General features: G+C 44.1%; 150 protein-coding genes, 5 tRNA genes, 1 other RNA gene, 2 pseudogenes and 2 riboswitches (1 of these 160 only partly in view). Of the genes and pseudogenes, 72 read left to right on the top strand and 86 right to left on the bottom strand.

Features of this window, described 5'->3' with window-relative positions; genetic code table 11:
• The 7 genes from RTS09_RS04470 to leuS form a co-directional block, all read right to left on the bottom strand.
• Positions 1 to 55: transfer RNA gene (locus RTS09_RS04470), tRNA-Lys, on the bottom strand; it reaches 121 nt to the left of the window's first position.
• Between the two features lie 95 nt (positions 56 to 150).
• A tRNA-Lys gene (locus RTS09_RS04465) sits at positions 151 to 226 on the bottom strand.
• A 255-nt stretch (positions 227 to 481) separates the two neighbouring features.
• Entirely contained in the window at positions 482 to 2,464 is a 1,983-nt protein-coding gene (locus tag RTS09_RS04460) for a MacB family efflux pump subunit (protein ID WP_312534674.1), read from the bottom strand.
• 78 nt (positions 2,465 to 2,542) lie between these two features.
• Positions 2,543 to 3,853 carry an efflux RND transporter periplasmic adaptor subunit gene (locus tag RTS09_RS04455; RefSeq protein WP_312534672.1) on the bottom strand — a complete coding sequence of 437 codons (1,311 nt, stop codon included), beginning with the start codon at positions 3,851 to 3,853 and terminating at the stop codon, positions 2,543 to 2,545.
• Positions 3,854 to 4,163: 310 nt separating this feature from the next.
• Positions 4,164 to 5,183: a DNA polymerase III subunit delta gene (gene holA, locus RTS09_RS04450; protein WP_312534669.1), complete on the bottom strand. Its 1,020-nt coding sequence runs from the start codon at positions 5,181 to 5,183 to the stop codon at positions 4,164 to 4,166.
• A gap of 41 nt (positions 5,184 to 5,224) precedes the next feature.
• Entirely contained in the window at positions 5,225 to 5,791 is a 567-nt protein-coding gene (locus RTS09_RS04445; protein ID WP_312534666.1) for an LPS-assembly lipoprotein LptE, read from the bottom strand.
• A 131-nt stretch (positions 5,792 to 5,922) separates the two neighbouring features.
• Positions 5,923 to 8,583 (bottom strand): leucine--tRNA ligase, encoded by a 2,661-nt coding sequence (gene leuS, locus RTS09_RS04440; RefSeq protein WP_312534664.1) that lies wholly within the window; start codon positions 8,581 to 8,583, stop codon positions 5,923 to 5,925.
• A 95-nt stretch (positions 8,584 to 8,678) separates the two neighbouring features.
• On the opposite strand from leuS, the gene RTS09_RS04435 reads away from it, so the two are divergent.
• Positions 8,679 to 9,032: a Spx/MgsR family RNA polymerase-binding regulatory protein gene (locus RTS09_RS04435; RefSeq protein WP_282849839.1), complete on the top strand. Its 354-nt coding sequence runs from the start codon at positions 8,679 to 8,681 to the stop codon at positions 9,030 to 9,032.
• A 90-nt stretch (positions 9,033 to 9,122) separates the two neighbouring features.
• Here RTS09_RS04435 and ccoP read toward each other — a convergent pair whose 3' ends face one another.
• From ccoP to ccoN, 4 genes are read right to left on the bottom strand one after another with little or no spacing between them, the layout of a single operon-like run.
• Positions 9,123 to 10,301, bottom strand: coding sequence for a cytochrome-c oxidase, cbb3-type subunit III (gene ccoP / locus RTS09_RS04430; RefSeq protein ID WP_312534659.1), 1,179 nt, complete (start codon positions 10,299 to 10,301; stop codon positions 9,123 to 9,125).
• Positions 10,298 to 10,471, bottom strand: a complete 174-nt coding sequence (locus tag RTS09_RS04425; protein WP_050325699.1) for a cbb3-type cytochrome oxidase subunit 3 — start codon at positions 10,469 to 10,471, stop codon at positions 10,298 to 10,300. The genes ccoP and RTS09_RS04425 overlap by 4 nt, the downstream gene beginning before the upstream one ends.
• Entirely contained in the window at positions 10,471 to 11,088 is a 618-nt protein-coding gene (gene ccoO / locus RTS09_RS04420; protein ID WP_065252990.1) for a cytochrome-c oxidase, cbb3-type subunit II, read from the bottom strand. The genes RTS09_RS04425 and ccoO overlap by 1 nt, the downstream gene beginning before the upstream one ends.
• A 10-nt stretch (positions 11,089 to 11,098) precedes the next feature.
• The gene (gene ccoN, locus RTS09_RS04415; RefSeq protein WP_203172121.1) at positions 11,099 to 12,571 is read right to left on the bottom strand and encodes a cytochrome-c oxidase, cbb3-type subunit I; all 1,473 of its coding nucleotides are present in this window, start codon (positions 12,569 to 12,571) and stop codon (positions 11,099 to 11,101) included.
• 523 nt (positions 12,572 to 13,094) lie between these two features.
• Here ccoN and RTS09_RS04410 point away from each other — a divergent pair.
• Positions 13,095 to 13,484, top strand: coding sequence for an SCP2 sterol-binding domain-containing protein (locus RTS09_RS04410; protein ID WP_036597947.1), 390 nt, complete (start codon positions 13,095 to 13,097; stop codon positions 13,482 to 13,484).
• 35 nt (positions 13,485 to 13,519) lie between these two features.
• Here the strand turns inward: RTS09_RS04410 and RTS09_RS04405 are convergent, their stop codons facing one another.
• Positions 13,520 to 13,801: a hypothetical protein gene (locus tag RTS09_RS04405; RefSeq protein WP_312534656.1), complete on the bottom strand. Its 282-nt coding sequence runs from the start codon at positions 13,799 to 13,801 to the stop codon at positions 13,520 to 13,522.
• 272 nt (positions 13,802 to 14,073) lie between these two features.
• Positions 14,074 to 15,051 carry a hypothetical protein gene (locus tag RTS09_RS04400; RefSeq protein WP_312534653.1) on the bottom strand — a complete coding sequence of 326 codons (978 nt, stop codon included), beginning with the start codon at positions 15,049 to 15,051 and terminating at the stop codon, positions 14,074 to 14,076.
• Positions 15,052 to 15,530: 479 nt separating this feature from the next.
• Here RTS09_RS04400 and RTS09_RS04395 point away from each other — a divergent pair, with 479 nt between their 5' ends.
• Positions 15,531 to 16,766, top strand: a complete 1,236-nt coding sequence (locus tag RTS09_RS04395) for a lipoprotein-releasing ABC transporter permease subunit (RefSeq protein WP_312534651.1) — start codon at positions 15,531 to 15,533, stop codon at positions 16,764 to 16,766.
• Positions 16,767 to 16,775: 9 nt separating this feature from the next.
• Positions 16,776 to 17,453 carry a lipoprotein-releasing ABC transporter ATP-binding protein LolD gene (lolD, locus tag RTS09_RS04390; RefSeq protein WP_007115912.1) on the top strand — a complete coding sequence of 226 codons (678 nt, stop codon included), beginning with the start codon at positions 16,776 to 16,778 and terminating at the stop codon, positions 17,451 to 17,453.
• Here the strand turns inward: lolD and RTS09_RS04385 are convergent.
• A complete protein-coding gene (locus tag RTS09_RS04385; RefSeq protein WP_312534648.1) occupies positions 17,450 to 18,274 on the bottom strand; it encodes a YdcF family protein in 825 nt (274 codons plus the stop codon). The genes lolD and RTS09_RS04385 overlap by 4 nt on opposite strands.
• A 102-nt stretch (positions 18,275 to 18,376) precedes the next feature.
• Between RTS09_RS04385 and RTS09_RS04380 the strand changes: the two genes are divergently transcribed.
• The 4 genes from RTS09_RS04380 (at position 18,377) to RTS09_RS04365 (ending at position 24,066) form a co-directional block, all read left to right on the top strand.
• A complete protein-coding gene (locus RTS09_RS04380) occupies positions 18,377 to 21,202 on the top strand; it encodes a ComEC/Rec2 family competence protein (protein ID WP_312534646.1) in 2,826 nt (941 codons plus the stop codon).
• A 91-nt stretch (positions 21,203 to 21,293) separates the two neighbouring features.
• On the top strand, positions 21,294 to 22,376 hold the full coding sequence (gene sppA, locus RTS09_RS04375) for a signal peptide peptidase SppA (protein WP_312534644.1): 1,083 nt from the start codon (positions 21,294 to 21,296) through the stop codon (positions 22,374 to 22,376).
• Between the two features lie 2 nt (positions 22,377 to 22,378).
• Complete coding sequence (locus RTS09_RS04370) at positions 22,379 to 23,302, top strand: alpha/beta fold hydrolase (RefSeq protein WP_312534642.1); 924 nt, start codon at positions 22,379 to 22,381, stop codon at positions 23,300 to 23,302.
• 29 nt (positions 23,303 to 23,331) lie between these two features.
• A complete protein-coding gene (locus RTS09_RS04365) occupies positions 23,332 to 24,066 on the top strand; it encodes a CPBP family intramembrane glutamic endopeptidase (protein ID WP_312534640.1) in 735 nt (244 codons plus the stop codon).
• A gap of 17 nt (positions 24,067 to 24,083) precedes the next feature.
• On the opposite strand, the gene dusA is transcribed toward RTS09_RS04365, so the two are convergent.
• The 3 genes from dusA to RTS09_RS04350 form a co-directional block, all read right to left on the bottom strand.
• Positions 24,084 to 25,052, bottom strand: coding sequence for a tRNA dihydrouridine(20/20a) synthase DusA (gene dusA / locus RTS09_RS04360; protein WP_312384279.1), 969 nt, complete (start codon positions 25,050 to 25,052; stop codon positions 24,084 to 24,086).
• A gap of 121 nt (positions 25,053 to 25,173) precedes the next feature.
• On the bottom strand, positions 25,174 to 26,496 hold the full coding sequence (locus RTS09_RS04355) for an MFS transporter (RefSeq protein WP_312534637.1): 1,323 nt from the start codon (positions 26,494 to 26,496) through the stop codon (positions 25,174 to 25,176).
• A gap of 299 nt (positions 26,497 to 26,795) precedes the next feature.
• Positions 26,796 to 28,508 carry a phospholipase D family protein gene (locus RTS09_RS04350; protein WP_312534635.1) on the bottom strand — a complete coding sequence of 571 codons (1,713 nt, stop codon included), beginning with the start codon at positions 28,506 to 28,508 and terminating at the stop codon, positions 26,796 to 26,798.
• Between the two features lie 156 nt (positions 28,509 to 28,664).
• Here RTS09_RS04350 and RTS09_RS04345 point away from each other — a divergent pair, with 156 nt between their 5' ends.
• Entirely contained in the window at positions 28,665 to 29,906 is a 1,242-nt protein-coding gene (locus RTS09_RS04345) for an O-succinylhomoserine sulfhydrylase (protein WP_007115921.1), read from the top strand.
• A 98-nt stretch (positions 29,907 to 30,004) separates the two neighbouring features.
• On the opposite strand, the gene RTS09_RS04340 is transcribed toward RTS09_RS04345, so the two are convergent.
• Entirely contained in the window at positions 30,005 to 30,769 is a 765-nt protein-coding gene (locus RTS09_RS04340; protein WP_312534632.1) for an NAD-dependent deacylase, read from the bottom strand.
• A 179-nt stretch (positions 30,770 to 30,948) separates the two neighbouring features.
• On the opposite strand from RTS09_RS04340, the gene RTS09_RS04335 reads away from it, so the two are divergent.
• The 3 genes from RTS09_RS04335 (at position 30,949) to RTS09_RS04325 (ending at position 33,327) form a co-directional block, all read left to right on the top strand.
• Positions 30,949 to 31,278 carry a YbaB/EbfC family nucleoid-associated protein gene (locus RTS09_RS04335; RefSeq protein ID WP_007115923.1) on the top strand — a complete coding sequence of 110 codons (330 nt, stop codon included), beginning with the start codon at positions 30,949 to 30,951 and terminating at the stop codon, positions 31,276 to 31,278.
• A gap of 146 nt (positions 31,279 to 31,424) precedes the next feature.
• On the top strand, positions 31,425 to 32,033 hold the full coding sequence (recR, locus tag RTS09_RS04330) for a recombination mediator RecR (protein WP_007115924.1): 609 nt from the start codon (positions 31,425 to 31,427) through the stop codon (positions 32,031 to 32,033).
• 82 nt (positions 32,034 to 32,115) lie between these two features.
• The gene (locus tag RTS09_RS04325; RefSeq protein ID WP_312534629.1) at positions 32,116 to 33,327 is read left to right on the top strand and encodes a ribonuclease D; all 1,212 of its coding nucleotides are present in this window, start codon (positions 32,116 to 32,118) and stop codon (positions 33,325 to 33,327) included.
• Between the two features lie 90 nt (positions 33,328 to 33,417).
• Here the strand turns inward: RTS09_RS04325 and RTS09_RS04320 are convergent, their stop codons facing one another.
• The 6 genes from RTS09_RS04320 to gcvT form a co-directional block, all read right to left on the bottom strand.
• Positions 33,418 to 34,809, bottom strand: coding sequence for a GntP family permease (locus RTS09_RS04320; RefSeq protein WP_312534627.1), 1,392 nt, complete (start codon positions 34,807 to 34,809; stop codon positions 33,418 to 33,420).
• A 170-nt stretch (positions 34,810 to 34,979) separates the two neighbouring features.
• Entirely contained in the window at positions 34,980 to 37,862 is a 2,883-nt protein-coding gene (gene gcvP, locus RTS09_RS04315) for an aminomethyl-transferring glycine dehydrogenase (RefSeq protein WP_312534624.1), read from the bottom strand.
• A gap of 110 nt (positions 37,863 to 37,972) precedes the next feature.
• The gene (locus RTS09_RS04310; RefSeq protein WP_007115929.1) at positions 37,973 to 38,707 is read right to left on the bottom strand and encodes a nitroreductase family protein; all 735 of its coding nucleotides are present in this window, start codon (positions 38,705 to 38,707) and stop codon (positions 37,973 to 37,975) included.
• 134 nt (positions 38,708 to 38,841) lie between these two features.
• Positions 38,842 to 39,222, bottom strand: a complete 381-nt coding sequence (gcvH, locus tag RTS09_RS04305) for a glycine cleavage system protein GcvH (RefSeq protein WP_036604652.1) — start codon at positions 39,220 to 39,222, stop codon at positions 38,842 to 38,844.
• 230 nt (positions 39,223 to 39,452) lie between these two features.
• The gene (locus RTS09_RS04300; RefSeq protein ID WP_095356933.1) at positions 39,453 to 39,839 is read right to left on the bottom strand and encodes an MliC family protein; all 387 of its coding nucleotides are present in this window, start codon (positions 39,837 to 39,839) and stop codon (positions 39,453 to 39,455) included.
• Between the two features lie 113 nt (positions 39,840 to 39,952).
• Positions 39,953 to 41,086: a glycine cleavage system aminomethyltransferase GcvT gene (gcvT, locus tag RTS09_RS04295; protein ID WP_312534622.1), complete on the bottom strand. Its 1,134-nt coding sequence runs from the start codon at positions 41,084 to 41,086 to the stop codon at positions 39,953 to 39,955.
• Between the two features lie 140 nt (positions 41,087 to 41,226).
• A riboswitch (glycine riboswitch) is annotated at positions 41,227 to 41,366 on the bottom strand.
• Positions 41,367 to 41,395: 29 nt separating this feature from the next.
• A riboswitch (glycine riboswitch) is annotated at positions 41,396 to 41,512 on the bottom strand.
• A gap of 447 nt (positions 41,513 to 41,959) precedes the next feature.
• Here gcvT and RTS09_RS04290 point away from each other — a divergent pair.
• Positions 41,960 to 42,412 (top strand): hypothetical protein, encoded by a 453-nt coding sequence (locus RTS09_RS04290; RefSeq protein WP_312534620.1) that lies wholly within the window; start codon positions 41,960 to 41,962, stop codon positions 42,410 to 42,412.
• Between the two features lie 94 nt (positions 42,413 to 42,506).
• Complete coding sequence (ruvB, locus tag RTS09_RS04285; protein ID WP_409418370.1) at positions 42,507 to 43,490, top strand: Holliday junction branch migration DNA helicase RuvB; 984 nt, start codon at positions 42,507 to 42,509, stop codon at positions 43,488 to 43,490.
• 84 nt (positions 43,491 to 43,574) lie between these two features.
• Here ruvB and RTS09_RS04280 read toward each other — a convergent pair whose 3' ends face one another.
• Positions 43,575 to 51,554 (bottom strand): beta strand repeat-containing protein, encoded by a 7,980-nt coding sequence (locus RTS09_RS04280; RefSeq protein WP_312534618.1) that lies wholly within the window; start codon positions 51,552 to 51,554, stop codon positions 43,575 to 43,577.
• A 345-nt stretch (positions 51,555 to 51,899) separates the two neighbouring features.
• On the opposite strand from RTS09_RS04280, the gene RTS09_RS04275 reads away from it, so the two are divergent.
• From RTS09_RS04275 to rnt, 3 genes are all read left to right on the top strand, one after another.
• Complete coding sequence (locus tag RTS09_RS04275; RefSeq protein WP_312534617.1) at positions 51,900 to 53,471, top strand: hypothetical protein; 1,572 nt, start codon at positions 51,900 to 51,902, stop codon at positions 53,469 to 53,471.
• Positions 53,472 to 53,646: 175 nt separating this feature from the next.
• Positions 53,647 to 54,729, top strand: a complete 1,083-nt coding sequence (pyrC, locus tag RTS09_RS04270; RefSeq protein ID WP_312534614.1) for a dihydroorotase — start codon at positions 53,647 to 53,649, stop codon at positions 54,727 to 54,729.
• A gap of 44 nt (positions 54,730 to 54,773) precedes the next feature.
• Complete coding sequence (rnt, locus tag RTS09_RS04265) at positions 54,774 to 55,508, top strand: ribonuclease T (protein WP_312534612.1); 735 nt, start codon at positions 54,774 to 54,776, stop codon at positions 55,506 to 55,508.
• Between the two features lie 71 nt (positions 55,509 to 55,579).
• Here rnt and RTS09_RS04260 read toward each other — a convergent pair whose 3' ends face one another.
• The 4 genes from RTS09_RS04260 to RTS09_RS04245 all read right to left on the bottom strand — a co-directional run bounded on the left by RTS09_RS04260 (position 55,580) and on the right by RTS09_RS04245 (position 59,255).
• Positions 55,580 to 56,809, bottom strand: coding sequence for an SEL1-like repeat protein (locus tag RTS09_RS04260; RefSeq protein WP_312534610.1), 1,230 nt, complete (start codon positions 56,807 to 56,809; stop codon positions 55,580 to 55,582).
• Between the two features lie 195 nt (positions 56,810 to 57,004).
• Positions 57,005 to 57,634: a 3-oxoacid CoA-transferase subunit B gene (locus RTS09_RS04255; protein ID WP_007114899.1), complete on the bottom strand. Its 630-nt coding sequence runs from the start codon at positions 57,632 to 57,634 to the stop codon at positions 57,005 to 57,007.
• A gap of 17 nt (positions 57,635 to 57,651) precedes the next feature.
• A complete protein-coding gene (locus RTS09_RS04250) occupies positions 57,652 to 58,359 on the bottom strand; it encodes a CoA transferase subunit A (RefSeq protein WP_060994364.1) in 708 nt (235 codons plus the stop codon).
• Between the two features lie 260 nt (positions 58,360 to 58,619).
• Positions 58,620 to 59,255, bottom strand: coding sequence for an FxsA family protein (locus RTS09_RS04245; RefSeq protein ID WP_138017960.1), 636 nt, complete (start codon positions 59,253 to 59,255; stop codon positions 58,620 to 58,622).
• 240 nt (positions 59,256 to 59,495) lie between these two features.
• On the opposite strand from RTS09_RS04245, the gene ruvC reads away from it, so the two are divergent.
• The 6 genes from ruvC to RTS09_RS04215 all read left to right on the top strand — a co-directional run bounded on the left by ruvC (position 59,496) and on the right by RTS09_RS04215 (position 64,910).
• Positions 59,496 to 60,098, top strand: a complete 603-nt coding sequence (ruvC, locus tag RTS09_RS04240; protein WP_062331272.1) for a crossover junction endodeoxyribonuclease RuvC — start codon at positions 59,496 to 59,498, stop codon at positions 60,096 to 60,098.
• Between the two features lie 166 nt (positions 60,099 to 60,264).
• Positions 60,265 to 61,125 carry a formyltetrahydrofolate deformylase gene (purU, locus tag RTS09_RS04235; RefSeq protein ID WP_007114904.1) on the top strand — a complete coding sequence of 287 codons (861 nt, stop codon included), beginning with the start codon at positions 60,265 to 60,267 and terminating at the stop codon, positions 61,123 to 61,125.
• Between the two features lie 105 nt (positions 61,126 to 61,230).
• Positions 61,231 to 62,622 (top strand): MFS transporter, encoded by a 1,392-nt coding sequence (locus RTS09_RS04230; protein WP_312534597.1) that lies wholly within the window; start codon positions 61,231 to 61,233, stop codon positions 62,620 to 62,622.
• 86 nt (positions 62,623 to 62,708) lie between these two features.
• A complete protein-coding gene (locus RTS09_RS04225) occupies positions 62,709 to 63,812 on the top strand; it encodes a calcium:cation antiporter (protein ID WP_203172098.1) in 1,104 nt (367 codons plus the stop codon).
• 266 nt (positions 63,813 to 64,078) lie between these two features.
• Positions 64,079 to 64,588 (top strand): peptidoglycan-binding protein LysM, encoded by a 510-nt coding sequence (gene lysM / locus RTS09_RS04220; RefSeq protein WP_239742798.1) that lies wholly within the window; start codon positions 64,079 to 64,081, stop codon positions 64,586 to 64,588.
• A 97-nt stretch (positions 64,589 to 64,685) separates the two neighbouring features.
• Entirely contained in the window at positions 64,686 to 64,910 is a 225-nt protein-coding gene (locus tag RTS09_RS04215; RefSeq protein ID WP_312534591.1) for a hypothetical protein, read from the top strand.
• A gap of 54 nt (positions 64,911 to 64,964) precedes the next feature.
• On the opposite strand, the gene RTS09_RS04210 is transcribed toward RTS09_RS04215, so the two are convergent.
• The 5 genes from RTS09_RS04210 to leuC all read right to left on the bottom strand — a co-directional run bounded on the left by RTS09_RS04210 (position 64,965) and on the right by leuC (position 70,727).
• On the bottom strand, positions 64,965 to 66,284 hold the full coding sequence (locus tag RTS09_RS04210; RefSeq protein ID WP_312534588.1) for a L,D-transpeptidase family protein: 1,320 nt from the start codon (positions 66,282 to 66,284) through the stop codon (positions 64,965 to 64,967).
• A 216-nt stretch (positions 66,285 to 66,500) separates the two neighbouring features.
• Complete coding sequence (gene leuB / locus RTS09_RS04205; protein WP_312534585.1) at positions 66,501 to 67,571, bottom strand: 3-isopropylmalate dehydrogenase; 1,071 nt, start codon at positions 67,569 to 67,571, stop codon at positions 66,501 to 66,503.
• Positions 67,572 to 67,701: 130 nt separating this feature from the next.
• Positions 67,702 to 68,346, bottom strand: coding sequence for a hypothetical protein (locus RTS09_RS04200; RefSeq protein WP_312534582.1), 645 nt, complete (start codon positions 68,344 to 68,346; stop codon positions 67,702 to 67,704).
• 302 nt (positions 68,347 to 68,648) lie between these two features.
• A complete protein-coding gene (leuD, locus tag RTS09_RS04195) occupies positions 68,649 to 69,299 on the bottom strand; it encodes a 3-isopropylmalate dehydratase small subunit (protein WP_076774050.1) in 651 nt (216 codons plus the stop codon).
• A 9-nt stretch (positions 69,300 to 69,308) separates the two neighbouring features.
• The gene (gene leuC, locus RTS09_RS04190) at positions 69,309 to 70,727 is read right to left on the bottom strand and encodes a 3-isopropylmalate dehydratase large subunit (protein WP_065252956.1); all 1,419 of its coding nucleotides are present in this window, start codon (positions 70,725 to 70,727) and stop codon (positions 69,309 to 69,311) included.
• 247 nt (positions 70,728 to 70,974) lie between these two features.
• Between leuC and RTS09_RS04185 the strand changes: the two genes are divergently transcribed.
• On the top strand, positions 70,975 to 71,865 hold the full coding sequence (locus RTS09_RS04185; protein WP_065252955.1) for a LysR family transcriptional regulator: 891 nt from the start codon (positions 70,975 to 70,977) through the stop codon (positions 71,863 to 71,865).
• Between the two features lie 357 nt (positions 71,866 to 72,222).
• On the opposite strand, the gene RTS09_RS04180 is transcribed toward RTS09_RS04185, so the two are convergent.
• Positions 72,223 to 72,918, bottom strand: a complete 696-nt coding sequence (locus RTS09_RS04180; protein WP_312534579.1) for a DUF3108 domain-containing protein — start codon at positions 72,916 to 72,918, stop codon at positions 72,223 to 72,225.
• 402 nt (positions 72,919 to 73,320) lie between these two features.
• On the opposite strand from RTS09_RS04180, the gene RTS09_RS04175 reads away from it, so the two are divergent.
• Together RTS09_RS04175 and groL are read left to right on the top strand one after the other, a co-directional pair.
• The gene (locus RTS09_RS04175) at positions 73,321 to 73,614 is read left to right on the top strand and encodes a co-chaperone GroES (protein WP_197931485.1); all 294 of its coding nucleotides are present in this window, start codon (positions 73,321 to 73,323) and stop codon (positions 73,612 to 73,614) included.
• A 171-nt stretch (positions 73,615 to 73,785) separates the two neighbouring features.
• Complete coding sequence (gene groL / locus RTS09_RS04170; RefSeq protein ID WP_224054190.1) at positions 73,786 to 75,426, top strand: chaperonin GroEL; 1,641 nt, start codon at positions 73,786 to 73,788, stop codon at positions 75,424 to 75,426.
• Positions 75,427 to 75,662: 236 nt separating this feature from the next.
• Here groL and yaaA read toward each other — a convergent pair whose 3' ends face one another.
• The 8 genes from yaaA to RTS09_RS04130 all read right to left on the bottom strand — a co-directional run bounded on the left by yaaA (position 75,663) and on the right by RTS09_RS04130 (position 82,192).
• On the bottom strand, positions 75,663 to 76,469 hold the full coding sequence (yaaA, locus tag RTS09_RS04165; protein ID WP_076774052.1) for a peroxide stress protein YaaA: 807 nt from the start codon (positions 76,467 to 76,469) through the stop codon (positions 75,663 to 75,665).
• Between the two features lie 111 nt (positions 76,470 to 76,580).
• Positions 76,581 to 77,501, bottom strand: coding sequence for an ornithine carbamoyltransferase (argF, locus tag RTS09_RS04160; RefSeq protein ID WP_076774053.1), 921 nt, complete (start codon positions 77,499 to 77,501; stop codon positions 76,581 to 76,583).
• A 126-nt stretch (positions 77,502 to 77,627) separates the two neighbouring features.
• The gene (alr, locus tag RTS09_RS04155) at positions 77,628 to 78,713 is read right to left on the bottom strand and encodes an alanine racemase (protein ID WP_312534574.1); all 1,086 of its coding nucleotides are present in this window, start codon (positions 78,711 to 78,713) and stop codon (positions 77,628 to 77,630) included.
• A gap of 27 nt (positions 78,714 to 78,740) precedes the next feature.
• The gene (gene dnaB, locus RTS09_RS04150) at positions 78,741 to 80,162 is read right to left on the bottom strand and encodes a replicative DNA helicase (protein ID WP_060994379.1); all 1,422 of its coding nucleotides are present in this window, start codon (positions 80,160 to 80,162) and stop codon (positions 78,741 to 78,743) included.
• 274 nt (positions 80,163 to 80,436) lie between these two features.
• Complete coding sequence (rplI, locus tag RTS09_RS04145) at positions 80,437 to 80,895, bottom strand: 50S ribosomal protein L9 (protein ID WP_060994380.1); 459 nt, start codon at positions 80,893 to 80,895, stop codon at positions 80,437 to 80,439.
• Positions 80,896 to 80,910: 15 nt separating this feature from the next.
• A complete protein-coding gene (rpsR, locus tag RTS09_RS04140; protein WP_036594162.1) occupies positions 80,911 to 81,138 on the bottom strand; it encodes a 30S ribosomal protein S18 in 228 nt (75 codons plus the stop codon).
• Between the two features lie 15 nt (positions 81,139 to 81,153).
• Positions 81,154 to 81,582: a 30S ribosomal protein S6 gene (gene rpsF / locus RTS09_RS04135; protein WP_007114929.1), complete on the bottom strand. Its 429-nt coding sequence runs from the start codon at positions 81,580 to 81,582 to the stop codon at positions 81,154 to 81,156.
• Positions 81,583 to 81,727: 145 nt separating this feature from the next.
• Positions 81,728 to 82,192, bottom strand: a complete 465-nt coding sequence (locus RTS09_RS04130; protein ID WP_312534571.1) for a hypothetical protein — start codon at positions 82,190 to 82,192, stop codon at positions 81,728 to 81,730.
• Positions 82,193 to 82,602: 410 nt separating this feature from the next.
• On the opposite strand from RTS09_RS04130, the gene RTS09_RS04125 reads away from it, so the two are divergent.
• Complete coding sequence (locus RTS09_RS04125; RefSeq protein WP_050325053.1) at positions 82,603 to 82,815, top strand: hypothetical protein; 213 nt, start codon at positions 82,603 to 82,605, stop codon at positions 82,813 to 82,815.
• A gap of 185 nt (positions 82,816 to 83,000) precedes the next feature.
• On the opposite strand, the gene RTS09_RS04120 is transcribed toward RTS09_RS04125, so the two are convergent.
• Positions 83,001 to 84,467 (bottom strand): L,D-transpeptidase family protein, encoded by a 1,467-nt coding sequence (locus tag RTS09_RS04120; RefSeq protein WP_312534567.1) that lies wholly within the window; start codon positions 84,465 to 84,467, stop codon positions 83,001 to 83,003.
• Between the two features lie 659 nt (positions 84,468 to 85,126).
• Here RTS09_RS04120 and prmB point away from each other — a divergent pair.
• The 8 genes from prmB to RTS09_RS04080 all read left to right on the top strand — a co-directional run bounded on the left by prmB (position 85,127) and on the right by RTS09_RS04080 (position 94,568).
• Positions 85,127 to 86,185: a 50S ribosomal protein L3 N(5)-glutamine methyltransferase gene (gene prmB / locus RTS09_RS04115; protein ID WP_312534721.1), complete on the top strand. Its 1,059-nt coding sequence runs from the start codon at positions 85,127 to 85,129 to the stop codon at positions 86,183 to 86,185.
• A gap of 140 nt (positions 86,186 to 86,325) precedes the next feature.
• Positions 86,326 to 87,429: a chorismate synthase gene (aroC, locus tag RTS09_RS04110; protein WP_312534565.1), complete on the top strand. Its 1,104-nt coding sequence runs from the start codon at positions 86,326 to 86,328 to the stop codon at positions 87,427 to 87,429.
• A 75-nt stretch (positions 87,430 to 87,504) separates the two neighbouring features.
• Positions 87,505 to 88,371 carry a hypothetical protein gene (locus RTS09_RS04105; RefSeq protein ID WP_312534562.1) on the top strand — a complete coding sequence of 289 codons (867 nt, stop codon included), beginning with the start codon at positions 87,505 to 87,507 and terminating at the stop codon, positions 88,369 to 88,371.
• A gap of 121 nt (positions 88,372 to 88,492) precedes the next feature.
• The gene (serC, locus tag RTS09_RS04100) at positions 88,493 to 89,596 is read left to right on the top strand and encodes a 3-phosphoserine/phosphohydroxythreonine transaminase (RefSeq protein WP_312534559.1); all 1,104 of its coding nucleotides are present in this window, start codon (positions 88,493 to 88,495) and stop codon (positions 89,594 to 89,596) included.
• Between the two features lie 187 nt (positions 89,597 to 89,783).
• Positions 89,784 to 91,634 (top strand): extracellular solute-binding protein, encoded by a 1,851-nt coding sequence (locus RTS09_RS04095; protein WP_409418372.1) that lies wholly within the window; start codon positions 89,784 to 89,786, stop codon positions 91,632 to 91,634.
• Positions 91,635 to 91,648: 14 nt separating this feature from the next.
• Positions 91,649 to 92,449: a hydroxyacylglutathione hydrolase gene (gloB, locus tag RTS09_RS04090; protein WP_312534555.1), complete on the top strand. Its 801-nt coding sequence runs from the start codon at positions 91,649 to 91,651 to the stop codon at positions 92,447 to 92,449.
• 47 nt (positions 92,450 to 92,496) lie between these two features.
• Positions 92,497 to 93,546, top strand: coding sequence for a microcin C ABC transporter permease YejB (gene yejB / locus RTS09_RS04085; protein WP_050325060.1), 1,050 nt, complete (start codon positions 92,497 to 92,499; stop codon positions 93,544 to 93,546).
• Positions 93,546 to 94,568, top strand: a complete 1,023-nt coding sequence (locus tag RTS09_RS04080; protein WP_312534550.1) for an ABC transporter permease — start codon at positions 93,546 to 93,548, stop codon at positions 94,566 to 94,568. Before yejB ends, RTS09_RS04080 begins: the two co-directional genes overlap by 1 nt.
• 1 nt (position 94,569) lies before the next feature.
• Here the strand turns inward: RTS09_RS04080 and vapC are convergent, their stop codons facing one another.
• Together vapC and RTS09_RS04070 are read right to left on the bottom strand one after the other, a co-directional pair.
• Positions 94,570 to 94,980 (bottom strand): type II toxin-antitoxin system VapC family toxin, encoded by a 411-nt coding sequence (gene vapC, locus RTS09_RS04075; protein ID WP_007114941.1) that lies wholly within the window; start codon positions 94,978 to 94,980, stop codon positions 94,570 to 94,572.
• The gene (locus tag RTS09_RS04070) at positions 94,977 to 95,180 is read right to left on the bottom strand and encodes a type II toxin-antitoxin system VapB family antitoxin (protein WP_040403039.1); all 204 of its coding nucleotides are present in this window, start codon (positions 95,178 to 95,180) and stop codon (positions 94,977 to 94,979) included. Before RTS09_RS04070 ends, vapC begins: the two co-directional genes overlap by 4 nt.
• A gap of 141 nt (positions 95,181 to 95,321) precedes the next feature.
• On the opposite strand from RTS09_RS04070, the gene RTS09_RS04065 reads away from it, so the two are divergent.
• The 3 genes from RTS09_RS04065 to tfpB all read left to right on the top strand — a co-directional run bounded on the left by RTS09_RS04065 (position 95,322) and on the right by tfpB (position 100,515).
• On the top strand, positions 95,322 to 96,989 hold the full coding sequence (locus RTS09_RS04065) for an ATP-binding cassette domain-containing protein (RefSeq protein WP_312534547.1): 1,668 nt from the start codon (positions 95,322 to 95,324) through the stop codon (positions 96,987 to 96,989).
• Positions 96,990 to 97,175: 186 nt separating this feature from the next.
• A complete protein-coding gene (locus RTS09_RS04060; protein ID WP_312534545.1) occupies positions 97,176 to 98,645 on the top strand; it encodes a DHA2 family efflux MFS transporter permease subunit in 1,470 nt (489 codons plus the stop codon).
• 97 nt (positions 98,646 to 98,742) lie between these two features.
• A complete protein-coding gene (gene tfpB / locus RTS09_RS04055; RefSeq protein WP_312534542.1) occupies positions 98,743 to 100,515 on the top strand; it encodes a type IV pilus assembly ATPase TfpB in 1,773 nt (590 codons plus the stop codon).
• A 91-nt stretch (positions 100,516 to 100,606) separates the two neighbouring features.
• Here the strand turns inward: tfpB and RTS09_RS04050 are convergent.
• Both RTS09_RS04050 and RTS09_RS04045 read right to left on the bottom strand, forming a co-directional pair.
• Positions 100,607 to 100,693 (bottom strand) — tRNA-Leu (locus RTS09_RS04050).
• Positions 100,694 to 100,871: 178 nt separating this feature from the next.
• Positions 100,872 to 100,945 (bottom strand) — tRNA-Cys (locus tag RTS09_RS04045).
• A 223-nt stretch (positions 100,946 to 101,168) separates the two neighbouring features.
• On the opposite strand from RTS09_RS04045, the gene folD reads away from it, so the two are divergent.
• The 6 genes from folD (at position 101,169) to RTS09_RS04015 (ending at position 108,805) form a co-directional block, all read left to right on the top strand.
• Positions 101,169 to 102,038 (top strand): bifunctional methylenetetrahydrofolate dehydrogenase/methenyltetrahydrofolate cyclohydrolase FolD, encoded by an 870-nt coding sequence (gene folD / locus RTS09_RS04040; protein WP_312534539.1) that lies wholly within the window; start codon positions 101,169 to 101,171, stop codon positions 102,036 to 102,038.
• Positions 102,039 to 102,181: 143 nt separating this feature from the next.
• Positions 102,182 to 102,892, top strand: coding sequence for a class I SAM-dependent methyltransferase (locus RTS09_RS04035; protein WP_312534718.1), 711 nt, complete (start codon positions 102,182 to 102,184; stop codon positions 102,890 to 102,892).
• A 266-nt stretch (positions 102,893 to 103,158) separates the two neighbouring features.
• Positions 103,159 to 104,316, top strand: coding sequence for a beta-ketoacyl-ACP synthase III (locus RTS09_RS04030; protein ID WP_312534536.1), 1,158 nt, complete (start codon positions 103,159 to 103,161; stop codon positions 104,314 to 104,316).
• A 134-nt stretch (positions 104,317 to 104,450) separates the two neighbouring features.
• Positions 104,451 to 105,545, top strand: a complete 1,095-nt coding sequence (gene prfA, locus RTS09_RS04025) for a peptide chain release factor 1 (protein WP_312534534.1) — start codon at positions 104,451 to 104,453, stop codon at positions 105,543 to 105,545.
• Positions 105,546 to 105,643: 98 nt separating this feature from the next.
• Positions 105,644 to 107,191 carry a lysine--tRNA ligase gene (gene lysS, locus RTS09_RS04020; protein WP_312534532.1) on the top strand — a complete coding sequence of 516 codons (1,548 nt, stop codon included), beginning with the start codon at positions 105,644 to 105,646 and terminating at the stop codon, positions 107,189 to 107,191.
• 261 nt (positions 107,192 to 107,452) lie between these two features.
• On the top strand, positions 107,453 to 108,805 hold the full coding sequence (locus RTS09_RS04015; protein ID WP_312534530.1) for a S1C family serine protease: 1,353 nt from the start codon (positions 107,453 to 107,455) through the stop codon (positions 108,803 to 108,805).
• Between the two features lie 73 nt (positions 108,806 to 108,878).
• On the opposite strand, the gene RTS09_RS04010 is transcribed toward RTS09_RS04015, so the two are convergent.
• The 5 genes from RTS09_RS04010 to rsgA form a co-directional block, all read right to left on the bottom strand.
• Positions 108,879 to 109,682, bottom strand: coding sequence for a pteridine reductase (locus tag RTS09_RS04010; protein ID WP_312534527.1), 804 nt, complete (start codon positions 109,680 to 109,682; stop codon positions 108,879 to 108,881).
• A gap of 327 nt (positions 109,683 to 110,009) precedes the next feature.
• Positions 110,010 to 110,441: a protein-export chaperone SecB gene (gene secB / locus RTS09_RS04005; RefSeq protein WP_312534522.1), complete on the bottom strand. Its 432-nt coding sequence runs from the start codon at positions 110,439 to 110,441 to the stop codon at positions 110,010 to 110,012.
• 141 nt (positions 110,442 to 110,582) lie between these two features.
• Entirely contained in the window at positions 110,583 to 110,843 is a 261-nt protein-coding gene (gene grxC / locus RTS09_RS04000) for a glutaredoxin 3 (RefSeq protein WP_065264204.1), read from the bottom strand.
• 132 nt (positions 110,844 to 110,975) lie between these two features.
• A complete protein-coding gene (locus tag RTS09_RS03995) occupies positions 110,976 to 111,404 on the bottom strand; it encodes a rhodanese-like domain-containing protein (protein ID WP_076774070.1) in 429 nt (142 codons plus the stop codon).
• A gap of 143 nt (positions 111,405 to 111,547) precedes the next feature.
• On the bottom strand, positions 111,548 to 112,618 hold the full coding sequence (gene rsgA, locus RTS09_RS03990) for a ribosome small subunit-dependent GTPase A (RefSeq protein ID WP_312534515.1): 1,071 nt from the start codon (positions 112,616 to 112,618) through the stop codon (positions 111,548 to 111,550).
• 174 nt (positions 112,619 to 112,792) lie between these two features.
• Between rsgA and orn the strand changes: the two genes are divergently transcribed.
• The 3 genes from orn to RTS09_RS03975 all read left to right on the top strand — a co-directional run bounded on the left by orn (position 112,793) and on the right by RTS09_RS03975 (position 116,191).
• Positions 112,793 to 113,344, top strand: coding sequence for an oligoribonuclease (gene orn / locus RTS09_RS03985; RefSeq protein WP_312534513.1), 552 nt, complete (start codon positions 112,793 to 112,795; stop codon positions 113,342 to 113,344).
• Between the two features lie 286 nt (positions 113,345 to 113,630).
• Positions 113,631 to 115,340, top strand: a complete 1,710-nt coding sequence (locus RTS09_RS03980) for an AMP-binding protein (protein ID WP_312534510.1) — start codon at positions 113,631 to 113,633, stop codon at positions 115,338 to 115,340.
• Positions 115,341 to 115,426: 86 nt separating this feature from the next.
• Entirely contained in the window at positions 115,427 to 116,191 is a 765-nt protein-coding gene (locus RTS09_RS03975; protein ID WP_312534507.1) for an SDR family NAD(P)-dependent oxidoreductase, read from the top strand.
• A 134-nt stretch (positions 116,192 to 116,325) separates the two neighbouring features.
• Here the strand turns inward: RTS09_RS03975 and hemP are convergent, their stop codons facing one another.
• On the bottom strand, positions 116,326 to 116,490 hold the full coding sequence (gene hemP, locus RTS09_RS03970; protein ID WP_072092918.1) for a hemin uptake protein HemP: 165 nt from the start codon (positions 116,488 to 116,490) through the stop codon (positions 116,326 to 116,328).
• Positions 116,491 to 116,642: 152 nt separating this feature from the next.
• Between hemP and RTS09_RS03965 the strand changes: the two genes are divergently transcribed.
• The 4 genes from RTS09_RS03965 (at position 116,643) to obgE (ending at position 121,261) form a co-directional block, all read left to right on the top strand.
• A complete protein-coding gene (locus RTS09_RS03965; RefSeq protein ID WP_312534505.1) occupies positions 116,643 to 117,662 on the top strand; it encodes an NUDIX domain-containing protein in 1,020 nt (339 codons plus the stop codon).
• A gap of 149 nt (positions 117,663 to 117,811) precedes the next feature.
• Positions 117,812 to 118,417, top strand: coding sequence for a lipocalin family protein (locus RTS09_RS03960; protein ID WP_312534503.1), 606 nt, complete (start codon positions 117,812 to 117,814; stop codon positions 118,415 to 118,417).
• Between the two features lie 126 nt (positions 118,418 to 118,543).
• Positions 118,544 to 119,896 (top strand): glyceraldehyde-3-phosphate dehydrogenase, encoded by a 1,353-nt coding sequence (locus tag RTS09_RS03955; RefSeq protein WP_312534501.1) that lies wholly within the window; start codon positions 118,544 to 118,546, stop codon positions 119,894 to 119,896.
• A 150-nt stretch (positions 119,897 to 120,046) separates the two neighbouring features.
• Complete coding sequence (gene obgE, locus RTS09_RS03950) at positions 120,047 to 121,261, top strand: GTPase ObgE (protein WP_312534499.1); 1,215 nt, start codon at positions 120,047 to 120,049, stop codon at positions 121,259 to 121,261.
• A 74-nt stretch (positions 121,262 to 121,335) separates the two neighbouring features.
• On the opposite strand, the gene RTS09_RS03945 is transcribed toward obgE, so the two are convergent.
• On the bottom strand, positions 121,336 to 122,217 hold the full coding sequence (locus tag RTS09_RS03945; RefSeq protein WP_312534497.1) for a DegV family protein: 882 nt from the start codon (positions 122,215 to 122,217) through the stop codon (positions 121,336 to 121,338).
• Positions 122,218 to 122,531: 314 nt separating this feature from the next.
• On the opposite strand from RTS09_RS03945, the gene proB reads away from it, so the two are divergent.
• The 6 genes from proB (at position 122,532) to clpA (ending at position 130,532) form a co-directional block, all read left to right on the top strand.
• Positions 122,532 to 123,680, top strand: a complete 1,149-nt coding sequence (gene proB, locus RTS09_RS03940; RefSeq protein ID WP_312534494.1) for a glutamate 5-kinase — start codon at positions 122,532 to 122,534, stop codon at positions 123,678 to 123,680.
• A 134-nt stretch (positions 123,681 to 123,814) separates the two neighbouring features.
• Positions 123,815 to 124,924 carry a uroporphyrinogen decarboxylase gene (gene hemE, locus RTS09_RS03935; protein WP_312534491.1) on the top strand — a complete coding sequence of 370 codons (1,110 nt, stop codon included), beginning with the start codon at positions 123,815 to 123,817 and terminating at the stop codon, positions 124,922 to 124,924.
• A gap of 21 nt (positions 124,925 to 124,945) precedes the next feature.
• Complete coding sequence (argC, locus tag RTS09_RS03930) at positions 124,946 to 126,013, top strand: N-acetyl-gamma-glutamyl-phosphate reductase (protein WP_282849779.1); 1,068 nt, start codon at positions 124,946 to 124,948, stop codon at positions 126,011 to 126,013.
• 289 nt (positions 126,014 to 126,302) lie between these two features.
• Positions 126,303 to 127,163, top strand: a complete 861-nt coding sequence (locus RTS09_RS03925; RefSeq protein WP_312534487.1) for a hypothetical protein — start codon at positions 126,303 to 126,305, stop codon at positions 127,161 to 127,163.
• Positions 127,164 to 127,208: 45 nt separating this feature from the next.
• A complete protein-coding gene (locus tag RTS09_RS03920) occupies positions 127,209 to 127,682 on the top strand; it encodes an ATP-dependent Clp protease adaptor ClpS (RefSeq protein WP_282841901.1) in 474 nt (157 codons plus the stop codon).
• Positions 127,683 to 128,072: 390 nt separating this feature from the next.
• Positions 128,073 to 130,532: an ATP-dependent Clp protease ATP-binding subunit ClpA gene (clpA, locus tag RTS09_RS03915; RefSeq protein ID WP_312534483.1), complete on the top strand. Its 2,460-nt coding sequence runs from the start codon at positions 128,073 to 128,075 to the stop codon at positions 130,530 to 130,532.
• Positions 130,533 to 130,652: 120 nt separating this feature from the next.
• On the opposite strand, the gene RTS09_RS03910 is transcribed toward clpA, so the two are convergent.
• From RTS09_RS03910 to RTS09_RS03880, 7 genes are all read right to left on the bottom strand, one after another.
• Positions 130,653 to 131,804, bottom strand: coding sequence for an AAA family ATPase (locus tag RTS09_RS03910; protein WP_312534480.1), 1,152 nt, complete (start codon positions 131,802 to 131,804; stop codon positions 130,653 to 130,655).
• 261 nt (positions 131,805 to 132,065) lie between these two features.
• Positions 132,066 to 132,150 (bottom strand) — tRNA-Leu (locus RTS09_RS03905).
• Between the two features lie 111 nt (positions 132,151 to 132,261).
• Positions 132,262 to 133,245 carry a serine/threonine-protein kinase gene (locus RTS09_RS03900; RefSeq protein ID WP_312534478.1) on the bottom strand — a complete coding sequence of 328 codons (984 nt, stop codon included), beginning with the start codon at positions 133,243 to 133,245 and terminating at the stop codon, positions 132,262 to 132,264.
• Entirely contained in the window at positions 133,242 to 135,014 is a 1,773-nt protein-coding gene (locus RTS09_RS03895; protein ID WP_312534476.1) for a sigma 54-interacting transcriptional regulator, read from the bottom strand. Before RTS09_RS03895 ends, RTS09_RS03900 begins: the two co-directional genes overlap by 4 nt.
• 84 nt (positions 135,015 to 135,098) lie before the next feature.
• Positions 135,099 to 136,355, bottom strand: a complete 1,257-nt coding sequence (locus tag RTS09_RS03890; RefSeq protein WP_312534474.1) for a two-component system sensor histidine kinase NtrB — start codon at positions 136,353 to 136,355, stop codon at positions 135,099 to 135,101.
• 285 nt (positions 136,356 to 136,640) lie between these two features.
• Complete coding sequence (locus tag RTS09_RS03885; RefSeq protein WP_312534471.1) at positions 136,641 to 138,479, bottom strand: TonB-dependent receptor domain-containing protein; 1,839 nt, start codon at positions 138,477 to 138,479, stop codon at positions 136,641 to 136,643.
• A gap of 260 nt (positions 138,480 to 138,739) precedes the next feature.
• Positions 138,740 to 139,228: a hypothetical protein gene (locus tag RTS09_RS03880; protein WP_312534468.1), complete on the bottom strand. Its 489-nt coding sequence runs from the start codon at positions 139,226 to 139,228 to the stop codon at positions 138,740 to 138,742.
• A 342-nt stretch (positions 139,229 to 139,570) separates the two neighbouring features.
• Between RTS09_RS03880 and recJ the strand changes: the two genes are divergently transcribed.
• The 4 genes from recJ to RTS09_RS03860 all read left to right on the top strand — a co-directional run bounded on the left by recJ (position 139,571) and on the right by RTS09_RS03860 (position 146,452).
• On the top strand, positions 139,571 to 141,349 hold the full coding sequence (gene recJ, locus RTS09_RS03875) for a single-stranded-DNA-specific exonuclease RecJ (RefSeq protein WP_312534465.1): 1,779 nt from the start codon (positions 139,571 to 139,573) through the stop codon (positions 141,347 to 141,349).
• 291 nt (positions 141,350 to 141,640) lie between these two features.
• Positions 141,641 to 142,711, top strand: a complete 1,071-nt coding sequence (locus tag RTS09_RS03870) for a helix-turn-helix transcriptional regulator (protein WP_309596043.1) — start codon at positions 141,641 to 141,643, stop codon at positions 142,709 to 142,711.
• A gap of 52 nt (positions 142,712 to 142,763) precedes the next feature.
• Positions 142,764 to 143,831 carry a TerD family protein gene (locus tag RTS09_RS03865; protein ID WP_312534461.1) on the top strand — a complete coding sequence of 356 codons (1,068 nt, stop codon included), beginning with the start codon at positions 142,764 to 142,766 and terminating at the stop codon, positions 143,829 to 143,831.
• 383 nt (positions 143,832 to 144,214) lie between these two features.
• Positions 144,215 to 146,452 (top strand): NADP-dependent isocitrate dehydrogenase, encoded by a 2,238-nt coding sequence (locus RTS09_RS03860; RefSeq protein WP_312534458.1) that lies wholly within the window; start codon positions 144,215 to 144,217, stop codon positions 146,450 to 146,452.
• 142 nt (positions 146,453 to 146,594) lie between these two features.
• On the opposite strand, the gene RTS09_RS03855 is transcribed toward RTS09_RS03860, so the two are convergent.
• Complete coding sequence (locus RTS09_RS03855) at positions 146,595 to 147,944, bottom strand: adenylate/guanylate cyclase domain-containing protein (protein ID WP_312534455.1); 1,350 nt, start codon at positions 147,942 to 147,944, stop codon at positions 146,595 to 146,597.
• 39 nt (positions 147,945 to 147,983) lie between these two features.
• Positions 147,984 to 148,421, bottom strand: coding sequence for an HIT domain-containing protein (locus RTS09_RS03850; RefSeq protein WP_036601311.1), 438 nt, complete (start codon positions 148,419 to 148,421; stop codon positions 147,984 to 147,986).
• Positions 148,422 to 148,623: 202 nt separating this feature from the next.
• On the opposite strand from RTS09_RS03850, the gene RTS09_RS03845 reads away from it, so the two are divergent.
• The gene (locus RTS09_RS03845; RefSeq protein ID WP_312534453.1) at positions 148,624 to 150,387 is read left to right on the top strand and encodes a mechanosensitive ion channel family protein; all 1,764 of its coding nucleotides are present in this window, start codon (positions 148,624 to 148,626) and stop codon (positions 150,385 to 150,387) included.
• On the opposite strand, the gene RTS09_RS03840 is transcribed toward RTS09_RS03845, so the two are convergent.
• Together RTS09_RS03840 and nrdA are read right to left on the bottom strand one after the other, a co-directional pair.
• On the bottom strand, positions 150,384 to 150,560 hold the full coding sequence (locus RTS09_RS03840; protein ID WP_312534450.1) for a hypothetical protein: 177 nt from the start codon (positions 150,558 to 150,560) through the stop codon (positions 150,384 to 150,386). The two genes, RTS09_RS03845 and RTS09_RS03840, sit on opposite strands and share 4 nt — an antisense overlap.
• Positions 150,561 to 150,929: 369 nt before the next feature.
• Positions 150,930 to 153,218: a class 1a ribonucleoside-diphosphate reductase subunit alpha gene (gene nrdA, locus RTS09_RS03835; RefSeq protein WP_312534449.1), complete on the bottom strand. Its 2,289-nt coding sequence runs from the start codon at positions 153,216 to 153,218 to the stop codon at positions 150,930 to 150,932.
• 534 nt (positions 153,219 to 153,752) lie between these two features.
• On the opposite strand from nrdA, the gene RTS09_RS03830 reads away from it, so the two are divergent.
• The 3 genes from RTS09_RS03830 to tadA all read left to right on the top strand — a co-directional run bounded on the left by RTS09_RS03830 (position 153,753) and on the right by tadA (position 155,641).
• On the top strand, positions 153,753 to 154,241 hold the full coding sequence (locus RTS09_RS03830; RefSeq protein WP_065264179.1) for a MaoC/PaaZ C-terminal domain-containing protein: 489 nt from the start codon (positions 153,753 to 153,755) through the stop codon (positions 154,239 to 154,241).
• A 117-nt stretch (positions 154,242 to 154,358) separates the two neighbouring features.
• A complete protein-coding gene (gene ung, locus RTS09_RS03825) occupies positions 154,359 to 155,075 on the top strand; it encodes a uracil-DNA glycosylase (RefSeq protein WP_060995186.1) in 717 nt (238 codons plus the stop codon).
• Between the two features lie 17 nt (positions 155,076 to 155,092).
• On the top strand, positions 155,093 to 155,641 hold the full coding sequence (tadA, locus tag RTS09_RS03820) for a tRNA adenosine(34) deaminase TadA (RefSeq protein WP_203172052.1): 549 nt from the start codon (positions 155,093 to 155,095) through the stop codon (positions 155,639 to 155,641).
• Between the two features lie 124 nt (positions 155,642 to 155,765).
• Here the strand turns inward: tadA and RTS09_RS03815 are convergent, their stop codons facing one another.
• The 6 genes and pseudogenes from RTS09_RS03815 to ilvD form a co-directional block, all read right to left on the bottom strand.
• Entirely contained in the window at positions 155,766 to 156,125 is a 360-nt protein-coding gene (locus RTS09_RS03815; RefSeq protein WP_050325100.1) for a HopJ type III effector protein, read from the bottom strand.
• Between the two features lie 275 nt (positions 156,126 to 156,400).
• Positions 156,401 to 156,583: pseudogene (gene csrA, locus RTS09_RS03810) on the bottom strand (carbon storage regulator CsrA); the annotation flags it as partial.
• Positions 156,584 to 156,901: 318 nt separating this feature from the next.
• Entirely contained in the window at positions 156,902 to 158,185 is a 1,284-nt protein-coding gene (locus RTS09_RS03805) for an aspartate kinase (RefSeq protein WP_007115684.1), read from the bottom strand.
• Positions 158,186 to 158,413: 228 nt separating this feature from the next.
• The gene (gene yghU, locus RTS09_RS03800) at positions 158,414 to 159,205 is read right to left on the bottom strand and encodes a glutathione-dependent disulfide-bond oxidoreductase (protein WP_099808224.1); all 792 of its coding nucleotides are present in this window, start codon (positions 159,203 to 159,205) and stop codon (positions 158,414 to 158,416) included.
• A 283-nt stretch (positions 159,206 to 159,488) separates the two neighbouring features.
• On the bottom strand, positions 159,489 to 162,161 hold the full coding sequence (gene alaS, locus RTS09_RS03795; protein WP_312534440.1) for an alanine--tRNA ligase: 2,673 nt from the start codon (positions 162,159 to 162,161) through the stop codon (positions 159,489 to 159,491).
• A 290-nt stretch (positions 162,162 to 162,451) separates the two neighbouring features.
• Positions 162,452 to 164,353: a dihydroxy-acid dehydratase gene (gene ilvD / locus RTS09_RS03790; RefSeq protein WP_312534437.1), complete on the bottom strand. Its 1,902-nt coding sequence runs from the start codon at positions 164,351 to 164,353 to the stop codon at positions 162,452 to 162,454.
• A 216-nt stretch (positions 164,354 to 164,569) separates the two neighbouring features.
• Between ilvD and RTS09_RS03785 the strand changes: the two genes are divergently transcribed.
• Complete coding sequence (locus RTS09_RS03785; RefSeq protein ID WP_050325104.1) at positions 164,570 to 165,112, top strand: DUF6231 family protein; 543 nt, start codon at positions 164,570 to 164,572, stop codon at positions 165,110 to 165,112.
• A gap of 264 nt (positions 165,113 to 165,376) precedes the next feature.
• Positions 165,377 to 165,895, top strand: a complete 519-nt coding sequence (gene pal, locus RTS09_RS03780) for a peptidoglycan-associated lipoprotein Pal (RefSeq protein ID WP_128679797.1) — start codon at positions 165,377 to 165,379, stop codon at positions 165,893 to 165,895.
• 73 nt (positions 165,896 to 165,968) lie between these two features.
• Here the strand turns inward: pal and RTS09_RS03775 are convergent, their stop codons facing one another.
• A complete protein-coding gene (locus tag RTS09_RS03775) occupies positions 165,969 to 166,778 on the bottom strand; it encodes an SIMPL domain-containing protein (RefSeq protein WP_312534433.1) in 810 nt (269 codons plus the stop codon).
• Between the two features lie 302 nt (positions 166,779 to 167,080).
• On the opposite strand from RTS09_RS03775, the gene ffs reads away from it, so the two are divergent.
• Together ffs and RTS09_RS03765 are read left to right on the top strand one after the other, a co-directional pair.
• Positions 167,081 to 167,177, top strand: an RNA gene (gene ffs, locus RTS09_RS03770) — signal recognition particle sRNA small type.
• Between the two features lie 568 nt (positions 167,178 to 167,745).
• Positions 167,746 to 169,332 (top strand): annotated as a pseudogene (locus tag RTS09_RS03765) (DEAD/DEAH box helicase); the annotation flags it as partial.
• Positions 169,333 to 170,151: 819 nt separating this feature from the next.
• Here RTS09_RS03765 and RTS09_RS03760 read toward each other — a convergent pair.
• Positions 170,152 to 171,168, bottom strand: coding sequence for an alpha/beta hydrolase (locus tag RTS09_RS03760; protein ID WP_312534431.1), 1,017 nt, complete (start codon positions 171,166 to 171,168; stop codon positions 170,152 to 170,154).
• A gap of 482 nt (positions 171,169 to 171,650) precedes the next feature.
• Here RTS09_RS03760 and RTS09_RS03755 point away from each other — a divergent pair, with 482 nt between their 5' ends.
• The gene (locus RTS09_RS03755) at positions 171,651 to 172,817 is read left to right on the top strand and encodes an MFS transporter (protein ID WP_312534716.1); all 1,167 of its coding nucleotides are present in this window, start codon (positions 171,651 to 171,653) and stop codon (positions 172,815 to 172,817) included.
• Between the two features lie 90 nt (positions 172,818 to 172,907).
• Here the strand turns inward: RTS09_RS03755 and RTS09_RS03750 are convergent, their stop codons facing one another.
• From RTS09_RS03750 to RTS09_RS03725, 6 genes are all read right to left on the bottom strand, one after another.
• A complete protein-coding gene (locus RTS09_RS03750) occupies positions 172,908 to 174,401 on the bottom strand; it encodes an alanine/glycine:cation symporter family protein (RefSeq protein ID WP_312534429.1) in 1,494 nt (497 codons plus the stop codon).
• 215 nt (positions 174,402 to 174,616) lie between these two features.
• On the bottom strand, positions 174,617 to 175,315 hold the full coding sequence (locus tag RTS09_RS03745) for a VIT1/CCC1 transporter family protein (RefSeq protein ID WP_312522754.1): 699 nt from the start codon (positions 175,313 to 175,315) through the stop codon (positions 174,617 to 174,619).
• A gap of 153 nt (positions 175,316 to 175,468) precedes the next feature.
• Positions 175,469 to 177,031, bottom strand: coding sequence for a DUF3482 domain-containing protein (locus tag RTS09_RS03740; protein WP_312534426.1), 1,563 nt, complete (start codon positions 177,029 to 177,031; stop codon positions 175,469 to 175,471).
• A 31-nt stretch (positions 177,032 to 177,062) separates the two neighbouring features.
• Complete coding sequence (locus RTS09_RS03735; protein WP_312534424.1) at positions 177,063 to 177,620, bottom strand: hypothetical protein; 558 nt, start codon at positions 177,618 to 177,620, stop codon at positions 177,063 to 177,065.
• Positions 177,621 to 177,622: 2 nt separating this feature from the next.
• Positions 177,623 to 178,972: a DUF2868 domain-containing protein gene (locus tag RTS09_RS03730; protein WP_312534422.1), complete on the bottom strand. Its 1,350-nt coding sequence runs from the start codon at positions 178,970 to 178,972 to the stop codon at positions 177,623 to 177,625.
• A 1-nt stretch (position 178,973) separates the two neighbouring features.
• On the bottom strand, positions 178,974 to 179,861 hold the full coding sequence (locus RTS09_RS03725; protein ID WP_312534420.1) for an ATP-binding protein: 888 nt from the start codon (positions 179,859 to 179,861) through the stop codon (positions 178,974 to 178,976).
• A 213-nt stretch (positions 179,862 to 180,074) separates the two neighbouring features.
• On the opposite strand from RTS09_RS03725, the gene RTS09_RS03720 reads away from it, so the two are divergent.
• A complete protein-coding gene (locus RTS09_RS03720; RefSeq protein WP_312534418.1) occupies positions 180,075 to 182,474 on the top strand; it encodes a hypothetical protein in 2,400 nt (799 codons plus the stop codon).
• 121 nt (positions 182,475 to 182,595) lie between these two features.
• On the opposite strand, the gene RTS09_RS03715 is transcribed toward RTS09_RS03720, so the two are convergent.
• The 6 genes from RTS09_RS03715 to RTS09_RS03690 form a co-directional block, all read right to left on the bottom strand.
• Positions 182,596 to 182,940: a YbeD family protein gene (locus RTS09_RS03715; protein WP_312534415.1), complete on the bottom strand. Its 345-nt coding sequence runs from the start codon at positions 182,938 to 182,940 to the stop codon at positions 182,596 to 182,598.
• 216 nt (positions 182,941 to 183,156) lie between these two features.
• On the bottom strand, positions 183,157 to 185,061 hold the full coding sequence (rpoD, locus tag RTS09_RS03710) for an RNA polymerase sigma factor RpoD (protein ID WP_312534412.1): 1,905 nt from the start codon (positions 185,059 to 185,061) through the stop codon (positions 183,157 to 183,159).
• A 271-nt stretch (positions 185,062 to 185,332) separates the two neighbouring features.
• A complete protein-coding gene (locus RTS09_RS03705) occupies positions 185,333 to 185,593 on the bottom strand; it encodes a 2Fe-2S iron-sulfur cluster-binding protein (protein WP_096489080.1) in 261 nt (86 codons plus the stop codon).
• Positions 185,594 to 185,633: 40 nt separating this feature from the next.
• Complete coding sequence (gene nrdB, locus RTS09_RS03700) at positions 185,634 to 186,767, bottom strand: class Ia ribonucleoside-diphosphate reductase subunit beta (protein ID WP_060994288.1); 1,134 nt, start codon at positions 186,765 to 186,767, stop codon at positions 185,634 to 185,636.
• 317 nt (positions 186,768 to 187,084) lie between these two features.
• A complete protein-coding gene (locus RTS09_RS03695) occupies positions 187,085 to 187,678 on the bottom strand; it encodes a Dps family protein (RefSeq protein WP_409418369.1) in 594 nt (197 codons plus the stop codon).
• Between the two features lie 273 nt (positions 187,679 to 187,951).
• On the bottom strand, positions 187,952 to 188,638 hold the full coding sequence (locus RTS09_RS03690; RefSeq protein ID WP_312534408.1) for a YcxB family protein: 687 nt from the start codon (positions 188,636 to 188,638) through the stop codon (positions 187,952 to 187,954).
• Between the two features lie 292 nt (positions 188,639 to 188,930).
• On the opposite strand from RTS09_RS03690, the gene serS reads away from it, so the two are divergent.
• Positions 188,931 to 190,196 carry a serine--tRNA ligase gene (serS, locus tag RTS09_RS03685; protein WP_312534405.1) on the top strand — a complete coding sequence of 422 codons (1,266 nt, stop codon included), beginning with the start codon at positions 188,931 to 188,933 and terminating at the stop codon, positions 190,194 to 190,196.
• The last annotated feature ends 160 nt before the right edge of the window (positions 190,197 to 190,356 follow it).

Raw genomic sequence — 190,356 nt, 5'->3', positions numbered from 1 at the left:
AACGCGGGACCAATGGATTAAAAGTCCACTGCTCTACCAACTGAGCTAACGATCCTGAGAAGCGTTAAGAAAACGTCTGGGAGACGTTTTTAGCTTCGCAAGAGCAAATCTATGATTTGCTAAAGCATTAAAAAATTGCAAAGCAATATATGGTGGATCGTCCGCGACTCGAACGCGGGACCAATGGATTAAAAGTCCACTGCTCTACCAACTGAGCTAACGATCCAAAACTGTTAAGGCAATCAAAAACGATTTTCACGTTTTTATTTTGGCTATTGCCGTTAAGTGAGTGCATATTATACGCATTAAATCTTGGTTTGCAAGCCTTTTTGCACAATTTTTTTAACTAAAGATTTGCATCGAAATAGAGGCATAAATTTATCGACTTATCATACCTTTAACTTATCTAGCCTTGATTAAATAAATCTTGATTGGCTAGACGTGGATTAACTAGGTATTAATTAACTAGGTGATAAAACTTTTATTCACCACCTGATAAGGCATCGACAGGATTGAGTCTCGCGGCATTGCGCGCGGGAATAAACCCAAAAACCACACCAATGAGAGTGGAACACACCACCGCCGCTACAATGGAGGTGGTTGAATACACCACTTGGAAATTACCCCCTGCAAATTTGTTAATTAAAGCGCCGATGGCAAACGCTAGGCTAATACCTAAAATCCCGCCCAAGATACATACCAAAATCGCTTCTATCAAAAACTGCTGCATGATATCAGATTGTCTTGCGCCCACTGCCATGCGCACACCAATTTCACTGGTACGTTCGGTAACTGAGACGAGCATGATATTCATGACGCCAATACCCCCCACGATCAAAGAAATAATGGCTATCGACGAAACCAGTAATGTCATCGTGCCTGTGGTGGATTCAATCGTCTGACGAATTGAATCAGAGTTTTGAATACGAAAGTCATCGGTGCCGTGTCGCTGCTCTATCAAATCAGAAACAGCTTGCTCAGCGGCACTAGACGAGATAGTATTTTTTAGTAGCACAATAAAACTATCTACATGACTAGTACCAACCATTCTATGCATCACAGTGGTATAAGGCATATATAGGGTAGGGGTGTCTGAACTTGGACCAAAAGCTTGCTCAGACGGCTGCAATACACCGATGACGCGAGCGGGCACACTACCCACCAACATCACTTCACCAATGGGATCGCTGACATTGGCAAAAAAGGCGGTTTTTGCATTATTATCAATAATCACATCTTGGGTCATCGAGGTGATACTATTGTCATTAAAGGTTTGCCCAAGCGCGAGTTTTTCGCCTTTCACCGTTAGATAATCTTTGCCCACGCCACTGACATTCACAGAAGCTTCTGTTTCACGGTAACGGGCGGTGGCGGTATTGCTGCTGACTTGTGGACTGACGCTTTGCACATAAGGCTGTTCTGCGACAGCATTGGCATCGGCATCTGTTAAATTATTATCATGGTATTTACGGCGAGGGTCACCAAATTTATAGCCATCTCGTACGGTTAAAGTATTGGTGCCTAAGGAGCTGATATCATTGAGAATTTTTTGTTGAGAGCCTTGCCCTAGACCCACTACCGATACCACAGAGGCAATACCAATGATAATACCTAGCATGGTTAACAATGTCCGCATTTTATGCGCTTTCATTGCCAAAACAGACATCTTAAAGGCTTCAGATAAGCGGTCTAAAAACGCGGTCACACCAGATTTTTTGGCAAAATTTAGGTGTTGAACCGCTTTGGTTTTATCAAATCTATTGTCGGTATAATAATCTTTAAGAATCTGTCCGTCTTTGATTTCGATCACGCGTTCGGCTTGGGCAGCGATAGAAGGATCGTGGGTCACCATAATGATGGTATGACCTTGGCTATTTAGATTTCTCAAAATTGCCATCACATCTTTACCCGATTGGCTATCTAATGCCCCAGTCGGTTCATCAGCCAGGATAATGTCGCCACCATTCATTAAGGCACGAGCGATAGACACACGCTGTTGTTGACCACCGGAGAGTTGGCTTGGGCGATTTTGGGTTTTTGCCGCCAGCCCTAAGTCGTCTAATAATTGAGTGGCGCGCGCTTCACGTTGCCGCACGGGCATCCCTGCATACACGGCAGGGACGGCGACATTGTCTTGGGCATTGATGTCACCGAGTAAATGATAGCGCTGAAAAATAAAGCCAAAATGCTCACGGCGAAGCTCGGCAAGTTCGTCTGCGGTGAGTTTGTCCACCGCTTTGCCATAGATGTGGTAACTGCCCGCGGTCGCCTGATCTAGGCAGCCTAAGATATTCATTAAGGTGGATTTACCCGAGCCTGATTGACCAATAATTGCCACCATTTCGCCTTCATAAATGGTCAAGTCAATCCCATGTAAAACCCGAATTTTTTCATCACCTGCAGGAAATTCGCGGATTAAATCCTTCACTTCCATGACAGGTTGTTTGGTGTCTTGCGTTATCATCAGCCGTGTATCTCAAAGTTAGCATGCGTCATAGGTTATAATCAACGTTTACAATCTAGGGTTATCATCTACCGATGACTACATCATCGGTGGACCACCCTTATTTTTAGACGATGAACTTGATTTACTCACCGTTGCTTGACCCACAACCACCTTATCACCTTGGTTGACGCCGCTAAGAATTTGGGTGGTAATACGATTGGTGACGCCTGTTTTGACCGCTTGTTTTTTGGTACTACCATCGGCTTGTACGACTTCAACATAACTGCCTATTCTTGGGTCATTTTTGATTGCTGCAGCCGGTACGCTAAGCACATTATTGACTTTGTTTTCAACAATATAGACTTGCGCTGTCATATTGATGCGTAGCGCGCCATCGGGATTGGGGACAGTAAAATAACCAATATAATAAATCGCTGAATCCGTTGACGTTGATGAATCACTGGCGGTAGTGCCATCGGGCGCAGGTCCAATGGTATCGAGCGTGGCTTGGTATTTCTTATCTGGGCGTCCAATGATATTGAAATAAACAGGCAACCCTACTTTTAGGTTAACGACATCGGCTTCTGATATTTTGGCTTTCACGCGCACACTACTCAAATCTGCCAATGTCACAATGGTGGGGGCTGATTGATTGGCGTTTACTGTTTGCCCTTGTTTGGTGGTGATAGAAATCACCGTGCCTGACATCGGGGCAACAATTTGGCTATATCCAAGATTTTTTTCAGCCGTATTGACGTCCGTTTGCGATTTTTTTATGGTTTGTTGTGCACTAACAATATCGGCTTGCGATGAGGCAATATTTGCTTGGGCAGTCGCAATCGCTTCTTTCGCGCTGTCCACATTGGCTTGGGCTGTTTTGACAGCGGTATCCGCTTGCTCCAGCTCTTGTTTGGAGATGGCATTCATGGCAAGCAAGGATTTTAGGCGATTGTATTCTGTTTGCGATTGTTGCAAGGTTGCTATTTTACCTTTCAAGTCGGCTCGCGCTGTGGCAAGCGCGGCTTGTTTGGTCTGATAGGCGGACTTGGTACTTTCCAAATTCGCTTTGCTTTGCTGTAAGGTAGCTTGCTGCGTGGTTAAGGTATTTTGCAGGGTAACTGGGTCAATTTGAGCAATAACATCGCCTTTTTTGACCGTGTCACCCACCTCGACATACAATTTTGTCACTTCCCCTGACACCTGAGCGCCCACATCCACTTGTTTAATGCCTTCAATTTTGCCCGTGGACATCACACTGTTCTCAATATCGCTACGTTCGACATTGGCGGTGATGTAATCGGGTTTTTGGGGTTTGGGTTTAAAGTACCAATAAGCTAACGCTGCCAGCGAAATAACGATCAAACTTAAGATTGCCCATTTGAGCCATTTTTTTTGGGTAGCGGTCATCGTGCCAAGCCTTATCAAGGGATAAACAATTGAAAAAAATTAAATAAATACAGCTTTGTAACAGGGAGTATTAAAAGCTAAATGAGAATAAATTGCAATAAAAACAGGTAAGCCGAAAGGATTTTTAATTATAACCACATAATCTTGCTGGATTATAAAATGAATGTTATGAGTAACAAAAACGCATTAAAAATTTGGGGGGTGGTGGATTGTACGGTGGTTTGATAGGCGTGCTGTTTGAAAGGTTGCAAAGATTGCAAAGGTTGCGGAGCATTTTTAAAAGCAACTTTTAAAGTAACTTTTAAAGCAACTAGTGAAATAATGGTTGACCCGCTAGGCGAAAAGCGAGTTGGTAGAGCAGCTCCCAAGCCGGTTGTTGCAACAGACCTTTGATGGCTTGGTCGGCTTGGTACAGCGCATCCGACCAGTTTCGGGTAGCGTCATGGGAATGACGATGCAGGGCTTTACTATACAGCTGTTGCTTACTTTGCCAAATGCCGAGGCTTTGATAGCTTGCCCCTGATTGCAAGCTTAAAATATTGCGCATATCTTTGGCTATCATCCATAACACCAGACTCTCTGGTTCTTCACTGGCTTTGAGTTGCTGTAAGATTTTTGCAACCTGCGCGGTATCACCTGCCAACATGGCATCCGATAAATCAAAGGTGGTAAACATAGATTGACTCACCAACCCATCAAACAGCTGAGGCTCATCGATGGTCACAAAATGGGTAGGGGGATTCGCATCTGTTGTAGCATAGAGATAGGAGAGTCGCCACAGACTTTGGTAAGCCGCTAGCAAATTATGCTGAGTTTGTGCCATTAGCATTTGCCAAGCGGGTTTGGTGAGTTCGAGCCCAAAGTCTTGCGCGTGTTGCTGTAGCAGTTGTTCGCGTTGCTGTTCTTGATAAATATGACATTCGATGACCTGACCAAATTTATCGCAAAGCGAAAAAAACGCACTGCTTTGGCTTTTCTTATCGTATTTATCACTGATAATGACTAAGCAATTGCTCGAATTGCTCGTCGCAAATTGCTCTAATTCTGTTAACGCCTCTTTATCGGGTTTATGATTACCGTGAACGATAATGGCTTTGTTGTCATCAAACAGTGACATACTGTTCAGCTCTGCCAAAACCGCTTGCCATGATTTGGCGCTGGTAATATCCATGCGCGAAATTGCCATATTATGCTGCCGCCAATTTGGCGACATTTTTTCTATCAGCCACTGTGACAGCAAATCTTCATCGCCATGCATTAGCCACAGGCCAGTGGCTGGGTCTTGCCTATTTTTGAGATGTTGAAAGGCATTTAAAAAATTGTACTGCATCAGCGTATTATCAATTAGGTGTCAATTAGGTATCAATTAGGTTAGGGGGTAGTTGTGGTCGACAGTTTGGTGATTTTAGGAAGGCTCAGTGCGACATATTGGTCAGCAATACGCTGCGCCAGGTTGTCATACAACCATACTTTAATTTGCTCGGCTTGGGGATTGTCGGTCGCTACCACGCCTTGGTCATACTGATAGCTGCGCTGTACTTGAATCGTATTGGTCAGCGTGCGGGGTTGACCATTTTCAATGGCGCGATAGCTTACCTCTGCGCTTAACACCATGCGAATTTCGGTCAAAATACCGCGTAGCTGGTAGTTTTGCAGGCGAATGTTTTTGACTTCAATACTGGCAGGCAAGGTAGTATTTGATTGGTTGGTTGCATTTTTATCAATCACCTTATCTTGAGTGTTAATGCTCATCTGGTCCAGTTGTTTTTTCAACGAATTTTTAACCGCATAGGCTTCAGGCGTGTTGTTAAAAATCAGCTCAGTGGTCGGGATATTCTGTGACATGGGCGCATCATACCCGCGTAGATGAAAACCACAGGCAGGTAGCTGCGTCAGTAACACACTGCTTAGGAAGATACGAAGAAATGGCTGATTCATATAGTTACCTGTCTGTTAGTTACCCATCTATGATTGTCGGTATTGCTTGTGATAACACTTTATTATAATGCTTCATTATAAAGCTTTAAGGTCAAAAAGGGCTTAGGTTGCCAATAAGCCCTTATAATCAATTAGGCTTTTACCACAATATTAACCAGTTTATTGGGCACCACGATTTCTTTGACGATATCGCCGGTGATGAATTTAGCGACGCTGTCGAGTTGTTTCGCTTCGGCTTTTAACCAATCGCTGTCACTGTTTGGCGCCACCTCCATTTGACCACGGATTTTGCCATTGACTTGCACCACCATGGTAATAGTGTCTTGTACCAAGGCTGAAGTATCAACGGGTGGATAGGTTAGCGTCATCACATCAATCCCTAACTCCTCAAGTAAGACTTCTGCCATGTGCGGCGCGTACATGGTGAGCAAGGTCAATAACGTTATGAGTGCTTCATTGGCTACCGCCAAATCGCTATCTGAACGAATGTCAAATGCAGTGAGTTCGTTCGACAATTCCATTAAAAATGACACAGGGGTATTGAGCGCCAAGTTTTTGCCAAAGGCGTCATCTAATTTGCCGATAGTATCATGTGTTTTACGGCGTAGACTTTTAGCGGCTTTACTAAGCGACGGAGCGTCACTCACCGATAGCGTTGCTGCGGTTAAAGATTGTTGTGCCAGTGTGTCACCATGCTCGATGGTATAACGCCATACTTTTTTCAAAAAGTTATACGGACCTTTTAGCCCATCGTCAATCCATTCAAGCGTCTGGTCGACAGGCGCGGTAAACATGGTGTAAAGTCGGACTGTGTCTGCGCCATATTGATCAATGGTCGCTTGTGGGTCGACGCCATTGTTTTTTGACTTCGACATTTTTTCGATTTTGCCAATTTTGACAGGCTGACCATCGGCTTTTAAGGTCGCTTCGATGGGCTGACCTTTGTCGTTGTAGCGGATATCAACTTCTTCTGGAAAGTAATAGGATTTGCTACCATCGGCATTTTCGCGAAGATAAGTACCCGCCAAGACCATGCCTTGGGTGAGTAAATTAGCAAAGGGTTCATCACCCTGCACCAAGCCTTCATCACGCATGAGTTTGTGGAAAAAACGCGCATACAGTAAATGTAACACGGCGTGCTCAACACCGCCTACATATTGATCCACAGGTAGCCATTTATCGGCGGCGACTTTATTAATCATCCCATCAGTATAATTGGGTGAGGCAAAACGCGCGTAATACCAGCTTGATTCTACAAAGGTATCAAAGGTATCGGTTTCACGTTTGGCAGGCTTACCGCAACATGGGCAGTTGACATCGGTAAATGAAGCAAGATTGTTGAGGGGATTGCCACGTCCATCGGGCACCACATCTAAGGGTAATACCACAGGCAGCTGATTTTCAGGAACAGGCACTGTACCGCAGTCGGCGCAGTTGATCACCGGAATTGGGCAACCCCAATAACGCTGGCGAGATACTCCCCAATCACGTAGCCGATAATTAATGGTTTTTTTACCCAAGCCTTTTGGCTCAAGTTGGGTTAAAATGTTGTCAAAGGCTTGTTTAAAATTTAAACCGTCTAACTCACCCGAGTTAATAGCCACGCCATTTTGCTTATCGCCATACCAGTCTTGCCAAGTGGTCGCATCAAACTGTTGACCTTGCTTATGATGTTCGTCTAGGTCAATCACTTGTTTGATAGGTAACTGGTATTTATTGGCAAATTCAAAGTCGCGTTCATCATGCGCAGGGACTGCCATGACAGCGCCAGAACCGTAGCTCATTAAGACGTAGTTAGCGACCCAAACAGGCACTTGCTGACCTGTCAACGGATGGGTGACAGTCAGACCCGTGTCCATACCCATTTTTTCAGCTTTGGCTAAGTCTGCTTCGGCAACTGAACCTTTTTTGCAGGCTTCAATAAAGCTTTGTAGGGCAGGATTTGTCGCGGCCGCGTGTTTTGCTAGTGGATGCTCAGCTGCCACCGATACATAAGTCACGCCCATTAAGGTATCAGGACGGGTAGTGAATACATCTAGGGTTTTTTCTTCACCATTTAAGGTATAAGGGAAATGAATTTCCATGCCTTCAGAGCGACCAATCCAGTTGCGCTGCATGGTAATCACTTGCTGTGGCCAATGACCTTCTAGCTTATCCAAATCATTTAACAGCTCGTCTGCATAGGCGGTGATATTAAAGTAGTACATGGGGATTTCGCGTTTTTCAATTAACGCACCTGAGCGCCAACCGCGACCATCTACCACTTGCTCATTGGCAAGGACGGTATTATCAACAGGGTCCCAATTCACAGTTGAGAGTTTTTTGTATACCAAGCCTTTTTTGAACAGTTGTACAAATAGCCATTGTTCCCACTTGTAGTACTCTGGCGTACAAGTAGCAAATTCACGTGACCAGTCAATCGATAGTCCTAATGATTTAAGCTGTGCGCGCATGTTATCAATGTTTGAAAACGTCCACGCAGCAGGGGCAACAGCATTGGCAATCGCTGCATTTTCTGCAGGCATACCAAACGCATCCCAGCCCATTGGCTGCAATACTTCATAACCCTTTAACCGGTAGTAACGACTCAACACATCACTAATCGTGTAGTTGCGCACGTGCCCCATATGTAGTTTACCACTGGGGTAAGGGAACATAGACAGCAAATAACGTGACGGCTTATCTGATGCCGCGTTGTTTACTTGATAGCGATTTTGCTGTTCCCATTTTTGTTGTTGGGCGGGCTCAATCTCTTGGGGTTGGTATTGACTGGTTAAAGCTGAATTACTCATAATGGTCTGAATTTGCAGTATTTGAATGGGAAGGTATTTTAAGCCCCATAGCATAGCCTAAAACCGTAAAAATTGCGATAAAAAAAGGAGGTAATATGAGCATCACCATCTACGGTATCAAAAATTGTAGCACCATGAAAAAGGCGTTTGATAAATTAACTGCACTGGGTTTGGAGTATGAATTTTTTGACTATAAAAAACAGGCGATAAATAAACCGACATTAGCACATTGGGTCGAAACAGTTGGTATCGACAAAATCATGAATAGCAAAGGCACAACCTACCGCAAACTTAGCGATGCGCAAAAAGCCCAAATAAAGCAAGATGTGGATGCTGCTTTAGATATGATGGTGGCGCAACCAAGTATGATTAAGCGCCCGATTGTCGTCTCAAACAATGAGTTAATCATTGGTTTTGATGAAACTGCCTTTGAAAAACTAGGCATGTAAAACTAGGCAAGTAAAGAGGGACAAGGAAAAGTCAATCCGCAATAAAAAAGCGAGTAACTAAAACTCGCTTTTTTAAGTGGCGGGTAAAAATTATTTTACCGCACTAGCAACCGCAGATTTGACCGCATTTGCAGTTTCAACTGGGGTAGAGGCTGCACCACGTTCTTTATTAACAACAGTGGTTGGCGTCATCACAGAGCCATCTTGTTTGTGATCGCTTAATGAATAAACATACGCCGCCAATAACATAATACGCTCGTTACCCAATTTGGTATCCCAATGTGGCATCACACCGGCACGGCCGTTACGTAACGTAGTACGAACCGTTTCACGGTCGCCACCATATAACCAAATGTCATCCGTAAGATTCACCGCACCGATATCATGGTTACCTTTGGCATCTTTACCGTGACATACCGCACAGTTAGTATCAAAAATAGCCTTACCTTGATTAACCAAAGTTTGGTTCAACTGACCATTTTCTTTTGAACCATGACCGGGTGATAGTGATAGTACGTATTCAGCTGCGGCGCGAACACCATCTTCACCAATCTGCGCTTTCCAAGCTGGCATACCACCCACGCGACCATGATTTAGGGTTAACAAGATTTTATCGGGTGTACCGCCATAAATCCAGTCATTGTCCGTCAAGTTTGGATAACCGGGTGCACCATGCGCTTGTGAGCCATGACACACTGAACAGTTTTGTAAGAACAAACGCTGACCAATTTTAATCGCTTGAGGATCTTGAGAAAGTTTTAGAACGGCAGGTGCCAGTCCTACAATACCTTTATCAATTTGCGATTTTAATTCGGCATTCGGTTCTGCATTTTTAGCTTGCTGCGCTTGTAATTTAGCAAGGCTATCAATTTGCGCCGTTACCGCTTTGTCTTTTAAGATTTTATCATTGAACGTGCCAGTAAATACGGCATTATTGCGCTCAAGATCGGATGCTAATTCATTAGCACTGGTCCAAGGAACATCTTGACCATCTACTTTTACCGTAGTGATACCTTTCCATGAGCCTGGCATTACTGATGGGAACAATAGCATGTATAGTAGTGCCCAAGCTAATGTACCCCAAAAGATTACTAACCACCATTTTGGTAATGGACGGTCAAACTCTTGGATACCATCGTATTCATGGCCTGTAGTACCGTCATCCGACATTTTTGGGCGATAACCCAATACACCGACTAACCAGAACAAAATCCAAGCCCAACAAGCGATGGAAAATAGGGTTATCCAAAAACTCCAAAATCCACTCATTTTTTATCCTTATTGCGTTGTGATGCACCTGTTAGGTCTTCGTCATCTAACGCAAGTTTTGCATCTTCTTCAAATCGTTTGCGATTCTTTGGCGAGTAAGCCCACCAAACAATCGCAATAAAAGCGATAAACGCTGCGACCGTTGCGATACTGTGTAATGTGCCCAACATTAACGTTGACCTTTCATTGCAGTGCCCAGTTGTTGTAAATATGCAACAACAGCATCGAGCTCAGTTTTACCTTGTACCGCATCAGGTGCACCTGCAATATCAGCATCGCTATAAGGCACACCAAAATGGTCACGGAATAGACGCATTTTTGCTTGTACTTCTCCAGGGTTAACGTCATTTTTTGCTAACCAAGCAAATGATGGCATCACAGACTCAGGTACCAATGATTGTGGGTTAATCAAGTGTTCACGTTGCCAGTCATCAGAATAGCGTCCGCCCACACGCGCAAGATCAGGTCCAGTACGTTTAGAACCCCATAAGAAGGGATGATCCCAAGCGGATTCAGCTGCGCGCGAGTAAGGTCCATAGCGTTCCACTTCAGCCCGAAGAGGACGAACCATTTGGGTATGACAGACGTGACAGCCTTCACGAATATAAATATCACGACCTTCCATCTCAAGGGCAGTCCATGGCTTCATATTGGGCAAAGGTTGGTTAACCTCTTTGGTATAAATCAATGGCACGATTTCTACCAAAGTCGCAAAACTAATAGCTACAACGATTAGGATAAGTAGAAGACCCGTGTTTTTTTCAATAATTTCATGATTGAGTTGCATGAGTCTCTCCTTAAATCTGTTTTACGGTAGCAGTTTCTACTACAGGTGTAGTGGTATCCGCTACTTCAACAGTTTTAGTGCTTGGCATCGTGATAGTTTTGTAGACGTTGTAAGCCATAACGACCATACCTGTGACATACAATAAACCACCAAATGCACGACCAATGTAAGGATAGTGCGAGAACAAGACAGTATCAACGAAACTATACACCAGCGTTCCATCTGGATTTGTAGCACGCCACATCATACCTTGACCAATACCTGAAATCCAAAGCGATACGATGTAGAAAATAGTACCTGCAGTAGCCAGCCAAAAGTGCGTGGTGATTAAATCAGTTGAATACATTTTTTGTTTGTTCCAAATACGTGGAATCAATACATATAATGAACCAACGGTAATCATACCAACCCAGCCTAACGCACCAGAATGCACGTGACCAACGGTCCAGTCAGTATTGTGGGATAACGCATTGACAGTTTTGATTGACATCATCGGACCTTCAAACGTTGACATCGCATAGAAGGACAGTGCAACAATCAAGAAACGAATAATAGGGTCTGTGCGAAGTTTATCCCAGCTACCAGATAAGGTAAGTACACCATTAATCATACCGCCCCATGAAGGCGCAAATAAAATGATAGAAAATACCATCCCTAAAGACTGTGCCCAGTCAGGGAGTGCTGAATAATGAAGATGGTGACCACCCGCCCACATATAAGACGCAATTAACGCCCAAAAGTGGATAATAGATAAACGATAAGAGTAAATAGGACGACCGATTTGTACAGGCACAAAGTAATACATCATACCCAGAAAGGCGGCTGTTAAGTAAAAACCTACGGCGTTGTGACCATACCACCATTGCACCATAGCGTCAGTTGCACCGCCAAACAAGGAATATGACTTCCAAAAGCTCACAGGGATTGCCATACTATTGACAATATGCAGTAACGCAATGGTCAAAATAAATGCCGCAAAGAACCAGTTAGCAACGTAGATATGCGAGGTTTTGCGTTTCAATAACGTACCAAAAAACACAATAGCATAAGATATCCACACCACGGCAATTAAAATATCAATGGGCCATTCAAGCTCAGCATATTCTTTCGCTGAGGTTAAACCCAAGGGTAGGGTAATAATTGCGCCAACAATAACAAGGTTCCATCCCCAAAAGGTGAACCAGGCTAGATAAGGTGCGAATAAACGCGTTTTACACGTTCTTTGAACGATATAATATGAAGTTGCGAATAACGCACAACCACCAAATGCAAAAATCACCGCGTTGGTGTGCAATGGACGCAAGTGGCTAAATGTTAGCCAAGGGATACCAAAATTGAGGGCAGGCCATGCCAATTGTGATGCAATGAACACCCCAATTGCCATACCGATAATACCATATACTACCGCCATGATTGAGAACAACTTAATGATGTCCACTTCATAATCATCGGTAATAGGTATTGCTGTGTTTTGTAAATTCATTCGATGATTTCCTTTACAGCCTATATTATCAACAAGTTTAAGCAGAAATCTCCTTTGTGCCTGTCAATAAAACTATCAGGTCAGATACGTTGGCGCTAGTTATTTTTTTATAAGATAGGCTAACTGTTTAGTGGCTAGTTTCACGATGAATTTTAAAGAAATTAGCGGCTAAATCTTGACGCAAAACAGTAAATTTACAAGCAGTAAAATAGGCTCAAACTCACGATTCTCACCAAGTATTGTAACTTAATCTTTGCTAAATATCATCTAATGTAACGTTCATAGCGCAAAAAAAAATTACACACCAACTATTATAATATGAAAAATAAAAAAAACCATGTAAATTGTGGGGATTTTTTTAACATGCCATACACTATCTAGTAACAATGCTAAAAATGGTTAACCGAGCGCCATTATCGTTGTTCTAGAAATAGGTTTATTATGCGTCAGAGAATTGTCATTCATACAAAATCTCGGTAAGATGCACAAGTTTTAATACAACTAACGATAATGAGGATTTAAAATGGCTAAAATTTTAACACAAGAATGGTTTGATAAAGTTGACGAATTAACCAACAAAGCAGGTGACTTAAATCTACCACCCGCGATTAAAAATATGTCAATTAATTTACAAGTCACAGATAGCGACAATCAAGAAGTCAATGCCGCTTTTTATGATGGGACAATTCATCAGGGTTTGAAAGATGGCGCTTTAACCACCTTAAAACTTGATGCCGATACCTTAAAAGCAATTTTTTTAGATCGTGATATGAACCGGGCAATGGAAGCCTTCATGTCTGGCAAAATCCGTGTCGAAGGCGATATGGGACAATTAATGTCTATCCAAACTGCAAGCCCAAGCGCTGAGCAAAAACAGCTTTTCAAAGACATCTTAGCCAATACACAAGTGTAATCGGGCTAATCAAATAATTTTGGATATTGCGAGCCTTATCCGTGTGTTAAGCGAAATATCACTAATACCCCGAGCACAAAGAAAATCATCGATAACATTCGGTGATTTTTTTTATCGCGTCCTTGGGTGGGATACAGTAGAAAACCTGTGGTATAAACCATCAGACCATTGACTGAGCTAGTTTGAGTGGCTAAGGTGGTTTGGGGTGCTAAGGTCGTTTGAGTAGATAGTGGGAGTGGGCTGTGATTTACCAATCCAGTCTGGGCTTGGATAGCGTCTGAAGTAGAAACTGCGGATTTAGTCGACTGATTTGGCATGGGTCATCTTCCCAAAATAACTGATATAACACTCACAAACATTAGCGGCTGATATTGGGTAGGCGGTTGAGCCGCTATAGAATTTATGACGTTGATTGATAAAAATTGATTAAAATCAAATTTAAAATAACGATAATATAAAATTATAGTCGATTCAATGAATTAAATACAATAACGCGCTAAATTTACATTTATTTACAAAATAACAAAGCCACTGTCATAGTCGGCAGTGGCTTCGAGAAATTTAACCAATGATTTTAGCGGGGAAAGGCTTAAAACGCTCTATAATTGGTGGCTGCTTTTTTCTGATTTTCCATAAAAATAGTCCCCTGTAGCCAAATATTGGCTTGAATATAATCGTTGACTTGAATGGTCGCATCGATGTTATCGGCATTGACCGCTAAACGAATAACAACAGGGTTATCAAGGCTTTCACGTAGTATTACCACATCAAGCAATACAAATTCAACCCCGTTAAAGCTGGCAGTCTGTTTGCCAACAATTTGACCTTGGCACCAGGCTTCATCTTGTTGACCGATGGTTTCACCAAATAAATAGGCACACATGTGACCGACGTTGATTTCAATTGGCTCAAGCGGCAAATCTTTTTCGCTAGGTTGCCAAGCGGCAATTTGGGCTTCAAGGTCTTTTGGGGCAACGTTATTATTTTTGGTCAAAATATCATTGAAGGCGCGGTGATAACGAATCGCTTCAGGCTCATCAACCACAATGGTTTCTGAGCGGTTACTCAAACTTACGGTATAAGCAAAGGCACTCAGATTGATTAAGTAGCGGTGATTTTTTTCATAGTTGTGCGAATTGATGGCATAATACTGGTCAAATACATATAGCACGGTATTGTCATCAGTTTTTAACCGCAAAATCGCCTCTATCTGATTGTCACATTTATAGACACCTTCAATCGTGACCCATTGCCCATACGGACTATTGACACAAGGAAACGCATTAATCAAACGCTTGGGTGAGCGATTGCTATCAATTTCAATCACTTGATTGATATGAATTGGCTGATTGCCCGATAGTAAAATATGCGAAGGCGTGGCGTTGGTAGTCTTTAGTGGGGTAGGCATGGTGGCAGTATCAATATGCGATTGCAACCAATTTGGGACGTCATCGGGAATGTTGTTGGTAAAACATGACCAGTGATCTGCATGACCAACCACTTGATCACAGTTTAGGCTAATCGTACTGGGGGCATTTGAAGAAGGGGGTTGGTGGGTATTGGTCATAAGACGTCCTTTAAGTAACAACAGGTTTATCAGTAACAACAGGCTTATATTGCAAACAAACTTAATAAACTAAACAGCTGTCACGATATTTATCAAAATTTTAATGATTACATTATCAGCTATCAATAGGCTAATATCAGCCTTCAAATCATCCCGATTAAATCAACGAGTATCAGCTATTAACCTATCTTTTATCAATGGATTAACCCTTGATTAAGCAGGGATGAAATTTAATTCTGCTATGTTAATGGGGACATGCAGAATTTTTTCACCTTATTTTGCTTAAAACATCCACAATTTATTGCGCGGATATGTTTGATTCTGCGAATTTTTAGCAAAATTGCAAAAAAACTTTTGCCAAAACGGTAAAAAAGTGTGTCAGACTAACACGCTTTTAGCAGGCTTGAATAATAGTTTTAAAATAAGTTATTTCTTTGCCTGCTGGTATCATCAAAATAGTGATAATTTTTAGGAATGCTATGTTTCGACCGTTGGCTTTGTTTTTAGGATTACGGTATACCCGTGCTGAGCGAAGTAACCGATTTATTTCTTTTATTTCTTTGATTTCAATGGTGGGTTTGACGCTTGGCGTCGCCGTGCTCATTACCGTGTTATCGGTGATGAATGGCTTTGACCGCGAACTCAAGAGTCGTATTTTGGGCATGGTGCCGCAAGCTACTGTCACTGCCAGTGAAATTATCCCAGATTGGCAGACGCTGGCGCAAACGATTCAAAAAAACCCCAAAGTTGAAGCCGTCGCGCCTTTTATCCAATTACAGGGTATGCTCACCGCAAATGGACAAGTCGCAGGTATCATGGTGACAGGTATTGAGCCAAGCTATGAGAAAAAAGTCTCGATTATTCATCAGCATATGGAAAGTGGTAGTGTCGATAGTCTAAAAGCAGGTCAATTTGACATTGTGATTGGCAAGCAAATGGCGGATTCACTGGGGGTTAAACAAGGCGATATGGTCACCTTGGTGTTACCAGAAGCCTCGCCATCGCCTGCTGGCGTGATTCCGCGCTTTAAGCGTTTTACCGTCACTGGGGTGTATGACATCAGCCCTGAAGTCAACAATATTATGGCATTCATCCCGATGAATGATGCAGCTACGTTATTGCGTCTGCCTGCGGGAGCGCAAGGTATTCGCATGAAATTAAAGGATTTGTTTGCCGCACCACAAGTGGCTCAGCAAGCCGCGAGCATTGCACCCAATATGCTCATGCCTAGTGACTGGACATCGACGCATGGGAATTTATTTGGTGCGATTCAAATGGAAAAAGCCATGGTCGGGTTGTTGCTTTTTTTGATTATTTTGGTTGCTGCATTTAACATTGTCTCATCCTTGGTGATGCTGGTGACTGATAAAAAGGCCGACATTGCGATTTTAAAAACCTTTGGTGCGTCGCCTAAGCTCATCACCCAAGTATTTATGGTGCAAGGATTGTTTATTGGGGTGATTGGTACCGTTGCGGGAACTATTTTGGGCGTGATTTTAGCGTTGACCGTGAGCGATGTGGTAGGCGGCATCAATAGTTTATTTGGGTTACATTTATTTGATGCGTATTTTGTCAACTATTTACCTTCACAACTTGAATGGAAAGACGTATCCATCATCGTGGCGGCCTCGCTGGTAATAAGTTTTGTGGCAACCATTTACCCAGCACGCCGAGCAGCTAGCATTCAACCGGCTCAAACATTGCGTTATGAATAGGAGTGAGCCATGACGGCGATTTTAACAGGAAACAATATCACCAAGACCTATCAAGATGGTAAAACCACCACGAATGTGCTCAATCATTTGGATATCAGTATTAACAGTGGCGAGCGCATCGCCATTGTTGGCACGAGCGGGTCAGGTAAAAGTACCTTGCTACATATCTTGGGTGGCTTAGATGTGCCGACCAGTGGGGAAGTTTGGCTTCATGGGCAGCGCATCAATGATTTGAATGAAACCCAGCGCGGTGAGCTTCGTAACCAGCATTTGGGCTTTATTTATCAGTTTCACCATTTGTTAGCGGAGTTTACTGCCATTGAAAATGTGGCAATGCCGCTATTGATGCGAAAAGCAGTGCCAATCGCAGTAGCGCGTCAACAGTCTATTGAGTTACTGGAAAAAGTAGGGTTGGGGCATCGGCTGACCCATCGCCCAGGCGAGCTGTCTGGCGGTGAACGTCAACGTGTGGCGATTGCTAGGGCGCTGGTGACAAAGCCTTCATTGATACTAGCAGATGAGCCCACAGGGAACTTAGACTACGCCAATGCGCAGGCGGTGTTTGAAATCCTATCAGAGCTACAAAAAGATTTTAATACGGCGCTGTTGATGGTCACCCATGACCGGCAACTGGCACAGTTAGCGGATAAACAATTGGCCTTACAAAATGGTACGTGGGTGGCTTAATACTCATCGAGTAGCCAACCACTGATAAAAGCAAAGTATTCGCGAAACCACACATTTGGACGGATATACCAAGGGGTGTCAGACCCGACTACCTGTAAATTGGTATATCCTTGTCGTTTACCAATAAGGCTTGCGCGCAAGGTGTGAAAATCACTGGTGACTGCGATTATCGGTTGATTTAAGGCAATCCCTTGCTGCGCTAAAATCTTTTTACTATGGACAAAATTGAGCTCGGTACTGGTGCTTTGTTCTTCAAGCGCAATATGCGCCAAGCTGATGCCATAGGTGTCGTGTAAATAGTCCGCCATCGCTTTGGCTTCACTGACATCCTCCCCCGCATCAAAACCACCACTGGTTATCACGAGTGCGTTTGCAAAACGCTTGATGACTTCAGATGCTTTATCCAAACGCAGTTTTACCGCATCGGTCGGCTTATTATCTTTTGTTCCGCCACCTAAGACAATAATCGCTTGCGCTGCTTTAGGATGGTTATCGGTGTTAAAGTGCTGTTTTAAATAGCTGACAAAGACACAAAAACTTATCAACCAGACAAAAAATAATAGCCAAACCAGCTGCCATAATTTTTTTAATGACGGCTGTGATGCCAAATAAAGTTGGATACGCTCCCAATATACCGCATGGCCTAAAAAAATTAGCCCTATGCCCAATGGCACTAGGGTGCCAATATGAAAAACACGATTGACCAGCAATAGCCCGCAGTCAATAACCAGTATTAATCCTGCAATCCCTAGACTGATTTGAATACTTTTTTTCCCTACGGCTGAGGTATTGTCATTGCCGCTAATCAATTGAGTCAACATCGATTAATAATTTCCAAAAGTTGCTATTTGTTTTACTATATCGTTCATTCGATAATTGTAAGGGAAGTAGCGAGCTATCGCTATCTTTATCAAGGCTGAAACATGATTTGGCTCATCACGGTTGCCAGTTTGTTGGGTTTTTTAGTGGTAAATACACTAGCAAATCAACCCTTGATGATAGGTTCTGCGCTAGCCAGTTATGATGCAAAAATTTGGCAGATGTTATCAGTAGTACTATTGATAGCGCTGCTAATCAATGTAGGTTTATACCATGGCTGCAACCGTAAACAGCTAAAACGAGCGTCGTCAAACCCTGCATTCGCCTACCGTTTTGCCTTACCGTTATTATCAAGCTTTATCTTTTTGCTGACGCTCATGTTGAGTGCCAGTTATGGTTTATATCATTATAAGCGGTATGAAAACGCGTTATTGCCCTCAGCGCTCACAGTGGATGCCATCGTTGAATCGCATCAAATCAGCGATACGGTGAGCCAAATGAGCCCATTATCAAATGATACTGCCCTAATTGGCAATGGTTTCATCAAACAAATTTTGCAAGTCCGCGTTGATGAGGGCAGCGATGCTGATGCATCGTCAGCAACCCCCCGGCCACCGCTAACGGCAATCATTACCGCTAACATCAAAGACAACCCTGATTGGGAAGCGCCCTTGTCGCAGTTAAGACCTGGCATGCAGCTTAACGTAAAATTACAGCTTGAGCCCATTGCACAGCCTAAGCCTACAATTTTACCCAGCAATGCCAAACCGCTCATGCTAGGATTTGATGAAGCGCAATGGTTAAGACAGCGGGGCGTGCAGGCAAAGGGAGTGATCATCAGTATTGAAAAAACGAGCCTACGGGAATTTAACCCATCTCATGTGAAAGACCGTATAGTTATTGCTATCGAACAATTGCGCTGGCAACTACGCCAAAAAATCCTCGCCAATTTGCATAGAGCCCTGCTGAAACAATCCACCTCTATAGTCAATGCTAAAAACGATATTGCCCAACCCGCTTTTCAAACTTCTGGTCAAAGTACGATCCAAAGCCATGCAATCTTATTGGGACTATTAACAGGTGATAAAAGCTTGATGGATAGCGACCTTAAGAACCGCTATCAAGTCACGGGGATTAGCCATTTATTGGCAATTTCAGGCCCGCATGTGCTGATGCTCGCCGCTATCGTATCTGTTTTTGTATTATGGCTCGTTAAGTGGCTTGCGCCGCAGCTGTTGGTCAAATTACCGAGTAGTTTGTTGGTGCTCTGGGTGAGTGTGGTGATGGCAGGGTTTTATGCGCTGCTGGTGGGTTTTGAAATACCGGCCCAGCGGACATTTTGGATGCTGTTACTGCTCACGCTGTCGAAGCAGTTATTGGTTAATTTTTCTGCTTATCGACTGTTGGCGTGGGTTGCGCTAGGCATGATTTGGCTAGAACCGACGGCAGTCGGGCAAGCAGGGTTTTGGTTATCCTTTGTGGCAGTGGTTTTACTGTTGAAATTTAGCGAGACAATAGGGACAGTTAGCGCCATTGAAATTAAGGATGTTAGTCAGTTACTAGCGCCTACTGCACGCGCCAACGTGCTGAGTGGTTTTGTTAAAATCATAAGCCATCAATTCAAGGCGTTATTAAAACTACAAATTTGGCTATTTGTTTGGATGCTGCCCATCGTGGTGTGGTTTTTTGGCAAAGTATCCGTCATTGGCATTTTGGTAAATTTGCTAGCCGTACCATTTTTAGGCTTAGTGGTTGTACCCTTGGATATGTTGGCAGGCGTCGTTAGTTGGCTACCTGTGGTAGGGGATTGGCTGAGCCAAATCATTTGGTCGCTGCTAACAACCCTGCTCAATGTATTTCATCTTTTACTTAAGCAACTTATCGACACGGGTGTTGCCAAACAATCATTTTTCGCCTTGTCACAAACGCAGCTTGTCCTGTGTTTGTTCATTGCGCTACTGGGGTTGTTAAAAGGCTTGTTGCCTAGAATGCTGATGTTGCCACTGGCTATCCTGTTGATATTATTGCCACTACAGCAGCGAAGTTTAAGTAACAACAAGCCGACTCTGGCAGTTGGTGATAACCCTAAACTGGTAATCAGTTTATTAAAAAAAGGCGATGATAGCTGGCTTATTTTGTCCGATAACCAAATCAAAGCCACTCAGGCGGATAAACCCAATTTTTTGAAAACCAAACAAGCTATCAGCAATGTTGCGGCTGATGAAGAAATCAGTTCGCTGTTGAACCGTGATATCTATCCGCTGTTGGCAAATCAGCAAGTTCATCGATTAACTGGGGTGATTAGTCAAACGCCCAGTGTCCGCGTCAATGAGCTGGTGCAACAACTGGCAACCCATGTACCTGTTAAAGCCTATTGGCTGGCAGGGTATGATGTCGAACACAGCAGGCTTGATGTGACAGATAAGACTGTATCTACAAGTTTTCGTGCGATTACACCCCGCAGCTGCCAAACCGCCCAACGTTGGCAACAAGATGGCTTGGAAGTGACAGCGGTGTCGGGATGGCACTTGGATTTAGCCTTAACCGATGAGCAAAAGCTAGCGACCCAAACCTGTTATATTCACATTCGTTTCAAGCCACCAACCAGCAAACCCTACGATGTACTGATGTTGGCAGGTAATAGCGATATCCCCATGCAAATGACTGAAAAATTATGCACGGTGTCGGCGACCCATTTACTCATTCAGCCCTATACGTTATCCATTAAACCATCGTGGCTAGCGTTGACTAAACCTTCCTTACTGCATGTGGTGACAGGCGCGTATAAGTCGCAAAAACTGGGTGAAGATAGCCAATTATCGCTGACTAGTTGGTCAGTGGATAACCCTGCCGACCACCCGTTCGAAGTCCTGTATGCCGATCAAGTGGGCGCGGTAATTTACACGCTCGCCCCAGATGATACGGACTGATACTTGACGATTTGGCTACAAGGGAGTGATTGTAATTTTGACCGCTTCCCCCTATCATGGGCGGTAAATTACCTATTGCAAAGGAACTTTTATGTCAGATAATTGGCCACCCGATCCCAACCAACCCTCACAATCAAAGCCATCTATTCATCCAAACCATGCGCAAAACTTGCCACCCAATGCGCCATACGCAGGCCAAGAATGGCAATTGCTAGAAAAAACCCTCATGGCAAGCCTTGTGGAGCAGCGCCGTGCAAGACGCTGGGGTATTTTCTTTAAGCTCATCACCTTGGGCTATGTGCTACTATTTGGCGCGGCGGTAGCCAAAGGCTGTAGTGGTTCTGCCAAAAGTGGCATGAGTGATATCGATATGAGCAAACCGCATTTAGCCGTCGTCGATGTCAAAGGCGTTATCAGCAGCGACAATGAAGCCAATAGTCAAGCGGTGGGCGAGGCATTGACGGAAGCGTTTAACAACGACCAAGCGCAAGCGGTAGCATTACGCATCAACTCACCGGGTGGCTCGCCTGTACAATCCGATGAAATCTGGCAAACCATGACCGAATTAAGAAAGGCGCATCCTAACAAAAAACTGTATGCCGTTATCGAAGATATGGGTGCTTCAGGCGCGTATTATATCGCATCTGCAGCTGATGAAATTTGGGTCAATCCCTCAAGCTTGGTCGGCTCAATCGGCGTGATTATGCCAAGCTACAATGTCCAAGGTTTGATGGATAAATTTGGCGTGAAAGATGGCACCATGACAGCCGGTGCGCACAAAGATATTTTAAGCATGAGCCGCCCGCTCTCCGAGTTTGAGCGCCAGCATGTACAAGGTGTCCTTGATAACACCCACGCCCATTTTATCAATGCTGTCAAACAAGGTCGTGGCAATCGCCTCAAAAACCCTGACGCCAATCAGCTTTTTTCTGGGTTATTTTGGAGTGGTGAGCAAGCGATTAATCTCGGTTTGGCGGATAAAAAAGGCGGCATCAGCACCCTTGAGTCTCAGCTAAAACTAGATAATGTCGTGGAATATAACCCAGAAGACCCAGTGAAAAAAGTGTTCGGTAAATTTGCCAGTCAAATCGGTTATGGTTTTGGTGAAACGGTCTCCAAAGGCTTTGCCAGCCAATTAACCCAAGCGGCTGCAAATGACAAAGGGATGCAATAACCATGTCATCTGAGACGAGCCAGCATCCGTTAGCCAATCGTTTGCCTTCTTCGCCAACGCTAGCGACAGGCATAGAGAGGATAACAGCGATAGAAGGGACAGGGCAAAAACCCTTGATACACTTTGCGCATGCCAATGGGATTCCATCGCAAACCTATCAATATCTGTTTGATTTGCTGAGTGATGAATTTGATATTGTTTATATTCCAGCGCTAGGCATTGACCCGCGTTATCCGGTTGATAATCATTGGCAGAAACTGACCCAACAAGTGATTGATAGCATCCAAGCGCACTTAAGCGCGCGCGGGCAAACCAAGGTCATCGGGCTAGGGCATTCGCTTGGCGCATTGTGTACGCTGCAAGCCAGCTATCAAGCGCCCGAGTTATTTAGCCAAGTGATTGCCTTAGACCCACCGCTCATTCATGGCTACTATTCAATGGCACTGCATTGGGCAAAACGCTTTAGCCCACGGTTGGTAGATAGGCTCACGCCTGCAGGTCTATCAAGCCATCGCCGTGATATATGGCCAAGCCGTGAAGTCGCCTACGAGCATCTGCGACATAAAGCATTCTATCGACACTTTGATGAGCACTGTTTTAATGATTTTATTCGTTATGGCTTGACTGATACCGCAGATGGGCAAGTGACGCTTACCATTCCAAAAGCGGTGGAAGTGGCGGTGTTTCGCACCAACCCCTCGCTATACTGGCAAAAACCTAATCATCCGCCGGCTGTCGTTGCCAAGCAAATAACTGGTAAAGATAGCCTGTTTCTCAAACGCGGGTTTCCGGCGCTGGTCAAACGGCGTATGGGCATTGATTTTGAAGTGCATGAAGGTGGGCATATGTTCCCGCTAGAATACCCAGCCAGTACGGTTGAACGAATCAAAGCGCTTATTCACTCAGTCAATCATGATAGTCAGTAACAACATAAACATCCATTAAAGGGTTTAATGTGCAAAATTTATCATTACAGCCTAGCACCCCCATCTACGATTTGCCAAAGACCATTGTGCTATCTATGGTGTTATTGGCGGTGTTTTTTGCCAGTCAATTGATTGGCGTGGTGCTATTTGCACCATGGGTGCTACAAGATGCAGCAAATTTGGATATCGCTGAAAAAGTGTTGCAGGGCAGTGAAAACGGCACCTTAATGAGCTTGTCGCTAGGCTTTACCTTAGTCATGGTGCTCGGCTGCGTTTATTTGTTTATTCGATTTAAAAGCAGCCGTATCAAAGATTATCTTGCCCTTAAATCCTTTACTTGGTATCAGTTGTTACAATGTAGCGCGCTGCTGATTGTGCTAAATGTTATCATCAATCTAGTCACCGTCTGGCTGGGTCGCGAGCCCATGATGTTTATGGACAATCTTGCTGAGTCCGCACATCCACGGTGGCTGCTGGTAATGGCGATGGTGGTATTTGCGCCGATTTATGAAGAAGTGATATTTCGCGGGTTTATGTGGACAGGGCTTGCCAGCTCAAAGCTCGGTATGTGGGGTGCCAGTGTGCTGACCAGTATTGTATTTGCGGTGATTCATATGCAATACGGGGTGGTCGAGTTGTTGGGGATTTTTTGTCTAGCGATGTTATTTAGCTATGGGCGTATCATGTCAGGGTCACTGTTATTGCCTGTGGTGTTGCATATGATGAATAATGGCTTGGCGATGTGGCAGTATTTATACAGCTAGTCTTTTTTAGCTAACTTTTAACCCGCATTTAACGCCAAAACCGCTTCACCCGCTTCACGAACTTGGGCGACCGAGAGGGATTTTTGCCCGCTAAGTGCCTGACGCCATTTACGACTGCCTGTCAATCCTTGAAACAAGCCCAAATAATGGCGCATAATGGCCGTCAAGGGTGTGCCACGCGCGTCACTGGCTGCCAAAAAATCCAGTAACTGATAAAAAATATCCGCTCGGCTAGGCACAGGCTCGCCCCACAGCTGCATGGCTTCGGCTAGAATATAAGGGTTGTGATAAGCTTCCCGCCCAATCATCACGCCATCGACTTTCGTCAGATGGGTTTTGATTGCATCAATAGTGGTGATACCGCCATTGATTTCCACAAATATATCGGGAAAATCCTGCTTTAAGCGGTACACATCCTCATAGCGAAGGGGCGGAATTTCACGATTTTGTTTAGGGCTTAAGCCTTGTAGCCAAGCAGTGCGCGCATGGACGATGACATGCTGACAACCTGCTTTCACCACATGATCTACAAAATCCGCCATAAACTCATAACTATCAAAATTATCAATGCCAATGCGATGCTTGACAGTGACAGGAATATCCACCGCATCGCGCATCGCAGAGACAATATCTGCCACCAATTTGGGCTCTGCCATCAAGCAAGCCCCGATTTTATAATGTTGTACCCGATCGGACGGACAGCCAACATTTAGGTTGATTTCATCGTAACCGTAGTCTTGCCCGATTTTAGCACAGCGCGCCAATTCATCAGGATTTGAGCCGCCAAGCTGAAGCACCAAAGGATGTTCATTGGGATAAAATCGCAGCTGATAGTCTGTATCTCCCTGCAATATCGCCGAGGTACTTATCATTTCAGTATAAAGGTAAGTATAAGGATTGAATAATCGAGCAAAGTAACAATAATCGCGTGTACTCCAATCAATCATCGGGGCGGTGGACAATCGTTTATGCTGCATTGAGGTCATAGGCAGGGTTATAGGCAGTGTCATAGGCAAATATTCAAAAAAAGTGGCTAATCTATAGCTAATCTGTCAAAGAAAGCGCTAAAAAAAGCGATGGTAAAACAACTATTAGGGATGAAAAAACTCACGAATTCATCAGCCGCTTATCTTCCATGCGATACAAACCATGCAAATTGGTCAACAATATACCCATGATAATGCCAATCACACAGACAAACACCAGATACAAGGCGCTTGAAAGCATTAATTTACGTGAAAAATAAACCAATAGCACAGGCAATAATGCGCCTGCCAATGCATACGCCACGTTATAGCTAAAGCTAATACCACTTAGGCGTACCCCAACCGGAAACAGACGCACACAAATACTTGGGACTAAGCCAATCACGCCAGAGAAAAATCCTAAAATCGCATAGTTAATCAGTAGTAACTCGCTACTGTTTTTCAATGAAACAAAGAAAATAACACTGGCAATGCTTAAAAATATACAGCCTAAAGTAAATACACGACCTGAATTAAAACGATCGGCAAAATAACCATAGGTTAAAGCCCCCAATCCACCAAAGATAATACCCACTCCATTGGATATCATCATCAAACTGGTATCGACATCAAAAAACTGGATGCCCAAAATCGGCAAAAGCAAATAAATCGTCAAATAAACACTGGCGGTAAACCAGGACAAGCCCAGCGTCATCACCGTACCATAACGGTATTTGATAATAGCTCGGCGTATCGGCAGACGTTTAACCAAGCGATTTTTAGACTTAGCCATCAGCCAAAGCGGGGTTTCTTCAAGCTTGGTTCGTAACAGCACCGCAAATAGCGTACCGATACTGGCGAGGACAAAAGGAATACGCCACCCATACGATTGCATCTGGGTAGGGGTGAGCATATTTGATAAAGTGGAGCTTAAAATATTGCCCATCAAAGTCGACAAAATCAGTGCACTAATAAGACCGCCACACACTGACCCTAATTGACGCCGTGGCATATGCTCAGCAATATATACCCATGAAGCGGGCACCTCAGCCCCATAGCCAAAGCCTTGAATTAAACGCAATAATAGCATGAGAACAATCGCTGCCACACCTATATGATGATAGCTAGGCAAACAGGCAATCACTAAACCAGACGCACCCACCAATAGCAAACTATACAGCAACACATGTTTTCTGCCATAGCGATCGCCGATATCACCCAATATCAAACCGCCTAGCGGTCTTGACATATAACCGGCTAAAATCAGCAGCAAAAAACAAATCGACTTTAACGACTCAGGTATATTTTCTGGGAAAAAAGCTTGATTGATACTATCATTAAAATAAAAATAAATCGTAAAATCAAAGGAAGCAAAAAAAGCCCCAAAAATCGTTAAATACACCACGTTTTTTTCGTAGCGATTTAAATCCCTAATTTCTTCGTTGGCATCATGAAAAAATGGCATAGTCGACAATATCACCTAGAAGCTGGCTAAAGGTCTGCAAGCTTTATAATCAATGGACAGATAGGTTATCTAACGCGCTAAAGAATTAAATTCGTCACTATTCACCTGACAAATTAAATCACTTGACAAATTGAACAGTAATTTATCAAAACTGTAATAAATTTAATTATTTAAATAAATATTACAAGCAAACGTCATGATTTAACAGTTGAGATATATTACTTTTTGAAACCGCATACTATAGTGATTTTGGTACTATTTTTACTATCAAAAATGTGTGTTTTTTGTAATATATCAGCTTACAATAAGCGCTTAAATGGCAAGGCAGAAAAAATCTTTAGCCAAAGTCCATTGACAAACGTCATATGCGGCTCTTTATCTAAGCTGATAAGCTTTTTATTGGTTTTATCATCATGGGTTTGCCACATCAGTTGTTCATTATCCTTAAGATGTACGCGGTAACTGATATTGAGCATAGAGTTATCAAACGTATTATGAAAGGATTTGGCAAGCGCTTTATCTTCAATCAGCACACCAAGCTCAGTATTGATGTTGGCAGAGCGCGGATCCACATTGTAAGAACCGATAAACGTATATTTGTCATCCACCGCAAAGGCTTTGGTATGCAAACTGGTGCTATACTTACTGCGATATAAGCTACGTTTTTTGCGGCGAAAGTCTGCATCGGCAGATGATTTTAACTCATAAAGCGCAATCCCTGCTTTGAGCATCGGCACGCGTGCCACGTTATACCCGGAATGCACGATAGGCACATCGGTTGATTCATACGAGTTGGTAAAAATATTGATTTTTACCCCGTTTTCCATGAGTTTGCTTAGTTGCAGTACGCCCAAATCAGTGGGCACAAAATACGATGAGACAATGGTCAATTGCTGTTTTGGGGTGCCAATACGTGCCCGAAGCTTGGATACCAATCGGCTATCTTTATCATCTTGATTAAGCAGTTTTTTGACATCATCTGCCAAAAATTCCATCGGTTGCCAACGAAATTGGATTTTTTTGTTATACAGTTGTTTATCGACTATTGCGCCATTTTGTACCCGATAAAGTTGCGAGCTTTTATGCAGATGAGACTGGCTGTTGATCGGTGCAATCGCCGTCAAAGTCCCCAAAAATGGCTCATCGCTTTTATTACGATCGGGGTTTTTTGAGGGTCTGACCAAACGCTCGATATCATACGATAGAGGACTATCCCAATAATCTTCAAAACTATCATTGATTTGGTTGACCACTTTGCCGGCAAGCAACACATCCAAATCAGCAAACTCAGCGATGCTATCTTTACGCAGATATTCATCGCCAATATTGCGCCCACCAATGATGGATAACTGGCGGTCAAAGGTCATGCTTTTATTGTGCATGCGGCGTTGGTAGCGGGGCAGTGCCACCACAAAATTGGCGGGGGTAAAGCCGCGTACCACTTTGGGGTTAATCAATCGCACTTGGATATTAGCATGCGCCGCAAAGGCAAGCAGCTGTTGGTCAAGTTCCGGATTGGTGTTCAAATCATCGAGTAACAGCCGTATTTTGACACCACGATTGGCGGCTTGGTACAAGTCTTTGAGCATCAATTGTCCTGCTGCATCGTTGTGCCAAATATAGTATTGGATATCGATGGTCTGCTGAGCCATCTCGGTCAAAATACTGCGTGAGGCGAACGCATCACTGCTATCAATCAGCGGATAATAACCGGAAAATTTGCTCGGTGAGGGGTTTTTGCTAGCACTGATACGACTGATTAAATACTGACCTTGTATACGCGATTTTTCGGAAAATTTTTGCGCACCTGTCAGCTGCGTTGACACAGTTGGCGTAGTGGTGATATGAGGGTTGTTCGGCAGCATTTGGCAAGCGGTAAGTAGCGTAAGTAGCAGCGTAAATAGCAATGGCAAGCAAAATGTCACAATTTTGGTAGTGAGTTTTTGCGATGCCAAGGTGACCAATACTAGTTTGACAAAGCCAACAGATACTGAATAAAATGCTGCTACCAAAGCCTGAATCCTTTTAAAAAATCACTGATTAACGTGGCACTCACCTAAGAAAAGTTGGTTGCCATGGCGTTTTTGCATAAAATACTGACTTGAAAGCCACTATCAAATCCAACTTATGCTATCATAATTTATTTGATGCACAAAAGATGTAACATTATGACCCAATTAGACCCCAACTGGCAAAGTGATGCACTTGATTTAAGCCTAGAGTATGCCGACCAAACCATCGCCGTGCGCGGCGGTTATCACCGTACCGATGAAGGCGAACATAACGAAGCGATTTTTACCACCAGCTCCTACGTATACAAAAATGCCGCCGATGCCGCCGACCATTTTAATGGCAATAAAAAAGGCAATGTCTACTCTCGCCATACCAATCCAACCGTGCGCGCTTTTGAGCGCAGATTGGCAGCTTTAGAGGAAGGCGAGCGCTGCGTGGCAACCGCATCAGGCATGGGCGCGATTTTGACCATGTGTTTGGCGTACCTTCAAGCAGGTGACCATCTGCTAGCAGCCAAGCAATTATTTGGCTCGTCGGTCGCCCTGTTTGATACCTACTTTAAAGCGTTTGGGGTTGAGGTGAGTTATGTTGACTGCTTTGACAATGACGCTTGGCAACAGGCGATGCAGCCAAATACCAAGGTGCTGTACTGCGAAAGCCCCTCCAATCCTTTGGCGCAAATTGCCGATTTAAGCTTTTTATCAAGGTTGGCGCACGACCACGATGCGCTATTAATCGTCGATAACTGCTTTGCAACCCCCGCCATTCAAAAACCTTTGATGTTGGGTGCGGATGTGGTATTACATTCCGCCAGTAAATATATTGACGGTCAAGGCCGTGTGCTAGGCGGTGCATTGGTCGGCAACAATGAATTGATGGAAAAAGCCTTTGGGGTAGTGCGTACCGGTGGGATTAGTCTATCGCCCTTTAATGCGTGGGTGTTGCTAAAGGGTCTAGAAACCTTGTCACTGCGTATGAAAGCTCACTGTGAAAATGCCAATCAAATCGCTAAATTTTTGCACAATCACCCAAAAGTCAGCAAAGTCCATTTTTCAGGGTTGCCCGATCACCCATCCCATGACATCGCCAAACGCCAACACACCGCACTCAAAAATGTGCAAGGCGGTGCGTTTGGCGCCATTATTGGCTTTGAGGTAGCTGACCAAGCGGCAGCCTGGCATGTTATCGATAGTACCAACATGATTTCGATTACCAACAACCTAGGCGATGCCAAAAGCACCATTACCCATCCTGCGACGACGACCCATTTTCGCATGACACCTGAAGCAAGAATCGAGGCGGGCGTGAACGAAGGCTTAATTCGCTTCTCGGTGGGGCTTGAAGATGTCGATGATATTATTGCTGATTTAAAACGCGGTTTGGATACACTCGCCTGATATAAAGCCAAAGCCACTAGCCAGCACCCAAAAGCCAGTAGCAAAATTTACTGGCTTTTTTATATCACTGTTTTATTGTGTTTTTTTATCTGGCTTTTTTATTTCAGCGCATTGACCAACAACGGCAATATTTTCCCCGCTTTGCCTTGTAGTACGATATCAACTTCGGGTGTCTGTGTTGGATTGGGATTAATCTCGATGACGGTTGCGCCCTGTTGTTTTGCCAAATCAATCAAGCCCGCCGCAGGATAGACCACGCTTGATGTGCCGATACTCACCAATACGTCGCAATTGAGTGTTGCCGTTTCTGCCGTTTGCCAAGCGTCCTGTGGCAACATCTCGCCAAACCACACAATATCCGGGCGAATCAAACCGCCGCATTCACAATGCTTTAACTCAGTGTCTGTGACAGCAATCGCTTTGGTATACGGCTTGCCGCAATCATGACAACGATTTTTGGCCAAATTCCCATGCAGTTTTGCCACCGTAGCACCGCCTTGCTCATGCAGATTGTCGACATTTTGACTAAACAACGTCCAAGTCTTACCTTGCTGCTTTGCCAATGTTTGCCATTCACCTAAGGCAAAATGGGCAGGATTGGGCTGTTTATCGGCGATTTGTCCACGCCACCATTGGTGCCATTGCCACACCAAGGCAGGCTCCTTTTCAAACGCTTGAATGCTGACCAAATATTCGGCTTGGTATTGTTGCCACAATCCAGTAAGTTTATCCCGAAAAGTCGAAATGCCACTTTCAGCCGAGACACCTGCCCCCGTCAGGATGGCAATATTTTGGGCGTATCTAATAACATCAGCGGCTTTATAGAGAGCGACCTCTAGCGATTGGGGTGTAGTTGTTGTCATAATCGTAGTTTTTTGCTGTTAATGCATTTATGTGAGTGATGGTATCTTAGCATTTCTATGTGAATGATTTTAGATTAGCAGTTTTAGATTAGCAGTTTGCACTAAAGATTAGCAATAGACAGTTTGCGGTCAAATTCGCTACAATGAACCACCAACATTAGAAACAAACAGGAACACTCATGAACTTACAAGCTCTCATGCAACAAGCGCAAATGATGCAAAAGCAAGTGGAAAAAAACGTTGAAAACGCCAAGAAAAAACTGGCAGAAAAAGAAGTGCATGCCGAAGCGGGTAGTGGCTTGGTGAAAGTCACCATGAATGGTCGCCATGTGGTCAAACGTTTGTCAATCGATCCAAGCCTACTGCAAGACGACCCTGATATGATTGAAGATTTAATTGCGGCTGCTATCAATGATGCCGTGCGTCAGGCCGATGAACTACATGAGACTGAAATGGCGAGTGCCACCAACGGCATGGGTTTACCACCAGGTATGAATGGTTTATTTTAAACCCACTAGGGCTATCCATAAGGCTATAAAGTAGCGCTATAAAATAGTGGAAAATTGCCTTGCGATTAGGCAGGCAAACCCCCATAAAAAGCTGATAATTGACTGTCAGCTTTTTTATTTTTTATCATTTTTATAAGAATGCGCCTATGCTTACGCCAAAATTTGATGAACTTGTAAAACAACTCAAAGTACTACCTGGGGTCGGACCCAAATCTGCCCAGCGGATGGCACTGCACTTGCTTAGCTATAAACGCCCGCAAGGTCAAGCACTGGGCGAAGCCTTGATTGTGGCGATGCATGATATCAAGCAATGCCAAGTATGCCGTGGTTTATCAGATGAGGATATTTGCCCGATATGTAGCGATCCACGCCGCAATGAGCGCGTACTTTGTATCGTAGAGACGGCAGCAGACATGATGGCAATCGAGCAAACCGCTGGGTTTAACGGTAAATACTTTGTGCTTGGCGGGCATTTATCACCCATTGATGGCATTGGCGTGGAGCAGCTCGGCATCAATCAGCTGATTGGGCTGTTAAAGCAACACCAAGCCGCGCAAACCCCGGTGGAAGAAATTATCTTGGCAACCAGTACCACGGTAGAAGGGCAAACCACCGCGCATTTTATCAGTGAAGCGGTCAAGCCTTACGTCACTCATATCAGCCGGATTGCCCAAGGGATTCCGATGGGCGGCGAGCTTGAGTATTTAGATAGTATGACACTGGGTCAAGCCCTGCAAAATCGTGGACGGTTATAAAATCTTTTCATCAGTTTGACAAGACAAAATCCTAGATTCATCATAAAATACGCTTAAATTATCCGTCCACAAGACCCAAGTTATGCTCATCCAAAATCCGTTAAGCCCAGCCCAATTACAACAACTTCATGACTTGCCAATCCATTGGGTGAAAACTCAGGACGCGCTTTTTGCCCTGCTCGATGACCTAGAGCAAGTCGATACCATTGCGTTAGACACTGAGTTTATCAAGCGAGACACCTTTTTTCCCATTCTTGCGCTGATCCAAATCAATACAGGCAACGCGATTTATTTGATTGACGCGCCAAAGCTGTATTTAGAAGAATTTTGGGAAGTGTTAGCGGATATACCTACCGTGGTGTTACATGCGTGTGGCGAAGATTTGGGGATTTATTATTTACTCTCCAACTTGCCTGCGCTGCGCAATGTGTTTGATACCCAAATTGGTTTGGGTTTTTTGACCGGTGAAAATTCGCTTGGCTATCAAAAATCGCTGCAAGAAACCATTGCTGTGCATGTGGATAAAGGTGAAAGCCAATCGGATTGGTTGCAGCGTCCATTAACGCCTGAGCAAGAAAGTTATGCGGTAGACGATGTGCGTTATTTATTGCCGATGTTTGTTGCCATCAAAACACAGTTGATCGAGCAAGGTTTATGGCAATATGCGGTTGAAGACTGCCAAAGCTATACCCAAGAAATTTTTGCCAACTTTACCACGCCTGATAACGCTTTGTACTTGAGTGTCGCTGATTACCGCGATAATCGCGAGCAACTCGCCATGCTGCAAACTCTGTGCGAATGGCGCGAACAACTTGCCAAATCAATCAATAGACCACGCACTTTTATCCTGCGCCCGCAGGCGCTACGTGAAATCATCGAAAAACCGCCCTTTAGCATGAAGCAGCTAAGTTTTACCAGTATCAAGCCCAATGTGATTCGCATGTATGGGCAAGAGATTTTGACGCTGATTGATAAGGTACGTAAAGAAGATGACGCAGCCTATCCAGCTCTATTGCCTTTACCCTATCGCAGTCTGTCTAGCGATGTGCAAAAACAACTGGATAAAGCCATCAAACAGCATGGGCAAACCTTGTCAATTGATGAGACAGTATTGATGCGAAAAAAATGGCTGTCAGAGCTGTATGCTTATGCTGTCGCAGCAGAAAAACCGGCATTGAGCCCTTGGCTGAGTGGCTGGCGCAAAGCGTGGATTATGGCAGAGATTTTACCCATTTTAGATACGGTGATTGCCAATAACTCGGCATCTAGCGAGCATGAAACGACCACTGAATAAATAAAAAATCCCAACACTGATTGGGATTTTTTACTACTAAATGGCTTAAAAATAAACCGATTAAAAATAAACAGGTTAAAAATAAACCGCTTAAAACGAACCCAGCATGGTACCCAAAGCAATCACCACCGTCACCGCAATCAGCGGAATTGCCATCGTCACTATGGCGACATCTTTATAAGATTGCTTATGGGTCAAATGGCAAATGGCAAATAACGTAATCACCGCACCACTATGGGGTAGCGTGTCTAAGCCACCTGCTGCCATCACCGCGACCCGATGCAATAATTCAGGATCGATGCCATGTGCCACCGCCTGTGCCAAATATTCTTTGCCTAAAATGGGCAGCGCGATACTCAAGCCGCCAGAAGAAGAACCGGTGATGCCCGCTAAGGTGGTCATAGCCACGGCTTCTGAGATTAATGGGTTGCTGGGCGACAGATTTAACACGCTATCTCGTAACACCGCAAACCCCGCCAATGTGGCAATCACCGCACCATAACCGACTTCTGAGCCTGTATTAAAAATAGGCAACATGGAGCTGTAAGTGCCTTTATTGAGACTGTGTTGCAAGTTCGTCCATTTGCCCAAGCGCAGCACAATCAACGCAATAATCGCGGTGACTAAAGCGATTATGATTGACCAAAGTCCCAAAGCGCCTTTGATATCCAAGTCTTTAAACTGCGCTTGCAGTGCAGAGAAATCCATACTCGGAAAAACCGCGTACGTTAACAAGGCATTGATGCCGATGACCAATACCAAAGGAATCATCGCCACCATAAAAGAGGTGTGATGGGGGTCTAGGTTATCAGCATGCAGCTCATCATCTTCATGAATACCATATCCCTCGCCAACCGTTTTGGCGCTATGGGCGCGTCGCTGCAGCCACAGCATGCCCAAGCCAAACATCACAAGCGAACCAATAATACCCAATATGGGTGCAGCAAAGGCATTGGTACCGTAATAGGGAATGGGAATGGCGTTTTGGATGGCAGGTGTTCCGGGTAACGCTGTCATGGTAAAGGTAAATGACCCTAACGCAATCGCCCCTGGAATGAGCCTTTTTGGCACCCCTGCTGCCTTGAACAAATCTTTAGCAATCGGATAAATGGCAAAAGCCACCACAAACAGCGACACACCGCCATAGGTTAAAATCGCACAGACCAAAACCACAGCCAGTATGGCTTTATTCGCGCCTAATTTACTAACCACCGTTCTGGCAATCGCTGTGGCAGCCCCAGAATCTGCCATGAGCTGACCAAACACCGCCCCGAGCAAAAATATGGGAAAAAACTTCAATAAAAAGCCACTCAACGCTTTCATAAAAACGGTGGTATAGATAGGCAGTGAGCTTAGAATATCGCCTGACAGCGCCACCGCTAGGGTGGCCATCAAGGGTGCTAAAATTAATACAGAATAGCCGCGATAGGCAAAATACATTAATAGAAAGAGCGAAATAATAATCGCAATGGTACTAAACATAATGTCATCCTTGACTTATGATGGGTTTGAAGTCACGCGTGGTGTTTACAATTTTTTTGAGTCCCCTGCATCATAGCAGAATTCTTTTGACTCGCAATGAGCTTTATAGCAAAAAGCCACACATTTTTGCATGGCTTTTGTAAAAAAATATGGTGAGTATTGATTGAGTTTTACTCTGCGATTTCACCATTCTCATAACTTGAGATATCGGGGCAAGAACAGATTAAGTTTTTATCGCCATACACATCATCGATACGGCTCACCGATGGCCAAAACTTATTGTCGCGTACATACGCCAGTGGATAGGCGGCTTCTTCACGGCTGTATGGACGATCCCAGTCACCGGTCACCACCTGTGCGGTATGTGGCGCGTTCACCAGCGGGTTGTTATCTGCTGGCCAGTCGCCGTTTTTAACTTTCATCGCCTCAGCTTTGATTTGAATTAAGGCTGAGATAAAGCGGTCTAGCTCTTCTTTGCTTTCTGACTCAGTGGGCTCAATCATCAAAGTACCTGCCACAGGGAAAGACATGGTAGGCGCATGAAAACCATAATCCATTAAGCGTTTGGCGATATCAACTTCAGTGATACCTGTTTCGGCTTTTAGTGGGCGAATGTCAATGATACATTCATGGGCGACGCGACCATTTTCACCACTATAAAGTACGGGGTAATGGTCTTTTAATTTCATAGCCGTGTAATTGGCATTTAATAGCGCAGCTTCCGTGGCTTGCACCAAGCCATCACGACCCATCATGGTGATATACATCCATGAGATAGGCAAGATGCTGGCTGAACCAAACGGGGCAGCCGATACCGCACTCATGCCATCTTGGGCATTGGGCACCGCAGATACGACGTGGTTGGCAATAAAAGGCGCCAAATGTGATTTCATGCCAATAGGACCCATGCCAGGACCGCCGCCGCCGTGTGGAATACAGAAGGTTTTATGCAAATTCATGTGTAGGACGTCAGCACCGACATCCGCAGGTTGCATCATACTGACCTGCGCGTTCATGTTAGCGCCATCCATATACACTTGACCACCGTGTTGATGAATCAAGTCACAGATATCACGGATACCTTCTTCAAACACACCGTGCGTCGAAGGGTAAGTAATCATCAAGGCGCCCAGATTGTCGCTGTATTTTTCCGCTTTTTCAGTCAAGTCGGCAATATCAACGTTACCACGCTCGTCGGTGGCTACCACGACGACTTCCATACCCATCATTTGTGCTGTGGCGGGATTGGTGCCGTGTGCGGAGCGCGGAATTAGGCAAATATGACGGTTAGGTTGACCTAAGCTTTCATGATAACGACGAATCGCCAATAGTCCTGCATACTCGCCTGACGCGCCTGAATTTGGCTGCATAGAGATAGCGTCAAACCCTGTGATGGCTTTGAGTTGCTCTTGCAAGCCTTCAATCATTTCAATATAGCCGCCCACTTGTTCGCGTGGCGCAAATGGATGCACATTGGCAAATTCATTCCAAGTAATCGGTAGCATTTCGCTGGTGGCGTTAAGTTTCATGGTACAACTACCCAGCGAAATCATACTATGATTCATCGCCAAGTCTTTGTTTTCTAGCTTTTTCAAATAACGCAGCATTTCATGTTCGGTGTGATAACGATTAAACACAGGATGAGTTAAAATCGCGTCAGTACGTAGCAGTGATGCTGGCAAAGACAAGCTGATATCATCAGATAATTGAGCGGCTACGCCTGTGAATAACTGCGTGAGTACACCAAAATCTGCCGCATCACTGGTTTCGTTAAAGGCAATGGCGATATGATTATCGTCTACTTTGCGCAGGTTATAGCCGATATTAAGGGCATTTTGATAGATTTGCTCAGTTTGACCTTGGGTATTGACCAGCACGGTATCAAAAAACTGCTCATGCACAATCGACATACCAGCTTGTTTGATGGCTTGGGCAAAAGCGCTGGCTAACGCATGAATGCGGGTGGCGATACGTTTCACGCCTTCGGGACCATGATACACCGCATACATCCCAGCCAAATTTGCCAGTAATACTTGCGATGTACAAATATTTGAGTTGGCTTTTTCGCGGCGGATATGTTGCTCTCGGGTTTGTAGTGCCATACGCAAGGCTTGTTTACCTTGAGCATCCACCGATACGCCAATGATACGACCTGGGGCAGAACGCTTGGCACTGTCTTTAAAGGCAAAATAAGCCGCGTGTGGACCACCAAAGCCCATCGGCACGCCAAAGCGCTGGGTGTTGCCCAGTGCCACATCCGCACCCATGCTGCCCGGTGATTTAAGAAGTACCAGACTCATCACATCCGCGGCAACGATTGTCTGCGTGCCTTTGGCTTTGACTGCACTGATGATATCAGTTAAATCAACCACATCGCCTTCGCTACCCACGTACTGGAAAATTGCGCCAAAGAAATCGCCATTCTTGGCAACGTCAAAATCACCGACCACTATCTCCCAACCAAAATACTTGGCACGGGTTTTGATGACATCTAAAGTTTGTGGATAGATACGGCTATCAACAAAAAACTGGTTAGATTTACTTTTACCGACGCGTTTTGCCATCGCCATCGCTTCAGCCGCCGCCGTCGCTTCATCAAGCAAACTTGCGCCCGCCAATTCAAGACCTGATAAGTCAATACAAACTTGTTGGAAGTTAAGTAGTGCTTCTAAGCGACCTTGGGCAATCTCCGCTTGATAAGGGGTATAAGCCGTGTACCAGCCTGGGTTTTCAAGCACATTACGTTGAATCACCGCAGGTAGGCGAGTCGGATAATAGCCTAAGCCAATATAGCTTTTATTGACCTTGATTTTATCCGCCAACCCACGCAACTTTGCCAAGGCATCATGCTCAGTCATACTGAGGGGCAAATCTAACTCTTTGCTAAGACGTACAGAAGCTGGCACCGTCTGTTCAATAAAGCTTGCCATGCTGTCAGCGCCGACGGCTTGTAGCATTGCTTCTTTTTCATCTTGGCTAATGCCAACATGACGATGAATAAATTCTGATGATTGGAATAAATCAGCAAATGATTGAAAAGACGGTTGACTCATTCAAGTTTCCTTTAGCGTCTGATAAAACATTGAAAATAAAAATAGCAGGTTTTGTCATGGCTACCATGACAAACATCGGTTGAATGGATAAAAATTACACTTTAACGATATTACACCTTAACGATAAAGCGCTCACGCTCAAAACGGTATTGCTCACTATAGATACCACGCTCGTCGCGTTCACCAGCAGCAATCACCATACAAATATGCTGCTCTTCATTGAGGTCAAGCAATTTTTTGAGTTGTGGCTCATCAAATCCCCCCATCGGACAACTATCAAAACCGTGCGCACGCAAGGCGAGCATCAAATTCTCGGCAGCCAGTGACGTGCTAATGAGCGCCCAGTTTTTGAGATCATCAGCATCATAGATGGGGTCAACCATCGCACCTTTGACTTTGCGAGTGGCTTGCGTCAGCGCCCATTTGGCAGGGGTGAACACATTCATCACACCGCGCGTCATGGTCAGCGGAATAAGTTTGCCATAATAATCTTGCACGGGTTTTGGTACAGGTTTGACGGGAAAATACTTGATATTGTCTTTGGCGTGTTGACGCCACGTGTCAGTACGAGCGACCACGACAATCAGCTTATTGGCGGTTTTTGCTGCATTTTGGCTCATACAATAGGTCACAGTTTTTTGGCGCTTTTCTTCAGATTCAATCACAAAAAATTGCCAAGGCTGTAAATTACTTGAGCTAGGCGCTAACATCGCCATATCGAGACAAGCATTGAGCACTTCATCACTGATGGGCGTTTTGGTAAAGCGTCGTACCGAACGGCGAGTGCTCACCACATCATAAAAACTGGCTTTTTTTGGGTCAGCAAGCGGGGTAAGTGTTGACATAGCAGCTCTCAAGTTAACAAAATAAAGGATGCATTACAGTTAATTGATAGGATAATAGACTAAGGTAATCAAGCGAGTACCTTAGTGCTAGGCTCTATAACGACGATTAGATAAAAGCAATGAGATAAAGATAATTAAATACTATCTTGGTACTCGTCTGCGTCCATCAAGCCTTGGTAATCATCGGCATTGTCTGGTTTGATTTTAAAGAACCAACCTTCGCCATAAGGGTCTTCATTAATGGTTTCTGGCGCATCTACCAATGCTTCATTGACTGCTAGAATTTCACCAGCGATGGGGGCGTAGACATCGGAGGCAGCTTTCACCGATTCGACCACGGCAATTTCAGCATCCACCTCAACGTGTTCACCCACTTCAGGCAATTCAACATATACGATGTCACCGAGCAAGTCTTGGGCGTGGTGAGTAATACCAACTGTGATAGTGCCGTCTTCTTCTTGGCGTAACCATTCATGACTAGCCACATATTTTAAATCTGCTGGAATATTGCTCATAACTATTTTCCTCAAAGCGAAAGTAGGGGTGAAAATAAAAGGCTGTCAGCCAAGCAGTCACACTTGGCGCCTTTTTACTAAACATTTTTAAAAGCCTAGTTTTAAAAGCCTAGTATTTAAAACCTAAGTAATTTAACAAACTGAGTAACAAAAATTTGGTCGATACAATGTATATCGACCAAACTTAAAAACCAACTTAGCGGTTTAACCCATTCAACAAGTGAATCAGATTAAATAGCATTACACACAAAGTTATAATCACGACCTTGTGAGGTCACGGTTAACGCACCTTCTGCACCTTTAACGCCCCAATCATACATGGTAGTTTTGGTTGCATTTGACAAGGTATAGCGGTTACCCGAGCCTGATACATCTTGTTTTAATACCATCGCGGCTTGGTTTAGACCGAGCATTGGCGAGGTGATTTTTAAATTTGCGACATTGCTGCCGTTTTCTTGACCGTAGAATGCCACAACTTCAGTGTTGTTGTCGCATTTAAAGGTTTGTGAATTTGCTTGAACTGCCAACACTTGTGACGGACTAGGCTGTGCAACTTGGGTTGAAGTACAGGCCGCCAAACTTGCCAAAAACGGTACAACAAAGAGTAACTTTTTCATGATTTTACCTTCTAAGTATGATGAATTTATTATTGGTTTTTCAAATTACGCTGACTAATCATTTGAATATTGTTCATTAATAAGCGTTAAATCCATCATAACACGATAAAATCCTAGTTGAATTGTTTGTTGCCATTTCTAACAAACGGTAACGAAATGATACGTACTGGCGTCGGTGTGCCCCGCAAATCAACGGTGGCTCCTGTATCACTCGTCTTTGGAATACGGGCAATCGCAATCGATTGTTTTAGGCTTGGGCTAAAAGTGCCGCTAGTGATTACCCCAGTTTTGCCATTGTCTAGCGTGACCGTCATGCCTTCACGCAGTACCCCACGTGACTCTAGCACTAAGCCTACTTGCATGACGTCATTACCCTCAGCAATCGCTTGGTCTTGTTTGGCTTGCATAGCCTCACGACCCACGAAATTCCGATCATCTTTTACCGCTAACGTCCATGCCATACCGCATTCATACGGATTGATGGTTTCATCCATCTCATGGCCATACAAATTCATACCCGCTTCAAGACGTAATGTATCACGAGCACCTAAGCCTGCTGGGGCGATGCCATGGTCTTTAAGTAAGGTAAAAAATGCTGAGGCCTCGGCTTGTGGTAAAATGACTTCAACGCCGTCTTCACCCGTGTAACCGGTACGCGCCACAAACCAATCTGCGCCTTCAATGTCGGTCAAATCTTTGCCCACAAACGGTTTTAAGGTAGCTAGGCTATCTGCCCAATTTGGTTTGGCTTGGCTCAGTTTCTGCAGAGCATTGGGGCCTTGTACCGCCAGCATAGCAAGTTCTGGGCGCTCGGTAATGGTGACAGCAAAGTCTTTGGCGATTTTGTCAAACTGTGCCAAATCTTTATCACGGGTGGCGGCATTTGAGACGATACGATACTCGGTCTCTGCATCGTTCATCCGGTAAACGATTAAGTCATCAATCACACCGCCATTTTCGTTTAGCATGGCAGAGTAAAGCGCTTTACCGACAAATTTAAGTTTGGCGACATCATTGGCGAGCAGTTTTTGCAGCCAAGCTTTGGCATCTTTGCCGGCGATGTCAGTCACGACCATATGTGACACGTCAAACATGCCCGCATCCGTACGCACAACGTCATGTTCCTGAATCTGTGAGCCATAATGGATAGGCAATTCCCAACCAGAGAAGTCAACGATTTTACCGTTGCTATCGATATGGGATTGATAAAAAGGGGTGCGGTTTAAAGGCTTGTCTGTGGCTGACATGGCAAATCCTTGAGTGGGTAAAAATCAAATAACGGTTTGATGTTTGATTTGATGTTTTAATAGCGTGGGATAAAACGCCAAATCCAAACATCGCACATCAATAGAGCACTAAAACTAATCCAACCTGATGTCGGTAGCTATCAGCCCTATCTGTCCTGTTACCTGAGATTTTCAATCGACTTGTCAATTTCTTGTAGTATAGCTTATATTACACACAGACAAGTCAATCTTTTCCCCTTCGGTGGTATTGCAAAGCAATACACTCTCCAGATTTGTTATATTTTGATGCAGTGCATAACACTGCCAAAAATTACGATTCCAGTCCTTTGACCTGAGCGATTATAGGGTCTTTGCGCCTTCGGTGATGGTTTTGGTATTTCATAATTTGATGAAAAACAAAACAACATTCTCTCCTGAAATCTTCGGTTATTATGCTGGGTTTTTAACTTTTTGACAAGCAAATTTGCACAGATTTTATGACCGCCTGATGTTTTGGCAATACTGCATTATGAGGATTATTGTGTTATAGCAAATAAAGCCAAAAGCAAGTATGATTAAAGCCATTGATGAACATGAAACTTTAAGTAGTTAAATAAAGTTAAATTGTTTAACTAAAGTGCTTAAATAATTTTTGTGGTTTTGGGTTAAATTTTTGCGTGCTGACCCCATTAAAAGCAGAATAATTTAGCCTTTAACATTTTGAATATCTTTGCATATTAATGCCAACTACCAAAATTTGTTAACAGTCACCATGGACATAGACGCTAACCTAGCTGATTGCATTGGCTGATTAACAATGAGTAGATGAGCTGAATTTTTACCTTATAAAGATAAAGATGGCATGATAAAAGGAATAAAATAACGATGGATTTCATGAATATTTCGTTAATAGGCATTTTAACCAGTTTAGCCATGGGGGGTACGTTGCCCGATGATAGCAAAACCCAACAGCAAGTGGCGCAAGTGTCGACTCATATTTTGCCAAATATCGCAGGACAGTGGCAGCTGCGACTTGATAAAACCGACGCTGCGCAGCCAATTTGCCAAGAGCGGTATAATTTTGGGCGCGATCAGCAGTTTATCGGTTCAAGCGGTCAGGAATTTACGTATGGTAAATATTTGTACGCTGACACAGGGGATGGTTTACCTGCGCTAGCGATTCAGACCCAATATGATAACAATGCAACAGATTGTTCTGGCAATCGCGTTGACCAGACGGGTGATATTTTGGTTGCTTATGTCAAACAGCAAGGCGAGCAAATGCAATGGTGCAAGGATAGTAAAGGCACCCGATGTGATATGACATTGTACCGTGTGTTGCCTTAATTTTTTTTACTTTTTCTCTCTATATCCCATAGCACTTGCAAGATTTGCCAGTGCTATTATCCTCGTTAAAACTTGCAACTAGTGTCAAATACTTATGATTCCACCTTTTTCAAGTGCCAATTCGCAGCAACGTCTGATTAGTCCGATGGGGCGCTCAGAAGACCAAAATGACAATAATATCCGTCCAGCGTTGCTCGCTGAATATATCGGTCAGCCTGTGGTCAAAGAACAAATGGGCGTGTTTATCAACGCGGCATTATCGAGAAAAGAAGCGCTCGACCATACATTGATATTTGGACCGCCTGGACTGGGTAAAACCACACTCGCCAACATTATCGCCCGTGAGATGGGCGGTAATTTGCGCTCGACGTCTGGTCCTGTGCTTGAACGCGCGGGTGATTTGGCAGCAATGCTGACCAATCTAGAGCCTGGTGATGTGCTGTTTATTGATGAGATTCACCGTTTAAGCCCGATGATTGAAGAAATATTGTATCCTGCGATGGAAGATTTTCAGCTGGATATTATGATTGGGGAAGGACCGGCTGCACGCTCCATAAAGCTTGATTTGCCGCCTTTTACTTTGGTGGCTGCGACCACGCGAGCAGGTTTGTTGACCTCGCCACTGCGCGATAGATTTGGTATTGTACAGCGATTAGAGTTTTATAATGTGGATGATTTAACGACCATTGTCACAAGGTCGGCTGGATTGCTTAACGTGCCTATGACCAAAGAAGGCGCAGTGGAAGTCGCTAGACGGTCGCGCGGTACACCGCGTATTGCCAATCGCTTGCTACGCCGCGTACGTGATTATGCCCAAGTTAAAGGCGATGGCACCGTCACCGCTGAAATTGCGCATAGCGCACTTGATATGCTGGCAGTTGACAAACGCGGGCTTGATAATCTTGATAGACGTTATCTTGAGATGTTAGAGGAGCGTTTTAATGGCGGGCCTGCGGGGGTTGAGTCGATTGCGGCGGCCTTGGCAGAAGATAGAGGCACGCTTGAAGATGTGATTGAGCCGTATCTGATTCAGCAAGGCTATATCGTACGCACCGCACGGGGGCGGATGTTGACTTAGTCTTTTGAATTTTTGGAGTGACAAACAAAAACCCCTTACATTGTGTAGGGGGTTTTTGTTTGTCAAAGATTAATAGACCAATTATTAGTTGTTAGCTAAGAATGAGCAATAAGGCAGCATTGTAGAACTGACTAAAGTACCAAATGGACTGAGGCGATTCGGTCTGATACCTTTGTTATCTTCGGTAATCACATCATCATCTAACACAGGTAGGTTAATATCACGTTCTTGAGAGAACTCACTACCATCAACTTTTGTCGTTACTCGAACCGTCGCTGTCATCCACTCGGCATACTCTTTGCCATAACGGATACTAAAGTCTAACTTACCTGTCGAATCTGTCTTCATAATTTGTGTACTGAGGATTTGCGTACCGTTCGGGGCTAAAACTGTAATCGGATTTAATGGTGTGAGCATACCATCGCCATTATAGTCTTCACCACTATCTAGTGTAGCATTTTTATTAAAATCTTCTGAAAGACAGCTGAAAGTACCACTCCATAGACTACCATTCATAAATGATTGGGTAATCCACTTAGCAGGTTGTTCTGGAATAGCATCCTTACCAACTGTGGTAATGGCGCCTGTCGTTGGATCTTTAACTTCAGGAATAGCAGCCACACCTGGTACTTTAGCGATAAATTGCCACATCCCCACACCATAGGTTTTTGGTACAACTGAGATGGAAACTTCTTGATTGACGGCAGGTTGACCGATGCTGTTATTGATAAAGATAGAGCCAGCGCGGATATAATAGATATTATCTGCCGTAGGTGCTACTTTGTCAGCAAAGGCAAAACCAATCCAAGCTGATAAATTTTGTACGGTAAAGCTGACATCTTGTGGTTGGTAATTTGGGGTTGTAGAAATTGGTAAAAGTTGATTATTTAACTTAATGTATTGAACGCGAGCCTGTACTTTTACGCCATTCACTGGTGTTGGTGTAGAGCCTGAAAAATAACTTATGATTGCATTACCTGCATCATCTGTGATTGCTGTGCCAGTGGATAGCTTGCCACTTGAAGCATCTTGAAGTAGTGTAAAGTCAACGATGGCATTTTTGACAGGCGCATCTTTGTCATCTCGAACTGTGGCAATAATTTTGGTTTCACCATTGGTACTGACAGTGGTATTGATAACTTGAGTTAATACTTTAGCTACCTTATCAGTGATAAAGGTAATATTTTTCTCAAGTTGTTTAGCGCCATTATATTCAACAGTTAGTGTAGCCACACCTGGAGAAATGGATTCTATATTATCAAATATAACTTTGCCACCTTGAGCTTTACTCTCAACTCGAGATTCGTACCGAATGTTATCAGTACCATCCGCATTTTTAGTGACAATCTTACGCCCACCTTTATTGGTAGTTAAATAAATGATTGTATCATTAGTCACGGTATCAGGTAGGTCAATGGTGATGGTGGCTGGTGTGTCAACTTTTACTTCATCACCTACGATACCATTTTGTGTGACGGTTAGGCTTAGATTACTTTCCGTCACTTTTGTTAATGAGCCTAAATTATAAGGTCGAGAGACAAGATTTGGATTATTAGCATCGATGATTCTAGCTTGTAAATTAAAATTAGTTGTAGCAGTTGGCAGTTGTGAACCGTTTAAGGTAAAAGTAAATTTACCATTGGTATCTGTTGTTACTGGTGTCACTGCTAAAGCAGTACCATCATTTAATAATTGGATTGATTGGTTGGCAATCGGCTTATCGTTACCATCAATTGCAACGCCAGATACAATAACGGTGTCACTAGCACTATCGGTAATGACAGATTTGGAGATGAAAGTATTTTTGATATTGGTACCTGTTACGGTAAAGTCTATCGTTTGCTCGACTTGCTGATAAACGCCATCATTCACAATGACTTTAACTTTAGCCGTATGGTCTAATTTTGAAATTAAACCGATGTCACTTTGAATAACATTAACTTGTACATAACCGTTGGCATCTGTGACAAGACTAGATGATTTGTCAAAAGTAATCCCTTTATCAAGACCTTCAGCAATTTGTATTTGAACAGGAATGCCCGCTTTAATACCACCTTTGGTATCTGTTACTTTGATGCCTAAAGTGGCAGTATCAGTGGCTGTTCTAAGCGTTGTTTTTGATGGGCTAACAAATAGCTTGTAGGCTTCAGTATTGGCATTGCTCGTCGCACCGCGTACCGTGGTGGTAGCTGCTGATGTGCCAGACTGGGCGTAGATAACTACACCGTTTTGCAAGGCAGTCGTTGCTTTGGCAAGGTCTTTGATTTCAACTTCAATGGTTGCTTCACCATTGGCGTTGGTATTGACAACCGCACCTGTATTATTGACCAAGCCAGAATCCGTTGGGACTTTAAAGCTGACTTGCGCATTTGGCACGACAGCGCCATTTTTATCCATCGCAAGTGCTGTGACTTTGACTTTTGAGCCAACAGCCAATTGAATTGCTGAATCACTGGTTAATAGCAATGTGTTGACGCTATTGGCTGTAATCGCTTCTTGGGTTCTTAAGGTAACCGTTGAGCTAGTGATAGCGCCGGCAGTTGCCTTAAATGATAGACCACTGGTTTGTAGATAATATTTTTGGTCTGGGGTGAGCGCACCGACTTTTAAGGTTAATACCGCTTCACCATTGGCATTGGTGGTTGCTTGAAGTGGGGTGGTATTAGTTATACCCGTTGCAGCTGCCGCATCCAATAGCGTAAAGCTGACAGGCATGTTCGCTAGGCTGAAATTTTTGGCATCACGCACTTGGGCAGTCACGTTGATTGTATCACCATTATTGGTAGTTAGCGTATTAACATCTGTAACCAAATTGACTTTAGCAATGTCATTCACCGTCGGTTGTGAGGCAGTTTTGGTGAGAGGCACATTGAGTGTTTGTGTTACATTACCGTTAGATACGGCTTTTACCATATAGCCACTTGCAATCAATTTTTCCGCTTTGTCTGGGTCTATCACGCGTAAGCGGATATAAGCCGTACCCTTAGGAATAATTACCGCTCGCTCGCCAATCATCGGCTCTACAGGTGCAGCGACTTCACTGGTCAATACTGTAGAAGGTGATAAGCTCACAATGCCAGTGGTTGTCGGGTCTGGTAGGTTGAATGTAACAGGCGCATTGGTAACAGCACCGTTTTGGGCATCGACTGTGTGAGCCATCACAATAAACTCATTGCCTTGGCTCAATACGACTGGCGTATTTGGGAAATTCTCTAAGACCACTTTATCAATGCTCACTTCATTGACGGCTTTGGCTTTTAGCGTGATTTCACCTGTGGCGCCACTTGGGGCAGTGACTTTAACTTTTAGACCATTTTGTAAATAGGCTTTTTGGCTAACGGTTAATAAGTTTTTGACTTCTAAATCGATACTGGCTTCGCCTTTCTCGTCCGTTTTCACGGTTGTACCCGTGATATTAAAGACATTAGTCAACGCTGGATCTGGAATGCTAAATGTCAAATCACTTGCAGCGACGCCGCCAAAGTTACCATTCAATGCAGAAGCAGTCACATGGACTTTAGAGCCTGCCATCATCAAAATATCATCTCTGTCAGCGGTGACAGCAATAGAGGTAATCACGCTATCAATCCCTGCATCTCTAGCAGTGAGTTTAATCGGATTAATTTGGGTGCCATTTGGTACTGTCGCGTTGACTACTAAACCATTAGTAAGTAGATAATCACGTTGGGTTTTTGATAAAGAGTCAATACGTAGCTTGATAACGGCTTTGCCTTGCGTATCGGTAGTAACCGTTGACCCTGACAAATTAGCAATACCCGTTGATTCCAACCCTGGCAATGAGAAAGTGACAGGCACTTTGCTTAATGGACCCTGATTGGCATCTGCTACCGTCGCAGCAATATCAAAGGTAGCACCCACGGTCAAATCGAAAATATTATTAGATAAACTACTACTCAATGCACCTTGTTTGACTAATGCAATGTTAGCTTCGACTGGCACGGCGGCAGGGTCAATGCCTTTTAGGGTGATATTGCCTTCAACGTCAGTTGGCGTCGTGTTCATGGTATTCTTAGACACCGCTTGGATGCTGATACCGTTTTGAATCAGGTAGTCTTTGGCAGCTGTCGATTTGACTTCTAGCTCAATCGTGGCTTCGCCGCTAGCATTGGTGGTGATATTTGAGGTATCAGAAACTGCATATACACCCGATACGGATGGGTTAGTTAACAGATTGAATTCAACAGGTGCGCCGCCAATACCAGTATTATTACCATTGAGGACTGACGCAGTCACGGTAAAGCGTTCGCCAATTTTGATATTAAATGGATTAACAGGGGAGGTTAATTTGACCGATCTGACATCAAGGCGTTTGACACTGGTATCTACGCCTTTTAATGTTAAGGCAGGTGCAGCTTTACCGTTGGATGTGGCATTGATGGTAAAACCGTTAAGTAATGCTTGTTTCTGCGCATCGGTGAGTGACTTAACTTCTAGAACAATAATCGCCTCACCTTTATCATCAGTCAGCACAGTGGATGATGATAAGCTTGCAACGCCAGTGGTTGCAAAATCTGGTAAATTAAATGTTACTGGAGCATTTTTAATAACACCACGCTGTGCATCTAGCACAGTAGCTTTAACTTTAACTTGGCTACCAATAACAAGGGGTATATTATCACTAGTTAAGGTTACACTGCTGACAGAGACTTCATTAGCTGCTTTTGCCGCAAGTTTAATATCACCCTGTTTACCATTTTGCGAGGTAACTGTGATATTTAGACCGCTGGTTAAGGCTTGTTTTTGAGCATCTGTTAGAGGTGACTTAACTTCCAAATCAATAACCGCTTCACCTTTCTCATCCGTTGTGATTGTAGAGCCACTGAGATTATAGACTCCTGTTAAGGATGGGTTAGGAATATTTACTGTTAATACCTGACCTTTTAGACCACCAAAATTTTTGTCCAGTGCAACCGCAGTTACTTTCACGTGACTACCGGCGGCCATAATAATGTTGTTGCTATCAGCAGTCACTGAAACTGTTTCCACCGTAGCAGGTGTAGCAACGTCCTTGGCTGAAATTTTTAATGGGGCGATGGTCGTGCCATTAGGTACAGTTGCTTTAACCACTAAACCATTGGTTGCTAGATAGCTACGTTGGGTAGCCGTTAATGATTTAATCTCTAGGTTAATTACTGCTTCACCATTAGAATTGGTAGTTACGGTAGAGCCTGACAGATTAGCAATACCTGTTTGATCAAGTGCAGGCAACACAAAGCTAACAGGTACACCGTCTAATTTACCGTTACTTGCATCTGCAATAACCGCAGTCACGCTAATTTTGTTACCTACTGCTAGCTCAAAGGGATTGACACTTGACACTAGTAATGCTTTGCTGACTTTTGCGACATTATTACTAACGGTTGGATCCACACCTAACACCGTAGTAGCACCTGTTACATCTACAGCAGTAGTACCTTGAGTGTTTTTAGCCGTGGCTTTGATAGTTACACCTTTGGTTAGTAGTAACTGTTTTGCCGCTTCTGATTTTACTTCAAGTTCAATACTGGCTTCACCTTTAGCATTGGTGATAATGTTAGAGGTGTCAGAAACCGAATAGATGCCTGTTAATGCTGGATCATCAAGGGTAAATTGAACCGGCGTACCCCCAATACCAGTGTTATTGCCATTCAGTACTGAAGCAGTCACAGTAAAGCGTTCGCCGATTTGTACGTTAAACTTGGTAACTGGGCTGGTGACTTTAACCGCTTTAACATCAAAGCGCGTGATCGGATCAACACCTTTTAAGGTTAATGGCGTGGCTTGTTTGCCATTTGAAGTGGCATTGATGGTAAAGCCATCCAATAACGCTTGTTTCTGTGCATCGGTCAATGATTGTACCTGCAGGGTGATGATAGCTTGACCTTGCGCGTTGGTAGAAACTGTAGAAGCAGATAAACTTGCTACACCATAACTTGCCAATGAAGGCAAGCTAAAGGTAACTGGTGCATTGGCAATGACGCCGTTTTGCGCGTCGTTTACGGTAGCTGTTACCGTGAATTGTGAGCCGACAGTTAATGGGATATTGTTAACATTTGAGGTCAAGGTAACGCTATTAGCGACTACGTCATTGACAGCTTTAGCAGTAAGTTGAATCTGACCAGTTTTGCCATTAGCCGATGTGACATTCACGATAAGACCGTTTGCCAATGCTTGTTTTTGGGCTGTAGTCAACGTTGATTTTACTTGTAAGGTGAGTGTGGCTTCACCTTTTGAATCAGTGGTAATCGTTGAGCCTGTAATATTGTACACGCCCGTAGTTGATGGGTCTGGAATTGTAACCGTTAGAGTTTGATTCGCCAAGCCACCAAAATTTTTGTCTAATGCCATGGCTGTGACTTTGACAGTACTGCCTGCAGCCATCAAGATATTATCACTATCCGCTATTACTGAAATTGAGTTAATATCAGTTTCGCTAGAAACTTGTTTTGCGTTAAGTTTTAGTGGACTGACTGGTGTGCCATTAGGTACAGAAGCATTAATTTGCAAACCATTTTTTAATAAGTAATCACGCTGCGTAGCATTAAGTGAACTAATTGATAAATTGATGGTTGCTTTACCTTCACTATCTGTCTTGACGGTTGAGCCTGACAGGTTAGCAATACCCGTTTGATCTAGTCCAGGCAAGGTAAATGTCACTGGTACGTTTGCTAACGCGCCTTGTCCCGAATCTACCACATTGGCAGTCACGGTAAAGGTATTGCCGACTGTTAAATCAAAGGTATTATTGGCAGCCGTCGTTGATAGACCAACTCGGGCGACTTTGGCGATATTACTGTCGACGGTTGGGTCTACGCCATATAGTTTTATGCTACCAGTGACAGGTACTGGGGTAGTGCCGGTTGTATTTTTTGCAGTGGCTGTGATATTAATGCCCTGTGACAATAGTTTGGCTTTAGCAGCTTCAGATTTTACTTCAAGCTCGATAGTCGCCTCGCCACTGGCATTTGTTACGACGTTAGAGGTATCGGAGACCGCATAAACACCTGTCGCACTTGGATCATCAAGTTTAAATTGGACAGGTACACCACCTAGACCAGTATTTGAACTATTTAACACTGAAGCAGTAACTGTGAATTTTTCACCAACTTGTACATCAAAATTGGGTTTTGGTGTCGTTAGATTGACCTTTTGCACATCTAGCTTAGTCGTTGTACTACCTTGCTCGACTCCCTTTAAATTAATAGTATTAGATGCAACACTACCTGTTCTCGCAGTTGAGTTAATGGTTAATCCAGTATTTAATAGATAACTTTTTTGTTCATCTGACAAGGATTTGAGCTCTAACTCTAAATTTGCTTCACCTCTGTCATTGGTTAACACACTTAAATTACCATTAGCAAAAATACCACTAAGAACTGAATTTCCAATATTAAAATCGATGGTCGTGTTCGGAATGATATTATTGTCTTTATCCACTGCTAATGCGGTAACATTAATTTTTGTACCTTTTACTAACGTGATATTTTGGCTATCGCTAATTAAGAGTAAATTAATCACAGTCACGGTAGGCGTTGGGGTCGTGGTATTAACATCGGTGCCTTTGAGGGTTTTACTTGTTGAAACTGTACCTACTGTAGTAGTCACAACCAAACCATTTTGTTTTAAATAGTTTTTTTGATCATTGGTCAAAGTCTTAATATCAAGTTTGATAACCGCTTTACCCGTGTCATCAGTGACTAACTTTGGACCAATTCCACTATAAACGCCTGTTAAGCTTGGGTCTGTAATCTGAACGCTTACAGGTACACTAGCAACACCGATATTATTACTGTTTAAGGCGTAGACAGTTAACTCTACACTATCGCCAATATTCATATAAAAGTCAGAACTGGTACTGACTAATTGAACTTTCTTCACACTGGCAAGATTGGTCGTAGTGGTCGAATCTGGGTCGGTGATTGGGTCAGTGACACTGACCGTACCTGTTTTTACAGGCGGCGGCAATGTATCATTACCGCCACCACCGCCACAACCAGCGAGGGCAAGTGCGGTCGTCAATGCAGAGAGTTGAAAGGACTTGATTAGGTTGGTAGAGATAGCCATAAAGTTATCCTAGAGAAAGTAAGTAAGGCTGCTAAATAAATCGATAGAAATAAATAGAATCAGAAAAAATTACCAATTTTTCGATGAGCAGAAAATGTTACGTGATTGATGCTAAAATATAATTTTTGATGCTGTCTACTTTACTAAGTTTGCACAAAAGTTACAACAAATTCTAATCATAATTTGATGAATTTAATCGAAGTGAAATGGTAAGGTATCAACAAGATTTCTAAATTTAACGCTATTTTTTTAGAGGGTGTATAAAGAAGTTGCCCTGCAGCTACGATATTGCTAAAAGCTCACTAACCACCCCAATGCTAAAAAATGCAAATTAAGTGACAAAATATGCTGTCAAAAAATCCTTCAACGCCTTGTAATATCATTGACCATATATCGTTATATCATTTTTGGGCAAACGCTCTGCCGCCATTGCTACCGATAGTCGCAGATGGCTCACACGTATCAATTTGTTATCTAAAAAAAGTCGTGCCTGAGCTATTAAAAGTCGTGCTTTATCAGTTATCGGCAAAAATTCAGCAAAATCCGTCATTAATCCATCAAAATTTGGCACAGGTAACAGATAAAAATAGTTTTACCTCCGAATTTTTCACTACTTTAGTTACAAAAAATTTCACTGAAAACGGCATTAATTTTGTAACCCTAAAACAACTGTCTAAGAATAGCCCATCGATTTTTGAGCAGTTGTTTGATGATGAAACCCAAAAAACGATGATTGCCGGCGTGCTACTGGAAAAAACCCATCTACTCTTAGATAACCTGTTAACTATTTGGCAGACTATCACTGCATTGGCGGTGATAAATTTGGCAGATATGATAAGTTCACTACAAAACACCATAGACTCAGCGCAGATTACCGAGTGGCTTGCGATGCAGCCGGTTTTTTTTATGTCACCACAAGATACGGGGCTGATGAATGCAGTGGGTTTTAGGCGCGCTGTCAGTTTTCAAGCAGTACAACAACAGCAATTAAAATGGTCAAAAATTCAAAATATTGTAGACTTGCCTGTCTATCAACAGCATATTATTCAGCAAATGACTATCTATAAAGTGTCCAATTTTTTCAACATTGCGGCAATAACCATCCCTCATGCTCACTTCAATAAACAGGTGATTTCAAAAGGCAATCGCCAAATAAACAAAGCGGTGACGTCAAACACACGAACAGCCCTTTCAGCCAGCGATATTTTTGCCAAACCGCAAGTTCGCAAACCCGCTCGTTGGATAGATAAGTTACAAAAAAATTGGATTGCAACCGCCACTGTATTATCTGTCGCCGTTTTTAGCGGGGCAGGCGCGTTGGTGAGCGTCAAAGATAGGCCTGCCGTCACCCAACCATCGGCAAAAATGTCAGTGGCACACCCAGTTTATCACGATGTGGCAATAGTAAAAGTCGCCTCTGTAGCGGATATGACTAATCCGATAACAATGACTGAGCATGGCAAAAAAGCAGCTATCTCTGAATTACAAGAGAATAATAAACCACGAGATAATCACAAATCACAAGATAATAAGCATTCAGTGGAAGCTGAAAAAGCGCGAGATACGAAAAAATCCCACAAAAAGCCGCCTAACAAAGACCACAAAAAAACGACCAGCCCGGATTTTGGCAATGACTCTAAAAAAGATGTTAAAAAAGCTAACTTAGTGACCAAAGACCATAAGCAACCTGCTGAAAAAACCGCTAGCGCTAGCAAAAAATCAGCGGCTAACGATAAAACTGTAAAACAAAAATCGCAGAAAGCCTCATCGTCAACAACCGCCACTGACAAAAAATCCGCTAAAAAGCCTGATAAAAAGGTAAATAACACGACGGACAACAAAGCGAATAACAAGGTAGGTAATAAGGTAAACAATAAGGCGAATAACAAACCTAGCAATAAATCCAAAACTCATTAACACCGTTATTAAAACGACATAAACTGACGTATTATTTGTCAGTGTACTTGGCTTGCGAATATTTTCATGTCGTTTTTTGCCTAAAACTGCTATCATGCACAAGTTTTTCAACGCTTCAATTATCGGTTTTTGACGTTGTTTTTTTAAGGCACTCTCAAAACTGTTCGAGGAAATCATGAGCGCAGCGACTGCACCTATCAATACTTTTACTATTACTGCCCCTGATGACTGGCATATTCATTTACGGGACGGGCAGGCGCTTGCCACGACGGTGCCACATGCTGCTGCCAATTTTCGCCGCGCCATTTGTATGCCAAATTTGGTGCCACCCGTCAAAACAGCCGCTGATGCTATCGCTTATCGTGAGCGTATTTTGGCGCAAGTGCCCAATGACAGTATTTCTCAGCAATTTGAGCCATTGATGACGCTTTATTTAACCGAGTCACTGACGGCAGAAGACATCGAAACCGCTGTTGCTTCAGGTGTAGTAAAAGCAGTCAAGTTATATCCTGCAGGTGCGACCACCAATTCTGCGGATGGGGTGAGCCATATCAATCATTGCACCGATGTATTTGCCAAGATGGAAGCGTTGGGTTTGCCGCTGTTGGTACATGGTGAAGTGACGCACCATCATATTGATATTTTCGACCGTGAAAAACGCTTTATTGATGAAGTGATGGTCAATCTCATTGATAAATTTCCAAAATTAAAAATCGTCTTTGAGCACATTACCACCAGTGATGCCGCTGACTTTGTGTTGTCACAAGGCAAAAATGTCGCAGCGACAATTACCCCGCAGCATTTACTGTTTAATCGTAATCACCTGCTGGTGGGCGGCATTAAACCACATTTTTATTGCTTGCCGATTTTAAAACGCCAAAGTCACCAAAAAGTATTACTTGATGTGGCAACCAGTGGTAATCCCAAATTTTTTATTGGCACTGACTCTGCGCCCCATGCGACGCATACCAAGGAAAATGCTTGCGGTTGTGCAGGCTGTTATAGCGCATCGATTGCGCTGCCCTTGTATGCGCAAGCCTTTGACAGCGTGGGCAAACTTGACAAATTAGAAGGCTTTACCAGTATTCACGGGGCAAAATTTTATGGCTTACCTATCAATAGTGATAAAGTCACCTTGGTGCGTGAAGCCTGGCAAGTCCCCGAACATTATCCTTATCTTGACGGTAAAGATTTGACCCCGCTGATGGCTGGGCAAACGCTGGACTGGAAAGTGATGCCATTTAATTTAGCCGTATGATTGTTCACCCTTTATTTTTTCTGTTTTTTTCCGCAAGGTAACGTATGACCGCCACAACTGAACCCATGACTATTGCCAACCGTTTTCGCAATTACTTGCCCGTGGTGGTGGATGTAGAGACAGCAGGCTTCAATCCAAAAACCGATGCCTTGCTTGAGATTGCCTGTATTCCAATTTTGATGGATGATACCGGGCGTTTTTACCCAGGGGAGGCGGTGAACGCCCATATTGAGCCGTTTGAAGGGGCAAATCTTGAAGCGCGCGCCCTGCAATTCACCGGTATCAATCCCCACAGCCCGATGCGAAAAGCCATTGCCGAAGATGAAAAAACCGCCATTCGCCGTATTTTTAAATATTTAAAAACGGTGCGTCAATCGACCCAATGTACCAAATGTATTTTGGTAGGGCATAATGCGCATTTTGACTTGGGCTTTTTAAATGCTTTAATTGAGCGTACCAATAGCAAAAATCAAAGCCAATTTCACCAGTTTTCCGTGTTAGATACCGTCACCTTATCCGCGCTTGCGTTTGGTCAAACGGTACTGGCGAGAGCGTGCAAACTCGCTGGGCTAGAATTTGATGGTAATGAAGCGCATTCTGCTTTATATGACACCCAAAAAACGGCTGAATTGTTTTGTTATATCTTAAACAATTATCCGCTGCTGACGCCAAACTTGGCGAGCGATGAGGCTAATGATGATGAGTATAAGGGTGATGAGCGTCAGGATAGCGATGACGAGGTCGTACTAGTGCCATCTGACGACCCAACGGATGGCTAAATTTTTTTAAATACTGTGATTGGGATATTTAACCTTGTTTAACATCCAAATCACGGCATTCATCCAAGTCTTTAAACTTTAACTGCCACAAATATCAGTATCATGAATATAATCAGCGCCGCAGTCGCAAGCGCCATTTTTTTGCCATAGCTAGTATCCTCGCGTTGGGTTTGCTTGAGTAATGACAGGGTGGCAATACCTTGTGAAATTCGTATGGCATCAGGGTGACCATGTGCCGCAGCCAGCTCTAGCCAGTATTTGCCCATCTCGTTATCTTGCTCGACCCCATGTCCTGCATAGTAGAGTTTACTGAGTAATTTCTCCGCGCGATTGTCTTGTTGCGAGGCTGCTTGTTGCAACAATAGCAAAGCTTGTTGGGAGTTTTGAGAAATCTTGAGTAAGTGATTGCCTTCAAATAGCCACAGCGCTCGACGCAGCAATGCATCAGCAAGACCATTCTCGGCAAATTCATCAATTAATTGTACGGCTGTTGCCAAATTGTCTGCTGATATAGTGTTTTCGACTATATTTTCTGCTGCTACATTGTCTTCGAGTACATTATTTTCTAATGCATTGATTTCTAATAAATTATTTTCCGATGCATTGCCACTTGATTGCGCTGCTTGAATCAGCGCAACCGCTTTTTCATACATTGCTCGGTTTTGCTCTGTCAGATTTGACTCAAGCCATTGAATGGTCTGCAAATCCTGTGCAAGCTCGCCAAAAATCGCATGTTTGTTGACCACTGCCTGTGACTCGGCAATGGATTTGCGCTGATTGAGCAGTCCTTCATGCAGTGTGGGATTGAGTAGCGCGGCTTCAACTTCTGCCTGATAGCGCGCAACTTCCTTTGCTTGGCGTTGCTGTTCTTGTTGTTGTTTTTGCTGTTCAATCTGTTTGGCTTGGGCTCTTGCTTGCGCAATGACTTGGCGACTTGAGCGTGCTTTTGATGGGATTTTGCGGGTTAGCGATTGAGAAGTAAGGGGATTGTTGAGCGAAGTGGGCGCCGCCGATGACGCCGTTTGTTGAGCGACGCGCACAGATTTATCAGTAGCAGGGGTGACATTTTCCAATACCGCTTCATGATTTTTGGATGTATCCATTACATTGGGCTCATCCATCACCGGGGTGATTTGCATTACTGTTTGGCTAAAATCTGGCACCTCGGCAAAGTCAAACCGATAAATTTGCGGCAATGCCACACCGTCATCGGCTGTCATCTCATTGGGATATTTACGATCAATCAGCGGATTGTCTTCATCGGTGATAAATTTGGGATGAGAGAAGCGAGATGCAATCATGGTGTTGGATAAATGTTGATAGTGATGTCATTATAGAGGACAAATAAGCGAAAGTAAAAAAGCCAAAACAATAAAAAAGGACAGCATCACTGTCCTTTTTTATTGCCTTTTTTCATTGTCCTTTTAATGGCAATTTAACGCTGACTTGTGACAGCGCTATTTTACAGTCGTTATCTTGCAGGTGTTATAGTGCAATTATTGTGCAATGGTTACAGGCGTTTTTGATTGTAATTCTTCAAACGTGACACCGTCTGCCAGCTCAACCAGTTTTAGACCGTTATCGGTCACATCCATGATGGCTAAATCAGAGATAATACGATTCACCACTTTTTTGCCTGTCAGAGGTAGCGTACATTCAGCCAATACTTTTGGCTCACCATGTTTGTTGGTATGTTCCATCAATACAATGACGCGTTGAACGCCTGCGACCAAGTCCATCGCGCCGCCCATGCCTTTGACCATCTTGCCAGGAATCATCCAGTTGGCAAGATCGCCATTGTCTGAAACTTCCATCGCCCCTAAGATGGCAAGGTTGACTTTACCGCCACGAATCATGGCAAATGATTGTGAGCTTGAGAAAAAGCTCGCACCAGTCGCTGTGGTGACGGTTTGTTTACCTGCATTGATTAGATCTGGGTCAACTTTATCGGGTGTTGGGAATTCATCAATTCCAAGCAGCCCATTTTCTGATTGTAGCCAAACGTTGACGCCTTCTGGAATATAGTTCGCCACTAAGGTCGGTAAACCGATACCTAGATTGACATAAAAGCCGTCCTGTAGTTCTTTAGCGGCTCTTTGTGCCATTTGTTCACGAGTCCATGCCATGGTAATCTCCTTATAGCCTAGTTTGTCTGTTCTTTGGTCGTCACTTTTTCGATGCGTTTTTCTGGGTTGGCATTGACCACGATGCGATGCACATAAATACCCGGCAAATGAATTTGGTCGGGGTCTAGCTCGCCAGTTTCCACCAATTGCTCAACTTCGACAATGGTGACTTTACCTGCCGTGGCGACATCTGGGTTAAAGTTTCGCGCCGTTTTATTGAACATCAAGTTGCCCGCTTTATCCGCTTTTTGGGCTTTGACCAGTGCTACGTCAGCGACTAATGAGCGCTCAAGGATATATTGACGACCGTCAAATTCACGCTCTTCTTTACCCTCAGCAATTTGGGTACCTACGCCAGTGGCAGTAAAGAACGCAGGGATGCCCGCACCGCCTGCACGCAATTTTTCTGCCAACGTCCCTTGTGGGGTCAATTCCACTTCCAATTCACCCGATAAAAACTGACGTTCAAATTCTTTGTTTTCACCGACATACGACGCAATCATTTTTTTGACTTGGCGAGTCTCTAGTAATAATCCCAAACCAAAACCATCGACACCAGCGTTATTGCTGATACAGGTCAAATCTTTAACGCCGCTATCTCGCAAGGCTTCAATTAAAGCTTCGGGGATACCACACAGACCAAAACCACCGACCGCAATCGTTTGTCCATCTTTGATGACGCCCTCAAGTGCGCTAGCTGCGCTGTCATATACTTTGCTGGTCATACATTCACTCCTTGTCGCTAACCAATGTTGTTAATATCATTTATCAAAAATAAAAATCACGCTCAAACCTAAAAATTCCAAAACGAAACAGATTGTATCATTATAGAATTTATATAACAAATTTTGTCTTAAGTAAATCACATTGCATGAATTTTTGCAAAAAGTAAACCCAGTTTTTCGCAAAAATAGGGCATAAAAAAAGGCATACTAGGGATGCCTTAAATTTATCAATGTTTAACAGTCAATTTTTTATCCATTGTCTAGTCATCATTGGCAGAGCGGGTGATGCGTTTGGCGTTCGAGTTGACCGTTTTGGCTTGTCCGTCAATGGTCGTGCCAAATTTACCACTGTTGTTATTTTTGCTACCAAAGCTGCCGAACGGATTTTGTCCGCCCATACCGCCAAATGGATTTTGACTGCCAAACGGGTTTTGTCCACCCATACCGCCAAGACCCCCTAAGCCACCCATTTTTGAGGGATCCATACCGCCCATTTTGCTTGCCATCATTTGCATCAATTTTTCTGGGTTTTTAGTGGCATAGTCTTTGGCAAAGGCTTTAAACTTATTTTGTACCGCAGGTAATAACACCACAAGTGCCGCAATATCACTTAAAATACCGGGCAGTACCAATAAGATACCTGCCACTGCAAAAGCAATCGCTTTCACCACGGAATTTTCATTGGGGCGCATCGCAGGGTTAAGCATGGCGGCTTGCGCTTGTCCAGCCATCGGTTTTAAGGTGGCTATGCCTTTTTTAATGAGGGCGGCACCCACAAAGCCAGCCACCACAAACCACAAAAACACCCACCAGCCACTGACAAATTGTGCGATTAGATACCAAACCAGCATCTCAATAATCAACCAGACAATGGCAATCCCAACTATATTTCCCATGAAAATACGATTCCTAAATTGTGAATAAACTATAAAGAACAAATGATGAATCATTAACCAATGCAATAATGATGGGGGTAATGCATAAAACTATCAAATAGTTTTTTGAAATTCAGCAATTTTTTCGTTAAATTTTTGATAAATGCTATAATTTGACTATATTTTTAGCTTCGACTGCATTTTTAGCAAAGTTGTTTTGTGGGTATCTTTTTTTACGAGCATGTTTTACGAGCATTTTTTATGAGTATCTTTATTGGTATTGACCCAGGCTCACGTCTGACAGGCTATGGCATCATTCGGTTGAGTGGGGATAAACTTGAACATTTGGATGCAGGCACGATTCATGCTTACAGCCAAGGGGAAACCATGCCAGAGCGGTTAAAGCGGATATTTGATGGGATTAGCCGTATTGTTGAGCATTATCAAAGATACACCAATGAACCCATGACCGCCGCCATCGAGCAAGTATTTATGGCATCAAACCCCGACACTGCGCTTAAGCTTGGGCAGGCGCGGGGTGCAGCGATTGCCGCCATGGTTGCCAAAGATTTGCAAGTAGCTGAATATACCGCACGGCAAATCAAACAAGCGGTATGTGGCTATGGCGCGGCAGACAAAGAGCAGATTCAGCTTATGGTGATGCGCTTGTTGAGCCTTGAGATACAGCCGCAAGCGGATGCGGCAGATGGGTTAGCGTGTGCGATTTGTCATGCCTATCATAGTCAGACACTGAATAAATTGCTCGGTGGCGCAGCGGTAGTCGGTGGTCAAAGCGCAGGTGGACGCTCAAAGAAAAAAGGGCGCTGGCGCTTGACCGAAGTTGATTTGGGTAATTTAGGTTAAAAGATAGGTTAAAAGATAAGTTAAAAGTTAGGTTAAAAGGCAGGGGGTAAGCCACTCTTAAGAAAATTTTTATATCCAACAAGGCTTTTGATGGGTTTAGACTTCTTTGTCGACACAAAAATCGCTACAATGGCATCTTTTGAAAATTGAACACAAGATGTACCTCATGAGCCAACTAGCTACTGCAACTTTATTGATTAAATGCCAAGACCGCGCAGGTATTGTGCAAGCTGTATCCGAATTTTTTTATCGTTATGGCGCCAATATTATCAGCCTTGACCAATACTCGACTGAACCCGAAGGCGGTCAGTATTTTATGCGCCTTGAAATGGCTATCAATGATTTAGACAATATCATCGATAATATGAAAGGCAGTTTTGAGCATACCGTCGCTCGCATCTATCAAATGGAATGGAAACTATTTGATAATAGTAAACGTAAAAAAGTGGCGATTTTGGTGTCCAAATATGACCATGCGCTACTTGATTTGCTGTGGCGCTGGCAACAAGGGCAACTAGATTGTGAGATTACCTGTGTCGTCAGTAATCACCATGATTTGCGCCAAGCGGTAGAAAATTTTGGTGTGCCATTTCATCAAGTAACTGTGAGCAAAGACAACAAAGTAGAAGCAGAAGCCGAGATTCAAGCGCTGGTAAAAGACTGTGATTTGTTGGTGCTGGCGCGCTATATGCAGATTTTATCGGCTGAATTTACCGCCGCTTGGCACATGAAAATTATCAATATTCACCACTCATTCTTGCCAGCCTTTGTCGGCGCTGATCCATACCGCCAAGCGTATGAAAAAGGGGTCAAACTGATTGGCGCCACCGCGCATTATGTCACAGCCGACCTTGACCAAGGACCAATTATTGAGCAAGACGTGCACCGTGTCAGCCATCGCCACCATGTGGCAGAATTGCGGGCGATTGGGCAAGATGTCGAGCGTAGCGTGCTGACCCGTGCCGTGCGTTGGCATCTACAAAACCGTGTGATTGTTACAGGCAATAAAACGGTGGTATTTAACTAATTTTTCATCCGTTATTTGCTATCATTGCAGTTTATCTTGTTATATTAGGGTGTAGGTTTTACGCCCCTCTCCCGACTATAAAAATAATCTACCTGTGGTAGTCCTATGCCGTTATCAAAGTCGTCTGCGCCACCATCCAACACTCATTTGACCCACTATAAAACCTTAGGCTTACTGCTCACCTTATATTTGGCTCAAGGCTTGCCCGCAGGATTTATCACCCAAGCCTTGCCAGCGATTTTACGTGAATACAAAGTCTCATTAGTTGCCATTGGTTGGTCAGGGCTGATTTTGGTACCTTGGGGGCTTAAATTCCTGTGGGCTACTGTCGTGGACGGCTACTATTCACAAAAAATCGGAAGCGCCAAAAGCTGGATTTTGCCGATGCAAGGGTTGTCGATTGTCATACTGGTTGCGGTGGCGTTTTTTGAACCGCATAATTTGGCACAAACCCCTTCGGTGATGACGTTGTACGGGATGTTATTTACCTTAAGTCTCATTGGTGCGACACACGATGTGGCGACGGATGGGCTAGCAACCCGTTTGCTTAAAGCGGCTATGGCACCCAAAGAGCCGCTGACCCATGATATGCCTGCGCCTGATTCGGTGACTCAGACCACCAATCACCATCATCGCCAAAGCCAAGGCAATGCCGTACAAGTCATCGGCTATCGGCTGGGGCTTATTGTCGGTGGCGGTGTTTTACTGATGCTGCTCGAGCAATGGGGCTGGCGTAATAGTTTTCTTGCTATGGCGGCTTTGGTGGCACTTAATACCGTGCCCATTGTGTTTTTTAAAGAGCACACCCACACTTCGGTTGAACCCCCAAAAAAACAAGTACAGGTAGCAAAATCTGGCAGTTTTAAGGCACTAAAAAATTACCTTAGCCACCATTATCAGTATTTTTGGTCATCGCGGGAGATGCTGGCTTGGCTAGGGGTGTTATTGACCTATAAAATTGCTGATGGCATTTCAAGCGGTATGGTCAAACCGATGATGGTCGATGTCGGACTCAACTTGCAGCAAATTGGTTTTTGGGCAACCATCTTGGGCTCGGCGGCCTCAGTCGCTGGGGCAGGGGTCGCCACAATTTTGATGAAACGACTCACTCGCTTTACGTCCCTGCTATATTTTAATTTTGCCCAAGCGCTGACCACAGGGTTATATGGCTTGGTAGCTTATGGGTTTTATCATCAGTTACTGACGGATTTTTTGTGGCTATATGTTGTCAATGCGCTGGAGCATTTTTGTGCATCGTTGGCGCTGATTGCGATGCTTACGACCATTATGCATTATTCACGCCCTGCCAATGCGGGGAGTGATTTTACCGTGCAGGTTTGTCTGTTGACGGTGTTGGGCGGCTCAGCGCATTTTGCCAGCGGCTATATGGCGCATTTTTTGGGCTATCAATGGCATTTTTTGGTGAGTATGCTGATTGGCTTTGTGTGCCTTGCACCAATAATTTACTGGCATAAATTACAAAGTAATGAAAAATAATTTCATTTTTAATTGATTTTTGATATTTTTGACCATATTATCTATTTATATGATAAATTAGAAAATATAGATAGAGCGGAGGTGGTATGGCAAAAACATTTTGGCTGAACCAAAAATATAATATCAATTTACCCATTTGGACGTTATTGTCGCCAAGTATTGCCGCTTTAGTGCTTGCGGTGCATTTGATTTGGCATCCCTCGGGTATCATCATGAATACCGTGACGGCGATTTTTTTGATGGGGTCAGTTTTTGCTGCCGTACATCACGCTGAGGTGATTGCTCACAAAGTGGGGGAGCCTTTTGGTACGTTGGTTTTGGCATTGGCGGTCACTGTGATTGAAGTGGCACTTATTTTGGCACTCATGAGTAGTAGCACACCCACCGATGCCGCGGTGCTTGCCCGTGATACGGTATTTGCAGCAGTGATGCTGATTTGTAACGGGATTATTGGTATTTGCCTGTTAATTGGTGGTATCAAAAATTATGTACAGCGTTATAGCTTGCATGGCAGTAAAGCGGCAATTAGTGTGTTATTGGCGATTGCATTAATCGTATTTATTTTACCCAATTTTACCACCTCTGCCGCAGGCGGTTTTATGATAGGCGCTCAGCTGCTGTTTGTAGCGATTTGCTGTTTGATTTTGTATGCCGCATTTATCTTTACCCAAACCATTCGTCACCGAGATTATTTTATTGCTGATGGGCAAGAAGACCTGCATCACAGTGATAATGCGCTAACCATGGCGATGAGTGTGGGATTTTTGTTTTTCAGTTTGGTGACGGTGGTAGGTCTTGCTAAGATGTTGTCGCCTGCGATGGAAGCGGCGCTGCTCGCGATGGGTATGCCAAAAATTGTGCTAGGGATTATTATTGCTGCTTTGGTACTGTTGCCTGAATCTATTGCCGCGTTAAAAGCTGCCTACAACGACCAACTGCAAAACAGTTTAAATTTGGGGCTAGGCTCTGCTTTGGCGTCTATTTCGTTGACAATTCCTGTTATCGCGCTTTATTCAATGTTCACAGCAACGCCCGTCATGTTTGGGTTGTCTGCCAAAGAAGGGCTAATGCTGGTTATTACGCTGATGATAACCATCAATACTTTAAGTACCGGGCGCACCACTTTTTTACATGGCATCATCCATTTGGTCATGTTAGCCACTTTTGTGTTTTTCTCAATTATCCCCTAAAGGAATAAATGGCATAGAAAATTGGCGTAATAGATGAAAGACTACTTGCAATTAGTAACATTCCTTTACTAAATACTTATGCTCATTAATTTAAGTTTTTGCTAATCTAGAGGGCAACTAGAATAACGCCATACTTAACACGATTATCGTTGTAGTGATTAGAGGTCATTCTAGTCATTTGAGGTGTTGAAACGATCATTTAAGAGTTTCAACGAACCATACATTAAAAATTGTGCATTAAAATATTACAACATAAGGAAAAACAAATGGGACTATTTAGCTTTGCAAAAGACATCGGTGATAAAATCTTTCATCGTAACAAAGACGCTGCGCCAGCATCGACACCTGCATCAAACGTAGCACCAACCGCAACGCCTGCAGCCTCTAATGAGCCATCTGCACAAGAGATCGCGAACTTATTGATTCAGCGCATCCAACAAAATGCCAAAATTGACAATCTATCAGTCAACTATGACGGTAACACTGACAAAGTAACTATTAATGGTTCTGCTGCTAACCAAGCAGAGCGCGAAAAAGCCATTCTAGCGGCAGGTAATGTACAGTATGTTGCACAAGTGGAAGACAACATCACGGTTGCGACGCAAGAGCCAGAATCTCGTATGTACACAGTGAAATCAGGCGATACGCTGTCAAAAATTTCAAAAGAAGTGTATGGCGATACCAACCAATACAACAAAATCTTTGAAGCCAACAAACCATTACTCTCTGACCCAAACAAAATCTATCCAGGTCAAGTGCTTCGTATCCCAGCTTAATTTTTACCTTAAGCCTTTTAAAAAACCAGTGACTCCTGTCGCTGGTTTTTTTATAAAAAAATTTGCATATCGATAAATAAAGTTTTAAGGATAAACCATGAAAAACCAAAAACAATTAATCAAATTGGGTGAGCAACTGGAGAAAAATCCGTCAATCGCTCAATCCAATTTGGCTGTTAAACCCCGTAATTACTTGGCGTTAAATCCGCTTTTGCAAAAAGGCGGATTGCATCAAAAAGATGATGTCGAAATCGCCCGCAAAAAACAACGCAGGCAGACCAAGCAGGATTTGCGAAAACAAGTTTGGCGACAGGAATCGTAATAACCAAACACCCCAAAATTTGGGGTGTTTGTTTGACGCTTATACAATATAAACTTATTCAAAGACCACATCCGCCCCATCGGCAATCGTGCCATACAGACTTAGCGCATCCCAATTGGTCAAACGCACACAACCGTGTGATTTTTGTGCGCTGATTAACTCAGGCTCAGGCGAGCCATGAATGCCATAGCCACGTTTTGATAACCCAATCCAAGCACGCCCCACAGGGTTGTTGGGTCCTGGTGGTAGCCACTTTTCTTTGGAAGAAAAATCAGTATTATAGGTGGGGTTTAATACCCGATTTTTAACTTTTAAGGTGCCAGAGGGTGAGGGGGTGTAATTAGAGCCGACTGTTGTCGGGTAGCTTGCAACAAGCTCACCACTAGCAGCATAGGCGTACAAGATATTTTTCTTTTTATCGCTCACAACCTTAGTCACTTCCGTCATATTGGGCTGATAAGGATTGTAGACGGTGATAATGTTACCCGCTTTGAGTGGCGTGGTGGGGTTTAATCGACTCACCAGTTTTTGGCTCATATGAAATTTTTCAGCCACCGCTTCACGCGCTGATTTGTATTGCATGTCTCTGGGCGCTTTGGTGATAACCAAATCATCGCGCATTAGCTGGTAATTGATAAAAATCGGCTGCTTATTTAACGTCTCGTTGCTGGTTAACGCTGACCAAGTAGCTTCATCCATCGTGGTGGTTACGGGCAGATTGTGCTTTTGCTGAAAAATCTGCATCGCTTTGATGGTGTTTTTATTCATTATCCCTGTCACCGCACCCACGCTATGCCCATGCCAGTTAAGCAGTGCTTGGGTCTTAAATACCAACAGTTCATCAGGGGTAATTGACACTTGTTTTGGTGGTAATGCGTCTTTGTTAGCCGCGGATGACGGATTGTCATTAGCCGATTGTTTGAGCGCAGTATAGTCAATAGTTGAGTGAAAACCCGTCACAGATTGGGTCGCTGAAGCAGATGCGGTTGATGCGGCTTGTGACGTGACTACCGCAGAGGCAGGCATGGCTTTTAATTCAATAGTGCCTGTGGGTGACCAACTCACTTGGTTTACTTGCTGGGCAACCATTGGTAAATTATCAGTGGTATAGGCAATCTCTGGCAAGGCTTGTTTCAGTCGTTGCTGCACCAAGCTTGCGCCAATAAACTGTTGACTGATATTGGCTTTTAGCGTTGGGGCAGGCGAAGAGGCAGCGACACTTGCGGTTGTACTAGCTGCAGTACTAGCTGTAGTACTTGCTGTCGGAACTGTGGGTACATCCATCGCTTGATTGGGTGACTGTTGACAGGCAGATAAACTGATAGCAAGTAGTAGGCTTGTAAAGCAAGGTAATATTTTATGATAAGAAGACATAGTCATTGAAATTTAAGAAAAATTTAGCAAGGGAGGATGGAAGGTCATCGAGGTTTTAGAGAAACGATAATGGCATACTATAGCAAAACTCGGTTGAAGATAAGCAGGATTTTACAAATTTTTCAAAAAAATGTTGGTAAAAATGCCATAGAAAAAGGCAGGTTAGACCAGCTAACACTGCCTTTCACGCAAGATAAAAATTAGGCTAATCAAAGATTATAAGTTAGCGATGACCGCATCACCCATGTCTGAACAAGAAACCAGCGTGGTGCCTTGTTCAAAGATATCGCCTGTGCGTAACCCTTGCTGTAATACTTTTTGCACCGCTTGCTCAACTTGCGTGGCACGGGCTTCATCATTGAGGCTATAACGTAACAGCATCGCCAATGACAAAATGGTTGCCAATGGATTGGCTTTATTTTGACCGGCGATATCAGGGGCAGAACCATGCGATGGTTCATATAGCCCTTTACCTGTGTCATTTAAGCTCGCGGATGGTAGCATACCAATAGAGCCAGTCAGCATTGAGGCTTGATCTGACAAAATATCGCCAAAAATATTGCCTGTGGCAATCACATCAAACTGTTTTGGGGCTTTGACCAGCTGCATCGCTGCATTGTCGACATACATGTGAGTCAATTCAACATCTGGGTATTCGGCAGCGACTTCGGTGAAAATCTGCTTCCAAAACTCTGTGGTCTCAAGTACGTTGGCTTTATCAACTGAGCAGAGTTTTTTACCGCGTTTTTGTGCCGCTTCAAAAGCGACTTTGGCAATACGGCGAATTTCTGATTCGCTGTATTTCATGGTGTTATAGCCTTCTTTCTCACCGTTTTCAAGCGTGCGAATACCGCGTGGTTCACCAAAATAAATATCGCCGGTGAGCTCACGGACAATCAAAATATCTAAGCCAGATACCACCTCAGGTTTTAAAGTTGAGGCATTGGCAAGCTCTGGATAAAGAATGGCTGGGCGAAGATTGGCAAATAGATTTAAGTCTTTACGAATCGCCAGTAATCCACGCTCTGGGCGCACTGAGCGTTCAAGGCTATCATACTGTGGGCCGCCGACAGCACCGAGCAATACCGCATCAGCCTTGCGGCACAGGGTTTGGGTAGCTTCTGGATAGGGTGAGCCATGCGCATCATACGCTGAGCCACCTAACAGCCCATACTCATAGTGGGCGTCTAATCCTTGCTCGATTAATTTGTCCAATACTTTGACAGCTTGTCCAATGATTTCAGGACCAATACCATCACCTTGTAATACGGCGATCTGTTTTGTCATGTTACTTCCTTCACGTTAATCCACAACTTTTTGCTGACAACGCAGCTTTTAAAATTTTGTTAGTTTCTAAAAAATAATCGAATCAGGCATTATTGAATGACGCTTTTTTGCGTCACGCTTTAAGGCGCATCTATAAAGCAATCTTTATAAATTCATTCGATAAAGCGCCTTGCTGATTGGGTTTTTTACACCATCGATTGGTAAGTTTGGCATTTTCATACAAATCAATACACAGGGGCGTTGGGGCAGATTGCGCTAGTAAACTATAATCGGTCTTTTGAATTTGGCGGTAGGCTTTGAGCTCATAGCGTTTACCGCTTTCAAAACGATGGATAAAACTAAAACTTTCAACCGTCGTCAAATCCTCATCCAAATAAAAACGGGTGGCAACCATGTACTGACCACTGGGAAAACTTACCAAGTAATTTGGCATAGTAGACTTGCTCTGCGGCTGACTCATCAAAGGTGTGACGGTCACTGGGCTAGTCTCTTGGCTATGGTTGCCAAGTGTAGCGCTCGGGGTGTGAGTCGATTGATTGATAACTGAGAACGTGCCAATACGATTGATTTCACAGGCATAAATACCCGTACATTTTAGGGTGCTTTTGCCTGTAGCAATCGGTTGCGGCGCTGTTACCACTGAGGGTTTGGCGCGTGCGCTTGGCTGCTTTGTCATTGATTGACAGCCAGATAGCGCCACTGCCGAACAAATCGCAATGGCTATACCTACAACAGGCAAACAGTCAGGGCGAAAAAAGCGCTTCGTAAACATCATGGTCGTTATTCCCTCAAATCAAAAAAGGCAACTAAAAAATTGCAGTAACAGGGTGCCTGCCATAGTTAGACGATGATAATCATGGCGGATGATGCCATGATTTAAACACAGTCATAGGCACGCTAAAATGTGACTAACATAACCAATATCCCAACCTTTGTCAAAAAATGCCTTTGTCAAAAAATGCTTCTTTAGACACGGCTTATACGCAGGTTGGGATAGATGATGGATAAACTCTCATTGATAAATCATCAATGATGAAACGCTAGATACAGTGTACATTTACTTAACCAAGCAGCAGCCTAAACAGCGCCTGTGCCAAATACCCAAGGGCGTGATTGTTTGGCGTTCTCTTCATACGCTTTGATGCTATCAGCTTGCTGTAATGTCAGACCAATATCGTCTAAACCGTTGAGCAGACAGTGCTTACGAAACTCATCGACGTCAAACGCATAGCTTTTGCCAGAGGGGGAAATCACTTGCTGTTTTTCTAAATCCACGGTTAATTGGTAGCCATCTTGGGCAAAACATTCGGCAAACAATTCACTGACCGCATCTTCGCTTAAAATCACTGGCAACATGCCGTTTTTAAAGCAGTTGTTGTAGAAAATATCGGCAAAACTTGGCGCAATCACCGTGCGAAAACCGTATTCTTCGAGCGCCCAAGGGGCATGCTCACGGCTTGAACCACAACCAAAGTTTTTACGCGCAAGCAAAATGTTAGCACCTTGATAACGGGGCTGATTCAAAATAAAATCAGGGTTAATGGGGCGTTTGCTATTGTCTTGACCAGGATAGCCTTCGTCCAAATAACGCCATTCATCAAATAAATTGGCACCAAACCCCGTGCGTTTGATAGATTTCAAAAACTGTTTTGGAATGATTTGGTCAGTGTCCACGTTTGAGCGATCTAGTGGGCAGACAATGCCCTGCTCAAGGGTATATTTTTTCATAGTTCTACCTTAATAATTTCTCACGTCAACAAAATGACCGGCTAATGCGGCAGCGGCGGCCATGGCAGGGCTGACCAAATGGGTGCGTCCGCCATTGCCTTGACGACCTTCAAAGTTACGATTCGAGGTACTGGCGCAATGTTCTTTTGGCTGCAATTTATCCGCGTTCATGGCGAGGCACATCGAGCAGCCTGGCTCCCGCCATTCAAAACCCGCTGCGGTAAAGATTTTATCTAGCCCTTCGCTTTCTGCTTGTTGTTTAACCAACCCAGAACCAGCTACCACAATCGCTTCTTTGACGCTATCTGCGACTCTGCGACCTTTGATAACCGCCGCCGCCGCGCGAATATCTTCAATACGTGAGTTGGTACAAGAGCCGATAAACACCCGATCGACTTTGATGTCAGTGACCGGTTGGCCTGCGGTCAAACCCATATACTCATAAGCGCGTGTCCAAGCGTCTTTTTGGACGTCATCTTTTGCCGCATCTAGGGTAGGGACGTGCGCGCTGATATCCACCACCATCTCAGGGGAAGTGCCCCATGATACTTGGGGGGCGATGTCCGCGCCTGCCATCTCAATGACGGTATCAAACACGGCATCAGCATCTGAATGTAGGGTTTGCCAGTAAGCCACGGCTTTATCCCACATTTCACCGGTAGGCGCATAGGGACGACCTTTGACGTATTCAATCGTGGTGTCATCAACGGCCACCATACCAACGCGCGCGCCCGCTTCAATCGCCATATTACACACGGTCATACGTCCTTCCATGCTCATGTCACGGAACACATCGCCTGCAAATTCAATGGCGTAACCTGTCCCGCCCGCGGTGCCGATTTTTGCAATAATCGCTAGTACCACGTCTTTGGGGGTGACGCCTTCACCCAATTTGCCATCGACTTTGATAAGCATATTTTTCATCTTGGTTTGCACAAGACACTGCGTTGCCAATACATGCTCAACCTCACTGGTACCGATGCCGTGGGCAAGACAGCCTAACGCACCATGGGTTGCGGTATGTGAGTCGCCACACACCACCGTCATCCCAGGTAACACTAAACCTTGTTCTGGGCCTACCACATGCACAATGCCTTGGCGCACGTCATTGATGGTAAATTCAGTGATGTTAAATTTGGCACAGTTTTCATCGAGTGTGGCTACTTGCAAGCGAGAGACATCATCTTTAATGCCTGCCACCCCTTCTTTACGTTCGCTTGCCACCGTCGGGACATTATGGTCAGGGGTGGCGACGTTTGCTGACAAACGCCAAGGGTCACGATTTGCCAATGACAAGCCTTCAAATGCTTGCGGGCTTGTGACTTCGTGTAATAAATGACGGTCGATATAGATAAGACTAGAACCGTCGTCTCGTTGATTGACTAAGTGATCTTGCCAAAGTTTATCATAAAGCGTTTGCGCTGCCATGACACATATCCTATGGTTTTTTTATAAAAGGGCGTAGTAATTGGGTAAACAATAACGACATTATAACAAAGAAAAATGATAATTTTAATTGATGATTTTTATATTTTATAAAAATTTTAGGAATGTATTGGACGATTAAATAAATTGTATTTGTGCATACGTTGTCTTATAATCTTATTTAATGTATTTTTTAAAGAATGAAACTTTTATTTATATCAAATGGTAGGATTTTATTGTTGGGGGAAAGATGAATACCACAAATTTAAATACTTTTTTAGCGGTTATGCAAACAGGTAGTATCTCGCAGGCGGCTGATAAATTATTTATTACACAGCCTGCAGTAAGTAAGCGTATCAAAAACTTAGAAGACGAATTTGATGTCACCCTTTTTGATACAGTGGGTCGTGGTATTATCCCAACCCAAGCGGCGCATGACTTGATACCCCATGCCAAACGCTGGCTAGATGATTATGACAATCTAAAAATTAATCTTAAAAACCGCCAGCAAACGGTATCAGGCAAACTGATTATTGGTACCAGTCATCATATTGGCTTACATCATCTGCCAGCTGTCCTCAAACAATTTATCCAAAGCTATCCTGCGGTACAGCTTGAAGTGCATTTTGTCGATTCCGAGCAAGCGCATAAAGCAGTCCTTGATGGCGACTTGTCATTGGCTTTTTTAACGCTACCCCCTGTGTATGATAAACGTCTAAATTATCATATGCTATGGTCAGATCCGCTGCATTTTGTGACCGGCATTTTATCGCCACTGGCGCATAAAATGAACGTGACGCTTGAGCAATTGGCCAACTATCCAGCGATTTTACCCGCCGCCAATACCTTTACCAGTCAAATCACTTTAGCCGAATTTGCCAAATATAACTTAAAACCGTATGCTACGATGAGCACCAATCCGCTAGAGTCGATTCGTATGTTGGTATCGGTTGGGCTAGGCTGGTCGGTGTTACCGCAAACGTTAGTCAATCAAGATTTACAGCCGATTAACATGGATACCCCCGTTGAGTTGCAACGCTATTTGGGTTTGGTCACCAATCCCAATATCACGGTATCTGCAAGCATGGCAGCCTTGCTTGACATGTTGGGATTAGAGGTAGATGGTAAACATCGCGATTAATGGATCGATATAAAAAAAAGCCTATCGACGTGATAGGCTTTGGGTAGAATTGTAGGCTTTACCGCGTAAATGCACCTCACCTTCCAATTTTTGCAATACCGGTCCGCCATATACTTGCCAGTTATTTTTTTCGCCAAATTTGACACCCACCAAACCTGTGAAGTTTTTACTATCAACAGAGACGTTGGGAGGCTGAGCAGAATTTTGTGCAATTCTTGCAGCGGCATCCTACTGTTCATAACCCTTTTTATAATTAGGATCAGTTAAAGAAATTTTATCTAGATTTTCTTTGGATTTAGTTGCGATAGCCAAATTAACTTGAGGATTATTAACAAAATGTCAAAACATGCCAAAGTATTAATTTACTTTAACCAAATTCATTTCCATTTTTTTACCATCATTGTTTTGAACGACTTTAACAGGTAGATAATCAAGTTTTGGGGCTAACCAAAAACTGGTTTGACGGTCTTTATTATCATGCACGCGATCGATACGCACCACGTCAAAAGTACCCGCTGGCACGGTAATGCGAGTCACGGCAGATTTTTTAAAGGGCACTGCTTCAACTGTATTGCGATCTGCCATGTAATAGTTACCACGGAATTTGCCTGCTTTTAAATCTTCCCGAATTTGAATTTCCAAACTTAAATCATCATACGCAGGCTGTGGCAAAGCAATGACTTTGTTTTGACCTTTATAATTGGTGACCAGCTGTTTTTTTGCATTATTAAAGTTCAATGTGGTAGTTCGACCCGTCCCCAAAATTTTGTATTGGGTTAATGCGCTCACCGGTAAGATAGCGCCATTGGTATTGACAAAATTGGCGGTTTGCTTGGCACTGGCTAATTTACCGACACTTGCATTAACATTATAAAAATACTGATTGCCAGTTTGGGTCAATACACGGCTTGCGGTACCATTATATTTGCCTTCAATATTAAAATTATAGGTTGCATTAAAAGGGGCAACTGCCGCATTCGCTATAGAAGTGATAGCCATCGCTGACACGAGTGAAGTACTTACTAACAGTTTTTTTACTAAAGAATTTTTCATGTTTCATCCATCAAATAACGTTCATCAGATAAGGTTAAATCTATTTGGTATGCATACAGTAGTATTGATGGCAAGCAAATACAAGCCAGTTAACAAAAGATTGTGATTGTGCAATAAACGACAGTCTTTATGAAGTGTTTGGGCTAGGTAGTTAAAAAATTGACAACAAATTGCAAAATTTCGTAATTTTCTGCTTGAACAAATTGGCAGACATCCCCACTGTTAGACAGTGAATTGATAACATGTCATAAGCATAGGATTATTTATGTAAACAGATAGTTATCATCTTTTTGTGGTCGGCAAAATAGAGGGGGTCTTTTGAGCTAACCTCTGAGCTGATCACAGCTTTCAAAGCTAACTACGGCTTTCAAACAATAATTTAACAGTTAATTTATGGAGTAGATTATGGCAATTCGTCCTTTACATGATCGTATCGTCGTGCGTCGCAGCGAAGAAGAACAAAAAACAGCTGGCGGTTTATTGCTAGCAGGCGGCGCCCAAGAAAAACCGTCTCAAGGTGAAGTCATTGCAGTAGGTAATGGTCAAATCCGTGAAAACGGTGATGTACGTGCGCTCGATGTCAAAGTCGGCGACAAAGTACTCTTCGGTCAATATGCCGGCTCAACGGTTAAAGTAGATGGTGAAGAATTATTGATTATGAAAGAAAGTGATGTATTGGGTGTGATTGAAGGTTAATCAGTCATTACTTTAAACAATCGTTTTTTACCCAAAAGCTAATTTACTTAGTCTTAATTTACCTGGTCTTAATCTAACTGGTTAAGTACTTGGTAAAGTAATTGATAGCAACCGTGGTAGCAATTTGGACTACCTTATACAAATAAAAATTTATAATTTGGAGAATTTAACATGGCTAAAGATGTAAAATTTGGTATTGATGCCCGTGCAAAAATGATTGATGGCGTTAACGTACTCGCAAATGCGGTTAAAGTAACATTGGGTCCTAAAGGTCGTAACGTGGTTATCGACAAATCTTTTGGCGCACCCACCATCACTAAAGATGGCGTATCAGTGGCTAAAGAAATCGAACTTGATGACAAATTTGAGAACATGGGTGCACAGCTGGTCCGTGAAGTTGCAAGCAAAACCAATGATGTTGCAGGTGACGGTACTACCACAGCGACTGTTTTAGCCCAAGCGATTTTGCAAGAAGGCATGAAATCAGTTGCCGCTGGCATGAACCCAATGGACTTAAAACGTGGTATCGATAAAGGTGTGCGTGCCGTTGTTGCACAAATCCACGCGTTTTCAACCCCAGCCAATGACACTAAAGCCATCGCACAAGTTGGCTCTATCTCAGCTAACTCTGACCAAACTATCGGTGACTTAATCGCTCAAGCGATGGAAAAAGTGGGTAAAGAAGGCGTAATCACAGTTGAAGAAGGTTCAGGCTTTGAAGATACCCTTGAAGTCGTTGAAGGTATGCAATTTGATCGTGGCTACATCAGCCCATACTTTGCCAATAAAGCAGATACGTTGACCGCTGAACTAGAAAACCCATTAATCTTGTTAGTGGACAAAAAAATCAGCAACATCCGTGAGTTGATTCCACTGCTTGAAAACGTAATGAAATCTGGTAAAGCCTTACTGATCATTGCTGAAGATGTTGAAAACGAAGCCTTAGCAACTTTAGTTGTGAATAACATGCGTGGTGGTTTAAAAGTTTGTGCTGTCAAAGCCCCTGGTTTTGGTGACCGTCGTAAAGCAATGCTTCAAGATATCGCTATCTTAACGGGTGGTACGGTTGTATCAGAAGAAATGGGCATGAGCTTAGAAACTGCGGATTTATCAGTATTAGGTACTGCCAAAAAAGTGACGGTTGGTAAAGAAAACACTGTGATTGTCGATGGTGCCGGTCAAAAAACTGAAATCGATGATCGTGTTGCCTCTATCCGTCGCCAAGTGGAAGAATCAACCTCTGATTATGACAAAGAAAAGCTACAAGAGCGTATTGCTAAACTCGCAGGCGGTGTGGCAGTTATCAAAGTCGGTGCGGCGACTGAAACTGAAATGAAAGAGAAAAAAGACCGTGTGGATGATGCCTTGCATGCAACTCGTGCTGCCGTCGAAGAAGGCGTTGTAGCAGGTGGTGGTGTGGCATTGGTTCGTGCTATCTCTGCGCTTGACAATGTCAATGGTGACAATGACGACCAAGCCGCGGGTATCAACATTTTACGCCGTGCGATGGAAGCCCCACTTCGTCAAATCGTGACCAACGCAGGTGATGAAGCATCTGTGGTGGTAAACCAAGTCAAAGGCGGTCAAGGTAACTACGGTTACAACGCAGCGACTGGTGAATATGGCGATATGCTTGAAATGGGTATCTTAGACCCAGCCAAAGTCACTCGCTCAGCGCTTGAAAACGCAGCATCTGTGGCAGGCTTGATGCTTACGACAGAAGCAATGATTACTGACCTGCCAAAAGACGACGCTGGCGCTGCTGCCATGGGTGGTATGGGCGGCATGGGTGGTATGGGCGGCATGATGTAATCGAAAGATTATAGCTCACTCAAGCCATTTAGCTAAAATTAAAACCCTATTAAACTTCAGTTTAATGGGGTTTTTTAATTAGGAGAAATTATTACAACCATGACGATGGAATTACTGGACAATCTGCTACCACAAGCCAAAATCATCGGTTTATTCTGTATATTCAATGAAACTGTGCTAAAAGATAGGGTCAGTGGATTTTATGGGCGAATATTTTGCGTTAAATGGCGGCGCAGTTAATCATTATCCCGTCTAAAAACATACTCAGTTGAGCTTGAAGCATTTTCAACAAACTGATAGCCTTCCAAGTTAAAGTCTTTTAACTGTTGCGCGGTTGTCAGCTGATTTTCAGCGGCAAAACGCACCATCAACCCGCGTGCCTTTTTGGCATAGAAACTTACCACCTTATATACGCCATCTTTGCCGTCTTCAAAACGGGGCGTGATAATATCCGCGCTGATTTTTTTGGGATTAACCGCCTTGAAGTATTCGTTGGAAGCCAAGTTTACCAAAACTTTGTGTTTATTTTCTGCCATGCGTTGATTGATGAGATTGGCAAGCGTATCGCCCCAAAATTGATACAAATTATCGCCTCTAGGATTTTTTAGTTTTGTGCCCATTTCCAGGCGATAAGGTAGCATCAAATCAAGCGGTTTTAACAAGCCGTACAACCCAGACAATATTCCTAATCGCTCATTGACATAATGGACTTGTTGTTCAGTCATTTGCTTCGCTGCCAAACCTGTATAGACATCACCATCAAATAAATACAGCGCCGCTTTAGCAGGTATGTCAGCATGATCGGTACTAAATGGCTGGGTAGTATCCCATCGCCAATTTTGGTTGCGCACGGCATTTAATTGCCCAAGTTTAGCTGAGATACTCATCAACGCCGACAAATCGGTTGGCGCTAATGTTTTTAATTCACTCATCAATTCGCAAGCGTGCGCCATCAAAGCAGGTTGGGTATAATGCTGACTAAAATCAAAAGGTAAATCATTTTTTTCATTCAAATTTTTGGCAGGCGAGAGCACAAAGTACATGGCTATGTTCCGTTTGCTTTATTTTATTGGTTAAGAATTCGAGCGGTTAAGATAATGATGATGATAATAATGGCAGAGCAGGGCGCAACGATAACGCCCAGGCTCAATAGACTAGGCGAGTTTGATTTTATCGGTTAACAAAAATTCCATCAGCGCTTTTTGGGCATGCAGACGATTTTCGGCTTCATCCCATACCACAGCACGCGGATCCTCTAGCAAATCATAGGAGATTTCTTCGCCACGGTGGGCCGGCAGGCAATGCATAAACAATACGTCTGGATCGGCTTTATCCAGTAATGAGCGGGTCACCATGTACTGGGCAAATCGCCGCGCACGAGTATTCTGCTCGCTCTCTTGCCCCATACTTGCCCATACATCGGTGGCGACCAAATGCGAGCCTTTGACTGCCTCATTAACATCTTCGACTAGCTCGACACAGTGCGAATACTGTTTGATGAGGTCGGCATTGGGTTCAAACCCATAAGGGGCGGATACGCGAAGCTCAAAACCAAATTGATGTGCAGCATGGATAAAAGAAGCACACATATTGTTGCCATCCCCAATCCAAGTCACCGTTTTGCCTTCGATGCTGCCACGGTGCTCCATAAAGGTTTGGATATCGGCTAGTAGCTGACAAGGATGCTGTTCGTCAGTGAGTGCATTGATAACAGGCACTTGCGAATACTGGGCGAATTTTTCAACAATACTGTGTTCAAAGGTGCGAATCATGACAATATCGACCATGCGTGAGATAACACGTGCCGAATCTTCAATCGGTTCGCCACGACCTAGCTGGGTATCACGAGGTGATAAAAATATGGCATGACCGCCAAATTGTCCCATCCCTGTTTCAAACGAAATACGGGTACGGGTGCTCGATTTTTCGAAAATCATCCCCAAGGTACGACCGACAAAAGGCTGATAAATAACCCCTTCATGCTGCATCAAACGCAGTTCGCTACCGCGTTTAATCACTTGCATCAATTCTTCTTTGCTAAAATCCAATAACGTCAAAAAATGGCGGGTACTCATTGCCTGTCCTACATCCCAATTTTGTCAATAAACATTACAGTAAACTATCAGTATAGCGGATTTATCCAAACTGTCTAGCAAATTGACGCATTTGTGTCACTTTAACCTCAGTGAAATAATTAACAGTTACGACTGATAAATCCACGTTGGACGTCGGGTGACCACGCTTAACAGCTCATAGCTAATGGTATCATTCCAGCTACCCACCTCATCAATGCTCGGTGCGTTACCCCAAAGCTGGACAAGGCAGTCAAGGTTTACCTCAGTAGTATGGGTTAAATCAACCATCAACATATCCATTGCCACGCGACCGATGATAGGCGCCTGTTGACCTGCGACGACGACATACGCATCATCGCTAATCACCCTTGGATAACCATCAGCATAACCCACACTGACAATACCGATGCGCGCTGGGGCTTGGGCAGTCCAGCGACTACCATAACCCACGCTATCGCCCGCTTTTAGCGTATGAATTGCCATGATACTGGCATTAAAGTGCATGACGGGTTGCAGATTTAGCTGTTTGGCACTGGCATGATTTACAGGCGTTGCCCCATACAAGATAATGCCTGGGCGCACCCAATCGTAATGGCGGTCTGACCAGTTGACAATCCCCGCTGAATTACACAATGAGCCTTTAATCGCTGGGCTGACTTGCTCACGTAGCATTTGTAGGGTTGAATCAAATAATTCAAATTGTTGTTGGTTATTGGGATGATCGATGGCATCAGCGTTGGCAAAATGGGTGGTCAAAACAATCTCGTAACCTGCCTCAGTTAATTGCTGGGCAATTTCCCTGACTTCATCCGATGTAAAGCCAAGGCGGTTCATGCCAGTGTTTAGTTTTAGCCAGACGGTTGCGCCGGTTTTTGCAGGCTGCTGCAACGCCCAGTCTAATTGGCGTTGGTGGTGTACCACGCACTCGATTTGATGCGCTATACAATATTGCCATTCTGCTAATGAAAACGCGCCTTCAATCACTACCATTAATTTTTGCCAGCCCGCCTGTTGTAGTTCTATCGCTTCTTGCAAACAAGCGACACCTAGGGCATCGGCTTGTGCTACGGCGGGTAAACAGTTGACGGCGCCATGCCCGTAGGCATTGGCTTTCACCATGGCTAATACCTTGGCGGTAGGGGCATAATCTTTGACGCGTTGTAAGTTATGGGTAAGCGCTGCTAAATCGATGGTGATGCTGGTTTGACGCACAATCTTGACCTTGTTGCAGTAAAATTTTTATTCATCAGGTTCGCTAAAGGAAGCGGTTTGGTAAAAATCAGGAGTTAAGTTACCAAAACGGGTAAATTGCCCTTCAAAGGACAGGCGCACCGTACCAATGGGCCCATTACGCTGTTTACCAATAATGATCTCAGCTGTGCCTTTAGCATCGCTGTTTTCATTATAAACCTCATCACGATAAATGAACATAATCAAATCGGCATCCTGCTCAATGGCACCCGACTCCCGTAAGTCCGACATAATCGGGCGTTTGTTGGGGCGATTCTCCAAGCTCCGATTTAGCTGTGATAAAGCCACCACCGGGCAATTCATCTCACGGGCAAGTGCTTTTAAGCTTCGTGAAATCTCCGAAATCTCACCCACACGGTTGTCGCCTAAGCCTGGGACTTTCATCAATTGTAGATAGTCAACCATTACCATCCCAAGTTTGCCATCATTGTCTTTGGCAATACGGCGACAGCGCGAACGAACCTCAGATGGCGGTAGCGCAGTACTGTCATCGATATACAATTTTTTAGCATGCAGATGGGCGATGGCATTGGAAAGTTTACCCCATTCATCTTCATTCATTTGACCTGAGCGCAAATGGGTTTGGTTGATAGCCCCCCAAGAGGACAATAGACGCATCACAATTGACTCGGCAGGCATTTCCATTGAAAACACCACCACCGGTAAATCGGTATGAAATAAAATACTCTCTGCCAAATTCATCGCAAACGTGGTTTTACCCATCGAAGGACGAGCTGCCACGATAATGAGATCGCCTGCTTGTAGCCCTTGGGTTTTGTTATTGAGCTCTTCAAACGGGGTCTTAAGCCCAATCATGCCTTCAGGATGGTCTTTAAGTTCTTGGATATTGTTGACGACATTGGTAATAACATCGCTCAGTTGGGTAGGACCCTTGTGTTTAGATTGGCGGCTATGGGTTTCATTGATGGCAAAAATTTCGCTTTCAACGGTGTCTAGAATATCACTGACACTTTGATTTTTTGGGTCAAAGGCAAGCTCTAGCATATGACTGCCGGCTTTGATGATTTGGCGTAAAGTCGAAAATTCCCTGACCCGCTGTGCATAAGCAGTCAAGTTAAACAGCGTCGCTGGGCTTTGTGATAGGATATCGCCTAGATAATCGCTACCCCCCGCAGGCTCAAGCAGTTTTTGCATATCGAGCCAGTCCATCACCATGGTGGCATCATACGGCTCATTGGCATTGGCAAGATGAGAGATGGCATCAAAAATATATTGATGGCGCTGTGCATAAAAATCATATTTGGTAATAATATCTGAGATGCGATCAAACGACTCTTCAAGGCTCATCAGCGACGCTAGGACGGACTTTTCTAAGTCCATACTGTGCGGTTGATGCTGCGTCAGCGAAGTATTCTTAAGATCGTTCTCTTTGGTTTTATCGTCTGCCATGATGACCTGTGATAAAGTTATTTTAAATGGTTTGAAAGGGCAAAATTTTGCTAAAAGTTATCGCTTGCAAATTGTGAGTCTAATACACGCATCGAAATAGAACAGTCAATATACCGAAAAAACCATCCAAATTCTAATGAGAAAAATATAAAAAATCGGCAATTTTTTTGAATGAAATCAGCTTGAATTTTAGGCTTTTTTGTTGAATTTTTACGCCGCAAACAATAAAAAAAAGAGACAGCAAAGCCATCTCTTTTTTAAAGTAAACTATCAATTAAGCAGCTGAATCTTCTGCCAAGATAGTGACTTGGATGTTGGTCATTACATCGTGATGTAATTGGATATCAACATTGTATTCGCCAATTTGACGTAATGCACCTTCAGGCAATTTAACTTCTGAACGGTCAACAGGTAAACCAGATTTGGTTAAGGCATCGGCGATATCGCGAGTACCGATAGAACCAAATAGTTTGCCTTCATCACCTGATTTTGCACGGATGATAACATTGACGTCTTGTAGCGCTTCAGCACGGGCATTAGCAGCGGCTAATTCATCAGCTTCTACTTTTTCAAGTTCTGCACGGCGTGCTTCAAATTTTTCGATGTTAAAAGCAGTGGCTGGTAATGCTTTACCTTGTGGTACAAGGAAGTTACGGCCGTAACCTGCTTTTACATTAACAGTATCGCCTAGTTTACCTAGGTTAGCGATACGTTGTAATAAAATAACTTGCATATATCACTCCTTGGTTTATTTTTGGCTGTCAGTGTAAGGAACCAACGCAAGATAACGCGCTTGTTTGATTGCTACAGCCAATTGGCGTTGATATTTGTTTGAAGTACCAGTAATGCGGCTTGGTACGATTTTGCCACTTTCAGTGACATACTGTTTTAGGATTTCGATATCTTTATAATCGATATGGGTAATGCCTTCAGCAGTAAAACGGCAAAATTTACGGCGGCGATAAAAACGTGCCATGATTAGTCTCCTTAATTATTCGTCGTTGTTGTCTTCAGCATCAACTTCTGACTCATCATCATTTGATTGATAGTCATCTTGAGCTGTATCGTTACGGCGTGATGCTTTACGAGCACGTTTTTCTTCAGCACTTTTTGCTAATGGTGATTCTTCAGTAATCGCTTCGTCACGACGGATAACTAAGCTACGGATGATAGCATCGTTATAACGGAATAATTCTTCAAGCTCATCAAGCGTTTGTTGACCCGCTTCAATGTTTAATAGCACATAGTGAGCTTTGTGAACTTTGTTGATTGGGTAAGCTAATTGACGACGACCCCAATCTTCTAGGCGATGGATAGCACCACCTTGTTCTTTTACTAAGTTGATATAACGCTCAACCATGCCAACCACTTGGTCGCTTTGGTCTGGGTGAACCAATAATACCAGTTCATAATGTCTCATAAAGACTCCTCACGGATTAAACAGCCGTTGACCCCGTGTCAACAGCAAGGAGATTGAATGCACCTAAGTTAGAATCATCTAACTATATTGGTATAAACAAGGTGCGCTATTATATAGTAGCGCACACTCAGTAGCAAGTTAATATTTACTTAACAAATTCGCCCACGCATTGCTGCAAGGTATTCGATACGGCACGCGCCACAATGACATTGCGCGCGGTCGGGTCAACCGCTGCTGTGGTCAAATCGACAATGGTGACGGACTGCGGGGCTTTTTCGCTGACGCAGCTACAGACATTGCTCGCTACCTCTGCTTGCTTCTCGGAAGTCATCAATACACTGCCCAAGCGCCAGTATTGGTTATTTTGTAATTGAGTCTGGCATTGTTGATTCACCGCGGCTTTAAATATCGCCATGCCGACATTGTTGGCAGTGCCGATGGTGTTATTAGCATCCATCACACCGTTACCTGTGGTAGAGGCGCAACCGCCCAAGGCGATGGCTGAGCCAATCACTGCAGCGGCACTTCCTATGCGTTTACTAGCTTGGCGTTTATTAGCTAGGCGTTTAGATGGCATGATAGCGGCGAAAAAAGAAAATTGTTGATGCATGTTAAATACTCCTGTCCTTTACTGTGTTAAACAATTGATAAATACCGCTAACATAGCAGATTACAGAAAATTTTTTTACCCAAATTTTTTATCCAAGTCATGTTATTGGGTCATAGTTACTAAAAAATGTGCCATCAAACTTAAAAAACTGGGTGGAATTTTTTTTCATCAATGTTTATAAAGCCAATTAAATTCCTCGACCTCGGTGACATTAATCGGAAAAAAAAGCTATTTTTTAGATTTCTCAATACATTTGATTCAAATTAAACCTTACTAAAAATGTGGAATTGATAACCAATTGTTTTAGGTTGTGCATTTGTTTAATCTTTTTTTTCCTTGTTTTGAGTGTGGGATTGGATTATAACTATACCTAACAAATACATCCGTAAACGCAATGATAAGGAGTTGTTATGAACTGGCAATTATTTAGCGCAATTTTTACAATCGCTTCTGGTGTGACTATCGGTGTTCTAATGACCATTGCGTTGGTGACCGGTTTTGATGAGGCGCAACACATTGTGACGGCAGCCATTATAGGGCTGGTGCTATCGATTCCTATCGCTTGGATTGTGGTAAAAAAACTACAGAGTTTGGGTGTAAATAAAACTCCCGTCACACCCTAACTGTCACACCATAAATGGCGCTTTGATAATGCAGCAGCTCACTAGATAACTAATACATAGCAAAAACCGCTGAACTAAAAAAACCGCTTAACTAACAATAGCTAAGCGGTTTTTTTATGGCTAATAAGATTAAAAGTGTATAGCACTCACGCTAAACTGTGGTGCTGACCCCTGTGGCTCAACAGCTACTGTAAATCTACCTTGGTGCCTGTATCAACATTGGCATACACTTCAAGCACATCCCAGTTGGTTAAGCGGACACAGCCATGCGAGGCTTGACGGCTAATGCCTTCAGGAACGGGCGAGCCATGGATACCATATGATGGTTTACTCAGTCCCATCCATACCACACCGACCGGACCGTTGGGTCCTGGCGGCAACATAAACACTTTTTTATCTTTGCCTTCACCGCTACTGGCGCGGTACCAAGGGTTTTTAACACGATTGACAATACTAAAGGTACCCGTAGGAGACGGTGTATCACTACTACCGACCGTGGTAGGATAAGTGGCAATTAATCTATCGCCATTATAAGCGTACAAGATATTGTCCGCTTTTTTGGCAACCAAACGGGTGATTTTCTCATTGAGCGGCGCGCCGGGGTTAAACACGGTGATGGTTTCACCCACGGTGAATTTTTTATCGCTATTAAGCTTTTTAAGATAGCGAATATCCATATGGAAACGTTCAGCCAACATTTCTTGGACGTCTTGATAGTATAGACCTTTCATTTTAGATTTGGCTTCACTACCACTCGGTGTTGGCTGATACGGACCTTTAATATCTTCTTGCGTCAAGGTATAACCGACCAACACAGGCTGATTGGCAGGGATTTTTTCATTTAACAGTTTCCAAACTTCGGCGTTCATACGGCCATCTTGGGGTAGTCCGTGCATGGCTTGGAAATTTTTGAGCGCTTTTTTGGCATTCATACCCCAGCCGCCATCGATCGGACCGGGTGAAGCATGATTCCAATCTAACAAGGCTTGAAGTTTTAAGGTCGTCGCTGAATTAACATTTTGACCGGGTTTCCAATCGGCGCTATTGACTAGCTGTGCGTAGTCAGACAAATTTAGGTTAGAAAAACTGGCAGGTGTCGTTGCTGTTTTATTACTGCCCACCGTCGTCGGGTCAAAAGTTGGCGCAGTAGTTGTGGTATTGTTGACTTCTTCAGAGCTCGCGCCTGCAACACCTGCACCCGAGGTATAGTCATTATCAATACCTGTTTGGGTAGCATCATCTTTAATGCCTAATGCCGTGGTAGTAGCTGGGACTGGCGTCAAGGGAATATCGGTTGAAGTTGCCGTTGGTTTTACCGCCGTCACCGCAGTAGCCGAGGCGACTTTCGGCGTGGTGGTAGATTGTGTGACGCTAGCTGTAGGCTTGGCTATTTGCGGTTTTTTAGCAGTAGCGGTTTTGCTTTGCGATTTTGTAGCCGTTTTGCTATCGGTGGTGGTTTTTTTAGCAGTCGCGGCTGCGGTAGAGGCGCTAGCCGCTTTCGTGGTGGCAGTTTTAGTCGTGGTCGTTTTTTTGGTCACAGCTTTGGTGGCGGGTGCCGTTTTGGCGGTAGTGGTTTCTGAGACCGTATTGGTGGCTGCAAATGCTTGATTGGCAATCAGACAAGCTAGGGTAGACAGTACAAATTTTTTCATAGATTGACTCAATAATCGGCAATAACAAATAAAAATAAGGGACAATATAAATAACGTACAATAAAAGCATAAATTGGCAGCAATTATACTATAAAAACCAACTTTTCGGGCAATGGCTCATTTGTTGGCAGCACGGCAATCTAAGTAGCGTTTGCCAAAGCGTTTAACAACCTTGCGCCATGAAACCTTGCTGCATAGTTAAATTTTTCCACAGCTAAACAGTTAAATTGTCGTATGAATAAATTGTCCCATAGGCGAATTTACATGCTTTAAGTCTAACATTAACAAATCGCGCGATAGACAATGGTAAAATTTTTTAACCAAGCGGTATTTTTATAGCAAGATTAACCCAAAAAAGGGTTTAAAATGTTTAAACCTGCGCGCAATAGCTATTTTTACCATGTTTATTGAATAGCTCGATGATGAAAAATTGAATTGTACAAATCTGCGACCCTTTAACTTGTGAAATGACTTTAGCTTGTTAAATAATTTGTAAAAAAATCAAAGTATATTATAATTTTAATTCAAAATTTTTTAGGTTAACCACTATGTCATCATCGCCATTTGCATCAGCCAATGTTTCTCACACGCCATCTTTTGACCAAAATCAAGATTCACAAAATTTTGATGACTTGCAAATCGATTTGCAAGCACTTGATATGGATGAAGAAACCGAGTCAGATGACATCTTTGACACCATGCAACAAGAGTTTGCTGAAGCCCACCAAACCCTAAAAACGATTCGCGATTTTATCCGTTTTGGGGTCAGTAAATTACGCGAGTATGATGTGGTAGTCGCGCAAGGTACCACAGATGAGTTTGCTGAGGCTTCTGCCATTGTGCTACAAACCTTGTCGCTTGATTGGTCTGCCGATGAGCAAATTTTAGATTGTCGCCTGACCAATAGCGAAAAATCAGAAGTGTTGACACTGTTGCAGCGCCGTATCGTTGAACGTAAGCCTTTGAGTTATTTGATTAATTTATCTTATTTTTGCGATTTGCCATTTTATGTGGATGAGCGGGTTTTGATTCCGCGCTCGCCGATTGCTGAGCTGATTCGCCAGCAGTTTTATCCGTATTTTGAGCCGAATGATTTGGTTGAAAGAATCAGTGGCACTACTAATGACAAAAAATTTCATGACCACGGATTGTATGATAAGCAGTTAGCACAGCCAGAACGTATGCTGGACTTGTGTACAGGGTCAGGCTGTATTGCCATTGCCTTGGCAAGCCGTTTCCCTGATGCAATGGTCGATGCCAGTGATATCGATAAAAATGCCCTAGAAGTGGCAGCGGTCAATGTGGAACATCACCACATGAACCATCAGGTCAATTTGATTGAGTCAAACTTATTTGAAAAAGTGCCTGCGGAAAATCAATATGATTTGATTGTGACCAACCCGCCGTATGTCGATGCGGCAACGATGGCAGATTTACCACCCGAGTTCTTGCATGAGCCAGACCATGCGTTGGCAGCGGGACAAGATGGCTTGGATTTGGTGCATCATATTTTATATAGCGCCCCAGATTATCTGACTCGTGACGGCTTACTGGTATGCGAGGTGGGGGATAGTGAATGGGCACTGCGCCAGGCGTATCCTGAAATTCAGTTTGATTGGTTGACCTTTGCGCATGGCGGGCATGGGATTTTTGCCATGGATTATGATGAATTGATGGAAAATCGGGCATATTTTGAGCAGTATGTGAGCGCTTCTTAGTAAGCGGTTGTTTGGGGTTGCTATCTTTAACTTGTTGATTTAATAAGTTGGATAATGGCTAAAAAAACAATATATCAACAGGGTGCAACAAACCTATTATTTGATTTGTAAGTATTGATGAAAAATCAAGCGGAGCGTAAATGGCAGGCAATACCATCGGGCAAGTTTTTACCGTCACCACCTGTGGCGAATCACATGGCGCAGGACTTATGGCAATCGTTGACGGTGTGCCACCAGGGTTGCCTTTAACCGAAGCAGATCTGCAAATAGACCTGGATCGCCGCAAGCCTGGTACCTCAAAATTTGCGACCCAGCGCCGTGAAGACGATGCAGTTGAAATTATCTCTGGCGTGTTTGAGGGTAAAACGACAGGTACGTCTATCGGGCTTTTGATTCGCAATACCAACCAAAAATCCAAAGATTATAGCGATATTAAAGACACCTTTCGTCCCAACCATGCCGATTATACTTATAGCATGAAATATGGGTTTCGCGATTATCGTGGCGGTGGTCGCTCATCAGCGCGCGAAACGGCAATGCGAGTGGCAGCGGGCGCGATTGCCAAGAAATATTTGAAACAACGGCTAGGGGTAGAAGTTCGCGGTTATGTGACCCAGATTGGTGATGTGGTTGCCAAACAAATACCTGAAAATATGATTGATTGGGAATTTGTCAACAGCAACCCATTTTTTTGTGCGGATATAGATGCCTTGCCAAAGTTTGAGCAGCTGATTACCCAATGCCGTGAGCAAGGGACAAGTTGTGGCGCAAAGCTTACCATATTGGCATCGGGTGTGCCTGTGGGATTGGGTGAACCTGTGTTTGACAGACTTGATGCGGATATCGCGCATGCGATGATGAGCATCAATGCGGTCAAAGGCGTTGAAATTGGCGATGGTATGGCAGTGGCGGGACAGTTTGGGCATGAGTCTCGCGACGAGTTAACCTTGCACGGCTTTAATGCCAACCATGCCGGGGGAATTTTAGGGGGAATTTCATCAGGGCAAACGATTGTAGTGAGTATTGCGCTAAAACCTACTGCCAGTATCACCACCCCGGGTCAAAGTATTGATATTCACGGCAATGCAGTAGAGATGCTAACCAAAGGGCGGCATGATCCTTGTGTCGGTGTGCGTGCTACGCCGATTGCAGAAGCCATGCTTGCCATTGTGCTGTTAGACCATTATCTGCGTCATCGTGGGCAAAATGCAGATGTCACTGTGCCGCTCACCCCGATTGTGTAATTTTTTACTAGGGGTATTTGGTTGCCATAAGGTTGCTACAATGCGTTGCCCCATTCAACTTGAGTTAACATTGGTATGACTGTACTTGACCTTACCCTTGATGAGCAGCAGTACCATGCCTGGCAAAGCGAAATACTGGCGCAGATGGGTGTTACGCGTTGGGTGCGCCAAGATTGCCCGGTCAAAACGTTTGCTAATGTAGAAGATTTTGAGGTTGTTTCTTCCTATCAAGCGGTTGAGACCCTTGCTGCTATGCCACAGCAGTTACAACCCGCTCAAACTGGGTTAACTAGCGAACTTGCGCCCATTGATACAACGCCAGACTTCAATCATCCTGTTATTGCGGATGATGCCGTTCATAGCGTAGCAGAATTACCGCCAGCGAGTCTGGCAGATTTTCACCCGCATGATTTACCTTTACCCAATCATTCATCTTTACCCCATGATTCACTTTTCAAAAGTAACCCTGCGCCAAATAGTGATAGGTACAGTGATGCCGGGTACAGTGATGAACGGTTCAATAATGAACAGCTCAATGATGAATTGCTCACTGCCAGTTTTGATGTGCAGGCGATAGTGGTGGGTGAGTGGACACTGGTGGTTGACAGTCATTTTTTGCAGACGGACAGCCGCCAATACCAGTTATGGCAACAAATCATCAGTGGGTTAAAAGCGTCAGTGCATTTTTTTAACTTTCCTTTGCTGACCGATAGCCAACATATACCCAAAGCCACGGTGCAATTAATGAGCAGCTACCCGATGGCAGTCGCAGGGTTTTCGGGGTTTTTATACCGTATCAATCAAGGCAATCCCAAGGTGGGGGCATTAACGCCATTGCCTGACTGTCTAGATGAACAACCGATACAGCGCCTGCCTTATCTGCTGGATATGCTCGATGATTATCGCCTAAAACGCCAACTGTGGCAGTTGCTAGCCCGTTAAACCCAATGAGCTGCCGATTGATGACTTATCTTTATGATTCATCGACTAGCCATATTGTGGTAAAGTATTTTTTTATTTCATTTCACACGATAACATTTCACACGATAAAAAGGAACGTGCTATGAGTGTCAGCTTTGATCAACGTGTTGCTAACTTTTGTGCAGGACCAGCATCTATGCCGACTGCGGTGCTGCAAAAAGCGCAAGCCGAATTGTTAAATTGGCATGGCTCAGGCATGTCGGTGATGGAGATGAGCCACCGTAGCAGTGAATTTGTGGGCATTGCCTCAAAAGCCGAGCAGGATTTGCGCAAGCTGATGAACATTCCTGACAATTATAAAGTGCTATTTTTGCAAGGTGGCGCAAGCCTGCAGTTTTCAGCCATTCCATTGAATTTACTTAAAGGGGAAGCCGATTATTTAGACACTGGCATTTGGTCTAAAAAAGCCATCAGCGAAGCCAAACGCTATGAGCAAGCGGGGCTAGGCAAAATCAATGTCGTTGCTTCTGCCAAAGACAGCAACTATACCACTGTGCCCCCACGTGATAGCTGGCAACTTAATGACAACGCCGATTATTTCCATTATTGCCCCAATGAGACCATTAATGGCTTGGCGATGTTTGATGTGCCAGCGGTCAATGTACCCATCGTGGCGGATATGTCATCTTGCATCCTATCTAGCCCAATAGATGTATCAAAATTTGGACTGATTTATGCAGGTGCGCAAAAAAATATCGGTCCTGCGGGCTTGACGCTTGTGATTGTCCGTGATGATTTGATCGGTCATGCCAACTTGGTTTGCCCAAGTATCTTGGACTATAAAAACCAAGCCGACAATGATTCGATGGTCAATACCCCAGCAACTTTTTCTTGGTATTTGGCAGGTTTGGTGTTTGAATGGTTGCTTGAGCAAGGCGGTGTCGAGGCAATTTATCAACAAAATTTGTTAAAAGCGCAAAAGCTGTATGAATTTATCGACCAAAGCGATTTTTACCAAAACCCTGTCAACAAAGACAACCGCTCAATTATGAATGTACCTTTCACCTTGGCAGACAGTCAACTTGATAAAACCTTCTTAGCTAAAGCCGACGAAGCAGGATTTTTGAATCTTAAAGGGCATCGTACAGTGGGCGGCATGCGCGCCAGTATTTATAACGCGATTGATTTGGCGACCGCTGAAAAGTTAATCAAATTTATGCAGCAGTTTGAACAAACTAGCGTATAAAAAGATTTAACAATCGTGCTACATTAAGACTTAACAGCTAAAATGCTTGTTAAGTCTTTTTTATAGTTAGCGGGTGTGGGGCATATGAGGGATAACAGCTAGCCATACCAAGGGTTTTTGAAAAATAGGTGAAGGGGTCATGGGGATGCAAGTGAAAGCAAACAGGGCGATAAAACTAGCCCACTGGATGAGGCCAATCACTCGCCAAACATTCGGCAAAAAATACTGGGTGCTGGGTTTGTTAGTGGCCGCTTCCGCTGCCAATACTGCCATCATCACTGGCACGTCTATTGCTCACAACAGCACCGCGCAATTTGCCCATGTCTCACATTTACCCTATGCCAATCCCAACGCCCCCAAAGGCGGTGTGTTAAGCCTATCTGCCATCGGCACCTTTGACAGCATTAATAAATGGATTGATGTCGGTACACCTGTGACCGGCACCGATTATTTGTTTGAAAGTTTGATGACAGGCTCGCTGTCTGAAGCGTTTGTGCAGTACCCACTACTGGCGGATAAAGTCACGTATGACCCAGATGACCCAAGCTGGGTTATCTATCATATCAACCCCAAAGCCTATTTTTGGGATGGCACGCCTGTGACGGCGCAAGATGTCAAAGCCAGTATGGATGCACTGCTCACAAAAGGCGTGATGAGTATGCGTAGCTATCTATCCGATGTCAAAGAAACCCAAGTGATCGATCGACAAACCGTCAAATTTATTTTTAAATCCAAAGACAATCAAGAAATCAAATTGACCGTCGCGCAAATGCCGATTTGGTCAAAAAAATCGATTGATGGCTATTTTGATAAAGTCGGACTGACGCCACTGATGGGCAGTGGCGCATATAAAGTCGGCACAATCGATGCAGGACGCGCCATTACCTATGTGCGTGACCCCAATTATTGGGGCGCCAAACCTGACGCAGGCGTGGTGGTAAATGTCGGTCGTTATAATTTTGACCAAATTAAGTATGTATATTATCAAAACCCCGAAGTGGCATTTGAAGGCTTTAAATCAGGCGAATATTTTTTCCGTGCCGAAAACAAAGCGCGGACATGGTCGACGGGTTATAACTTTCCTGCCGTCAAAGCAGGCATGATTACCAAAGCGCAAATCGCCAATAACAACCCCGTACCGATGCAAGCGATTGTGATGAATTTGCGCCGACCGATTTTTCAAGACATTCGGGTGCGCCAAGCGATGACACTGGCGTATGATTTTGAATGGCTCAATAAAACCATGTTTTATGGGCAGTATGAACGCCTGCAAAGCTTTTTTCATGGGTCAGCGCTTGCCGCAACCGGCACGCCAACGCCCCAAGAACTGGCGGTTATCAATCCGCTATTACCTGACCTTGAGCCCATTCAAAGACAGGCTGTTTTAAGCGATTGGCAAGCCCCCAAATCAATTGGCGATGGATTTAATCGAGACAATTTATTAAAAGCGCGTGAATTGCTGCTGCAAGCGGGTTTCAAATACCAAAATATGAAGCTATATCAGCCCAATGGTCAGCTCGCCAAACTGGAATTTTTATCCGCCGATGACAAGAATGCGCGCATTGTGTTGCCTTTTTTACGTAACCTGCAGCGGCTAGGGTTTGATGCCAGCTTTCGCCAAGCCGATGTTCCACAGTACCTAGAGCGCACTCGCAGATACGACTACGACATGATTATCGATATGTTTGCCCAAAGTTTGTCACCTGGCGCAGAGCAGACCTATATGTGGGGTTCACAAGCCGCAGACGAAAAAGGCAACCAAAACTCAGCGGGTATCAAAAACAAAGCCATTGATGCGGTGATCGCCAAACTCATAGTGTCGAAAAATCGTGACGATATTGTACTATACAGCAAAGTATTAGACCGTCTGCTACGCGCGGGCTATTATGTCGTGCCGACTTATGGCAAGCATACTGACAATGTGGCGTATTGGAAATTTTATGAGCATGGGCCACTGCCAAGCAATGCCATCGGCATCGATTATTGGTGGGCGAACAAAGACAAACAAGCACAAGTCATGCAGTATTTAGGAAAATAATAAGGAATAAAACAATGCTAAAAATCTACCCAATCCCAGCCTTCACTGACAACTATATTTGGGCGATTATCAATGATGAAACACAAGAAGTGATTATTGTTGATGCTGGCGATGCTGAGCCTGTTTTGGAGTTTGTAAACCGTGAAAATCTAACTATTAACCAAATATGGGTGACCCATCATCACAGCGACCACATCGGCGGTGTAACAGCATTGGCAAATGCGTTTCCAAATGCACAGATTTTTGCACACGTCAATATTCACCCATTAATCAATGCCACGCATTTAACCCCCGTCGCTGAAGGGCGCGAATTAACCGCTTGGGGCAGACCTGTGCAGGTGTGGCAAGTGGCAGGGCATACCGAAAATCACTTAGCGTACTTAGTGACGCTTGATAACCGTCTGCATATTTTTTGTGGAGATACGCTATTTCGCGCAGGTTGTGGACGCGTTTTCACCGGCACGATTGAGACGTTGTTTGAAAGCTTTGACCGTTTCGCGCAGTTACATGACGATGAAACGCTATTTTATCCTGCCCATGAGTATACCTTATCAAATCTTAACTTTGCTCAGTTTATTGAGCCAAACAATCCTGCCATACAGAAAGCGATTGAACACGACAACCAGTTACGCAGTCAGAATAAGCCGACTTTGCCAACCACGCTTGCCGATGAAAAAGCCATCAATCCGTTTATGCGTGCAGTGATTGCACCCAGTAATGAAATGATAAACACCGTACAAACGCAGACAGGCATTGAGGATGACAGCCCGTTTGAGATATTTAAAGCCTTACGTCAACTAAAAAATAACTTTTAATGGCAACAATTAAAGGTAACCATTAAGGCTAATAATGAGGGATAACTATGGGCAAATATATTCTTAAACGGCTGTTGTTAATCATCCCCACCTTGTTTTTAATTCTACTCACCAATTTTGCCATTGTCCAATCTGCCCCTGGCGGTCCTGTCGAGCAAAAAATATCCCAAATTGAAGCAGAACAAAAACAGGGCGCCACCCAAACCCAACTGTCAACGACCACTTATCAAGGCAGTCGCGGTTTATCGCCAGACATGGTCGAGGCTATCAAAAAACAATACGGCTTTGATAAATCCGCGCCCGAGCGATTTTGGCTCATGCTGACAAGCTATGCCAAGGGCGATTTTGGTACCTCGTTTTTTAAAGGCAAACCCGTGTCGCAGCTGATTTTGGATAAAATGCCCGTGTCGATTTCGCTAGGGCTTTGGAGTACGCTACTGATTTATTTAATCGCTGTGCCGCTAGGGATTGCCAAAGCCAAACGCCATAATTCACTGATGGATAAAACCACCGCATTGCTGCTTGCGGTGAGTTATGCCGTGCCTGTATTTGTGCTGGCGGTGGTGTTACTGGTGATGTTGGCAGGGGGGAGTTATTGGCAGATTTTTCCGCTACAAGGCTTGGTGAGTGAGAATTTTGATAAGCTGTCCACGTTTGGCAAAATCAAAGATTATTTTTGGCATTTGGCATTACCCATTACGGCAAGCACGATTGGCGGGTTTGCGGGACTCGCGTATTTGACCAAGTTTAGTTTTATGGAAGAATTGAACAAACAATATGTGTTGACTGCGCGCAGTAAAGGGTTAAGCGAAAAAAAAGTGCTATACGGTCATGTATTTCGCAATGCGATGATGATTATTATTGCAGGCTTGCCATCGGCAATTGTGGGAATATTTTTTACCGGCAATTTTTTGATTGAAGTGATTTTTAATTTGGATGGTTTGGGACGACTGGGGTTTGAAGCGATTGGGCAACGCGATTATCCGGTGATTTTTGGCACGTTGTTTATTTTTACCTTGATGGGGCTGATTTTACAGTTGATAAGTGATGTGACTTATCATCTCATTGATCCCCGTATTGATTTTGAGGGTCGCTAATGCTGATAAAACATCCTGTTTGGCAAGCGCGCATTCACCGCTTTCGGCGTAATCGATTGGGATTTTTTTCGCTCATCATGTTTAGCCTAATTTTCCTTGCCTGTATGGGGGCAAACCTTATCGCCAATGACAAGCCGATACTGGTTAATTACCAAAATCACTGGTATTTTCCCATCGTCAAGTCTTACCCCGAAACCACCTTTGGCGGTGTGTTCGAAACCGAAACCAACTACCAAGACCCTGTGGTTAAAGACCTAATCAACCAGCATGGCTATATGATTGAGCCTATCATACCGTTTGCCGACCAAACGCCAAGTGTGAGTCGTGATGTGCCGTTTCCTGCGCCGCCAAATAGCGAGAACTGGCTCGGTACCGATGATCAAGGTCGAGATGTGCTGGCAAGGGTATTGTATGGCTTGCGTGTCTCGCTATTATTTGGGTTGGCGTTGACGGTGGCAGGGTCAATCATTGGTATTGCCGTAGGGGCGGTGCAAGGGTATTTTGGCGGTTGGACGGATTTGGTGGGTCAGCGGCTGATGGAAGTGTGGGGTGGTCTACCACAGCTGTTTATGATTATTATTTTGGTCAGTCTGTTTAGCCCAAGCGTGTTTGTGTTGTTTGGGCTGATGCTGCTCTTTGGTTGGATGGGGCTCGTTGGTCTGGTGCGTGCCGAGTTTTTGCGAGCGAGAAATTTTGATTATGTGCGGTCAGCAAAAGCGATGGGGGTGTCAGATGGCAAGATTATGTTTCGCCATATTTTGCCCAATGCGATGTCGTCGAGTCTGTCGCAGTTGCCGTTTATTTTGACGGCAAATATCACGGCACTCACCACGCTCGATTATTTGGGCTATGGCTTGCCTGCAGGGTCGCCGTCTTTGGGGGAGCTAATCTCACAGGGAAAAGATAATTTGGATTCACCGTGGCTGGCGCTTGCCGGGTTTTTTAGTTTGACGATTGTGTTGTCGCTACTGATTTTTATTGGGGAAGCGCTGCGAGATGCGTTTGACCCACGGCAGTCTTGAATTAACTAAAATTCAATGCAGCAATCAACCCAAAATGCTGAGTAAACGGAATAAAATCCCTATCGCAAAATAACAGGGGTAATTGATGTTCAACGCAAAAACTAGCAATCATCACATCATTGGCTTTACGAATGGTAATGCCTTGCTTGCGTAATTGGCGGTAATAATCAGCGTACTTAATCGCATTTTGTTGGTTTAAAATATCGTAACATAATAAACTATCAAGGGCATTTTTGGCTTGATTGTAGTCTGTATCAAGGCGAAAACCTTGCAAGATTTCCATCAAAATCACATCAAAAATCGCTACATTACTTGCCTCAAGTTGCGTGTCCAAAAAATCGGTGTGAGGTGTTGAATGACCGTTAAAATAGTCTATCCAAACGCTAGTATCAGCGATGATAGGCAAGTTCACGCTTCAACACCTGTTTTACGCATCTCGGCTAAGTCGCCTTCCCAGTGCAGTTTGCCCCGTAAGTCACGGATTTTTTGTTGTTGGCTTTTTTGCAAGAGTAGCTTTAGCCCTTGTTCGACGGCTTCTTTTTTAGTTTTAATGCCTGTGGCTTGTAGGGTCTGTTGCATTAGATTGTCATCTATTATGATGTTGGTTCGCATATCATTTCGCCTTTGTGTATGATTCTTTGATATTATACACATTTTAATAAATAGTTAAAAGGATAAAAATATGAGTTTAGGTTTTGTGGCGGGGACGCTCGTGCATACGGATAAAAGTTTAACCATTCAAGGAAATGATAAATGAGTGAGTTACTCAAAGTCAAAAACCTAACCATCAAATCCGCCACCCAAACGCTGGTCGATAACCTATCTTACACCCTTCACATAGGCGAAACGCTTGCCATTGTGGGCGAATCTGGCTCGGGAAAATCCATATCAAGCCTCGCTTTACTCGGACTGCTGCCAAATAGCCTAAGCATCACAGGGCAAGCCACTTTAACTGATGTTAGCGATAATGTTAGTGATACGCAAAACCCCAAACCAATCATTTTACCCATTGAAGACGATAGCCTAAACACTTATTCCAAAAGCAGAAAGCAAAACGAAAATATCTTCCGCCAAATCCGTGGCAAACGCATCGGCATGATTTTTCAAGAACCGATGACAGCCTTAAACCCCTTGCACACGGTAGGCAAACAAATCGCCGAATCGTTAAGTGTGGCTAACGTGGCAAAAAAACACTGGCGACAGCGTACCCTAGAGCTGCTTTCCCAAGTCAATATTGCCGACCCTGAAAGCAAACTTGCGCGCTATCCATACGAGCTCTCGGGTGGACAACGACAGCGTATCATGATAGCGATGGCACTGGCGCAAGACCCTGACATTATTATCGCAGACGAGCCAACCACTGCCCTAGATGTGACTTTACGCCATGAGATTTTGGGGTTATTGCATCGGCTAAAAAATGAGCGGGGCATGGCGATGATTTTGATTAGCCATGATTTAAACCTTGTCAAACGCTACAGCGACAATCTTATCGTCATGCAGCAAGGCAAGGTCATGGAGCAGGGGGCGACCCAAGCTATTTTTGATAATCCGCAGCAGAGTTACACTCGCTCATTGATTTATCAAGATTTTGGACAAAGTTTGCCAATTATTGACAATTTACCCAGCGTTTTAGAAGTTAAAGCGTTAACCATCGCTTTCCCCCAAAAAAACAATATATTGGGTCAAACCACCCAATGGTTTGAGGCGGTCAAAGGGTTAAACTTGACCCTTGCACAAGGTCAATCCTTAGGTATAGTGGGCGAGTCGGGTTCTGGCAAAACCACCACGGCTTTGGCACTGATCAAATTATTGGCGAATGCTGCCAAAGTGCAAGGTCAGATTTTGCTGTCAGCCAATGCTCACATGACGGACGTTTTAGCGTTGTCGAATAAAGCCTTTTTGCCGTATCGCTCGGATATTCAAATGGTATTTCAAGACCCGTATGCCAGTATCAATCCACGGTTTAGTGTGTTTGAGATAATTGAAGAAGGGCTAACTATTCAAGGTATGGCAAAAACGGAGCGTGAAAAAGCCGTATTAGCGGCCTTAGACACGGTGCGATTGCCACGAGATTTTGTCAGTCGTTATCCGCATGAGCTTTCAGGCGGTCAGCGTCAGCGGGTGGCACTCGCGCGGGCATTGGTGATGAAGCCCAAAATCTTTTTACTCGATGAGCCCACATCGGCGCTTGATAGCAGCACCCAAGTGGCAATGGTCGAGTTATTGCGAGATATTCAAGCAAAATTTGGTTTAAGCTATATTTTTATCAGCCATGATTTGCAGGTGGTTAAGGCATTGTGTCAAACGATACTGGTATTGAAAAATGGCGAAACACAAGCGTATGATACGACAGACAATATCTTCAGCCAACCACAAAATCAGTATGTGACTGCCCTAATTGCTCACAGCAGTGAAAACTAGCGGGTTTGGTGTCAAAACATTAGAAAGTTAACAATTATCGTGAACCACGTTGTTACGTAAGTTTGCTTGGTTATAGCCAATTTGCCATAGTCATTTAACCCTAGTGATTTTATTACAAGCACTTATATAGCGACTTGATTACATGCACTTCACTACAGCCCCTTTAGCAATTGTTAAAAGTTAACCATGCCAAATTCCATCATTACCGAAGACAAAAAGCCACAGCATGACGTATTTGCTATAGCGCCCTTGACCCCCGCGCAAACCAAATATTTGCCAATCGTGGTGGCAATCGCCTTGTTTATGCAAATTTTAGACTCAACGGTGCTCAATACCGCTTTGCCTGCGATGGCGCATGATTTGAATCAGCCTGCGTTATCAATGCAGTGGACAGTGATTAGCTATGCGCTCACTTTGGCAATTTTTACCCCGATTAGTGGTTTTATTGCTGATAAATATGGCACTAAGACCACCTTTATGGTGGCGATTGGCGTGTTTACCGCAGGCTCGATGATGTGTGCGGTGTCACCAACGCTCAATAGCCTAATTTTTTCTCGCGTGGTGCAAGGATTGGGCGGTGCGATGCTGATGCCTGTGGGCAAGTTAACCCTGATTAAAAGCTATCCGCGAGAACGTATGCTGTCGGTGATGAATTATGCGGTAATGCCTGCGATGATTGCGCCCGTGATTGGGCCTTTGGTCGGGGGGTATTTGGTGGAGCTTGCAAGCTGGCATTGGATTTTTTTGATTAATATTCCCATGGGGGCATTGGGGATGTGGGCAGGGTGGAAACTGATGCCCAACTATCTACAGCGCAATCCCAGCATGGATTTGCTTGGGTTCTTGCTGTTTGGTGGCGCGATGGCAAGCTTTACTTTTGCGCTCGAGTTTGCCAATAACATTCATGCCGATAGTCTGGCTTCAGCGGTTTTTCCCGTGATGGTTGCTTTATTGGCGTTTATGCTGCTTATTGGCTATTATTATCACGCCAAATACTCAGAATCGCGTAATGGACAACAACCGCTATTTGGCTTGGATTTGTTTCAAGTGCGTACCTTTCGGGTGGGTATAGTGGGCAATTTGCTGACCCGTTTGGGGATGAGTGCGATTCCTTTTCTACTGCCGCTACTGCTGCAAGTGGTGCAGGGCTATTCGCCGTCACAAGCGGGCTGGATGTTGGCACCGATTGCGGTGGGCGCACTGTTGACCAAGCCGCTAGTCACGCGTATTGTGAAGCGATTTGGTTATCGTAGAACATTGGCGGGCAACACCTTGTTGATTGGGGTTAATATCATGCTGCTATCACAACTCAATCAAACCACGCCGATTTGGTTAAGTGTGCCATTTTTGACTTTTATGGGGGCGTGTAATTCGCTACAATTTAGCACGATGAACACCATCAGTATCGCACGGCTTCGCCCAAGTCAAACCAGCAGTGGCAATAGTTTATTGTCGGTCAACCAACAGTTGGCGATTAGTTTTGGGATTGGCTTTGGGGCGATGCTGTTACATTTACTGACGCCCGCTCGCGCCTCACTGGCACAGACGCAAACCGCATTTTCATACAGTTTTATCATTTTGGGTATCATGACGATTTTATCTGGGCTGTATTTTTTGCGGTTGCACCGATCTGATGGCAAAGGACTATACCAGTAGTCGGCCTTATATTTCACTCATTTTTATGATAATTTTAATCCTTTAACCCGATTGACCCTAATTGCTATTCTATTGGCGCAATCGTTTTGGAAAACCTATGCTATCCCATGCTTTTTCAATGATAATTGATACCCGTTGGTGTCTTAATGAACTGCTAAAAGATGGCGTCATTGACCAACGTGATTATAATTTGGTGATGACCCATAACCGCAAAACCTTGCATCCCCTGCAAGTGATTGCAGGCTTTCATCTAGTCGATAAAACCACGCACATCGCGCTCAGTCTTGACCAGCTCAATCGCTGGTTGGCACAAAAAGCAGGCGTTGATTATGTACGTATTGACCCGCTGAAAACCGATGTGCCCTCAGTGACATCAATTATGTCATTTGAATATGCGCGCTCGCAGCACATTTTGCCAGTCGCCGTCACCCAAGATACGGTGGAAATTGGCACTGACCAACCATTTTATCAAGATTGGCAGCTCAATATTGCGCATATCGTGTCGCCCAAAAAAATCAAAACCGTATTAATAAGTCCTGAGCAAATCAACCGCTATCGCCAAGAATTTTATCAAGTCACCAAAGCCATTGCGGGGGCAAACCATCAGCAAAAACGCGCGGATGCCGATATCACCAATGTCGAAGCGTTATTACAACTGGGCAATGCCGCCAATATTGAAAATCCCGATGCCAATGACCAACACATCGTCAAAATTGTCGATTGGTTATTACAGTACGCTTTTGACCAGCGTGCCAGTGATATTCACTTAGAGCCGCGCCGAGATAAAAGCAACGTGCGATTTCGTATCGATGGTATTTTGCATACCGTTTATCAAATGCCGACTGGGATTATGACCGCGGTAGTGGCTCGGATAAAAATTTTAGCAAGACTCAATGTCGCTGAAAAACGTAAACCGCAAGACGGACGGCTCAAAACCCGTACTCCCAAAGGTCAAGAAACCGAGCTGCGGTTATCGACGCTCCCCACTGCGTTTGGCGAAAAGTTGGTGATGCGGGTATTTGACCCAGAAGTACTGGTGCGCTCTTTTGAGCAATTGGGACTGACAGGGCGAGATTTACAAAAATGGGATGACATGACCCGGAAAGCCAATGGCATTATTTTGGTTACAGGTCCGACAGGCTCGGGTAAAACCACGACGCTGTACAGTACCCTCAAAAAACTGGCGACAGAAGAAGTCAATGTCTGTACCATTGAAGACCCGATTGAAATGGTGGAGCCGTCGTTTAACCAAATGCAAATTCAAAACAATATTGATTTGACCTTTGCTGATGGTATTCGCTCATTGATGCGTCAAGACCCCGATATTATCATGATTGGCGAGATTCGCGATACCGAAACCGCAGAAATGGCGGTACAAGCCTCGCTGACTGGGCACTTGGTGTTATCGACTTTACATACCAATGATGCACCCAGTTCGTTAACAAGGCTGCATGATTTGGGCGTGGCGCCGTTTTTAACCTCAGCGACCATCTTGGGCATCATGGCACAGCGTTTGGTGCGTACCCTTTGCCCGCATTGTAAATCCAATAAACCCATGAATGACATTGAGCAGCAGACTTGGCAGGCGTTAGTCAGTCCTTGGAAAGCCGCAGCCCCAGATAGCATCAATCATGCCGTTGGCTGTGAACATTGCCGTAATACCGGGTATCTTGGGCGAGTGGGATTGTATGAAATCATGGTGCTCAGTAATACGCTTAAAAAATTGATTAGCGAAGGCGCTGACTTGTCGCAAATCGCGCAAAAAGCCTATCAAGATGGATTGCAGCCGTTAAGACTGGCAGGCGCGAAAAAGATTGCTGAAGGTATTACCACGTTTGAAGAAGTGATGAGAGTGGTGCCGTTAACTTAGGCGGCTACCCATTATTTGAAAGACAAAAAGTAAAAGTTAAAAAATAACCGGCAACAAAAAAGCCTAAACGTAAAAGTTTAGGCTTAATCAATGGTGCCCGGGGCCGGACTTGAACCGGCACGCTCGTAAGAGCGAGGGATTTTAAATCCCTTGTGTCTACCAATTTCACCACCCGGGCAGGGTAGTCACAGGACTGACGCTTGGCGTCGTGTGGTGTCTGTGTCAGAAGTGGGTGCTATTATAATCAGTTTTGTTAACTTTGCAAGCAATTTTTTACGATATTTTTTCGCGTTTATTGCTGACTCATAATAACAAAACACCCATAATAATAAAACAATAGTACCGCAAAATGAAAATGGAGGCTGAGGCCGGAATCGAACCGGCGTCCGCGGATTTGCAATCCGATGCATGGCCACTGTGCTACCCAGCCATTTCATTTAGGTTTGCTATGATAGCAAAAATTTTTAAAAGTGCAAGGACTTTTTTAGCCATTTGAGCAATGTAATGAAGGATTGTGAAGGGTATTAGAGCGCTAAATTAGCGGTTAAACATTTTCAATGGATGTTATCACACCGCAAAATCGGTTAAAATAACGCAAATTTTTTGCTAACCAACTTTTTGTTGACCGATTCGTTATTGATTGAGGAACCACCATGACTGCGACAGTGTTAGATGGCAAAGCGTATGCCAAACAAATGGAAGCTGAACTTGCCGAGCGGGTTGCCAAGTTAAAACAAGACTCTGGACGCACGCCGATTTTGGCAACGATTTTGGTGGGTGATGACCCTGCTTCTGCAACTTATGTCAAAATGAAAGGCAATGCCTGTCAACGTGTTGGAATGGATTCCTTAAAAGTTGCAATGCCACAAGCCACCACCACCGAGCAACTATTGGCAAAAATTGCCGAGCTTAACAACAATCCAGATGTGCATGGGATTTTGCTACAACACCCTGTGCCCAGCCAAATTGATGAGCGAGCCTGTTTTGATGCCATTTCACTGGCAAAAGATGTGGATGGCGTGACTTGTTTGGGCTTTGGCAATATGGCGATGGGCGAGCCTGCGTATGGTTCTTGCACCCCGCAAGGCATTATGTATTTATTAGAAAAAAACGGTGTTGAGCTTGCTGGCAAGCATGCAGTGGTCGTGGGTCGTAGCGCGATTTTGGGTAAACCGATGGCGATGATGCTATTAAACGCCAACTGTACCGTGACCATTTGCCACTCACGTACCCAGAATTTGGCAGAATTGGTCAAACAAGCAGATATCGTGGTGGGTGCTGTCGGCAAACCAGAACTTATCAAAAAAGATTGGATTAAATCGGGCGCCGTGGTGGTCGATGCAGGATTTCATCCGCGCACCCATGCGGATGGTACCAGCGGTGGCGTGGGTGATATTGAGCTGACAGGTATCGAAGATATTGCCTCAAGCTATACCCCAGTGCCAGGTGGCGTAGGTCCAATGACCATCAATACACTCATCCGTCAAACGGTAGAAGCGGCAGAAAAAGCAGCAGCAAAATAATGGGTTTAAATTAAAAAAGGAAGTGTTTAAAGCTTCCTTTTTTTGTACATTTTTTTTGTATTCATTTTTTCACCATGACTGGAAATCTCTACGTGACTAATGCTGAAACTTCCGCTTATAAAAATTCCCCCTATAAAAATTCAATGCTATCAAATGCTTCTGACGCATCAACCGTTTTTCATCGACTGATTACCGCATTGCAGCAAGTGTTGCCTAGCGCTAATCTTGCCAAGACATACGTGCCATTATTATCTAAGCCGAATCAACCTTTTTATTTATGGCTTATTGATCCAGATTTTTGTCATGAAGATTTGACGCCAGCGGTGATAGAAAATCTGTGGAATAATTGTCCATATTGGGTGTTTGCATGGGCGTCCGGGCAAGTATTGGCGCAGTATATTTTGCAGCAGCCACAGATGGTGCGCAATAAAGTGGTGATGGATTTTGGCGCAGGGTCGGGGATTGTCGGTATTGCCGCAAAAATGGCGGGTGCAAAACGGGTCATTTGCTGTGATATTGATAGCGTGAGCCTGACTAGTTGCCGAGCTAATGCGCAATTAAATGGGATAACGGTTGAACTGCTAGATAATTTATTTGAGTTAAAACAGCAATTGGGCATGGATAAAGTCGATGTGCTGTTGGTCGCGGATGTGCTGTATGACAAAGCCAACTTGCCGTTATTAGATGTGTTCTTACAATACGCGCATGATGTTTGGGTGGCTGATAGCCGCGTCAAAAACTTTGCTCACCCGCGCTACCACAAGGTAACGACGTTGGATAACACAACCACCTTGCCCGATATGGATGAAGCCAAGCAGTTTAACCAAGTGGTAATTTATCGCGGCACCGATTGACTGAGAAAGTAGCAGGGGAACAGCAGTATGGAGTGTATGGTTGCAAAAAACCCTCGTCTTTGTTTTCTGCATTTTTAAGGCTATGAAATAATTTGTAACATAGTTATCGCATTATCGCTATTTTCAAGGCATAATAAGCCACACCCCTATTTTCAATCATCTATCTGTTCAATACCATCCCCGATGGCATGCATCGCGGTATTATTATTGATGACAACAGCTAGATGATTACCCTCCCGTTTTACGTTTAGAAAAGGAATCCTAATATGAGTATTTGTATCACTGCCACAGGATTATATACCCCGCCTTATAGCATCAGTAACGAAGAGTTGGTCGCTACTTTTAACCAATATGTTGATAACTATAATGCCAAAAATGCCGATGCCATCGCCCGTGGTGAGAAGACGGCACTTGTGCACTCGACGGCTGAATTTATCGAAAAAGCCTCAGGTATCAAATCCCGCTATGTGATGGAAAAAGACGGAATTTTAAACCCAGATATCATGGCGCCTGTGATTCCTTATCGCAAGCTTGGCGAAGAGATGTCTATCATGGCAGAAATGGGTCTAGATGCGCTCAAACAAGCACTGGACAATGCAGGTCTACAAGGTAAAGACTTAGACGGTATTATTGTTGCTTGTTCAAACTTCCAACGCGTGTATCCTGCCATCGCCATTGAAATCCAACAATATATTGGCATGCAAGGCGGTTTTGGCTTTGATATGAACGTCGCCTGTAGCGCAGCAACCTTTGGTATCGCCCAAGCGGTCGGTCTGATCAAATCTGGCACCGCCAAACGTGTCGCCATGGTCAATATCGAAATTACCTCAGCGCACCTTAACTGGCGCAACCGTGACAGCCACTTTATCTTTGGGGATGTGGCAACGGCGACAATTATCGAAGAGATTGACGAAAAAACAGCCACACCCAAAGGCTATGAAATTTTAGATAGTCATTTGTTTACCCAGTTTTCGACCAATATTAAAAATGAATACGGCTTTTTGGATCGCAGTGAATTCTTAGCCGCTGGCACACCGATGTATCCTGATATCGACGCACCTGTGACTGACAAATTGTTCTTGCAAGAAGGTCGCAAAGTATTTCGTGAAGTGTGCCCTGCCGTGTCCAATTTAATCCTTGAACTGCTCCATAAAAACCACGTTGAGCCACAACAGCTCAAAAAAATGTGGCTGCACCAAGCCAATGCCAACATGATTGATTTGATTTTACGCACCGTGTTGGGCAAAGATGCGGATAAATCGATTGCGCCTATGGTGCTAGCAGAATATGCCAATACCAGCTCAGCCAGTCCCATGATTGTGTTTCATAAACACCAAGAAAATATGCAATCGGGTGATTTGGGTGTGATTTGCTCGTTTGGCGCAGGTTACTCAATTGGGGGTGTGTTGGTCAAAAAAGTCTAAGCTTTTTATTGCCTCTCACGAAACCCATGCAAATCCCCCCAAAATGTGGCAAAATATCCGATTATTTTGCCATTTTTATTTTTAAGCCCTAAATTAAGCCAAAACTTTTAAGCCATTATTTTTAAGCTATCATTATGAAAGAATCTTTACGTTTTCGCCTTGACCAAATGTCTGACCGTTTCGAAGAAGTCACCGCCATGCTGTCTGAGCCAGAAACCATGAATGACAACAAAAAATTCCGTGAATTATCGGTTGAGCACAGTGATTTATCCGCATTGGTCGATGTCTGGGGCAAATACCGCCAAGCGGAAGAAGATTTGGCAACCGCTGAAGAAATGCTGTCGGATGCAACGGGTGATGGCGACATGAAAGAAATGGCGCAAGAAGAAATCCAAGCCGCCAAAGACACCATCAATGAGCTTGAAGACGTGCTCAATGTGATGATGCTGCCTAAAGACCCGAATGATAAAGTGCCTGCCTTCTTAGAGATTCGAGCAGGGACGGGCGGCGATGAAGCGGCGATTTTTAGCGGGGATTTGTTTCGTATGTATGAGCGTTATGCGGCAACCCAAGGTTGGACAGTGGAAGTATTGTCCGAGAACGAAGGTGAGCATGGCGGCTATAAAGAAATCATCAGCCGCGTATCGGGCACGGGTGTATACGGTCGTTTAAAATTTGAGTCGGGCGCACACCGGGTGCAACGTGTGCCAGAGACTGAAAGCCAAGGACGGGTGCATACTTCGGCGTGCACAGTCGCGGTGATGCCAGAGGTTGAAATTGATGATACCGTGGACATCAACCCTGCCGACTTGCGTATCGATACTTATCGCGCCAGTGGGGCAGGTGGTCAGCATATCAATAAAACCGACTCTGCGGTGCGTATTACCCATATCCCAACAGGCACGGTGGTCGAGTGTCAGCAAGAGCGTAGCCAACACGCCAACCGTGACAAAGCCATGAAAATGCTGGTATCCAAAATTCAGCAAGAAAAAGTACAAAAACAAATTGATGCGTCAAGTGATATGCGTCGCAATTTGGTCGGTAGTGGTGATCGCTCGGAGCGCATTCGCACTTATAATTTTCCCCAAGGGCGTATGACCGACCACCGTATCAATTTAACGCTGTATAAACTCGATGCTATTATGCAAGGCGATTTGGACGAATTGCTCGATAGCTTACTGCGTGAATACCAAGCCGATTTGATGGCATCGGTGAGCGGGGAAGAATAACGGGTAACTGTTGGATTAATAGGATAAAACTTTATTTTTACCATTTGGCATAAAAATTTTAACTTTTGATAGCGTAACTAAAATTGTGGGAAAACATCATGTCACAGCAAAACCAAACTGAAAATGCAGCAACCGAAGCGCATGTGGAAGACAGCCAAGACGTCAACGAACTTATCAAACAACGTCACAGCAAACTTGATTTAATCAAACAAGCAGGCAAAAATCCTTACCCAAACCAATTCAAACGCAAAGAATATGCCCAAGATTTGCAGCAGCAATTTGCCGATAAAGACAAAGAAGCATTGGCAAACAGCGATAAAGTCATGGTGACTGTCGCCGGTCGTATCATGCTCAAACGCGTGATGGGTAAAGCCAGCTTTGTGACCATTGCCGACATGACAGGGCGTATCCAAGCCTACGTCAGCAAAAACGACTTGGGCGAAGAGATTTATAATGACTTTAAAACATGGGATATCGGTGACATTATTGGCGTGACAGGTTATGTATTTCGTACCAACACCGGTGAATTATCTGTGCATGCCACTGAAGTTCAGTTATTGACCAAATCATTACGCCCACTACCAGACAAATTCCATGGGTTAAGCGATACGGAGGCTCGCTATCGTAGCCGTCATCTTGACCTGATGACCAATGAAGACAGCCGTAACGCCTTTATTATCCGTAGTAAAGTCATTGCTGGTATTCGTGAGTATATGCTAAATGAGCGTTACATGGAAGTCGAAACCCCGATGATGCACGTCATTCCAGGCGGTGCGGTGGCTCGTCCATTTGTCACCCATCACAATGCGCTTGATATGCCGCTTTTTTTACGCATTGCGCCAGAGCTGTACTTAAAACGTCTAGTCGTCGGTGGTTTTGAGCGTGTGTTTGAGATTAACCGCAATTTTCGTAACGAAGGGGTATCGGCGCGTCACAACCCAGAATTTACCATGATTGAGTTTTATCAAGCCTATGCCGATTATGAAGATTTGATGAAACTGACTGAAAATATGTTTGAAAAACTGGCAAACGATATTTTAGGTACCACGGAGATTGATTATCAAGGTGAAGCAATTAGTTTTAAAGCGCCATTTGAACGCTTGCCAATGACCAAAGCGATTGAAAAATACGCGGATAATTTTGACATGAGCAAAATTGCAGACCGTGATTATCTAGCGGATTATGCCAAAAATGTACTCAAACAAGACGTTAAAGATATCTTTGGAATTGGTAAACTGCAAACCATCATTTTTGAAGAAACCGCAGAAACCAAACTGCGTCAACCAACCTTCATCACAGAATATCCTGCCGAAACCTCACCGCTAGCACGCCGTAACGATGACAATAGCGAAATTACTGACCGTTTTGAACTGTTTATCGGCGGGCGCGAGATTGCCAACGGCTTTAGCGAGCTCAATGACCCAATCGACCAAGCCGAGCGGTTTAAACAACAAGTGGCTGAGAAAGACGCAGGCGATGATGAAGCGATGCATTATGATGCAGAGTTTATCGAAGCATTGTCCTATGGCTTACCACCGACTGCAGGCGAGGGCATCGGTATTGACCGTTTAGTGATGTTATTTACCAATGCACCGAGTATTCGTGATGTGATTTTGTTTCCGCATATGCGCCGTAAAGACGTCTAAAAAATGCCAATACAGCGTTAATATAGCGATAGCTTTCAAAACCGCAGTCACCATAATGACTGCGGTTTTTTATGATAATGCAGCACTCATCGAAGCCAGCCGTCATTAAAGCCAGTAGTCAGGCCAGTAATATCAAAGATATCTTTTGAAACAAAACTAATAAAAAATCGGCTCAACTCACCAAATAATCAGTGTTAGACTAAACTGTATTTTTCGCTCAAACCCGTCTATTTTCTGACCTATCGTTGAGAAACGTTGACTATGACAGACCCCCGTTCAGACAAGCCTTTGGAAACCCCGCCCGTTTTGCCGCCTACGTATCGTAAACCTAACAAATTTACTCTAATCCTTCCTTGGATTTTGTTACTACTAGTGCTGTTGGCGGGCTTGTGGATGATGACCAAGCCAGAGCTGCCTTGGCAAAAAAATCAAGCAGTGGTAGCCAGTCAGCCCAGTTGGCAGCCGCCGAAATCTGAGCCTGTCGATACCAAAAAACTCGGTGACAATCCAAATGCTGCGGTGGCATCTTATCACAATGCTGTCGCAGTCGCTGCTCAGTCAGTCGTCAATATCTATACCACGCAAAAAATCGAGGAGCATCCCTATATGAATGACCCGATGATGCGCCGCTATTTTGAATATCACGGTATCCCCAATGGCGAAAGCGATAATACCAATTTAGGCTCGGGGGTTATCATTTCGCAAGATGGCTATATCGTCACCAACTCGCATGTGATTTCCAAAGCCGATAATATTATTGTGATGCTCAATGATGGTCGCAAGGCAAAGGCAAAAGTCATCGGCAACGATGTGGAAAGTGATTTGGCGGTGATTAAGGTTGATTTGACAGGACTGAAACCCTTAGGATTTCGTGAACAGTCGACCCAAGTGGGCGATGTAGTGTTGGCAATTGGCAACCCGTTTGGGGTCGGTCAAACCGTCACCCAAGGCATTATTTCGGCAACAGGGCGCACGGGACTGGGTATCAACACGGTGGAAGATTTTATCCAAACCGATGCCGCTATCAATCCCGGTAACTCAGGGGGTGCGCTGGTCGATGCTTATGGTCAGCTGGTTGGTATCAACACCGCGATTTTTTCACGCTCGGGCGGCTCAATGGGGATTGGATTTGCGATTCCTACCGAGATTGTCAAGCTTGTGATGAATGGCATTATTAAAGATGGTAAAGTGCGCCGCGGCTGGCTTGGGATTGAATTACAAAGTTCGATGAAAGACCCAACCAAGCTAGGTGATGACACCCAGGGCGTTCAAGTGATGAACGTGATGCCCGATGGTCCTGCCGCCAAAGCGGGCTTGCAAAAAGGCGATATCATCACCGCAATGGATAATAAACCTGTCGATGATGCCAATACACTGATTCAAATGGTCGCACGTAAGGCACCCAACAGTGTGGTCAATCTACAAGTGATGCGTAATAAAGCGCAAAGCAGCGTCAATGTGACCCTAGGCGAAAGACAACCCCAAGAGGCTTTGACCGAGCTACCCACCTCACAAGACTTTGACCAAAACAATGATAGTGCTAATCAAAATGGTTCCAGCAATGAGGATGACATTCCAGCAGAATTAATGGAATTACTGAAAAAACAGCATTAAGCGTTATTTAAAACTTCAAAAGTTTGCTGCGTTGCGGTTAATTGGGTACTTTACCTGCTCTGGCTGCCTGCTGTTATTGCCTGCTTTCATTACCCGCTAAGGTCAAACCACGCCCGCCATCCACTGCAATAATCTGCCCTGTGATATATGGGGCAGCTGCCAAAAATACCGCCACTTGCGCGATATCTTGCGGTGTGCCAATTCTTTTTAACGGTACGGCATGGCAGATTTTGTCAATCGTTTGGGCGGTGAGCGCTTGCTCAGAGCCCTCTATGGGTAAAATGTTAATACCCGGCGCGATACCATTGACGCGGATATCTGGCGCTAGTTCGATTGCTAGCGACTGCACCATCATTTGGTGCGCGGCTTTTGCCATGTTATAGACTGTATAGCCCCCAAATGGCTTGCCATTGGCGTGAATGTCCAAAATGCTGATAATGCAGCCTTGCGATTTTTTTAGATAAGGGTATAAATATTGGCTGATAAATAACGGGGTTTGTGCATTGGTCAAAAATAAATTTTGCCAGTCTTGCTGAGAGATTTGACCAAAGGGCGTCGGGTAAAACCGTGAGGCATTATGAACCAGACAATCCAATCGACCAAAGCTGTTGATTATTTGCCAAGTCAATTGTGGCAGCGTTTCAAAATCCTCTAAATCCCCTTGCACGCTTTTTGCTGACTGTGGTCGAATGGCATTACAGTAATCAACAAGTTCCATGGCTTCTGATTCACTGGTATGGTAATGGACAATGATATTATAATTGGCTTGGTGCAGTGCCAGCACAAGCGCCCGACCAATTCGTTTGGCGCCACCTGTGACACACGCCACACGGCACGGATGGGATACTTCGCTCATCGCGGCTGGATTTAACATCATTTGCTACCTATGTTTATTTGATTAAGCGTTTATTTGATTAAACGGTTTGTCGTTTTAATCATTTATGCTTTAATCCATATGAGCCCAATTGGTTGGGATTGGAAAACCCCATGATTATCACACACCTTGAACGAGCGACACAACTTTATCAAGCGCTTCAGGATTATCACCAAAGCACCCACGCCTTTAGCCAAAGCCTCACCGAATCACGCACCAAGTCCTAACGATTTACCTTAAATTTACATAAAAAAAGAGCAGGGCTTAGCCTGCTCTTAATTTTTGACACTTAAAAATGAGTTAGCTTTAAAATAGTTAACTTTAAAAAAATTAGTTACTTTGCTCAAGCGTTTGTTGATAGGCTTGGTCAAAATTGACTGGCGCAAGCAACAATTGTGGGAAGCTACCACGGGTCACAATGTCACTGACCACTTCACGGGCATAAGGGAACAATACGTTTGGACAATACGCACCTAAAATTGCGCCCAATTGTTCTTCAGGGATATTTTGCAACATAAAGATGCCCGCTTGGTGTACTTCTGCGATGAACGCGGTTTCACCACCGTTATTGGCAGTCACATTAACGGTTAATATTACTTGGTAATGGTCATCATCCAATTTTTCAGCAGCACTTGATAGGTTGATATCAAGCTCTGGTTGCCATTCACGGGTAAATACCTCTGCACCCGGTACTTCTAATGACATATCTTTAACATAGATACGTTCTAGCGCCAGTTGTGGTAAGTTTTGTTCGTCTGCCATGGTAGTGTCCTCAATTAACTTTTCTTACGTGGATTATAACAATATGACAGCTTTAACTTTGTTTGAAAACTATCAACTGTATTTATAATGGGGGTTATTTATCTAGTAAAGTTCTAGTAAAGGTTTTTAATCTGCGAACGATTAATCCGCTAATAAACCATCAAGTTTGCCTTGACGCTCAAGACCGGCAAGTTGGTCATAACCACCGATAAAATTATCGCCAATAAAAATTTGCGGTACTGTGCGGTAGTTATTGGTTTTTTGCGCCAATGCCTGACGTTCTTCTGCGGTCACATCATACATATTAACTTCTTCAAATGCTTGGCCTTTGTTTTTTAATAGCATTTTAGCTTGCATACAGTAGGGGCAAGTCGGTGTGGTATAAATTTTCACCATAGCCATAACAATCTCCTTATTTCTAGATTTTTTAAAATGGGTTAAAAGCTTATTATCAGATACCGATGAGATAAAAGCGTTATTGATGGTTATGGGGCTTGGCGATTTAAATTTCAAATTGTGAACAGTCAGCCAACCTTATTTGGTTTTGCCGGGCACGGTTTTTTCTACCACTAAAGGTAAACCTGCGGCTTGCCAATTGGTAATACCACCATCGAGACGATAAACGTTGTCGTTACCAATCATTGCCACGGCAGTACCCGCCGTCATACCCATTTGACAAACGATGATAATAGGATGGTCAGCACTGCGAAGTGCGTCAACGTGATCTTTTAGCTCAGTAAACGGGATATTGCGGCTGCCTTTGATATAGCCTTTTTCAAAATCTTTTCGTGGGCGGATATCAATCAGCTGAGCATTTTGGTTGTTGACCATCAAGCCCACTGCATTTGGATTGATTTTTTTGCCGCCGCGTTTGTTCTCAAGCATAAAAAATAGCACAATTAGCACAAACATGGTGCCAAATAAAAATGGGTGATGACCCATAAACTCAAACCAACGTTCCAAGATATCCTCCACAGGGGCATGTCGTCAAAATTATCGTTTGATTGCCCATAAAAAATTGACTGTATTATAACGGTAGTTGTCAATTTTAAGAAACTTTTATTTAGTCTAATATTTAGTCTACTATTTAGTCTAAAATCGCAAGCTTAAAAATCCTGCGAGGCCGCTTCTTGTTGCAGAAGCACCAAATTCTCCACCCGCCTTGCTAGCACTTGCCCTTCTGTCACTGCCTGCCACATCGCACAATTGGGCGTGGACTCGGTGTGTTTGCAATCGCGAAAACGGCAGTAGGGTGCAAGCGGCGCAAGCTCGATAAAGCCTTGCAAAATATCATCAGGGGTCAAATGCCAAAGCCCATATTCGCGAATACCGGGTGTATCAATAATGGCGCCTTTGCTGAGCGCCATCGGGTCAAACGCTAAAAAGCGGCTAGTGGTGGTGGTATGTTGACCCAACTGTGAAATGGTTGAAATTTCATTGACTGATTGTCCCGCAGCAGGCAATAACTGGTTGACCAAGCTGCTTTTGCCAACCCCTGATTGACCAGCAAAAATCACGTTCTTGCCGGCAACGGTGTTTTTTAGCTCAGTTAAATCACCATTGGATTGGGTCACCAAGGTGGCATAGCCAAGCTGTTGATAGGCTGACAGTAGCTCTACAACCTCGCTATGACTGCCATCTGCCAACAAATCGGCTTTATTTAAAATCAGCAATGGGGTGATGTCTGAGTGATGGCAAGCCACCAAATACCGATCAATCAGCTGGGCAGACGGTAGCGGCAGCGGGGCAAATACGACTGCTAAAATATCAACATTGGCGGCGATGGGCTTGAGCTTGTGATAACGATCGGGGCGGTTGATGATACTTTGTCTATCATAAATCGCTTCAATGCGTCCAAGTCCTGTATTTGGGTCAGCGACAAAGCGGACTTTATCCCCAGTGGCAATCAGTGGCAAGTTGGTACGGGTGTGACAACGCCAAACACTGTGCAGGGTGATGGGTTGCCAAAACGGTTCTGGCTCGTCAGCGGCGACAATCGGTTTTTCAGGCAGGGTTTGTGGTAGGCTAGTGGCTTGGACTTCGAGCTGCTTGCCGAAGTTTGCGACAACAATGCCATCCATCAGCTGGGCATCGTCCAGCACTTGCTGGGATTTTTGTTGTTTTTGGATGCGGCGGGTTTGCTGGTCAGTGAGTTTACGTTTACGGATTAACGCCATACGCTATCCACTACATCAGCCACTAGGGGATTTTTTACCATACTAACACCTTATAAAATTTTGCAATACTTTTGGACATCGCTACATGAGCAATCGCCAACAAAACCGATATTTTACCTGTAAAATCTGCTAAGATGGCGGATTATTTGTTAAAGAGTATGAAAAGGCAATAGTATGGCGGTTGATAAAAAACATCTGATTTGGATTGACCTTGAGATGACAGGTCTAGATACCCTCAACGATACCATCATCGAGATAGCGACGATAGTGACTGACAGTGAACTCAATATCCTAGCCGAAGGTCCTGTGTTTGCCATCCATACGCCTGACATTGTGCTCAACAGCATGGATGATTGGAACACGCGCCAACATGGGCAATCGGGACTGATTGACCGTATTCGCCGTAGTAACGTGACCATGGCTCAAGCAGAAAGCGAAACCATTGCATTTTTGAGTAAATATGTCGAATCAGGACGCTCACCGATGTGTGGCAATTCGATTTGCCAAGACAGACGGTTTTTGGCACGGCAAATGCCGACGCTTGAGCGGTTTTTTCATTACCGCAATTTAGATGTGTCAACGGTCAAAGAGCTGGCTTATCGCTGGCGCCCCGATATTTTGTCAAGCTTTGAGAAAAAAGGAAGTCATTTGGCACTTGATGATATCCGTGATTCAATTCGTGAACTGCGCCACTATAAAGAGCACTTTTTTAAGTTTATTGGTTAACAGTAAAATTTTTAAAACGATACAATTCATATCATAATACTTGAAATTGTCCAAAATTTTAGGCATCATAAGCTGACAAAAGGAATTTGTTAGCTTGACTTGATACAAGTAAATCAGCGTGAGTGTAAATCAGTGATAGTTGCGAGCCCATCGTCAAAAAACTGGTTATATCAGCTCAAATTTATTTCAAGCCAGATTTATTTGAAGTCAGCGTTATTTTAAGCCAGCTGGTGACCGTTGACACTGGCACTCATTCCTATCTCATGGACGACATTAGGAGCCTTTCATGGACAATCTTGACACCCAAACCGCGCAATCTACCCATCACGATTATCAAAACTACCGCTATCAAAGCTACCTGTATCAAAGCTACATTGACCAATTCAATATTGACGAACTTGAGCAGCAAATCCTGCAAGGTTGCCGCATCAATGGTATCAACGCCTATGTAGAGTGTGTGGGTCGTCATGCCCAGTCTGATAAGGCAAATAAAGTCGCGCTAGTGCATGAAGATACCCAAGGCAATATCCATAAAATCACTTACGCACAGCTCGATAAACTAAGCGGTAAAATGGCAAATCTGCTGACTTCTTTGGGGGTGGAAAAAGGCGATCGGGTATCAACCATGCTGTCACGTACACCGACTTTATTAGCAGTGATTGTGGGTGCGTGGCGCATTGGTGCGGTATATCAGCCATTGTTTACCGCATTTGGTGTCGAAGCGATTGAATACCGCCTTGAAAAAGCCGCTACCAAAGTGGTTTTCACCGACAGCCATAACCGTGAAAAATTCAATGACATAAACCCACTACCAAACATGGTGATGGTGGGCAGCGAGCAAGCCGCCAAACAATATGGCGATTGGCATTTTGATAGCTTAATGGCAGCGCAAAGCGAAGACTTTGAACCTGTGATGCTAACAGGGGAAGATCCTTTTTTGCAAATGTTTACTTCAGGTACCGTGGGCAAATCAAAAGGTGTGGCAGTACCACTTAAAGCGCTAACCGCATTTTATTTGTACATGGTACATGCAGTGGGTCTAAGCGATGATGACCAGTTTTGGAACATGGCTGACCCAGGTTGGGCCTATGGCTTGTATTATGCCATTACAGGACCTTTGCTAGTCGGTGCTACTACCCACTTTAATGAGTCAGGGTTTGATGCCAAGCATACATTAGATTTTATCAAAAACCATAAAATCACTAATTTAGCCTCATCACCCACTGCATTTCGTATGATGAAATCAAGCGGTGTTTTTGACAATAAAGCTGATGAGTTACCGCTATTGACGCGTATTAGCTCAGCGGGTGAGACGTTAAATACTGAAGTGGTGACGTGGATCACTGACCATCTTGGTGCATCTATTCTTGACCATTATGGACAAACCGAATTGGGGATGGCGTGCTGCTGTCATCATAAGTTAACCCATGATCAGCCAATTGGTTCAATGGGTATGCCATTGCCAGGTTATCGCTTGGCGGTACTGGATGAAAACTTTAATGAACTAGGCGCAGGCGTCCAAGGTCAACTAGCCGTTGATGTGGCGAATTCGCCATCCTTATTTTTCCAAGGCTATACGTGGAACGAAAAGAATCCGTTTGAAAATGGCTATTATCTGACAGGCGATATGGTCGAGCAGCATGATGATGGCACTTTTTGGTTTGTCGGGCGTGATGACGATATTATTACTACTGCAGGATATCGCGTCGGTCCTACCGATGTCGAGAACACGGTAATGGAACACCCGTCGGTAGCCGAGACCGCGGCGATTGGCGTGCCAGATGACATACGCGGCCACATCATCAAATCCTATGTTGTGCTCAAAGACGGCTACACAGGTAATGACGAGTTAGCCAAAGACATCCAAAGCTTGGTGCATGCACGGTTATCTGCCCATGCGTATCCCCGTATCGTTGAGTTTATCGATACCTTGCCAAAAACCCCAAGTGGTAAAGTGCAACGTTTTATGCTGCGTAGCATGAGCGTGGCGCACTAACAAAAATTTTATCCCTATGCAAAAGAGTATCTAGCGTTAGCTAGGCTTTTTTTATCAACAAAAAATAACAGGTTAACGGAAAAACAATGCAAGTACAAAATAATACATTTTTGGTCACAGGCGGTGCGTCAGGTCTAGGTGAAGCGACAACCCGTTATTTAGTGGCGCATGGCGCAAATGTTATCATCGCTGATTTGAACCAAGAATCAGGTGAGAAATTAGTGGCTGAATTGGGCGACAACGTGATTTTTGCAAAATGTGACATCACCAGCGAAGCGGATGTCAAAAACGCGATTGAGGCGGGTGTGACCAAATTTGGTAAATTATCAGGGTCAATCAACTGTGCTGGTATCGTGGTGGTGCAAAAATTACTGGACAAAGAAGGCAATCCAGCCGATTTAACCACCTTCGCCCGTGGTATCCAAATTAACCTCATCGGCACTTTCAATGTGGCGCGACTGGCAGCGGCTGCGATGGCAAAAAATACTGCAGACAATAATGAAGATAAAGGTGTGATTATCAACACCGCTTCAATTGCCGCATTCGATGGTCAGGTCGGGCAGGGCAGTTACTCGTCATCCAAAGCAGGTGTGGTGGGCTTAACTTTACCACTCGCGCGTGAGCTGCAGCGTCATCAAATACGTATCATGACCATCGCCCCAGGGGTGTTCGGCACACCGATGATGGCAAGCCTGCCAGAAGCTGCCCGTACCAGTCTTGAACAAGCCGTGCCTTTTCCCAAACGTTTGGGCAACCCAGAAGAATTTGCTAAATTGGTGGTACACATCATCGAAAATAGCTATCTCAATGGCGAGGTCATTCGTTTGGACGGGGCTATTCGCATGGGTTAATTCAGGTGATTGTTGCCTGTCACTGGGCACGGTGACTGGCAACAGAGACTATCAACTTAACCCTCTAAAAAAGCCACTCTGAGAAAGATTGGCTTTTTTTATTAACAATTTCACCGAGATTATTTGGTAAGTCACTATTTGGTGAGTATTAGGCGGTTATTACGGGTCAATCGAAGACGGTATTCTTCGCCGTCATGCTGAATACGAATCTCTTTGGTCAGCGCAAATAAATGATTGGAATATAGCGTAGGCAAGGAACTTTGTTGGGTGAGATTAGCGCGATTTAATAAGTGTAGCATGGGATACTCCTTTTCTCTGTAAGATGGGCGAATAGTGTTTTTAATTGATAATGATTATCATTTATATTTAATGGGTCGTCAAGTGACTTTTTTCACTTTTTCATCAAATTTAATGCTTTATAATGGGTAATAATCAACAGTTTGAGAAAAATATGTCAAAAGTCGTTAATGTGGCAGTCGCGGTGATACATTTTAACAATCAATATCTACTGGGATTTCGCCATGTCAGTCAACACCAAGGCAATCGTTATGAATTTGTGGGCGGAAAAATTGAGCCAAATGAAACCCCAACACAAGGGTTAGTCCGTGAAGTCTATGAAGAGATTGGCTTGGATATCGTGCAAAATACCGCAGTCAAAATGGGGGTGATACGCCATGATTATGTTGATAAAACTGTGGCATTGCACGTTTTTAAAATTGAAGTGAGTCAAGCGCAGTTTGATGGTTTGCAAGAAGGTAAAGGCAAGGAAGGTCAAGCCGTCACATGGGTTCATCAGTCAGACTTGGTCGCCAATCAGTACGCGCTGCCCGATGCCAATGCCCGCATTTTAGAGTGGTTAAAATTGCCCAATGCGATTTATATCACGCAGCCCTTAGATCACTTCATTGGTGTGGATAAGTGGGTTGATTTTTATAGCCAAAAACTGCCCGACGATGCCCATTGTTATCTTCGCCCGCAAACCAGCGATGAAAATGCCACCGCTATGATTGATGGCTTACTAAGGATAAGGGCGGATATCACCCCGATTATTCAATATGCAACACTAGCGTGCTTATTTAAGTGCTTACCTGAGCGATTAGATGCGTGGTTAAAAAACGGCATGGTGCATTTGAATCACCAACAACTCATGACGCTTGATTTCTCAAGCTTATCAAAAAATTATCGCTATTTTGCCAGTTGCCATGACCAACATAGCCTAAGCAGAATAAATACCTTGGCAACCTCGCATACTGTCATGGGCTGTTTTTTATCCCCGGTGAAAGCCACACCGACACACCCAGAAACCTTTCAAAATGGGGGCATGGGCTGGCAAGCGTTCGGCGAATTAGCAAAGCTTAGTGATGTGCCGGTGTTTGCGCTGGGCGGGGTGGGGCAGGCAGATTTAGCCACCGCCTATGAGCATGGGGCGATGGGAATCGCGGGTATTCGGTTATTGGTCGACAAGGTATAAAAACTAGCCAACAGGTTGACAATAGCGCATTCGTTGTAACAACTGGCTGACAAAAAATGCCCCAATAGTCACCGTTTGAGCGTTTATTTTGAGCTAAAATGAGTACTTTAATGCGCAGTAAGACTGAGTAAAATAAGGTGATATACACAATGAAACTGATGAGTAAAAAAACGCTAGCAGTGGCAGGTATTGCAGGGACATTGCTTGCGATGAGTGCTTGCTCCACCACCCCCACCAAAACTACCGCAACCAAAACAACCGCCAAGCCCACAAGCGTTGGCAAAGCTCAGGCGGTGCAAAGTGTCGATTTAAACCGTTATGCGGGCAAATGGTACGAAATCGCCCGTTTACCGATGTTTTTTCAGCGGAACTGTGCCAGTGATGTTACCGCCACTTACACCCTACAAGCGACAGGCAAGGTGGAAGTCAATAACCAATGTATGGGCAAAGATGGCAAACCCATGCAAAGCATTGGTGAGGCCACCAAAAATGGCGACAGTGGCAGTAAACTCAAAGTTACTTTCTTGCCGCAAGGACTGCGTTGGTTGCCTGTGGGTAAAGCCGACTATTGGGTGCTTGCTTTAGACCCCAATTATAGCCATGCGTTGGTGGGTACGCCAAATCAAAAATACTTGTGGATTTTGTCACGCACACCCACGATGGATGAAGACACTTATCAAACAATGGTCGCTACCGCAAAATCTCAAGGCTACGATGTCAGTAAATTGCAAAAAACCGTACAAAATAGCCGATAATCTAGGTAGTTGAAACACCCTGCTTTAAAATTGCTAAAACGCCTAAATTCCGTTACAATTTAGGCGTTTATTTCTTGCTGCATTTTCCACAGATTTTATTTTTCCTTCACAAAAAAAGGTCATACTATGTCTGCCAATCTCTACCAAGACCACCTCACTACTCGCAAAAATCAAGAAGCCCAAGCGGTTCAGTTATTAGTTGAGCTAAATACCCTAGCCAATAAAGGCGTCGATGTGCTGTTTTTTGGCAATCGCATTGCGCTAAACCTTGTTGATATCATCGCTCATCATGACAAAAACGCCCTTAACATCGCTGATACACTCGCTTTTGCCACCGCGTTAAACGACCAAAATCTAAGCCATACCACAGTGGACTTGGGTCAAGCGCTCAAATCAGGCAAACAAGCCGACAGCTTTACTAGCGGTGACGAAGTGCCTGCGACTGATGTCGTGTTGTATGGTTTTGGTCGTATCGGACGTATCTTGGCTCGTTTGCTGATGAGCCGTCCTGCCTCAGACAAAGGCTTACAATTAAAAGCCATCGTCGTCCGTCCAGCCGGTGAAGCAGATTTGGAAAAACGTGCAAGCTTGCTTGAGCGTGACTCGGTACATGGCTGGTTTGATGGCTCCGTGGTGGTTGATAAAGCAAACAGCGGTATCATCGCCAACGGTCGTTTTATCAAAGTCATTTATGCTTCTGACCCAAGCGAAATCGACTACACGTCTTATGGTATCGACAATGCCTTAATCATCGACAACACCGGTAAATGGAAAGATGAAGCAGGTCTTGGCAAGCATTTACAGTCAAAAGGTGCCAAAAAAGTGCTATTGACTGCCCCAGCGTCGGGTGATATCAAAAACATCGTCTATAATGTCAATGATGATACCATCGGCAGTGATACCATCGTGTCAGCGGCAAGCTGTACCACCAATGCGATTACCCCTACGCTCAAACTCTTAAACGATAAATACGGCATTGAAAACGGTCACATGGAAACCATCCATGCATTCACCAATGACCAAAACTTGGTTGATAACCACCATAAAGCCGAGCGTCGTGGGCGTGCTGCAACTTTAAATATGGTGATGACAAGCACAGGCGCTGCCAAAGCGGTCAGTAAAGCGATTCCAGAATTAAAAGGCAAATTGTCAGGCAGCTCGGTACGTGTACCAACGCCAAACGTGAGCCTTGCGATTTTGAATTTGAATTTCAAAAACCCAGTCAATTCAAGCGATGAACTCAATGCCTTTATCAAAGAAGCCAGTCAGAGCGAACAATGGCAGGCGCAAATTGCTTATTCAGATTCGGATGAAGCCGTTTCTACCGACTTTGTGGGTTGCGAAAAAGTGGCGATTTGGGACGCCAAATCTACGCTTGCGCAAGACAACCGTGCAGTGATGTACCTATGGTATGACAACGAAATGGGCTATAGCACCCAAGTATTGCGTGTCGCTGAAACCATGGCAAAAAATGCCTAAGTGTTCCTAAGCGTTAAGGACGATGACAAAACCGCTCAATTTTGGGCGGTTTTTTATTGGATAAAATTTTAAACATCGATTGTTCAAATTTTTCTTGCTAAAATTCATGCTATAATATTTGGTTATTCAAGAATTTAAGGAAAGTCTTCAATGCGTTTTATCGATGAAGCAATCGTAACAGTCAAAGCAGGCGATGGCGGCAATGGTATCGTCAGTTTTCGCCGAGAAAAATACGTCCCCAAAGGTGGTCCCGATGGCGGTGATGGCGGCAAAGGCGGGGATGTGTACGTGGTGTGCGACGACAACACCAACACCCTCGTCGATTACCGGTTTACGCGTCGATATGATGCCAAACGCGGCGAAAATGGTGGTGCCAAAAACTGTTCAGGTCGTGGGGCAGATGATATCTATCTATCCGTACCCATCGGTACCACCGTGGTTGATACCGAAACAGGTGAGGTCTTAGCGGACTTGACCAAAAAAGGGCAAACGGCGAGGATTGCCAAAGGCGGTGACGGCGGGCAAGGCAATACCCATTTTAAAACCTCCACCAATCAAGCACCACGACGTGCCACCCCAGGTTTTCCAGGCGAATTAAAAGTCTTGAAGTTCGAGCTAAAAGTGGTGGCTGACGTGGGTCTTATTGGTCTGCCAAACGCGGGTAAATCCACCTTTATTCGTCAAGTCTCTGCTGCCAAACCCAAAGTTGCCAATTATCCGTTTACCACTTTGGTACCGAATCTAGGTGTCGTGGATGTGGGTAAACACCGCTCATTTGTCATGGCAGATATCCCAGGGCTGATTGAAGGGGCATCTGAAGGGGCTGGACTGGGTATCCGCTTTTTAAAACACGTCGCTCGTACCCGTCGATTATTGCATCTTGTCGATGTACAGCCCATTGATGGTAGCGACCCTGTGGCAAACGCCCAAGTGATTTTTAATGAGTTAGAAAAATTCTCGCCAGAGCTGTCAAAACTGCCACAGATTTTGATTTTGAACAAAATCGACCAAGTGCCTGAAGAGGCATTAAACCAACTTTGCACTCATATCGTGGCAGAGCTTGGTTGGACAGGGATGGTTTTTCGTACCTCCACGCTCACAGGGGAAGGGGTTGATGCCGTGGTTTGGCATTTGATGAACGAAATCGAGCAAGAGCGCGAGATGGAAGAAACTGATCCTGACTTTGCTGAAAGTCAGCGGTTGCGTTTTGAACGACTGGAAGCGGAAGTGCGCGCCAATACGGAAGAGCAAAAAGAAGCGTATCGTGCCAAACGTAAAGCTGAGCGTGAAGGTCGCGCATTGGATGAAGATGACTTTGATGACGACGACTACGATGATGGCGTAGAAGTGGTCTACGCACCTTAGCGGTGATTGAAATAGCTTTAAAAAGGTTAGCGCGGGCTAACCTTTTTTATTAGCTGAATTTAGATAAGGACAGGTCATTTTTTTAATGCTTTGACAATGTGGGGTAATTCACCATAAAACACCCCAATGCCTGTTCCCATCAAGCCGTGATTGGCAAGTGAAATAGTCGACACGCGAATGACAGGTAAATCATGCCAACCAAAATGGGTCGCCAATAAATATTTAAGATACTCGGTGCTTTCATGATGCCCCGTATCTGTCAAATAGATAAACGCGGGTTGATTTGCGGCAAATTTTTCGACGGTTTTTCCCATGGTGATCAGGGTTTTTTCAAGCTTACGCACTTTTTCCACCGCGACAATCTCACCAATTTGATTAATTTGCATAATCGGTTTGATATCAAATAAGTTGGCAACAAATGCAGCAGGGGAGGACAATTTTTTGTTGCGAATAATATAGTCCAAGTCGCTAAGGGTAAATAAAAATTCACTGCGACGTCGCAAATCATCAAGTTTTTTTGCCACATTTTCAAACGACTCACCTTGCTCAATCAACACTTTTGCCTCGTACGCCAGCGCCCCTTCAGCAATATTGAGTGTTTTGGTGTCATACACAAAGATGTGCAGACGATTGGCATAATGTACTTTGAGTTCTTCTAGCATGGGTAAGGTTTGGCTAAATTTGGACGAGATACCGCAAACAAATACCTCAGTGACCCCGCGAGCAATCAAATCATTAAACAACAGATGCATCTCATGGATGGATGGCGGAAATGTCCTTGCTACCGATTTGAGGTTGGTTTTCATGATGGTTGCCAGACGCTCACTGGTGATATTTTTACCATCGATAAAATCAACGTTATTGATGTTTACGTGTAAGCGCAGAATGTCCATGCCTTGCGACAATCCGAGGGCTTCAAGACAAGATGAGGAAGTGGTGACAACAGCTCTTTTCATAAATTTGATAAACCCAGTAGCCCATGAAGATGAGCAAATTTATATAAAAGCAAAGTTGATAGCAAGTTATCCTCATCTAAATTGAGAAAACCTCAAGTCGATATTTTTTAGTTGACAATGTCAATTTGTTTTTCCAATGGTTGCTACTTAATTGGGATAAAAATGCGTATGATAAAAACATGTGATATTTAACGGATACCGGCATCGAATTAGCATTTATAAAGCCAGTAAAAATTGTTACAATGCTCAGCCAAGCCATTATGGCATTTAATTTGATTAAAAAATTGCACTTGACTGATTATAATAGCCAACTTATGACTGCCACCGCCTCACCTAGCTCAACTAAAAAAGCCCTTAAGTCCAACACCATTGTGGTAAAAATTGGCTCATCGCTACTGACCAATAATGGTAAAGGCTTGGATCGCACCGCAATTTATGAATGGGCGAAGCAAATTGCCAAGCTGCATAATGAAGGCTACCAAGTATTGCTAGTGTCCTCAGGAGCAGTGGCAGAAGGGGTGGTGCGAATGAATTTGGAAGAACGCCCCAAAAAATTGCAAGCCTTGCAAGCCTGCGCCGCCATTGGGCAGATGGGCTTGATTGAAACTTGGTGGTCGGCGTTGATTCAGTATGGTGTACAAAGCGCGCAGTTGCTACTGACACATGACGATCTTGCCAATCGAAATCGTTATCTCAATACCGCCAGTACGTTAAATCAGCTACTTGAGTGGCGAGTGCTACCGGTCATTAACGAAAATGACACCGTCAGTGTCGATGAAATCAAATTTGGTGATAATGACAGTCTAGGTGCGATGGTGGCAGCCATGGTCAAAGCCGATTTATACATTATATTGACCGACCAGCAAGGCGTATTCACCGATAACCCTCGCACCAACCCGGATGCCAAGCTGATTAAGACTGAGCGGGCAATGGCAGATTATTTGTTTGACGTGGCGGGAGATGGTGGCAAATTGGGTCGTGGCGGGATGATGACCAAAATTCGTGCGGCAAGGCTTGCGGCAATGGGTGGTTGTCCCACCGTGATTGTCAGCGGCAGCATCGATAACGTGATTAATCGCGTGGTCAAAGGGGAATCCTTAGGTACGATGCTCACCACCAATGACGATGATAAACGCATTGCCAAAAAACAATGGTTAGCCGCTCATCTGCGTATGGCAGGTCGCTTGGTGATTGACGATGGCGCAGTGGATGCCATCATTAAAAATAACAAAAGCTTATTGCCTGTCGGGGTGATTGAAGTGCAAGGTGATTTTGATGAGGGCGATGTGGTGGAATGCGTTGATAAAACAGGGGTACGTATTGCGGTCGGTCAGGTGGATTTCTCATCAAATGAAGCTAAGCGCATCGCTCGCAAACGCAATAGCGACATCGAAGCGATTTTGGGTAAAAATGAGGAACGGCACGTGATGGTACATCGTGATAATATGGCGATTATCGTATAATTTTCGACAATTTTCGATTGAAATTTAACTAATTTTAGACTGATTCAATAGTATTTTTACCCAATAGTATTTTTACCCAATAGTATTTTTATCCAAGATTATTTTTACCTAAGATTATTTTTAAAGGCAATGACATGACCCATAATTTTCCGACGTTAAAAAATGACCGCATTTTAAGAGCCATGCGTTTTGAACCTGTGGATGTGACCCCTGTGTGGATGATGCGACAAGCCGGTCGGTATTTGCCTGAGTATAAACAAACCCGTGCCCAAGCCGGCGACTTTCTATCGCTTTGTAAAAATACCGATTTGGCGACGGAAGTCACCATTCAGCCATTTCGCCGTTTTGAGTTGGATGCGGCGATTTTGTTTAGTGATATTTTAACCATTCCTGATGCGCTCGGTTTGGGTCTGTATTTTGAGGCAGGGGAAGGTCCAAAATTTCACAAAACTGTCAGAAGCATGGCAGAGGTCGAAGCCTTGCCAACCGTCGCGATGGCAGATGCACTCGACTATGTGATGAAAGCGGTGACCAGTATTCGTCATGCGCTGGCAGGTCGTGCGCCATTATTTGGCTTCTCAGGTAGTCCGTGGACGCTAGCGACCTATATGATTGAAGGCGGTAGTTCTAAAGAATACCGCTATGCCAAAGCCATGTTGTATGGCGAACCTGACACCTTGCATGCGCTGCTCGCTAAAATCACTGATGCTGTGATTGATTATTTGCTAGCGCAGATAGCAGCGGGGGCGCAGTTAGTACAAATTTTTGATAGTTGGGGTGGGGCATTGGCGCATCGCCAATTTGTTGAATTCTCGCACCATTACAACACTAAAATTGTGGCGGCGATCAAAGCAACATACCCAGAGGTACCTGTGGTATTGTTTACCAAAGGTGGCGGATTGTGGTTAGATACCCAATGCCATAGTGGCGCGGATGCGCTAGGACTTGATTGGACGATGCCACTAGATAGAGCCCGCAGCATCGTCTTTGAACAGCAAAAAGCATTGACCAAATTGCACAAAAAGCTGCATACAGGCATCGCGCTGCAAGGTAATCTTGACCCCGCGACATTATTTGCATCGCCTGAGCATATTCGCCAGCAGACGCATTTGATGCTACAGGACGCCTACAGCCTCGGTGATAAAACAGGCTATATAGCAAACTTAGGTCACGGTATTAACCAATGGGTTAATCCTGACCATGCCAAAGCTTTTATTGATGCGGTGCATGAATATAAACTTTAATACCAACATCAGGAGACGACCATGATCAAAGTAGGTATTGTCGGTGGCACAGGCTACACTGGCGTAGAGCTAATTCGACTATTGAGTCGTCATCCACAGGCACAAGTGACGATGCTGACATCGCGCTCAGAAGCGGGCAGACGCGTCGATGATATGTTTCCAAGTTTGCGGGGCGTGACCGATTTAACGTTTTCGGATTTGGATGAAAAAAAATTAGCAGCATGTGATGTGGTATTCTTTGCTACGCCCCACGGCGTTGCCATGAAGCATGCCAAATTTTTAACCGAAAATGGCACTAAAGTCATCGATTTGGCGGCAGATTTTCGTTTGCAGTCGCTACAAGATTTTGAAACTTGGTATAAACTTGAACATACTTGCCCCGATATTTTAAAAGAAGCTGTGTATGGGTTACCCGAAGTCAATCGTGATGCCATTGCCAAAGCCAAGGTCATTGGCAACCCAGGTTGTTATCCCACCACGGCGATTTTGGGATTAAAACCACTAATCGACGCCCAAAACAGCCAGCAGCAGGCATTGATTGAGCCTTGGATTATTATTGATGCCAAATCAGGCGTCTCAGGTGCAGGTCGCCAAGCCAAAATGAATTTGTTATTTAGCGAGACATCGGATAGTTTTAGCGCCTATGGCGTGGCAGGTCATCGTCACGCTCCAGAGATTACTCAAGGGATTGACCAAATATTGGGTCAAAGCAAACGCTTTCAGCCGCATGATATCCGCTTTGTACCCCATTTAGTACCCATGATTCGCGGTATGTTTACCACGATTCATGTTCGGTTGACGGCGGCGGGTCAAGCGTTAGATTTACAATCTTTGTATGAAACCAGCTATCAAAATGAATATTTTGTAGACGTCATGCCAAAAGGGATGTACCCAGATACCCGTAGTGTACGGGGTAGCAACTATTTAAGAATTGCGGTGCAAACATTAGAAAATAGCCCGATGGCGACAATTTTGGTGGTACAAGATAATTTGGTCAAAGGTGCGGCAGGACAAGCTGTGCAAAATATGAACGTGATGTTTGGGCTTGCAGAGCAAACGGGGTTAGCGTTGGTTGCCGTCGTGCCTTAAGTTATTTCTTTAATAAGTGGTTTTCTTAAGCTATTTATGGTCAGCGTATTTAGAAATATTAGTGCCATAGCAAGCATTGCTTTATTTTCTTTAGCCAAAAAAATATGACGCTATGATGAAATGGGCTAACTTTATTATTTTTTCGGTTAATAAATTTAGCTGAATTCATCATAATTTTTGTTTATAATGGGATTCGCTTTAATGGATGTCATATTCATCAACCCTTTTTGAGCTATCATCAGTACTGTGATTATCCATGTTTTGATCGTTTTTCAATTTGAGTATCTCTATGGATTTGCCCGAAGATAATAACTCTTCTCAATCTTTGCCAGAAGTACAACGCAATTATATTACCCAACCCAACAAGGTGTCGGGGTGGTTGATTGCGTTTGGGGTGAGCTTGTTGTTAGTTGCCATCATTGCACTGGTGTTAGGTCAACGCATTGGTTATCATCGCGGCTTAAGCTTTGCGGCTGAAGAAGCGAAAAAAACCGCCGCAGGTCTTGAAATCTCAGCAGAAAACATCAAATCACTAAAGCTAAAATCTGATACGTTGCAAAGCCAATTAACCACCGCGCAGCAAGAGCGTGATATCAGCTTGGCGAACCTATCAGCACTGCGTACCGATATTCAAGATCTAAAAGTCACCAACTTACAGCTTGAACAAGGTCAGCAATTCTTAACCACGTCGCTTGCCAAAAAAGGCGGTATGAGTTTACAAGTCATCGGGGCAAAAATCGCACCGTTGCCAGAAAACGCCTATGAATATCGCTTTGATGTCGGTATGGTCGATCCGTCAAATCAGCCAAAAAATCTGATTCCAAAATTGACCTTGCTCGATGAAGTTAATATGGTCGAAGTCCCATTGCAACCCAATAGTTATTCGATTCATGGGATTGCAAGAATTCGCGGGCGTTTTTTGATGCCCAAAAACTTTGTACCCAAACAAGTGAAACTTGAATTAACCGCCGGCAACCAAAAAACTGAGCAAGTGTATGATTGGCAACTCGGTCAACCGATTGATAACATGCCGTATACGCTTGAAGAAACGCCTGAAGCGGATAAACGACCTGTGAGTTCGACCGATAGCACGCCAGTGGCAAGCACAGCCAATACGCAAAAACCTGCCGCAACGAATACTGCAAAGTAGTAGTATAATCAATGTTTAATCTAATCTTAGGTAAATGTTCAATTAATGATGCTTCAAACGCTTAATTTTTCTCGTCAATCAGTTGTGTCACAGCCAACCACCACGAATATGGATTGGCACCTACCGGCATGGTTGCCAACACAGTCCCCTAAACAGCCACCTAGCCAATCACCAAATTCATTGCCAGCCCGTTTGACAGACATAGAAGGCGCGCCAAATACCGACCCCGTCGAAGATGTGCTATTGGCCGACCCTGAACTGAAAAAACCACAGATGTATGCGGTGGTCATGTATAACGATGACTATACGCCGATGGAATTTGTGGTGGATGTTTTGCAAAATCATTTTAAACATTCGCTAGATTCCGCTATCAGTATTATGCTTGCCATTCATCACCAAGGCAAAGGGATTGCCGGTATATACCCTAAAGACATCGCAGAAACCAAAGCCCAAACGGTCAACCGTGAAGCGCGTCAGGCAGGCTATCCGTTATTGAGTCAAATTGAGCCGCAAGGTTAGGGGTAGTTTGCTATTTAACCCCGTTTTATTTTGGGTAGCACCTTCTTTCTATTTTTTTATTCATCATTGAATTTTTTGCCATTTTAAAACCCGCCATTAACTACGTTTTATCACTTGAATTTATTAGCAATGTCATTATATTAAACGTAATGATTTTGATTTTTCCCATTTTGTCATCTTTCATTTTTACTTCCTTTTAACCGAACTGAGCGTTATTAGCCAGATATCAACAGGATATTTGGTGCTGAGGTGACGGCAAATGAAACTTGAGAAAACATCAATACACATAACCCTCAACACCAATAACCACATCAAACCAATTAAAGCGCATGGTTTTTTTCAAGTAGGGCAAAATCAAAAACCGTCGGTGACAAGTATTAAGGACATCTTATGTTAAGTTTAGAATTACAAAGCACGTTGCGGTTGGTAGTGACACTCGCAAAACAACGTGCACATGAATATTTAACGGTCGAGCATTTGCTATTGGCACTGCTAGAGAATGAAAATGCGGTAGAAGCCTTGGTGGCTTGTGCAGTCAATGTGGATCAGCTTGGCAAAGATTTGACCCAGTATATTGATGAACACACCCCAACGGTCGATATCAACGAAGATTACTCGCCACAACCAACGCGCAGTTTTGATCGTATCTTGCAGCGTGCGATTTTTCATGTGCAATCGGTTGCCAGCAGCCGTTTGGTCGAAGGCTCAGATTTGCTAGTGTCTATGTTCTCAGAGCATGACACCTATGCGGTGTACTTGCTTAAAAAACAAGGAGTTACGCGACTTGAGTTGACCCAGTACCTATCGCATGGTCAAGACAAAAAAGTGCGCGACAAATTAACCAGTGTTGAAACCGAAGAAACGGGTGAAAAAGCCAATAAAGACCCATTGACTGAATTTACCATTAATCTCAATCAAAAAGCCTCTACGGGCGGCACCGATCCGTTAATTGGTCGCCAAGCAGAAATCGAGCGTACCGCGCAGATTTTATGCCGTCGCCGCAAAAACAATCCACTACTGGTGGGTGACCCAGGGGTGGGTAAAACGTCGATTGCTGAAGGCTTGGCATGGTTGATTGTCAATGACAAAGCACCAAAACCATTATCAGGTTGTGTGGTATATAGTTTAGATATTGGTGCGCTGATTGCCGGTACAAAATATCGCGGCGACTTTGAAAAACGGATGAAAGCGCTATTAGATGCGTTAAAAGCCAAACCCAATGCGATTTTATTTATTGATGAAATCCATATGATTATTGGCGCAGGCTCATCGATGAGCAGCAATATGGATGTGTCAAATTTAATCAAACCTGCGTTGGCATCAGGTGAGCTGCGTTGTATCGGCTCAACCACCTTTGCCGAATACCGCCAAGTGTTTGAAAAAGACCATGCCTTAAGTCGTCGTTTCCAAAAAATTGATGTCAACGAACCATCCATTAATGAAACGATTGATATTCTACGCGGTCTGAAAAAACAATATGAGAAATTCCATAACGTGAGCTATACCGACCAGGCGCTACAAAGTGCTGTGCATCTGGCGGTGAAACACATTCACGAACGCTTTTTGCCTGACAAAGCGATTGATGTGATTGATGAAGCGGGTGCATTTGTTCGCTTGCAAAAACAAGCCGAAAATCAGGTTGAATCTAGTGTGGACAGCAATCAATCCGTTGATGCCGTAGCAAATGACAAGCTATCAAATCAGCCTGTGGTGGATGAAGACGCACTTGTCGATGATTTGGATGCTAGCCATGCAGCGGATGGTGTTGTCGAACCTGAAGCTATGTTAAGCGAAGCCGATAATAAAGTGATTGACGCGGCACAACAAGATGGCGAGGTGGTGATTGATGTCCCACAAATTGAATATATTATCTCAAAAATTGCGCGCATCCCGCCAAAATCAGTCTCAACGGATGACAAATCGGTGCTGCAAAATCTTGAAAGCAACCTAAAACATCTGGTGTTTGGTCAAGATGAAGCCATCAAAAACTTGGCAGATGCCATCAAGTTGTCACGTGCAGGCTTAAAACCAGATGATAAACCGATTGGTTCGTTTATGTTCGCCGGTCCTACCGGTGTCGGTAAAACGGAAGTCAGTCGTCAGTTAGCGAATTTGTTAGGCATTGAACTGGTTCGTTTTGATATGTCTGAGTATATGGAAGCACATACGGCGTCACGCTTGATTGGGGCACCGCCAGGCTATGTGGGCTTTGATCAGGGCGGTTTATTGACCGAAAAAATCAATCAATTCCCGCATTGTGTACTATTGCTAGATGAGATTGAAAAAGCCCACCCTGACGTATTTAACTTGCTGCTCCAAGTGATGGATCATGGCTCGCTCACTGACAATAACGGTCGCACATCAAGCTTTAAACAAGTGATACTGATTATGACCACCAACGTCGGCGCTGATAGCATCAGTCGCAACAGCATGGGCTTTACCAAACAAGACCATAGCCGCGACAATAGTGAGGCGATGAAACGGATGTTTACCCCAGAGTTTCGCAATCGCTTGGATGCCATCATTCAATTTAACCCATTGGATCAAAATGTCATTGTATCTGTGGTTGATAAATTCTTGGTTGAGCTGCAAGCCCAGCTCGATGACAAGAAAGTGGTGCTTGAAATTGATGATGCGGTCAGAAATTATCTGGCAGAAAAAGGTTACGATCGTCTCATGGGTGCCCGCCCAATGAATCGCTTGATTCAAGATGAAATCAAAAAACCATTGGCAGAGCAAATATTATTTGGTGATTTGGTGAATGGCGGCACGGTTTCGATTCGTATGAATGCAGATAAAACAGCGATTGAGCTTGTGCCCATTGATGAAAAGCAAGTTGACAATGTTTAGTAATGTCTAGTATAAAAAAAGGAGCCAATCGAGCTCCTTTTTTTATGCCTGCTAATTATGTTTAATGATTATACTTAATGACTATCGCTAATGATTATAATTAATAATTAGACTTAATAATTACACAAAACCAAATTTGGGTTTTTCTGCTTGTTTCTCTCGATAGGACAGATGATCCATGTTGGTTAATTCTGCCAATGAGTGCGGTTTATTGACGGTGATAGCTTTATCAATGGATGCCAAAAACGCGTTGGATTTTTCAACGGACAGTTCTTTGAATTTATACTCAGCTATCAATCGACCTTTACGCAGCAGCGCAGGGTCAATTTTTGAGATATCTGAGTTAAAGGTACAGATAAACTGGCACTCCAACACATCCGACAGCATACCATCAGCAATGTTCAAAATCGCTGATACCACATCGGTATTGGCGTTATCAATGCTACGCTCGGCAATGTAATTTTCACAGTCTTCAAGCACTAATACCGAGTTTTTGTTATCCACCAATAGTGACATAAATTCAGGGTTGGTCAAATACCCAATCATAGTAGTGGGCACAAAGATGAATTTTTTATTAGGCACTTGGCTGGTTAGCCATTTGATATAGTTAGTTTTACCTGAGCCCGCCACGCCATGCAGCAGTACCACGCCTTTACCATCATAATTGAGTGACTCTTTGATATGCTGATGCACGGGCAGAAAATCCTCGTGATACATGGTATCTAAATTGATGGGAAATGGCTTTATGCGATGGGTTTTAAACACAAAACCATGGACTTCTTTGAGTAAAATCGATACTTTAGCCTCTTGCGATACATACTTTTGCAAGTATTCATCAAACACGTTTTTGACACTCGCCGCCGAATGCGGATTGGTCGAAATATAGTAAATACTGACGACTTTTAACAGACCTGATTCAAAGATGTATTCGTCATAGTCATTGGACAAATCTTCGTTGGTGAGCATGAACACTTCATATTTGGGATGAAAATAACAAGCTTCACGCTCATACAATGTATTATTTTTATGCGAATAGGCGACGGTGGTAAAATCGGTACAACGTTCAAAATCTTTGAGCTGCTCTTTACGAATCACCATATCATGGTTGCCAACATGCACCCCAGGGAAAATATCATCGAGTAGCGACTCAAAAGGGTTATATTTGCTAGCGTATTGGAGGTTGTCTTCAATGAGTTGAACGGTATAGGGCGGCTCAGAGGAGGCGCTGAGCAGCTTTCGGGGTTGATAATAGGGCGATTGTAAAATTTTCATAGGAATATAGGCTTATAAAAGGCAGTAGAAAAATTAACATAGTTAGCAATAAACAAGCTAACTATAGAGATGGGGCAGTTAATACTAGATGCAAGCTAAAAAGTAGCTAGTTGGCAATTAGTTAAAAAATTTTTAGCAACACAGTGAGCAACATACTGGCTAACAGTAAGGCAGTAAGCAATGGTGAGATAAGATAGACAGGAATTTTAGGCATAAAAAAACCTGCGAGAGGCAGGTTAATTTAACTAATACCGATTTGAGTGGTGGGGCTGAAGAGACTCGAACTCTTACACCTCGCGGCGCTGGAACCTAAATCCAGTGCGTCTACCAATTTCGCCACAGCCCCATGAGTTGCCTCAAAGTGTTGACTCAATATTTGTATCAGTGTCTTTGTGGTTGGCTATTATATAGAAAATTTTCGCTTTGGCAAGAGGTTTTTTAAAAAAAACGCATTTTTTTATTGGTTAAGTAAAATTTTTAGCGCATTGATAATATCTGCCAAGTTACTAATACGGTTTTCCACGCGTTTTGCCAGCAGCTTGTCAATAAAAGGCTGGCAAGCTTGGCAAGCAAATTCTGATAACTGATGATTTGGGCATAAAAAAGGCACGGGCTGTTGGCGATGCGCGATTGCCCAACCAGGATAATCATCTGCCATAAAAGGCAGACATCCCATCAATAATTCGTACCATATCACCCCCAAACTATAGTAGTCGCTAAACTTGTCAACAGTCTGTCCTGTGAATTGCTCAGGACTCATATAGGCGGGTGTACCAGCGGTGTAAGTTTTGCAGTTCAGTGAGGCATTTTTCCCCATAGCATTGCCAAGACCAATATCACTAAAACTAAAATCACTCAGACCAAAATCAATTAACACCACTTCAAGATTGGGTTTTACAATAAAGTTGGCGGGTTTGAGATCCAAATGCATCAGCCCAAATTGATGCAAACGGTTGACCACTTGGCAACTATGTAAAAAAATGGTCATTTTTTGCGGAAGATTAAGTATTGGCAATTTAGCATGCGCATACAGCAAGGATTTTAACGTCTCCCCTGGATGATACGACATGACTAGACACGGACTAACAGATTGCTGCGGCTGCTGTTGGTCAAAGATGAGGGTATCGGGTAGAAGGTTTGAAGCATACAGCGTGGGAATACCGCTTGTATGATGGGTGCTGTCAATCGCTAGGCTTTGGCAATGATGAAGGGCGTTAATTTCTTGCTCAAAATGGGCGAGATTGGTTGCATTAAAGTGAGGTAGTAATTGTTTAACGACAACGGCAGTAGGCGGGGAGTGAGTTGAATGCCATACCCCGTACCAAAGCTCGGTATGGTTGAGTGGATTTGAAGGTGATAGTGGCTGTAAGTCAGTAACGAGCGACTGACAGCCATTTTTTATGATAACCAGTACTTTGTGAATTGACCTTGTCTCAATCATGATGGCTTAACGGGTCTGCCTTCAATCAACTGCTGGTATTTTCGGGTCACGGTATTGCGCCCCCAACCGAGTAGGTCAGCCGCTTGTCCTTTATGCTGAGCAGTATGGGCAAGTGCCACTTCGAGCAAACATTTCTCAAACATCGGATAAGCGGTTTGCAAAATGTCATACTGTCCTTCAGCCAGTGCTTGCTGTGCCCAGACTTGCAGTGGCGTGATCCAATCTGCAGTTGCGCCAGCTTGTGGTGCAGGTAAGGTCGGTACGACCGTCGTAGTAGGCAAAGGCGTTGGTAGCTCACTCGAATGGGGACTGAGATTAACACTGGGGCTGTCACTGCGAGCTGGCAAAGATGACAGATGTTTGCTAGCAGGTGCCTCAAACTGAGTGTCGTGCTGATAGTTATGTGTCTTATGTGTATTGGGCTCACGTGTAGTTATAGGCGTACTATCTTGCGATTCAAACGCTTGTAAAATCTCGGGTGGCAAATCACTGGGCTGAATGGTTTGCCCTGTTGTCATCACACTGAGCCAGCGGCAGGTATTTTCAAGTTGACGCACGTTACCTTGCCAAGGATAGCTTTGCAAAATATGCATGGCAGACGGCGTGATAGTTTTGGTCGAGGTATGCATGCTTTTGGCAATATTTTGCATAAAAAAATCGATTAACAGCGGAATGTCTTCGCGGCGCTCACGTAGGGAAGGTAGCGCCAGTCGAATGACATTGAGCCGATAAAACAAATCTTCACGAAACTTGCCTTGCTGCACAAGGGTTTCTAAGTTTTGATGGGTCGCTGCGATGATACGTACATCGACTTTAATGGGTTTGAGACCACCGACACGGTAAAACTCACCATTTGCTAAGACGCGCAGCAAACGCGTCTGGGTCGGTAAAGGCATATCGCCGATTTCATCCAAAAACAAAGTGCCACCATGCGCCTGCTCAAAACGCCCTTGGCGCGTGGTAGTCGCACCCGTAAACGCGCCTTTTTCATGACCAAATAGTTCAGCTTCAATCAAATCATGCGGAATCGCCGCCATATTGAGCGCGATAAATGGTTTGGATTTGCGTGGCGAATGTTCGTGTAAGGCACTGGCAATCAGCTCTTTACCCGTACCCGATTCGCCGGTGATGAGTACTGTCATCGGCATATGCGACAAGCGACCAATCGCACGAAATACTTTTTGCATGGCAATCGATTGCCCGATGATGCCCGATGGGTTGGTGGTGGTTTTTTCTGGCTCGGCTGCCACGGGTTCAGTTGGCGGCTGTTGTGCATCACGAATCAGAGAGTCGTTGTAGTTCTCAGACTTACTGCGCTTTTGTGTTTGGTTTGCCTGGCTTTGCAGGCAAGCTTTTTTCACCATGGCAATGGCATCATCCAACTCAAACGGCTTGGGTAAGTAATCAAACGCGCCTGATTGATAGCTATCCACCGCAGATTGCACATCGGCATGTGCGGTCATAATGATGACAGGAATTTGTGCAAAGGCTTGTTTGATTTTACTGCTAAAGTCCAAGCCATTCATCATCGGCATTCGAATATCGGTGACGATGATGCTTGGTAAGGAGGCACTATTGTCACTCTTCGGTTGACTGTCTTGCCCACTATCTTGTAGCAGCCGCCACGCCGATTGCGCATTGCCAAAGGTTTGCACTTGAAACCCACTATCTGTCAGCGTATCTTCTAAAATCATACGTAACGCTTGGTCGTCATCGATGACCCAAACAATAGGCTCGGTGGTTGGCGTTTTATTATTGGTATAAGTCATATAAAAACCCTATATGGGAAACTGTAGTATTTAAAAATTCATAGCCGATCAGTCATGATGCTGTGGTGTACCACGCTTAAACTATCATTTGGTTATTTGCCGAATTTGCCAAGGTAAAAAAATCGTAAACAGGGTTTCACCTGGCTGAGAGGTCACACTGATTTGCCCTTGATGGCGCTGAATAATGTCATGAGCAAGTGCCAGTCCCAATCCTGTACCATTGGCGCGTCCTGTGACCAAAGGATAAAAAATTTGCGGTAACAACTCACTATCAATGCCCAAGCCATTATCAATAAAATCAACGCGCAAGACGCTTTTATGTCGTATATCGCCAATGGTTTGTTGGTGCTGAATACGGGTCTTTACCGTGATGACAGGCGACACAATGTCGTTTTCATTGAGCGCTTGTATCGCATTATTGACGATATTCATAAATACTTGTACAAGCTGGTCTTTATCAGCGGTGATTTCTGGCAACGATAAATCAAAGTCTCTGACTAGACTAATATTGGGGTTTTGTATTTCTGCCAACGTTAGCACATGCTGCAGGGGCTCATGCACGTTGATTACTTGCCAGTTGGGCAAATTTGGCGCGCCCAGCAATTGGGTCACCAAGTTGTTGAGTCGTCTGGTCTCATCCATGATGATACTGAGATAATTGGCGACCTTTTGCGCCTGGGTGTCGTTAATATAGCGCACAATCCCATCAGATTTCATGATTTGATTAAAATTCTTCTCAAGCAGTTGGCTTGCCCCAAGGATGCCTGCTAAAGGGTTTTTGACCTCGTGTGCCATACTGCGAATCATTTGGCGGGTTATCAAATGTTGGTGATTTTGATATTGTTCTTGTTGAATACGACTTTCGCGATCTTTTGCCCAAATTTCGATCAAATAGAAAAAACCCGCAGCGGTTTCTAACGGGGAAACCCCATAATCGACCAATAATGGTGCACCAATCCCTTGAGTACTTAGCCCCAAAATGGTGCAATCATGATGGATGAATGCTTGGTACATTTTTTTAGTATGTTCAAATTGGTTTTGCAGCGCCAATTTAACCTGTGCCTTGGTTTTTTTATGGGTTATCGGGTCATCATCCGTATGCGATTGCTCTGGTGCTTGCGTTAGTAATTTTTCATAGTTTGCGGGGGTTAAAATATCGATAACATTTTTATGAAGTAAATGCTGCTGACTAACTGACAAAATCTGCTCAGCCGTCGCGTTGATATAGACGCACTCGTAGTTGCTGTCAGCGACAATTAACCCTGATAGTAGGTTGTTGAACATATCATCAAACAGGGTCTGGTTGGATTCAAGGCTATGTAAAAAAGTAGGATGGGTCATTGGATAACTACCACAAATTTGAGCAATGGTTAAAGTGCAATTTAAATGCCAACAAACTATTGAATAATTTTTGGATTATTTTCACAACAGATAAATAATTAGAGTGATGGGCAGCAAATCAGTCATTTGATATTAAAAAATCACTCATTTATAGCAACCTGCTAATCATAGTATGATATATTTTGAACCAAAATAGTGCAAAAGTTAAAGCCTAATTGCTAAAAAAAGACATATAAAAAAAGGGCATAAAATCTATGCCCTTTGATGTACTGTAGCTATAAAAATTTAGAACCATTGGTAGGTTAGTGAGACGAATGAATTAATGCCTTTTTGGCGGTAGCCATAAACGGTCTCATAATCTTTATCTGTGAGATTATTAAGACGACTGCTAATGGTTAGGTTGGGACTGACATAATAATTCCCAGTCAGGTTCAACAAGGTGTAGCTGTCTAGAGTTTGTGAATTGTTGGCATCACGATAACGCTCTCCGACGTATTGTACCTCCGTTCGAATGTCATATTTTGGCTGTTGATAGCCTAGGTAAACAATACCTTTGTTATTGGGTTGATAAATTAATTCTTTGCCCGTTTTTTTATCTTCAGTATCTAGATAATCATAACCTAGACCAAATAAAGTATTATTTAACTGCCAGTCACTGGTTAACGAAATACCGTTAATATCCGCTTTATCTATATTTTGCATTTGACCTGCATAAGTAAGTGGGTCGGTGGTTACCCAAGCTAATTTATCGGTAAATTTAGATTGGTAGGCTGTTACGCGTGTGTGTTGATGATGATTGCTGTTTTCAATAAAGATTTCTGCATTTTTGCTGGTTTCAGGTTTTAAGTTGGGATTTTCTGAGCCTGGCCAATACAAATCGTTGAATGTGGGGGCACGAAAATTGGTTGCGTATGATGCACCAATGCGAGTGTTGGGGCTAAGACGATACGCACCGCCCACATTGTAGGTGGTCTTGCTATCAAATTGTGAGTTATCATCGTGACGCACATTTAATTGCACATCATATTTATCTTGAGCGAGCTGATATCCCAAAAACTCACTGTTGATAGTGCGGTGAGTCACGTCATAATCATTAGAGCTATCAACTTCTTGTTTTAAATTCTCATAACCACCGATAAGCTTACCGAGTGGCAACTGATAGCCAAGCTGTATGGTTACTTGTTTCTGAGTCGTATTGATTACATCGTCTAGGCGACCTGTTTGCCAATCTGCACCATCATACGTGGTAGATTTATCATAACTTTGACCATATTTAATATTTGCAGACAGTTTATCTTGTTGATAATCGGCAAAAGCTGAGACAGCCGCGTTTTTTTGGTCAGCATACGCGTTTGGCACTTCTGAACCACTATCAATATCTGTAGTGGATTTTGCAAATAATCCTGTTGCTCCAATTTCAACATTGTCATTGACTTTATGCTTGGCGACCAAACTTGCGTTTTTGGACTCAAAACCGTCTTTGTCAGCATGATGTATGCCGAACTGAGCGTAAGGTTTCGTCGCGTCAATGCCATTGGTCTTTTCATAACCCGTAGAAAGGCTTAAAGTCGTTGCAGAATTAACCAGTTGTCCTGTAATTTGCCCTTTATAGCTGTTTTCTGTGCCGCCGCCAACAGTCAATGCGACATTAGACTGTTGGGCGTTTTGACCTTTAGTAAAGACTTGAATCACGCCGCCCATCGCATCTGAGCCATAAAGACTTGAGCCAGAAGCACCATAAACTATTTCTATTCTATCGATTTGGTCGACTGGTAACAGCGATAATGCTGCTCCACCTGCGGTTGCAGAGCTGTAACGAATCCCATCGATTAATACTAAGACTTGACTATTGGAGTAACCACGCAATCTGACACCACTGCTCGCACCATCCCCACCATTTTGAGTAACATATATGCCACCTTGTCCACGAAGTACATCTATCACGCTTTGACCGCGATAACGTTGTAATTGTTCTTCATCAATCACGGTGGTTTGGGCGATGGTATTCTTGACAAGCGTCGGCGTTTTGGTTGCTGTGGTGGTAAAAGTAAGGCTCGGCAAAGTCGTTTCAGCTTCGCCATTAGCAGCTTCGCTAGCCGCTGCATGAGCGCTAACACCAGTCATGGACATGCCAATAATTACCAAAACGCTTTGCGTGATTGGATGGATATTAAAAAATGGCTTTTTGATAAAACGTGGTGATGTCTGACAGGTATAACGCATAACTTGACCCAAAAAAATAGTTTAAAGATACATTGTAGAAAAATATCGTTACATAAGCTATTACTTTTGCTTGGTCATTGCTCATCAAAGCTTGAGGATTTTTCAATAAAAAACCCCTTTAGTAACTAAAGGGGTTTTAATACAAGCCTTTATATCAACAATTAGCTTGCTTGCTGCTGTAATTTTTTAGCTTTTTGGTAGCATTCATTGATGTGATTTTCAGCAATTTTTTTAAACATCAAATAACCGATGGTACCTGCCACTAATTGACCGCCAAATGGTACAAATTTGGTGACTTGCTTGGCGATAATACGGCTGCCAAAACCTTGGAAAGTTTTTTTAGCAATACTGCGCGTCACCACTAGCCCTGCAAAATCCACTGCTTTATCTTTTAATTGGTTGATTTGTGCGCCGTTGTTCAAATCTACCGCTGCTTGGACGGGTTCAATTAAACCAAATTTAGCGGAGATTTCAGGTAGCAATTTTGATAAAAGCGTGGCATCCACCGCAACGTCTAGCAGCGGCACTGGGACAACCGCGGCTGCTGCCGATATTTTGGCTTTACTTTTAATCATCGCCTCGCATTCGCGTTTGATTTTTTCTAAATCAAGTTTTGGGTCGATGGTTTTGGTCGAATTTTCTGCTGACATAATTTTTCCTTCTAAAAAATTTCAATTATCAATAGTAAAGGTAGTATTGCAAAACGCTTGCAACAAGAGATGATTATTCATTAATGGTCATTGATACTGTTTCATTAATGGTAAGTGATGACTCTTTGGTTTGATTATAACTGAGAGTAAACGTATGAATTAGCATCTTTTTGCAAAAAAATGCTAATGGTTTGTAGTGGCATTATTACGATATGCAAAACGTACAAAGGACTATGGAAGCTGATGGGATGTTTTTCACCGTTTCGCTGTTGTAATTTTGCCTATTAACTCTCATTATGCTAGTTTGTTCTCTCTACTTTATTTGACAACCATGATAAGTTTATGTTGACTGTGACTCCCCGTTTTATTGCGACCCATATTGACGATATTCCCCGTGATTTACAGCCGTTGGCGCAGACATCGATGACATTAGCACGCGTTTTGGCTGGGCGAGGCGTGCAAGATGTGGCAAATTTAGACACTTCCTTTAATAAGATGTTACCTGCAAATTCGCTTACAGGCATTACCAAGGCAGTAGCGCTGCTTGACAAGGCGATTGATACGCAGCAAAAAATACTGATTGTGGGTGATTTTGACTGCGATGGCGCGACCAGCACTGCACTGATGGTAAGGGTGTTGCGTGAAATGGGCGCGCAGGTTGAGTTTTTGGTGCCTGATCGTTTTAAGTACGGTTATGGACTGACGCCAGAAATTGTTGCGCTAGGTATTGAAACCTATCATCCTGATGTCATTGTCACGGTTGATAATGGTATCTCTAGCCATGCGGGGGTCGAACTTGCCAAAGCCGAAGGGCTAACGGTGATTATTACCGATCACCACCTGACGACGCAGGCGACACCAAACGCCGATGCCGTGGTCAATCCCAATCAGCTGGGCTGTGATTTTGCTAGTAAATCATTGGTAGGGGTTGGGGTGGCATTTTATGTGCTAGGCAACCTTGCCAAAGTCAGACGCCAAGCCAATAAATCCACCACCCAAGTGAGTCGCTATATTGATTTGGTGGCACTTGGCACGGTGGTGGACGTGGGCGTATTAGACCAAAATAATCGCATCTTGGTGCACCAAGGTATCCAAGCCATCAAGCAAGGTCGTTGCTGTGTGGGTATTTTGGCATTGTTGGAGCAGGCGAGTCGACAGGCAGCAGACATCACGGCTCAAGATTTTGGTTTTATTCTAGGACCCCGTATCAACGCCGCAGGTCGTATGGATAGTATGCGGATTGGCATTGACTGCTTGCTCACCGATGATTGGGGGGAGGCACAGCGGCTTGCGCATCAGCTCGATAAACTCAATCAAGAGCGCCGCCAAGTCGAGCAGGGCATGCGGCAACAAGCCGATAGTGTATTAAGTACGCTTGAGAATCCATCTGAGCAAAGCACTGTAAATCAAGTAACGCACCGCAAACGCAGTATTATTTTGTATCAAGATGAGTGGCACCAAGGGGTGATTGGTATCGTCGCAGGCAGGCTAAAAGAAAACTACCATGTGCCCGCTATCGTGTTTGCCCCTGCTGATACGGCGTTGATTGAAGATGACGATCCTATCAAAGGCTCTGCACGCTCCATTGAAGGCATTCATATCCGTGATGCCATCGAATCAGTCGCGCAAACCTACCCCGAACTTATTAGCCACTTTGGCGGGCATGCGATGGCGGCAGGTCTGACAATCAAACGAAAAAACTTTGAGCTGTTTTGTAAAGCGTTTGATGAGGTAATTGCAGCGGTGGCTGATGAGGTGTTTGCAGAGACGTTATATAGCGATGGCGAGTTGACAGCCGGTGAATTCACGGTCGATTTTGTAGATAGCTTACAGACGTTGGCTATTTGGGGACATGGTTTTGTGCCACCGATATTTGATGGGGTGTTTGTGGTGCAAGATTATCGTGTGTTAAAAGAGCGGCATTTAAAATTATGGTTATCGTATCCCGATGTCCCTTTTACTATCGAAGCGATTTGGTTTAATGCTGATTTTGACGCTATAGCTTTGTCTGCTATCAATCGCAGTGTGTCAAAAGTGCATTTGCTCTATGAGCTGGAGAAAAATCTATTTAATGGACAAACTAAATTGCAGTTAAGGGTAAAAAAGGGTGTGCTCCTCTAGACAAGTTTTTTGGTGATTCATACACAATCTGATAACCATAACACCCAATAAAGATGATAAACGACATAAAATGACATGTTAATATAATTTATCACCTATTCCGCCCCAAATTTTGATAAATTATGCAGGTATCGAGGTGTTAATTTTTAGTGTTAATTTTTTAAAGTTTGAATAAGGCTTTGGCGCTTAGCTAGCTATTATTTATTATTTAACCGTTTGGCTTTTAACTAGATATCTTTTAACTGGCTTTTTTTTAACTATCTGTCTTTTACCTGCGTATGGAGAATTGCCATGAGTAAATCGCTTGCCAACAATGCAACCGCAACGACGGCTCGGCAATGGCAAATCCTCTCACAACTGGATCGCAAACGTTGGCTCGGTACAACCCATATCAAAGAACAGCTTGATTTAATGGGTTTTGATATCAGTTTGCGAACCATTCAGCGAGATTTAAACGCTTTGGCAACGCGTTTTCCGATTGAAAAAAACAATACCAATCCACAAGGTTGGCGCTGGCGAGAAGATGCACCGATGCAAAGCTTGCCGCACATGAATTTGTCGCAAGCGGTGGCGTTTAGTATGATGCGCCATAATTTGACCCAGCTATTACCCCCGGCTATTTTAGATGAATTGATTCCGTGGTTTGACCTAGCGAATCGACAACTTAAAGAAAGCAAAGTAGTAAACACTTGGCTCGATAGAGTGCGTATCCTGTCAGCCAATCAACCGCTCATCCCGCCATCGGTCAATCCAGCCGCCAAAGACGCCGTCTATGATGCATTGTTTCAAAATAAAAAACTCATCGCCTGTTATAAAGCGCGCGGGCGAGAGGAAGCGCAAAAATACACCTTAAATCCGCTAGCCATTGTGCAGCGTGGTGTGGTGATTTACTTGATTGCCTCGCGAACTGACAGAGCGTCTGACGATGTGCGCCAATTTGCTTTGCACCGTTTTGAAAGTGCGGAAGTGAGCGCAAGCGACGCGCAAACCCCGAAAGATTTTAATTTAGACAATTACATCAACACAGGCGCGATGGGGTTTAATTATCCGTTGTTCCAAAAACTCATGCCTGAGAGCGAAAAAAACAACCACGAGCCCCCCATACAGCAAGTGCAGTTACTGTTTCATCCGTTATCGGGGGCAAGTTTGCTTGAAAGCCCATTATCAACTGATCAGCAAAGCTGGGAAGACGACGAAGGATTGCATATCACAGCCACAGTGAACATGACCTCCCAACTGGTATGGTGGCTACGCGGTTTTGGTAAAGGACTGCGAAAAATCGAGCCTGAGATTTTATCAATCGCCGTCTTTGAAACCCAAACGCCAAACCAACAACCCACCGCCCAAACAATAAGCGAATAACTAACAAACGCCCAAGTAAACTAACTACTTTGTCCGATTTTTCGAGAATTTTATGAAACATACTGATAATAACACCCTTGAATCCACTGCCACCGACACCAACTCACAGCAGCCTAGTAAGCCAAAAACCACGATTTTATACAGTGATTTGACGGACGATTCGCCGATTGTTAACGCTGTCAAATCGCCTGATAATCTGACACCCAGCACTACTACAGAAACGTACCAGATTATTTCGACGCAGTTTGCCGACCCAACGCCAGCACCATCGGTTGAAGTGAAAGCGCCCGTCAACTCATCCAATTTGACCGATAAAAACCCCAATGAGGCGGTATTGGCAAGCACCTCACCGCTGCACCATTCGCTACACAAAGTGCCAAAAATCAACCCCATGACTGATGACAAGATTTTGCAAAAAAGTCATCAGTTAGCCATTACCCAAGACGATCAACTTGAAGATGATAAAACAGCGACAGGTATAGCCGTTGAGCATATGGATGTGGTACTCAAGCAGTGGTATTTTACCGTGCAATGGCAGCACACGCAGATGCCAAAAGCAGGGCTTTACAATAAATTTAAAAAACGCACGCAAGCCATGGATCTAGACTTATCCTGCTTACTTTGTAACCGATATGGCGAGGTAATCGAAACCATTTGGTTCAAAAATGTCCGTGATAAAGCGCAATCAGTGCGTCATCAAGGCGATGAATTATTGGGCAAAAAACCATTAGGCGCTATCGATGACCGCAAAGAAGACCCTGACAACAATCAAAGCACCAAGGTCAATGATGTCAACCTCAATCAAGAAAGTATGGTGCTTTTTTTAAGTAAGCTCCCCCCGCAAGTATTTCATGTGGTGATGATCGTGTCATCTTATCATGGCTATGCGCTTAGCAAAGCGAAACAAGCGTCTTGTCAGCTCAGTGATGATGAAGGTAATGTGATTAGTGAGTTGGCTTTTACTAAACTGCCAGCTGAGACTAAGGCATTATGGTTTGCCAGTCTGACCCGTTCTGCCGATAGTTGGCGCTATAATACCGAGCATCAACCTTTAGATAATAACAAGATGGCGCTAATTGAAAAAGAAGTGAGTGAAAAATTGGTACGTACGGCCAGATGACAGGGCGTGTAGCGTAAGCTTATTGTTTCTCAGGGGTAAAATAACGAAGCAATTTTAAAGCCAAAAATTTATACATTTGAGGATGTTGCCATAGCGTCTGTCAGTGATTGGATATATTCGACACTGTGATACTGTGGTACACTATGAGCAACAAAAGGGATTGTCTTAATCGATAGGGATACATCGTATCTGCATTATTTTTCTCCTAAATATAGGTATTCCTAGATACATTATTGACTCATTATGCGGTAACCGTATACTTTGCGTTTAAAATGGTCAATCACATTTTATCCCATAATTAGTAATGCTTACTGTGAAATTTCTCACGCTGCTAGATGCATCATCTAGTGTCTCAATTAACATTCATATAAAAGAGGTTCTCTATGGCTAGTGGAAAGTCAAATATTATCTATACCTTAACTGACGAAGCACCGCTACTGGCGACTTATTCACTACTTCCTATCATTGAAACATTTACCAAACCTGCTGGCGTTGAAATCACTAAAACCGATATTTCCGTTGCCGCGCGTGTATTGGCAGAGTTCTCCGACTACCTGACCCCAGAACAACAAGTGACCGATAATCTTGCTGAGCTTGGTCGGTTGACCCAAGACCCAGACACCAATATCATCAAACTGCCTAATATCAGTGCCTCAGTGGCTCAGCTACAAGAATGTATTGAAGAGTTACAAGCCAAAGGCTACAACATTCCTAATTACCCAGAAAACCCAACCACAGACGAAGAAAAAGCCATCAAAGCCCGTTATGGTAAATGTTTAGGTTCTGCGGTAAATCCCGTATTACGTGAAGGTAACTCAGATCGCCGTGCCCCCGCTGCCGTAAAAAACTATGCCAAAAAACACCCGCATTCAATGGGTGAATGGAAACAATGGTCAAAAACCCACGTCTCTCACATGGAAGAAGGTGACTTTTACCATGGCGAAAAATCAATGACCCTTGATAAAGCGCGTAAAGTCAAAATGGAGCTCATCACCAACAGTGGCAAAGCTTTGGTGCTAAAACCCGAAGTTGCCCTACAAGACGGTGAAGTGATTGACTCAATGTTTATGAGCAAAAAAGCCTTAATCGAATTTTATGAAAAAGAGCTAGAAGATTGCCGCGAAGGTAAAATCCTGTTCTCTCTACACGTCAAAGCCACGATGATGAAGGTGTCACATCCTATCGTATTTGGTCACTGCGTGAGAGTGTACTACAAAGATGCATTCGAAAAATGGAACAAAACCTTTGACGAATTAGGTATTAATGTTAACAATGGTATGGCAGGACTATACGAAAAAATCGAAACCCTACCGACCACTATCCGTGAAGAAATCGTCCGTGACCTGCATGCCTGTCAAGAACATCGCCCCGCATTGGCGATGGTGGACTCAGCAAAGGGAATCGATAACTTCTATTCGCCAAATGATGTCATTGTAGATGCCTCAATGCCAGCGATGATTCGTAATGGTGGTAAAATGTGGGCAGCCGATGGCAAGCCTTACGACTGTAAAGCAGTGATGCCAGAATCGACCTTTGCCCGTATTTACCAAGAAGTCATCAACTTCTGTAAATGGCATGGCAACTTTGACCCAGCGACCATGGGTACCGTACCAAACGTAGGTTTGATGGCGCAAAAAGCGGAAGAATACGGCTCTCACGACAAAACTTTTGAAATCCCAGAGGCAGGTGTTGCCAATATCACTGACATTGAGACAGGCGAAGTATTGATGTCGCAAAATGTTGAAGAAGGCGATATTTGGCGTATGTGTCAAGTCAAAGATGCGCCAATTCGTGACTGGGTAAAACTGGCAGTGACGCGTGCACGTAACTCAGGCATGCCAGCTATCTTCTGGCTTGACCCATACCGCCCACATGAAAATGAGCTCATCAAGAAAGTTAAAAAATACTTACAAGAGCATGATACCGAAGGTCTAGATATCCAAATTATGTCTCAAGTTCGTGCGATGCGTTACACCCTTGAGCGTGTGGCGCGTGGTTTGGACACCATCTCAGTCACAGGTAACATCTTGCGTGACTACTTAACTGACTTGTTCCCAATTTTAGAATTAGGCACGTCAGCCAAAATGCTATCAATCGTCCCATTGATGGAAGGCGGTGGTCTTTATGAGACAGGGGCAGGCGGTTCAGCACCGAAACATGTCGAGCAGTTGGTTGAAGAAAACCACTTGCGCTGGGATTCACTCGGTGAGATGCTGGCGCTTGCCGTATCTTTAGAAGACTTAGGGATTAAAGAAAATAACCCACGGATAAAATTACTGGCAAAAACCCTAGACTTGGCAACGGGTAAATTGTTGGATAACGACAAATCACCATCACGCCGTACCGGTGAGCTCGACAACCGTGGCAGCCATTATTATCTAGCCAAATACTGGGCAGAAGAATTGGCAAACCAAGAGGAAGATAGCGAGCTTAAAACCAAGTTTGCGCCGCTTGCTCAAGCATTGTCAGAAAATGAAGACAAAATCGTTGCTGAATTAAATGATGTTCAAGGTCAAGGCGCGGATATTGGTGGTTACTATCAACCAGACCAACAAAAACTAAGCCAAGTGATGCGCCCAAGTGCGACATTTAACCAAGCACTGGCTTCGTTTGAAGCCTAATTCAATAGTATAAAAAAAGCCGAAGCTGGATGCTTCGGCTTTTTTAGTGTCTGTCTTTTTAATGTCTATAAATAGTTAAACATAGCTAAGCTAAGAATATAACTGAGTTAAAAAAATGGGTGAGCCAAAACCGTCAACATCATTATTTTTGCTTTTCTTCAACAAGCGCCAATGCAGATTTTAGCTGATTAGTAATATCATTTTTATCATAATTACGAATATCATGAAAATTTAAATGCAGGTTAAACCCAGGCAAGCTAAAGTCCACCCAATCGGTTTGTTGCATGGATTCGCTTTTAGGTTCAAGCAATTCCCATACATTCATGGCATCTTGAAAGCCTTTAAATTTAAATTGACCAACGGCTTGGCAATGATGAACATGACCAATTAAATTAAACGTACTTTCACTGATTAAAATTTGATTGTTTTGCGCGGCAGATTCAAGGCGAGAGGCAAAATTCGCTTCTTTTCCAACCACGGTATAAGTCATACGATTGCGGCTGCCAAAATTACCGACATAACAATACCCTGTATTGATACCCATACGTACGTGCAGGCCTTCAAAACCGAGTAATCGCCATTGGTGGCGCAGCACTTCCATTTCACGGCGCATCTCAATGGCCATACTGGCACAAGCAATCGCGTTATCACGGTCATTACCACCCATATCACCAAAATAGCACAATAACCCATCTCCCAAAAACTTATCGAGGGTCGCACCATATTTTTGGCTCACTTGGGTCATACGGTCAAGGTAAGTATTTAAAATATTGGCTAAATGGTCGGGGCTAATATGATCCGACAAATCAGTAAAGCCAACAATATCCGAAAACAAAATAGTTAGCTTGCGACGTTGATTAATGACTTCAACCTTGGTGTTATTTTTGACAATCGGTTGCCAAATCTGGGGCGGCAAAAAACGGGTTAATTTATTGGTTACATTGACCAAGGTATCAATCCGTGCTTGTTGCTGCGCAAGCATTTGATTTTTTTGGCGTAAGCGAATCACCAAAGAACAAATATGATAACCAACAATCAAGATATCGGTAAATACGATGACAAAATTTAAAATATCTTCTTGCTTGGCGGACAAACTAATGGCTGGTAATAAAAAATGCGCGGATATCAGACTAAGTAGACCCACTGCTACGGTTAATAATACCAACGAAACAGTGTGTTTGGTATCTGAAAAAATCAAGCGAATTAAAATCAACAACCATAACGCAAGGCTTGGGATATAGTTAAACTGCAACATACCCGTTGCCAACGCCATCAGGGTTAATACACTTGCCGAAGTAATATAGTGATTGGGCCGGATAACACTCAAAGCAGTGACAATAACGCCTGCTACCAACAGCAAAATACTGAGCGTATGATAAATAGGCGGTACATCAAGAGAGGTTAAGGTCAGCAATAAAATAAAAAATGCCGCCAGTTCAATGAATTTCGGACTTTTTAGATTGGTCGAAAGACCTTGAATGGATTCACGCAATTTAGTTTGTCTACCTCGTGCCTCGTGGTAAAATTTTTTTTAGACGTTCATTTGCCAATCAAATGGCATATCACGATGACCCCGTAGTGCCATCATTAGTGTCTGCTGCATATGGCTCAGCACTTCGGGGGTATAAGGGATGGCTGGATTACCCCATACTGGATTGGGCCAAGCAATGTCATTTTGGTAGCGCACGATATGATGAAAATGCAATTGCGGCACTTGGTTGCCAAGCGCGGCTATGTTCATTTTGTCGGCTTGAAAAGTTTTGGCAAGCTGACTTGATAGCCAGCTGGATTCACGTAAAAACTGGGCTTGGTCACTGGCGGATAGTTCGTATAATTCTTTGATACCGGGTACACGCGGAATTAAAATCAACCAAGGAAATTGACAGTCGTTCATCAAGCGGCAAGTAGATAACGGAAATTCGCCCACCAAAAAAGTATCTTTTGCTAGTTGTGGATGTAAATTAAACATAATAACTCAATGCATTTAAAAGTGTTTTTGGAATTTAAAACTGATAAAATCAAATAATGCGCGTATTTTAGCAGTTATACCTACAAGACGAAATACTTTATTCAGAATAAGCGCATTGCAATTTAGGATTTCTTAAAACATAAATCAAGGCCGTTTATTTAGCCTAACTATGTCTGAGCGTTTTACAAATTTTGGAAAGTTTATGCAGTTGTCAAAGTCTCTTAATCAATATCAGCGTCATGCTGATGCAGCATCTTTATTCCGCCGTTGTTTTATGATGGCATTGTTTGCTTTACTCGTGGTTATCACCAGTGTCAAACCCACCGCTGCATGGGCGGCTGATAGCAGTAAATCAGCCAGTAGCGCCAGCGGCACAGCCACCCCACAAGACACCTTTGGGCGTGACACCCCGCGCGGTAGCGTGCAAGGCTTTATTCAAGCCTTGGCAAAAAGTGATTGGATGCTCGCCAGCCGTTATGTGGATTTAAGTTCTAACAAAGACCCCAGTGGCACGCTCGAATCTTTAAAATCAGCACTCGATAGCGGCGGACGTATCAACGAGCAGCTACAAATTAGCAATGACCCTACCGGCAATCTCGATGACAAACTAGCGCCCAATCTCGATAAGGTCGGGGAGATCAACAATCCCTCCGCTGACAAAAAGAGTATCGACATCTTAATGCAGCGTGTCAAACAATCTAACGGCACCAATATTTGGCTGATTTCACAACAAACCTTGCAAGAAGTTGCGTCGTTATCACTCGTTACCCAGCCGACACTGGTAGAAAAGTACATTCCAAAACAATGGATTGAGAAAGATATTAAAGGCTATAGTCTTGGGCACATCGGGGCAGTGATTGCGCTCATGATAGCGATTTATCTCGCCTGTCTATTGATTAGCCAAATCTTATATATGATTATCACGCGGATTTATCTAGCGACTCACCCAGATAAAGAAAAGCAATTTCCAATTGATGGGCGTGTGGTCGTACCTGCCGCAATGGTGCTGACGGCGCTGATTATCAAAGAAGCCATGATTTTGGTGGGTATTAATTTGGTTGTGCGCAATATGGCGTCCAACCTTGCCGATATTTTATCTTGGGTATCAATGGTATGGTTGATTTTACGTATTTTGGATTTGATTTTTAAACGTGCAGAAAACTATGCCAGTAATAACCATCATCCAGAGCGGCTATCTGTCCTAAATCTGCTGCGAAAAGTCGTAAAATTGATTTTGATTGCGATTGCGACCATTGTGATTTTGGGTAATCTAGGTTACGACTTAACCACAGGTATTGCCGCATTGGGGATTGGTGGTGTGGCGTTGGCATTGGGTGCACAAAAAACGGTTGAAAATTTAGTCGGCAGTGTATCGGTAGTCGCTGACCAGCCTGTAAATGTGGGCGACTACTGCCGCTTTGGCACGCAAGAAGGTACGGTTGAGGACATCGGTATTCGCTCCACTCGCCTGCGCACCACCGATCGTACGGTGGTAACGATTCCGAATGGTAACTTCTCATCGATGAGCATTGAAAATGTCTCGCAGCGCGATATGTTTCATTTTTCGCAAGTGTTCTATATCTCGCGTGATAGCGACATCGATAAATTACGTGAATTTATGGAGCAAACACAAATTTATATCACCAATCATCCTGATACCAACAGCGTGTGGAATCAAGTGCGTATCTCTGGCACTCAGCAAGACGCGTATCTTGTTGAAGTGCGATGCTATCTCAATGTAAAAGGCGCGATGGATTTTAATCAAAAACAAACCGATATGATTTTAAAAATCGCGGAGATGATGAAAGAAGTGGGACTCAAAAATGCGTTACCGACCAGCCGTGTGATGATGGGCAAACCGATTGATATTACCTATTCAAATTTTGCCAATACTGTACCCGGCAAAGATAAAGTGGTAGCGTCAGAAAAACTGGCACAATCGGACAAGCCTGATACCAAGCCTTAGTGTCTCATAGTTTTGACATTGGCTTTTGAATTTGAATTGGGCAGGGTGGTGGCAGGTATGGCATCACCCAAGTCAACATACACAGGAATCGGACTGTCGTATGTTTGCGGCAAAGAAGCACACGAGGTAAGGTTCATGAGTAAAATGGCATAAACAATCAACGGGTTTTTCAAGTTCAAACATCCTATGTAATAAAAATCCATGCAATGAAAATTTCTAGGGCGTGTCCCTAATTCGGAACAAAGTATTTTTAATGGCCTAAAAATGCCTAAATCTGGCAAAACTGCGTTAAATTGTTTGACAATATTCCAATATTATCTGCACAATTTGCCTTGTTTTGCTGGCGATTTAGTCTATTTTTAGCCTCATTATCCAAATAGGGACACGCCCTAGGCTTTTAATAATAAAAACCTAGATATTACGTCAAAAAGATTTAGACAATCAATTTAATGGGTTATGCCATTTTTATTTGTATTTACAAAAGATAAATCACTGAATAAAAAACTAGGGATAATCCATCAGTATTATCCCTAAATACTCTCTTATAAAGTACAAGCACCGCCAGCACAGCCATTTTCAAGGTCGTCTTGGGCATCATTTGCACCGTCACGGGTGTTATGATAGTACAGCGTCTTAACACCTAATTTGTACGCCATCAACAAGTCTTGAATCATCACCTTCATCGGGACACGGCTATCTTCAAACTTGGTTGGGTCGTAGTTGGTATTGGCTGAGATACTTTGGTCAATGAATTTTTGCATAATCGCCACAAGACTCAAATAACCTTTGTTATTCGGCATTTGCCATAATAGCTCGTATTGATCTTTGAGCTTATCAATCTCAGGCACCACTTGTTTTAAAATACCGTCTTTTGATGCTTTGACAGATACCAGACCGCGAGGTGGCTCAATACCATTAGTTGCGTTAGCAATCTGGCTAGAGGTTTCTGATGGCATCAAGGCGGTCAAGGTTGAGTTACGAAGACCGTGGGTTTTGATATCGTGACGCAGTGCTTCCCAGTCGAGTTGTAGCGGCTCATTACAAATCGCATCAATATCTGCTTTATACGTATCAATCGGTAAAATACCTTGTGAATATGTGGTATCGCCAAATGCAGGACAAGCGCCTTGCTCTTTAGCCAGTTTATTGGATGCCACCAACAAATAATACTGTAAGGCTTCAAAAGTGCGATGGGTTAAACCGAGCGCTGTAGGATCTGAATATTTGGTACCATTTTTGGCAAGATAATAGGCATAGTTGATGACACCAATACCCAGCGTGCGGCGTTTCATAGAGCCATTTTTAGCAGCGGTGACAGGGTAGTCTTGGTAGTCAAGCAAGGCATCTAGCGCACGCACGATCAGTTCCGCTGGCTCTTTGATGTCTTCTAATTGATTGATTTCACCCAAATTAATGCCTGATAACGTACAAAGGGCGATTTCACCGCTTTCATCATTGATGTTGTCAAGCGGTTGGGTCGGTAGCGCGATTTCCATACATAGGTTGGATTGGCGAATTGGCGCGACACTTGGGTCAAACGGACTGTGGGTGTTGCAATGGTCAACGTTTTGCACATAGATACGACCCGTGCTGGCACGCTCTTGCATCATCAGGCTAAACAACTCTTGCGCCGGCACACTGCGTTTGCGAATAGATTCATCTTGCTCATATTGCTCATACAAACGCTCAAACTCGGCCTGATCAGCAAAGAAAGCATCGTACAAACCTGGTACATCCGATGGTGAAAACAGGGTCACGTTTTGATTTTTAATCAATCGGGTATAGATGGTTTTATTGATTTGTACGCCATAATCCATATGGCGAACACGGTTGTCTTCCACGCCGCGGTTGTTTTTGAGCACCAGCAGATTTTCCACTTCCAAATGCCAAATCGGGTAGAACAAGGTCGCTGCACCACCGCGCACGCCGCCTTGTGAACAGCATTTGACGGCAGTTTGGAATAGTTTGTAAAAAGGAATACAGCCGGTGTGCTGCGCTTCACCGCCACGAATTGGGCTACCTAATGCGCGAATACGACCCGCATTGACACCAATACCGGCACGCTGTGACACATACCGCACGATGGCACTGGTGGTGGCATTGATACTGTCTAAGCTATCATCACATTCAATTAGTACACATGAGCTAAACTGACGCGATGGGGTACGCACGCCCGACATGATTGGCGTTGGTAGTGAGATTTTAAAAGTAGAAGTCGTGTCATAAAAACGCTTGATATAATCTAATCGCGCAGCCTTGTCATATTGTTTGTCGTAACTGGCAAACAGGCACATACCGACGAGCATATACAAGAATTGTGGGCTTTCAAAGACTTGTTTGCTGACGCGGTCTTGCACCAAATATTTGCCTTCCATTTGTTTGACGGCGGCATACGCAAAGCTTAAATCACGGTTGTGGTCAATATAGTCATTGAGTATATCAAATTCTTCTTTGCTAAAGTCTTGCAAAATATGCGCATCGTAACGACCTTCTTGGGTCAGTTTGGTGACATGGTCAAACAAATGCGGTGGCTCAAATTGACCAAACGCGATTTTGCGTAAATGAAAAATTGCCAATCGCGCTGCCAAATACTGATAATCAGGCGTTGCTGCAGAAATTAAATCCGCGGCTGATTTGATTATGGTTTCATGGATGCTTTTGGTGGTGATTTTGTCATAAAACTGGATATGTGAGCTGATTTCTACTTGTGAGACAGACACATTATCAAGCCCTTCTGCTGCCCACTCGATGACTCGGTGAATCTTATCCAAATCAATTTTTTCCAAACGCCCGTCGCGTTTTTGCACGAGGATATCTTCAGTACGAGTCATAATACGTTCCTTTTTTTACCTGTTTATCAACGTCATATGTGTATGTATTAACAAGGCGCTGAATGAGAGGTGGTGAGATAAAAATGCCAAGTAAAACAGCTAACCGAAAGTATAGTAAGTGTGTGGGACGCTTTTAACGACCGCTTTTAAGCCGAAGCCACATCACGTATGTAGCATTACAAAGTCATTGCCGTATTATTGCAAGGTTTTGCAAAAAACTACTATATCTAGGGGTTGTTTTATTATTTCGCACAATATAGCCTAAAAAAATTTGTAATTCTAGCTTGTATTTTTTTCAATTTTTTGCCTATTTTTTTGCAAAAATCCTAGACGCTTGATTTTATTAGCAGTTCATCAAGTCAAGCAAAAAGATAAAAAATTTGTAATTGTTAAAATCAGATGGGTTCATGAACGCGTAGTCATTGTCATAAAAATTTGCAAAATTTATGCTATAGTCAAACTATAGTCAAACCATTAAAACGATTTTGCAATCGTGGTTTTTTATGAAATCAATCAACAAAAAAAGGACGGACAATGACAACTTTTAGTAATTTTACCTATGATGAATTAACTATCGGGCAAACTGCCAGCATGACCCGCCAAGTGACCGCAGATGATGTCAAAGCATTTGCGCTTGTTACCCATGACTACAACCCAGCGCATCTCGATAATGAGTATGCCGAGCAGAGCCAGTTTAAAGGTGTGATTGCGCATGGTATGTGGACAGCCGGTCTATTATCAGCCTTGATTGGTACCAAATTTCCAGGATTGGGGACAATTTATCTAAACCAAAGTTTGTCTTTCCGTCGTCCTGTGCATATCGATGATACCTTAACCGCGACCTTGACCGTGAAAAGTAAAGACGATAGCAAAAAATGGGTGGTGTTAGATTGCCAAGTGACCAATCAAGACGGTAAAGCAGTAGTGACAGGCGAAGCGCAAGTGATTCCCCCCACTGAAAAAACTAGCCGTGAAGCGGTCAAATTAGACGATTTTACCCTTCGTCAAACCTTCACAGAATAATCAGTCAGTATAGAATAGACAATATAGAAGTGTTGCAATTATTGACGACAATTATTTGCTACAATAAAGCCAAGAAATTCTTTGGCTTTTTTTATAATTTTTGATAGCAGATAACCCATGAAAACATTAACGCCTGAACAACAACAAATTTTAGCCAATGTCAAAATGCCGGACGATTGGAAGCACGCCTTGGCGACAGAGCTAACGAGCAGCAATATGGATAAGATTCGCCAATTTTTGCGAGATCAATATCATGCGCAAAAAGTGATTTATCCCTCGGGTAGTCAAATGTTCAATGCGTTTAATTTGACGCCTTTGTCGCAGGTTAAAGTAGTTATTTTGGGTCAAGACCCGTACCATGGCGCGGGACAAGCGATGGGGTTATCTTTTTCTGTGCCCAAAGCCATCCCCAAACCCCCGAGTCTACAAAATATTTTACGAGAGCTCGCCGCCGATTTGGGTATCGCCCCGTCAAAACATGGCGATTTGACCCATTGGGCAACCCAAGGGGTGCTGCTACTCAACAGTATGCTATCTGTAGAAGCAGGGCAGGCAGGCAGCCATCAGCGTATTGGCTGGGAAACGTTCACTGATGCAGTGATTGAGGCTGTCAATCAGCACTGTGAGCACTGTGTCTTTATCCTATGGGGAAGTTACGCACAGAAAAAAGGCCGTTTTATCGATACATCTAAGCATTTAATCATTACAGGGACGCATCCATCACCGCTTGGTGCCAATCGAGGTGGTTTTTTTGGCACGCGTCCTTTTTCCAAAGCCAATGATTATCTGATAGCGCATGGCAAAAGCCCGATAGATTGGCAATTGCCACAGTAGTTTGGGTGGTATCATAAATGAATGCTAGTGAACATAACTGTTGTGAAAGCGGCTTTTGTGACAGCGACTTTTGTGACACCGATTATGCCTTTATGCAAGCGGCGCTTGACGTTGCAGCCGAGGGCGGACAGCTGGGGGAAGTGCCAGTGGGTGCCGTGATTGTGCATCAAGGCACCATCATCGCCAAAGGCTACAATCAACCAATTTTAAGTCATGATGCCACTGCCCACGCCGAAATAGTGGCAATAAGGCGAGCGTGTCAATATTTTGATAATTACCGTCTGCCAGCGGATTGTGAACTGTTTGTCACGCTTGAGCCTTGCACCATGTGTCTAGGAGCGATTATTCACGCCAGAGTGTCGCGCTTGGTGTTTGCAGCGACAGAGCCGAAAGCGGGCATGATTGTCAGCCAGCAGGATTTTAGCAAAGTGGCGTTTTATAATCATTTTTTGACCGTAAAGCAAGGCGTAATGGCAGAGCAAAGTCGCGCGTTGTTGCAGGAGTTTTTTCGCCATCGCCGTGAGCAAAAAAAACAAATTCGCCAGCAGTTAAGGGCAAACCAATAACCAATCAGTCTCTCAAAACCATTCTTTAAAATAAAAAATATTGGATAAAAAAAGGCAACCCATCGGCTGCCTTGTTTGACGCAAAAAACGGTTAGATTTTAAGAATTAAGTATTTTCGATGAGCTTATGCCGCTTTTGGCGTTAAACAGTTACGCTGCATCAAAAAGCCTTGCCAGCCAAAAAAGCTAAAGTTACGGATATTGGCATGGTTTGTACCTTTTGGCTCTGCTTTAACACTGTCATAGTGCTCAGCAAACAGTTTTAGCGTATCTTGTTGGGTCAAATGGTTGAGTAGCGCAAAGCCGAATACTTTCGCACTGCCTTCATTGTCACCCGCCGCATTGTGCACTTCGCCATTGTTAAACTCAGTTGGGCGATAGTCATAGTAACTATCGATGATAGCTAGCACGGAAGCAAAATCTAGCGATTTGTTTTCTAGTTTAGCTAATAGTTTTGATAGTTCTAGCTTATCAATAGCGCTCATAGTTACTCCAAAAGTCAAAATAGCGACCGTCATTAACGATTAAAATAATCGTCCTCAAACGGATCAAAAGCTGGGTTAAAATTATTGTTGGTCTGACCAAAACCGCGGTTTTCCACACGGTTTTCTAAATGACGCATTTGCTGACCGCTGTTGCGCGGTTGAGAGGGTTTACTGCGCTCTTGCGGAAAGGCCTCATGACTGGCTGCCCCAAAACCACTGCGGTCTTGACCCATTCTATCATGGGCGGCAAAATCGACTGGGTGAGTATCATAACCCATGCGTTCATGCCCAGTCCGTTCATGCAGAATTCTTTGATAAATCTCTTCACGGTGTACGGCAATGTCTTTTGGCGCATTGACGCCCAGTCTGACTTGGTTACCTTTTACACCCAGTACGGTGACACTCACTTCGTCACCTATCATTAACGTTTCGCCAACACGGCGAGTCAAAATTAACATGCGTCACACTCCTTATGTCGCAACAAGTACCATCAATGTCCTATGATGATTCAACGATAAATTAGCTAAATTCGTCAAATATATTATCATGTATCATTGCCCAATGATACGTTAAAGACAGACTGCAAGGGCATAATTTAAGCCAACTCATCATGCTTGGCGGCTATTTGCCAACAGTCAAAATAGGCATTGAGGGGTCAGTTGCGTTTGTGCCCAATAAACGAGATGCCATTATAAACGAAATGCTGAAATAAAAAAAAGGTTAACACCCGCAAAACGCGGATATTAACCTTGTTTTTGTGGAGAATTACAAATTTCTTATAATCCAGCAACCTTGCTTTCACCGTCTTCACGGTCAAGACCAAAAGCGGTATGTAGCGCTTTAACCGCTTTTTCCAGTTGTTCTTCTTGAATCAGTACCGAGATTTTGATTTCGCTGGTAGAAATCATTTGGATATTGATGTTGTTTTCTGCCAGTGTTTCAAACATTTTGCTTGCCACGCCTGCATGTGAACGCATACCAACACCCACGAGTGATACTTTAACCACATTGTTGTTGCTCACGATTTCTTTGCCGCCAATCTCAGCAAGATTGTCACCCAAAATCGCTAGGGTTTTATCAAAATCCCCACGATTAACGGTAAAGGTAAAGTCGGTCAATCCGTTTTCTGCGATGTTTTGGATAATCATATCGATTTCGATATTGGCAGCACTGATCGGGCTTAAAATCGATGACGCAATACCAGGGCGATCAGGCACTGCTAAGATAGATACTTTAGCTTCGTCACGGTTAAAGGCGATGCCCGAAATAATTGGTTGTTCCATGCTGTCTCCCTCATCGGTGGTAATTAATGTACCTACATTCTTTTTAAAATCATCATCGAATTTACCATCGGCGTTTTCATCAAAACTGGATAAAACACGCAGTGGTACTTGGTATTTGCCGGCAAATTCAACCGAGCGAATTTGCAATACTTTTGAGCCAAGGCTTGCCATTTCTAGCATTTCTTCAAAGGTAATTTTTGATAATTTTTTGGCTTTTGGTGTCACCCGTGGGTCGGTAGTATACACGCCGTCGACATCGGTATAGATTTGACATTCATCGGCAGATAGGGCAGCAGCCAGTGCAACGCCTGTGGTGTCCGAGCCACCACGACCTAAGGTGTTGATGTCACCTTTTTCATCCACCCCTTGGAAACCCGCCACCACAACGACCATGCCAGCATCGAGTGCGGCACGAAGCTGACTATCATCGATATGTTGAATACGGGCTTTGGTATGACTGTCATCGGTACGAATCGCCACTTGTCCACCCGTCATTGACTTGGCGCTCACACCGATTTCATTTAATGCCATAGCAAGTAAAGAAATCGAGACTTGCTCGCCGGTTGACACCATTTGGTCGTATTCACGAGCGTTCGGCTCTTTACTGATTTGACGTGCCAAATCAATCAAGCGATTGGTCTCGCCACTCATGGCAGAGACGACAACCACCACTTGATGACCATTGTCATGCCAACGTTTGACGCGCTGTGCCACATTTTTGATACGTTCGACACTACCCATCGACGTACCACCGTATTTTTGTACGATTAAAGCCATTGTCAATACACCCTATAATATCGCGCACATTGTTTGCCATCGCTATGCAAGACTTGCCATACCAAGTCCTTGATGGATTGCTTAGCAGATTGTTTACAATGTCACGAAACGTAAATTAAACGGTACTTTATACCATATTTCCCAATTTTGGGGCAAGGCAAAATTGCCAAAAATCCCCAAATGACTGGCTGAAAATTGGATGGCTACGGTGAACAAAACGTTATCAGTTTATGCAATTGGTTGTAGGGGTAAGGTTATAGCGCGTTGCACGGCAGGACGGTCATGCAGGTTTTTTGCCCAGCGTTGTAGATAGGTGTAGTCTTGCACTTGTAAAAACTCGCCAGCGTTATACAATTTGCCCAGTGCCAACTGACCATACCATGCCCAAATCGCGATATCCGCGATACTGTAGTCGTTACCTACCATAAACATGCGAGTCGCTAAATGTTGATCGAGTAAATCTAATTGGCGTTTGGTTTCCATGGTAAAGCGATTGATAGCATATTCAAATTTCTCTGGGGCATACGCATAAAAATGCCCAAAGCCGCCACCGACATACGGTGCAGCGCCCATTTGCCAAAACAACCATGACAAACATTCGGCACGTTTGGCGGTGTCTGCTGGGATAAACTGCTCAAATTTTTCGGCAAGATATAGCAAGATAGCGCCCGATTCAAACAGTTTAATCGATGGATTAACACTGTTATCCACCAGTGCAGGGATTTTTGAATTGGGATTGATGGCAACAAAATCTGAGCCAAATTGATCGCCATTCATGATGTCGATTTTGTAGGCGTCATACTGTGCGCCTTCAATACCGAGCTCTGCCAATTCTTCAAGTAACATATTGATTTTGATACCGTTTGGGGTGTTAAGGCTGTAAAGCTGCAAAGGGTTGTTACCAATCGGTAAGTGTTGCTCGTGGGTCGCTCCTGCGGTAGGGCGGTTGGTACTGGCAAATTTGCCACCGTTTTGGCTATCATTTGTCCAAATTTTTGGGGGCTGGTAATGATTATCCATGATGTTTCCTTATTGATTATGAGTATTTTAAAGCTATAAGTGTGTTTTAAAGCTTTTTTGGTTAATAGGATGTTAGATATGATTATAGACACGACTATAGATGCGATTATAGAGAAGATTATACACAATGTGCTTTAGGCTTTATGATACCGAATGTTTGGCTAAAGTAAATGGCGCTTTGATTAAGCCTAATTAAACTAACGCTTTATATAGCCGCATAAAAAAATAACCCCATAAAAAAAGCCGAATAAGTCATTCGGCGTTTTTTTAGGGATAGTTTTAATTAGGCAAGTCGCTCAGCCAACCAATTTGGTAGCGCATCTAATACAGTTGGCAATCCTGCCACATCAGTTGCGCCGCCTTGGGCAAAGTCAGGTTTACCGCCTCCTTTACCGCCAAGCTGCTCGCTTAAGTGTTTGATGATATCGCCCGCTTTGATTTTACTGGTTAAGTCTTTGCCAACACTGGCAGTCAAGGCAATTTTATCGTCAGCCACGCCAGCAAGCACTACGATACCATCATGCAATTTTGACTTCATGTCATCGGCAATCGTGCGTAATGCTTTACCATCCATGCCTTGTAAGCTTGCAATCAGCACTTTTTGTCCATTGATATCTTGCACGTTGTTGATTAAGTCTTTGGCTTGGCTGCTGGCCAATTTTTGCTGCAAACGCTCAAGCTGTTTTTCAAGGTCGCGTGTTTTGTCGGTCATTTGATTGACACGGTCGGCGATTTCGTCGCGCTTCGCTTTGAGCTGACTGGCAAGTTGATTGAGCTGCTTTTCACCTTGCTGCACATATTTGACTGCGCCCATGCCTGTCACTGCTTCGATACGGCGAATGCCTGCCGCGATACCTTGCTCACTGACGATTTTGAATAAGCCGATATCACCCGTGCGTTGTACATGTAGACCACCACATAGCTCGATGGAGAAAGGCTTGCCGTCTTTATCTACCGTACCCATCGACAATACGCGAACCGTGTCACCATATTTTTCACCAAACAGTGCCATCGCGCCTTTGTCTTGCGCTTGCGTCATGCTGAGCATTTCTACAGTGGCAGGTTGGTTGGCAAGGATTTGTTGGTTGACGATGTTTTCAATGGTGATAATGTCTTGCTCAGTCAAGGCTTTGTCATACGAGAAGTCAAAACGCAACACCTCACTATTGACCAATGACCCTTTTTGGGTGACGCCTGTGCCAAGATGCTCACGAAGGGCAGCGTGCAGTAGGTGAGTGGCGGAGTGGTTTTTGGCACTCATGGCGCGTACTTGGCTTGCGACGCGTGCTTCGCTTGACTGACCCTGACGGATACTGCCCATTTTGACCACGCCATGATGAATGATGGCTTGACCAGATTTTTTGGTGTCTTGGACTTCAAATACGCCGGTCTCGGTTTGGATGTCACCCAATTCACCTGCTTGGCCACCGCCTTCAGCATAAAAAGGCGTTGCCGATAATACGATGACCCCTTCATCGCCTTCCTGCAATTGTTCAGCAGATTTGCCTTCAAGGTATAAATGGGTGATAGTGCTGCTGTGCTCTGCTTTGTCATACCCCAAAAATTCAGTGGCACTGTCAACTTGAATCAATTGGTTATAATCAACGCCAAATTTACCTGCTTCACGGGCGCGGGCGCGTTGCTGCGCCATGCCTTGTTCAAAACCGGCTTCATCAATGCTGATGTCGCGTTCGCGCACGATGTCGGCTGTCAAATCGGCAGGGAAACCGTAAGTGTCATACAGTTTAAACACGGTTGCACCCGACAACGTATCGCCAGATTTTAAGCTATCTAATTCTTGGGATAGTAGTTTGAGACCTTGCGATAAGGTTTTGGCAAATTGCTCTTCTTCTTTTAAGATGGCTTGCTCAATGTTGGCTTGCTGTTGCCGAAGCTGTGGGTAGGCGTCGCCCATGATTTGGGTAAGTGGCGCGACGAGCTTATAAAAGAAGTTGTCATTAGCGCCTAATTTGTTGCCATGACGAACCGCGCGGCGGATGATACGACGCAGCACATAACCACGGCCTTCATTGCTTGGCAATACGCCGTCTGCAATTAAAAAGGAAACGGAGCGGATATGGTCGGCAAGCACTTTGAGTGATGGCTCAGACTGTAAATCGATATCGTTTGGCAAGCCAATCACTTGCGCCGCGTGCTGCATGAGATGGGTAAATATATCGATTTCATAGTTGCTATGCACGCCTTGCATGATGGCACTAATACGCTCAAGCCCCATTCCCGTATCGACACTTGGCGCAGGCAGTTTTTCAAGTGTACCGTCTTTTTGGCGGTTAAACTGCATAAAGACGTTGTTCCAAATCTCGACAAAACGGTCGCCGTCTTCTTCAGGTGTACCTGGCAGACCGCCCCAAATATGCTCGCCATGGTCATAAAATACTTCGGTACAAGGACCACAAGGACCTGTGTCACCCATTGCCCAAAAGTTATCCGATTGGTATTGACCGCCTTTATTATCCCCAATGCGGATGATGCGTTCGGCAGGCAAGCCCACCACGTTATGCCAAATATCAAAGGCCTCATCATCGGTGTGATATACCGTCACGTAAAGTTTATCTTTGGGTAATCCAAGCCACTCATCCGATGTCAAAAACTCCCAACAAAATGGGATGGCTTGTTGTTTAAAATAATCGCCAAACGAAAAATTACCGAGCATCTCAAAAAACGTATGGTGACGGGCGGTATAGCCGACATTGTCAAGGTCATTGTGTTTACCGCCTGCGCGCACACATTTTTGCGACGATACCGCACGTTTATAATCGCGTTTGTCTATCCCTAAGAACACATCTTTAAATTGGTTCATACCGGCATTGGTGAATAGCAGGGTAGGGTCATTGTGTGGGACTAGGCTCGATGATGCCACTGGGGTATGACCATTTTCGGCAAAATAATTGATAAAAGCTTGACGTATATCGGCTGAAGAAAACGGACGGCTCACAGCGGCTCCTTAAGAGTTTTCAAAATTAAATTTGGCATATATTATCAAAAAAATGTAAACATTGTATTTTAGCAGAATTCATTCGATGTGGATAATGCTTTTATAAATAGCACCTTTTAACAACTGCACCTTTTATAAAACTCACATGGCATCTAAAACCGTGGGCGTAAAGTATGAGGTTTGCAACGTTTTTCATGGCGCTAAAAAAAAGACCGATAAGTAGCATCGATCTTTTTTGATAATTCTTTTTTGCCAATTTTTTTAGTAGCAATGTAGTTTGGAGTAAAAAATTAGCGCTCTACTTGACTGACATCACGTACCGCGCCGGTATCCGCGCTAGTAGTCATCGCTGCATACGCCCGCAAGGCGGCTGACACTTGGCGTTCACGATTGACAGGTTTCCAAGCTTGGTTGCCACGGCTCACCATCGCTTCTCGGCGTTTTTCCAGTTCGGCAAAATCAACCGCCAAATGAATCGAGCGATTAGGAATATCAATCTCGATGGTATCGCCTTCATTGACCAAACCGATGGTACCACCTTCAGCGGCTTCTGGGCTGACGTGACCGATGGATAAACCCGACGTACCCCCTGAAAAACGACCATCGGTAAGTAGCGCACAGGCTTTACCTAGACCTTTTGATTTTAGGTAAGAGGTGGGATACAACATCTCTTGCATACCCGGGCCGCCTTTTGGACCTTCATAGCGAATCACCACGATGTCACCTGCGACAATTTGGTCTGCCAAAATCGCTGCGACGGCGTCATCTTGGCTCTCAAACACACGGGCATGACCGGTAAATTTTAGGATGCTGTCATCGACGCCCGCTGTTTTGACGACACAGCCACGTTCAGCGATATTACCAAACAATACCGCCAAACCGCCGTCTTGTGAGTAGGCAAATTCTTTGCTGCGGATACAGCCAGATTCGCGGTTGACATCAAGATTTGACCACGCATTGTTTTGGCTAAAGGCTTGCGTGGTGCGTACCCCACCTGGGGCTGCAATATAACGCTCACGTGCCTCGGTATTATCAGGATTCATGATATCCCATTGGCTCAGCGCCGCTTTGAGTGACGCACTATGAACGGTGGGGACATCGGTTTGTAGCAGGTTTGCGCGATCAAGCTCGGCTAAAATTGCCATCACACCGCCAGCGCGGTGCACGTCTTCCATATGATATTTTTGCGTCGCAGGGGCAACTTTCGATAGACAAGGCACACGGCGGCTTAGACGGTCAATATCCGCCATTTTAAAATCTACTTGGGCTTCATGGGCAGCGGCAAGCAAATGTAGAATTGTGTTGGTTGAGCCGCCCATGGCGATATCAAGGCTCATGGCGTTTTCAAATGCCGCTTTGGTCGCAATTGAGCGTGGCAATACGCTGGCGTCATCTTGCTCATAATAACGTTTGGCAAGTGCCACGATACGACGACCTGCTTCTAAGAATAAATCTTTACGTTTGGCGTGAGTGGCAAGTAACGAGCCATTACCAGGCAGGGATAAGCCTAATGCTTCGGTCAAACAGTTCATAGAGTTGGCTGTGAACATACCTGAGCATGAGCCACAAGTTGGGCAAGCAGAGCGCTCAGTTTGTGCCACATCTTCGTCACTAATCAAGTCATCTGCCGCATCAATCATGGCGTCGACTAGGTCAAGTTTGCGGATTTTTTCACCCAATTCATTCATCACGGTTTCATGGGTGGTATGTCCATCGCCCAACGTGGATGCCAATACTTTGCCCGCTTCCATTGGACCGCCTGACACAAAAATCGTTGGGATATTGAGGCGCATCGCTGCCATCAGCATACCAGGGGTGATTTTGTCGCAGTTGGAGATACAAACTAGCGCATCGGCGCAGTGGGCATTGACCATATACTCCACGCTATCGGCAATTAAATCACGGCTTGGCAAGCTATAGAGCATACCCAAGTGACCCATGGCGATACCATCATCCACCGCAATGGTGTTAAATTCTTTGGCAACACCCCCTGCCGCTTCAATCTCGCGGGCAACCAGCTGACCCAAGTCTTTTAGGTGTACGTGACCGGGTACAAACTGGGTAAACGAGTTGGCAATCGCGATAATCGGTTTGTTAAAATCCTCATCCGTCATACCGGTTGCACGCCAAAGTGCGCGTGCACCCGCCATGTTGCGGCCAGACGTGGAGGTTTTTGAGCGATATTGTGGCATGGTTGTTCCTTATTTGTAACAGTCAATACAAGTGATAAATTTAGCACTTAGTGTACTCTGTCTCGACCAAAAGGGCTAGTCATGGCTCATGATAGATAGTTATAATTGGTTTTAAATAATGGCATATTAGCCACCCTTATCATTGCTATATCACGGCTATCATTCAGCCGTATCTATCAACAGTATCTAATAAAAACTCATCAAAAGGATTTTATTTTGACCAATCCCACCTTAAGCATTACGGATGTCATCCGACAAAGTCTGGCATTTTTAAGTAAAGATAAAAATAACTCATCAATAAATCAACCGTTCACCGGGCTGATTATTGGTAATGACACGCAGTCGGTTTTTAGCCAAATTCAAGCCATTGATGAAGCTATTGATCAAGCCGTGAGTTGGGAAGCGTTTGATTATCAAGCGTTTATCGCGCATCGGTTTGCTAAGCGCTATGAGTTGGCAGTGATAATATTATCAAACGATAGCGCTATCGATACCCAAATCATTCAGCGCTGTCGCGACTTGTTTGCCAAGCATTGTTTGGTGGTGCAAAACTTATCCGAGCCAGCAACAGGTGTGGATGTGGTGAGCTTTGGCTTTAGCCGATTACATGAGCAGCCGATTGTGGAAAATGACCAAGATCATCATGCAACCAACTACCAAGTATGGCAATTTAATCTGTTTGACTATAAACATTTGCCAGATTGGTTTAATAGCAAGTTTTGGGCAAATCCTGAACTATGGAATAAATTTCGTTGGTAGCGGTTTTAGACAAAAATTTAAATATCACTGTTTTAGAAATTACTATTTTAGACAGCTTGTTTCATTATCATCACTTATCTTATAACCGGTAAATTTTTTTAAGCTACTTGTTTAATCCAAAAATTAAACTGCTTTGAGAACTTTGAGAAAAAGTTGGCTAAAATTTACAGTAACACTGTTTACAAAAAGCGCGAGATTGATTTACTCTATCGAAAAGTAACAAAATAGGTAAACGCGTTAAATAATAATTTTTGAGGAAAGACTATGAAATTAACGATGCTAAAAGTAGTAAGCACTGCTGCGATGATGGCAACCATCGCCTTAACAGGGTGTTCTGCCAAACGTACTGGCACGTCTGAAGTAGTGGTTGCGCCGATGGGCGTACCCGGTGGCGTAGGCTACTATAACGGGGGCGCTGTGGTAACAAACTCAACGTCAGTCATCACTGCTGCGGGCGGGAATCCCAATGCCGTGTATTTCGGCTTTGATAGCAGTGAAATCGACGCTCAAGGTCAAGCCGTGTTAAATCAACAAGCGCAATTCTTACAAGCCAATCCAAGTGCCCGTGTCGCCATTGCGGGTCACACCGATGAGCGTGGTAGCCGTGAATACAATCTGGCATTGGGTGAGCGCCGTGCCCAAGCCGCACAAGCCTACTTAGCAACGTCAGGGGTATCAGCTTCACGTATGGAAGCTATCAGCTATGGTGAAGACCAACCTGCCGATCCCGGTCATGACGAATCAGCATGGGCAAAAAACCGCCGTGCAGAAATTTCTTACTAAGTATTGCTTAGTGATTAAAAGACAAACAAAAAAACCTGTTGATTCAACAGGTTTTTTTGTGGTTAAAATCGGCTTATTTTACCAGTTGTACGGTACCGTTGGCAGTCACCGTAATGGTGCTATCGCCCGCTTGGAAGTTTTGGTCAGCGACTTTGGCACTGGCGGCTTCTAGCATCATTACACTGCCATACGCACGCGGTGCACGATAATCGCCTCCTTGACTAAACTCCAACGAAACTAACTGATAGCCTTTTGCCCCCCATACAGGCAGCAGCGTTTGCGCTTGGCGCTGGAAGTTTTTCGAAGCTTCCATCATCAATTCTTGCTCGGTGGCTTTGCGCGCGGCATCAGACACACTAAAGTCTAATCCATCAACCGTCATAAAACTTTGCAATTCGGCAATCAATTTGCTAGCGGCAACTGTGTCGGTGCTTTTTAAATTCAAGCTTGCAGTCCCCGTCCAACCAATGATTTTTTGGTTTTTATCATATTGCGGATAGGTGGCTTGATTGCCCGTACTCACTTGCACTTGTGGGTATTTTTTGGCAATGGCAACCGCTTGGTTCAACGTGGTAGCGATTTGATTAGCCACCTCACTGCTTGATTTGTTTTGCACAGTTTTGCTAAGGGTCGCATTGATTTGGTCATTGCTGACTTTTTTACTTGCTGAGGCAGCAAAGTTAAGCAAGCCGTAGTTTAAAGTATTGGTCATTGATAGGTTCGCAGGAGATGGGTTCACAGGGTAGGTAGCGGCTGAAACACTGGTAAAAGGTAATAGCGTCGCCATAGCAAGCAAGCTGGCTGCAATACCTTTGGTGATTGTATGATTGGCATGCACTTTATGATTGAGATGATTATTAGTCGTGGTGCTTAAGTGTGTCATAGTATTTCCTATTGTTTTTTTTCTAGTTTTTCTTTATATGGGTTGGCATAAATCTGTTGCTGATTAAACTGCTATTTAGTTTATTCAATATGTTGTTGAATGGGCATTATAAAATATTTTGTAACATTTGCAGCGCAAGAATTGTAGAAAAAGGGTAAGAAGTTCGACAAAAATTTACCCAAATGTTGCTTGGTGATAGTTTAGCGTGTGTAAAAGTGAAATAAATACAAAAATTTGGCGTATAGGATAAAAATAGTTTGCATTTGGTCGCCAAATTCTCTAGAATACCGCTTCGGTAACCCCATTGGTAGCTTCGCAACTAGCTGCTGTGAACTCCGCCAGGACCGGAAGGTAGCAACGGTAGCAGACAGCCAGTGTGCCGAAGATGTGCTAGTGGGGTTATCACTTTTTTAAGTAGGTGTTTTTGATGCCTATTTCACTTGGTAAGTTTTTTAATTGCGAAAGAAAACTGACCAATAATGACTCATATACGCTACCTAAACGCTAAGAGCAACGTCAATTTTCCAATTAATCTAGCTTATCTATCTGCCTATATATCAAGCGCGCCATTGTAAGCGCTGATAATCTTCCGATGATAACCTAATATTTAGCATTGTATTTTTTAAGCATTCTTGTGAATGCCGCGATACGAACTTTTTGATGGTTTTACTGTTTCAAAAGTTTTGATAAGTCTGACAGTAGGTTTTGTCGCTATTTTTATAGTGAAAATAAGTCTTACAGACACGATTACAATGCTTTAAAGCGATTAACACGATATTTGTGATTAATGATAGCTGATAATTTTGCCTATTCATTTTGCTTATCCATTTTGAAAGTGCAGTCAGCTTGAGGGCTTTTGCTTGTTGCGTGTTTTCAATCAAGGTTACCACCGACACTTTGATTAACTTATTATTTAAGGACTTACATGACTGATTTTAATTCAACCACAGATTTTGCTGATAACTCAATCGATAATTTTTTTAGCCATACCCATAGCCATAGCCAAGCCAACAGCAATCAGCCTACTGACAATGCCCCAGTTGATGACACAAAAGCAACTGCGACAACGGATGTTGTAGCGACTGATACTGTAGCAACAGATGCGCCAACGTCTGACGATGCTAACCCTAGCGAAAATGGTTTTACTGCACTAGGTCTTTCAGGTTCATTACTAAAAAGTATTGTCGCAACGGGTTATACCACACCAACGCCTATCCAAGCGCGCGCGATTCCTGCTGCATTAGAAGGTCGTGATTTGCTATTATCCGCACAAACAGGTAGTGGTAAAACGGCCGCGTTTGTATTACCAATTTTGCATCAATTAAGTGAACTACAAGCCAAAGAAAAAGCGGCAGAAAAAACCGCAAGTGGCAAACGTGGTCGCCAACAGCCAAAAGTCGTACAAGCGTTGATTTTGACACCGACGCGTGAGCTGGCTAACCAAGTACAAGACAGCATCCGCAAATATGGCTCAGCCATGAAAGATTTATACAGTGTGCCACTTGTGGGTGGTGCGGCATACAGTGGTCAAATCCGTGCGCTGAAAAAAGGCGTACAAATCATCGTGGCGACGCCGGGTCGTTTGCTAGATCATATCAATGCGCAGCGTGTGAACCTATCTGATTTGACTATGTTGGTACTTGATGAAGCAGACCGTATGCTAGACATGGGTTTTGCCGATGATATCAATGCGATTTTGGAAGCCACACCCCCGCATCGCCAAACCATCATGTCATCTGCGACATGGGATGGTCCAGTCGGTAAAATCGCTGAAAGCTTTACCAAAGACCCAGAGCGTATCAACATCAAAGTTGAAACCGCACACATCGATGAAAAAGTGTACTTCTGTGACAACTTTGACCACAAAAATAAATTATTAGAGCACCTGATCTGTGACCCAGAGCGTGGTCAAGCGATTATCTTCACCGCGACCAAACGCAGCAGTGAAGAAGTCGCTGAGCGCTTACAACAATGGGAACACAAAGCCTGTTATCTGCATGGTGACTTACCACAAAGCAAGCGTAATCGTATCGTCTCAGATCTACGCAGTGGCAAATTTGACATCGTGGTAGCAACAGACGTGGCAGCTCGTGGTCTTGATTTACCCAACATTACCCATGTATTCAACTATGATTTACCGCGCCAAGTAGAAGATTATGTGCATCGTATCGGTCGCTCAGGTCGTGCCGGTCGTACGGGTATTGCCATCAACCTATGTAGCCGCGATGACCGTCGTCAATTTGGCAATATTGCCCGTTACCTAAAACGTGATATCAATGAAGCGCAAGTTGAAGGCTTAGAACCGCGTTTTGTGGAAAAATTTGAAGGTCGTGGTAAGCCCGATGGTCGCGGTCGTGGTCGCAGCGGCAGTGATAGCCGTGGCGGTCGTGATGACCGTGGCAGTCGCTCACAACGTTTTGGTGGTTCAAGCGAGAGACCTTCGAGCGAGCGTCGTTTTGCGGACAAGCCACGTTTTGACAACCAAGAACGCTATGGTAAATCAGCGAGCAACGATAGTTCGGCACGTTTTGAAAAACGTGAGCGTTTTGACAAAGGTCACCAAGGCAACAGCGATAGTCGTTTTGGGCGTGATGATGCGAGTGCGCCGCGTCGTCATCGTGATTCAGATAACCGTCATGGCAATAGTCAGGGCGATTTTCACCGCGCCGCTAAATCATCGGACAAACCAAATTTTGACCGTGATTCACGCCAAGGCAATCGTGAGTCTCGCCAAGGTGAGTATGCAGATCGTCGCCGCGATGATAACCGTAGCTTTAACAAAGATGGCTTTAAAGGCTATCAAGGTGATAAGCCACGTTACAACACTGACCGTAACAGCAGTGAGCGTCATGGCGAGCGTCCTAACCGCTTTGAAAAAAATGACCGGTTTGGTGACAAACCTTTTGCCAAAAAGACCGACCGCTCTAGCGAGTTTCGTGGTGATGACCGCGCTCGCAAGCCACGTCCAATCGTAGAAGAAACATTCGGTCAACCGCTTAAAAAACGTAGCGACAGACCGTATCCGGCAAAAGAGGGTCAACGTGCGGGTGATTCACGCTCAAATGGGTTTAAATCTGAGGGTTTCAAAAAATCAGATAAACCATTTGCAGGTAAATCGTCAAGATCGGAAGGATTTAAGTCATCGTCTGACCGTTATGCTTCATCAAGCAAGCCATCCGCTAAACCGGCTGGTAAACAAGATGGTTGGGATGCGCCAAAACGTAGCCGCCGCAATAGCACAGGCAAACCGCTATAAGTTATAAGCAGTAAAAAAAAGCACCTAATTGGGTGCTTTTTTATTGGCTAGATTATTTTGGCTTGTCATCAGACTGGGCAAATTTTATCCGGCTGTGTAGGTGTTTGGGGCGTTTGGTTATTGGCAGAATTCGCCAACGGATTGATACAGTTGTTGGCATTGCTCAGGGCACAGATTTTCCATATTCAAAAATGCGTGCGGCATATCCGCAAAATGGACGAGTTGGGATGGCGCGCCTGCGGCTTGTAATACATCATGATAGCCGATATCTTCATCACGCAGCGGACAATAACCAGACGTTAGGTGCAGTGTCTTTGGGGCTTGATACGGCGAATGATGTAGTAGGGTAGCCATATCGGTCCAAAACGGTGAGCTCAGCTCACGGTCATCATATGCTGAAAAATAATTGTCAAAATACCAGCGGATTTTGCTGGATTCCAGTAAATAACCCGTGCCATTTTCCTCAATCGAGGGTTGTGACATGGTGTAGTCTAGACTGGCATAAATCAAAATTTGATGGGTGATAGCTAAGTCTGTGCTCACACGGTTGGCAAGCCAATCTTGCACCAAGGTGGCAGTAATCGCTCCGCCACCGCTATCACCCGCTATGATAAGCTTGCCGTTACAGGCATAACCGACTTGCTGTAGGGTCGCTGTTAAATAGGTTAAAATCGCGTGGGCGTCATCAATCGCGGCAGGGTAGCGGTTTTCCGGCGCAAGGCGATATTCGGGCGCTACCACCACACAGCCTGTCGCTTCAGCCAATTTTTTATAGAGTTTATCATACACAGTGACACTGCCTGTCATGCCACCACCACCATGAAAATACACCATTACCGGCACGTCAGCCGCTGCTTGTTCATTTGGCAGGGGGCAGTTGCTCGGTACAAATAGCCTAAGCGGTACGTTATAACCACGAAAATTGCTTGGCGCCACCAGCACCGTATCGATGATTTTTGCCATGTTGGGTGCGTCAGTGACAAATGCGGTTGTCAAATTGGCTAACGCCTCACGTGCGTTGATGGCATTGGGCGTAACCCCTTGCGCTAACAGATATGGAACAATCACTTGATGCAGTTGTGTCAAATACGCTTGCATGGCAGCGGGCATTGGCTGTTTTAAATTCTCCGGCATAATTCAATCCTATTGATTTTAAGGTTAACTTCCACAATGTGCTAAATATTACTGCAATTTTGTCATAGCTGGATAGTCATGTTTTGAAAAATACTGATGTTTTGACAAACAGCCATGTGTTAAAAATATTACGCTCTAGGACGCCAAATTTGTCATTGAAGGCCTTTAAATACCTTTAATTAACGTGAAGGGCTTGCAAAGTACGGCTTAGGGTTAAACTTCTTTTAACAATAAATACCGCGCTTTAGTGCTAGTATAGGCATTTTTATCACAGGCAATACTTTGTAAAAAGGTCACCTATGACTTCTCAAGCACAACATGCCACTGGGCATTTAGATTCTTCCAATCATTTCACTGATACTGATACTCACACACTAACATCCATTAACTTAACTAGCCGCAATCCACCCCATAGCCAACCGCAAAATCAACCGCCTTCTCAACAACCGCCCTCTCAACAACCGAATGCCAAACCACCGACAATGCCACCCTCATTGATAGTCAAAATCATGATTGGCATGATTGGCGCGTTTGCATTTTTGCAGGTTTATTCGATTCAAGCGATTTTGCCGATTATGATGCAAGCGTTCTCAGCGACCGAAACGCAAGTGGGCATGACAGTTGGGGCGACGGTGATTGCCATTGCCATGATGTCACCGTTTATGGGGATGTTGTCTGATGCCGTGGGTCGTAAAAATATCATTGTGGCATCCATTGCCTTTATGGCAATACCCACGATGATGATTGGGCTGTCTGACTCACTCTCTAGCATCGTTATTTGGCGATTTATGCAAGGGTTGGCGGTACCTGGCATTACAGTGGTGACGATTGCCTATGTCGGGGAAGAGTACGCCGGCAAAGAGATGGCAAAAATGATGTCCTACTATGTCTCAGGTACCGTATTTGGGGGATTTTTAGGGCGCTTTATCTTGGGGCATTTAGAAGAGCTTATCGGCTGGGAAAAAGGCTTTTTGTTCATGGGCGTGTTAACGGTGTTAGGCGCTGGCTTGGTGGCTTGGTTATTACCGCGCTCACGTCATTTTCATGCCAACCCAAATTTTACATCGGCGCTGCACATGCTAAGTAAACATCTGCGCAACCGTTATGTGGTGACAGCAGGACTTCTTGGTGCGTGCGTGTTGTTTTCACTAGTAGGCTGTTTTACCTATGTCAATTTGCACTTGGCAGACGCACCCTATCATCTATCGAGTGCTGGGCTTGCCAATATTTTTGCTGTGTATTTGATTGGGGTGGTGGTCACACCGATTGCAAGTAGTTTAATTGCCAAATACGGTGCTGCCCGTATGGTGCGCGTGGCCGTGTTGATTTCGATGATGGGTGTGCTGATGACACTGGCTGCGCCTATCTCCTTGGTGATTGTAGCGCTTGCGGTGATGTCAACGGGGGTATTTATTACCCAATCGGCGACCATTACTTATATCGCGGTGAATGTCAAAGAAGGGCGGTCGCTGGCGTCAGGTTTATATTATATGGCGTATTATATCGGTGGTAGTATCGGTGCGTGGGCGTGTGGTCTGGCATATGCACAAGGCAAATGGCTATATACAGTCTATACGCTGCTGGCTGTACAGGTCATCGCCTTACTGATTGCGTTTTTTGGGTTAATTAAAATCCCAGTCAAAAGATAATCATTCATCACAAAAATAAACCCCAGTCAATGGGGCTTATTTTTTTTAACGGTTATTAAGTGAAAGCATTAAAGCAGTCACATATTAAAATTAGGGTGCAAAGCGATCATGGTTGGGATGTTCACCAAATTCTTTACGGTACTTGGCTGAAATTTCATCCCAAACTGGCGCATTGTGTACGCCATTGGCGCGCGCATCATAGATAGGATCTTTGCCTTGTTTGACCTGTGCTTCATAATCGCGCAGTGCGGCAAATGCAGGTTTTTGCAAGAATAAGATACCAATGATGTTGAGCCAAGCCATCAAACCAACGCCCAAGTCACCCAGTGCCCATGCCAAGTCGGCGGTTTTTAAGCAGCTATAAATTACCACAAATAAAATCACTACTTTGAGTACAGGGATTGCCCAATTTAGTTTTACGGTACGAGTGAGATAACGGATATTGGTTTCTGCAATATAGTAGTACGCCATTATGGTAGTGAAGGCAAAGAAGAATAGCGCAACCGCCACAAACACTGCGCCAAAACCTGGCATGATGTTTTCCATCGCAGTTTGAACGTAACCTGGACCTGCGGTAACGCCTTTAACCCCTTGATACAAGAAGGCTTCTTTGCTGGCAGGGTCTTGTACGTTATACATACCGGTAATGATTAGCATGAAACCTGTCGCCGAACAAACAAATAGCGTATCGACATACACTGAAAACGCTTGTACTAAGCCTTGTTTGGCTGGGTGTGATACATCAGCGGCTGCCGATGGGTGAGGACCTGTACCTTGACCTGCTTCATTTGAGTAAACGCCACGTTTCACACCCCATTGGATGGCAAGACCCAACACAGCACCAAACGTAGAATCCATACCAAATGCAGAGCGGAAAATCAACGCTAGCACATCAGGTAATTGACCGATATGCATGATGATAATAACAATCGCCACGATGATATAGGCAAGTGCCATAAAAGGTACAATCAACTCAGCAGAGGAGGCAATACGCTTGACACCACCAAAGATGATAAAGCCAAGTAATGCCGCAATTACCGCGGCTGAAATACTAGGTGCGATACCCAGTGAATTGTTCATCGCTTCAGCAATCGAATTGGCCTGTACACCGGGTAACAATAAACCACAAGCGGCGATTGCCGATATCGCAAATAACACCGCGTACCATTTTTGCCCTAGCGCTTTTTCAAAATAATAGGCTGGACCACCAATAAAAAAGCCTTTATCATCACGTTCTTTATAAATCTGCGCAAGCGTTGACTCAACGAATGCGGTACTTGCACCCAAGAACGCTACCATCCACATCCAGAATAATGCACCAGGACCACCAAACGTAATCGCTGTTGCGACACCGGCAATATTGCCTGTACCCACACGACCTGCGAGTGACATAGCGAGTGCTTGGAATGAAGACACACCCTGATCGGTGCTTTTGCCATCCATCAGCAATCGAATCATGCGACCAAAATGGCGCACTTGTAAAAAACGACCACGAATTGAAAAATATAAACCAACCAATAAACATAGATAGATTAATGCGGGACTCCATACCCAATCATTAATCGCATTGACAAAATCTTGCATTACCTTATCTCCCACTACCGTAGAAAGCTAAAATCCCATAGGATTTTTGACTATTTGCCAACTGTTTAATTTATAGAAACGATAATCTATCACCCAATAATAGTTTCTATAAACTTGCTGAATTATTACAGTTTCCTTATCTTATAAGAAAAAATTGGTTTTGCAAATGGTAATGATAAAAATTGGCGATAAATAATGCGAGAAAAAGTGATTGACTAACCTGTTTTTACCCCAAACATTTCACCGATAAGGTTGGTAGTAACCAACGCGACCACGCCCCAAATTACCACCCGCACAATGGCAGGGAAAATTTTGGCACCCCCCAAATACGCCGATAACCACCCCAAAACTGCCAATCCTATCAAGGTTACTGTGCCCAAACCGCCGACCAAATATTGTTTTGGTAATAGCCAAATACACAGCACCGGTAGCAGCGCCCCTGTGATAAAGGATAAAGCCGACGCCACGGCTGCCTGTAGTGGATTGGCGGATGCGGTATCGGTAAGTCCAATTTCATCGCGTGCATGCGCTTCTAGGGCATTGTGAGCAGTGAGTGCTACCGCAACATCATGTGCCATAGCAGGCGTTAAGCCGCGCTGAACATAAATATGCGTCAATTCTTTTAGCTCGCGGTCTGAATTGTGCTCAAGTTCATAGGCTTCTTTTGCCAAGTCGGCTTTTTCGGTGTCGGCTTGCGAAGAGACGGAGACATATTCACCCGCTGCCATACTTATTGCGCCAGCAATCAGCGATGCCACCCCTGTCAGCAGCAAGGTGTGACTGTCCACTTGCGCTGCCGCAACCCCCATTAATAGACTGGCAGTGGAAATCAAACCATCGTTGGCGCCGAGCACGGTTGCGCGTAGCCAGTTGTTGCGATTACTAAAATGCGGTTCATGATGTGCTGAATACATGGTATTGCCCTCAAAAACAAAAAAATTAACATAGATTAAAAGATAAATTAAAAGGTAAACATAACAAAATTAGCTTAATAAATTCTTATAATAGGCTTAACAAGGCTAGATAGTTTTTAGCCAAGTTTTTTATCATGGTTGTAGGTTGATAAGTCAGCGTCTTAGTTGGCGTGATAGTTGCCAAGCCGCCTCATCACGCAGCTCATGCGACTGCTTGGCAGATACAGTGGCTTGTCTGCCTGTGTTAAGCGATGACCATTCGGGCTTACCACGCGCTTTTTTGAGCAAACTTGGCAATCTATCAACTGACCAAGGCGCGAGCGATTGGTTCGCCATGATGCTATCAGTCGCCGCATGACCACGATGGCGTAGCGCAGTCAGCAAATCCATCGCTCGAGTCGCCAGTAAGGTCAGGGTAGCAGGGTCTATGTGCAGCCGTTTGACGCCACTGATTTTGTCAGCAATCGCGCTGGTGTTTGACAGTAAGCCACCTGCCAAACCACCGAGCGCTGTACCCAGCCCCAGTGATGTGCCAAGGGTGGCGACATCGATACCCAGTCCAATCAGCGCGCCTGCCGCTGCACCGCCTGTGGTACGAATCCCATAACTGGCTAATACTTCTTTATCGAACGGATCGCGGCGATATTCAGTCAGCTCAAGCGGTGTGGTGGTGACCGTATTGTCATAAAATTTATACAGGTTTAGCAGTTCATCTTGCATACTGCGTTCAGCTTGGCGTACTTTTTCTTGCATTTTTTGTAAGGTAGGCAGCGGATCATCTTCCTCGTGAATGGTTTCAACAAAGGCGGCAACGTTTAATAAAAAATGCGCAATGATAATATTGGCATCATCGTACAAATCATCCCAATCGGCTTTACGACGCTCGATCAGCTGTTTGATAATTTCAGGTTGTATCAGCATGGTTTCTAAGTTTTGCCACAGTTTGATTTCATCATCAAATTCAAACGCCACTGAGTCAAACCGCGTAGATACATGCAAGTTGCGGCGCGCGAGCATCTGCTGCCATTCATTGATATTGCTATCTTGACCCTTAGTAAAGTTAAATACGGGCATGACCGGGATGGCTGACCATGACAGCACCGTCAACTCATCTTTATATTTGGCGAGCACAGGCTCACGCGCATCAATCACATAAACGGCCATGTCACTGGCAATCAGCTGACGAATGACCTTGGCTTCTTGGCTAAACTCATCCTGTGCAGGCGCGCTTGCCAAAAATTGCTGTAACCGCTCCACACCGTCACGGCGGGCGGCGGTGTTGTCTTCTAACCAATCAAGTAGCCCTGACGCATCTTCTAAACCGGGCGTGTCATACAGTGCCACCAAGCCTTGCCCCGTTTGGCTGTCATTGATCATGGCTTTTTCCACATGACGCGTAGTGGCAGGCGCATTTTTGACTTCGCCAAAGTACATATCACGCAACAGGGTGCGTAGTAGCGAAGTTTTACCGGTATTGGTATGCCCCACGATCGCCAATTTTAACGCTTCATTTTCACCAATGCTGATTTTGCGGCTTGGATAGGGGTTTTGTTCAGCTTGGGCTAATGGATGGTTGGGCGATTGTGTGGCGATGTCGGTGCTTGGATGGGTCGCACTGTCAGCCACCGTCTCTGGCAAGGTGGTATTCGCTGGCAAATAATCTTTGGTTAAATCAATTGTCAATTTTTCTTGGGTGGTTATGTTTTTGTTATCCATTATTTGTTAACCTTTATGTATTCAGCACGAGCTATTTTTGGCAAGTTCTTTTGGCAAGTTCTAGGGCATGGGTGACATGATTGAAGGCGGTTTGGGTCAGTGGATGTGCCAGCCAATCATCAAAACTATGGGCAACATCGTCCGTGTTTTCGCTACTATCTTCTGCCAGTTGGTCGTAATAATCCAAATAGCCTTCAGCGGTTAAAATCACCCAACCATCACTCACTGCAGATTTTTCTTCCATGGCTGTCAAAGACAGATAAAACCCAAGCATATCAAGCATCAGCAAAATCGCGTCACTAGTGCTGTGTGGATAGCTATCGCCCATAGCAAACATGATGTCATCGAGCGCATTTAGCGCCTGTTCGATGCTATCGGTTTGCCAAGTTTGCCTGTTTATGATGTCAAACAGGGCTTGATAGTGCGGTTTTTCACTGTCGAGTTCGTTGTCAAGCCAGTCGGCTGGTAGGTTTTGAACGAATTGACGCAGTAGATTTTGCACAAAAGCGCTTTGCGCTGCGAGCGTAAGCTGTGAAGCAGTTTGGACAATGCTATTAATCACATCGGCATAGCTGATTGTGGCATTCATGGTTAATTTTCTCTTACTAGGGCAATTTGGCGTTCTGCCAACGCGGTTTCCCATTGTAGTTGACGGGCTTTGATGGTTTCAATTTCGCTCGGACTTGGCAGGTAGCCTTGATTGGCATCGAGCAGTTGCACAATCATACCGCCTTTTGCCGCGCTTGCGATATTATCGAGTTTTCGCAGGGTACCACGGTCGGGGAGTGCGAGATTGGAGATACCGACGAGCACTTGAACAGGGTTAATTTGAAGGTAGGCAATCAGTTTTTCCAAGTCATCACGATCATCGATACGACCAAAGTTTTGCGCCGCTATACCGACGGTTTTGACATACCATTGCGGGTTGGCTTGCGGGTATTCGAGCAACACGGCGAGTTTATTGGCTAGGCTGATTTGGGCAGTGGGCGCGATAGGTTTTTGCTCAGTCGGGCTGTCATCGGGGTCAATCACTTTGCGCTGCCAAAAATCGATAATTTTTTGATAGTACGGCTGTTTGATATCAAGTTTCATACGGCTTGAGCGTACCATCATCAGACAACATAGCCATGCGAGCAAACGTGGCACGATACCGTACATCAGTAGGCTACCGATTAATAACATCGCCCAGCGAAACGAAATCATCTGTGGCGTGGTTTCAGGATTCATCTGCGCGGTGATAATATCTTGCGCTGTTGGCGTAGGAAAGCCTACCCAATGGGGGAGCCAAGACATCAGTTTGACCACTTCCACCACGTTGCTGTCTTGCAGTAGGGTTGATTCCCACACAAAATTATAATTTTTGACCAATAACAATAGAATCAATGAAACCAACATCCCCGATAGACTGGCTAACCAAAACTGGTGGCTGATACGACTGACGTACCATTTGGTGCCAGCGTGATTGAGCTGGTCTTGATATAGCTCAACCGCTGTTTGGGTAACAACATCTTTGCCACGCACTAGGGTTGCCGGGGTAAAAAAAGTACCAAAAAAACTGGGTTTATTGCGCGGTGAGAACAGCATCCAACCGAGCCAAACCACTAAGATAATGGTATTAAACCCTAATAAACTGGCTAGCACATAAAAAAAGTTCACCACCTGCGCTTGCATCAAGCCAAATAACGCGACAAAGCCCAAAATAAACCACAGCACGGTCAATCCCCAAATCACGCCATTGATGCGAGTGTCGATGGTGGTAAGTAGCTGCGCAAGTTTACCATCATTATCAATGCGGCTGGCGCGGCGGCGCAATTTGGTCAGCGGTTCGCCCGACTCATATTGTAGTTTTTCAGTGATAAGGATCGGGTCAGCGGCAAAAATATGCTGTTTTTCTTCCAGCCTGCGCACCAGTTCGGTCAGTTGGTCTTGAGATGTGTACATGTTAATTTTCCAACCTTTTCATGCCAATAAAATACCGACTAAACTGATAAGCCACGCGCCCAGAGCGTCCACCGCGTTCACTGGCAAAGCGCAAGGCAGCGGCTTTTGCTTGCTCATCAAAGGGCAAACTTGCTTGCGCCAAATAATGCGCACAAATATCCAAATACACAGGTTGGGTCATCGGATGAAACGACAGCCACAGCCCAAAGCGGTCAGACAACGACACGGTTTCATCAATCGTCTCGTACGGATTGACTTCATCGGTTTGCCCATTATAAATACTCACATTGTCTTTCATCAGTTGTGGTAGTAGATGACGGCGGTTACTGGTCGCATAGACCAGTAGTTTGTCTTGCTCGCTGTCTAGCGCGCCATCGAGCACGCTTTTGAGTGTGCGATAATTCTCATCTTGTCCATTGAACGCTAAGTCATCACAGTACACCACATAATGACAGCCATGATTGGGCTGGGTTGTATGAAGGTCCCGTACTGCTTGGCGAATCGGCTCTAACATCACCAAATCATCTCGTGACACTTCGATAATACGAAGACCATCCGCTTTATATTGATTGAGCAATGCCCGAATGAGCGACGATTTTCCCGCCCCACGGGTGCCTGTCATGAGTACATGATTGGCAGGTAAGCCTGCTAAATATTGGCGCGTGTTTTGAACCAGTTTATTTTTTTGCACCTCAATACCAAGCAAATCATCCAACGTCAATCGCAAATCTACGGTTAAAGGCACCAGTTCACCGCTACCCGTGCGGCTATTGGATTGCCAGCGGTAGGCAAGCACGCTTGGATCAAGTTGTATGGGCTTGGGCAACTGTGCCTGTAAAAATTGGGTGAGTAAGTGTTCTAAATTAGCGGGTAGAGTGAGTTGCGACATACAAGGGTTCTTCTAAATGGCTTTTAAGTGATTGGTTTTTAAATGAGTGGTTTTTAAGCGTTTTTGCGGTATTTAGTTCGTATGATAGCAAAACTCCGTTAGATTACCCATTATCTTTGTAAACATTGCAGCATAACACTGGCTTTTTGTTTACAAAAAAATCAATTCAGTTATAAAGATAGGATTTATGATAAAATTTGTTAAGGAAGATCAATGAATGCGCAACAAGCCATCGCCTTTAGTATCAAACCTCTCACTTTTGCTATTGTCATGCTGGGGATTCACGGCTGTGCCACGCAGCCTAGCGCGAGTCAGCCGCTGTCTCAACGTGTGTTGCAGGCCAACCAAAATTTGCTCAGTCGCCAAAGTTATGCTTATGACTATCGAGTCAATGTGGTGCGCCCGCACTTACGTAGCGCACAAGCGTTAGCTGCAAGCCCTAATCGTTTAAAACTTATCGGGCAGCTGAGCAAAGCACAGCACCTTGATGCTCGCCAACAAGCCTTGGTTACAGAGGGGGTCAATCACCAAACCCGTGAACAAAGCGAAGTGGGGCAAGTGATGGATATTTTAACCAAGCGCTTTGAGTTTGCCTCCACAGGTGTGGTAGATCTTCGCCGAGGGCAAATGTCAATCGTGCCTGAATTTCGCTACGTGCAGAACAATGCAGGGGCGTTTATCAAAGTGCCGCTTGCGGCTGATTTTGCGCGCTCCAAAGTATATGCTGACTTGTCGGGACTCTCTGAGTTTGCCACCGACCCGCAATATGATGGACGCTACATTGAGTATGACTATAGCAAACTGCTAAAAGATAAAAAGATAGATAAAAGAGCCTTATTCAAGGTATTTGAACAGATGTCACTGCTAAATGCCACCCTTGCCAAAGAAAGCGATTATCAGCCATTGGCTTTGACTACTGAAGATAAAGCCAAAGGTGTGAGCCAGCGTATTGGCTACCGCATTGGCTACAATCAAATGCTAGCCGAGTATTTGCTGTTCTTCCACGTCAATGAGCGCTACCTAAAATCATTCATCAATCCAGCCGATTTTGCCAAAGATGATGAGCTAAAGCAGCTTGGCAGCCTTGCCGTTAGCCCAAGGTATCTGATGAAAAAAGCCTTTGACAGCCATGAGTTGGCAAGCGTTGAGGAAAAAGCGTATGAATCTGCCATGCGCCTGTATGAAGCCATTGACAAAATGCGCGCGCAATCAGACGACAGCGCTGCTGACCCAGCCAGTGCCGATGCTGCAGAGGCAATGGACAGTTTAGAAACCCAAACAGCCACTGACGAGCCAACCACAGACGAACCAACCAGTGAAGAATTAGCTCAAACTGCAAAAGCCTTAGCAGCCTTTGACAAATACCAATCAGACAAATTGGTCAGTGCCGCTGCACTGGCAAAAATCATCGACGCCAATCCGCAAGCCTTTAAAGCGCTGCAAGCTGAAATAAGCAAAGAGGCAAATAGCAGCTTTATCTCAATGGATGATGACATCCGTATCAGCTATGGACTCAACCGCCAAAATCAACTACTTAATGTGGTGGCAATGAGTGATTTACCAGCATTTGAAAAAACCACGCCGACTACCAATCAGCCCAAGACCCAAATGCGCACAGTGGTTAATTTTTATGATTATGGCAAAGCCCGCGTCAATCCTGATATCTTCAACAAGGCAATCACTTGGCAACAAGCATCAAAAAATAACAATCTATTGGCGGCGACAAAACAATCCAAAGTCTTTGACAGTGATAAGAATTTAGAAGCTTTGTCCTATAGTTTGCTCAAACAAAACAAAGGGTTTGTTGAGACGTTTGTCACCCTTTATAGCTACCAGTTTGTGTTGCAAAAAGATGAAGCAAGCCTCAATGAAATAGATATGGCGGCGCTAAACGCCGCTGCAACCAAACTTGCAAAAATACAAGCCGATAATTATGCAGTCATGAATACTGATAGCCGTCAGCAAAAAGCGATTACAGATGTTGATGCGTATGTCGATGATGAGCTTGCCGAACATATCGCAGGGATTGTTGATAAAACCTATCGTAATCAACAATACTTGCAACAGATTGCCAAACTTAAAGCGCAAGGCAAATCTGACGCCCAGATATTTAGCCAGTTGTATCAAACTATCAGCGACAAACCCAGCGATGTAGCCAGCGATGTAGAAAGTGCAGCTGCAGCGGCGGCGGAAGCTGCAGCGGCAGTAGATGTTGTTGAGGAAAGCCAAGAACAACAAGCTTGTTCGCTACTGTTGGACACAGATAAACTTGATAAAACATCACGCACACGCCTTGCTAAAATCTGTGCAAAAATCGACAAAGCCACCGCCCAGGAACAGGCAGCCAGCCAACAATCTGGCAGCGCTGATACTGCACCCGTCCCCATGACGACTGCCGATATCGCCAAGCAAAAGCAGGCGCGAGATAAGTTTAATCAATTACTGGGCGAAATCGCTATCGAAGACATGCACACCCAAGCCAAGCATATCAGCCTATCTGATGAGGGGGATGATGAGTTAATCGAAAAACTCAAACCTCACTTTGAGGCGAGCTATGATTTTGATTATGATGCCTACAAAGCTGCCTATCAGTTGTTACTTTTGAGCCAATAATCAGGCAAGCATATCATCAACTGCTGATAACCCATATAAAACAGATAAGAAAAGCGGGATAACTGATGTATCCCGCTTTTTTTTACGTCAATCAATCGTGCCATTTTTAACCATGACAGGTTTATAATACGGTACGAATACTTGCCGCTTCATCTAGCATTTTATACAAGCTATTGACTTGCTCAGCGTCTGTCAAATACACATTAGCACGTACGGAGTGGAAACGACCGGTACGCGAGGGATTGATAGTCAAACTTGCCAAATCAAATTCAGGAAATAAAGTACCCAAAATTAATTTTACTTCATCGAGTAACGCCTCTTTGTGACCCTCATGACCGATGATACTTAACGGATAATCCATGGGAAAATTCCACAATTCTGGGTGCTGGATATCCGTAGGTTTCGCCGCTCGCGTACTACATGCAGCGGCTTCCAAGTTATTAAGCGTAATTGTTTTATCGTTCATAGCATCACCTAAGGTTATATAAATTTCTTTAGAGTCTAAATGAGGGTAAAACCGATAATTTCAAGACGTTGGGGTTTGGGGTTGAAAAAAGCGCCATTCATAAACCTATCCATAACCCCATTCATAAAAAGCCACATTTATAGAAAAATCACATTCATAAATCCGCCCATAAAAAAACCGAGAACATTGTCTCGGCTTTTTTGGATGGATATAACATCAATCATTCTCTAGGAATGAACGTAGATGTTCAGAGCGAGAAGGGTGGCGCAGTTTACGCAGCGCTTTGGCTTCAATCTGACGAATACGCTCACGGGTGACATCAAATTGTTTACCCACTTCTTCTAAGGTATGGTCGGTAGACATATCAATACCAAAACGCATTTTAAGCACTTTGGCTTCACGTTCGGTGAGGTTGGCCAACACTTCACGGGTAGCTTCTTTTAACCCTTGTGCCGTTGCTTCATCCACTGGGCTTGAGATACTCGAATCCTCAATAAAATCACCCAAGTGACTGTCTTCATCGTCCCCAATTGGGGTTTCCATTGAGATGGGTTCTTTGGCGATTTTGAGTACTTTACGGACTTTGACTTCGTCCATCTCTAAGCGTTCGCCCAATTCCTCAGGAGTCGGCTCACGTCCCATTTCTTGTAATAGCTGGCGCGATACACGGTTGATTTTATTGATGGTTTCAATCATGTGCACAGGGATACGGATGGTACGTGCTTGGTCAGCAATCGAACGGGTGATGGCTTGGCGAATCCACCATGTGGCATAAGTGGAGAATTTATAACCACGGCGATATTCAAATTTATCTACCGCTTTCATCAAGCCAATGTTACCTTCTTGAATCAAATCAAGGAACTGCAAACCGCGGTTGGTGTACTTTTTAGCAATCGAGATAACCAAACGTAAGTTCGCCTCAACCATTTCTTTTTTGGCGCGGCGGGCTTTGGCTTCACCCACAGACATGTTACGTGCGACCACTTTCATTTGGTCGATGCTCATGCCAAGATTTTGCTCATGCTGCTGGATACGCCCTTGATACTGTAACACTTCGTCAAGTACCCGCTCTAACGTGTCGGCAAAGGCAGGTTTGCCTGCGATACGGTTAGGGAGCCAGTCAAGGTTGGTTTCATTATGCGGAAAGGTTTTGCGAAACTCATCTTTTGGCATTTTACCGCGGCGAATCACCAGTTTCATGATGTGACGTTCGTTTTTACGCACGTCTTCATACACCTCACGCATCATATCCATGATATTGTCAGAGACACGGCTATTGAGCTTAAATAGCATAAAGCAGTTGGCAAGCTCATTCATCGCCGCTTTGACGACGTCGCTATCACGGTCATGAGTGGCTAATAAATCTTTGACCTTGGTGAATAATTGCTCTAATTCTTCAAAGCGCAGACGCACTTCTTCAGGGTCAAGACCGCTCGCTTCTTCGGTATCGGCATCTTCGCTGACTTCGCCATCGGCTTCTTCGATTTCATCGGCGTTTTCGGCTTCATCGTCGAGTTCATCCTCGGCTTCGTCGTCTTTGACTTTAGGTTTGATAATCGGTAACGCAATTTCCACCTCTTCGTCATCGGCAAGCGGGATGACATCAGCGGCTTCAGGGTCAAGAAAACCGGTAATAATATCAGAGACTTTCTTTTCACCTTCAAAGGTTTGGTGGTATTCATTAATGAGCATGGCAACCGTACCTGGCCAGAAGGTCATGGCATGTTGTACATCTCGGATACCATCTTCGATACGCTTAGCAATCGCAATCTCGCCTTCACGGGTGAGTAGGTCAACCGTACCCATCTCACGCATGTACATACGCACAGGGTCAGTAGTGCGACCTGGCTCAGATTCTACTGAGGCAAGTACCGCAGCGGCTTCATCGACAGCAATCTCGTCATCATCCGCATCATCGCTAAGCATAATGTCGTCTTCATCAGGCGCGGTCTCAAAAATCTTGATGCCAACGTCTGTGAGCATTTGAATAATATCATCAATTTGGTCACTTTCAGTTACCGATTCGGGGAGTTGGTCATTAATCTCAGCATAGGTGAGATAACCTTGCTCTTTACCTAATTGAATCAGCGTGGCTAATTGAGAAGTTGAATGTTCGCTCATGAGGGCTCGCTTTGATATTGGTTAAAAAAATAAATAATGTAATAGCACGACAAATAAGCTAATGACTGTATTTCTTCATTTTTATCAAGGGATACACCCTGCAAATGACAGTCGAGGACTAAATAAAGATTTAGTATGATTAAAAAGCGGTAGTCAACCTATTATTATAACGGATTATATGAGGTTCGCGGGGAGAAAATTAAAGGCAAAGCGGGTAAGTTTTCGCTTTATGCGGCATTTCGCGCAGTTTTTGGCGGGTTATTTGGGTAAATCAATCGATATCAAGCTCGATTGCCCCTCTGACTTGACAACAGCAGGGTAGGATTTCGTCATCGTCTAACATCACCAGTGGCTCATTGATATAGTCGATACGGGTGTCATGGTGGCGACGGCGGTATTTGAGCTTACAAGTACCGCAATAACCTTCAAGGCATTGGTGATTGGCAGGGATTTTTGAGCGAAGCATGCCTTGTAGCAACGTCTCGGCGTCATGCAGATAAAACTGCGTATTGTTAGTAAAAATCCATGCCATAATCGATTATATTGCCTAAATAAAATAAGCGTATGACGAATTACAATTCAAAATCATCAAACGCATCATCACTCAGCTCTGCGTCAATTTGACCGACTAAGTAAGAGGTGATTTCTGACTCTTGTGGGGCGACTTGCACGTTGTCTGAGGACAGCCAAGCATTGATCCATGGAATTGGGTTATTTTTAATTGCCGCAAAAATAGGGGGTAAGCCAATCGCATCCATACGTAGGTTGGTAATGTACTCAACATATTGCACCAAGATATTTTCATTCAAGCCAATCATCGAGCCATCTTTAAACAAATATTTTGCCCATGCTTTTTCTTGTTCAGCCGCGTCTTTGAAAATTTCAATGGCTTGCTGTTGGCAATCTTGGGCGATTTCTACCATGTCAGGGTCATCTTTGCCCGATTGCATCAAATTAATCATATGCTGGGTGCCGTTTAGATGAAGCGCTTCGTCACGGGCAATCATTTTGATAATTTTGGCATTACCTTCCATCAGTTTGCGTTCAGCAAAGGCAAATGAACAGGCAAACGACACATAAAAACGAATCGCTTCTAGCACATTGATAGCCACCAAACATAGATACAATTTGGTTTTAAGCAGGCGTAAATTAACCTCGACGGGCTTGCCATCGATGACATGACGACCTTCACCGTATAGGTTATATAGCTGAGATAGTTGATACAGCTCGTCATAAAACTTGGCAATCCCTGTCGCGCGCTCTAGGATAAAAGGATTGTCAACGATATCGTCGAATACTTTGCTTGGGTCATTGACCACGTTACGAATAATGTGGGTATAGCTGCGAGAATGGATGGTCTCAGAAAATGACCATGTTTCAATCCAGGTTTCTAATTCAGGAATCGATACCAGCGGCAGTAGCACGGCATTGGGGCTACGACCTTGAATCGAATCAAGCAAGGTTTGGTACTTTAGGTTGCTTAAGAAGATATGCTGTTCATGCACTGACAAGTTGCTAAAATCCAAGCGGTCTTTGGAAACGTCAATTTCTTCTGGACGCCAAAAAAACGACAATTGCTTTTCAATCAACTGCTCGAAAACAGGGAATTTTTGTTGGTCGTAACGTGCCACATTGACAGGCTGACCAAAAAACATCGGCTCAAGCAATGGGTCATTTTTGGTTTGGCAAAAGATGGAATATGACATAGCGGTGAATCTTCTTCAATCAAAGTTCAAGACAAGTGGCGTAGCAGTATCAGTTAACAAGTAAATCAGCTAACAAATGCATCAACTGGCTAGTATGCTTGGCTATTATAGATAACAACATATAGAAATTGCAATCCACCCAAGGACTTGATTTCTAAGGATAAAATTTATAACATATTGAAATATATAACTATTTGTATATCAAAAAATTAGTAATTAAATTTATTGACATTTGAAAATCTATATATTGTGTTTTTATTTTACCACGCAATAAAAAAGACGACTATTAAAGCCGTCTTTTTGGTCAGATGGGACGATTAGCCAAGATAGGCATTGTACATCCACACCAATTTTTCTTGTTCTTGCACGTACGCAGTCAATTGGTCGGCAGTGCCTTGATCGTCATCTTCATCCGCTAAGTCAATGATTTCGCGTTCTTTAGCGATGGTCATAGTCAGACCCGTTAAAATACCTTTCACACATGCCACACCGTCAGAGACGTTTTTGTCTTCTTTGATGCTTGAGATTTTTAAGAAATCGCTATAAGCATGTAGTGGTGTACCTTGTAAGGTCAAAATGCGCTCAGCAATTTCATCAATTTGGACTTGCAGCGCAGTATATAACTCTTCAAACTTCACATGGAGGGTAAAGAAATCTGAGCCACGCACATTCCAGTGATAGCCACGAACATTGGTATAGAACACATGATAGTTGGCTAATAAGGTATTTAATTGCTCAACAATGGCGCTCATGTCTGCAGCGGCTAAGCTGATATCGCGTGTTTTACTTGAGCCAGATTTGGAAGCAGTAGATTTGGAGGCAGTCACTTTTTCACCTGATTTATCGGTATTGTCTAATTGTTCTGAGTCTTGTTTGGTTGCTGATTGCTTTGTAGTGGCTTGTTTTGCCATGTTGTTATCTCCTAAAATGATGATTTTTATTTGTTTAGGACTTAATTGTAAGCCTAAACAAGCTGTTATTAAAATTAATCGTTTTTATCTATATATTTAATTTTATCAATTAAAATGTACGGTATTACCCTAAAAATAATATCAAACATTTGGCGCAGCTGTGTGCAAATTTAGTAAATAGTTTTGCTTGCTGCCATAAAAAAACTGCAGTTTCTTGGCTGCAGTTTTTGTGGTCATCGATAATTAGTTGTTGTCTTAATCTTAATCGTTGTCTTAATTGTTTTCTGGAAAATATTTATCAGTCGGTTTGTCGGTTAAATCAAAACCTGGTTGTCCAATGTTTTGCTGTAAATGATGACGTAGGGTATCAATCGGGAATTTTTGGTTGGCAAGGCGTTTGGGCACGATTTGGCTGCCTTGTTGGCTTTCACCCGTTTTTGGATTTTTGACATCAAACATCATAAAGATATAGTCAGGCGTTTCTTGCCAGTTGGTGACACTATCCCATTTGATGACCGCTTGCTGCATACCGCTACTACGTACCAAAGGCTGATTGTAGCCGCGTGGCATGGCGGGCATGTTGGGGGCAGGCATGGACATTACTACCCCGTGCTGTTGTACGCCAAGCTTGATTTGTTGCATCTCTGGCGGCATGCTTTGGCTTGCCATTTGTTTTTCAAATTCGCGTTTGACATACCATTTAAGACCGTAGGTACGCGCCAGCAAATAAACCACTACACCCACGAGCATCAACCAAAAAATAATGGTGGAATAACCGTGCACAAAAATCAGACCTAAAATCGCTAGCACCACAATGACTGCCAAAATTGCCCAAGTTTTTGGGGTGATTTTGGTCAAAGTTTGGTTGTTGGCATCAAATAGCTGCAGCTGTGCTTGACGAAACTCGTCCTCGGTCAGATTCAAATCCACAGGTTGTAGGGTGTAAGGGTACAGAGCCATAAACAATTCACTCACTATCAAACGATAGTTACAAAACGATAAAAGAAGGCTTATCTTACCCAACCTTGACCCAAAAATAAACCTAACAACGCACTTTTTGATAAATTTTTGTTTTTCCCCAATGCAGCGAGGGGCGAACGCCGATAAACGCATACCGATAAATCGTCAATTTACCGTGTATTTCTAGTCGCTACCGTGAAAAATCGCCGCAATCTTGCTATCATACACGCTGATATCAACAGCCATTTTGCTGCTTTAACTCAAGTTTGAACAATTTAAGGAACTTATCGCCATGATCGACCCAAAATTACTGCGTACAGAACTAGACACGGTCGCCGAAAAACTTGCCAAACGCGGCTATGAGCTTGATAAAGCATTTTGGCAGCAAGTCGAAGAACAGCGCAAATCCATTCAAGTCAAAACCGAAGAACTACAAGCCAAAAAAAATGCGGGCGCCAAACAAGTCGGCTTGATGAAACGCAATGGCGAAAATACTGACGCCTTAATGGCAGAAATGGCAACCATCAGTAGCGAGATGAAACAAGCGGAAGACGCGCTCAAAGCCTTGCAGGAGAAAATTCTAGCAGCAGCTTTAACTATCCCAAACTTGCCTGATGACAGCGTGCCGGCAGGTAAAGATGAAAACGACAATGTCGAAATGCGTCGATGGGGCGAGCCACGCCAATTTGATTTTGAGGTCAAAGACCATAGCGACTTGGGCGAAGACTTGGGGTTACTTGACTTTGAAATGGCGGCCAAACTGACTGGCTCACGGTTTAGCGTGCTAAAAGGTCAACTCGCCAAACTCAACCGCGCCTTGATTGCCTTTATGCTTACTACCCATACCGACAAATACGGCTATACGGAAATGTATGTGCCGTATATGGTCAATGCCGACAGCCTGCTTGGTACAGGGCAGCTACCAAAGTTTGAAGAAGACCTATTCAAACTGCGCGGTGAAAAAGAGTATTACCTAATCCCTACTTCAGAAGTGCCACTTACCAACAGCGTGCGCGACAAAATCCTAGACCCCGAAGCCTTGCCCATCAAGATAACTGCCCATACCCCCTGTTTTCGCAGTGAAGCGGGCAGTGCCGGGCGAGATACCCGTGGCTTGATTCGTCAGCACCAGTTTGAAAAAGTGGAAATGGTACAAATCACCCATCCAGCGCAGTCAATGCAAGCCTTAGAGGACATGACAGGACAAGCGGAATATATCTTGCAGCAGCTTGGTTTGCCGTATCGGGTGATTGTGCTGTGTGGCGGTGATATGGGTTTTGGCGCGGTGAAAACCTATGATATCGAGGTGTGGCTACCGTCTCAGACTACCTACCGTGAAATCTCTAGCTGCTCAAACTGTGGCGACTTCCAAGCGCGCCGTATGCAAGCGCGTGTCAAAGACGGCAAAAAAACCGAGCTGGTGCATACCTTAAATGGCTCAGGTCTTGCGGTCGGTCGTACCTTGCTTGCCATCATGGAAAATTACCAAAATGCGGATGGTACTATCACGGTGCCTGAAGTGTTACGTCCTTATATGGGCGTTGATGTGATTGGTTAGTAGTGGTAACAATGAAAAAATAGCCAGTTGATTGACTGGCTGTTTTTTGTTTGGCTAAAAGATATTGGTAGTTTACCTAAAAATTGGGTTAAAAAGTCTTTTAAGGTAAGCATCCGACCATTCCCTATTGTGGGGATTGCCACACATGAGGCAGCAGCTC

It is taken from the genome of Moraxella sp. CTOTU47618 (assembly GCF_032017425.1).
Lineage (GTDB): Bacteria > Pseudomonadota > Gammaproteobacteria > Pseudomonadales > Moraxellaceae > Faucicola > Faucicola tetraodonis.
This window is presented reverse-complemented; position numbering and strand designations above follow the sequence as displayed.

Excerpts from the sequence above, each read along its gene's own strand:
- RTS09_RS04460 (WP_312534674.1), bottom strand. The coding sequence starts at position 2,464 with ATGATAACGCAAGACACCAAACAACCTGTCATGGAAGTGAAGGATTTA.
- RTS09_RS03885 (WP_312534471.1), bottom strand. The coding sequence starts at position 138,479 with ATGACTGGTGTTAGCGCTCATGCAGCGGCTAGCGAAGCTGCTAATGGC.
- hemE (WP_312534491.1), top strand. The coding sequence starts at position 123,815 with ATGACCCATAATTTTCCGACGTTAAAAAATGACCGCATTTTAAGAGCC.
- RTS09_RS04400 (WP_312534653.1), bottom strand. The coding sequence starts at position 15,051 with ATGACCAATACCCACCAACCCCCTTCTTCAAATGCCCCCAGTACGATT.
- RTS09_RS03945 (WP_312534497.1), bottom strand. The coding sequence starts at position 122,217 with ATGAAAAGAGCTGTTGTCACCACTTCCTCATCTTGTCTTGAAGCCCTC.
- RTS09_RS03920 (WP_282841901.1), top strand. The coding sequence starts at position 127,209 with ATGATGCTTCAAACGCTTAATTTTTCTCGTCAATCAGTTGTGTCACAG.
- RTS09_RS04310 (WP_007115929.1), bottom strand. The coding sequence starts at position 38,707 with ATGTCAACACTTACCCCGCTTGCTGACCCAAAAAAAGCCAGTTTTTAT.
- nrdB (WP_060994288.1), bottom strand. The coding sequence starts at position 186,767 with ATGTCATATTCCATCTTTTGCCAAACCAAAAATGACCCATTGCTTGAG.
- RTS09_RS03735 (WP_312534424.1), bottom strand. The coding sequence starts at position 177,620 with ATGAATGCCACAATCAGCTATGCCGATGTGATTAATAGCATTGTCCAA.
- nrdA (WP_312534449.1), bottom strand. The coding sequence starts at position 153,218 with ATGACTCGTACTGAAGATATCCTCGTGCAAAAACGCGACGGGCGTTTG.
- RTS09_RS03775 (WP_312534433.1), bottom strand. The coding sequence starts at position 166,778 with ATGACACACTTAAGCACCACGACTAATAATCATCTCAATCATAAAGTG.
- groL (WP_224054190.1), top strand. The coding sequence starts at position 73,786 with ATGGCTAAAGATGTAAAATTTGGTATTGATGCCCGTGCAAAAATGATT.
- rpsF (WP_007114929.1), bottom strand. The coding sequence starts at position 81,582 with ATGAGACATTATGAACTGGTATTATTGGTTCACCCAGACCAAAGCGAC.
- RTS09_RS04125 (WP_050325053.1), top strand. The coding sequence starts at position 82,603 with ATGAACTGGCAATTATTTAGCGCAATTTTTACAATCGCTTCTGGTGTG.
- tadA (WP_203172052.1), top strand. The coding sequence starts at position 155,093 with ATGAATGCTAGTGAACATAACTGTTGTGAAAGCGGCTTTTGTGACAGC.
- RTS09_RS03865 (WP_312534461.1), top strand. The coding sequence starts at position 142,764 with ATGAAACATACTGATAATAACACCCTTGAATCCACTGCCACCGACACC.
- RTS09_RS03980 (WP_312534510.1), top strand. The coding sequence starts at position 113,631 with ATGGACAATCTTGACACCCAAACCGCGCAATCTACCCATCACGATTAT.
- RTS09_RS03815 (WP_050325100.1), bottom strand. The coding sequence starts at position 156,125 with ATGAGCGCTATTGATAAGCTAGAACTATCAAAACTATTAGCTAAACTA.
- RTS09_RS04380 (WP_312534646.1), top strand. The coding sequence starts at position 18,377 with ATGATTTGGCTCATCACGGTTGCCAGTTTGTTGGGTTTTTTAGTGGTA.
- serS (WP_312534405.1), top strand. The coding sequence starts at position 188,931 with ATGATCGACCCAAAATTACTGCGTACAGAACTAGACACGGTCGCCGAA.
- RTS09_RS04035 (WP_312534718.1), top strand. The coding sequence starts at position 102,182 with ATGCTATCAAATGCTTCTGACGCATCAACCGTTTTTCATCGACTGATT.
- rsgA (WP_312534515.1), bottom strand. The coding sequence starts at position 112,618 with ATGGCGTTAATCCGTAAACGTAAACTCACTGACCAGCAAACCCGCCGC.
- RTS09_RS03720 (WP_312534418.1), top strand. The coding sequence starts at position 180,075 with ATGAATGCGCAACAAGCCATCGCCTTTAGTATCAAACCTCTCACTTTT.
- RTS09_RS04455 (WP_312534672.1), bottom strand. The coding sequence starts at position 3,853 with ATGACCGCTACCCAAAAAAAATGGCTCAAATGGGCAATCTTAAGTTTG.
- proB (WP_312534494.1), top strand. The coding sequence starts at position 122,532 with ATGACTGCCACCGCCTCACCTAGCTCAACTAAAAAAGCCCTTAAGTCC.
- rplI (WP_060994380.1), bottom strand. The coding sequence starts at position 80,895 with ATGCAAGTTATTTTATTACAACGTATCGCTAACCTAGGTAAACTAGGC.
- RTS09_RS04405 (WP_312534656.1), bottom strand. The coding sequence starts at position 13,801 with ATGCCAAATCAGTCGACTAAATCCGCAGTTTCTACTTCAGACGCTATC.
- RTS09_RS04105 (WP_312534562.1), top strand. The coding sequence starts at position 87,505 with ATGACTGTACTTGACCTTACCCTTGATGAGCAGCAGTACCATGCCTGG.
- RTS09_RS04345 (WP_007115921.1), top strand. The coding sequence starts at position 28,665 with ATGACCCAATTAGACCCCAACTGGCAAAGTGATGCACTTGATTTAAGC.
- ruvC (WP_062331272.1), top strand. The coding sequence starts at position 59,496 with ATGAGTATCTTTATTGGTATTGACCCAGGCTCACGTCTGACAGGCTAT.
- tfpB (WP_312534542.1), top strand. The coding sequence starts at position 98,743 with ATGCTATCCCATGCTTTTTCAATGATAATTGATACCCGTTGGTGTCTT.
- RTS09_RS03860 (WP_312534458.1), top strand. The coding sequence starts at position 144,215 with ATGGCTAGTGGAAAGTCAAATATTATCTATACCTTAACTGACGAAGCA.
- dnaB (WP_060994379.1), bottom strand. The coding sequence starts at position 80,162 with ATGGCAGACGATAAAACCAAAGAGAACGATCTTAAGAATACTTCGCTG.
- ccoN (WP_203172121.1), bottom strand. The coding sequence starts at position 12,571 with ATGAATTTACAAAACACAGCAATACCTATTACCGATGATTATGAAGTG.
- recJ (WP_312534465.1), top strand. The coding sequence starts at position 139,571 with ATGTTGACTGTGACTCCCCGTTTTATTGCGACCCATATTGACGATATT.
- RTS09_RS04185 (WP_065252955.1), top strand. The coding sequence starts at position 70,975 with ATGAATACCACAAATTTAAATACTTTTTTAGCGGTTATGCAAACAGGT.
- RTS09_RS03715 (WP_312534415.1), bottom strand. The coding sequence starts at position 182,940 with ATGAACGATAAAACAATTACGCTTAATAACTTGGAAGCCGCTGCATGT.
- RTS09_RS03960 (WP_312534503.1), top strand. The coding sequence starts at position 117,812 with ATGAAACTGATGAGTAAAAAAACGCTAGCAGTGGCAGGTATTGCAGGG.
- argC (WP_282849779.1), top strand. The coding sequence starts at position 124,946 with ATGATCAAAGTAGGTATTGTCGGTGGCACAGGCTACACTGGCGTAGAG.
- RTS09_RS04255 (WP_007114899.1), bottom strand. The coding sequence starts at position 57,634 with ATGGCATGGACTCGTGAACAAATGGCACAAAGAGCCGCTAAAGAACTA.
- hemP (WP_072092918.1), bottom strand. The coding sequence starts at position 116,490 with ATGCTACACTTATTAAATCGCGCTAATCTCACCCAACAAAGTTCCTTG.
- RTS09_RS04340 (WP_312534632.1), bottom strand. The coding sequence starts at position 30,769 with ATGACAACAACTACACCCCAATCGCTAGAGGTCGCTCTCTATAAAGCC.
- leuS (WP_312534664.1), bottom strand. The coding sequence starts at position 8,583 with ATGAGTAATTCAGCTTTAACCAGTCAATACCAACCCCAAGAGATTGAG.
- RTS09_RS04200 (WP_312534582.1), bottom strand. The coding sequence starts at position 68,346 with ATGATGTTTACGAAGCGCTTTTTTCGCCCTGACTGTTTGCCTGTTGTA.
- RTS09_RS04425 (WP_050325699.1), bottom strand. The coding sequence starts at position 10,471 with ATGTTGGGCACATTACACAGTATCGCAACGGTCGCAGCGTTTATCGCT.
- RTS09_RS04215 (WP_312534591.1), top strand. The coding sequence starts at position 64,686 with ATGAAAAACCAAAAACAATTAATCAAATTGGGTGAGCAACTGGAGAAA.
- sppA (WP_312534644.1), top strand. The coding sequence starts at position 21,294 with ATGTCAGATAATTGGCCACCCGATCCCAACCAACCCTCACAATCAAAG.
- RTS09_RS03955 (WP_312534501.1), top strand. The coding sequence starts at position 118,544 with ATGTCTGCCAATCTCTACCAAGACCACCTCACTACTCGCAAAAATCAA.
- RTS09_RS04095 (WP_409418372.1), top strand. The coding sequence starts at position 89,784 with ATGAGGCCAATCACTCGCCAAACATTCGGCAAAAAATACTGGGTGCTG.
- leuC (WP_065252956.1), bottom strand. The coding sequence starts at position 70,727 with ATGGCAGCGCAAACGCTTTATGATAAACTTTGGCAAGATCACTTAGTC.
- lysM (WP_239742798.1), top strand. The coding sequence starts at position 64,079 with ATGGGACTATTTAGCTTTGCAAAAGACATCGGTGATAAAATCTTTCAT.
- folD (WP_312534539.1), top strand. The coding sequence starts at position 101,169 with ATGACTGCGACAGTGTTAGATGGCAAAGCGTATGCCAAACAAATGGAA.
- grxC (WP_065264204.1), bottom strand. The coding sequence starts at position 110,843 with ATGGCTATGGTGAAAATTTATACCACACCGACTTGCCCCTACTGTATG.
- RTS09_RS03845 (WP_312534453.1), top strand. The coding sequence starts at position 148,624 with ATGCAGTTGTCAAAGTCTCTTAATCAATATCAGCGTCATGCTGATGCA.
- RTS09_RS03900 (WP_312534478.1), bottom strand. The coding sequence starts at position 133,245 with ATGATTGAGACAAGGTCAATTCACAAAGTACTGGTTATCATAAAAAAT.
- RTS09_RS04370 (WP_312534642.1), top strand. The coding sequence starts at position 22,379 with ATGTCATCTGAGACGAGCCAGCATCCGTTAGCCAATCGTTTGCCTTCT.
- ruvB (WP_409418370.1), top strand. The coding sequence starts at position 42,507 with ATGATTCCACCTTTTTCAAGTGCCAATTCGCAGCAACGTCTGATTAGT.
- RTS09_RS04385 (WP_312534648.1), bottom strand. The coding sequence starts at position 18,274 with ATGTTGACTCAATTGATTAGCGGCAATGACAATACCTCAGCCGTAGGG.
- argF (WP_076774053.1), bottom strand. The coding sequence starts at position 77,501 with ATGAGTACCCGCCATTTTTTGACGTTATTGGATTTTAGCAAAGAAGAA.
- RTS09_RS04445 (WP_312534666.1), bottom strand. The coding sequence starts at position 5,791 with ATGAATCAGCCATTTCTTCGTATCTTCCTAAGCAGTGTGTTACTGACG.
- RTS09_RS03965 (WP_312534505.1), top strand. The coding sequence starts at position 116,643 with ATGTCAAAAGTCGTTAATGTGGCAGTCGCGGTGATACATTTTAACAAT.
- RTS09_RS04225 (WP_203172098.1), top strand. The coding sequence starts at position 62,709 with ATGGCAAAAACATTTTGGCTGAACCAAAAATATAATATCAATTTACCC.
- ccoO (WP_065252990.1), bottom strand. The coding sequence starts at position 11,088 with ATGCAACTCAATCATGAAATTATTGAAAAAAACACGGGTCTTCTACTT.
- RTS09_RS03725 (WP_312534420.1), bottom strand. The coding sequence starts at position 179,861 with ATGTCGCAACTCACTCTACCCGCTAATTTAGAACACTTACTCACCCAA.
- gcvT (WP_312534622.1), bottom strand. The coding sequence starts at position 41,086 with ATGTCAGCCACAGACAAGCCTTTAAACCGCACCCCTTTTTATCAATCC.
- RTS09_RS04010 (WP_312534527.1), bottom strand. The coding sequence starts at position 109,682 with ATGATGTTAAATCCAGCCGCGATGAGCGAAGTATCCCATCCGTGCCGT.
- RTS09_RS04065 (WP_312534547.1), top strand. The coding sequence starts at position 95,322 with ATGAGTGAGTTACTCAAAGTCAAAAACCTAACCATCAAATCCGCCACC.
- RTS09_RS04280 (WP_312534618.1), bottom strand. The coding sequence starts at position 51,554 with ATGGCTATCTCTACCAACCTAATCAAGTCCTTTCAACTCTCTGCATTG.
- prfA (WP_312534534.1), top strand. The coding sequence starts at position 104,451 with ATGAAAGAATCTTTACGTTTTCGCCTTGACCAAATGTCTGACCGTTTC.
- RTS09_RS03850 (WP_036601311.1), bottom strand. The coding sequence starts at position 148,421 with ATGTTTAATTTACATCCACAACTAGCAAAAGATACTTTTTTGGTGGGC.
- RTS09_RS04320 (WP_312534627.1), bottom strand. The coding sequence starts at position 34,809 with ATGTTTAGTACCATTGCGATTATTATTTCGCTCTTTCTATTAATGTAT.
- ilvD (WP_312534437.1), bottom strand. The coding sequence starts at position 164,353 with ATGCCACAATATCGCTCAAAAACCTCCACGTCTGGCCGCAACATGGCG.
- RTS09_RS04260 (WP_312534610.1), bottom strand. The coding sequence starts at position 56,809 with ATGATTGCATCTCGCTTCTCTCATCCCAAATTTATCACCGATGAAGAC.
- RTS09_RS04250 (WP_060994364.1), bottom strand. The coding sequence starts at position 58,359 with ATGACCAGCAAAGTATATGACAGCGCAGCTAGCGCACTTGAGGGCGTC.
- RTS09_RS04435 (WP_282849839.1), top strand. The coding sequence starts at position 8,679 with ATGAGCATCACCATCTACGGTATCAAAAATTGTAGCACCATGAAAAAG.
- ccoP (WP_312534659.1), bottom strand. The coding sequence starts at position 10,301 with ATGAGTGGATTTTGGAGTTTTTGGATAACCCTATTTTCCATCGCTTGT.
- RTS09_RS03755 (WP_312534716.1), top strand. The coding sequence starts at position 171,651 with ATGCCACCCTCATTGATAGTCAAAATCATGATTGGCATGATTGGCGCG.
- RTS09_RS03870 (WP_309596043.1), top strand. The coding sequence starts at position 141,641 with ATGAGTAAATCGCTTGCCAACAATGCAACCGCAACGACGGCTCGGCAA.
- leuB (WP_312534585.1), bottom strand. The coding sequence starts at position 67,571 with ATGACAAAACAGATCGCCGTATTACAAGGTGATGGTATTGGTCCTGAA.
- ung (WP_060995186.1), top strand. The coding sequence starts at position 154,359 with ATGAAAACATTAACGCCTGAACAACAACAAATTTTAGCCAATGTCAAA.
- holA (WP_312534669.1), bottom strand. The coding sequence starts at position 5,183 with ATGCAGTACAATTTTTTAAATGCCTTTCAACATCTCAAAAATAGGCAA.
- obgE (WP_312534499.1), top strand. The coding sequence starts at position 120,047 with ATGCGTTTTATCGATGAAGCAATCGTAACAGTCAAAGCAGGCGATGGC.
- dusA (WP_312384279.1), bottom strand. The coding sequence starts at position 25,052 with ATGACCTCAATGCAGCATAAACGATTGTCCACCGCCCCGATGATTGAT.
- prmB (WP_312534721.1), top strand. The coding sequence starts at position 85,127 with ATGGATGAAGAAACCGAGTCAGATGACATCTTTGACACCATGCAACAA.
- RTS09_RS04355 (WP_312534637.1), bottom strand. The coding sequence starts at position 26,496 with ATGCCATTTTTTCATGATGCCAACGAAGAAATTAGGGATTTAAATCGC.
- aroC (WP_312534565.1), top strand. The coding sequence starts at position 86,326 with ATGGCAGGCAATACCATCGGGCAAGTTTTTACCGTCACCACCTGTGGC.
- rnt (WP_312534612.1), top strand. The coding sequence starts at position 54,774 with ATGACCGCCACAACTGAACCCATGACTATTGCCAACCGTTTTCGCAAT.
- RTS09_RS04410 (WP_036597947.1), top strand. The coding sequence starts at position 13,095 with ATGGCTAAAATTTTAACACAAGAATGGTTTGATAAAGTTGACGAATTA.
- RTS09_RS04300 (WP_095356933.1), bottom strand. The coding sequence starts at position 39,839 with ATGAAAAAGTTACTCTTTGTTGTACCGTTTTTGGCAAGTTTGGCGGCC.
- RTS09_RS04210 (WP_312534588.1), bottom strand. The coding sequence starts at position 66,284 with ATGTCTTCTTATCATAAAATATTACCTTGCTTTACAAGCCTACTACTT.
- RTS09_RS03690 (WP_312534408.1), bottom strand. The coding sequence starts at position 188,638 with ATGGCTCTGTACCCTTACACCCTACAACCTGTGGATTTGAATCTGACC.
- RTS09_RS03805 (WP_007115684.1), bottom strand. The coding sequence starts at position 158,185 with ATGGCTTTAATCGTACAAAAATACGGTGGTACGTCGATGGGTAGTGTC.
- RTS09_RS04130 (WP_312534571.1), bottom strand. The coding sequence starts at position 82,192 with ATGCATCAACAATTTTCTTTTTTCGCCGCTATCATGCCATCTAAACGC.
- yejB (WP_050325060.1), top strand. The coding sequence starts at position 92,497 with ATGGGCAAATATATTCTTAAACGGCTGTTGTTAATCATCCCCACCTTG.
- RTS09_RS04245 (WP_138017960.1), bottom strand. The coding sequence starts at position 59,255 with ATGGGAAATATAGTTGGGATTGCCATTGTCTGGTTGATTATTGAGATG.
- RTS09_RS03695 (WP_409418369.1), bottom strand. The coding sequence starts at position 187,678 with ATGGCAAAACAAGCCACTACAAAGCAATCAGCAACCAAACAAGACTCA.
- RTS09_RS04395 (WP_312534651.1), top strand. The coding sequence starts at position 15,531 with ATGTTTCGACCGTTGGCTTTGTTTTTAGGATTACGGTATACCCGTGCT.
- pal (WP_128679797.1), top strand. The coding sequence starts at position 165,377 with ATGAAATTAACGATGCTAAAAGTAGTAAGCACTGCTGCGATGATGGCA.
- yghU (WP_099808224.1), bottom strand. The coding sequence starts at position 159,205 with ATGGATAATCATTACCAGCCCCCAAAAATTTGGACAAATGATAGCCAA.
- RTS09_RS04080 (WP_312534550.1), top strand. The coding sequence starts at position 93,546 with ATGCTGATAAAACATCCTGTTTGGCAAGCGCGCATTCACCGCTTTCGG.
- RTS09_RS03830 (WP_065264179.1), top strand. The coding sequence starts at position 153,753 with ATGACAACTTTTAGTAATTTTACCTATGATGAATTAACTATCGGGCAA.
- RTS09_RS04335 (WP_007115923.1), top strand. The coding sequence starts at position 30,949 with ATGAACTTACAAGCTCTCATGCAACAAGCGCAAATGATGCAAAAGCAA.
- RTS09_RS04275 (WP_312534617.1), top strand. The coding sequence starts at position 51,900 with ATGCTGTCAAAAAATCCTTCAACGCCTTGTAATATCATTGACCATATA.
- RTS09_RS04180 (WP_312534579.1), bottom strand. The coding sequence starts at position 72,918 with ATGAAAAATTCTTTAGTAAAAAAACTGTTAGTAAGTACTTCACTCGTG.
- leuD (WP_076774050.1), bottom strand. The coding sequence starts at position 69,299 with ATGAAAAAATATACCCTTGAGCAGGGCATTGTCTGCCCACTAGATCGC.
- lysS (WP_312534532.1), top strand. The coding sequence starts at position 105,644 with ATGTCACAGCAAAACCAAACTGAAAATGCAGCAACCGAAGCGCATGTG.
- secB (WP_312534522.1), bottom strand. The coding sequence starts at position 110,441 with ATGGCAGACGAACAAAACTTACCACAACTGGCGCTAGAACGTATCTAT.
- RTS09_RS04030 (WP_312534536.1), top strand. The coding sequence starts at position 103,159 with ATGAGTATTTGTATCACTGCCACAGGATTATATACCCCGCCTTATAGC.
- gcvH (WP_036604652.1), bottom strand. The coding sequence starts at position 39,222 with ATGAGCAATATTCCAGCAGATTTAAAATATGTGGCTAGTCATGAATGG.
- RTS09_RS04325 (WP_312534629.1), top strand. The coding sequence starts at position 32,116 with ATGCTCATCCAAAATCCGTTAAGCCCAGCCCAATTACAACAACTTCAT.
- RTS09_RS04230 (WP_312534597.1), top strand. The coding sequence starts at position 61,231 with ATGCCGTTATCAAAGTCGTCTGCGCCACCATCCAACACTCATTTGACC.
- RTS09_RS04290 (WP_312534620.1), top strand. The coding sequence starts at position 41,960 with ATGAATATTTCGTTAATAGGCATTTTAACCAGTTTAGCCATGGGGGGT.
- RTS09_RS03740 (WP_312534426.1), bottom strand. The coding sequence starts at position 177,031 with ATGGATAACAAAAACATAACCACCCAAGAAAAATTGACAATTGATTTA.
- RTS09_RS03705 (WP_096489080.1), bottom strand. The coding sequence starts at position 185,593 with ATGGCATGGATTTTTACTAACAATACGCAGTTTTATCTGCATGACGCC.
- yaaA (WP_076774052.1), bottom strand. The coding sequence starts at position 76,469 with ATGTACTTTGTGCTCTCGCCTGCCAAAAATTTGAATGAAAAAAATGAT.
- RTS09_RS04060 (WP_312534545.1), top strand. The coding sequence starts at position 97,176 with ATGCCAAATTCCATCATTACCGAAGACAAAAAGCCACAGCATGACGTA.
- RTS09_RS03925 (WP_312534487.1), top strand. The coding sequence starts at position 126,303 with ATGGATTTGCCCGAAGATAATAACTCTTCTCAATCTTTGCCAGAAGTA.
- gloB (WP_312534555.1), top strand. The coding sequence starts at position 91,649 with ATGCTAAAAATCTACCCAATCCCAGCCTTCACTGACAACTATATTTGG.
- clpA (WP_312534483.1), top strand. The coding sequence starts at position 128,073 with ATGTTAAGTTTAGAATTACAAAGCACGTTGCGGTTGGTAGTGACACTC.
- RTS09_RS04015 (WP_312534530.1), top strand. The coding sequence starts at position 107,453 with ATGACAGACCCCCGTTCAGACAAGCCTTTGGAAACCCCGCCCGTTTTG.
- recR (WP_007115924.1), top strand. The coding sequence starts at position 31,425 with ATGCTTACGCCAAAATTTGATGAACTTGTAAAACAACTCAAAGTACTA.
- RTS09_RS03880 (WP_312534468.1), bottom strand. The coding sequence starts at position 139,228 with ATGTCAGCAGAAAATTCGACCAAAACCATCGACCCAAAACTTGATTTA.
- RTS09_RS04070 (WP_040403039.1), bottom strand. The coding sequence starts at position 95,180 with ATGCGAACCAACATCATAATAGATGACAATCTAATGCAACAGACCCTA.
- serC (WP_312534559.1), top strand. The coding sequence starts at position 88,493 with ATGAGTGTCAGCTTTGATCAACGTGTTGCTAACTTTTGTGCAGGACCA.
- lolD (WP_007115912.1), top strand. The coding sequence starts at position 16,776 with ATGACGGCGATTTTAACAGGAAACAATATCACCAAGACCTATCAAGAT.
- RTS09_RS03975 (WP_312534507.1), top strand. The coding sequence starts at position 115,427 with ATGCAAGTACAAAATAATACATTTTTGGTCACAGGCGGTGCGTCAGGT.
- gcvP (WP_312534624.1), bottom strand. The coding sequence starts at position 37,862 with ATGAGTCAACCGTCTTTTCAATCATTTGCTGATTTATTCCAATCATCA.
- rpsR (WP_036594162.1), bottom strand. The coding sequence starts at position 81,138 with ATGGCACGTTTTTATCGCCGCCGTAAATTTTGCCGTTTTACTGCTGAA.
- RTS09_RS03745 (WP_312522754.1), bottom strand. The coding sequence starts at position 175,315 with ATGTATTCAGCACATCATGAACCGCATTTTAGTAATCGCAACAACTGG.
- RTS09_RS03760 (WP_312534431.1), bottom strand. The coding sequence starts at position 171,168 with ATGCCGGAGAATTTAAAACAGCCAATGCCCGCTGCCATGCAAGCGTAT.
- RTS09_RS03730 (WP_312534422.1), bottom strand. The coding sequence starts at position 178,972 with ATGTACACATCTCAAGACCAACTGACCGAACTGGTGCGCAGGCTGGAA.
- RTS09_RS04120 (WP_312534567.1), bottom strand. The coding sequence starts at position 84,467 with ATGAAAAAATTTGTACTGTCTACCCTAGCTTGTCTGATTGCCAATCAA.
- purU (WP_007114904.1), top strand. The coding sequence starts at position 60,265 with ATGAGCCAACTAGCTACTGCAACTTTATTGATTAAATGCCAAGACCGC.
- RTS09_RS03910 (WP_312534480.1), bottom strand. The coding sequence starts at position 131,804 with ATGAAAATTTTACAATCGCCCTATTATCAACCCCGAAAGCTGCTCAGC.
- RTS09_RS03750 (WP_312534429.1), bottom strand. The coding sequence starts at position 174,401 with ATGCAAGATTTTGTCAATGCGATTAATGATTGGGTATGGAGTCCCGCA.
- orn (WP_312534513.1), top strand. The coding sequence starts at position 112,793 with ATGGCGGTTGATAAAAAACATCTGATTTGGATTGACCTTGAGATGACA.
- RTS09_RS03890 (WP_312534474.1), bottom strand. The coding sequence starts at position 136,355 with ATGACCCATCCTACTTTTTTACATAGCCTTGAATCCAACCAGACCCTG.
- RTS09_RS03895 (WP_312534476.1), bottom strand. The coding sequence starts at position 135,014 with ATGACTTATACCAATAATAAAACGCCAACCACCGAGCCTATTGTTTGG.
- rpoD (WP_312534412.1), bottom strand. The coding sequence starts at position 185,061 with ATGAGCGAACATTCAACTTCTCAATTAGCCACGCTGATTCAATTAGGT.
- pyrC (WP_312534614.1), top strand. The coding sequence starts at position 53,647 with ATGAGCGCAGCGACTGCACCTATCAATACTTTTACTATTACTGCCCCT.